The organism is Actinomadura xylanilytica, assembly GCF_030283145.1.
GTDB lineage: Bacteria > Actinomycetota > Actinomycetes > Streptosporangiales > Streptosporangiaceae > Spirillospora > Spirillospora xylanilytica.
Genome location: NZ_JASNWE010000003.1, coordinates 1086110 through 1314695, shown reverse-complemented (window position 1 = coordinate 1314695; position 228586 = coordinate 1086110). Strand labels below are relative to the sequence as shown.

206 protein-coding genes, 1 tRNA gene and 1 other RNA gene (1 of these 208 only partly in view) are annotated in these 228586 nt (G+C 73.2%); 120 read left to right on the top strand and 88 right to left on the bottom strand.

Annotation, left to right across the window (positions count from 1 at the left end):
* Positions 1-1519: the 3' portion of a TerD family protein gene (locus QP090_RS23615; RefSeq protein ID WP_285941317.1), read on the top strand. 38 nt of this gene lie to the left of the window's left edge; the window shows 1519 of its 1557 coding nt (coding positions 39-1557); its start codon lies beyond the left edge, outside the window; its stop codon occupies positions 1517-1519.
* A gap of 225 nt (positions 1520-1744) precedes the next feature.
* Positions 1745-2410: a nitroreductase family protein gene (locus QP090_RS23610; protein ID WP_285941316.1), complete on the top strand. Its 666-nt coding sequence runs from the start codon at positions 1745-1747 to the stop codon at positions 2408-2410.
* 68 nt (positions 2411-2478) lie between these two features.
* Here QP090_RS23610 and QP090_RS23605 read toward each other — a convergent pair whose 3' ends face one another.
* The 6 genes from QP090_RS23605 to QP090_RS23580 form a co-directional block, all read right to left on the bottom strand.
* Entirely contained in the window at positions 2479-3108 is a 630-nt protein-coding gene (locus QP090_RS23605) for an endonuclease (RefSeq protein ID WP_285941315.1), read from the bottom strand.
* A 128-nt stretch (positions 3109-3236) separates the two neighbouring features.
* Positions 3237-3932, bottom strand: a complete 696-nt coding sequence (gene rnhB / locus QP090_RS23600; RefSeq protein ID WP_285941418.1) for a ribonuclease HII — start codon at positions 3930-3932, stop codon at positions 3237-3239.
* A 260-nt stretch (positions 3933-4192) separates the two neighbouring features.
* Complete coding sequence (locus QP090_RS23595) at positions 4193-4798, bottom strand: response regulator transcription factor (RefSeq protein WP_285941314.1); 606 nt, start codon at positions 4796-4798, stop codon at positions 4193-4195.
* Between the two features lie 76 nt (positions 4799-4874).
* Positions 4875-6149 (bottom strand): sensor histidine kinase, encoded by a 1275-nt coding sequence (locus QP090_RS23590; RefSeq protein ID WP_285941313.1) that lies wholly within the window; start codon positions 6147-6149, stop codon positions 4875-4877.
* 10 nt (positions 6150-6159) lie between these two features.
* Positions 6160-6891 (bottom strand): ABC transporter permease, encoded by a 732-nt coding sequence (locus QP090_RS23585; protein WP_285941312.1) that lies wholly within the window; start codon positions 6889-6891, stop codon positions 6160-6162.
* Positions 6888-7826, bottom strand: a complete 939-nt coding sequence (locus QP090_RS23580) for an ABC transporter ATP-binding protein (RefSeq protein WP_285941311.1) — start codon at positions 7824-7826, stop codon at positions 6888-6890. Before QP090_RS23580 ends, QP090_RS23585 begins: the two co-directional genes overlap by 4 nt.
* Before the next feature lie 269 nt (positions 7827-8095).
* Here QP090_RS23580 and QP090_RS23575 point away from each other — a divergent pair, with 269 nt between their 5' ends.
* Together QP090_RS23575 and QP090_RS23570 are read left to right on the top strand one after the other, a co-directional pair.
* Complete coding sequence (locus tag QP090_RS23575; protein WP_285941310.1) at positions 8096-10735, top strand: AAA family ATPase; 2640 nt, start codon at positions 8096-8098, stop codon at positions 10733-10735.
* A gap of 96 nt (positions 10736-10831) precedes the next feature.
* On the top strand, positions 10832-11905 hold the full coding sequence (locus QP090_RS23570) for a winged helix DNA-binding domain-containing protein (protein WP_285941309.1): 1074 nt from the start codon (positions 10832-10834) through the stop codon (positions 11903-11905).
* Positions 11906-12014: 109 nt separating this feature from the next.
* Here the strand turns inward: QP090_RS23570 and QP090_RS23565 are convergent, their stop codons facing one another.
* Entirely contained in the window at positions 12015-12623 is a 609-nt protein-coding gene (locus QP090_RS23565; protein WP_285941308.1) for a TetR/AcrR family transcriptional regulator, read from the bottom strand.
* 223 nt (positions 12624-12846) lie between these two features.
* Between QP090_RS23565 and QP090_RS23560 the strand changes: the two genes are divergently transcribed.
* Positions 12847-13590 carry an SDR family oxidoreductase gene (locus tag QP090_RS23560; protein WP_285941307.1) on the top strand — a complete coding sequence of 248 codons (744 nt, stop codon included), beginning with the start codon at positions 12847-12849 and terminating at the stop codon, positions 13588-13590.
* Here QP090_RS23560 and QP090_RS23555 read toward each other — a convergent pair.
* Positions 13578-14813, bottom strand: a complete 1236-nt coding sequence (locus QP090_RS23555; protein WP_285941306.1) for an MFS transporter — start codon at positions 14811-14813, stop codon at positions 13578-13580. The genes QP090_RS23560 and QP090_RS23555 overlap by 13 nt on opposite strands.
* Positions 14814-14936: 123 nt before the next feature.
* Here QP090_RS23555 and QP090_RS23550 point away from each other — a divergent pair, with 123 nt between their 5' ends.
* Positions 14937-15545 (top strand): TetR/AcrR family transcriptional regulator, encoded by a 609-nt coding sequence (locus QP090_RS23550; protein ID WP_285941305.1) that lies wholly within the window; start codon positions 14937-14939, stop codon positions 15543-15545.
* Between the two features lie 66 nt (positions 15546-15611).
* A complete protein-coding gene (locus tag QP090_RS23545; RefSeq protein ID WP_285941304.1) occupies positions 15612-16310 on the top strand; it encodes a histidine phosphatase family protein in 699 nt (232 codons plus the stop codon).
* Positions 16311-16379: 69 nt separating this feature from the next.
* Here the strand turns inward: QP090_RS23545 and QP090_RS23540 are convergent, their stop codons facing one another.
* The 6 genes from QP090_RS23540 to QP090_RS23515 form a co-directional block, all read right to left on the bottom strand.
* Complete coding sequence (locus QP090_RS23540) at positions 16380-17228, bottom strand: 5-oxoprolinase subunit C family protein (RefSeq protein WP_285941303.1); 849 nt, start codon at positions 17226-17228, stop codon at positions 16380-16382.
* A complete protein-coding gene (locus QP090_RS23535; protein ID WP_285941302.1) occupies positions 17225-17845 on the bottom strand; it encodes a 5-oxoprolinase subunit B family protein in 621 nt (206 codons plus the stop codon). Before QP090_RS23535 ends, QP090_RS23540 begins: the two co-directional genes overlap by 4 nt.
* 279 nt (positions 17846-18124) lie before the next feature.
* Positions 18125-18493: a UCP033725 family protein gene (locus QP090_RS23530; RefSeq protein ID WP_285941301.1), complete on the bottom strand. Its 369-nt coding sequence runs from the start codon at positions 18491-18493 to the stop codon at positions 18125-18127.
* Complete coding sequence (locus tag QP090_RS23525) at positions 18490-20178, bottom strand: TY-Chap domain-containing protein (RefSeq protein ID WP_285941300.1); 1689 nt, start codon at positions 20176-20178, stop codon at positions 18490-18492. The genes QP090_RS23530 and QP090_RS23525 overlap by 4 nt, the downstream gene beginning before the upstream one ends.
* Before the next feature lie 61 nt (positions 20179-20239).
* Positions 20240-21790 (bottom strand): TY-Chap domain-containing protein, encoded by a 1551-nt coding sequence (locus QP090_RS23520; protein ID WP_285941299.1) that lies wholly within the window; start codon positions 21788-21790, stop codon positions 20240-20242.
* A 100-nt stretch (positions 21791-21890) separates the two neighbouring features.
* Positions 21891-23411, bottom strand: a complete 1521-nt coding sequence (locus QP090_RS23515) for a hypothetical protein (protein WP_285941298.1) — start codon at positions 23409-23411, stop codon at positions 21891-21893.
* Positions 23412-23797: 386 nt separating this feature from the next.
* On the opposite strand from QP090_RS23515, the gene QP090_RS23510 reads away from it, so the two are divergent.
* The 3 genes from QP090_RS23510 (at position 23798) to QP090_RS23500 (ending at position 29099) form a co-directional block, all read left to right on the top strand.
* Positions 23798-24379: an HhH-GPD-type base excision DNA repair protein gene (locus QP090_RS23510; RefSeq protein ID WP_285941297.1), complete on the top strand. Its 582-nt coding sequence runs from the start codon at positions 23798-23800 to the stop codon at positions 24377-24379.
* Between the two features lie 450 nt (positions 24380-24829).
* Entirely contained in the window at positions 24830-27196 is a 2367-nt protein-coding gene (locus QP090_RS23505) for a SpoIIE family protein phosphatase (RefSeq protein WP_285941296.1), read from the top strand.
* A gap of 256 nt (positions 27197-27452) precedes the next feature.
* On the top strand, positions 27453-29099 hold the full coding sequence (locus QP090_RS23500; protein ID WP_285941295.1) for an RNA polymerase sigma factor: 1647 nt from the start codon (positions 27453-27455) through the stop codon (positions 29097-29099).
* 585 nt (positions 29100-29684) lie between these two features.
* Here the strand turns inward: QP090_RS23500 and QP090_RS23495 are convergent.
* Positions 29685-30449, bottom strand: coding sequence for a YaaA family protein (locus QP090_RS23495; RefSeq protein ID WP_285941294.1), 765 nt, complete (start codon positions 30447-30449; stop codon positions 29685-29687).
* 47 nt (positions 30450-30496) lie between these two features.
* Between QP090_RS23495 and QP090_RS23490 the strand changes: the two genes are divergently transcribed.
* The gene (locus tag QP090_RS23490) at positions 30497-31327 is read left to right on the top strand and encodes a GNAT family N-acetyltransferase (protein ID WP_285941293.1); all 831 of its coding nucleotides are present in this window, start codon (positions 30497-30499) and stop codon (positions 31325-31327) included.
* Positions 31328-31530: 203 nt separating this feature from the next.
* Here QP090_RS23490 and QP090_RS23485 read toward each other — a convergent pair whose 3' ends face one another.
* The 3 genes from QP090_RS23485 to QP090_RS23475 form a co-directional block, all read right to left on the bottom strand.
* Positions 31531-31761 (bottom strand): DUF7455 domain-containing protein, encoded by a 231-nt coding sequence (locus QP090_RS23485; protein ID WP_285941292.1) that lies wholly within the window; start codon positions 31759-31761, stop codon positions 31531-31533.
* A 134-nt stretch (positions 31762-31895) separates the two neighbouring features.
* A complete protein-coding gene (locus QP090_RS23480) occupies positions 31896-32969 on the bottom strand; it encodes an ABC transporter permease (RefSeq protein WP_285941291.1) in 1074 nt (357 codons plus the stop codon).
* Positions 32966-33868, bottom strand: coding sequence for an ABC transporter ATP-binding protein (locus QP090_RS23475; protein WP_285941290.1), 903 nt, complete (start codon positions 33866-33868; stop codon positions 32966-32968). Before QP090_RS23475 ends, QP090_RS23480 begins: the two co-directional genes overlap by 4 nt.
* 214 nt (positions 33869-34082) lie before the next feature.
* Between QP090_RS23475 and QP090_RS23470 the strand changes: the two genes are divergently transcribed.
* The 8 genes from QP090_RS23470 to QP090_RS23435 all read left to right on the top strand — a co-directional run bounded on the left by QP090_RS23470 (position 34083) and on the right by QP090_RS23435 (position 42635).
* Positions 34083-36173: a DNA gyrase/topoisomerase IV subunit B gene (locus QP090_RS23470; protein WP_285941289.1), complete on the top strand. Its 2091-nt coding sequence runs from the start codon at positions 34083-34085 to the stop codon at positions 36171-36173.
* Between the two features lie 608 nt (positions 36174-36781).
* Entirely contained in the window at positions 36782-37264 is a 483-nt protein-coding gene (locus QP090_RS23465; protein ID WP_285941288.1) for a hypothetical protein, read from the top strand.
* Positions 37261-38400 carry a sensor histidine kinase gene (locus tag QP090_RS23460; protein WP_285941287.1) on the top strand — a complete coding sequence of 380 codons (1140 nt, stop codon included), beginning with the start codon at positions 37261-37263 and terminating at the stop codon, positions 38398-38400. Before QP090_RS23465 ends, QP090_RS23460 begins: the two co-directional genes overlap by 4 nt.
* A complete protein-coding gene (locus QP090_RS23455) occupies positions 38397-39053 on the top strand; it encodes a response regulator (protein ID WP_285941286.1) in 657 nt (218 codons plus the stop codon). Before QP090_RS23460 ends, QP090_RS23455 begins: the two co-directional genes overlap by 4 nt.
* A gap of 102 nt (positions 39054-39155) precedes the next feature.
* Positions 39156-39524, top strand: a complete 369-nt coding sequence (locus tag QP090_RS23450; RefSeq protein ID WP_285941285.1) for a nuclear transport factor 2 family protein — start codon at positions 39156-39158, stop codon at positions 39522-39524.
* Positions 39525-39790: 266 nt separating this feature from the next.
* Positions 39791-40453, top strand: a complete 663-nt coding sequence (locus tag QP090_RS23445; protein WP_285941284.1) for a hypothetical protein — start codon at positions 39791-39793, stop codon at positions 40451-40453.
* A gap of 159 nt (positions 40454-40612) precedes the next feature.
* Complete coding sequence (locus QP090_RS23440; protein WP_285941283.1) at positions 40613-41431, top strand: hypothetical protein; 819 nt, start codon at positions 40613-40615, stop codon at positions 41429-41431.
* Positions 41432-41561: 130 nt separating this feature from the next.
* Positions 41562-42635 (top strand): STM4015 family protein, encoded by a 1074-nt coding sequence (locus QP090_RS23435; RefSeq protein ID WP_285941282.1) that lies wholly within the window; start codon positions 41562-41564, stop codon positions 42633-42635.
* A 67-nt stretch (positions 42636-42702) separates the two neighbouring features.
* Here the strand turns inward: QP090_RS23435 and QP090_RS23430 are convergent, their stop codons facing one another.
* Positions 42703-45276, bottom strand: a complete 2574-nt coding sequence (locus tag QP090_RS23430; RefSeq protein ID WP_285941281.1) for a DNA gyrase/topoisomerase IV subunit A — start codon at positions 45274-45276, stop codon at positions 42703-42705.
* A 199-nt stretch (positions 45277-45475) separates the two neighbouring features.
* On the opposite strand from QP090_RS23430, the gene QP090_RS23425 reads away from it, so the two are divergent.
* The 4 genes from QP090_RS23425 to QP090_RS23410 all read left to right on the top strand — a co-directional run bounded on the left by QP090_RS23425 (position 45476) and on the right by QP090_RS23410 (position 49201).
* A complete protein-coding gene (locus tag QP090_RS23425; protein ID WP_285941280.1) occupies positions 45476-46639 on the top strand; it encodes a lactate 2-monooxygenase in 1164 nt (387 codons plus the stop codon).
* A 108-nt stretch (positions 46640-46747) separates the two neighbouring features.
* The gene (locus QP090_RS23420) at positions 46748-47404 is read left to right on the top strand and encodes an ATP-binding cassette domain-containing protein (RefSeq protein ID WP_285941279.1); all 657 of its coding nucleotides are present in this window, start codon (positions 46748-46750) and stop codon (positions 47402-47404) included.
* 61 nt (positions 47405-47465) lie between these two features.
* Entirely contained in the window at positions 47466-48599 is a 1134-nt protein-coding gene (locus tag QP090_RS23415) for a sensor histidine kinase (RefSeq protein WP_285941278.1), read from the top strand.
* The gene (locus tag QP090_RS23410) at positions 48596-49201 is read left to right on the top strand and encodes a response regulator transcription factor (protein ID WP_285941277.1); all 606 of its coding nucleotides are present in this window, start codon (positions 48596-48598) and stop codon (positions 49199-49201) included. Before QP090_RS23415 ends, QP090_RS23410 begins: the two co-directional genes overlap by 4 nt.
* Positions 49202-49216: 15 nt before the next feature.
* Here QP090_RS23410 and QP090_RS23405 read toward each other — a convergent pair whose 3' ends face one another.
* The 4 genes from QP090_RS23405 to QP090_RS23390 form a co-directional block, all read right to left on the bottom strand.
* Positions 49217-49969: an SDR family NAD(P)-dependent oxidoreductase gene (locus QP090_RS23405; protein ID WP_285941276.1), complete on the bottom strand. Its 753-nt coding sequence runs from the start codon at positions 49967-49969 to the stop codon at positions 49217-49219.
* Positions 49970-50042: 73 nt separating this feature from the next.
* Positions 50043-50624 (bottom strand): TetR/AcrR family transcriptional regulator, encoded by a 582-nt coding sequence (locus QP090_RS23400; protein WP_285941275.1) that lies wholly within the window; start codon positions 50622-50624, stop codon positions 50043-50045.
* 78 nt (positions 50625-50702) lie between these two features.
* Positions 50703-51281, bottom strand: a complete 579-nt coding sequence (locus QP090_RS23395; RefSeq protein WP_285941274.1) for a hypothetical protein — start codon at positions 51279-51281, stop codon at positions 50703-50705.
* A 118-nt stretch (positions 51282-51399) separates the two neighbouring features.
* Positions 51400-51963, bottom strand: a complete 564-nt coding sequence (locus tag QP090_RS23390; RefSeq protein WP_285941273.1) for a hypothetical protein — start codon at positions 51961-51963, stop codon at positions 51400-51402.
* Positions 51964-52150: 187 nt separating this feature from the next.
* Here QP090_RS23390 and QP090_RS23385 point away from each other — a divergent pair, with 187 nt between their 5' ends.
* The 9 genes from QP090_RS23385 to QP090_RS23345 all read left to right on the top strand — a co-directional run bounded on the left by QP090_RS23385 (position 52151) and on the right by QP090_RS23345 (position 60850).
* Positions 52151-53416, top strand: coding sequence for a sensor histidine kinase (locus QP090_RS23385; RefSeq protein WP_285941272.1), 1266 nt, complete (start codon positions 52151-52153; stop codon positions 53414-53416).
* A complete protein-coding gene (locus QP090_RS23380) occupies positions 53404-54051 on the top strand; it encodes a response regulator (RefSeq protein ID WP_285941271.1) in 648 nt (215 codons plus the stop codon). The genes QP090_RS23385 and QP090_RS23380 overlap by 13 nt, the downstream gene beginning before the upstream one ends.
* Positions 54048-54929, top strand: coding sequence for a DUF4097 family beta strand repeat-containing protein (locus tag QP090_RS23375; protein WP_285941270.1), 882 nt, complete (start codon positions 54048-54050; stop codon positions 54927-54929). The genes QP090_RS23380 and QP090_RS23375 overlap by 4 nt, the downstream gene beginning before the upstream one ends.
* Before the next feature lie 456 nt (positions 54930-55385).
* Positions 55386-56402: a methionine ABC transporter ATP-binding protein gene (locus QP090_RS23370; protein ID WP_285941269.1), complete on the top strand. Its 1017-nt coding sequence runs from the start codon at positions 55386-55388 to the stop codon at positions 56400-56402.
* Positions 56399-57055, top strand: a complete 657-nt coding sequence (locus QP090_RS23365; RefSeq protein ID WP_285941268.1) for a methionine ABC transporter permease — start codon at positions 56399-56401, stop codon at positions 57053-57055. Before QP090_RS23370 ends, QP090_RS23365 begins: the two co-directional genes overlap by 4 nt.
* A gap of 4 nt (positions 57056-57059) precedes the next feature.
* Positions 57060-57905: a MetQ/NlpA family ABC transporter substrate-binding protein gene (locus QP090_RS23360; protein ID WP_285941267.1), complete on the top strand. Its 846-nt coding sequence runs from the start codon at positions 57060-57062 to the stop codon at positions 57903-57905.
* A gap of 112 nt (positions 57906-58017) precedes the next feature.
* Positions 58018-58950 carry an STM4015 family protein gene (locus QP090_RS23355; protein WP_285941266.1) on the top strand — a complete coding sequence of 311 codons (933 nt, stop codon included), beginning with the start codon at positions 58018-58020 and terminating at the stop codon, positions 58948-58950.
* 62 nt (positions 58951-59012) lie between these two features.
* Positions 59013-59933, top strand: a complete 921-nt coding sequence (locus tag QP090_RS23350) for an STM4015 family protein (RefSeq protein ID WP_285941265.1) — start codon at positions 59013-59015, stop codon at positions 59931-59933.
* 29 nt (positions 59934-59962) lie between these two features.
* Positions 59963-60850 carry an STM4015 family protein gene (locus tag QP090_RS23345; RefSeq protein ID WP_285941264.1) on the top strand — a complete coding sequence of 296 codons (888 nt, stop codon included), beginning with the start codon at positions 59963-59965 and terminating at the stop codon, positions 60848-60850.
* Between the two features lie 68 nt (positions 60851-60918).
* Here QP090_RS23345 and QP090_RS23340 read toward each other — a convergent pair whose 3' ends face one another.
* A complete protein-coding gene (locus tag QP090_RS23340) occupies positions 60919-61443 on the bottom strand; it encodes a DinB family protein (protein ID WP_285941263.1) in 525 nt (174 codons plus the stop codon).
* Between the two features lie 134 nt (positions 61444-61577).
* Here QP090_RS23340 and QP090_RS23335 point away from each other — a divergent pair, with 134 nt between their 5' ends.
* From QP090_RS23335 to QP090_RS23315, 5 genes are read left to right on the top strand one after another with little or no spacing between them, the layout of a single operon-like run.
* The gene (locus QP090_RS23335; protein ID WP_285941262.1) at positions 61578-62531 is read left to right on the top strand and encodes an STM4015 family protein; all 954 of its coding nucleotides are present in this window, start codon (positions 61578-61580) and stop codon (positions 62529-62531) included.
* The gene (locus tag QP090_RS23330) at positions 62528-63610 is read left to right on the top strand and encodes an STM4014 family protein (protein ID WP_285941261.1); all 1083 of its coding nucleotides are present in this window, start codon (positions 62528-62530) and stop codon (positions 63608-63610) included. Before QP090_RS23335 ends, QP090_RS23330 begins: the two co-directional genes overlap by 4 nt.
* The gene (locus QP090_RS23325) at positions 63598-64398 is read left to right on the top strand and encodes an STM4013/SEN3800 family hydrolase (protein ID WP_285941260.1); all 801 of its coding nucleotides are present in this window, start codon (positions 63598-63600) and stop codon (positions 64396-64398) included. Before QP090_RS23330 ends, QP090_RS23325 begins: the two co-directional genes overlap by 13 nt.
* Entirely contained in the window at positions 64395-65687 is a 1293-nt protein-coding gene (locus tag QP090_RS23320; protein ID WP_285941259.1) for an STM4012 family radical SAM protein, read from the top strand. Before QP090_RS23325 ends, QP090_RS23320 begins: the two co-directional genes overlap by 4 nt.
* A complete protein-coding gene (locus QP090_RS23315) occupies positions 65687-66535 on the top strand; it encodes an STM4011 family radical SAM protein (RefSeq protein WP_285941258.1) in 849 nt (282 codons plus the stop codon). Before QP090_RS23320 ends, QP090_RS23315 begins: the two co-directional genes overlap by 1 nt.
* A gap of 68 nt (positions 66536-66603) precedes the next feature.
* Here QP090_RS23315 and QP090_RS23310 read toward each other — a convergent pair whose 3' ends face one another.
* The 3 genes from QP090_RS23310 to QP090_RS23300 are packed head-to-tail and all read right to left on the bottom strand — an operon-like array spanning position 66604 to position 69439.
* Entirely contained in the window at positions 66604-67734 is a 1131-nt protein-coding gene (locus tag QP090_RS23310; RefSeq protein WP_285941257.1) for a DUF6745 domain-containing protein, read from the bottom strand.
* An 8-nt stretch (positions 67735-67742) separates the two neighbouring features.
* A complete protein-coding gene (locus QP090_RS23305; protein ID WP_490393329.1) occupies positions 67743-68069 on the bottom strand; it encodes a DUF8820 family protein in 327 nt (108 codons plus the stop codon).
* Between the two features lie 41 nt (positions 68070-68110).
* Entirely contained in the window at positions 68111-69439 is a 1329-nt protein-coding gene (locus tag QP090_RS23300) for a threonine/serine exporter family protein (protein ID WP_285941255.1), read from the bottom strand.
* 195 nt (positions 69440-69634) lie between these two features.
* Here QP090_RS23300 and QP090_RS23295 point away from each other — a divergent pair, with 195 nt between their 5' ends.
* Both QP090_RS23295 and QP090_RS23290 read left to right on the top strand, forming a co-directional pair.
* Positions 69635-71749, top strand: coding sequence for a RecQ family ATP-dependent DNA helicase (locus tag QP090_RS23295; RefSeq protein WP_285941254.1), 2115 nt, complete (start codon positions 69635-69637; stop codon positions 71747-71749).
* 294 nt (positions 71750-72043) lie between these two features.
* On the top strand, positions 72044-73069 hold the full coding sequence (locus QP090_RS23290; RefSeq protein ID WP_285941253.1) for a LysR family transcriptional regulator: 1026 nt from the start codon (positions 72044-72046) through the stop codon (positions 73067-73069).
* 139 nt (positions 73070-73208) lie between these two features.
* On the opposite strand, the gene QP090_RS23285 is transcribed toward QP090_RS23290, so the two are convergent.
* Complete coding sequence (locus QP090_RS23285; protein WP_285941252.1) at positions 73209-74135, bottom strand: carbohydrate kinase family protein; 927 nt, start codon at positions 74133-74135, stop codon at positions 73209-73211.
* A 167-nt stretch (positions 74136-74302) separates the two neighbouring features.
* Here QP090_RS23285 and QP090_RS23280 point away from each other — a divergent pair, with 167 nt between their 5' ends.
* From QP090_RS23280 to QP090_RS23270, 3 genes are all read left to right on the top strand, one after another.
* The gene (locus tag QP090_RS23280) at positions 74303-76813 is read left to right on the top strand and encodes a bifunctional acetate--CoA ligase family protein/GNAT family N-acetyltransferase (protein ID WP_285941251.1); all 2511 of its coding nucleotides are present in this window, start codon (positions 74303-74305) and stop codon (positions 76811-76813) included.
* Positions 76814-77268: 455 nt separating this feature from the next.
* Positions 77269-77850 (top strand): DUF5998 family protein, encoded by a 582-nt coding sequence (locus QP090_RS23275; RefSeq protein WP_285941250.1) that lies wholly within the window; start codon positions 77269-77271, stop codon positions 77848-77850.
* Positions 77847-79010, top strand: coding sequence for an alkaline phosphatase family protein (locus QP090_RS23270; RefSeq protein ID WP_285941249.1), 1164 nt, complete (start codon positions 77847-77849; stop codon positions 79008-79010). Before QP090_RS23275 ends, QP090_RS23270 begins: the two co-directional genes overlap by 4 nt.
* Before the next feature lie 46 nt (positions 79011-79056).
* On the opposite strand, the gene QP090_RS23265 is transcribed toward QP090_RS23270, so the two are convergent.
* On the bottom strand, positions 79057-80481 hold the full coding sequence (locus tag QP090_RS23265) for an MFS transporter (protein ID WP_285941248.1): 1425 nt from the start codon (positions 80479-80481) through the stop codon (positions 79057-79059).
* A 139-nt stretch (positions 80482-80620) separates the two neighbouring features.
* A complete protein-coding gene (locus QP090_RS23260) occupies positions 80621-81172 on the bottom strand; it encodes a TetR/AcrR family transcriptional regulator (RefSeq protein ID WP_285941247.1) in 552 nt (183 codons plus the stop codon).
* 150 nt (positions 81173-81322) lie between these two features.
* On the opposite strand from QP090_RS23260, the gene QP090_RS23255 reads away from it, so the two are divergent.
* Positions 81323-82162, top strand: coding sequence for a sulfurtransferase (locus QP090_RS23255; RefSeq protein ID WP_285941246.1), 840 nt, complete (start codon positions 81323-81325; stop codon positions 82160-82162).
* 61 nt (positions 82163-82223) lie between these two features.
* Here QP090_RS23255 and QP090_RS23250 read toward each other — a convergent pair whose 3' ends face one another.
* The 4 genes from QP090_RS23250 to QP090_RS23235 form a co-directional block, all read right to left on the bottom strand.
* Complete coding sequence (locus QP090_RS23250) at positions 82224-84809, bottom strand: CHAT domain-containing protein (RefSeq protein WP_285941245.1); 2586 nt, start codon at positions 84807-84809, stop codon at positions 82224-82226.
* Positions 84806-85264, bottom strand: coding sequence for a hypothetical protein (locus QP090_RS23245; protein ID WP_285941244.1), 459 nt, complete (start codon positions 85262-85264; stop codon positions 84806-84808). The genes QP090_RS23250 and QP090_RS23245 overlap by 4 nt, the downstream gene beginning before the upstream one ends.
* A complete protein-coding gene (locus QP090_RS23240) occupies positions 85261-85830 on the bottom strand; it encodes an RNA polymerase sigma factor (RefSeq protein ID WP_285941243.1) in 570 nt (189 codons plus the stop codon). Before QP090_RS23240 ends, QP090_RS23245 begins: the two co-directional genes overlap by 4 nt.
* Positions 85831-85923: 93 nt before the next feature.
* Positions 85924-87093, bottom strand: a complete 1170-nt coding sequence (locus tag QP090_RS23235) for a S8 family peptidase (protein WP_285941242.1) — start codon at positions 87091-87093, stop codon at positions 85924-85926.
* A 319-nt stretch (positions 87094-87412) separates the two neighbouring features.
* On the opposite strand from QP090_RS23235, the gene QP090_RS23230 reads away from it, so the two are divergent.
* On the top strand, positions 87413-87907 hold the full coding sequence (locus tag QP090_RS23230; RefSeq protein WP_285941241.1) for a DUF3145 domain-containing protein: 495 nt from the start codon (positions 87413-87415) through the stop codon (positions 87905-87907).
* 284 nt (positions 87908-88191) lie between these two features.
* Here the strand turns inward: QP090_RS23230 and fabF are convergent, their stop codons facing one another.
* From fabF to QP090_RS23180, 10 genes are all read right to left on the bottom strand, one after another.
* Positions 88192-89496, bottom strand: coding sequence for a beta-ketoacyl-ACP synthase II (gene fabF / locus QP090_RS23225; protein WP_285941240.1), 1305 nt, complete (start codon positions 89494-89496; stop codon positions 88192-88194).
* 112 nt (positions 89497-89608) lie between these two features.
* Positions 89609-89860: an acyl carrier protein gene (locus QP090_RS23220; RefSeq protein ID WP_285941239.1), complete on the bottom strand. Its 252-nt coding sequence runs from the start codon at positions 89858-89860 to the stop codon at positions 89609-89611.
* 57 nt (positions 89861-89917) lie between these two features.
* Positions 89918-90904 carry a beta-ketoacyl-ACP synthase III gene (locus QP090_RS23215; protein ID WP_285941238.1) on the bottom strand — a complete coding sequence of 329 codons (987 nt, stop codon included), beginning with the start codon at positions 90902-90904 and terminating at the stop codon, positions 89918-89920.
* On the bottom strand, positions 90901-91818 hold the full coding sequence (locus QP090_RS23210; RefSeq protein WP_285941237.1) for an ACP S-malonyltransferase: 918 nt from the start codon (positions 91816-91818) through the stop codon (positions 90901-90903). Before QP090_RS23210 ends, QP090_RS23215 begins: the two co-directional genes overlap by 4 nt.
* Before the next feature lie 107 nt (positions 91819-91925).
* Complete coding sequence (locus QP090_RS23205; RefSeq protein WP_285941236.1) at positions 91926-93107, bottom strand: PucR family transcriptional regulator; 1182 nt, start codon at positions 93105-93107, stop codon at positions 91926-91928.
* Between the two features lie 139 nt (positions 93108-93246).
* Complete coding sequence (locus tag QP090_RS23200; RefSeq protein WP_285941235.1) at positions 93247-94260, bottom strand: alpha/beta hydrolase; 1014 nt, start codon at positions 94258-94260, stop codon at positions 93247-93249.
* Positions 94261-94397: 137 nt separating this feature from the next.
* Positions 94398-95627, bottom strand: coding sequence for an acyltransferase family protein (locus QP090_RS23195; RefSeq protein ID WP_285941234.1), 1230 nt, complete (start codon positions 95625-95627; stop codon positions 94398-94400).
* Positions 95620-96597, bottom strand: a complete 978-nt coding sequence (locus QP090_RS23190; RefSeq protein WP_285941233.1) for an alpha/beta hydrolase — start codon at positions 96595-96597, stop codon at positions 95620-95622. The genes QP090_RS23195 and QP090_RS23190 overlap by 8 nt, the downstream gene beginning before the upstream one ends.
* A 198-nt stretch (positions 96598-96795) precedes the next feature.
* On the bottom strand, positions 96796-97491 hold the full coding sequence (locus QP090_RS23185) for a response regulator (protein WP_285941232.1): 696 nt from the start codon (positions 97489-97491) through the stop codon (positions 96796-96798).
* Positions 97488-98771, bottom strand: a complete 1284-nt coding sequence (locus QP090_RS23180) for a sensor histidine kinase (RefSeq protein WP_285941231.1) — start codon at positions 98769-98771, stop codon at positions 97488-97490. Before QP090_RS23180 ends, QP090_RS23185 begins: the two co-directional genes overlap by 4 nt.
* Before the next feature lie 81 nt (positions 98772-98852).
* Between QP090_RS23180 and QP090_RS23175 the strand changes: the two genes are divergently transcribed.
* Entirely contained in the window at positions 98853-99875 is a 1023-nt protein-coding gene (locus QP090_RS23175) for a PHP domain-containing protein (protein WP_285941230.1), read from the top strand.
* Positions 99876-100057: 182 nt separating this feature from the next.
* Here QP090_RS23175 and QP090_RS23170 read toward each other — a convergent pair whose 3' ends face one another.
* On the bottom strand, positions 100058-101077 hold the full coding sequence (locus tag QP090_RS23170) for an SUKH-4 family immunity protein (RefSeq protein ID WP_285941229.1): 1020 nt from the start codon (positions 101075-101077) through the stop codon (positions 100058-100060).
* Positions 101078-101279: 202 nt separating this feature from the next.
* Between QP090_RS23170 and QP090_RS23165 the strand changes: the two genes are divergently transcribed.
* From QP090_RS23165 to QP090_RS23150, 3 genes are all read left to right on the top strand, one after another.
* Entirely contained in the window at positions 101280-102236 is a 957-nt protein-coding gene (locus QP090_RS23165; RefSeq protein ID WP_285941228.1) for an alpha/beta fold hydrolase, read from the top strand.
* 75 nt (positions 102237-102311) lie between these two features.
* Complete coding sequence (locus tag QP090_RS23155) at positions 102312-103031, top strand: helix-turn-helix transcriptional regulator (protein WP_285941227.1); 720 nt, start codon at positions 102312-102314, stop codon at positions 103029-103031.
* Between the two features lie 117 nt (positions 103032-103148).
* On the top strand, positions 103149-103529 hold the full coding sequence (locus QP090_RS23150) for a VOC family protein (RefSeq protein ID WP_285941226.1): 381 nt from the start codon (positions 103149-103151) through the stop codon (positions 103527-103529).
* Positions 103530-103634: 105 nt separating this feature from the next.
* Here the strand turns inward: QP090_RS23150 and aceE are convergent, their stop codons facing one another.
* Positions 103635-106424: a pyruvate dehydrogenase (acetyl-transferring), homodimeric type gene (gene aceE, locus QP090_RS23145; RefSeq protein ID WP_285941225.1), complete on the bottom strand. Its 2790-nt coding sequence runs from the start codon at positions 106422-106424 to the stop codon at positions 103635-103637.
* Between the two features lie 253 nt (positions 106425-106677).
* Here aceE and QP090_RS23140 point away from each other — a divergent pair, with 253 nt between their 5' ends.
* The 4 genes from QP090_RS23140 to QP090_RS23125 all read left to right on the top strand — a co-directional run bounded on the left by QP090_RS23140 (position 106678) and on the right by QP090_RS23125 (position 108825).
* Positions 106678-107085 carry a secondary thiamine-phosphate synthase enzyme YjbQ gene (locus tag QP090_RS23140; protein ID WP_285941224.1) on the top strand — a complete coding sequence of 136 codons (408 nt, stop codon included), beginning with the start codon at positions 106678-106680 and terminating at the stop codon, positions 107083-107085.
* Positions 107086-107311: 226 nt separating this feature from the next.
* Positions 107312-107740: a DUF3052 domain-containing protein gene (locus QP090_RS23135; RefSeq protein ID WP_285941223.1), complete on the top strand. Its 429-nt coding sequence runs from the start codon at positions 107312-107314 to the stop codon at positions 107738-107740.
* 212 nt (positions 107741-107952) lie between these two features.
* The gene (locus tag QP090_RS23130) at positions 107953-108408 is read left to right on the top strand and encodes a peroxiredoxin (RefSeq protein ID WP_285941222.1); all 456 of its coding nucleotides are present in this window, start codon (positions 107953-107955) and stop codon (positions 108406-108408) included.
* A 69-nt stretch (positions 108409-108477) separates the two neighbouring features.
* Complete coding sequence (locus QP090_RS23125; RefSeq protein WP_285941221.1) at positions 108478-108825, top strand: hypothetical protein; 348 nt, start codon at positions 108478-108480, stop codon at positions 108823-108825.
* A gap of 29 nt (positions 108826-108854) precedes the next feature.
* On the opposite strand, the gene QP090_RS23120 is transcribed toward QP090_RS23125, so the two are convergent.
* On the bottom strand, positions 108855-110042 hold the full coding sequence (locus QP090_RS23120) for a saccharopine dehydrogenase family protein (RefSeq protein ID WP_285941220.1): 1188 nt from the start codon (positions 110040-110042) through the stop codon (positions 108855-108857).
* A 117-nt stretch (positions 110043-110159) separates the two neighbouring features.
* Here QP090_RS23120 and QP090_RS23115 point away from each other — a divergent pair, with 117 nt between their 5' ends.
* The 4 genes from QP090_RS23115 (at position 110160) to glnII (ending at position 112942) form a co-directional block, all read left to right on the top strand.
* On the top strand, positions 110160-110339 hold the full coding sequence (locus QP090_RS23115; RefSeq protein WP_285941219.1) for a hypothetical protein: 180 nt from the start codon (positions 110160-110162) through the stop codon (positions 110337-110339).
* Between the two features lie 241 nt (positions 110340-110580).
* On the top strand, positions 110581-111489 hold the full coding sequence (locus QP090_RS23110; RefSeq protein WP_285941218.1) for a proteasome assembly chaperone family protein: 909 nt from the start codon (positions 110581-110583) through the stop codon (positions 111487-111489).
* Positions 111490-111660: 171 nt separating this feature from the next.
* Positions 111661-111732 (top strand) — tRNA-Val (locus tag QP090_RS23105).
* 193 nt (positions 111733-111925) lie between these two features.
* Positions 111926-112942 (top strand): glutamine synthetase, encoded by a 1017-nt coding sequence (gene glnII, locus QP090_RS23100; RefSeq protein ID WP_285941217.1) that lies wholly within the window; start codon positions 111926-111928, stop codon positions 112940-112942.
* A 97-nt stretch (positions 112943-113039) separates the two neighbouring features.
* Here glnII and QP090_RS23095 read toward each other — a convergent pair whose 3' ends face one another.
* Together QP090_RS23095 and QP090_RS23090 are read right to left on the bottom strand one after the other, a co-directional pair.
* Positions 113040-113411, bottom strand: a complete 372-nt coding sequence (locus QP090_RS23095; RefSeq protein WP_285941216.1) for a DUF2203 domain-containing protein — start codon at positions 113409-113411, stop codon at positions 113040-113042.
* A 45-nt stretch (positions 113412-113456) separates the two neighbouring features.
* The gene (locus QP090_RS23090) at positions 113457-113669 is read right to left on the bottom strand and encodes a hypothetical protein (protein ID WP_285941215.1); all 213 of its coding nucleotides are present in this window, start codon (positions 113667-113669) and stop codon (positions 113457-113459) included.
* Positions 113670-113891: 222 nt separating this feature from the next.
* On the opposite strand from QP090_RS23090, the gene QP090_RS23085 reads away from it, so the two are divergent.
* Positions 113892-114569 (top strand): hypothetical protein, encoded by a 678-nt coding sequence (locus QP090_RS23085; RefSeq protein WP_285941214.1) that lies wholly within the window; start codon positions 113892-113894, stop codon positions 114567-114569.
* Here the strand turns inward: QP090_RS23085 and QP090_RS23080 are convergent.
* The 3 genes from QP090_RS23080 to QP090_RS23070 form a co-directional block, all read right to left on the bottom strand.
* Positions 114550-115377 (bottom strand): hypothetical protein, encoded by an 828-nt coding sequence (locus tag QP090_RS23080; RefSeq protein ID WP_285941213.1) that lies wholly within the window; start codon positions 115375-115377, stop codon positions 114550-114552. The genes QP090_RS23085 and QP090_RS23080 overlap by 20 nt on opposite strands.
* A gap of 101 nt (positions 115378-115478) precedes the next feature.
* Positions 115479-115931, bottom strand: a complete 453-nt coding sequence (locus tag QP090_RS23075) for a universal stress protein (RefSeq protein WP_285941212.1) — start codon at positions 115929-115931, stop codon at positions 115479-115481.
* Between the two features lie 79 nt (positions 115932-116010).
* On the bottom strand, positions 116011-117873 hold the full coding sequence (locus tag QP090_RS23070; protein WP_285941211.1) for a RelA/SpoT family protein: 1863 nt from the start codon (positions 117871-117873) through the stop codon (positions 116011-116013).
* A 284-nt stretch (positions 117874-118157) separates the two neighbouring features.
* Between QP090_RS23070 and QP090_RS23065 the strand changes: the two genes are divergently transcribed.
* The 8 genes from QP090_RS23065 to QP090_RS23030 all read left to right on the top strand — a co-directional run bounded on the left by QP090_RS23065 (position 118158) and on the right by QP090_RS23030 (position 136389).
* Positions 118158-119273 (top strand): alpha/beta hydrolase, encoded by a 1116-nt coding sequence (locus QP090_RS23065; RefSeq protein ID WP_285941210.1) that lies wholly within the window; start codon positions 118158-118160, stop codon positions 119271-119273.
* 129 nt (positions 119274-119402) lie between these two features.
* Entirely contained in the window at positions 119403-121061 is a 1659-nt protein-coding gene (locus QP090_RS23060) for a penicillin-binding transpeptidase domain-containing protein (protein ID WP_285941209.1), read from the top strand.
* A 269-nt stretch (positions 121062-121330) separates the two neighbouring features.
* A complete protein-coding gene (locus QP090_RS23055; protein WP_285941208.1) occupies positions 121331-128266 on the top strand; it encodes a type I polyketide synthase in 6936 nt (2311 codons plus the stop codon).
* 277 nt (positions 128267-128543) lie between these two features.
* A complete protein-coding gene (locus QP090_RS23050; RefSeq protein WP_285941207.1) occupies positions 128544-132947 on the top strand; it encodes a beta-ketoacyl synthase N-terminal-like domain-containing protein in 4404 nt (1467 codons plus the stop codon).
* Positions 132944-133225, top strand: coding sequence for an acyl carrier protein (locus QP090_RS23045; protein ID WP_285941206.1), 282 nt, complete (start codon positions 132944-132946; stop codon positions 133223-133225). Before QP090_RS23050 ends, QP090_RS23045 begins: the two co-directional genes overlap by 4 nt.
* The gene (locus QP090_RS23040; RefSeq protein ID WP_285941205.1) at positions 133218-134174 is read left to right on the top strand and encodes an alpha/beta fold hydrolase; all 957 of its coding nucleotides are present in this window, start codon (positions 133218-133220) and stop codon (positions 134172-134174) included. Before QP090_RS23045 ends, QP090_RS23040 begins: the two co-directional genes overlap by 8 nt.
* Positions 134171-135403, top strand: coding sequence for a glycosyltransferase (locus QP090_RS23035; protein WP_285941204.1), 1233 nt, complete (start codon positions 134171-134173; stop codon positions 135401-135403). Before QP090_RS23040 ends, QP090_RS23035 begins: the two co-directional genes overlap by 4 nt.
* Entirely contained in the window at positions 135400-136389 is a 990-nt protein-coding gene (locus QP090_RS23030; protein ID WP_285941203.1) for a hypothetical protein, read from the top strand. The genes QP090_RS23035 and QP090_RS23030 overlap by 4 nt, the downstream gene beginning before the upstream one ends.
* Here the strand turns inward: QP090_RS23030 and QP090_RS23025 are convergent.
* The 3 genes from QP090_RS23025 to QP090_RS23015 are packed head-to-tail and all read right to left on the bottom strand — an operon-like array spanning position 136373 to position 137752.
* The gene (locus QP090_RS23025; RefSeq protein WP_285941202.1) at positions 136373-136771 is read right to left on the bottom strand and encodes a hypothetical protein; all 399 of its coding nucleotides are present in this window, start codon (positions 136769-136771) and stop codon (positions 136373-136375) included. The two genes, QP090_RS23030 and QP090_RS23025, sit on opposite strands and share 17 nt — an antisense overlap.
* Positions 136772-136829: 58 nt before the next feature.
* Positions 136830-137183, bottom strand: a complete 354-nt coding sequence (locus tag QP090_RS23020) for a DUF6191 domain-containing protein (RefSeq protein WP_285941201.1) — start codon at positions 137181-137183, stop codon at positions 136830-136832.
* 44 nt (positions 137184-137227) lie between these two features.
* The gene (locus QP090_RS23015) at positions 137228-137752 is read right to left on the bottom strand and encodes a pyridoxamine 5'-phosphate oxidase family protein (RefSeq protein WP_285941200.1); all 525 of its coding nucleotides are present in this window, start codon (positions 137750-137752) and stop codon (positions 137228-137230) included.
* Positions 137753-137862: 110 nt separating this feature from the next.
* On the opposite strand from QP090_RS23015, the gene QP090_RS23010 reads away from it, so the two are divergent.
* The 5 genes from QP090_RS23010 (at position 137863) to QP090_RS22990 (ending at position 141639) form a co-directional block, all read left to right on the top strand.
* Positions 137863-138714: a Nif3-like dinuclear metal center hexameric protein gene (locus QP090_RS23010; RefSeq protein WP_285941199.1), complete on the top strand. Its 852-nt coding sequence runs from the start codon at positions 137863-137865 to the stop codon at positions 138712-138714.
* The gene (locus QP090_RS23005) at positions 138711-139454 is read left to right on the top strand and encodes a zinc ribbon domain-containing protein (RefSeq protein WP_285941198.1); all 744 of its coding nucleotides are present in this window, start codon (positions 138711-138713) and stop codon (positions 139452-139454) included. The genes QP090_RS23010 and QP090_RS23005 overlap by 4 nt, the downstream gene beginning before the upstream one ends.
* Before the next feature lie 28 nt (positions 139455-139482).
* Positions 139483-140601 carry a bifunctional RNase H/acid phosphatase gene (locus QP090_RS23000; protein WP_285941197.1) on the top strand — a complete coding sequence of 373 codons (1119 nt, stop codon included), beginning with the start codon at positions 139483-139485 and terminating at the stop codon, positions 140599-140601.
* Positions 140602-140713: 112 nt separating this feature from the next.
* An RNA gene (rnpB, locus tag QP090_RS22995) (RNase P RNA component class A) lies at positions 140714-141108 on the top strand.
* 258 nt (positions 141109-141366) lie between these two features.
* Positions 141367-141639, top strand: a complete 273-nt coding sequence (locus tag QP090_RS22990) for a hypothetical protein (protein WP_285941196.1) — start codon at positions 141367-141369, stop codon at positions 141637-141639.
* 234 nt (positions 141640-141873) lie between these two features.
* On the opposite strand, the gene QP090_RS22985 is transcribed toward QP090_RS22990, so the two are convergent.
* The 3 genes from QP090_RS22985 to QP090_RS22975 all read right to left on the bottom strand — a co-directional run bounded on the left by QP090_RS22985 (position 141874) and on the right by QP090_RS22975 (position 147270).
* Complete coding sequence (locus tag QP090_RS22985) at positions 141874-144144, bottom strand: SulP family inorganic anion transporter (RefSeq protein ID WP_285941417.1); 2271 nt, start codon at positions 144142-144144, stop codon at positions 141874-141876.
* Between the two features lie 146 nt (positions 144145-144290).
* Entirely contained in the window at positions 144291-146435 is a 2145-nt protein-coding gene (locus QP090_RS22980) for a chromosomal replication initiator protein DnaA (RefSeq protein WP_285941195.1), read from the bottom strand.
* 262 nt (positions 146436-146697) lie between these two features.
* Positions 146698-147270, bottom strand: coding sequence for a YbhB/YbcL family Raf kinase inhibitor-like protein (locus QP090_RS22975; RefSeq protein WP_285941194.1), 573 nt, complete (start codon positions 147268-147270; stop codon positions 146698-146700).
* Between the two features lie 377 nt (positions 147271-147647).
* Here QP090_RS22975 and QP090_RS22970 point away from each other — a divergent pair, with 377 nt between their 5' ends.
* Positions 147648-149009 (top strand): NAD(P)/FAD-dependent oxidoreductase, encoded by a 1362-nt coding sequence (locus QP090_RS22970; RefSeq protein WP_285941193.1) that lies wholly within the window; start codon positions 147648-147650, stop codon positions 149007-149009.
* Positions 149010-149160: 151 nt separating this feature from the next.
* On the opposite strand, the gene QP090_RS22965 is transcribed toward QP090_RS22970, so the two are convergent.
* On the bottom strand, positions 149161-149970 hold the full coding sequence (locus QP090_RS22965; RefSeq protein WP_285941192.1) for an ABC transporter permease: 810 nt from the start codon (positions 149968-149970) through the stop codon (positions 149161-149163).
* Complete coding sequence (locus QP090_RS22960) at positions 149967-150959, bottom strand: ATP-binding cassette domain-containing protein (protein WP_285941191.1); 993 nt, start codon at positions 150957-150959, stop codon at positions 149967-149969. Before QP090_RS22960 ends, QP090_RS22965 begins: the two co-directional genes overlap by 4 nt.
* 455 nt (positions 150960-151414) lie before the next feature.
* Here QP090_RS22960 and QP090_RS22955 point away from each other — a divergent pair, with 455 nt between their 5' ends.
* Both QP090_RS22955 and QP090_RS22950 read left to right on the top strand, forming a co-directional pair.
* On the top strand, positions 151415-151870 hold the full coding sequence (locus tag QP090_RS22955; RefSeq protein ID WP_285941190.1) for a PH domain-containing protein: 456 nt from the start codon (positions 151415-151417) through the stop codon (positions 151868-151870).
* The gene (locus tag QP090_RS22950) at positions 151867-153468 is read left to right on the top strand and encodes a PH domain-containing protein (RefSeq protein ID WP_285941189.1); all 1602 of its coding nucleotides are present in this window, start codon (positions 151867-151869) and stop codon (positions 153466-153468) included. Before QP090_RS22955 ends, QP090_RS22950 begins: the two co-directional genes overlap by 4 nt.
* A 59-nt stretch (positions 153469-153527) precedes the next feature.
* Here the strand turns inward: QP090_RS22950 and sepH are convergent, their stop codons facing one another.
* A complete protein-coding gene (sepH, locus tag QP090_RS22945) occupies positions 153528-155351 on the bottom strand; it encodes a septation protein SepH (RefSeq protein WP_285941188.1) in 1824 nt (607 codons plus the stop codon).
* Between the two features lie 443 nt (positions 155352-155794).
* Between sepH and QP090_RS22940 the strand changes: the two genes are divergently transcribed.
* On the top strand, positions 155795-156829 hold the full coding sequence (locus QP090_RS22940; protein ID WP_285941187.1) for a hypothetical protein: 1035 nt from the start codon (positions 155795-155797) through the stop codon (positions 156827-156829).
* Positions 156830-156932: 103 nt separating this feature from the next.
* On the opposite strand, the gene QP090_RS22935 is transcribed toward QP090_RS22940, so the two are convergent.
* Together QP090_RS22935 and QP090_RS22930 are read right to left on the bottom strand one after the other, a co-directional pair.
* Complete coding sequence (locus QP090_RS22935; protein WP_285941186.1) at positions 156933-158243, bottom strand: D-arabinono-1,4-lactone oxidase; 1311 nt, start codon at positions 158241-158243, stop codon at positions 156933-156935.
* Between the two features lie 9 nt (positions 158244-158252).
* The gene (locus QP090_RS22930) at positions 158253-159464 is read right to left on the bottom strand and encodes an MFS transporter (protein WP_285941185.1); all 1212 of its coding nucleotides are present in this window, start codon (positions 159462-159464) and stop codon (positions 158253-158255) included.
* A 130-nt stretch (positions 159465-159594) separates the two neighbouring features.
* On the opposite strand from QP090_RS22930, the gene QP090_RS22925 reads away from it, so the two are divergent.
* The 3 genes from QP090_RS22925 to QP090_RS22915 all read left to right on the top strand — a co-directional run bounded on the left by QP090_RS22925 (position 159595) and on the right by QP090_RS22915 (position 162831).
* Positions 159595-160947, top strand: coding sequence for a lytic transglycosylase domain-containing protein (locus QP090_RS22925; RefSeq protein WP_285941415.1), 1353 nt, complete (start codon positions 159595-159597; stop codon positions 160945-160947).
* 139 nt (positions 160948-161086) lie between these two features.
* On the top strand, positions 161087-162013 hold the full coding sequence (locus tag QP090_RS22920; RefSeq protein ID WP_285941184.1) for a ferrochelatase: 927 nt from the start codon (positions 161087-161089) through the stop codon (positions 162011-162013).
* A gap of 8 nt (positions 162014-162021) precedes the next feature.
* A complete protein-coding gene (locus QP090_RS22915; RefSeq protein WP_285941183.1) occupies positions 162022-162831 on the top strand; it encodes an inositol monophosphatase family protein in 810 nt (269 codons plus the stop codon).
* 98 nt (positions 162832-162929) lie between these two features.
* Here QP090_RS22915 and QP090_RS22910 read toward each other — a convergent pair whose 3' ends face one another.
* A complete protein-coding gene (locus tag QP090_RS22910) occupies positions 162930-163106 on the bottom strand; it encodes a hypothetical protein (RefSeq protein WP_285941182.1) in 177 nt (58 codons plus the stop codon).
* Between the two features lie 175 nt (positions 163107-163281).
* Here QP090_RS22910 and QP090_RS22905 point away from each other — a divergent pair, with 175 nt between their 5' ends.
* Both QP090_RS22905 and QP090_RS22900 read left to right on the top strand, forming a co-directional pair.
* Positions 163282-163935 (top strand): response regulator transcription factor, encoded by a 654-nt coding sequence (locus QP090_RS22905; RefSeq protein ID WP_285941181.1) that lies wholly within the window; start codon positions 163282-163284, stop codon positions 163933-163935.
* On the top strand, positions 163932-165221 hold the full coding sequence (locus QP090_RS22900; protein ID WP_285941180.1) for a sensor histidine kinase: 1290 nt from the start codon (positions 163932-163934) through the stop codon (positions 165219-165221). The genes QP090_RS22905 and QP090_RS22900 overlap by 4 nt, the downstream gene beginning before the upstream one ends.
* 55 nt (positions 165222-165276) lie before the next feature.
* Here QP090_RS22900 and QP090_RS22895 read toward each other — a convergent pair whose 3' ends face one another.
* A complete protein-coding gene (locus tag QP090_RS22895; protein ID WP_285941179.1) occupies positions 165277-168312 on the bottom strand; it encodes an ABC transporter substrate-binding protein in 3036 nt (1011 codons plus the stop codon).
* Positions 168313-168364: 52 nt separating this feature from the next.
* On the bottom strand, positions 168365-170092 hold the full coding sequence (locus tag QP090_RS22890) for a serine/threonine-protein kinase (protein WP_285941178.1): 1728 nt from the start codon (positions 170090-170092) through the stop codon (positions 168365-168367).
* Between the two features lie 509 nt (positions 170093-170601).
* On the opposite strand from QP090_RS22890, the gene QP090_RS22885 reads away from it, so the two are divergent.
* Complete coding sequence (locus QP090_RS22885) at positions 170602-170898, top strand: DUF4193 domain-containing protein (protein WP_285941177.1); 297 nt, start codon at positions 170602-170604, stop codon at positions 170896-170898.
* A gap of 13 nt (positions 170899-170911) precedes the next feature.
* Positions 170912-171742 carry a hypothetical protein gene (locus QP090_RS22880; protein WP_285941176.1) on the top strand — a complete coding sequence of 277 codons (831 nt, stop codon included), beginning with the start codon at positions 170912-170914 and terminating at the stop codon, positions 171740-171742.
* Positions 171743-171982: 240 nt separating this feature from the next.
* Here the strand turns inward: QP090_RS22880 and QP090_RS22875 are convergent, their stop codons facing one another.
* Both QP090_RS22875 and QP090_RS22870 read right to left on the bottom strand, forming a co-directional pair.
* Positions 171983-172561 (bottom strand): maleylpyruvate isomerase family mycothiol-dependent enzyme, encoded by a 579-nt coding sequence (locus QP090_RS22875; RefSeq protein ID WP_285941175.1) that lies wholly within the window; start codon positions 172559-172561, stop codon positions 171983-171985.
* Positions 172562-172658: 97 nt separating this feature from the next.
* Positions 172659-172946 (bottom strand): DUF4235 domain-containing protein, encoded by a 288-nt coding sequence (locus QP090_RS22870; RefSeq protein ID WP_285941413.1) that lies wholly within the window; start codon positions 172944-172946, stop codon positions 172659-172661.
* Positions 172947-173074: 128 nt separating this feature from the next.
* Here QP090_RS22870 and valS point away from each other — a divergent pair, with 128 nt between their 5' ends.
* The 3 genes from valS (at position 173075) to QP090_RS22855 (ending at position 178078) form a co-directional block, all read left to right on the top strand.
* Positions 173075-175603 carry a valine--tRNA ligase gene (valS, locus tag QP090_RS22865; protein ID WP_285941174.1) on the top strand — a complete coding sequence of 843 codons (2529 nt, stop codon included), beginning with the start codon at positions 173075-173077 and terminating at the stop codon, positions 175601-175603.
* Positions 175604-175778: 175 nt separating this feature from the next.
* Positions 175779-176966, top strand: a complete 1188-nt coding sequence (locus tag QP090_RS22860; protein ID WP_285941173.1) for an acyl-CoA dehydrogenase family protein — start codon at positions 175779-175781, stop codon at positions 176964-176966.
* Positions 176963-178078, top strand: coding sequence for an acyl-CoA dehydrogenase family protein (locus QP090_RS22855; RefSeq protein WP_285941172.1), 1116 nt, complete (start codon positions 176963-176965; stop codon positions 178076-178078). Before QP090_RS22860 ends, QP090_RS22855 begins: the two co-directional genes overlap by 4 nt.
* Positions 178079-178097: 19 nt before the next feature.
* Here QP090_RS22855 and QP090_RS22850 read toward each other — a convergent pair whose 3' ends face one another.
* The 7 genes from QP090_RS22850 to QP090_RS22820 form a co-directional block, all read right to left on the bottom strand.
* On the bottom strand, positions 178098-179369 hold the full coding sequence (locus tag QP090_RS22850) for a cytochrome P450 (protein WP_285941411.1): 1272 nt from the start codon (positions 179367-179369) through the stop codon (positions 178098-178100).
* A gap of 144 nt (positions 179370-179513) precedes the next feature.
* The gene (locus QP090_RS22845; RefSeq protein WP_285941171.1) at positions 179514-180089 is read right to left on the bottom strand and encodes a hypothetical protein; all 576 of its coding nucleotides are present in this window, start codon (positions 180087-180089) and stop codon (positions 179514-179516) included.
* Positions 180090-180107: 18 nt separating this feature from the next.
* Complete coding sequence (locus tag QP090_RS22840; RefSeq protein ID WP_285941170.1) at positions 180108-180281, bottom strand: hypothetical protein; 174 nt, start codon at positions 180279-180281, stop codon at positions 180108-180110.
* On the bottom strand, positions 180269-180820 hold the full coding sequence (locus tag QP090_RS22835; RefSeq protein ID WP_285941169.1) for a hypothetical protein: 552 nt from the start codon (positions 180818-180820) through the stop codon (positions 180269-180271). The genes QP090_RS22840 and QP090_RS22835 overlap by 13 nt, the downstream gene beginning before the upstream one ends.
* On the bottom strand, positions 180817-181320 hold the full coding sequence (locus QP090_RS22830; RefSeq protein ID WP_285941168.1) for a thioredoxin domain-containing protein: 504 nt from the start codon (positions 181318-181320) through the stop codon (positions 180817-180819). The genes QP090_RS22835 and QP090_RS22830 overlap by 4 nt, the downstream gene beginning before the upstream one ends.
* Positions 181317-181847 (bottom strand): MauE/DoxX family redox-associated membrane protein, encoded by a 531-nt coding sequence (locus QP090_RS22825; RefSeq protein ID WP_285941167.1) that lies wholly within the window; start codon positions 181845-181847, stop codon positions 181317-181319. Before QP090_RS22825 ends, QP090_RS22830 begins: the two co-directional genes overlap by 4 nt.
* The gene (locus QP090_RS22820) at positions 181844-182533 is read right to left on the bottom strand and encodes a hypothetical protein (protein ID WP_285941166.1); all 690 of its coding nucleotides are present in this window, start codon (positions 182531-182533) and stop codon (positions 181844-181846) included. The genes QP090_RS22825 and QP090_RS22820 overlap by 4 nt, the downstream gene beginning before the upstream one ends.
* A gap of 299 nt (positions 182534-182832) precedes the next feature.
* Here QP090_RS22820 and dut point away from each other — a divergent pair, with 299 nt between their 5' ends.
* Together dut and QP090_RS22810 are read left to right on the top strand one after the other, a co-directional pair.
* Positions 182833-183303 (top strand): dUTP diphosphatase, encoded by a 471-nt coding sequence (dut, locus tag QP090_RS22815; RefSeq protein ID WP_285941165.1) that lies wholly within the window; start codon positions 182833-182835, stop codon positions 183301-183303.
* Positions 183304-183306: 3 nt separating this feature from the next.
* On the top strand, positions 183307-184149 hold the full coding sequence (locus tag QP090_RS22810; RefSeq protein WP_285941164.1) for a DUF3710 domain-containing protein: 843 nt from the start codon (positions 183307-183309) through the stop codon (positions 184147-184149).
* A 301-nt stretch (positions 184150-184450) separates the two neighbouring features.
* Here QP090_RS22810 and QP090_RS22805 read toward each other — a convergent pair whose 3' ends face one another.
* Positions 184451-185152, bottom strand: a complete 702-nt coding sequence (locus QP090_RS22805; RefSeq protein WP_285941163.1) for a PIG-L deacetylase family protein — start codon at positions 185150-185152, stop codon at positions 184451-184453.
* 142 nt (positions 185153-185294) lie between these two features.
* Here QP090_RS22805 and QP090_RS22800 point away from each other — a divergent pair, with 142 nt between their 5' ends.
* From QP090_RS22800 to QP090_RS22780, 5 genes are read left to right on the top strand one after another with little or no spacing between them, the layout of a single operon-like run.
* Positions 185295-185609 carry an SAV_915 family protein gene (locus QP090_RS22800; protein WP_285941162.1) on the top strand — a complete coding sequence of 105 codons (315 nt, stop codon included), beginning with the start codon at positions 185295-185297 and terminating at the stop codon, positions 185607-185609.
* Between the two features lie 27 nt (positions 185610-185636).
* Positions 185637-186380 carry a diaminopimelate decarboxylase family protein gene (locus QP090_RS22795; RefSeq protein WP_285941161.1) on the top strand — a complete coding sequence of 248 codons (744 nt, stop codon included), beginning with the start codon at positions 185637-185639 and terminating at the stop codon, positions 186378-186380.
* Positions 186266-186955, top strand: a complete 690-nt coding sequence (locus QP090_RS22790) for a diaminopimelate decarboxylase family protein (protein ID WP_285941410.1) — start codon at positions 186266-186268, stop codon at positions 186953-186955. Before QP090_RS22795 ends, QP090_RS22790 begins: the two co-directional genes overlap by 115 nt.
* Positions 186956-187003: 48 nt before the next feature.
* Positions 187004-187765, top strand: coding sequence for a signal peptidase I (lepB, locus tag QP090_RS22785; RefSeq protein WP_285941160.1), 762 nt, complete (start codon positions 187004-187006; stop codon positions 187763-187765).
* Positions 187765-188967 carry an MFS transporter gene (locus tag QP090_RS22780; RefSeq protein ID WP_285941159.1) on the top strand — a complete coding sequence of 401 codons (1203 nt, stop codon included), beginning with the start codon at positions 187765-187767 and terminating at the stop codon, positions 188965-188967. Before lepB ends, QP090_RS22780 begins: the two co-directional genes overlap by 1 nt.
* Here QP090_RS22780 and QP090_RS22775 read toward each other — a convergent pair.
* The 3 genes from QP090_RS22775 to QP090_RS22765 form a co-directional block, all read right to left on the bottom strand.
* Positions 188940-189452, bottom strand: a complete 513-nt coding sequence (locus tag QP090_RS22775; protein ID WP_285941158.1) for an HAD domain-containing protein — start codon at positions 189450-189452, stop codon at positions 188940-188942. The two genes, QP090_RS22780 and QP090_RS22775, sit on opposite strands and share 28 nt — an antisense overlap.
* A gap of 65 nt (positions 189453-189517) precedes the next feature.
* A complete protein-coding gene (locus QP090_RS22770; protein ID WP_285941157.1) occupies positions 189518-189847 on the bottom strand; it encodes a DUF4288 domain-containing protein in 330 nt (109 codons plus the stop codon).
* Between the two features lie 7 nt (positions 189848-189854).
* Positions 189855-190118 (bottom strand): hypothetical protein, encoded by a 264-nt coding sequence (locus QP090_RS22765; protein ID WP_285941156.1) that lies wholly within the window; start codon positions 190116-190118, stop codon positions 189855-189857.
* 162 nt (positions 190119-190280) lie between these two features.
* Between QP090_RS22765 and QP090_RS22760 the strand changes: the two genes are divergently transcribed.
* Complete coding sequence (locus tag QP090_RS22760) at positions 190281-190784, top strand: DinB family protein (protein ID WP_285941155.1); 504 nt, start codon at positions 190281-190283, stop codon at positions 190782-190784.
* Between the two features lie 10 nt (positions 190785-190794).
* Here QP090_RS22760 and QP090_RS22755 read toward each other — a convergent pair whose 3' ends face one another.
* Positions 190795-191964 carry a UDP-N-acetylglucosamine--N-acetylmuramyl-(pentapeptide) pyrophosphoryl-undecaprenol N-acetylglucosamine transferase gene (locus QP090_RS22755; protein ID WP_285941154.1) on the bottom strand — a complete coding sequence of 390 codons (1170 nt, stop codon included), beginning with the start codon at positions 191962-191964 and terminating at the stop codon, positions 190795-190797.
* Here QP090_RS22755 and QP090_RS22750 point away from each other — a divergent pair.
* The 3 genes from QP090_RS22750 (at position 191906) to QP090_RS22740 (ending at position 192994) form a co-directional block, all read left to right on the top strand.
* On the top strand, positions 191906-192379 hold the full coding sequence (locus tag QP090_RS22750; RefSeq protein WP_349666504.1) for a Scr1 family TA system antitoxin-like transcriptional regulator: 474 nt from the start codon (positions 191906-191908) through the stop codon (positions 192377-192379). The two genes, QP090_RS22755 and QP090_RS22750, sit on opposite strands and share 59 nt — an antisense overlap.
* A 148-nt stretch (positions 192380-192527) precedes the next feature.
* Positions 192528-192653, top strand: coding sequence for a hypothetical protein (locus QP090_RS22745; RefSeq protein ID WP_285941152.1), 126 nt, complete (start codon positions 192528-192530; stop codon positions 192651-192653).
* Complete coding sequence (locus QP090_RS22740) at positions 192650-192994, top strand: hypothetical protein (RefSeq protein ID WP_285941151.1); 345 nt, start codon at positions 192650-192652, stop codon at positions 192992-192994. Before QP090_RS22745 ends, QP090_RS22740 begins: the two co-directional genes overlap by 4 nt.
* A gap of 90 nt (positions 192995-193084) precedes the next feature.
* Here QP090_RS22740 and QP090_RS22735 read toward each other — a convergent pair whose 3' ends face one another.
* Genes QP090_RS22735 through QP090_RS22725 form a run of 3 tightly spaced genes read right to left on the bottom strand, consistent with a single transcriptional unit; the run spans position 193085 to position 194251 of the window.
* Positions 193085-193312: a DUF397 domain-containing protein gene (locus QP090_RS22735; protein WP_285941150.1), complete on the bottom strand. Its 228-nt coding sequence runs from the start codon at positions 193310-193312 to the stop codon at positions 193085-193087.
* Positions 193293-193478: a DUF397 domain-containing protein gene (locus tag QP090_RS22730; RefSeq protein WP_285941149.1), complete on the bottom strand. Its 186-nt coding sequence runs from the start codon at positions 193476-193478 to the stop codon at positions 193293-193295. Before QP090_RS22730 ends, QP090_RS22735 begins: the two co-directional genes overlap by 20 nt.
* The gene (locus QP090_RS22725; RefSeq protein WP_285941148.1) at positions 193469-194251 is read right to left on the bottom strand and encodes a helix-turn-helix domain-containing protein; all 783 of its coding nucleotides are present in this window, start codon (positions 194249-194251) and stop codon (positions 193469-193471) included. Before QP090_RS22725 ends, QP090_RS22730 begins: the two co-directional genes overlap by 10 nt.
* Before the next feature lie 206 nt (positions 194252-194457).
* On the opposite strand from QP090_RS22725, the gene QP090_RS22720 reads away from it, so the two are divergent.
* The 11 genes from QP090_RS22720 (at position 194458) to QP090_RS22670 (ending at position 207329) form a co-directional block, all read left to right on the top strand.
* Positions 194458-194844 (top strand): ATP-binding protein, encoded by a 387-nt coding sequence (locus tag QP090_RS22720; protein WP_285941147.1) that lies wholly within the window; start codon positions 194458-194460, stop codon positions 194842-194844.
* A 389-nt stretch (positions 194845-195233) separates the two neighbouring features.
* Positions 195234-195755, top strand: coding sequence for a hypothetical protein (locus QP090_RS22715; protein ID WP_285941146.1), 522 nt, complete (start codon positions 195234-195236; stop codon positions 195753-195755).
* 72 nt (positions 195756-195827) lie between these two features.
* Entirely contained in the window at positions 195828-195917 is a 90-nt protein-coding gene (locus QP090_RS22710) for a potassium-transporting ATPase subunit F (protein WP_285941145.1), read from the top strand.
* A complete protein-coding gene (gene kdpA, locus QP090_RS22705; RefSeq protein WP_285941144.1) occupies positions 195918-197579 on the top strand; it encodes a potassium-transporting ATPase subunit KdpA in 1662 nt (553 codons plus the stop codon).
* Positions 197579-199750, top strand: coding sequence for a potassium-transporting ATPase subunit KdpB (kdpB, locus tag QP090_RS22700; protein ID WP_285941143.1), 2172 nt, complete (start codon positions 197579-197581; stop codon positions 199748-199750). Before kdpA ends, kdpB begins: the two co-directional genes overlap by 1 nt.
* A 1-nt stretch (position 199751) precedes the next feature.
* Positions 199752-200669 (top strand): potassium-transporting ATPase subunit C, encoded by a 918-nt coding sequence (locus QP090_RS22695; RefSeq protein ID WP_285941142.1) that lies wholly within the window; start codon positions 199752-199754, stop codon positions 200667-200669.
* 25 nt (positions 200670-200694) lie between these two features.
* Positions 200695-203490 carry a sensor histidine kinase gene (locus QP090_RS22690; RefSeq protein WP_285941141.1) on the top strand — a complete coding sequence of 932 codons (2796 nt, stop codon included), beginning with the start codon at positions 200695-200697 and terminating at the stop codon, positions 203488-203490.
* On the top strand, positions 203487-204161 hold the full coding sequence (locus QP090_RS22685; protein ID WP_285941140.1) for a response regulator: 675 nt from the start codon (positions 203487-203489) through the stop codon (positions 204159-204161). The genes QP090_RS22690 and QP090_RS22685 overlap by 4 nt, the downstream gene beginning before the upstream one ends.
* 118 nt (positions 204162-204279) lie before the next feature.
* Positions 204280-205104, top strand: a complete 825-nt coding sequence (locus QP090_RS22680; RefSeq protein WP_285941139.1) for an ABC transporter ATP-binding protein — start codon at positions 204280-204282, stop codon at positions 205102-205104.
* Between the two features lie 2 nt (positions 205105-205106).
* Positions 205107-206459, top strand: coding sequence for an FtsX-like permease family protein (locus tag QP090_RS22675; RefSeq protein WP_285941138.1), 1353 nt, complete (start codon positions 205107-205109; stop codon positions 206457-206459).
* Between the two features lie 39 nt (positions 206460-206498).
* Positions 206499-207329 carry a hypothetical protein gene (locus QP090_RS22670; RefSeq protein ID WP_285941137.1) on the top strand — a complete coding sequence of 277 codons (831 nt, stop codon included), beginning with the start codon at positions 206499-206501 and terminating at the stop codon, positions 207327-207329.
* Here QP090_RS22670 and QP090_RS22665 read toward each other — a convergent pair.
* Entirely contained in the window at positions 207292-208656 is a 1365-nt protein-coding gene (locus QP090_RS22665) for a L,D-transpeptidase (protein WP_285941136.1), read from the bottom strand. The genes QP090_RS22670 and QP090_RS22665 overlap by 38 nt on opposite strands.
* Positions 208657-208939: 283 nt before the next feature.
* Between QP090_RS22665 and QP090_RS22660 the strand changes: the two genes are divergently transcribed.
* The 6 genes from QP090_RS22660 (at position 208940) to QP090_RS22635 (ending at position 217711) form a co-directional block, all read left to right on the top strand.
* Positions 208940-211600 (top strand): sensor histidine kinase, encoded by a 2661-nt coding sequence (locus QP090_RS22660; RefSeq protein WP_285941135.1) that lies wholly within the window; start codon positions 208940-208942, stop codon positions 211598-211600.
* Positions 211597-212271, top strand: coding sequence for a response regulator (locus QP090_RS22655; RefSeq protein WP_285941134.1), 675 nt, complete (start codon positions 211597-211599; stop codon positions 212269-212271). Before QP090_RS22660 ends, QP090_RS22655 begins: the two co-directional genes overlap by 4 nt.
* A 91-nt stretch (positions 212272-212362) precedes the next feature.
* Positions 212363-212788 carry an OB-fold nucleic acid binding domain-containing protein gene (locus QP090_RS22650; protein ID WP_432763068.1) on the top strand — a complete coding sequence of 142 codons (426 nt, stop codon included), beginning with the start codon at positions 212363-212365 and terminating at the stop codon, positions 212786-212788.
* Between the two features lie 72 nt (positions 212789-212860).
* The gene (locus QP090_RS22645; RefSeq protein ID WP_285941133.1) at positions 212861-213580 is read left to right on the top strand and encodes a DUF3159 domain-containing protein; all 720 of its coding nucleotides are present in this window, start codon (positions 212861-212863) and stop codon (positions 213578-213580) included.
* Between the two features lie 342 nt (positions 213581-213922).
* On the top strand, positions 213923-216268 hold the full coding sequence (locus QP090_RS22640; RefSeq protein ID WP_285941132.1) for a serine/threonine-protein kinase: 2346 nt from the start codon (positions 213923-213925) through the stop codon (positions 216266-216268).
* Between the two features lie 21 nt (positions 216269-216289).
* Positions 216290-217711: a GlnX family signal transduction membrane protein gene (locus QP090_RS22635; RefSeq protein WP_285941131.1), complete on the top strand. Its 1422-nt coding sequence runs from the start codon at positions 216290-216292 to the stop codon at positions 217709-217711.
* 87 nt (positions 217712-217798) lie between these two features.
* Here the strand turns inward: QP090_RS22635 and QP090_RS22630 are convergent, their stop codons facing one another.
* Together QP090_RS22630 and QP090_RS22625 are read right to left on the bottom strand one after the other, a co-directional pair.
* Positions 217799-218458 carry a potassium channel family protein gene (locus QP090_RS22630; protein WP_285941130.1) on the bottom strand — a complete coding sequence of 220 codons (660 nt, stop codon included), beginning with the start codon at positions 218456-218458 and terminating at the stop codon, positions 217799-217801.
* Positions 218458-219123, bottom strand: a complete 666-nt coding sequence (locus tag QP090_RS22625; RefSeq protein ID WP_285941129.1) for a potassium channel family protein — start codon at positions 219121-219123, stop codon at positions 218458-218460. Before QP090_RS22625 ends, QP090_RS22630 begins: the two co-directional genes overlap by 1 nt.
* 175 nt (positions 219124-219298) lie before the next feature.
* Between QP090_RS22625 and QP090_RS22620 the strand changes: the two genes are divergently transcribed.
* The 6 genes from QP090_RS22620 (at position 219299) to QP090_RS22595 (ending at position 225673) form a co-directional block, all read left to right on the top strand.
* Positions 219299-221350 carry an APC family permease gene (locus QP090_RS22620; protein WP_285941128.1) on the top strand — a complete coding sequence of 684 codons (2052 nt, stop codon included), beginning with the start codon at positions 219299-219301 and terminating at the stop codon, positions 221348-221350.
* Complete coding sequence (locus tag QP090_RS22615) at positions 221340-222686, top strand: class I SAM-dependent RNA methyltransferase (protein ID WP_285941127.1); 1347 nt, start codon at positions 221340-221342, stop codon at positions 222684-222686. Before QP090_RS22620 ends, QP090_RS22615 begins: the two co-directional genes overlap by 11 nt.
* Before the next feature lie 308 nt (positions 222687-222994).
* The gene (locus QP090_RS22610; RefSeq protein WP_285941408.1) at positions 222995-223999 is read left to right on the top strand and encodes an SRPBCC family protein; all 1005 of its coding nucleotides are present in this window, start codon (positions 222995-222997) and stop codon (positions 223997-223999) included.
* A 117-nt stretch (positions 224000-224116) separates the two neighbouring features.
* The gene (locus QP090_RS22605; RefSeq protein WP_285941126.1) at positions 224117-225241 is read left to right on the top strand and encodes a hypothetical protein; all 1125 of its coding nucleotides are present in this window, start codon (positions 224117-224119) and stop codon (positions 225239-225241) included.
* 6 nt (positions 225242-225247) lie between these two features.
* Entirely contained in the window at positions 225248-225526 is a 279-nt protein-coding gene (locus tag QP090_RS22600; RefSeq protein WP_285941125.1) for a hypothetical protein, read from the top strand.
* Positions 225527-225535: 9 nt separating this feature from the next.
* Positions 225536-225673 carry a hypothetical protein gene (locus QP090_RS22595; RefSeq protein WP_285941124.1) on the top strand — a complete coding sequence of 46 codons (138 nt, stop codon included), beginning with the start codon at positions 225536-225538 and terminating at the stop codon, positions 225671-225673.
* Between the two features lie 370 nt (positions 225674-226043).
* Here the strand turns inward: QP090_RS22595 and QP090_RS22590 are convergent, their stop codons facing one another.
* Positions 226044-226496, bottom strand: coding sequence for a PaaI family thioesterase (locus tag QP090_RS22590; protein ID WP_285941123.1), 453 nt, complete (start codon positions 226494-226496; stop codon positions 226044-226046).
* Between the two features lie 219 nt (positions 226497-226715).
* Between QP090_RS22590 and QP090_RS22585 the strand changes: the two genes are divergently transcribed.
* Positions 226716-227693 carry an NAD-dependent epimerase/dehydratase family protein gene (locus QP090_RS22585; protein ID WP_285941122.1) on the top strand — a complete coding sequence of 326 codons (978 nt, stop codon included), beginning with the start codon at positions 226716-226718 and terminating at the stop codon, positions 227691-227693.
* Here the strand turns inward: QP090_RS22585 and QP090_RS22580 are convergent.
* On the bottom strand, positions 227683-227994 hold the full coding sequence (locus tag QP090_RS22580; protein ID WP_285941121.1) for a hypothetical protein: 312 nt from the start codon (positions 227992-227994) through the stop codon (positions 227683-227685). The two genes, QP090_RS22585 and QP090_RS22580, sit on opposite strands and share 11 nt — an antisense overlap.
* Before the next feature lie 198 nt (positions 227995-228192).
* Between QP090_RS22580 and QP090_RS22575 the strand changes: the two genes are divergently transcribed.
* Complete coding sequence (locus tag QP090_RS22575; protein ID WP_285941120.1) at positions 228193-228579, top strand: helix-turn-helix domain-containing protein; 387 nt, start codon at positions 228193-228195, stop codon at positions 228577-228579.
* Positions 228580-228586: the final 7 nt, after the last annotated feature.

Here is a 228586-nt window from a genome sequence, read left to right as displayed (position 1 = left end):
TCCTTCGGTACGGGTCGAGCTGGGCTGGCAGGCCGGTCCGGGGGTGCCCGATGCCGATGCCTCCGCGCTGCTGCTCGCAGAGACGGGCCGGGTGCGGTCGGACGACGACTTCGTCTTCTACAACCAGCCGGCCCACACCTCTGGGGCGGTCCGCCATGAGGGCAAGCAGCAGGGGCCGACCGTGCTCGACGTGCTGGCCGTCGACCTGGCCAGGGTGGAGGGCCAGATCGACCGGATCGTGATCGCGGCCTCCTCGGACGGCGGGACGTTCGGCCAGTTCCAGGGCCTGTACGTGCGCGTGGTGGACGCCGCGGCCGGCACGGAGGTGGCCCGGTTCGACAGCGTCGGCGCCACGTCGGAGACCGCGTTCGTGCTCGGCGAGCTGTACCGGCGCCAGGGCGCGTGGAAGTTCCGTGCGGTCGGCCAGGGGTATGACTCGGGACTCGGCGGTCTCGCCTCCGACTTCGGTATCTCGGTCGACGACTCTCCGCAGGAGAGCTCCGCGCCGCCGCCCCCTCCGCAGCCGGCCGCTCCGGTCCAGCCTCCGGCGCCGCAGCAGCCCGCCGCCCCACAGCAGCAGTACGCGCCGCCGCCTCCGCCCCCTGGCGGTCAGTTCGCCCCGCCGCCTCCGCCGCCTGCTCCGGGGCAGGGGCAGTTCGCGCCGGCCCCGCCGCCTCCGCCGCCTGCTCCGGGGCAGGGGCAGTTCGCGCCGGCCCCGCCGCCCGGTGGCCAGTACACGCCGCCTCCGCCTCCGCCGCCGCCCGGTGGCCAGTTCGCTCCGCCGCCGCCCGGTGGGCAGTTCGCTCCGCCTCCGGCGCCCGGCCAGCCCTTCGCCCCCCAGCCGCAGAGCGGGGCCGGGGCGGCTCCGCCTCCGCCGCAGGGGCGGGGAGGCGCGATCTCCCTTACCAAGAGTTCACCGTCGGTGTCGCTCACCAAGCACGGCGCCACCTCGGGCCACATGCGGGTCAACCTCAACTGGACCGCCCGCGCGGGTGTCGCCAAGGGGCGGCTCGGCAAGCGCCGCCGCGGCGTCGACCTTGACCTGGACCTGTGCTGCCTGTGGGAGCTCAAGGACGGCCGCAAGGGCATCATCCACGCGCTCGGCGACTTCGGCGCGCTGGACCGGGCCCCGTTCGTCCTGCTCGACAAGGACGACCGCACCGGTGCTGCCGAGGCCGGCGAGAACCTCACGATCAACCTCGACCACACCGCCGAGTTCAAGCGGATCCTGGTCTTCGCCGAGATCTACGACGGCGCCGACGACTTCCGCGGCCTGGACGCGATCGCCACGCTGTTCCCGGTGGGCTCGCCGCCGATCGAGATGCGCATGGACGACTGCGCCGACGCCTCACGGGACGCGGTGCTCGCCCTCATCGAGAACGTGGGCGGCGAGCTGGTGGTGCGCCGCGAGGGCCGGTTCGTCATGCCGCCGCCCGGCCGTCCCCGCTGGGGCAAGATGTCGGTCGACCAGGCGTACAACTGGAACCTGGAGTGGGTCGCCTCGCGCGGCAAGGACTGACCGCCTGACGACGGCGACACGGCCCGGAGCACGCGGAGGCGTGTGCCCCGGGCCGTGCGTCGTCCAGGCGGGCGGCGGCGTGGCCTCGAAGGCGCTCGGGTTCGAAGGCGCTCACGCTTGATGGCCCGGCGAAACCGGTGGCGTGGGAATCTGTGGGATCGCCTCCCGAACCTTGGCTGATCCTGCTGCTTGTTCCGGGTGGGTGCACGCGGTAGTAACGGGTCCATGACTCTCCAACAGCGGCCGTACCCGGTTGTGCCCGCACCCCGATTCGACGTGCCCGGTTCAGAGGCGACCGCCCGCGCCGAGGCCTTCGCCGATGTGATGACGCTGCGCCGCACCGTCCGCGACTTCTCCTCCCGGCCGGTGCCGTTCGCGATCGTCGAGCATGCGATCAGGGCGGCCGCCACCGCGCCGAGCGGCGCCAACTTGCAGCCATGGCGGTTCGTGGTCATCACCGACCCTGAGCGCAAGCGGCTGCTGCGGGAGGCGGCCGAGGCCGAGGAACGGGATTTCTACGAGCGGCGCGTCTCAGCGGAATGGCTGGAAGCGCTGGCTCCGCTCGGCACCGACTGGCGCAAGCCGTTCCTGGAGGAGGCCCCGGCCGTCATCGTGGTGTTCGAGGTGCACAAGGGACCCAGTACGCCGCGACCTTACTATGTCAAGGAATCGGTCGGTATCGCCGTGGGCTTCCTGCTTGCCGCATTGCATCAGGCCGGACTGGCCACGCTGACCCATACGCCGAGCCCTATGCGCTTCCTGAACGAGGTGTGCGAGCGGCCTCGAGAAGAGCGCGCGTACGTGGTGATTCCGGTGGGCTACCCGGCTGACGACGCGATGGTCCCCGACATCACGCGTAAGCCGGTGGACGAGGTCACCATCCGCCTTTGACCTAGAGGTGCGGTCCTCCCCTGGCTGCGGCGACTCCGCGGCCAGGGGAAGGGGCCCTGGGACGTGGGTCAGCTCTTGACCGTGTCGACGAGTTGCTTGCTATGGGCCGCGCGGACCAGGTCGGCGGTGAAGCGGGCCAGATCCTTGCTGGGCACTTCGGACGCGAGCCGCTTCCGGCTGGTGGGCAAGCCCAACCGCTCGGCGCCCTTGACCGACAAGGGGTCCAGGTAGGGGCGCAGCCAGGGCCACATCGCCTGCGCCTCCCGGCAGAAGATGTCGACCCCTGTAGGGCCGATACCGGGAAACTCCTTGAGCAGCTTCGCGGTACGCCCCACGTCGTGTTCCGCTTCGGCCGCCAGGCGGCGGAGGTCGCCCCCGTACCTCTGCTGTACGAGTTCCGCCATGCTGCCCAGACGAGTCGCCGTGCCCTCGTCATATCTCCGGTAGTGGGCGCGTGTCAGCGCGTCCACTCGCTGCTGCCAGGTCAGGTTCGTCATCCCGCGTGGAGTGCCACCACCTGCCTTGAACAGTTCACGGGCGGCGTTCATGGCGATGCCCGTCGAGATCCGGGTGCTGAGCAGGTTCGCCATAACCAGCAGTTTGAACAGTGCCGCCGGCTGGTCCTTCAGCGGGATCCCGGCCTCTGCGGCGAAGGTCCCGTCCGCTTCGTTCAACAACGTCTTCACAACGGTGTTCATGGCCTGTACCTCCCATCGTCCGCGCCTTACCCGGGAAGGACGGAAACAGGCCAGAAACAGCATCAAATCATGTCAAATCTGGTTGGAAGTACGCCCTGGGCGCCGGTCGGAAGAATTCCTGGAACGGGTCAGATGAGGCTGAGCTGGCCTTCACCGGCGAGCGGGTCGCGGTGCTTCTTCAGATGCCGCCAGCGGGGCAGGTCGTCCAGGTACGACCACGACATCCTGTGGTGCGGCGTCGGTCCGTGCTCGTCCAGAGCCTTCTGATGGACGGGCGAGGGGTATCCGGCGCTGTCGGCGAAGCCGTAGGCCGGGAACCGCGGGGCCAGATCCGCCATGAGCCGGTCGCGGTGCACCTTGGCCAGCACGGACGCCGCGGCGACCGTGACGGAACGCTGGTCGGCCTTGATCTCGCACCGCACCCGCCAGGGACGGCGCAGGAAGTCGTGCCCGCCGTCCAGGATCACGACGTCGGGCGGTTCGGGAAGCGCCTCCAGGGCGCGCACGGCCGCGCGGCGCAGTGCCGCGGTCATGCCGAGTTCGTCGATCTCTTCTGGGGACGCCGCGCCGATGGCGTGCGAGTCGAGCCAGGCCGGCAGCACTTCGGCGAACGCGCCGCGCGCCGTCTCAGTGAGCAGCTTGGAATCGGTCAGGGCGATGGTCCGCTTCCCTCGCCCGGGGAGCTGCGGCGGCGGGGTCAGATCCGTGACCGCCGCGCAGACGACGACCGGCCCAGCCCAGGCGCCGCGGCCCACTTCGTCGACTCCGGCGATGCGGATCCGCCGGCCCTCCGTGAGGATTCCCGCGCGCAGCTCGTCCTCGATCGCGTAACCGGCCGCGCGCGCCGAGCCGGACGGGCCCGGCGGAACAGGGGGCGCCGACGAACGCGCCGATGACGCTGAAGGCGCTGACGTTGGGGCGGCGTCCAGGCCCGGGAGGGCGCCGGTCGGGTCGGTCAAGGAAGCTCCCGTACGAAGGCGGCGATCGTGTGGCCGAGATGTCCCCGCCGATCGTAGGGTGCCGCAGACCAGGCGCGTCCGGAACCAGGCGCGCCCGGATCCGGCGCGGTCGGAGGCCGCGGTCGTCAGAGCCAGCCGTTGTGGCGGGCGGTGCCCACGGCCTCGATCCGGTTGCGGGCGCCGGTCTTGCCGATCGCCGCAGACAGGTAGTTGCGGACCGTGCTCTCCGACAGGTGCAGGCGCAGCGCGATGTCGGCGACCGTCGCCCCGTCCGCCGCTGCGGTGAGGACGTCACGCTCACGGACCGTCAGGGGGTTGGCGCCGACCGAGAGCGCGGCGGCGGCGAGCGCGGGATCCACCACCTGGGCGCCGGTGAGCACCCGCCGGATGGCGTCGACCAGATCCTCGATCGGACCGTCCTTCACCAGGAAGCCGCTCGCCCCCGCCTCCATCGCGCGCCGCAGGTAGCCCGGTCTGCCGAAGGTGGTGACGATCAGGACCTTGCAGGCGGGCAGGTCGCGGCGTAGATCGGCGGCGACGTCCAGCCCGCTGCGGCCGGGCATCTCGATGTCGAGCACGGCGACGTCCGGTCGCGTCCGCAGGGCGGCCGTCACGGCCTCCGCGCCGTCGCCGACCTCCGCCACCACCTCGATGTCGTCCTTGAGCCCGAGAAGCAGCGTCAGCGCCCCGCGCATCATGCCCTGGTCCTCGGCGAGCAGAACTCTGATCACGTGTTTCCTCCCCGCCCCATTCTCATGGCCGGCGCGGGTGCGCTCCGCACGCGAGTCGCCAGGGACCCGGCTCGCTTTACGCCGCTGCGCCGATCGGGACGGTGACCTTGAGGATGTATCCGCCCCCGGCGGCCGGGCCGGCCTCGACGGTCCCGTCCACCGCGTCCATGCGTTCGGTGAGCCCGCGCAGCCCATGTCCACCCGGCCAGGTCGACGGGACTCCCCGGCCAGGTGGCGGAGTGCCCTGTGCGGCGCCGCTGTCGTGGATCTCCAGTTGGGCGCGACCGTCGTCGTGCCGGACGGTTATCTCGCAGTGGCGGGCGTGACTGTGCCGGATCACGTTCGTCACGCCTTCCCGTATGGCCCAGCCGAGCAGCGCGTCCGGCTCGGGTGGGAGCGGGGGGCCCGCGCGCCGCACGGTGACCTCGATTCCCGAGTCGCTCAGTGCCGTTCGTGCGGCGTCCAGTTCGGCGGTCAGCCCGCGGCCCCGGTAGCCGCTGACGGCCTGCCGGACTTCGGTGAGCGCCTCCCGGCCGACGGTTTCGATGTCGGTCGCCTGTGCGGCGGCCAGTCGTGGGTCGCGTTCGGCGATCCGACGTACGGCCTGGGCCTTGACCACCATGAGCGACAGCGTGTGCCCGAGGAGGTCGTGCAGGTCGCGGGAGAACCGGAGTCGTTCTTGTGCCACGGCGGCGTCGGCGAGTTCCTCGCGTGCGTCGCGGAGCATCCCGACGACCAGGAACAGCCGCACGATGATGGCACTGACGAGGCCGGCCGTGATGGTGCCGTACGTGTTTCCCAGTATGGCGTTCATGGTCTGACCGTCGGCCCAGGCGACCAGCAGGCAGAGCGTCGTCACGCCGCCGATCCCCAGCAGCATGGTGAATTCCGGGCCTTCGCCGCTACGGGAAAGGTGGCCGACGAGCACTCCGGTCGCCAGCCCCAGCAGGGGGAACGTCAGAAACCAGCGGTCCTCGAACGTGAGTGCTCCCGCCGAGGTGACCGCCGACTGGGCGAGCAGCAGCAGGACTGGCACGCGTAGCGGGAACCGAGCGTTGAACGTTGTCAGGATCGCTGACAGGTACAGGCCCGCCAGTGCGGCGAGCATGAGCGCCGCCAGCCAGGCCGGACGCTCCTTGCCCTGCACCACTCCCACAAGGGGCCAGATCAGGATGACCATCCAGAAGCAGAACGCCTGCGGACCCGGCCCACTCCGGTCGACCTTCTCCAGATCCAGGCGGGGACGCCGCCGTGCCGACCCGGCCTGAGAACCGTTCACGTCCCTGTCACCTTGTTCACGGGGAAACGGTACGCGTGTCGCCGGTGCCCCTGGCCAGGTGCCGTCCGGCATGGCAGGACCGTCATACCGCCGTTCGGGTCGAGCATCGGAAGCCGTATGCCGCGAACGCGACGAAGGCCGCCGCCCATGCCGCCAGCACCACGGTTCCGAGGAGCGTCGGGCCGTGCCCGTCGCCGGCCCGCCAGGACAACTCGCCATAGCGGTTGATCGGGGTCGCCTGCGCGATGTGCGCCAGCCACCCGGGGAACTCCGAAATCGGGAACCACAGCCCGCCCAGCAGCGAGAGTCCCATGTAGCAGACCAACCCAGCCATCTGGGCCTGCTGGGCCGTCAGCAGGTACCCGAGGCCGATCCCGAGTGCTGCCATGGGCGCGATGCCCAGCCACAGCAGCCCGATCACGGCGGCCCACTGGCCGATCCCGAGCGACACCCCGTTCACCACGGCGCCGGACAGGCAGACGGAGAGGATCGGGGGAAGGGTGACGGCCATCGCGCAGAGGGCCCTGCCGGCGACGACCTGCACCGGCCCCAGCGGCAGCAGCCTGAGCTGACGGATCCAGCCGAGCGGTTTGTCCTCCGCGATGGAGACGCCGTTGCCCATCACAGCCCCGACGGCGCCGAAACCGGCCATCCCCACCATCGAGTACAGGGCCGCCTTGCCGTCGCCTTGCCCGCCCAGGTCGAGGTTGGTGAACACCAGGTACATCAACAACGGTGAGATCAGGCTCATCACCAGGTAGCCGGGATCGCGCAGGAGCCGCACCATCTCCAGACGCATGTAGGCGAGTGTCATCGGTTCTCTCCATTGCCGGTAAGGGTGAGAAACGCCTCTTCCAGACCGGCGCCCGTCACCTCCAAATTGCGGATGCGGCCGGACTCGGCCAGAGCCAGAACGGTCAAGTCGGAGTCGGTCGTGTGCAGCCGGACGCGCGTTCCGCGGATTTCAGAGCTGACCACCCCTGGCAGCATGTCCAGCGCGACGCCCGCCGTGGACGCGCTCTCATAGGAGACTCGGGAATCCGTTTCATGGACGGTGGGCAGGTCGAAGCTGACGGTCCGTCCCGGCACACGCTGTTTGATCTGCTCGCTCGTCCCGTCGGCGATGACGCGGCCCCGGTCGACTACGACGATCCGGTCGGCGTGGTCGTCGGCCTCTTCCAGGTAGTGGGTCGAGAACAGCACGGTGCTGCCGCTTTCGGCGTACGCGCGGATGCTCGTCCACAGCTCCCGGCGAGACTCGATGTCCATGCCGGTCGTCGGTTCGTCCAGGACGATGAGTTCTGGGGCGCCGGCGACGGCCATGGCGAAACGGACGCGTTGGGCTTGGCCGCCTGAGAGGCGGTCTGCGCGGCGTCCTTCCAGGTCGGTGATCCGGGCGGTCTCCAGAAGCTCCGCCAGTGAGGGCAAGGCGACATCGGGTACGGCGGCGGCGTACGAGCGTCTTACGAATCCGACGAGTTCCTTTACGGTGACCCCTGGGATGAGGCGTCCGCTCTGTGGCATCGCGCCGACGAGCCCGTCCCGTACGGCGCGTTCGGGCTTTCTCCCGAGGACCTCCACCGCGCCCTCGTCCGGCGGGATGAGGCCGAGCAGGATGCTGATCGCCGTGGACTTGCCGGCGCCGTTGGGGCCGAGCAGCGCCACCGTCCGTCCGGGAGAGAGTCGCAGGTCGAGGCCGTCCACGGCCCGCACCGTCCCGAAGTTCTTGACGACGCCGGTGAACGTCACGGCGGACGTCATGGCGCCGCCGGGCCGGGCGCCGTCGCCGGGCGGCACCGTCCCTGCGGGGGGACGCGAATCGATCTTTGTCATGCCGATCACGCTAGGAGCCGGGCCTGTTCCGGGGGCAGGGCCGGGCATCCACTCCTGGCCAGTACATATGTCCCGGATGTGGCGGTCGGCGACTTGACGATCTTCGTTTCGGACCTGGGTCAAGAGGCAACGAACACGTGCCGGGGAGTCCCGTTGAGGCGGGTCCTGCGCTTTACTCGCCTTGTATGGCTTTGTTTGGCAGATCCCGTTCTCGTCCCGCGGCGGGCACCGCGGCGCGGGATCTCTTCGAGCGCCTGCGGTCGCGTTACTTCCAGGTGCCGGCGGGTCTGCGCTTTCTCGGCGGGCTGCTCGTGGTGGCGCTCGCCCTGTCGGCCATGGTGGTGCTGGACGGGCCCGTGCTCGGCACCGCCGCGTTCGCCGTCATCCTTTTGGCCGCCGTGCATCTGATCCTGCGTTCTCCCGCGGGAATGGCCGTCGTCAGCGTGATCGTCTGCTGGACGGCCCTGGCGGTTCCGCTGGGGCGGTTGTTCCCGGAGCACGCGCACCGGCTGCATCTGAGCCCCGCCCTGCTGCTTGCGCTCCTCGCGTTGCCGGTCGCGTTCGTCGCGCTGCGGCTGCGCGGGTACGCGCCGTGGCGCACCGCGCTGCTGGCCCTGGGCGTCGGCGGTGTGGCCACGGCTGCGGCGGCGCCGCTACTGCCGGAGCTGAACGTCGCGCCCGCGTGGATCGCCGCGCTGGTCGTGCTCGCCTACCGCTGGAACCAGGCCCGGCGTTCGGTGCCCGCGGAGGCGTACGAGACCGGTTGGGTACAGGAGCAGTCCAGTCCGAAAGGGGACGGGATGGCGTCGCCTCGCAAGAATCCGTCCGACCGCAACCGGCGGAACCGCACGGATCGCCCGGGCCGGTTCGACCGGTTCGACCGGCGTCCTGGAGGGGGAGCGGGAGGTGGGCCGGGTCCCCTCAACGGCGACGGTCCGGACGGAGCGCCGACCGACGGTGATGCGGCGGGAGTGCCCGCTGCGACGCAGGCCGCCTATGACGAGCGGGCAGCCGCGCAGGCCGCCGATATCGGCACCGCCACGTCCGCGCCCTCGCCCCCTCCCGCGCGCGCAGGGGAGGGCGAGGAACCGGCACTATCGGTCGCGGAGGCGCTCGCCGAACTGGAGAACATGATCGGACTGGAGCCGGTCAAGCGCCAGGTCCGATCGATCGCCGCGTCCATCGAGGCCGCGCATCTGCGCGCCGCCGCCGGGGTGCCCACCGAGAAGCCGATGCGGCACTTCGTGTTCGTCGGCCCGTCCGGCACCGGCAAGACCACCGTGGCGCGCGTCCTGGCGAAGATCTTCTACGCGTTCGGGCTGCTGCCGGCCCCCAGCGTGGTCGAGGCGCACCGCGCGGACCTGGTCGGCGAGTTCCTCGGGGCCACCGCGATCAAGACCAACGGGCTGGTCGACTCGGCGCTCGGCGGGGTGCTGTTCATCGACGAGGCGTACGGGCTGGTCAACGCCGCCGAGGGCCAGCCCGACCGGTTCGGCGACGAGGCCGTGCAGACGCTGCTCAAGCGGGCCGAGGACGACCGGGACAACCTGGTGATCATCCTGGCCGGGTACGAGGCGCAGATGGCGGGATTCCTCGACTCCAACCCCGGCCTGGCCTCCCGGTTCGGCACCCGCGTGCACTTCCCCTCGTACCGTCCCGAAGAACTGCTGCGGATCGCCGACTACCACACCGGGCTGCGTGAGGACCGGCTGCACGAGGAGGCGCGCCGCAGACTTGCCGTCCGGTTCGAGGAGGTGGAACGGCGCGGCATCGTCGACGAGCTCGGCAACGGCCGCTTCGTACGGTCCTTGACCGAGGCCGCCGCGCGCGCACGCGATGTGCGGGTGGTCGGCGCCGTGACGCCGGGGGCGGCGGGCAGCCCGACCGCCGACGACCTGGTGACGCTGCGCGCCGAGGACGTCGAGGCGGCGTTCGCCGAGGTGACCGAGCGCTACCGCGGCTACGCCGACACGCCGACCCTTGACGAAGCCCTCGGCTCGCTCGAGGCCCTGATCGGGCTGGAGCCGGTGAAACGCCAGGTACGCGAGATCGCCGCGCAGCTCCAGGTGGCCCAGATGCGGCAGGAGCAGGGCCTGGTGACCCGACCGCCCACCCGCCATCTGGTCTTCACCGGCCCCCCGGGCACCGGCAAGACCACCGTCGCGCGCGTGCTGGGCCGCATCTTCGCCGCGTACGGCCTGCTCGCCCGCCCCGAGGTCGTCGAGGCGCAGCGGGCCGACCTGGTCGGCGAGCACCTCGGCGCGACCGCCCTCAAGACCAACAAGGTGATCGACTCGGCGCTCGGCGGGGTGCTGTTCGTGGACGAGGCGTACGCGCTGAGCAACCCCGGCTACTCCGGCGGCGACGCCTTCGGCGCCGAGGCGGTCCAGGCGCTGCTCAAACGCGCCGAGGACGACCGTGACCGCCTGGTCGTCGTGCTCGCCGGGTACGAGGCCGACATGGACCGGTTCCTGTCGTCCAACCCCGGTCTGGCCTCCCGCTTCGACGTGCGGGTCGACTTCCCCTCCTACGGTCCCGACGAGCTCCTGCGGATCGCGCAGCTCATCGCCGAGCACGACGGCGACCGGTGGGAGGAACGGGCGCTGGACGACCTGGCGCTGGTGTTCCAGCGGGTCTGCGGCACCGGGCGCATCGACGAGCTCGGCAACGGCCGGTTCGCCCGGTCCCTGTACGAGAAGGCCTGCGCGTGCCGGGCCCTGCGCGCCGCCGGGCTCGGCACCGCCGCCACGACCGCCGACCTCACCGTCCTGACCCCCGACGACGTCCGCGACGCGTTCGCCGAACTCAGCCACCGCCTGGCCTGACCGGGCAGGACACGGCCGCGGGCCGTTCTGTCGGTGCCGTGCGGTGTACTCGGGGACATGAACCGGGTGTCGTGGCCACAGGTCCTGGCGTGGAGGATGAGGCGGCAGTTCCTCGCCCCCGCCGGCGCCGCGGCGGGCGACGTGAGGGTCGGTGACGTGACGGCGCGGGAGGTGGTCCGGCGGCTGGCCGGGGTGCAGGCGCAGGTCGCCTCGTCCGCCGAGCTCGCCGTGGCCGTCAGGTTGCGGCGACCCGATCCGGGGGTGGCGCATGCGCTCTGGGAGGAGCGGTCGCTCGTCAAGACCTGGGCGATGCGCGGCACGCTTCACCTGCTGCCCGCCGACGAGGCGCCCGCCTACCTCGCCCTGTGCGCGACGATCCGCAACTGGGAGAAGGGGAGCTGGCAGAAGAACTTCGGTGCCACGCCCGCCGATCTGGAGGCGATCGCCGAGGCCGCCACGACCGCGCTGGCAGGGGGAGCGGAGCTCACCCGCAAAGAACTGTCGGCGGCCATCGTCGCCGAGACCGGCTCCGCGCACCTGGCCGAGCTGCTCGGCTCCGGCTGGGGCGTCCTGCTCAAGCCGCTGGCCTGGTGGGGAGTGCTCTGCCACGGGCCGTCCCAGGGAAGCAGGGTGACGTTCGCCGCGCCCGAGCACCGGTTCCCGGGCTGGACGGGCCCGCCACCGGTCGAGGACGCCGCCCGCACGGTGGTCCGGGCCTTCCTCGGCGCGCACGGACCGGCGACCCCCGACATGTTCGACAACTGGCTGATGCGCAAGGGCAGCCGGAAGAAGGACGTGAAGAGCTGGTTCGCCGGAGCCGGGGACGACCTGGCGACGATCGACGTCGAGGGCGTCCAGATGCACCTGCTGTCGGGCCACCTGCACGAACTGCTGTCCACCGAGCCCACCGGCTCGGTGCGGCTGCTCGGCGCGTTCGACCAGTACGTGCTCGGCGCCGGAACGTCCGAGACCCATCTGATCCCGGCCGAGCACCGAGGGGAGGTCAGCCGCAAGGCCGGCTGGATCTCGCCGGTGCTGCTGCACGAGGGACGCGTCGCCGGCGTCTGGGAACCGAAGGACGGCGACGTCGTGGTGACCACGTTCGAGGACGTCCCTGCGGCGCCCCTGGCGGCCGAGATCGCCCGCCTGCGCCCCCTGCTCCCGTCCTGACGCCGCCGGCGGCGCCGAGAGGGTCCGCGCCGTGGGTCTTCTGGGCTGGGTGGCTCTGGAACAGCGCCTCCTTGAGCGGTGCCGCCTCCCGGAGATCACGCCACCAAGGTCACGGTTCGGGAGGCCGCTCTCCAGGGGGCCACGCGTTCAGGGTGAGGTCGACGACGCGGTGCAGATCCTCTCGGGTGGCTCCGCCGGTGGCCTGGACGGAGAGGCCGTACGAGATCGACCAGACATAGTGGGCCAGAGCCTCCGCGTTGACGGACCGCGGCAGGTCGCCCTCGGCGCGTGCCCGCTCGAAGCGCTCGGCCAGTCTCCGTTCGCTCGCGCGCCTCCGCTCGGCCAGCTCCGCTCTGATGGGCGCGCCCTGCGTTCCGGTCGCCAGCGCGCTCTGCACCATGAGGCAGCCGTCCGGTCCGTCCGCGGTCGTGGCGACATCGGCCGCGCCTCGGAGCAGTGCCTCGGTGACCGCGCGCGACGTCGGCTGTTCGAGCGCCGAGCCGACATGCGAGGCCGGGCCGTCGAGATAGCGGTCGAACGCCCGACGGAACAGCGCCTCCTTGTTGCCGTAGGCGGCGTACAGGCTGGGCCGGTTGATTCCCATCGCCTTGGTGAGGTCGGACAGGGCCGTGCCTTCGTAGCCCTGCCGCCAGAAGACCTCCATGGCGCGGTCGAGCCGTTCGTCGACGTCGAACTCGCGCGGCCTCCCCTGGCTCATCGGTCCACCTCGTTCACCGGTCGCCGCGTCATCTCCGGCAGCCTCCCCGTCCCCACGCGTCCGCACCTGAGCACGCACGTGCGTGCCGATCACACATCGTCGCGCAATGCGGGGACCATGCGGCCCCCGGGCGGCCGCGCCGAGGCGCCCCGTCTTTTTTTGTACTGATCGATATAGTACTCTCCTCCATTGAATACTGATCGGTACATAAATGGAGGCCGCAATGACGCTCAAGGGCAAGGTCGCGCTGGTGACCGGCGGGTCGCGAGGCATCGGGGCGGCGGTCGCCCGTGCGCTCGCCGAGGCGGGCGCGGACGTGGCGATCGGGTACGCCGCCTCGGCGGGGAAGGCCGGCGAGGTCGTCGCCGAGATCGAGGCGATGGGACGGCGTGCCGCGTCGTACCGGGCCGACCAGGCCGACCCGCGCCAGGTCGCGGAGCTCGTCGGGACCGTCGCGACGGACTTCGGCGGGCTCGATGTGCTGGTCAACAACGCGGGGGTGTCCCATCGGGAGGTGCTCGGCGAGCCGCAGGACGACCCGGTCGCCCAGGACCGCCTGTACGAGGTCAACATCGGTGGCGTGGTGGCCGCCATCCGCGCCGCCGCCGGTGTGATCGGGGACGATGGCCGGATCATCACCCTCGGCTCCACCCTCGCGAGCCGGGCCGGGTTCCCCGGCATGGCCGACTACGCGGCGACCAAGGCCGCTGTCGTCGGCTACACCAAGGGCGCGGCGCGCGACCTCGGCCCGCGCGGCATCACGGTCAACGTCATCGAGTCCGGCGCGGTCGCCACCGACATGAACCCCCCGGACGGGGAGTTCGCGGACGCGCAACGTGCTCTGAAGGCGCTGGGCCGCTTCGGCCGGCCGGAGGAGATCGCCGCGGGCGTGGCCTTCCTCGCCGGCCCGGGTGCCTCCTACATCACCGGGACCGTCCTCACCATCGACGGCGGCTACCTGGCCTGACGGCCCGGCCCGGATCTGTCGCGGCGGTTCCGGACGACGAGGGCGGTGAGGAGGAGCAGGCAGAGGGCCGCGGCCACGCACGCGAACCACTGCACGGCCGGAAGTAGTCCGGTCTGCGTGGCCAGGAAGCCGACGCCGATCACAGGCACGCCGACGCCGAGGTAGACGATCACGTAGAAGCTCGATGTCACCTCGGCGCGGCGGTCGGCGGGCGCGGTCTGGTTGATCTCGGTCAGGGCGCCGAGGAAGGTCAGCCCGAGCCCGGCGCCGGCGCCGGCGGTGGCGACCAGCATCAGGGGCAGGGACGCGGCCGACCCCGCGACCGCGAGCAGGACGAGGCCGCCGGCCAGCAGTGCCAGGCCGGACGTCAGCAGCGGCTGCGGTTGCCTCCCGTACGCGGCGACCTGGGCGATGCCGGAGCAGCCGAGCATCAGTGTGGCGGCGCCCCCGCTCAAGGCCAGGTTGCCGCTGCCGGACAGCGTCCCGACGTACGTCGGGACCAGGGTGAGGAACAGCCCGTTCACCATGAAGGCGAGGAAGCTGGCCGTCCCCGCGGTCGCGAACACCCGCCGCATCGAGCCGGGGATCTTCGGCCTGCGGGGTCGCCACGGCGTTCGCGTCCGCTGCTCGGGGATGGCCGCGACCACCACGGCCGCCACGGTCAGCAGGACGAGTTCCACCAGGTACGCCAGAACTCGCGGGGCGGGGGCATACTGCGCGAGCAGGCCCGACAGCAGCGGACCCGCGCCCATGCCGCCGACCGAGGCGGCCGTGGTCACCAGCGCGGCGCGGCGCCGGTCGCCGCCCGGTTCCTGCTCGGTCAGGACGGCGGTGAGTACGCCTGAAGCGGCGCCCATGGCCGCGCCCTGGAGGACGCGGGCCGCGAAGAGCCAGGTCGTCCCGTCCGCGAGCGCGAACGTCAGCGTGCCGATCGCCGCGAGGCCGACGGCCGGGAGCAGCACCCGGCGGCGCCCGATCGCGTCGGAGAGCGGCCCGGCGATCAGCAGGGCCGGGATCAGCGTCGTGACGTAGACGCCGAAGATCAGGGTGACCGTCAGCGGCGAGAATCCGAACTCCCGCTGGTAGCCGCGGTAGAGCGGGGTGGGGATGTTGGTGCCCGCCAGCAGGACCACCAGCGCGTAGGCGGCGCCCCAGAACCGCCAGGCCGGCCGGGGCCTCGGGCCGCCCGGCGGTGCGTCGGCGGTCGAATCGATCAAGGTCATCGCGGTCCTCCCGGGTGACTGAACGACGGTCAGTCAATCCCAATGACCGGCGGTCAGTCAACTGACTGAACGGCGGTCACCCGGATAGGGTGGATAGCGTCGACGGTGATGGGGGAGGGCGTCATGGGTGCTCAAGTGCGGCGCAGGCGGGTGACCAAGAGCCCGATGGACCGGCGGGAGGACATCCTGCGCGGGGGGCGGGAGGTCTTCGGCTCCATCGGATTCGCCGCCGCGACGATCGGCGATCTCGCCGCCGCCGCCGACATAGGCAAGGGCACCTTCTACCTCTACTACGAGTCCAAGGACCATCTGCTCGGGGCGCTCTGGGAACGCTACGTGGACGCGATCGCGTCCACCGCGCAGGACATCCTGGAAGAGGGCGGCGACTGGTGGCCGACGCTCGACCGGCTGTTCACCGAACTGGTCGGGCACGCGGTGCGCAACGCCGACCTGCACAGCATCGTGTACGGGTCCGCCAACGCCAAGGCCCTGGAGATCTGCAAGCAGGCCAACCAGCGGGTGATCGACCTCATCTGCGAGTACGTGGGCCGGGGCGCGCGGGCCGGTGCCCTCCAGGCCGGAGATCCGGCCGCGACCCTGCGAATGGTCTACCACGGTGTGGACGGGCTGCTCGACGACCTCATCGCCGCCGGTGGTCCCATCGACGTGGACAAGGTCGTCGCGGACGTACTGGACCTCCTGCACCGCGCCCTCGCAGGTCCGGCCCGCTAGACCGGCGCGTCTGGGACCGGGGGAGTGGCGTCCCTCCCGTTCGGGCCACCGGTTAGGGTGCGACGCGTGAGCCCCCAGGACGACGCGCCGGAAGAGTACCGGCAGACCCGCTACGAGGCGCCGCCCGGCGCCACCGAACTGCTGCTGATCCGGCACGGCGCCTCCCGGCCCGCCCGGCCGGACATCCCGTTCCCCTTGGTGGACGGGCAGGGCGATCCCGACCTCGCCCCGGAGGGGCGCGAGCAGGCCGCGCAGGTGGGCGAACGGCTCGGCGCCGAGCCGTTCGACGCGCTCTATGTGACCCCGCTGCGCCGCACCGCCCAGACGGCCGCGCCGCTGGCGAAGCGGCTCGGCCTCACGCCCGCCGTGGAGGCGGGGCTCCGTGAGGTGCACCTGGGGGAGTGGGAGGGTGGGCTCTTCCGTAAGAAGGTCGCCGAGAACGATCCGATCGCGCAGCGCATGTGGGCGGAGGAACGTTGGGACGTGGTTCCCGGGGCCGAGCCGGGTGAGGAGTTCGCCCGCCGCGTCCGGGAGAGCCTGGAGCGGATGGCCGGCGCGCATCCAGGCGGGCGCGTCGCGGCGTTCACCCACGGTGGCGTCATCGCGCAGGCACTCGCCCTCGCCACCGGCTCCCGCCCGTTCGCCTTCCTCGCCCCAGACAACGGATCGATCTCCCGGATAGTGGTGCTCGAAGGGCAGTTGTCCATTCGGGGCTTCAACGACATCGCCCACCTGGACCACCCCGCCCCTGGCGCCCTCACCTGACCTGGGCCGTCCCCACGTCCCGTACCCGAGAGGGGCTGCCGGCCCAACGGCCCGCACTGTGACGGACGGTCAGGCGCGGAAGCGGATCCGCTGTCCGGGACGTAGCTGGGCGGCCATGGGGACGTCGGCCGACGCCAGGACCGCGACCACCGGGTAGCCGCCCGTCGTCGGATGATCGGCGAGGACGATGATCGGCAGGCCGCTGGGCGGCACCTGAAGCGCTCCGGTGACCATTCCCTCGCTGCTCAGCTCCCCCTCGCGGGCCCGTTCGAGGCGCGGGCCGGTCAGGCGGACGCCCACGCGGTTGCTCTCCGGCGACACCTCGAACGTCGCCGAGGTGAGGGACGTCAGCGCCTCGCCGGTGAACCAGTCGTCGCGAGGGCCGGGCGTGATCCGCAGGATGGGGACCTCTGGCAGCGGGACGACGGGGGCGGCGTCCACCAGGATGTCCTCCAGGCCCGCAGTCGGCCCGACGGGCAGCCGGTCGCCCTCGGCCAGCGGCGCGGGGCCGAGACCGGACAACAGGTCCGTGGCGCGGCTGCCGAGGACCTCGTCCACGGTGATGCCGCCGCGCACCGCCAGATAGCTGCGGAGGCCGAACTGGGGATGGCCGAGTTCGAGCAGTCCGCCTACAGAGACGCGACACGGCGCGTTCATGCCGCACGCGCGGCCGTCGATCCGCACGGGAAGCGGTGCGCCCGTGACGGCCACCCAGGCGGGACGCCGGAAGCGCAGGGCGCCACCGCCGACGGTGAACTCCACCCCCGCCGCGCTCTCAGGATTGCCGACGAGACGGTTGGCCAGCCTGAACGCGCGCCCGTCGGCCGCCCCTGAACACGGCACGCCCAGGTGCGCGTGACCGGGCCTGCCGAGATCCTGCACGGTCGCCAGCGGACCGGGCCGGACGACCTCGATCAACGGGCCTCCTCGTCGGCGACGAAACGGACGTGCGCGCCGGGCTGGAGCAGTGACGGCGGATCGCGGGTCACGTCCCACAGCGGGAGCCGACTGCGCCCGAGCAACCGCCATCCGCCCGGTGACCGCGACGGGTACACGGCGGCATACGGTCCGGCGATGGCCACCGAACCGGCCGGCACCGCAGTGCGGGGCGACTCGCGGCGGGACACGTGCAGTGCGGGGTCCAAACCGGTCAGGTAGCCGAAGCCAGGAGAGAAGCCCAGGTACGCCACGGTGTAGGAGGCGGCGGTGTGCCGTTGGACGACCTCCGTGCGGGACAGGCCGGTGAGCCCGGCGACCTCGTCCAGATCCTCGCCGTCGTACACGACCGGAATCTCCACCGGGGCCATGCCGTCGTCCGGCCGCTCTGGCAGCGGCAGTGTGGGCAGCCATGCGGCCAGGCGCCCGAGGTCGCATTGACGCGCGTCGGCGACGACCAGGACGGTGCGTTCACCCGGAACCACGTCGATGACACCGCGCGGCGCGGCGGCGCGGATCGCTGCGTGTAGCCGGTGCGCGGTGGCCAGGTCGGCGGTCTCCACGAGCAGGGCCGTGTCGCCGGCCCGCCGGACCTTCACGCGATCTCGCCGAACGGTGCCGGGCCGCCCCCGGGCACCCGGGTGCCGGGCTCCTCGCCCAGGTCGGCGTTGATTCCGATGACCGCCATGCCTCAGATCTACCACCGATCCCCCGGACCTGATCACGGCGAGCCCACCCCGGGCGACGCCCCTCCCCGCAGTGTCCCCGCTTCCGCCCGCAAGGTCACCGTCCCGGCCCCCAGCGCGCCGCTGAGCCCGTGCTGACGCCGGCTCGTACATCGACGCGGCCGGACCTCGGTACGGCCGCCCTCGTCGACCTCAGGCGGTCTTCTCGTGGATGTCCTCGATCTCGGCCCGGGGCGCCCACGCCTGGTAGACCCCCCGGTCGAACCCCTCGAGCCCGAGCCGTTCGGCCACCGGGGCCTTCCCGCCGCTGTACTCGACCCGCAGCCACTCGTCATGTTCGCCGAGGACCACGAACGGCTCCCCGCGCCATGTGCACGAGGTGCTCACGTACGACAGGTGGTCGACCTCCGCCGCGGCCACGACCCGGACGTACCTGCCCGCGGTGACCGGGGCGAAGCCCTCGGCGGGCCGCGTCCGATACAGCCGCACCCGGTCGCCGTCCGGGCTCGCCTCGTAGTCGGAGCCGCGCCAGCCCGCGTAGAACCCGTGCCGGATGCTCATGCCCGCCCTCCTGCCGCCGGATGGCCGATCCACCGGCGCTGATCGCCATCGAAGACGGCCAGCAGGGTCTCGGTCCCCGACCGGCTCAGCCGGTACATTCTCGCGCCGTGCGGCAGCCGCTGGCTGTCGGTCTTGAACTCGGGAACCGGCGGACCGTCGCCCGGCGCGTAGCCCGACCCGGGGAACGGCGCCTTCTCGATCACCCAGCCGCCCGGGATGATGCCCATGCTCCATTCGTCGATGCCGCCCAGCGGCCTCCGGAACAGCGGCGGTTTCACGGCCGGCCACCGGATCACGTGGATCGCCTCGTCGCCGGTGGAGAACGGCGACCCCTGGTAGATCAGACCGAGGCCGCGGACCAGCCGCGCGGGGGAGTTCATCTCCCGCACGTCCTGGAGCCGGTGCACGTATCCGGCGACCAGGTCATAGCCGCCGTCCAGATAGTGCGGCACGTGCTCCGGCCGGATGACTTTCTGCATGACGACCAGACCGGCCGCCGCGCCCCGCCCGGACTCAACTGCCCGCGCCCCTTGCACGGGAGGCTGCGCTCCCTGTGCAGGCGGGGGCGCGATGTGGTCTCGCGGAGCCGAGGGCTGCTCGGAGAGCGGGGCGTCCGTTCCAGGAGCGGGGGAGCCGACGCCGGTACTGGAGGCGTGCGCCCCGAGTCGTCCGCCTGAGCCTGCGCCGTGCTGCGGCGTGTGCGGACCGCGCTTCGCCTGCGGACCGCCCGGCGCGGACCGGTGCGAGCCCTGCCCGGACGGGGGGCCCGAGTGCGTCCCGCGCCCATTGGACGCCGGACCCGGCGGACGGGGAGCCTGGCCATGGCCGGAAGAGGGCGCAGCGTCGCCGTCGCGGGGCGCGTCCAGCGGGTACAGAAGGACGCTCGCGTCCAGGTACGCGGCGCTGGGAAGGCCGGGGTTGATCGCGAGCTGCCAGTTCGGATCAGGCCAGTCGCGCGCGAGGTCCGCCAACGACGCCGACCGGTTGTTGACGGCCTGGCCGCGCAGTGACCGCGCCATCGCGTCGGTGGAGGTGAACGCGAGCACGAACGTGCCGTCGCCGAAACGGGCGGTCGCGTACTGGTGGTCCGCCGCGCCGGGGTCGCCGGGCGAGGGTAGGTACAGGACGGCCTTGGCGATCAGCCCCAGGTAGCCGTCCTGGTCGCCTCGCTCGCGCGCGGACGCGAGGATGGACTCCAGATCGGCGGACTCGGCCGGCTCGTCCTCCTCAGGGAGTGCCAGTGGGATCCCGAGTCCGGGCAGGGCGAGCGGACCCTCGTCGGGGCCGCTGCGGCTCGCCTGGTAGACCAGCTCCAGCGGCGAGCCGACCAGGTACACGTCCCTGAAGGCGCCGGTCATCCGGCCCGCCAGCATCGCGCACTCCTCGAGCAGGTCCGCCGTGGTGGACCGGCCGCCCCGCTCGCGCACCACGATGTGGTGCCACCAGTTCTGCCGGTCGCCGTCGTCGGGCCGTTCCCAGCCGAGGGCGGCCAGCCGCCGCTCCTGCCGGGAGGACAGCGGCCGGGGGAGGAACACGCTGGCAACGGCCTCGGCGTCGAGGGCCCCGTCGGATCGCATGGCCTGCACGTACGGCAGCCCGCTGGACCCCTGCACGATGAGGAACGACCTGACCGGAAGGCGGGTCAGCTCGAGGGTCAGCCGTTTGGCGAAGTCGTTCCAGTCCAATCGGATCCAACTCTCGCGTCCATGGTCGGGGTGCCGTTACTCGACGGTAGCGGAGCGCGGCTCACTCGGCCCCGGGAGCCGGGACCACGTCGGCGCGCACCGGCGCCCAGACTTTGCCGATGGCGTCGTAGACCGCCGCGGGAGCGGGCGGCTCGCCGTCGCCGGGCCAGTGCCAGAGCCGGGTGCCGTGCGGGGGGCGCATCCGCGGGGTCTGCGGCGCGGCCGGTGCCGGCTCGGGGTGCACGGTCGGCGCCGCCAGGGGCGCTGCCGGGACGCCGCCCGACTCGACCGCCGCGTTGAGGTCGGCGACGGTGAAGGCGTCGACCGCCGTGTGGGGCTCGGCGTGGGTGGCGTGGGTGCCGGCCTCGCGGACGGGCGGTTCCAGCGTCGGATGCGGCCTGGCCGTCCCGCGCTCGAACGGATCCTTGGGGTCGATCCCGGCAGCCGGTTCGGGAAGGGGTTCCGGTGCGGCGGCCCGCCCGGGAACCGGTTCCGGTGCGGCGGCCCGCTGGGTCGCGTCGAGCCGGGCGATGGCGGCCGCGTCGAGGTGGATCTCACTGGGCAGCCCGGCGTTGATCGCGAGCTGCCAGTCCGGATCGGGCCAGCCGGTGGCGAGCCGCGTGAACGAGGTGCGGCGGTACGGGGCGGGCTGCTGCCCGCCCGCGCGCGCGAGCGCTCCAGGCGAGGTGAACACCGTCGCGTACGTGCCGGAGCCGATCGTGATCGTGGGCAGCCCGCCGCCCTCCGGGGACTCCTCAGGACGGCCGTTCGAGGGCAGCACGAGGTCGGCGCTGAGCAGCAGCTCGAAGTAGGTGGTGTGGTCGCCGCGCTGCTTGGCCTCCGCGAGGCGCGCCTCCAGGAGGTCGGCTTCAGCCGTCGTCCCGGCGGTCTCTGCCACCGGCACCGGCACCGGATCGGCCCCAGGCAGTGGATCGGCCACCGGCAGGGGGTCGGCGGACGGCCGCGGGCTGGGCACTGGTGCAAGCCCGGGAAGGCCCCCGTACGGCGAAACGGACTCTCCGGCCTGGGGGACACCGTCGGCAGGCGGGACGCCCCCAGGAGGCTCCGCAGGCAGCGGGACGGGATCGTGCGGCGTTCCGGCGGCTTCGGCCATGTCGGCCGCAGAGGAGCGGCGCTTGGTGACGCGGGACGGGTCGGCGGTGTCGATGCCGAAGTCCAGCAGCTCGATCAGCCCGTTGCCGTGCCGGTGGAACGACTCGTACACCAGGTCGGACGGGCGCCGCACGCCTTGGACGTCGCGCAGCGCGGTGACCATCACGTCGGCCAGCCGCCCGTAGTCGGCGGACGTGACCGCGTGCATGCCGTCGTCCGCGCCGGAGTCGGGCAGCTCGGTCCACCAGTTGCGGGGCGCCGGGTCGGCGGGCGGGCGCCAGCCGGCGTCGCTCATGACCTCCTCGTCGGCGAGCGTCAGCAGCAGCGGGCCGTCGAGGAAGTTGTTGCTGACCGCCTCGGCGTAGAGCCGGTCGGGCTCGCGCATGGCCTGGACGTAGTGGCGGCTCTCGTCGCGCTCGCGCACGATGAGGATGGTGTCCCGTTCGAGGCTCGCCAGCTCACGCCCCAGGCGCCGGGCGAACTCGGACCACTCCAACAAGATCACTCCCTATGACCGGGGGCGACCCCCGGGCCCCCGCGAGACCGATGCCCGAGATTCCGATGATTGTCGTCGTGGACGCCTCTGGCAAACCGGGAGTTCACTCGGGCGGCGCTTCGTGACGGAGGACACGCAGCGCCTTCCGGAGCTCCCGCGCGTCGTGGCCGCAGCGGTCGAGCACCTCGATCAGCCTGTGCAGGATCTCGTGGCGTTCGAACCCGACGTCCAGCAGTGCCTGGGCGGTCTCCCACAGCTGCGGCGGGTCGCCGTTCCAGAGCCGCACGGTCAGCCGTTCGTGCGCGTCAAGATGCTCCTCGGCGGCTCCGGGATGCTCGAACTCGAGCATGATGCGCCGGTCGGCGGTGTCGGCCGGGTCGAGGGCGGACAGGTCGACCGAGCCGTGCCCGCCGGACCGGCGGTGCGTGCCGGACAGGAACGGCAACGCGAACGCCCGGCGGGGCAGCGCCTCCATCTCGCCGTCGGGCAGCAGCCGGTCGACCAGGTCGCGGTCCAGCCCGAAGGCGGACGGGTCGCGGTACGCCTCGGCGAACTTGGCGGTGGCGTCCCAGACGGCGTCGAGCGTGGCCCGGACGCCCTCTTCGGGGAGCCCGGTGCGCTTGCCCGCCCACCGCACCCAGGCGGCCAGCACGTGCGGCACGGCCTCCTGCTCGGAGGCGGAGAGCAGCACCTTGCGGGGCAGCCAGTCGAGCAGGAACATCTCGCATTTGATCGGGCTGACCCGCAGGGGGCGGCCGAAGTCGTGCGCGCAGCCGTAGTCGATGATCCGGTCGACGCAGTGGCTCGCGGCCGAACGGTCCGAGAGGTCCTCGGCCTCGCTCGAGGCGAGGAACCGGGCGGCGATCGTGGCCCGCCGGTCACGGCCGTACATCGGGGGCTGAGGCGTCCGGCCGCCGGGCGGCAGGACGCCCACGCGCGCCCGCACGAAGGCATGGTAGGAACCGAAGTTCTCGTTCACCGGCGGGTCGTCGGTCTCGTCGGTGAGCGCCAGGGCGCTGCGCAGCATGGCCTTGGTGTCGCGCGGGTCGAGCTGCTCGAACCGCATCAGCGGGTTGTCGCGCCCCTCCCTGCGGCAGTGGTCGAGCAGCTTGTCGACCTGGGACGAGACCCAGGCGTCCCGGACCATCCCGCTGGACGGCGCCCGCGCGCTCAGGTCGCCGTGCTGCCGCACCGCGCCCGCCTTGTTGCGGTCGACCAGGACCACCAGGGCGTGCCGCTCGGCACCACCGTAGGTGTAGGTGCACACGACCGAATCCTGGTCGTCGTAGACGTCACGGGAGACGAAGCACTCTTCGGGGGTGACCATCCCGATGCGGTCGGCCCAGCCTGGGCGGGCGACGCCGCGGCCCATCAGCTCCAGGGCCGCGCGTTCGGCCTTGGCCGCCTGGCGCGGGGTGCCCAGGTAGGCCATGCCGGTGAGGAGCGCGAGCGCCGCAGGGGTGCCGGCATGGCGGGCGTGGTCGACCAGCGATTCGCCGATGACCTGCTCGACGTCCCCGCCCGCGACCCGGTGCCCCCACCAGGAGCCGAGGATCTCGCTGACGATCAGCTCCGCGTCGAGCGGGCTGCGCACGGCCAGCAGTTCCCGGGCATGGCGCAGCATCCCATCGAAGATCGCGAAGACCTCGTCCGAGGGCGGCGGGCGTCGATCCCGCGCTGGATCCCCGGAGGAACGGTGGCGGCTGCGGGGACTCACGCACCTAGCCTCTCAGATTCGGCGCCGTACGACGCCCAGGACATCGGGGAAGGCCGAAATGGGACGCCCGGGAACTCGGTGGCGCCCCAGCTAAACGCCTTTTGTGTGAGCGTCAGACACGCCCGGCCCGTGTTCCATAGATTCCGCCCCGGTCCTCCTGAGTCGCCGGACACGTGCAGAGGCGCCGCCGTCACGGGCGCCGAGGCCGAGCATGCCCAGCACGACCCGCCGTCCCTGCGGCCGTATGTAGGGGAGCCGTATGTAGGGGATCTGTCAGATCTAAGGTGGGGACCATGGCCATCAAGGTTCATCTCGCACAGCGGCCTGAGGCCGACGACCTGCTCGGGCGCAGCCCTCTCGCCGCGCTCATCGGAATGCTGCTCGACCAGCAGGTCCCGATGGAATGGGCCTTTTCCGGGCCCTACACGATCGCGCAGAGACTCGGTGCCGCCGACCTGGACGCCCATGACATCGCCGCGTACGACCCGGAGCGGTTCGTGGCGCTGCTGTCAGAGAAGCCTGCGGTGCACCGCTACCCGGGGTCGATGGCCAAGCGCGTGCAGCAGCTCTGCCAGTACCTGGTCGAGCACTACGGCGGTGACGCCGAGGCCGTCTGGCGGGACGTCGACTCGGGCAAGGAGCTGTTCAAGCGCCTCAACGCGTTGCCGGGGTTCGGCAAACAGAAGGCACAGATCTTCCTCGCGCTGCTGGGCAAGCAGTACGGCGTGCACCCGGACGGCTGGCGTGAGGCGGCCGGTTCGTACGGGGACGAAGGTTCGCATCGCTCCGTCGCCGACATCACGGGTCCGGAGTCCCTCGCCAAGGTCCGCGCCTTCAAGCAGGAGATGAAGGCCGCGGCCAAGGCGAACAAGTAGCCGCCCTCGGCGCGCCGGTATGCCAAGACCCTGGCGTACCAGGACTCTCGCCTATCAACCGCGACCCTCCCGGCGCGGCTTTGCCGTGTTTTTGCCAAAAATGCGGGCAGTGATGGAACGCATTCGATGCGTCCGGAACTCGCCGAGGGAGCGGAGGTCCCCGTTGTGAAGCGCCTGGCCGTCGTACCATCTCCTACTTGCCGTCCGTGACGTCCTCCCCCGGTGCCCGGGGGAGGACGGACGGGCGGCGTCCGAATCCGAGCTCATCGCTGGGGACCGTGGGACACGGATGTCCATCAGGGCTTCCGTCCACGGCGAACCATCGGGATGATGAATACCTGACACGACCGGTGTTGTGATGGAGGTGGGAGCGCTAGCCTGCTCCCATTCACTCATAGTGATGAAAAATTGCCGCGCGGTACGGGACCCTCTGGGGCGGAGGTGTTGTCCATGAGCACCGAGACGTCCGTTCCGCATCCCCGGGTCTCGGGGGTGGAGGGCCAGTCCATGGATGCGTCCGACTCCGCTCTGTACGCGACGTTGCTCAAGGAGGCCCCCGCCGGGCTGGCGTTCTTCGGCCCCGATCTGCGCTGCCGGCGGGCCAATGACGCGCTCGCCGCGATGCTGGGCGTGTCCGTCGGCGACTTGCAGCAGCGGCGCCCTGCGGAGAGCCTGCCCGAAAGCGTGGCGAACGCCTTCGAGGACGCCCTCCGCAGAGCACTGTCCGGCGACGAGGGCCTGAACGAGAACGAGGTCGACCTCGTCGTGCGCGCCTCCTCTGGCGCTCCTCCTGAGGCCACGGGAGCCCTGGGCGTCCCGTCCCCAGGCGACCCGGCGGCGAGCGTGGGGACGGGCGGTGCCAGCCCGGACATCCCGGTACAGGCCACAGGACCGCACGCAGAAGCCACATCAGACATCCCAGGCACGCCCGACGCGGCCGGGCCGGGCTCGGCGGCGGACGACGCCTCGCCGCTCGCTCCCGAGGCCCGGGCGGTCGTGCCGGTGCTCGCCGAGCCCGTCCTCACGCCCGGCCATGACGAGCGCATTCTCTCCTGCACGTGGCTGCCCGCCCGCAGCCCAGAGGGCGAGCCGATCGGCGTGGTGCTGACCGCTCTGGACATGACCGAGCGGCGGCGGGCCGAGGAGGTCATCCGCCGCAAGGAACAGCGCTACCGCTCGCTCGTGGAGGCCAGCGCCCAGGTCGTGTGGGTGGCCGCCCCCGCCGGCGGGGTCATCGACGACGCGCCGGAGTGGCGCGGGATCACGGGCCAGACGCCGGACGAGTACGCGGCCGGCGGCTGGCTGTCGGTGGTCCACCCCGAGGACCGGCCGCGCATCGAGGCGATCTGGCGCGAGTGCGTCACCGAGAACCGGGTCTTTGAGACCAACTACCGGATCCGCACCAAGAGCGGGACCCACCGGCACTTCGACGTGCGCGCCGTGCCGATCTGGCGGGGCGGCGAGGTGATCGAGTGGGTCGGTGCCAACACCGACGTCACCGGGCAGCGTGAGGCTGAGGAGATGCGCGGGCGGCTGACCGAGCAGTTGTCGGCGGCGGCGCTGCGCACCGCGCGGCTCCAGCAGGCCACCTCGATGCTGGCCGAGGCGCTCACCGTCTCCCAGGTCGTGCAGGTGATCACCGAGGTGGGCCGGTCCGCGATCGGCGCCGACTACTCCGCGGTGGCGCTGCTCGACGACGACAAGCTGCGCCTCAGCATCGTCACCCCGTCCCAGCCGGGCGCCGAACGCGACGCGCGCCCGGACGGCCGGTCCCCTTCGGCCGAGGACATCAAGGTCAGCGACCAGACTGTGCTGTCGGTGGCCGTGCGCGAGAGCCGGCCGTTCCTGGCCGAGCATCCCGACAGCCTGCGCCTTCAGCTCGGCCGGGACGAGATGGGCCTGTTCCTCCAGCACACGCAGGAACGCGCGTGGGTGGGCCTGCCGCTGCTGGCGGCGGGAGCCCCGATCGGCGCGCTCAGGTTCTCCTTCACCAGGCCGCGCGAGATCACCGAGGAGGAGCGGGTCTTCCTGGAGGCGCTCGCGGGCCAGTGCGCGCTGGCCGTCGAACGGGCCCTGCTGTTCGAGCGTGAGCACAAGACGGCCGAGGAGCTGCAGCGCAGCCTGCTGCCGAGCGATCTCCCGCAGTTGCCGGGCATGGTGCTGGCCGCCCGCTACAACCCCGCGACCAGGCACGTCCAGGTCGGCGGCGACTGGTACGACGTGTTCCGGCTGCCCGACGACCGGCTGGCCGTAGCGGTCGGCGACGTGATGGGCAAGGGCGTTCTCGCCGCGGCCGGAATGGGACGCGTCCGCAACGCCCTGCGCGCCCTCGCGCTGAACGATCCGCGTCCGGCCGCGGTGCTCGCCGGACTCGACCGGCTCTTCAGCGCGACCGAGACCGAGGAGCAGTTCACCACCGTCGCCTACGTGGTCATCGACCCCGAGACGGGCCGGGGGGCGTTCAGCAACGCCGGCCACCCGCCGCCCCTGCTGATCTCGCCGGACTCGCCCGCCCGGGTCAGCGAGCTGGAGCCGGGAACGCCGCTCGGCTGGCCGAGCCAGCGGCAGCAGACAAGTTTTTCCGTCGAGACCGGCAACACTGTGGTGTTCTATTCCGATGGACTTGTGGAGAACCGTAGGCGTGGGGTGGACGCCGGGCTGGAGGAACTGGTCGCCGTCGCGGCGGACGCCCCACCTGAAGTGGTAGGAGATCCAGAGAGACTCGTCGACTTCCTGGTCGATCGGATGCTTGCCGGGTACGAGCAGGTGGACGATGTGACCGTACTTGCGCTGCACGTCCCGCCGAAGCCCGTGTGAAGCCCGCCGAAGACGGCGTGATGACGGTGTAGTACGTACGAAGGACCGTCCCGCGCCCTCTAAGGTGGTGTGTTACCGGGCAGGACATCGAAGGCGGAATGCGCAGCCGTGCCAGAATGCTTGACCCTAGTAAGAGCGGGTACGCTGCGGTCCCGCACAAGGTGGCCCGCCCAGGTGTGTGGTCCCACCCAGTGTGAGGCCGGGCCCGTCAGGGCACTTGGGTCAACCAAGCCACACGTTCGTTCGAGAGGTATTTGTGTCGCCTGCTAGCTCGACCTCGAAAGCGTCAGATCTGCACGAGCACGTCATCGCGCAACTGATCGAGCGTGGACGGTCCCAGGGTTACCTCGAAGCCGACGACGTACGACGTACGTTCGAGGAGGCCGACATCCCCGTGTCGAAGGCCTCCAGCATCTTGCGGAGCCTCAGCAAGGAGGGTGTGACCGTCATGGTGAGCGCTGCCGACTCCGCAGCGCCGAAGCGTCCGCGCAAGCAGCGCGCGGCGCCGACGGCGCGCAGGCCCAAGACCGCCGCTGCCGCCAAGGAGCAGCCCGACACGGTGACCGCCGTCGTGAACGACGACGCTCCCGAGGAGACCGCCGCGCCCAAGCCGGCGGCCCGCAGGCCCGAGCCCCGCAAGGGCCCGGCCAAGCCCAAGAAGGCCGCCGCCAAGAAGGGCGCCGCCGCGGCGGGCGCCCCGAAGGGCCCGGCCAAGAAGGGCGACGATCCGGAACTCGACGACGAGGTCGGCGACCTCGACGACCTCCAGGACCTCGAGGTCGACCTGGCGGAGGTGACCCCGGCGGTCGAAGCCGCCGAGGTCGACTCCGACGAGGAGGACGCCCCGGCGGCGGCCCCGGTGGCCGCGGCCAAGGCCGCCCCGGCCGGGAAGGCCGCGGCGGACGGCGCCACCCCCGCCAACGAGGAGGAGGCGTTCGTCCTCGGCGACGACGACGAGGACGCCCCCGCCCAGCAGATCGCGGCGGCCGGCGCGACCGCCGACCCGGTCAAGGACTACCTCAAGCAGATCGGCAAGGTCCCGCTGCTCAACGCCGAGCAGGAGGTCGAGCTCGCCAAGCGCATCGAGGCCGGCCTGTTCGCCGAGGAGCGGCTCGCCGCCGACGGCTCGGTGATGTCGGAGGAGGACCTCGAGGACTTCGAGTGGATCGCCGAGGACGGCCGCCGCGCCAAGAACCACCTGCTGGAGGCCAACCTCCGGCTGGTCGTCTCGCTGGCCAAGCGCTACACCGGCCGCGGCATGCTGTTCCTGGACCTGATCCAGGAGGGCAACCTCGGCCTGATCCGGGCGGTCGAGAAGTTCGACTACACCAAGGGCTACAAGTTCTCCACGTACGCCACCTGGTGGATCCGGCAGGCGATCACCCGCGCGATGGCCGACCAGGCCCGCACCATCCGCATCCCGGTGCACATGGTCGAGGTCATCAACAAGCTGGCCAGGGTCCAGCGGCAGATGCTCCAGGACCTGGGCCGCGAGCCCACCCCGGAGGAGCTGGCCAAGGAACTCGACATGACCCCGGAGAAGGTCGTCGAGGTCCAGAAGTACGGTCGTGAGCCCATCTCGCTGCACACCCCGCTCGGTGAGGACGGCGACAGCGAGTTCGGCGACCTCATCGAGGACTCCGAGGCGATCGTCCCGGCCGACGCGGTCAGCTTCACGCTGCTCCAGGAGCAGCTGCACTCGGTTCTCGACACGCTGAGCGAGCGCGAGGCCGGCGTGGTGTCGATGCGGTTCGGCCTTACCGACGGCCAGCCCAAGACGCTCGACGAGATCGGCAAGGTGTACGGGGTGACCCGTGAGCGCATCCGGCAGATCGAGTCGAAGACCATGTCCAAGCTGCGGCACCCGTCGCGCTCCCAGGTGCTGCGCGACTACCTCGACTGATCGGCCGTGTGATCCAGAGGCCGCCGTCCATCCGGGCGGGGCCCCTGGATCACCCGTGCCGGTTGACCGGGAGAAGTTCTCCAGGTCAACCGGCATTTCGCCATGTACCGCACTTTAACCTCCACGTACCTGGCTGGATCCGGCGCTGCGGTCGCTGCGGGCCGTATCCGGGTCGAGGAGGCGTGGCGGATCCGCCCGACTCGCGTGCCCGCGCGGGGCAGGCGGCGGCTTCACGGTCTACGCCCGAACGCGAGCAGGCCGCCCGCGACCCGCTGATGCGTGCCGCGGCCCTCTGGCCGGCCGACCCCGCCCCGTGGGAGGTCATGCTCTGGCTGGCGCTGGGACTCGACCTGGAGCGCGAGGAGAAGGATGCCCTATGGCGCAGGCCGGCACCCGCCATCCAACGCTGTACCGGGCGCACGTCGCCCCGCGTCGTGAGCCCCTCCCCGCAGTGGGGCGGCAAGCGAGATGACGGCCGCCGCGCACCGTGTCGGCCAGTGCGTCAAGGCGTGCCGCCACCTCAACGTGGCCGCTGCTTAGGATCGCTCTGGGAGAGGCTCGAGCGCTCTGGAGAGGCCCAGGCGCTCAGTTGTGCAGGATGACGTCGAGGTTGGTGCCGTTCAACTCGACCGTGTGGCCCAGGTCGGCGACGGCCTTGAGGAGCTCCTCGGGGGTGCGGGGCGCGGAACCGGCCTTGATGAGGTCGTGCGCGATCTTGCCGCGGGTGGCCTTGGCCATGTGGCTGACGACGGTGCGCTTGGGCGTGCCGTGCAGGAGGCGCTCGCGGAACACCCGCACGGCCACGGCGGGCTGCGGGGCCTTCCAGGCCGTCGCGTACGGGCCGGAGCGCATGTCGACGATGAGACCGCCCCGGCGGCGCGAGGCGCCGTTCAGGGAGGCCAGGGCGTCGTTCAGGGCGGGGCGCCATAGGGCGGCGAGCCTGCCCGCGGGCGGGAGCGTCACGCCCATGGCCAGCCGATACGGCGGGATCCGGTCGGTGAGCCGCAGGGCTCCCCAGAGGCCGGAGAACACGATGATCTGCCTGGCGGCGGCCCGCCGGTCCAGGTCCGGCAGGTTCAGCTGCTCGTACAGGACGCCGGTGTACAGGCGCGCGACGGGAAGCGTGGGCGCCTGGTAGAGCGCCCGGTTCCGGGCGAGCGCCTCGCTGATCTGCCCGGTGGGGAGACCGAGGACGTCGGGGGCGTCATCGCGCGCGCACGTTTCGCCGAGCGCCGCCAACACCCGCTCGCGGGCCGGGTTGAGCTCGGGGAAACTCAGCGACCCCAGGTCGAGGGGACGGCCGTTCCCCTCAGCGGCCTTCTTCTCCGATGGCGGCAGCAGAATACGCACGTTCCCCCCGAAATCATGACACCTAAGGTCCCTCTAGGGTGCTGGGCATGACCGACCGGGAGCTACCGCAGCTCGGAGACCTCAGCGGCCCCAGCATGCCCAACGGATCCAGTGGATCCGGCGGGCTCGCGGCGCCCGGCGGGCTTGACGGACTCGACGGGCTTGTCGCCGCGGCCTGGCCCGCCCCATACGTCCAGGATATTGGCGGTTGGCTGCTGCGGCACGCGGACGGCGTCACGAAACGGGCCAACTCCGTCCTGCCCCTCGAGGCGCCGGAAGCCCTGGACGAGGCGATTGCGCGTGCGGAGGGCTTCTACGCCGAACGCGGGCTGCCCACGGTGTTCTCCATGAGCGGACAGAGCCGTCCGAGCGGGCTGGACGCGCTGCTTCACGCGCGCGGCTACGAACTGGTCGATCCGACCCTGGCGATGACCACCGAGATCACCGGCCCGTATAGGGAGGACGGTGCGGCCGGGGTCGCCGGGGTCGTTGTGGAGGACGCCCCCTCACGGGAGTGGCTGGAACGGTGGTGGGCTGTGGACGGCCGCTACGCAGAGCAACTGCCTGTCGCGGAGAAGATCCTGACGGGCGTCCCGGCCGGATACGCCTCGCTGGACGGTGCGGCCGTCGGCAGGGCTGTTCCTCAGGGGGAGTGGCTCGGGATCTATGCCATGGCGGTCGCGCCCGACGCGCGGTGCCGCGGGCTGGGCCGGCGTGTCCTGCGCGGGCTACTGGACTGGGGAGGGACACGCGGCTGCACGCGCGCCTACCTGGTGGTCGTAGCGCGGAACGCGGCTGCGCGGGCCCTCTATGAGAGTGAGGGTTTCGGTGTCAGCGGCGGATACCACTACCGGGTCAAGCCGCTCCCCGCACGATGATCAATTCACGCGAAGATCTCGGAGAGTCCGGAGGGTCACGGAGATCTCCGAGCATCCCGAGTCAATTCGTCGATACTTTCTGTGATGAGTCCGTCACTATATGAAGTCATCTCCGATTTTCCGGTCACGCCCGGACACCCGAAATGCGAACGGCGGCCACCGTCTCCGGTGACCGCCGCCGAGGGATTCTTTTATGTCGATGCCTACCGTTCGTCCTCTGTGGCGGTAGCCGGGGTTTCGGTCAGCCTGTCGGTCTCATCCTGAATGTCGGCCCCGTTGGAGCGGAGCGCCTCTGCGTACTTGCGCCCGTGGTGGGCGCAGAACAGAAGGTCGCCGCCGCCTACAAGGACTGCACGGACGTAGGCCTGGGCGCCACAGCGGTCGCAACGGTCGGCGACGGTCAGCGGCTTGGTTGGGGCAAGGGCTCCAGTCACGGCACCTTCCTCATGCTCGGGGTCGGTACTTAGGAGAACATCTAACCCGACGCAGACGTTCCCAATCTGTTCGTACGTACGCCCACAGCAGAATGGGGCTATTAGTGACCGAGGTCACAGCCGGACTTGGGAAGTCAGGCGGCGTCCCAACGGAACAGCCGTACCGCCACCAGGGAACCCACTACCGCCACGCCCAGGAGCACACCGATTTGCGGTAGCGCCGATGCCGGGCCGAGTCCCCGGCCCATGACGTTCAGCATCCCCTCGTTCAGGTAGCGCAGCGGGAAGATGTACGAAAGGGTCTTCAGCCAGCCGGGCGCGTCGTCCAGGGGGAAGAACGAGCCGCCCAGGAACGCCATCGGCAGCACCACCAGTTGGGTCACGCCCTGCGCCGCCTCCTGGGTCTTGGCCCACGCCCCGATCACCATCCCGATCGCCAGGAACGCCAGCACCCCCGACAGCACCATCGGGATCGCCATCCACCAGTACTCCTGGAGCTTGAGCCCGAAGAACGGAAGCTGGGCCACCAGCAGGAACAGCGCCATCTGCACCAGCGCCACCACCAGGCTGACCGCGACGCGCGCCCCGAACACCGTCGAGATCGGCGCCGGCGACAGCCGCAGCCGCCGCAGGATCCCCTTCGTCCGCCATGTCACCAGCGTCTGGGACGCCCCGAACACGCCCGCCGACGCCAGTGCCCAGCCGAGCAGGCTCGGGGTGAAGAACTGGATCGCCTTGAGGGAGTCGTCCTCCACCTGCTGCGAGGCGAGCTTGTAGACCGGCGGCTTCCCGCTGGCGCTCTGGTTCTCCGACTGCACGATGGACTGCATCAGTCCCCGCGCGGTCCCGGACCTGACCTGGTCGGCCGCCGAGTAGTGGACGGTCAGGTCGGTGCCGCGCTGCTCCACCACCGCGTCCGCGTCGCCCTTCTCGACCTTCCTCAGCGCCGCGGCCCGGTCGGTGCTCTTCTCGACCTTCATCACGCCGTGCAGCTCGCCCGCGCCGCGCGCCAGGGCCTGGTCGACGACGGGCACCGGGCCGACCTCGACCAGGGTCACCCTGGAGGTGGTCTGGTGCCCGAAGATCCCGCCGAAGATGACCAGGAACATCAGCGGGAACAGCACGGTGAAGCCCAGCGCCGTCCGGTCCCTGACGAAGCCGAGGAACATCGCCCGGGACAGGCTCTTGAAGCTGTCGAAGGTGCTCACGCCCGGTACTCCCGTCCGGTCAGGTCGAGGAAGACGTCCTCGAGGGTGGCGCCGCGGATCTGCACGCCCGTCAGGGCGTTCTCGGCGGCCATCGCGGCGACCACCGCCGACGGGTCGCGGGTGGAGATCACCAGGGACACGCCGTCGTCGGCGACCTCGTCGGCGCCGGGCAGCCGGCGCGCGGCGTCCGCGGCCAGGACGCCGGTGGCGATGCTGATCCGGGCGGGCGCGTCCAGGCCGCGCACCAGCACCGGCGGCGGCCCGAGCTTGAGGATCGTGCCCCGGTCCATGATCGCGACCCGGTCGCAGAGGATCTCGGCCTCGTCCATGTAGTGCGTGGTCAGCACGATGGTCCGGCCCTCGGTGTTGATCTTCTGGAGCACGTCCCAGAGGTTCCGCCTGGCCTGCGGGTCCAGGGCGGCGGTCGGCTCGTCCAGGAAGAGCAGCTCGGGATCGTGCACGAGCGCGCACGCGATGGACAGCCGCTGCGCCTGCCCGCCGGAGAGCTTCTCCACCCGGACGTCGGCCTTGTCGTCCAGCCCGACCGCCTCCAGCATGGCGTCGGCCTTCTTGGCGGGCACGCCGTACAGCGAGCCGAACGTCTGCAACTGCTCGCGCGCGGTGAGCCGCTCGAAGAACGAGGACGCCTGGAGCTGCACCCCGATGCGGGGCAGCAGCTTCGGGTTGCGGGGCCAGGGGGGTAGGCCCAGCACCGACAACTCGCCCGCGTCGGCCTCGCGGAGACCCTCGATGATCTCCAGGGTGGTGGTCTTGCCCGCTCCATTGGGGCCGAGGATGCCGAAGAACTCGCCTTCGGCCACCTCAAAGGAGACTCCGTCGACGGCCTGCACGTCCCCGTAACGCTTGCGCAGGCCCTCGACCGCGATCGTGTATGCCATGATCTGGACATTAGAGATGCGGGTGTCCGCGCGGGATCCATCCACCGGTGGACACCGCACTTTCCACCCGCTTCGCCCGGCCGGTCCGGAACCCGCCCCGAACGCGCGTGGCGGCGAGCCTGCCGGAGGACTGTCGGCACCCGGGGGTACCCTGCTGGCGGCAGTTCACCTTTCACCGCCCGGACCTGCCTCGCCCCCGAGGAGCACACGCACGTTGACCGCCGCCACCGCCGAAGCGCCCACTGACGACACGCACGGCTACTCCGCCCGGCACCTCTCGGTGCTGGAGGGCCTGGAGGCCGTACGGAAGCGACCCGGTATGTACATCGGGTCGACCGACAGCCGCGGCCTGGCCCACTGCCTGTGGGAGATCGTCGACAACTGCGTCGACGAAGCCCTGGCCGGCCACTGCACCCACATCAGCGTGGTCATGCACGCCGACGGGTCCTTCTCGGTCGGCGACAACGGCCGCGGCATCCCCGTCGACCTGGAGCCCAAGACCGGCCTGGCCGGAGTCGAGGTCGTGATGACCCGGCTGCACGCCGGCGGCAAGTTCGGCGGTGTGTCCTACACCGCGTCCGGCGGCCTGCACGGCGTCGGCGCGTCGGTGGTGAACGCGCTGTCGGCCCGGGTCGACGTCGAGGTCGACCTCGGCGGGGAGACCCACGCGATCAGCTTCCGGCGCGGGGTGCCCGGCGAGTTCGCCGACGACGGCCGGCCCAACGCCCGGTTCAAGAAGCGCTCCGGCGTCCGGCAGGTCCGCAAGGTCGCCAAGAAGACCACCGGCACCCGGGTCCGGTTCTGGCCCGACATGCAGATCTTCATCAAGGACGCGACGGTCGAGCAGTCGCTGGTCCTGGACCGGATGCGGCAGACCGCGTTCCTCGTCCCCGGCCTGACCATCGACGTGCGCGACGAGCGCGGCGAGGAGCCCGTCGAGGAGACCTTCCGGTTCGACGGCGGCATCAGCGAGTTCTGCTCCTACCTGGCCAAGGACGCCCCGCTGCTGGAGGTGCTGCGGCTGCGCGGGCGCGGCCACTTCACCGAGACGGTCCCGGTCCTGGACGACCAGGGGCACCTCACCCCCACCGACGTCGAGCGCGATCTCGAGGTCGACGTCGCGGTGCGCTGGGGCACCGGCTACGACACCGACATCAAGTCGTTCGTCAACGTGATCGCCACCCCCAAGGGCGGCACCCATGTGCAGGGCTTCGACCGCGCCCTGGTCCGGGTGCTCAACGAGCAGCTCCGCGCGGTGAAGCTGCTCAAGAACGGCGACGAGAACGTCCTCAAGGAGGACATCCTCGAAGGGCTCACCGCCGTGGTGGCCGTCCGGCTGCCCGAGCCGCAGTTCGAGGGGCAGACCAAGGAGATCCTCGGCACCTCGGCCGCCACCCGGATCGTCACGCAGGTGGTGTCCAAGGAGCTCAAGGCGGTCTTCGAGACGCCGGCCCGCGGGCAGAAGCAGCCGCTCCGGGCGGTGCTCGAGAAGATCGTCGGCGCGGCCAAGACCCGCATCTCCGCCCGCACCCAGCGCGACAACCAGCGCCGCAAGAACGCGCTGGAGAACTCCGCGCTGCCCGCCAAGCTCGTCGACTGCCGCACCGCCGACGACCGCAGCGAGCTGTTCATCGTCGAGGGCGACTCGGCGCTCGGCACCGCCAAGCTGGCGCGCGACTCCGAGTTCCAGGCGCTGCTGCCGATCCGCGGCAAGATCCTCAACGTGCAGAAGGCGTCCGTCGCCGACATGCTCAAGAACGCCGAGTGCGCCGCGATCATCCAGGTGATCGGCGCCGGCTCCGGCCGCACGTTCGACCTCGACTCGGCGCGCTACGGCCGCGTCGTCGTCCTCGCCGACGCCGACGTCGACGGCAGCCACATCCGCTGCCTGCTGCTGACCCTCTTCTACCGCTACATGCGGCCGATGCTGGAGGCGGGCCGGATCTTCTCCGCGGTCCCGCCGCTGCACCGGATCGAGCTGATCAAGCCGAGGAAGGGCCAGGGGAAGTACATCTACACCTACACCGACGGCGAGCTGAGGCGCCGGCTGGTGGAGCTGGAGCGCAAGGGACAGCGCTGGAAGGAGCCGATCCAGCGCTACAAGGGCCTGGGCGAGATGGACGCCGACCAGCTCGCCGAGACGACCCTCGACCCGAGGCAGCGGATGCTCCGCCGGATCAGGGTCGAGGACGCCGAGGAGGCCGCCAAGGTCTTCGACCTGCTGATGGGCAGCGACGTCGCCCCGCGCCGCGAGTTCATCACCGCCGGAGCCTCCGAACTCGACACCGAGCGCATCGACGTGTGACCCGGGTGGCACGTGGCACCCGGGTGGCATGTGTGACCCGGGTGGTACGTGGAACTTCTGGGGTGTACCTGCTGCCACCGCAGGTCGGCCACTGACGCTACCGACATGACCCTTGCCGCACCGGCACCGTGGACACCACGGAACCGGATGCGGCAAGGGGCGTGTGATGGAGTCGGTGGTCCTGGGCCTGTGGGAGGCCGCGGGAGAACGGATGGAGCCGTGGCTGACGCTCCCGCCGGTCGCGGTCGCCCTGGCCGGATGCCGCTTCTGCGGCACCGGAGCGGGCGTCGACGACGTGCTGACCGCCGCCGGCCGCCGGGATCCGGCGGCGCTCCTCGTTGCGCTGCTGTGGCTCGTTCCGTGGTCGCGCGTGCCCGGGTGGACGCTCGCGCTGCCGCGGCCCCGGAGAGGACGCCAGGGGACCTCCTGGACCGGTCGCTTGGTCGGGGACCGGTTCCAGCGGGCATGCGGGCTCTTCAGCCCGGTGCGGATCTTGAAGAGTTCAGCGCTCGCGCAGGGGGGACACGGCCTCTCCACCCTCCGGTGGAGCTTCAGGACTCCAACCCGGGTCCGATCCGCGCCGGACGGGCGGTCCTTAGCGTTGAGGCATGAACACGCTGGACAGTGTGCTCCTCGCCATCGCGGTTCTGGCCCTGGTCCTCTACCGGCAGCTCCGGACGAGGCGGCTCGACGAGGGCCGCCTCTACGTCCTCCCCGTGTTCCTCGGCGTCGTCGGCCTGTTCCAGGGGAGCCTGGTCGACAAGGTGCACCCGGCGCTCAGCATCGGGCTGCTCGCCGTCGAGGCCGTCGCCGCGCTGGCGCTCGGCGGGCTGCGCGCGGTGACGGTGCGGATCTGGCGGGACGAGCGCGGCGTGCTCTGGAAACGCGGCAACGGCTGGACCGCGGGGGCCTGGCTGCTGTCGATCGCGGTCCGCGCCGGGATGATCGGAGCCGGATACGCGGCGGGGATCGTTCCGGGCGCGGGCGGCGTGCTGCTCTTCCTCGGCCTGACCCTGCTGGCGCAGAACCTGCTCGTCGGATGGAGGGCCAGGCGGCTGTCGCCGGCTTCAGCGTCTAGCGTCGTGCCGTGAGATTCGGCGGGTTCACCCTGTGCCGGTGGCACGCGCAGCTTTTCGTCATCGTCCCCCTGCTGGTCTGGGCGGCGGCCTCCTACGTCCGCAGCCTCTACAGCACCGAGCCGCGACCGTCCCTGCACGGGGCCGGTCTGCTCGTCGTCGTGCTCAACGTGGCCACGGTCGCCGCGCTGTCGGCGGGCCTCTGGCTGACGCGCAAGGAGGCGGGCCAGCCGCGGTGGCGCGCGGAGTCGCTGCTACTGACGGCCATGGCGACCTCGCTGTGGCAGTACGCGATCTCGCCGGACGGCGGTGCGCCCTACGTCTTCGCCATGATCGCGCTGTGGTCGCTGCTGCACCGGTTCAACCTGGCCCTGGGGATCGCCTCGACCGCGGCGACGGCCCTGACGATCGGGCTGCTGGGCGCGCTGTTCCGGACGGACGGCGCGGAACTCGGGCTGATGGCGGCGTTCGTGGGGGTGGCCTTCGGCGCGCTGGGAGGCCGCCAGAGCAAGGAGGCGAGGGAGGCCACGCAGAGGGCCGAGGCCGCCAACGCCGTGCTCGCCGAACGGTCCCGTATCGCCCGCGAGATCCACGACATCCTGGCGCATTCGCTGTCGGCACAGGTCGTCCACCTGGAGGGGGCGCGGATGCTGCTGTCGCGCGAGGGCGACCGGGTGCAGGCGCTGGACCGGGTCGAGCGCGCCCAGCGGCTGGCCCGCGCCGGCCTGGAGGAGACGCGGCGGGCGCTCGCGACGCTCCGCGGTGACGCCCCCGCCCCCGAGGAGGCCCTCGCCGAGCTGGCCGAGGAGTTCTACGCCAGCACCGGCCGGGCCTGCGAGATCGAGGTGACCGGGGAGCCGCGCGAGCTGTCGCCGCAGGCCGGCCTCGCGGTCACCCGCACCGCGCAGGAGGCGCTCACCAACGTCCGCAAGCACGCGCCCGGCGCCCGCGTCCACGCCGCGCTGCGCTACCTGGAGGGCGTGGTCGAGCTGGACGTGGCCGACAGCGGCGGCACCGAGCCGGTGCTGGAGGTCCTGGGCGGCGGCTACGGCCTGGTCGGCATGAGGGAACGGGCCGAGCTGATCGGTGGGACCCTGGAGACCGGACCGGAGGACAAGGGATTCCGGGTGTTGCTACGGGTGCCGCTGTGACGGAGAAGACGAGGATCCTGGTCGTCGACGACCAGACGGTGGTGCGGGAGGGGCTGGTGCTCCTGCTGGAGCTGCTGCCCGGCATCGAGGTGGCGGGCGCGGCGGGCGACGGCGAGCGGGCCGTGCAGATGGTCGCCGAGGTGCGCCCCGACGTGGTGCTGATGGACCTGCGGATGCCCCGGATCGACGGGGTGGAGGCGACCCGGCTGATCAAGCGGGCGCATCCGGAGGTGGAGGTCGTCGTGCTCACCACCTACGCCGACGACGATTCGATCTTCGCCGCGCTGCGCGCCGGGGCCCGCGGCTACCTGACCAAGGACGCCGGTGCGGACGAGATCGCGCAGGCCGTCCGGGCCGTGCGCGGGGGAGCCTCGCAGCTCGACCCGGCCGTGCAGCGCCGCCTGGTCGAGGCGGTCGCCTCGGGCGAGCGCCCGGCGCGCGGCGGCGGCCTGCCCGACGGCCTGACCCGGCGCGAGGCGGAGGTGCTCGCGCTGATCGCCAGGGGCCGGTCCAACACCGAGATCGCCGGTGACCTGTTCATCAGCGAGGCCACGGTCAAGACCCACATCAACAACCTGTTCGCCAAGGCGGGCCTGCGCGACCGGGCCCAAGCCGTCACCTACGCCTTCCGCCACGGTTTGGCCGCCCCCTAGGCGATCGTTCTGGTCTGGCCGACGGCTGGTGGGACGAGAGCGCTTGCCAAGCAAACGCTTGATCGGAGATGCTGGCCGCGACCACAGCGGGAGGGGCGGGCCATGCCGGACCAGGAGCACATGAAGGGCGCGTTGCAGCGCTACGTGGACGGCTTCAACGCGGGCGACGCGGCGGCGGTCTCGGCGCTGTTCGCCGACGACGCGGTGGTCGAGGACCCGGTCGGGCATCCGCAGGTCGTCGGCCGGGAGGCGATCGACGCGTTCTACGCCAACGCGGTCGGCGCGGGGACCAAGCTCTCGCTCGACGGCCCGATCCGCGGGTCCTACGGGGACCGGGCGGCGATGGCGTTCACCGTCGCGGTCCCGGGCATGGGGCTGCGGATCCGCGTCATCGACGTCATGACCTTCGGCGCGGACGGGCGGATCGTCCGCATGGAGGCCCATTGGGGCCCGGACGACCTCGAGGGGTGACAGGCCCGTGACAACGCAGTGTCGAGCGAGGTCCGGACGGGGGATGACCGGGTGTTGCCACGTCCGGATGAGGCCAAGGGTGATGGGTTGCTTGAGAAACGATCCTGTTTTTAGATCGCGTCTGCGAGCACTTGTATGACGCGTGTCACATGGATCCCGGCGCGCGTCACTCCGGGGGCCGGCCTGTGATCCACCGGGATTGATCACCCCGCACCGTCACGTCATACGCCGGAAGCAGCGACCTGGGCCGATTTCTAGGAGGATCGATGAAGGCCCTAGTCAGACGTATCGGCACACCCACCCTCGCGGCGCTTGCCGCGATCGGCCTCACCGCGGCCACCGCGTCCGCGACCACCGTCCACCGGGACACCGCGGCCGGAGCCAGCTACTCCGGCCCGTACCAGATCACCAACATCGGCGCCCTGACCATCTCGGGTTCGGGCATCACCGCCAGTTGCTCGGGCGTCGACCTGCGCGGCGACCTGACCTCGTCCGGCACGGGCACGCTCACCAGCGCGTCCGTCACCGGTTGTACGAGCTCGCTGGGCAACGCCACGGTCAAGTTCCTCAACCTGCCCTACACCCAGGGCAGCCTCACCCAGGGGAACGGGCCCGCCGGCAGCGACGGCAAGCTCACGTTCAGCGACCCCAACCTGTCCATCCAGGCGACGTTCTCGCTGGGCACGTGCACCTACGGGTTCGGCGGCTCGACCACCAGCCTGAGCTTCAACGTCTTCAACCGTGACAACGCCGGCCGCCCGAACAGCGCCGACGATCTCCAGGGTCAGATCCTCAACGCCGGACTCAACAAGACCGGCGGCTCGGTGCTGTGCCCGGGCAGCGCCACCGCCAACGGCATCGGCAAGGCGCGCGGCAAGGTCACCACCGGTGCCGCCACCTACGACCAGAAGCTCTACCTCACCCCCTGAGAAAGGAAGCCGCTCCCCGGGGACGGAGCTGAACGAGCCGTCCTCCGAGCACGATCCCCCCGGGCCACTTCCGTCCCCCCCGGAAGTGGCCCGGTCCCGCCGTCGTCCCGTTCGAGAAGCCCGCTCCTTCGACCCCAACTCACAGAAGGCGACCAACACGTGAAGCTCTTCTCACGCACAGCGGCCACGGCGGCGCTGGCGGCTCTCGGTCTGGCGGCGCTCACCGGCACCGGTACCGCCGCACCGGCCGCACCGGCGGCGGCGCAGCCGCCGACCCCGGCCTTCAACATGAAGGACGACTGCCCGGCACTGCCCTCCGGCGCCGAGCACCCGGAGTGGTGGACCTGCCTGGTCATGGTCGTCGCGGGCGGCTCGATGAAGCTGGGCGGGATCTCCCAGCGGTTCACCCAGCCGATGCGGATCGCCGTCCAGGCCTCGCCGGACGCGATCACCGAGGTCGCGATGACCGGCGAGCCGATGACGGTGCCCGGCGGCGTCCTCGGGATGCTCGGCCTGCCCTCGTGGCCGGGCGCCGACGAGATCCCGGGCATCAAGCTCCAGGTGAAGCCGGAGTACGCCGGCGGGTTCAAGCTGGAGCTCCCGAACGCCTCGGTCAGCATGCGGGTCCAGATCCTCAACCTGCTGGTCGGCGACAAGTGCTTCATCGGCACCGAGGCCGACCCGATCAAGTTCAACATGGCGATGGATCCGAACAAGCTCGTCGTGGCGGCCCCGGGCGACCCCGCGCACCCGATGGACGACCCGACCGTGCTGTACGGCGAGGCCGAGGACAAGACCTTCACCGTGCCCAAGACCGACGGCTGCGGGCTGGTCGGGCCGATCGCCGACTGGAAGGCCGGCCTGCCGTCCCCGGCGGGCAAGAACGAGGCGAGCTTCCAGTCGTTCATCGCCATCGCCCCCTACGCGGTGGACGCCACCGCCCGCCGCCCCGACCCCCGCACGCTCAAGATCGGCTGATCGTCCCGGCCGTCCCGTGCAGCTCATGCCCGTCCCGTCCCGCGGGGCGGGCATGATCGCGTTCGGGTCGATTCCGTCCTGCCCGGCTGATAGAAGGTGATCATTCGTCGAGCAGGAAGGAGTCAGGCCCATGGACGACCACCGGATGTTCCACGGTCTGCCGGTGGTGCCGGTCGATGACGATCCCCCCGAGCACACCCTCTTCAGGCTTGCCGACTACCAGCAGATCCTGGCCATTCGGCTGCGCCTGCTGGAATCGGACGAGGAGGCCGCCGCGGAGGTCGACCGGTTCGCGCTGAAGCTGAGGGACCTCGCCCGGCAGATGACCGAAGACGGCCTCCGCCACGGGCCGCCAGTGGCCTGGCGGATCGCCGCCGAGGACCGTGCTCGCTACGGCGGGGTCTCCGTTCCCTTCGACGAGGTCTTCGAGCGCTTCCTCTACCAGGTCGACACCACCCAGGTGACGGCCCTGGTCGTCGGCTTCTGGGGTGGGCTCCACGAAACGGACAAACCTGATCCGGTGGAGCTGCTGGTGAAGGCGGCCGACGCGCTGCCGGAATTGCGCGCGGTGTACCTCGGCGACATCGGGGCCGACGAGCAGGAACTGTCCTGGATCATCCACAAGGACGTCACCCCGCTCATCGAGGCGTTCCCGAACCTGGAACGGCTCGATGTGCGCGGCGGGGGGATGTGGCTCCGCCCCTTCCGCAGCGAACGGCTGAAGACCCTGCGGCTCATGTCGGGCGGGCTCCCGGCCGACGTGGTCCGGGCCGTCGCCGCGTCCGACCTGCCGGCTCTCGAACGGCTGGACCTGTGGCTAGGCGACCCGCACTACGGAGGCGACGCGGCCGTCGCCGACCTGCTGCCCGTCCTGAGCGGCGAGCGGCTGCCGGCGCTGCGCCACCTCGGCCTGGAGAACAGCACACTGGAGGACGAGATCGCCGCGGCGGTCGCGGGAGCGCCGATCGTCGCGCGGCTGGAGACGCTCAGCCTCGCGCGGGGCCTGCTGACCGACACCGGCGTGGAGGCTCTGCTGGCGGGCCAGCCGCTCACCCACCTGGAGAAGCTCGACCTGCACCACCACTACGTGGGCGAGCGGATGGCCGGGTGGGTCCGCGACCTCCTGCCCGGCGTCCAGGTCGACCTGAGCGACCGCATCGTCGTGAACGAGGGCTACGCACCGTACGTGGAGGACTCCGAATGACCCGGAGCCCCGGATCCGCGCGGATGTCGGCGGATCCGGGGCCCTGAGCCCGGAGGTCGTGGGTCGGTCACTCCTCGGCGGGCGGCTCGCCTTCGCCTTCGCCTGAGCCGTCCGCGCCGGCGCCGGACTCGTCACCGGCGGAGTCCGCCCTGGCGGGTTCGCCGCTCGCGGCGTCGCCGGGGAACGGGCCCAGCGGGCCGCTGATCGCCGCCACGCTCTTGTCGAGCTTCTCGCCGGAGCCGTCGCGGCGGCCCAGCTCGGTGGTGAGGGTGAGGAACGTGCCGTCGGCGCCGATGGCGCGGAGCGGGACCGGGCCCGCCCAGGCCATGATCAGGGAGTCCTCGCCCTTGAGGAAGCGGTGCGACCGGACGCCGCCGGTGGCGCGGCCCTTGGCCGGGAAGTCGGCGAAGTCGGCCACCTTGATCGCGCCGGTCTGGGTGCCGGGCAGCGCCGAGGACGAGCCGGAGATGGTCACCACGCGGGACTCGCGGCCGGGGTCGAGCGCGCCGAACCAGACGACGTGCGCGTCGGTGGCGAGCTTGACGCCCGCCATGCCGCCGGCCGGGCGGCCCTGGGGGCGGACGTTGGCGGCGCTGAAGTGCAGGAGCTGGGCGTCGCTGGTGATGAAGACCAGGTGCTGCTCCTCGGAGAGGAGCTGGACGGCGCCGACGACCGTGTCGCCGTCCTTGAGGCCGATCACCTCGAACTCGTCGCGGTTGGCGGGGAAGTCGGGGGCGACCCGTTTGACCACGCCCTGGGCGGTGCCGAGCGCCAGGCCGCCGCCGGTGTCGGCGATGGCGCCGACCCCGACCACGGTCTCGCCCGGCGCGAGGTCGACGTACTCGGTGACCGGGGCGCCGCCGGCCAGGGACGGCGGGCTCGCCGACGGCGGCAGCGTCGGCAGGTCGAGCACGTCGATCCGGATCATGCGTCCGAGCGAGGTGACCGCGCCGATCTGGCCGCGCGCCGTGGCCGGGACGCAGGCGAGCAGCACGTCGTGCGGGGCGCGGGCGCCCTCGGTCGCCAGCGGCTCGGGGCCGTGCGTGCGGGCCATCAGCCCGGTGGACGACAGCAGCACCATGCACGGGTCGTCGGGCACCTCCAGCGGCACCGCGGCGGCCTTGGTCTGGCCGGACGCCTCCAGCAGGACGGTGCGGCGCGGGGTGCCGAACTCGGAGGCGACGTCGGCCATCTCGCGCGAGACCACCGAGCGCAGCTTCTTCTCGGAGTCGAGGATCGCGGTCAGCGCGGCGATCTCGCGGCGCAGCTGCTCCTTCTCCTTCTCCAGCTCGAGCCGGTCGTAGCGGGTGAGCCGGCGCAGCGGGGTGTCCAGGATGTACTGGGCCTGGATCTCCGACAGCTCGAAGATCTGCATCAGCCGCTGCTTGGCCTGCCCGGCGTCGTCGCTCTGCCGGATGACCTGGATGACCTCGTCGATGTTGAGCAGCGCGACCAGCAGGCCGTCGATCAGGTGCAGCCGGTCCTCGCGCTTGCGGCGGCGGAACTGCGACCGGCGCCGGACCACGTCGAGGCGGTGGCCGACGTAGACCTGGAGCAGCTCGCGCAGGCCGAGCGTGCGCGGCTGGCCGTCGACCAGCGCGACGTTGTTGATGCCGAAGGTCTCCTCCATCGGCGTCAGCCGGTAGAGCTCGGCGAGCACGCCCTCGGGGTTGAAACCGTTCTTGATCTCGATGACCAGGCGCAGCCCGACGTTGCGGTCGGTGAGGTCCTTCAGATCGGCGATCCCGTTGATCTTCTTGGCGTTGACCAGTTCCTTGATCTTCGCCTTGACCCGCTCGGGGCCGACCGCGTAGGGCAGCTCGGAGACGACGATGCCCTTGCGCCGCGGGGTGACGCTCTCGATCCGGGTGGTGGCGCGGGTGCGGAAGGTGCCGCGGCCGGTCAGGTAGGCGTCGCGGATCCCGTCCAGCCCGACGATCTTGCCGCCGGTGGGCAGGTCGGGGCCGGGCACGAAGCGCATCAGGTCCTCGAGCGAGGCGTCCGGATGGTCGATCAGGTGCCGGGCCGCGGCGACGATCTCGCCGAGGTTGTGCGGCGCCATGTTGGTCGCCATGCCGACCGCGATGCCGGACGCGCCGTTCACCAGCAGGTTGGGGAACGCGGCGGGCAGGACCTCGGGCTCGGTCTCCTGGCCGTCGTAGTTGGGCCGGAAGTCGACGGTGTCCTCGTCGATGGAGGCGACCATCTGCATCGCCGCGCGGGACAGCCGCGCCTCGGTGTACCGCATGGCGGCCGGCATGTCGTCGCCGCCGAGCGATCCGAAGTTGCCGTGCCCGTCGACCAGGGGGATCCGCATCGCCCAGGGCTGGGCCAGCCGCACCATCGCGTCGTAGATGGCGCTGTCGCCGTGCGGATGCAGCTTGCCCATCACCTCCCCGACGACGCGGGCGCACTTGACGTGCCCCCGCTCGGGGCGCAGCCCCATCTCGTTCATCGAGTACAGGATCCGCCGCTGGACGGGCTTGAGCCCGTCGCGCGCGTCGGGAAGCGCCCGCTGGTAGATGACCGAGTAGGCGTACTCGAGGTAGCTTCCGCGCATCTCCTCGGAGACATCGACGTCGACGATGTTCTCTTCGAAGTCCGGCGGCGGGGGAGGGGCTTGGGATCCGCGTCGTGCCATGAGCACATTGTTGCCGGTCCGGGGGACATCTTTCGCCCGCCCCACCCGGCGCGCCGCCGCGGTTGGCCGATTCGCGCCGGTTTCCGGCCCCGCGGCGCCCGCCCCCGGGCTCGTGGGGGACGGCCGTCACGTGGGACATTGTCGCTGGAACGGATTGGTTTCGCAGCGGCCCCGTGCGCCGCGTCCCGCCGGAGGTTTCATGAGCGCGCTGGCCGATTTCCAGAACGAGATCTACCTCAAGGGCCTCGGAGATGTGCTTCCCGAGCTGCCCACCGACCTGACCGGGCTGGAGGGGCTCGCCGAGCGGAGGCTCTCGGCGCAGGCGTTCGGGTACGTGGCGGGCTCGGCGGGCAGCGAGGCGACCGCGCGGGCCAACCGGGCCGCGTTCGACCGGTGGCGGATCGTCCCGCGCATGCTGCGCGACGTGGCCGAACGCGACCTGTCGGTGCGCGTGCTCGGCACTGCGATGCCCGCGCCGGTGCTGTTGGCGCCGATCGGCGTGCAGTCGATCCTGCACCCGGACGGTGAGCTGGCGGTGGCGCGGGCGGCGCAGGCGGCCGGGGTGCCGATGGTGCTGAGCACGGCCTCCTCGTACGCGATGGAGGACGTGGCGGAGGCGAACGGCGACGGGGCCCGCTGGTACCAGCTCTACTGGCCCAAGGACCGCGACCTGGCCGTCAGCTTCCTGGAACGGGCGAAGGCAGCCGGGTACACGGCGCTGGTGGTCACGCTCGACACCTTCACCCTGGCGTGGCGTCCCCGCGACCTCGACCAGGCGTACCTGCCGTTCCTGCGCGGCATCGGCGTGGCGAACTACTTCAGCGACCCGGTGTTCCAGCAGGCCGTCGGCGGGCCGGTCACCGACGCCAACCGCGACACCGCCCTGCTGCACTGGATCGCCAACTTCGGCAATCCGTCGCTGACCTGGGAAGACCTGGCGTTCCTGCGGGAGCACTGGGACGGCCCGATCGCGCTGAAGGGCATCCAGCATCCCGACGACGCGCGGCGTGCCGTGCACGCGGGGATGGACGCGGTGATCGTGTCCAACCACGGCGGCCGGCAGGTGGACGGAGCCGTCGCCTCGCTCGACGCGCTGCCCGCGGTGGCGGACGCCGTGGGGAACCAGATCTCCGTGCTGTTCGACAGCGGCGTCCGTACAGGTGCCGACGTCGTCAAGGCGCTCGCGCTGGGGGCGCAGGCGGTACTGGTGGCTCGTCCGTACGCCTACGGCCTGGCGCTGGGCGGTGAGGCGGGTGTCCGGCACGTGCTGCGCTGCATCCTCGCCGAACTGGAGCTGACGATGACGCTGTCCGGGCTCACCCGCCCGGACGAGCTCAGCCTGGACACCCTCGTGCGCGCGTGACCCCCGTACCCGCCTGACAGATGTCATGGGTGGACCGTGCGAACGTCCCGGCCGGCTCCTGACGCGCGTGACTGCCCACCAGGGCGGACGGACGGCAGCATGGAGGGCATGAAGGCACCCGTGATCGAGGTACGCGAGTTGCAGGCACGTCCTGGTGGGCGGAAGGCCGCCGGCACTGTCTCGTTCACCGTGGCCGAAGGGGAGGTCTACGCGATCCTTGGCCGGTACGGGGCGGGCAAGACGACGCTGCTGGAGATCCTGGCGGGCCTGCGGCGGCCGGCGGGCGGCACGGTCCGCGTGGCGGGCGCCGACCCGTACGCCCGTGCCGGGTCGGCGCGGACGGGCGCGGTCTGGCGCGACGGCGGTCTGTTCCCCGGGCTGACCGTCGCCGAGATCGTCGGCACCTGGCGGCGCTGGACGCTCGACCCGCTCGGCCGGGACGAGGCGCTGCGGCTGGTCGGGCTGGCGGACGCGGCGGACGAGCCGTTCGAGCGGCTCACGGCGGGACGGCGGCGCCTGCTGGACCTCGCGCTGGCCCTGGTCGGACGGTCCGACGTGCTCCTCCTGGACGAGCCCACCGCCGGACTGGACGAGGCGTCCGCGCGGGAGGTCCGGGCGGTGCTGCGGCTCCTGGCCGGGCAGGGCGTGGGCGTGGTCCTGGCCACCCGCGACCCGCACGAGGCGTGCCGCGCCGACCGGGTCGGGGTCCTGGACGAGGGCGCGCTGGTCACCGGCCGCGACTCCGCCCGGCTCCGGGCCGCGTGATCGCGGCCCGGAAGCGCGTACGCTGAGGCCCCCTCCCGTGACAGCAGAGGCGGCAGGACCGGTGCAGCCCAGGATTCCGCGTCCCACGGTGATCGCCGCGATCATCGTGGCGATCACGCTGGTGACCCTCGCCGGGATCCTGCTGCCCGCCTTCTGGTACGAGCTGTTCGACCGGCGCGACCCGGGCCGCGTCGCCCTCGCGGTGGCCGGCACGGGCGCGGTGGCCGCCCTGTACGGGCGGCTGCTGTGGCTCAACCTGATGCGGCGCACCGCTCCCGGCCACCGCTTCGGCCTGGCCGCGATCGTCGCCGTCTGCTGGGCGCTCCCGGCGCTGCTCGGCACCGGGGGCGGCTGGGGCAACGCCCTGGTCGTGCACGCCGGCCTCATCGCGATCGTGCTGCCGATGCGGCAGGCGATCGGCGCGACGGCGGCGGCGACCGTCCTCACGCCGGTGTACGGGCTGGTCCTGGGGCTGCCCGGCCCGACCCTGCTGTACGAGGTGACGGGCATCCCGATGGCGGCGTTCTCTGGGTATGTGACGGTCTGGTTCTTCCATGTCGTCCAGGAACTGCGGGAGGCGCGCGCCGAGCTGGCCCGCTCGGCCGTCGGCGAGGAGCGGCTCCGCTTCGCCCGCGACCTGCACGACGTCCTCGGCCACAGCCTCCAGGCGGTCGCGCTGCGCGCCGAGGTCGCCGAGCGGTACCTGGAACGCGATCCCGGCCGGGTCCGCAAGGAGCTCACCGAGATCCAGACGGTGGCGCGCGACTCGGTCCGCGACGTCCGGGAGATCGTCCGCGGCTACCGGGCGACGTCGCTGCGCACCGAGCTGGACGGCATGTCGGCGGTGCTGCGCGCGGCCGGGATCAGCTGCGCGGCCCCGGAGATCTCCCCGGAGCTGCCCGCGCACGTGCACGAGCCGCTCGGCTGGGTCGCGCGGGAGGCGGCCACCAACGTGCTCCGGCACTCCAGCGCCACCTGGTGCGTGATCACGGTCGCGGCCGACGCGGCCCGGGTCCGGGTGGAGATCAGCAACGACGGTGCCGCGCGCCGCTCGGCGGGCGAGGCCGGCAGCGGCCTGGCGGGCCTGGCCGAGCGGATCGCGGCGGCGGGCGGCGAGTTCAGCGCCGGCCCGGTGGGCGACGGGACGTTCCGGGTGGCGGCGGCGGTGCCGGCCGGGCCGGGGGGAGACACATGATCAGGGTGCTGCTGGCCGACGACCACCTGCTGATCCGGGAGGCGCTGGTGCTGCTGCTGGAGACCGAGGACGGTATCGAGGTCGCCGCCGACGTCGGCCGCGGCGACGAGGCGGTCGAGCGGGCGCTGGCCCTCGAGCCCGACGTCGCCGTGCTCGACATCGACATGCCCGGCCTGGACGGGCTCGCCGCCGCCGAGCGGCTGTCCCGCGAGCTGCCCGGCTGCCGGCTGGTGATCGTGACCGCGCACGGCCGTCCCGGCAACCTGCGCCGGGCGATGGCCGCGGGGGTGCGCGGCTTCCTCGGCAAGGACGCCCCGGGCGCGCGGCTCGCGCAGGTCATCCGGCAGGTCGCGGACGGCGCCCGCTACATCGACCCGCAGCTCGCCGCCGACGCGCTCGCCGCCGAGGAGTGCCCGCTCACCCCGCGCGAGCTCGACGCCCTGCGCGCCGCCGCGGGCGGCGCCCCGGTGTCCCGCATCGCGCGCGGCCTCGGCCTGTCGGAGGGGACCGTCCGCAACTACCTGTCGGCCGCCGTCACCAAGCTCGGCGTGGAGAACCGGCACGCCGCCGCCCGCGTGGCCCGCGACCTCGGCTGGCTCTGACCCGTCCGGCGGACGTCAGGCGGAGACGCCGCCGTCGATGACCAGGCCGTGGCCGACGACGAAGGCCGACTCGGGCGAGGCGAGCCACAGGACGGCGGCGGCGATCTCGGCGGCGCCGCCGACGCGGCCGATCGGGATGTGCGGGGCGAGGCGGGCGTCGCGGTCCGCCGGGGCCTCCCCGGGCAGGAAGGTCATCGGCGCGTCCACCGGGCCGGGGGCGACCGCGGTGATCCGGACGCCGTCGCCGATGGCGTCGCGGGCGGCGGCGCGGGTGAGCGCGACGACGGCCTCCTTGGTGGCCGCGTACGCGCCGAGCCCGGGGACCGCGGTGACCGGGTTGGACGCGGTGTTGACGATCGTCCCGCCGCCGTTGCCGCGCATGTGCGCGATCTCGTGCTTCATCGACAGGAACACGCCGGTGAGGTTGGTGCCGACCATGGCGTTCCAGGTGTCCTCGTCGAGGTCGGGGACGGGGCCCGCGCCGAGCACCCCGGCGTTGTTGAACGCCACGTGCAGGCCGCCGTGCCGGGCCACGGTGGTGGCGACGAGCCGTTCGACGTCGGCCGAGCGGGACACGTCGGCGGTGGCGTGGTCGGCCCGGCCGCCCTCGGCCTCGATCAGCTTCACGGTCTCGGCGAGGGGCTCGGCCCTGCGGCCGGAGACCATGACGGTGGCGCCCTCCCGGCCGAACGCGAGGGCGGTGGCGCGGCCGATGCCGGTGCCGCCGCCGGTGATCAGGACGACCTTGCCGGTGAAGCGTGCGGTCATGACTGCCTTCTTTCAGGATCGATCGGTCTAGAAAACGGGGTCGACGAAGCCCGTCCGCAGGGACAGGGACGGGTCAGGAGAGCAGGGCGAGGGCCTCGGCAGTGGCGTCGCGGAGCCGCGCGGACTCGCCGGGCGTCCGGCCGAGCACCCGGATCCCCTGGAACAGCACCAGCAGGAACCGGGCGAGCCTTCGGGGGTCCTTGTCGGGCGCGAGCTCGCCCTGGGCGCGGGCCCGGATCAGCGCCGAGGTCAGCGCCGTCTCCAGAGTGTTCCAGCTCGACTCGACCAGGCGGGCGGCCTCAGGGTCCCTGGCCGCCAGCTCGACGGCCGCGTTCACCACCATGCATCCGAGGTTGCGCGGATCGCCGGCCGACTGGTCGGCGAACCGCTCGATCAGCGACCGGACGGCCGGCAGTGCCGGGCCCGGCTGGGACAGCGCATCGATGATCATGGGGTCGGTTCTGCCGAGGTAGCAGCCGAGCGCCTTGAGGTAGAGCTCGTGCTTGCCGCCGTAGGTGGCGTAGAGGCTCGCGCGGGCGATGCCGAGGTGCGCCACGAGGTCGGCCATCGAGGTCGCCTCGTAGCCGCGCTCCCAGAACAGCTCCAGCGCGCGCTGAAGCACCGCGTCCGGGTCGAACTCCTTGGTCCTCGCCATGGACCCGACCCTAGAGCGATGTAGATCGATCGGTCAAATATAACGGTCCAACGGCGGGCACAAGGATGGCCGGGCGGGTCAGAGCCGCTGGCGTGCGGGGACGGACGGACGGTCCAGGTCGAGCGCGTCCAGCACCGAGCCGTCGTCGGCGAGCGCCTCGATGACCGGGCCCCGGCGGGCCGCCCACACCACCACCACATGGCCGTGCCCGGGAACGTCGAGCACCCGCTTGCCGACCCGGATCCGGGTCACCTCGGTCGAGACGCGGAGCTGGACCTGGTTGACCCACTTGGCGCCCCAGGGCAGGAGCCGGTTGGCGTTGCGGACCGTCCGGCCGGCCCCGTACCGCTGGAGGTGGCCCCCCAGGTCGTCGGCGGAGCGCCGGGCGAGCGGCTCGTCCGGGGCGCACCCGCCGGCGCCGCCCAGCTCCATCCACTCGCCGTCGCGGCGGTGGAACGTCCAGCCCTCGATGAACGGGGGGACCCGGCTCGGCATACCGCCGGTCTGATGGAGGAAGCTGACGACGGCGACGTCGCCGTCCACGTCGAGGCCGAGCGGAAGGAAGTCCCGTCCTTCCTCCCAGGCGGCCGGCTCGGGCACCGGCAGTCCCTCCCGTAGGAGCCGCAGGCACTCCTCGTGCACCTCGTGGTCGTTCATCTCGCGGGACCTCGTGATCGTGCAGACAGGGCAAAGGGCCCTCCCGCAAGAGGACCCCTACGTCGGACTCACTCTAGAGGTCCGGCTCGTCTGGTTTCACCCATCTGCCGTACTCATGTCATCGCGTTGCCGCCGAAGCTCCCCCCGAAACGGCACGCACGGCGAGAACGGTGCAAAAGGCGGCCAAAGGGAGCTCGGCCCCCACCGCCAGGGACACCGCCACCGCCCGCTCGGCCCCGGACGCGGCGGTCATCACGTCGAACCACGCGTCCATCAGCAGCAGCGCCGCAGTGGCCGCCGCGGTGAGGCCGTGCCGGGCGTCCCGCCGGGTGACCAGCGCGCCGGTGCTCATCAGGCCCGCCGCCAGCATCAGGTCCAGCCCCACCCACGCCGTCCCCCAGTGGGACACCTGGGTGGTCGAGGGGAGCCGGTTCGCCAGCGTCCAGACCCAGGGCACGAGCGCCGCCCCCGCGGCCACGAGCCCCCAGCCGGCCCAGCGCCCGCGCGCCCCGGTGAGCGCCCGCTCGGTGAGCCGAACGCGGCCGTCGGGGCGAAGGCGACCGGCGGGCCGAACCGCCCCCGGGGCTCCGGCGGCGCCCCGGGCGCGGACGCCGCGGACGTCACAGGCGGGGCGGATGAAGCGGATCGCGCCGGGCCGGCTCGGCGGGACGATGGCGACCATGGGGGCGTGCTCCTCGATCTGCGGTGAAGGTGATCCGCACCCTTCTCGGGGCGCTGGTCTCCAGCCTCCCGGGAAGCGGCGTCACAGTCAGTAGCCCGGATATCCGACCCGAGGTGGCACTAGGTTCACCCCCGAAGCGGCACCAGGGTTCATGGCGCCCCGTCATCTGTGGCAATACGGTTCATTCATGGCATCCATCTCTCCGGTGCGGCACGCCTTCGCGCACGCTCCGTGGTCACGGGCGGCGTGGCGGGACACCGTGTTCGCCGTCTCAGGGGTGCCGCTCCAGTTCGCCGGATGGACGATCCTCGGCCTGCCGTGGACGCTCTGGACGCCGGTGAACGTGACGCCGATCCTGTTCCTGACCGGCTGCACGATCGTCCTCGCGCTGCTGGTGATGGTCCCGCTGACGTCGGCGCAGCGCGAGCGGTTCTGGGCGATGCTGGGGCTCGACGTCCCTCCGCTCCCGGGCCTGGAGGGCAGGCGCTGGTGGAACACGCCGCGCGATCTGCGCGTGCCCGGGCTGTGGCGGGTGCTGCGCTACCACCTCCTCATCGGCCCGATGCTCGCCTTCGGCGGGCTGCTCACCTGCGCGACGTGGGCGGCGGGCGTTCTGCTGGCCGGGATCGGCACCTACGCGTGGGCCCTCCCCGACACCAGCGTGTTCAGCCTGAGCACGCACGCGATCCGGATCGGCCTGCTCACCGCGCTCGGCGTGCTGCTGCTGCTCGCCGCGCCCTGGGTCGCGGCGGCCACCCGCAACCTGGACGCCCGCGCCGCGCTCGCGCTGCTCGGGCCCGACCGGGCCGAGGAGCTGGAGCGCAGGGTCGAGGACCTCGCCGAGAAGCGCGCCAGCGTGGTGGACGCCGCCGACCTGGAGCGCCGCCGGATCGAGCGGGACCTGCACGACGGCGCCCAGCAGCGGCTCGTCTCCATGGCGATGAACCTCGGGCTCGCCCGCGAGACCCTCACCGGTGTCCCGGACGAGGCGATGCGGGTGATCGTCGAGGCGCACGAGGAGGCGAAGGAGGCGCTCACCGAGCTGCGCAACCTGGTCCGCGGCCTGCACCCGGCCGTGCTGGAGGACCGCGGCCTGGACGCCGCGCTGTCGGGCGTCGCCGCCCGGGTGCCGGTGCCGGTCCGGCTGAGCGTCCGGGTGGAGCCGCGGGCCTCGTCCACCGTCGAGGCCGTCGCCTACTTCGTGGTCTCGGAGACGCTCACCAACATCGTCAAGCACGCGCGGGCGACCGCGGTCGACGTCGAGGTGGCCCGGACCGGTGACGTGCTCGGGCTGAAGGTCGTCGACGACGGGGTGGGCGGCGCCGACCCGGCCGGCGGGACGGGGCTGCTGGGGCTGGCGCGGCGGGTCCGGTCCGTGGACGGTACCTTCCGGATCGCCAGCCCCGCAGGGGGCCCGACGACCGTCACCGTGGAGTTGCCGTGCGCATTGTGATCGCCGAGGACTCGGTCCTGCTGCGAGCCGGACTGATCAAGCTGCTGGAGACCTCGGGGTTCGAGGTGGCCGCCGCGGTCGGCGACGCCGACGCGCTGCTCGCCGCGGTCCGCGAGCACCGTCCGGACGCGGCGATCGTGGACGTGCGGATGCCCCCCGGCTTCACCGACGAGGGCGTGCGCGCGGCGCTGGTGATGCGCCGCGAGTCGCCGGAGGTCGCGGTGCTGCTGCTGTCGCAGTATGTGGAGGAGCGGTACGCCGCCGACCTGCTGTCGACCAACACCAGCGGCGTCGGATACCTGCTCAAGGACCGGGTCGCCGACGTCGCGGCGTTCCTGGACGCGCTGCGCCGCGTCGCCGCCGGCGGCACCGCGCTGGACCCCGAGGTCGTCTCGCAGCTCCTGCTGCGCCGCAACCGCGGGCCGCTCGACCGGCTCACCCCGCGCGAGCGGGAGGTGCTCGGGCTGATGGCCGAGGGCCGCTCGAACGCGGGCATCGCCGCCGCGCTCGTGGTGAGCGAGAGCGCGGTCGCCAAGCACATCAACAGCATCTTCGCCAAGCTCGACCTCCCGCACGCGGAGGGCGACCACCGGAGGGTCCTCGCAGTGCTCCACTTCCTCGGCGGCGACACATGACCGCTCCCACGCGGGACGCCGCGCCGCCCGCCGCCGGCACCCCCGGGCTCCCCCCGGACGAGTCCGGGGGGAGCGCCGCGCCGCCGCCGGACCGGCCCAGGCGCAGGGGGGTCTGGATCGCGCTCGCCGCCGTCACCGCGTTCGTGGTCGTCGCCCCGTCCTGCCTCCAGATGTGGGGACGCGCGATCCGGCAGAGCAGTGAGGGCTCGAAGGTCTACCGGCAGCCGATCAGCGAGATCCGGGTCAACTCCGGGGCCGCGACGCTGGCGCTCGGGCCGGGCCGGGACGGCCAGGTGACCGTGCGCAGGCAACTGCGCTGGTCGCTGGACAGGCCGCACGTCCAGGTCGCGGTGGCCGGGGAGGTCATGACGGTGGACTTCTCCTGCGAGGGGCGCTCGCAGTTGTTCTCCAGCCTGGACTGCGAGGGCGACCTCGACCTGCGGGTGCCGGCCGGCGTCCGACTCCGGATCAGCTCCGGTTCCGGCGAGGTCGGGGTCGGCGGCCTGTCCGGCGACCTCGATCTGCGGACGGGCTCGGGCGCGGCGAACCTCACCGGGCTGAGCGGCCCGGTCCACTTCTCGGCGGGCTCCGGCGAGGTCAAGGGGACGCGGCTCGCGACGCCGGAGCTGACGGGGCGGATCCACTCCGGCCGGATGGACCTCGGCTTCGCCGCGCCGCCGCGCCGGGTGACCGCGACCAGCGGCTCCGGCGAGGTGCGGATCGGTGTGCCGCGCGGGTCGTACTACCGGGTGCTCGCCCGCTCCAGCGCCGGCGGGTCGCACGTCAACGGGGCGCTCGTGGACCAGGACGCGCCCGCGATGATCTCGGTGCAGAGCGGCTCCGGCTCCACCTGGGTCGACTACACCGGAGCCGGCTGAGCCGCGGGAGGCTTCGCGGGATGCCGCTGAGCTGCGATTTGCGTCATTTATGACTTGCGGGTTTACTGACGGACATGACCGCCGTACGTCCGTGCCCGCCGCCCCGCCCGCAGACCATGCGGACGTCGCGAGCCATGCCCGGTGCGTGCCGCCGTCGAATGTGTGACCGCTGAGGGCCCCTGATCGAGCCTCGCGCCCCGAAGCGAGCAACTCCGAGACCCCCGAGTCGCGCTCATGAACATCGAACGCCATCTGCTGAGCCACGCCCCGTTTCCGCCGGGACGCTCCTGACCGCTGACCGCTGACCGCTGACCGCGTTCGGGCCCGCCGGCGTGCGGGTCCGCCGACCGCACGCGGGACCGCCTGACGCGTCCGGGTCCGCCCGCCGTCCCGGCTCGCCCTGATCCAATCGCCCCGCCGCCCCTGGGCGGCGCTCGCCCGCACGGATGATTTCCTGTGATTCAGATCGAAAAACTCAGAAAGGTCTACCGCGCCCGCCATCGCGCGGTGACCGCCGTCGACGGCGTCGACCTGGCCGTCCGCGAGGGCGAGATCTTCGGCGTCCTCGGCCGCAGCGGGGCGGGCAAGAGCACCCTGCTGCGCTGCGTCAACCTCCTTGAACGGCCCGACTCCGGCCGGGTGGTGGTCGGCGGCCGGGACCTGCTCGCGCTGTCCGGCGCCGAGCTGCGCGCCGCCCGCCGCGGCATCGGCATGATCCACCAGCACTTCGGGCTGCTCTCCGGCCGCACGGTCGCGGGCAACGTCGCCTTCCCGCTGGAGGTCATGCGGATGCCGCGGGCCGAACGCGCCGCCCGCGTCGCCGAGCTGCTCGAGCTGGTCGGGCTCACCGAGCACGCCGGGGCCTACCCGGCGCAGATCTCCGGCGGGCAGAAGCAGCGCGTCGGCATCGCCCGCGCGCTCGCCGGACGCCCCGAGGTGCTGCTGTCGGACGAGGCCACCTCGGCGCTCGACCCCGAGACCACCGCCTCGATCCTGGAGCTGCTGCGCGACCTGTCCCGCCGGCTCGGCCTCACCGTGCTGCTGATCACGCACGAGATGGAGGTGGTCAAGCGGATCTGCGACTCGGCCGCGATCATGCGCGCGGGGCGGGTGGTGGAGTCCGGCCCGGTCCGCGACCTGCTGCTGCGTCCCGGATCGGAGCTGGCCGGCGGGCTGTTCCCGCTGCCCGCGCCGGACGTCCGCGAGGGCGCCACCGTGGTCGACGTCACCTTCGAGGGCGACAGCGCCGACCGGCCGTTCGTGTCCGCCCTGGCCCGCACCTACTCCATCGACGTCAACATCCTCGGCGGCGCCGTCGAGCAGGTCGGCGACGGCCGGATCGGCCGGCTGCGCATCGAGCTGCCCGGCGACCCGGAGGTCAACGCGGCCCAGCTCGCGCACCTGCGCGACTCCGGGCTGACCGTCGAGGTGCACGGCGCGGGCGCCCGCCCGGGTGAGGGGGTGCGGCCATGACCTGGGACGAGATCAGGCCGATGCTCGGCCAGGCCACCCTGGAGACCCTCCAGATGACGGTGTGGGCCGCGGCGCTGACCGCGCTCGGCGGCCTCGTGCTCGGCGTGCTGCTGGTGGCCACCGGCCGCGGCGGGCTGCTGCCGGTCGCACCGCTCAACCGGGTGCTCGCCGCGATCGTGAACGTCGGCCGGTCGCTCCCGTTCATCATCCTGATGGTCGCGATCCTGCCGTTCACCCGCGCCCTCACCGGCACCACCATCGGCACCGCCGCGGCGATCGTGCCGCTGACCGTGGCCGCCGTCCCGTTCTACGCGCGGCTGGTCGAGACCGCCCTCCGCGAGGTCGATCCCGGCGTGATCGACGCCGCCCGGGCCATGGGCGCGTCCCGCTGGCAGATCTCCCGCAAGGTGCTGCTGCGCGAGGCCGCGCCGGGCCTGGTCGCCGGGCTGACGATCACCGTCGTGGCGATCGTCGGCTACTCCGCGATGGCCGGCGCGATCGGCGGCGGCGGGCTCGGCGACCTGGCCGTCCGCTACGGCTACCAGCGGTTCGAGACCGGCGTCATGGTCGCCACCGTCGTGCTGCTCGTCGTCGTGGTGCAGCTCGTCCAGACGCTCGGCGACCTGCTCGTCCGGCGCCTGTCCCACAAGTAACCCCATGAAGAGAAAGGCACTCCCCGTGCTCCGCAAGACAAGCATCGCCGTCGCCGCCGCCAGCCTGCTGCTCGGCCTGACCGCCTGCGGCTCGTCGGACTCCGGCTCGTCCGGCTCCGACCCGTCCGAGCCGCTCAGGATCGGCGCCTCCCCGTCCCCGCACGCCGAGATCCTCGGGTACGTGAAGCAGAACCTCGCCGCCAAGGCCGGGCTCGAGCTGGAGGTCAAGGAGTTCTCCGACTACGTCCAGCCCAACCTGGCGCTGGACGACGGGCAGATCGACGCCAACTACTTCCAGCACAAGCCGTACCTGGACGACTTCACCAAGTCCAAGGGCATCAAGCTGAGCTGGGTCGCGCCCGTCCACCTGGAGCCGCTCGGGGTCTTCTCCAAGAAGGTCAAGGACCTGAACGCGCTGCCGCAGGGCGCGACCGTCGCCATCCCGAACGACGCCACCAACGGCGCCCGCGCGCTGAAGCTCCTGGCCGACAACGGGCTGCTCACCCTCAAGGCGGACGCCGGGACCGAGGCCACCGAGAAGGACGTCGCCACCAACGCCAAGGGCCTGAAGTTCAAGCCGCTGGAGGCCGCGCAGCTCCCGCGCTCGCTCCAGGACGTGGACGCCGCCGTGATCAACGGCAACTTCGCGCTGGAGGGCGGGCTGACGCCGGCCACCGACGGCCTGGTCCTGGAGAAGCCCGAGGGCAACCCGTACGCCAACGGCGTCGTGGTCAAGGCCGGGAACGAGTCCGACCCGCGCGTGAAGAAGCTGGTCGAGCTGCTCCGGGGCCCGGAGGTGAAGAAGTTCATCGCCGACAAGTTCAAGGGCTCGGTGATCCCCGCCGCGTGATGCCGCGCGAGGGTCCCCGGACGGAGCGTCCGGGGGCCCTTTTCGCGCATCCGTCCCGGATCGTCGGCCGCTCCTGGTAGGACAGGGCGGAAGATCATCTGAAAGGGACCGGATGCGCAAGAACGACCACCTGGACGAGTTCGCCGGCCTGCCGGTGGCGGAGTTCCACCTGGGGATCACCGCGGACGACCCGCTCCCTCCGGCGGACGAGGTCGCCTGGCGGGTGAGCACGGTGACCGACGGGGGTCCCATCGACCCGGTCTTCGCGCACTTCCTGGAGACCGTCGACACCGCCCGGCTGACCACGCTGGTCATCGGCTTCTGGGGTCCCGACTACAGTCTCGACCCGGCGTACGAGGACCCCGACGACCCGGTCCCGCTGCTGGTCGCCGCCGCTGACCGCTTCCCGAACCTGCGCGCGCTGTTCTGGGGCGACATCGTGCAGAGGGACTCCGAGATCTCCTACATCGAGCCCTACGACATCACCCCGCTGTTCACGGCGTTCCCCGGGCTGGAGCGCTTGGAGGCCCGCGGCGCTCCCGACCTGCTGCCGGTCCGCAGCGAGGCGCTCAAGGTGCTGCGGCTGGAGTCCGGCGGCCTGCCCGGGCGCGATGTGCGCGGGCTGGCCGCGAGCGACCTGCCCGCGCTGGAGCATCTGGACGTGTGGCTCGGCGCCGCCTACTACGGCGGTGACGCGACGGTCGCCGACCTCGCCCCGCTCCTCACCGGGGAGCGGCTGCCCGCCCTGCGGCATCTGGGGCTGGAGGACAGCGAGATCCAGGACGAGGTCGCGGCGGCGGTCGCCGGGGCGCCGGTCGTCGCGCGGTTGGAGTCGTTGAGTCTGGCGTTGGGCAATCTGACCGACCAGGGCGCGGAGGCCCTGGTGTCAGGCCAGCCGCTCACGCATCTGCGTCGCCTCGATCTGCACCACCACTTCCTGAGCGACCCGATGGTCGAGCGCGTCCGGGCGGCGCTGCCCGGTGTCGACGTCGACCTCGGCGCCCAGCAGGACGATAACGAGACCTACATCGCGTTCGCGGAATGACCGGCATTGTCGGGCGCTCCTGGTAGGACAGTGCGGACGAATCAACGGTCGAGAGGGTTCTGATGGGCGTCTACAGCCATCTGGAGGAGTTCGCCGGTCTGCCGGTGGGGCAGTTCTCGGAGGAGATCACGGCGGACGTTCCGCTTCCACCCGCGGGCGAGTTCGCCTGGCGGGTGAGCGCGGAGTACGACGAGGCGCCGTTCGAGGAGGTCTTCGCGAACTTCCTCGACGCCGTCGACACGGCACCGATGACGGCGCTGGTCGTCGGTTTCTGGGGCGCGGGCCACGACGACGCCCCCGACCCGGTGCCGCTGCTCGCCGCCGCCGCGGACCGCTTCCCGAACCTGCGGGCGATCTTCCTCGGCGACATCATCGTGTACGAGTCGGAGATCTCGTGGATCCCGCCCTGCGACATCACCCCGCTCTTCGACGCCTACCCCGGCCTGGAGCGCCTCGAAGTTCGCGGCAACGTCAGGCTGGCGCCGGTCCGGAGCGAGGTCCTCAAGGTGCTGCGGCTCGAGTCGGGCGGCCTGCCGGGCGATGTCGTGCAGGCCGTCGCCGCGAGCGACCTCCCCAACCTGGAGCACATGGACCTGTGGCTGGGCGACCCCAACTACGGCGGTGACGCGACGGTCGCCGACCTGGCCCCGTTCCTGAACGGCGAGCGCTTCCCGGCGCTGCGGCACCTGGGGTTGGAGGACAGCGAGCTCCAGGACGAGGTGGCCGCGGCGGTGGCCTCGGCGCCGGTCGTCGCACGCCTGGAGTCGCTGAGCCTGGCGATGGGCGTCCTGACCGACGCGGGCGCCGAAGCGCTGCTGTCAGGCCAGCCGCTCACGCATCTGCGCCGCCTCGATCTGCACCACCACTTCCTGAGCGACCCGATGGCCGCACGCGTCCGGGCCGAGCTGCCCGGCGTCGACGTCGACCTCTCGAAACAGAAGAAGCCCGTCGACGACTGGCACTACATCGCGGTCTCCGAATGACCCCGCACCCCGACGGACAGGAGGGCCCCATGCTCCGGGTCGACTTCTACGCCACGACCGAATCCGAGCAACTCCCCGCCGCGGGTGAGGCCTCCTGGTACATCCGCTCCCAGTACGACGGGACGCCCTGGGAGGAGGTCTTCGAGCGCTTCATGCGGACCGTCGACACGACCCAGGTGACCGACCTGAGCATCGGGTACTGGGGACTGCACGACACCGTGGACACGTTCGCGTCGGACAAGCTGATCGAGGTCGCCGACCGGTTCCCCGCTCTCCGCGCGCTGTTCATCGGGGACATGTCGTCCGAGGACTGCGACATCTCCTCGCTCTGGCACGCCGAGCTGACCCCGGTCTTCACCGTGTTCCCCAAGTTGGAGCGGTTCGAGGTCAGGGGTTCCGAATCGAGCATGCTGCGCCCCTTCCGCAGCGAGACCCTGAGAACACTGCGAATCGAGTCGGGCGGGCTGGAGGGCGATGTCGTGCAGGCCGTCGCCGCGAGCGACCTCCCCAATCTGGAGCACCTGGACATCTGGCTGGGCGACCCCAACTACGGCGGTGACGCGACGGTCGCCGACCTGGCCCCGATCCTGGGCGGGCAGCGGCTGCCGGCCCTGCGGCACCTGGGGCTGGAGGACAGCGTGCTCCAGGACGAGATCGCGGCGGCGGTGGCCGGGGCACCGGTCGTCGCACGCCTGGAGTCGCTGAGCCTGGCGATGGGCACCCTGACCGACCAGGGCGCCGAGGCGCTCCTGGCCGGCCAGCCCTTGACCCACCTGCGCCGCCTCGACCTGCGCCACCACTTCCTCAGCGACGCGATGATGGAGCGTGTCCAGGCCGCCCTCCCCGGCGTGGAGGTCGACATGATGTATCGGAACCTGGCCGACGACGGCATCTACTACATCGAGGTCGCCGAATGACCCAGGCCCTCACACCGACCCGTCCGACCCGTCCGACCCGTCCGACCCGTTCGCTTCGGGGACGGAGCTCAGTGCGCGGAGGCGACGCGGACTAGACGCAGCTGGCCGATCTCGGCGACGTTCTTCATCAGCTCGGAATTCACCCAGCCGATCATGTGGGCGACGGTGTACTCGGGGTCGTCCCGCGACGGGAACGTGGCGGTCGCGTCCAGATCGGCGTCGGTGAGCCCGTCCAGCACCGCCAGCCAGTCGTCGCGGAGGCCGCGCAGCCATCCGGCGGTCTCGCGCTCGCCCGGCCAGGCGATCTCGGCGCGGTCACGGGGCGGACGGCCCAGCGCGTGGTCGATGGTCACGCTCCACCACCAGCCGATGTGCCAGCTCACCCAGGCGATGGTGGGAACCGGGACGGGGTCGGGCTCGGTCTCGGCCCAGTCCGGCGTCCAGGTCCCGGCGGCGTCGGGACGCATCGTCCAGCAGAGGGGCGCGGGCTCCCACAGGAGGTCGTCGGGCTCCAGCCGCTCCAGGTGGTACTCGAACAGCGACCAGGTCAGGTCGAACTGCCAGCGCAGCAGATCGCGTCGGGAGGCGTGCATCGGCCGATGCTTGCATACCGCCGCCCTGTCCGGACAGCCGATTTCCGGCCGGGGGCGCGGCCCCGGGAACCGTCCGGGTTTGTCGGGTGTGGCTGGTATGACAGGTCACACGATCCTTCTGGAGGAACCAGCACATGATCACCGAGCACCTTGACACGTTCGCCGGCCTGCCGGTGGTCGAGTTCGACGGCGAGCGCGGGGCGGGCGACGGGCTGCCGGCGGCCTCGGCGGCGGCCTGGGCCGTCCGGTGCTTCGTCCACGAGAACGGCGCGCAGCTCAGAGACCTCCAGGACAACTTCCCGCTCTTCCTGGAGGCTGTCGACACCGCCGAGGTGACCCATCTGGTCATCGGCTGGTGGGAGTACGAGGAGGACCCGATCGAGTTGCTGATCGGTGTCGCCGACCGGTTCCCCTCGCTGCGGGCGCTGTTCCTGGGCGACATCGTGGACGGGGAGAGGCACATCTCGTGGATCGAGCAGTTCGACCTGACCCCGCTGTTCGCCGCGTTCCCCCTGCTGGAGCACCTCGAGGTCCGTGGCGGTGAGGGCCTGCGGTTCACGCCGATGCGCAACGAACTGCTGAAGGTGCTGCGGTTCGAGTCGGGCGGGCTGCCCGCGAGCGCCGTGCAGAGCGTGACGGCCAGCGACCTGCCCGCCCTGGAGCACCTCGACCTGTGGCTGGGCGCCGACGAACGCGGACGGAGCGTGACGGTCCCGAACCTGGGGCCCATCCTGACCGGCGAGAGGCTCCCGGCGCTGCGGCGGCTCGGGTTGCAGAACGCCGACTGCCAGGACGAGATCGCCGAGGCGGTCGCGACCGCCTCCGTCGTCGCCCGGCTGGAGTCCCTGGCCCTGTCGATGGGCGCGTTGACCGACCGGGGCGCGGAGGCGCTGCTGAACGGGCAGCCGCTGACCCACCTGAAGGAGCTCGACCTCCACCACGCCTTCCTGTCCGACGCGATGGCCGACCGGCTGAAGGCCGCGCTGTCCGGCGTGCGCGTCGACCTGGACGACGCGACCGGCGAACCCGGCTGGCTCGACAACGAGATATGGGACGACTCGGGCTCCTACATCGCGGTCGCGGAATGAGGTTCACCGTGGTCGGCACGCCCGGCGACCGGCGGACGGACGGGTTCGCCGCCGCGTGCCGCTCGTCCGGCCTGGCGGGCCCGGACGTGATCGCCTGGACGGACGTGCTGCGCGGCGCCGAGCCGGAGATCGCGCCGGGGACGGTGCTGCGCGTCGAGTCGCCGGGCGGCGACCCCGAGGCCGACGCGCTGCTGCGCGGCCCCGGCGATCCGGCCCGCGTACCAGGCGGCGCCGCCTGGTACGGGACGTTCACCGCCGCGCTGGAGCGGGTCCGTGCCGCGGGCGCGCGGGCGGGCGTCCGTTCCGTCAGCGACACGGGCGAGATCGCGGTGATGTTCGACAAGCGCGTGTGCCACGCCCGTCTCGAAGCGGCCGGGGTGCCCGTCCCGTCCGCCCTGGGGGAGGTGCGCGGCTACGCGGAGCTGCGCGCGCGGATGGCGGCGGAGAAGGCGGCGCGGGTGTTCGTCAAGCCCGCGCACGGCTCGTCGGCGTCCGGGGTCGTCGCGTTGCAGGTCGCGCCCGGCCGGATCAGGGCCGTCACCTCGGCGGCCATGACCGGGACGGGCATGCTCAACTCGCTGCGGGTCCGCGCCTACCAGACCGAGCCCGAGGTGGCGGCGCTGATCGACGCGCTGGCGCCGGACGGGCTGCACGTGGAGCGGTGGATCCCGAAGGCGTCGCTCGGCGGGCGGGCGCTCGACCTGCGGGTGGTGGTGATCGCGGGGGAGCCCACCCACGTGGTGGCGCGCACCAGCCGGCATCCGATGACCAACCTGCACCTCGGCGGCGCGCGCGGAGACCTCGGCGAGGTGCGGGCGGCGCTGGGCGAGGACGGCTGGCGGCGGGCGCTCGACGCGTGCGCGCGGGCGGCGGAATGCTTCCCCGGCAGCCTCATGGTCGGCGTGGACCTGCTGATCCAGGTCGGGTGGCGGCGGTTCGCGGTCGGCGAGGTCAACGCGTTCGGCGATTTGCTGCCGGGGCTGACCGGCCTACCCGGCGGCGCGGCGGACGGTCTCGACACCTACACTGCCCAAGTCCAGGCCGTCCTGTCGGAGAAGCTCCCCGTATGCACGACATGAACCAGGTCATCGGCGGCCACGACCTGCTGCTGGTGACGCTCGACACGCTCCGCCACGACGTGGCCGCCGAACTCGCCGCGGCGGGCGAGACCCCGACGCTGGCCGGTCTCCTCCCCGGCGGGACGTGGGAGCGGCGGCACACGCCGGGCTCCTTCACCTATGCCGCGCACACCGCGATGCTGGCCGGATTCCTGCCGACCCCTGCGGGCCCCGGCCCGCATCTCCGCCTCTTCGCCGGACGCTTCCCCGGCAGTGAGTCGACGGCGGACGGGACGTGGACGTTCGACGCCGCCGACCTGCCGGCGGGGCTCGCCCAAGCCGGCTACCACACGGTCTGCGTCGGCGGTGTGGGCTTCTTCAACAAGAGGACGCCGCTCGGCTCCGTCCTGCCCGATATGTTCGCCGAGAGCCATTGGGAGCCTGAGTTCGGTGTCACCGACCCTGAGTCCCTGCCCCACCAGATCGACCGTGTCGCCGAGGTGGTCGGGCGCCTTCCCCACGACCGTCGGCTGTTCCTGCTGCTGAACGTGGCCGCGCTGCACCAGCCCAACTGGTTCCACCTCGACGGCGCGACGCGCGAGCACGGCGACTCCAGAGAGAGCCACGCCGCGGCACTGCGCCATGTCGACCGCCACCTGGGACGGCTCTTCGGCCTCATGCGCCGCCCCTGCTTCGTCATCGTCTGCTCTGACCACGGGACCGCGTACGGCGAGGACGGCCATACCGGGCACCGCATCGGCCACGAGGTCGTCTGGACCGTTCCGTATGGGGAGTTCGTACTGAAGTGAGCACCACCACAGGCCCGTACCAGGGCTACGTCTACGCCTACCCCCACAAGACCGCCTACCGGCCGCTCGATCCGGCGCCCACGCTCCAGCAGGTGTGGGACGGGGAGGCGCGCGACGCGCTCTTCCTCTACCTGCACGTCCCGTTCTGCGAGATGCGCTGCGGCTTCTGCAACCTGTTCACGCGGACGGGCGCGCCCGAGGAACTGACCGGCGCCTATCTGGACGCCCTCGAACGGCAGGCCGCCGCCACCAGGGACGCCCTCGGCGACACCTCGTTCGCCACAGCCGCGTTCGGCGGCGGGACCCCCACCTACTTGACGGCCCCCGAGCTGGAACGGCTCTGTGACGTCGCCGGACGCTTCGCGGACCTGCCCGCGATCCCGCTGGGCGTCGAGACCTCCCCGGTTACCGCGACCACCGACCGCCTCACCGTGCTCGCCGAACGCGGCGCCACCCGCATCTCGATCGGCGTGCAGAGCTTCATCGACGAGGAGGCCCGCGCCGCCGTACGGCCGCAGAAGCGCGCCGAGGTGGAGGCGGCGCTCGACCGCATCCGCGCGGTGGGCTTCCCCACGCTCAACATCGACCTCATCTACGGCATCGACGGCCAGACCACCGCCACCTGGCTGCACTCCCTGGACGCGGCCCTGCGCTGGCGTCCGGAGGAGCTCTACCTCTACCCGCTGTACGTACGGCCGCTGACCGGGCTCGGCCGTCGCGCGCGCGACTGGGACGACGAGCGCCTGGAGCTGTACCGGATCGGCCGGGACCACCTCCTCGGCGAGGGCTACGAGCAGGTGTCCATGCGGATGTTCCGGCTGCCCGGAGGCACGGAGAACGGCACCGAGTACTGCTGCCAGACCGACGGGATGGTGGGGCTCGGCTGCGGGGCCCGCTCGTACACCTCGCGCCTGCACTACTCGTTCGAGTACGCGGTCGGCGCGAGCCAGGTCCGCGCCATCATCGACGACTACGTGGCGGAGACGGAGTTCGGCACGGCCCGCGTCGGATTCCCCGTACCCGACGCCGAGCGGCGCCGCCGCCACCTCATCCAGTCGCTGCTCCAGACGGCCGGCCTCGACCGGGCCGGCTACCGGGCCCGCTTCGGCACCGACGCCGCCGACGACTTCGCCGCCGACCTGGCCGGCTTCGCCGAACAGGGCTGGCTGGACCAGGCCGCCGACGTCCTCCGCCTCACCCCCGAGGGGCTCGCCCACTCCGACGCGATCGGCCCCGCGCTGTTCTCACCCGGCGTGCGGACCCTCATGGACGCCTACGAGGCGCGCTGATGGAGCACCTGACGATCCTCTACCGGGGACCGCTCGCGAGCTGCGACTACGACTGCCCCTACTGCCCGTTCGGCAAGCGCCGCGACACCCCGGAGCAGCTCCGCGCCGACCGCGCCGCGCTCGAGCGGTTCACGGGCTGGGTGGCCGAGCAGACCCATCCCGTCTCGGTCCTGTTCACCCCGTGGGGCGAGGGCCTGGTCCGCTCCTGGTACCGGCACGCCCTCATCGGCCTCAGCCGCCTCCCGCACGTCGAGCGGGCCGCGATCCAGACCAACCTCAGCCACCGGGTCGCCTGGACCGCGGACGCTGATCTGGGGACGCTGGCGCTCTGGGCGACGTACCACCCGGGCCAGGTCCCCTACGAACGGTTCCTCTCCAGGTGCCGCGACCTGGCCGAACGCGGCGTCCGGTTCAGCGTCGGCGTCGTCGGGCAGCCCGAGCACCTCGCCGCCGCCCGCCGCCTCCGGGCCGACCTGCCCGCCGGGACCTACCTGTGGATCAACGCGGCCGAGGGCCGCACCTACACCGACGCCGAGGCCGCCGCCTGGACCGGCCTCGATCCCCACTTCGCCTACAGCCGCCACCCGCATCCCAGCCGCGGCCTGCCCTGCCGTACGGGGGAGAGCGTCATCTCAGTGGACGGCGACGGAACGGTTCGCCGGTGCCATTTCGTGCCCACCGTCCTGGGCAACCTCTACGACGAATCGTTCCGTGACGCCCTCGCCCCACGCGGCTGCCCCGTCGACGCCTGCGACTGCCACATCGGGTACGTCCACCTGGAGCCGCTCGGCCTCTACGACGTGTTCGCCGGGGGCATCCTGGAACGCATCCCCCACATGGAGGCTTGACGCGGGCCGATGCCCCCTGGTGACCAGGGGAAGTGGTCACCAGGGGGCATCGGCTCGCGTCAAGGGGGTCAGGTCTGCTTCTCGGGCTGGTAGTCGGCCTCGGGGACGCCGAACGTCCAGGCCACGCCCGCGCGCGCGGTGCGCGTGTCGGGCGGCACCCGCAGGTAGTAGGTGCGGTACGAGCCGTCCGGCTCAGGGGTGGAGTTGACCACCTCGACCATGACGACCGGCTCGTCGCCCGGCAGGTCGATGGACCACAGCACGCCGGTCTCGTCGCGATGCAGGGGACGCGCGCCCGTCTCGGCCAGGTAGCGGTCGTAGCCGAAGATCTCCAGCATCACCCGGCGCAGCTCGGAGTTGGGCTCGCCGGCGATGCGCGCGGCGTCGATCTCGGCCAGGGAGGCGACGAAGTCGGCGGGGATCGGCATGCCGCGCCAGGCGTGCAGGGCGAACCCGCCGGGGTAGGCCAGCGCGGGCCCGTCGCCGCGGTGGAGCCGTCCGGGCTCGTCGCGGTACAGCTCGTCCGGACGCTCGGAGACGACCACCACACGCTCGTAGGGCCACCACCATCCGGCGGAACGGGCGGCCTCGGCGAGGCCGGCCAGCGGCCCGTCGAGCCGTCCGAGCGATTCGAACAGTGCCAGCCAGGGGGCGTCCTGTTGGCCCAGCACCGCATCGAGGGTCGCGGCGCGCAGCAGCGACTCGGCCTCGGAACCGTCCCCGGCCAGCGCCCCGATGGCCTGCCGCACCCGGGCGACCAACCCGTTCACCGGATCCCATAGCAGCCCGCCGGTCTCGGCCCAGGCCGTCGCCCACCGCTCGGGTCCCAGTTCGGCACTGGCGGCGGTGCGCTCCCGTTCCCACGGACGCGTCCGCACGGCGTCGCGGACGCTCGACCCCGCGCCGTCGAGGTCGGCGCCGTCGACGAACCGGGCCAGCTCGGCCATCCCCTCGGTCGCGCCGTACCCGCCGATGAACGCCGCGGCGACCGCCCCGTGCGCGGGGGAGGACACCCAGACGAACCTCTCAGGCGCGTCGAGCCCGGCGGCGGCATAAGCGGCGGTGATGCCCGCCTCGGCCCGCTCACGGTCGGCCGGACCGGTGGCGAAACCGGCCGACTGCCAGTCGCCCACCACGTACTGCGCTCCCCGGACGGCCCCGCCGGGCGCGGTCTCCATCTGCAAGCTCTCGGTCTCCATCTGCCCGCTCAGTCCGCGACCACGCGGGCGGAGCCCGGCACGTACTCGCGCTGCCTGACCACCCGGTACCACCCCTTGGGCAGGGAGATCGCCGCGTGCTCCTCATGGACCAGCAGCCCGCCGGACGGCAGGTGCAGGTGGTCGGGCGTCATCGGGTCGGGCGACCGCCGCAGCGTGCCGGGCGCCTTGAGCGCGTGGGCGTGCCCGGTGACCTCGCCGAGCGCGAGCACCATGCGGCCCCGTCGGTCGCGCGGCGCCGGAGGGAGATCGCGCACGGCGTTCGGGACCGCCTTCTCAGGCACTTGCAGTATGAGGATGTCTCCCTGTCGGTACATACCGCGAAGCTAGCGGGCGGCACCGACACTTCCAGCGCGGCTCAGAACCCGCGCGTACGGCGCGCGGCCGGACGGGCCCAGCGGCCGGAGGCGCTCAGCCCGACGCGCTGGAACGCGCGGACGAGTTCCCCGCCCAGGTTGACGCCCGCGCCCAGGGCCAGCGCCACCGAGATGGCCCCGATGAGGCTCAGCACGCCCGCCTGGCCTTGGCCCGTGTTGAGTTGGACCATGCCCCGGTACAGCAACGTCCCGGGCAGGAGCGGCCCGATCGCCGGGACGATGAAGGGCATCACCGGCATCTGGCGGCGCCGCGACAGCCAGTTCCCCAGCACTCCGACGATGACCGCCGACACGGCGGCGGAGAGCACCGGGGTGACGTTCCAGCCGAGCAGCAGCACGTACAGCACCCAGATCAGGCCGCCGCCGAACGTCGCCGCCAGCAGCGCCTCGCGGGGGACGGCCAGGGACACCGCGAACGACAGCGAGATCGCCGCCGCGGCCAGGAGCGGGACCGGCCGCAGCTTCGGCGCGGCGGTCTGGAGGGGGTTGACCTCGATCGGAGCACCCAGCTTGATCGCCACGTAGACCACCGCGCCGAGCCCCGCCACGATCGCCGCGATCATGAAGAAGACCTCCAGCACCCGGGCGCCCGCGCTCACCAGGTCGCCGGTGATGCCGTCCTGGATGCTCGCCACCAGCGGCCGTCCCGGCAGCAGCGCCAGGATCGCGCCGGTGACGATGGTGGAGGCGTGCGCCGGGTTGCCCATCGCCACCACCAGCGCGGCGGCGGCGGCGCCGATCGACGAGGCCACCGTCAGCTGGAAGAACTCGGCCAGGCCGCGGCGGGCGAGCGCGGCGGCGGCGCGGTCGCCGAGCATGGTCGCGAAGAACGCGGTCATCGCGACCAGGAACCCGCCGCCCGACAGCACACTGGCGGACGCGGCGATCATCCCGAACGCCACGACCATCAGCCAGGGCGGGTACGGCGCGCGGCCCCGCTTGATCTCCGCGAGCCGCGTGTGCGCCTCGTGCAGCTCGAGCATGCCGATCGACGCCTCTTGGACCAGGGCGTGCAGCTTGGCGAGCCGCCAGTACGCGGGCGTGCGGCGCCGGATGGAGCGCGCCGCCGTGACGGGCTGCGCGCCGCTGCCGGGACGCGCGGACACCAGCAGGCTGGTCAGCGTGACCTGGACCTCACAGCGCGGCAGCTCGTAGGCGAGCGCGAGGCTCAGCATCGCCTCGTTCACCCGCTCGGTGGCCTCGCCGCTGGCCAGTAGCAGTTCGCCGACGCGCAGCACCAGATCGATCGCCAGTGGATCGACGAGCTCGCCCGGCTCGTCCTCGGGCGGCTCGGGCGTCGACCCGTCCATCAGGACGTGCCAAGTGCGCCACAACCGTTCAGCTGCCCGCCCCATATGCGACCGTGACCTCCCGCCCTGACAATCCCTCACCGCAGGCTACCTGGCCGGGTTCGCCAGTTGATCACCTGGACCGACCGGATCCGGGTTTTCCACAGAATCCCGTTCTGGTGCGTACCGTCGGCGGCGGCTGGTAGCAAGGAGGGCATGGCCCCTACTGAGCCGTCCGACGACGGCAACCTGCGGAATGACGCCGAACGCTGCCTGCGCGCGCTCGCCGGAGAGCACGCGCGGCTGCGCGACGACCAGTGGACCGCGATCCGCGCCCTGGTCGTCGAGCGGCGCCGGGCGCTGGTCGTGCAGCGCACCGGCTGGGGCAAGTCCGCCGTCTACTTCGTGGCGACCCGGTTGCTGCGCGAGCGCGGCGCCGGGCCCACGGTGATCGTCTCGCCGCTGCTCGCGCTGATGCGCAACCAGATCGACGCCGCCGACCGGGCCGGCATCCACGCCCGCACGATCAACTCCGCCAACACCGACGACTGGGAGGGCGTCTTCGCCGAGGTCGAGGCCGGCGAGGTCGACGTGCTGCTGGTCAGCCCCGAGCGGCTCAACAACCCCGACTTCCGCGACCTGGTGCTGCCCAAGCTGGCCGCCGGCGCCGGCCTGGTCGTGGTCGACGAGGCGCACTGCATCTCCGACTGGGGCCACGACTTCCGTCCCGACTACCGGCGGCTCCGCACGCTGCTCGCCGAGCTGCCGCCCGGCATCCCCGTCCTCGCCACCACCGCCACCGCCAACGCCCGCGTCACCCAGGACGTCGCCGAGCAGCTCGCCGGGGGAGCCGGCCTCGACGACGCGCTCGTGCTGCGCGGCCCGCTCGAGCGCGACTCCCTCCACCTCGCCGTGGTCCAGATGCCCACCGCCGAGCAGCGCATCGCCTGGCTCGGCGAGCACCTCGACCAGTTCCCCGGCTCGGGCATCATCTACACCCTGACCGTCGCCGCCGCGCACGAGATCGCCGGCTACCTCGGCGAGCGCGGCTACCCCGTCGCCGCCTACTCCGGCCAGACCGACCCCGCCGAACGGCTCCAGGCCGAGCGCGACCTGCTCGACAACAAGCTCAAGGCCCTGGTCGCCACCAGCGCGCTCGGCATGGGCTTCGACAAGCCCGACCTCGGGTTCATCGCGCACGTCGGCGCCCCGCAGTCCCCGGTCGCCTACTACCAGCAGATCGGGCGCGCGGGCCGCGGCGTCGACCGCGCCGAGGTGATCCTGCTGCCGGGCCCGGAGGACCGCGACATCTGGGCCTACTTCGCCGGGCTGGCCTTCCCGCCCGAACCCACCGTCCGGGCCACCCTGGAGGTGCTGTCCGACGCCGGGCGCACCCTGTCCACCGGAGCCCTCGAACCCCGCGTCGACCTCGGCCGGGCCCGGCTGGAGATGATGCTCAAGGTGCTCGACGTCGACGGCGCCGTCCGCCGCGTCAAGGGCGGCTGGACCGCCACCGGCGACGCCTGGGTCTACGACCGCGAGCGCTATGAGCGCGTCGCCGCCGAGCGCTCCCGCGAGCAGCGCGCGATGCTCGACTACATCGCCACCACCGGCTGCCGCGAGGAGTTCCTCCGCCGCCAGCTCGACGACCCCGCCGCCGCGCCCTGCGGGCGGTGCGACAACTGCACCGGCCGGCACTGGTCCGCCGACGTCAGCGAGCGCGGCGCCACCCAGGCCCGCGAACGCCTGCGCCGTCCCGGGGTCGACGTCGCCCCACGCCGCATGTGGCCCACCGGCGTCAAGGACGACCTCGGCGTCGCCGGCCGCATCCAGCGGGCGGCCGAGCCGGGACGCGCCCTCGGGCGGCTCACCGACATCGGCTGGGGCACCCGCCTCCGCGAGCTGTTCGCCGGGGGCGACACCGAGGCCACCCCCGAGATGTTCGACGCCGTCGTCAAGGTGCTCGCCGCCTGGGACTGGGAGAGCCGCCCCGCCGGCGTCGTCGCGATCGGCTCCCGCAGCCGCCCCCGCCTGGTCGGCGGTCTGGCCCGCCGCATCGCCGAGATCGGCCGCATCCCGCACCTGGGCGAGCTCGTCCCGCTGGGGGAGCCCATCCCGCGCCGCCACAACAGCGCGCAGCGGCTCCGCTCGGTCTGGCACGGGCTGGCCCTCCCCGACGACGTCGCCGCGGCCGTGCGCGAGGCCGGCGGCCCGATCCTGCTGGTGGACGACCGGATCGAGACCGGCTGGACGATGACGGTGGCCGCCCGCCTCCTCCGCGAAGCCGGCGCGCCCGCCGTCCTCCCCCTGGCCCTGGCGGTGATCAACTAACCCGGACCCCGGGTTCCCGGAGGCCCTGCGGTCGCCCCCGCGACGGCCGCAGGACTCCCGGGAAGTGAAGGGGAGCGGACCGGAGGAGCCGGGCCGCCCGCCCGCGGTCTCGGCCGGCGGACCGCGGGAACGAGAGGAAGTGTTCTATGGGTTAGAAAACGGTGTCCAGTTGTTTGAGAGAACATGCATCGATAAGTTGGACGGGAAATGTCATCACTTCCGGCTCGACTGGACCAGCGGACATTTCACCCCGTGTCGGACTGAACACCGAGGGGACTGTTAACGTCCGTGTCCGTGTCGTTCTCCCTCGATGATCTCCTCGACTGCCCCACGGGGCTGCTCGACACGACGTTCGACCAGCTCCGAACGTTGCTGGTCGTGCACGAGACGGGCTCCGCACTGCGCGCGGCCCGTGCCCTCGGCCGCGAGCAGTCCAGCGTGCAGAAGCAGCTCGACACGCTCAACCGCAACTGCCAGGCGCTGTGCGGAGATGTGCTCACCCTCAGGCAGGGCCGCGGGAAGGACTTCCTGTTCACCCCGACCGGCGAGGCCACGGCCGAGCTCGCCCGCGCGACCATCGCGCAGTGGCTGGAGGCCGTGCACTGGAGCCGGCGGCGGCTGGGCCGGATGCTCACCGTGGGCACCACCGAGTTCACCCTGCCCATCGTGTCGCGGGCCTGGGACCGGGTGTCGGAGGAGCTGCGGCAGCGGGAGGTGGAGTTCAAGGTCGCGCACGTCCGCACCAAGGACCTGTGGTCCCGCCTGGAGACCAAGCAGGTCGACCTGATCTGCGGCAGCATCGTCAGCACGCCCGAGGGCGACCGCCGGCTGCGCGGGTACGAGGTCGTCGAGTACGCCCGCGGCAACGCGCTGCTGCTGACCAACCTCGCCGAGCCGGAACTGCCCGGCGGGACGGTCGAGACCAGCGGGCTGGCGGGCCTGCCGCTGGTGGTGCCGCCCGCCGGCCTGATCGCCGATCTGCTGGCCACCTGGTACGGTCCCGGCTTCCGCGACCGGCTGAACGTCGTCGCCGACATCGACGACGTGAACTACGGGCTGTCGCTGCTGCGCTCCGGCTTCGTCCGCGGCTGCATGATCGTGACCGGCTCCATCGGCCGCCGCGCCGTCCGCCGCTGGGACGGCGACGGCGTCCCGCTGCGGATCCTGGAGCTGCACGACGATCTCGAACCGAAGGCCGAGCTGATGACCGGCGCGTTCGTCCGTCGCGCCGACCTGGAGCGCTACGACGCCGCGCACCCCCTCAACCGCCTGTGGGCCGCGGTCCGCGAGGACGCCCGCACCTACGTCCCGCCCACCTGACCCCCGACCCTCCTGGCCCCCGACCCTCCTGACCCCCGGTCCACCTGGCCCGGCTGCTCGGACGGCGGGCGGAGGGGCGATGGACGGGCGTGCATGCCGGAGAGCCCGGCCCCCTGGGGGACCGGGCTCTCCGGGACGCTCAGTTCTTGATCTGGTTGTCGACGACGTCGAGGGTGGGGCGGGCGCCCAGGTGCTGCATGGCGCGCGCCGCCAGCCGGCAGCCCGCAGTGAGGGCGTCGGTCGGCTGCTGGCCGTCGAGCCACACCGGCAGGAACCCGGCGACGAACGCGTCACCGGCACCCGTCCCGTCGGCGATCTTCTCGACCGGTTCGGCCGCGACCGTGACCGGCTCCGGGCGGCCGTTGGTGTACCAGAGGGCACCGTCCCGGCCGACCTTGATCACCACCTGCGGGTACCAGGCGGTGAGCACCTTGGCGGCCTGGTCGGGATTGTCCCGGCCGGTGAGCACCTCGGCCTCGTCGGCGTTGACCACCAGCAGCCGCGAGCCCTGGGTCCATTCCAGGAACGGCTCGGCGCCCATCCGTTTGAGCGGGGAGGAGGAGCCGCCGTCCACCGAGATGGACATCTGGGCCTTGCGGGCCAGGTCCAGCGTGTGGATGGCGGCCTTCCGGGACCCCTCGTTGATCAGGGCGTAACCCGACAGGTGCAGGTGGGTGCCCTGATTGAACAGGTCCTTGCAGCGTTCGATGTCTTCGGGCAGCAGTGCCGCGTTGGCCCCCGGGTCCGAGAGCATGGTCCGGTCGCCCTTGTGGGTGACCAGGACCACACAGGTTCCGGTGGGGCGTTCCTGGTCCATGACCAGCCGGGCGTCGACCCCGTACCCCATCAGTTCCATGTCCCGGTTTCGGCCCGCGATATCGGAGCCTCGGCGGCCCACGAACGCGACCTCGACCCCTTCCAGGGCGAGCCACGAGGCCACGTTGGCGCCCGAGCCTCCCCCGTGAATCGTTACGGCCGCAGGCGTGTCACTGCCCTTGGCAAGGGGGAACGCGGCACGTGCCACGGTATCTGTCATAAGATCGCCGACCACGACCACGCGCGTCATGGAGTCATCACCTCGATCAACACGGCCCGCGCGAGCGGCATTCTGGGCGTGTGGACGACCGTAACAGCTCTTGAGCCCCGACGAGGTCTCGAACGCGCAGCGAAAGCGGGGATCGCGGCGTTTTTCGAGGACCGGGGCCCTCCGGCCGGTGCCATACCCTCGGGTACGTGACCGAGGGCTATCCGGATCATTGGGAGGCCGACGTCGTCCTCACCGACGGCGGGACGGCGCATCTGCGTCCCATCCGCAGTGCGGACGCCGAGCTGCTGCGCACCTTCTACGCGCGGCTCTCCCCAGAATCGATCTACTACCGCTTCTTCTCGCCCCGCCCGCGGCTGAGCGAGAAGGAGATCCGGCATCTGACCACCGTCGACTACGACCGCCGGACGGCGCTGATCGCCACGATCGGCGAGGAGATGGTGGCGGTCGTCCGCTATGACCGGCTGCCCGCCCGTCCTGCCGACGACGACGCGACCGCGGGTTCGGCGACGGGCTCGGAGGGCACCGGGAAGGACGAGCCGGGGAGTGTGGCCGAGGTCGCCTTCCTGGTGGAGGACGCGCATCAGGGGAGGGGCCTGGCGGCCGTTCTGCTGGAGCACATCGCGGCGGCGGCGCGCGAGCGGGGGGTGCGCAGGTTCGTGGCGAGCGTGCTGCCCGACAACCGCAGGATGACGCGGGTGTTCCGGGAGGCTGGGTACCGGGCCGAGCAGCGGTTCGAGGACGGCGTGATCGAGTTGGTGCTCGACCTGGAGCCGACCGAGACCTCGGTGGAGGTCATGGGGGCGCGCGAGCACCGGGCCGAGTCGCGGTCGATCCAGCGGCTGCTGTTCCCGGGGTCGGTGGCGGTGATCGGCGCGAGCCGGGCCGAGCACTCCGTCGGGCAGACCGTGCTGCGCAATCTGCTGAGCGGTGACTTCACCGGCCCCGTCTATCCGGTGCACCCGACCGCCAAGGCGGTCGCGGGCGTGCGGGCGTACGCGTCGGTTCTGGAGATTCCCGACGACGTCGACCTGGCCGTGGTCGCCGTACGCGCGGACACCGTGCACGACGTCGTCGAGCAGTGCGCGAGCAAGGGCGTGCGCGGCCTGGTGGTCGTCTCGTCAGGTTTCGGGGAGACCGGCCCTGAAGGACGAGCGCGCCAGGAAGAACTGGTCCGTCTCGCCCGCGCGTACGGGATGCGCGTGGTCGGCCCCAATTGCCTGGGCATCGCCAACACCGATCCCGACGTACGGCTGAACGCGACGCTGGCGCCGACGATGCCGGGGCGCGGGCCGGTGGGGTTCTTCTCCCAGTCCGGCGCGCTCGGCATCGCGATCCTGCAACGCACCGCCGAACGGGGGCTCGGCCTGTCCACGTTCGTTTCCGCGGGCAACCGCGCCGACGTGTCCGGCAACGACCTGATGCAGTACTGGGAGGAGGACCCGGCCACCAAGGCGGTCCTGCTCTACCTGGAGTCGCTCGGGAACCCGCGCAAGTTCGCCCGGCTGGCCAGGCGGCTGGGGCGGCGCAAGCCGATCGTGGCGGTCAAGAGCGGGCGCAGCCTCCAGGGCGTCCCGCTCGGGCACGCCGCGCGGGCGCTCAGCCTGCCCGACCACGCGGTCAGCGCGCTGTTCGCGCAGGCCGGGGTGATCCGGGTGGACGACCTGTCGGCGCTGTTCGACGTGGCGCAGCTCCTGGCCTACCAGCCGCTGCCCGCGGGCGACCGGGTCGCGATCATCGACAACTCCGACTCGCTGGGGCTGCTGGCGCAGGACGCGGGCGCGGCGGCGGGCCTGGACGTCCGGCCGCCGGTCGACCTCGGGCCCCGCGCGGGCGCCGAGGAGTACGAGGCGGCGCTCGCCGAGGCGCTGGCCGACGACACGGTCGACGCGGTCGTGGCGCTGTTCGCGCCGCCCACGATCGGCGGCTACGACCTGCGCGTCCCCGAGCAGATCATGCGGCTGGCGGCGGGCAGCACCAAGCCGATCGTGGCGACCTACCTGGGCTCGACGGGTATGCCGGCCGACCTCCGCGTCACCGGGCCCGACGGGGTGGCGGCGGCGGGCTCGGTGCCGTCCTACCCGGCCCCTGAGGACGCCGTACGGGCGCTGGCGTACGTCGTCCGGTACGCGCAGTGGCGGCAGCGGCCACCGGGCCGCATGCCCGAGCTCGCGGGCGCCGACCGCAGGCGCGCGAGGGCCCTGGTGGAGCAGTGGCTCGGATCGGGCGATCCGGTGCACGCGACCGCCGAGCAGGCCGCGGAGCTGCTCGCCTGTTACGGGGTGGCCGTCACCGGTGAGGACCGCGAAGGCGTCCAGGCCAGGATCGTCGCCATGGAGGACCACTCGTTCGGCGCGGTCATCTCGTTCGGCCTTGCGGACGAGACAGCGGCGCTGCTGGACGATCGGGCCTATCGGCTGGCGCCCCTCACCGACGTGGAGGCCGCCGACCTCGTCCGGGCCATCCGCACGGCTCCGCTGCTGCTGGGCCACCGTGGGGCGGAGCCGGTCGACGTGGCCGCCGTGGAAGAGCTGCTCCTGCGCGTCTCGCGCCTTGGCGACGACCTGCCCGAGGTGGCGCGGCTCGAACTCGACCCCGTCGTGGTCGGCGCGTCCGGCGCGTCCGTTCGGCGGGTCGCCCTGCGGTTGGAGCGCCCCCTCGGTCCCCGCCCCGAACTAGGGCCGCGCCGCCTCCCCTGAGCCGGCGGGCGCCTGATTCCGGTGCCCCGGGATTTCCGTTCGGATATCCGGTTCCGGTGTGAGAGGCGAGTTTCGGGCTCAGGACGGCGGAGGTTCCGGGCCGGGGTCGGGTGTCGGCGGGATCGGGTCCGGTGCCGGGCCGGGCGGCTCGGGTTCCGGCGGCGGCCCCGGCGGGATCGGGTCGGGCGCGGGGCCGGGCGGAACGGGCCCGGGGCGCGGCCCAGGTCCGGGCGGCTGCGGGGAAGGGCCCGGCGCCGGTACGGGGGGTGGCTCGGGGGGCGGGATCAAGGGCTCCGGGGCGGGTGCCGGGTCTGGTCCGGGACGCGGCACCGGCGGCGGCGGCGGAAGCGGGTCTCTTGCGTCCATGCCTGTTCCCGTACCCCGAGGGCATCGGAATGACCGCGTTCGGGGGCGGTCGTGTGCGGAGCCCTCCCGGGACAGGGCAGGATGGGGCCATGAGGGAAACCCGAGCGACGCCTCACGGGTTGCGCACCGCGATCGAGCGCAGCGGCTACTATCCGGCCCTGGTCGCCGACGCGGTCGAGTCGGCGATCGGCGACGAGCGCGTGCTCGCCTACGTGGTGCACCACGAGGCGGCCTTCGACCCGGCCATGGAGGTGCGGCGGCACGTCACCGTGCTGGTGCTGTCGCCCACCAGGCTGCTGGTCTGCCATACCGACGAGCATCCGCCCGGCGAGGGCATGGCCCAGCCGCACGCGTCCACCACCACCGAGGCCGTCAAGCTGGACCGGGTCCAGTCGGTCGCGGTGACCCGGGTCGTCCCCGACCCCGCCTCGTACGTGCCGGGGGTGCCGCCGACCGAGGTCGTGCTGACCATCGGCTGGGGCGCCATCGCGCACATCGACCTTGAACCGGCCACCTGCGGCGACGAGAACTGCGAGGCCGACCACGGCTACACCGGCAGCGTCACCGCCGACGACCTGTCCCTGCGGGTGAGCGAGGCCGCCGACGGCGCCGACGCGGTCGGCCAGGTGCTGGCCTTCGCCGAGGAGCTGGCCGCCGCCACCGCCCGATGACCGCCCCGCCGGAGCCCGCCCCGCGAGGCGCCGGACGGTCGGAGGCCGGGCCGCCGCCGGTACCCCGGTACGGGGCGGGGGCGCTCGCCGACCTTCCGTTCTCCGTGCTGGGCGCGCTCGGCGTGCCCGGCATGCCGGACACGCTGGGGCTGCCCCAGCTCCCGCGCGCGTGCGTGCTGATCATCGACGGGCTCGGCTGGGAGCAGCTCCGCGCCCGTCCCGGCCACGCGCCCTACCTCGCCTCGCTGGCGGGCGGACCGCTGACCGCGGGGTTCCCGGCGACGACCGTGACGAGCCTGGGATCGCTGGCCACCGGCCTGCCGCCCGGCGGGCACGGGCTGCTCGGCGTCCAGGTGGCGGTCCCCGGCACCGGCCGGCTGCTCAACTGCCTGCGCTGGCACGACGACACCGTCGATCCGGCCGAGTTCCAGCCTGCGCCCACGATCTACGAGCTCGCGGCGGCCAACGGCATCGCCGCCTCCTACGTCGCGCACGGCTCCTACCGGGGCAGCGGCCTGAGCCGCGCCACCGCCCGCGGCGCCGACTACCGGGCCGCGGGCGGCCTCGGCCAGCTCGTCGGCCAGGCGGGCCGGGCGCTGCGCGCGGGCGACCGGTCGCTGGTGACGGTCTACCACGCCGATCTCGACTCGACCGGCCACCGGTTCGGCGTCCGGTCGGACGACTGGGCCCACCAGCTCCGCTTCGTCGACCTGCTCGCCCGGGAGCTCACCGAGGCCCTGCCCGCCGGGACGGCCCTGTACGTGACGGCCGACCACGGCATGGTCGACCCGTCCGAGCGGATCGACGCCGACGCGGTCCCCGGGCTCCGGGACGGCGTCGCCCTGCTCGGCGGCGACGCCCGCGCCCGGTACGTCTACACCGAGCCGGGCGCCCACGCCGACGTGCTGGCGTCCTGGCGCGACATCCTGGGCGACCGCGCCTGGGTCCGGTCCAGGGACGAGGCCGTCGCCGAGGGGTGGTTCGGGCCGCTCGCGGCCGGGATGATCGAGCGCATCGGCGATGTGATCGCCGTCCCGCACGGCGATCTGGCCATCGTCGCCTCCCACCGGGAGCCGTGGCTGGACGGCATGGTCGGCATGCACGGCTCGCTGATCCCGGCTGAACAGCTCGTCCCCCTGCTGAGGGTGACCAACCCCTGACGGCGACAGACTCCGCCGCCGCCTCCGCATGGCATGGGGTGGAGCGTCAGGTGCGGTCCGCGGCCTGCGGCATCGCCTCCACGTCGTGTCCGGGCGCGGCCGGGCGGCCGGTTCGCAGGGTGAGCGCTATGGCGGCCCCCACCACGGTCACCGCGGCGGCGACCCATCCGGCGGTGCGCAGGCCGCCGATCGAGGCTTCGCCGCCGGGGCCGGTGTTGACCAGGGCCACGAGCGCGGCCAGCCCCACGGCGCCGCCGATCTGCTGGGTGGTGGAGGCCATCGCGGACGCGACGCCCTGCCGTTCCGGGGCCACGCCGGACGCGGCGGCCACGAACATGGCCGTCCAGGTGATGCCCTGGCCGAGGGCGAGCAGCGCGATGCCGGGCAGCAGCGCCGGGTAGCCGCCCGCCGGCGCCATCCCGAGCGCGAGGCCCGCCATTCCGGCGGCGCCGGTCAGCAGGCCGGCGAGCAGCGTGCGGCGCACCCCGGCCGCGCCCAGCAGCCGTTCGCTGATCTTGGTGCCGGCCAGGCCGATCACGCCGCCGGGCAGGAACGCCAGGCCGGTCGCGAGCGCGCCGTACCCGCGCAGGTCCTGGAGGTAGACGGTCAGCGTGTAGTACTGCGCGCCGAAGGTGCCCATGAAGACGAACGTGATCACCATGGCGGTGCCGAGGCCGCGGTTGGCGAGCAGGTCCAGCGGCAGCACCGGGTTCGCGGTGCGCGACTCGACCGCCGCGAAGAGGACGAGGAGCAGCGCGGCGGCGGTGAGCGCGCCGGCGGTCTCCGGGGCGTCCCAGCCGGTCTCGGGCGCCTGCACGAGGGCGTAGACGAGCAGGGTGCCGCCGAGGGTGGCCGTCAGGGTGCCCGGGAGGTCGAAGCCGCGGCCACGCCCGGCGCGCGGGTCGGCGGGGATGACGGCGAACGCGGCGGCGATGCCCGCCGCGGCCAAGGGGACGTTCACGATGAACACCGACGCCCACCCGAAACCGCTGGTCAGGATCCCACCGAGCAGAGAGCCGAGGGCGAGGCCGACGCCGCCCGCGCCACCCCAGACCGCCAGCGCCCGGTTGCGGGGGCGGCCCTCGGCGAAGCCGACGTTGATCAGCGACAGCGTGGCCGGGAGCAGCAGCGCGCCGCCGAGGCCCTGCACGGCGCGCGCGGCGATCAGCGCCCACGGGGCGCCGGCCAGGGCGCCGAGGAGCGATGACAGGCCGTAGAGGGACAGCGCGAGGACGAACATCCGGCGTCGTCCGAGGCGGTCGGCCGCGCGTCCGCCGAAGAGCAGGAAGCCGCCGAAGGCGACGGCGTAGGCGCTGACCACCCACTGGAGGGACTGGGCCGTGAAGCCGAGGTCGCGGCCGATCGCGGGCAGCGCGACGTAGACGATGTTGTAGTCGATGGCGCTGATGAACTGGGCGAACGCGAGCAGCGCGAGCATCGGCCCGGTGCGCCGCCGTGCGGTGGGGGACATGGGGGTCCTTTCTCCAGAGATAGAGTGGTCGACCACTCACACTTGACGCCGAAAGAAGGGCCGCCGGTCGGCGGCCCGGGGGACGGCCGGTCGGGGCGCGGTTCCGGCGGCCCGGCTGGCCGGTCGTTCAGCCGTTCGTTCAGCCGGTCAGGGTGCGCGCCCAGGGCGCGTCCACCGAGCCGGCGTCGATGCCGGTCATCACGTTGCCCAGCAGTCCGCGCGCGAAGAACGCCCGGATCTGGGCGTCGGACGCGCCCGAGGCCGCCCGGACGTACTCGACCTGCCGCGCGTAGCAGGTGCGGATCGCCTCGCCGATCGCCGCCTCGCTCGCGGCGCAGGAGGCGTGCAGCAGCACTCTCAGCAGGTCGCGGTCCTCGATGAACCCCTCGTACGCCGCCGCCATGGCCTCCAGTACGGCGGCGGGGTCCGCGCTGGACGCGCCCGCGGCGCCCTCGGCATGGCACTCGCGGATCCGCGCGGAGCAGTGGTCGACGACCGCCACGAACAGGGCCTCCTTGTCGGGGAAGAGGCGGTAGAGGTACGCCTGCGAGATGCCCGCGGCCTTGGCGACCTCGGTCGTGGTGGTCCCGTAGTAGCCGCGTGCGGCGAACGCCTGGATCGCGGTGCGCAGCACGGTCTCCCGGCGCTCCTCAGCGGTGGACAGCCGGCGCTGCGGACTGATGGCGGACATATGAGTAATAAACCACTCACACCTGGCGAGTGCAACCCGTTCTTCGGGGGCGGGGGTCCTGGAGGGCGTCTCCGCTGCGTAGGCTGCGGTGTTGTGATGAACCGGGATTCGCCTCTCCCTAATCCGGGCGGCGAAGGTCAGACTGGCGATGTGCACCCTCTCATCGAAGTGCCCGCATTGGACCGGTTGACCCGGCGGCAGGGGCCGCCGGTACTGCTGGACGTGCGATGGCATGTGGCGGGTCCGCCGGGGATCGAGTCCTACCGCCGGGGCCATCTGCCCGGCGCGGTCTTCCTCGACCTCGACCGCGACGCGACCGGCCCGCCGGGGCCGGGCGGGCGGCACCCGCTGCCCCCGCCGGCCGGGTTCGAGGCGGCGATGCGGCGGGCCGGGGTGTCGGGCGACCGGCTCGTGGTCGTCTACGACGACGCCGACTCCACCGCCGCCGCGCGCGTCTGGTGGACGCTGCGCTACTTCGGCCACGAGCGGGTCCGCGTCCTCGACGGCGGCTACCGGGCCTGGACCGAGGCGGGCGGGGCCGTGACCACCGCCGAGCCGTCCGCCGAGCCGGGTGACTTCGTGGCCCGTCCGGGACGGCTGCCGGTGCTCGACGCCGAGGGCGCCGCCGCGCTGGCCAAGGCGGGGGTGCTGCTCGACGCGCGGGCCGCCGAGCGGTACCGCGGCGAGACCGAGCCGATCGATCCGGTGGCCGGGCACATCCCGGGCGCGGTGAACGCGCCCACCTCCGGCAACGTGGGGGTGGACGGCCGGTTCCTGCCGCCGGAGCTGCTGCGCGAGCGGTTCGCGCAGCTCGGCGCCACCGACGCCGTCGACGTGGCCGCCTACTGCGGTTCCGGCGTGACGGCGGCGCACGAGGTCCTCGCGCTCACGCTCGCCGGGGTGCCCGCCGCGCTCTACGTCGGGTCCTGGTCGGAGTGGGTCGCCGACCCCGCCAACCCGGTCGCCACGGGCGAATCCACCCTGAGGTGACCTGGGCCTGGCCCCCGGCCCCGGTCCGGCCGACGGCTCCGGCTCCGGCTGGACGGTCCGGTCACCCGGCGCCGAAGCAGAGGAAGCCGGTGACGCCGGGGGAGCGCGGGGCCGACGCCAGGGCGCGCGCGGGCCCGAGACCGGCGGCCAGCCCGGCGTGGAAGGCGTGCATGAAGCGGTGCGTCGCCGCGTCCCGTACGGGCGTCACGCTGGCGATGACCGTGGCGGCGCCGAGGGCGAGCAGCGCGCCCGCCATGCCGATCACCGCGTCGCCGCCGTCGGCCCGGCCGACGTCGCAGGCCGACAGCACCACCAGGCGCGGCGCGGCCGTCCACTCCTCCAGGTCGTGCACCATCAGCGGGCCGTCGGCCAGCCGCAGTAGCGAGAACAGGGCGTTGCCGTCGCGGAACTCGCCGTGCGCCGCCAGGTGCGCGACCGCCGCGCCGTCCAGGGCGTCGCGGACGGCCTCCGCGCGCGCCTGCGGCCCCCGCAGGGTGAGCGCCGCCGGGTAGAGGCTCCGCAGCGTCGCGATCTCGCGTTCGGCGTGCTTCAGGCCCGGTCCCGCCACCAGCACCGCCCGCCGCCCGCCGTAGTGCGAGGGGCCCGCCGCGCGCCGCCCGTCCACCCGCTGGACGCGCCACGACCGGGCCAGGCTCTGCGCGTGGAGCCAGGCGTGCGCCGAGGGGACGACCGCGAACGGCCGTCCGGCCAGGGAGGGCAGTACCGCCCACGGCAGCCCGTGCAGGGCGCCGGTCGGCGCGATGACCAGCTCCCGGCTCCGGTCGCCGAGCTCGGCCCGCAGCGGCTCGACGAGCCGTTCCTCCAGGCGCTCGCGGGCGAGGGCGAGCCCCGCCGCCGACTGCGCGTCGTCCTCGCGCTCGGCGAGCCGCCGCATCGCAAAGCGCACCGTGCCGGTCTCCCGCGCCACCGCGCCGTACGCGCCGAGGCGATGGCGGCGCGGGCGCCCGTCGCGGACGGTGACGGCGTGCAGCTCGTCGCCGACGCGGATCAGCTCCAGCAGCACCCGTTCGCCCAGCGCCGCGATGATCCCGGCCGTCCCCTGGCTCACCCACGCGGGCCCCGCCGCAGGCCGGGACCGGGTGTCGGCCCGGATCCGCGCCTCCAGCCGGACGAGCCGCTCGGACAGCGCGGCCGGCGCCCTGCCGCGCGCGGCGGCGCCGGTGTGCTCGCCGCTCAGCGTGCGCAGCTCGGCGAGCGCGGCGGCGCGGACGGGGTCGCGCGGCGGCCGGACCGCGACCGGACGGCGCGCGACCGCCCGCCGCCGCTCCTCGACCCCGAGGAGCTCGCGCGCCGAACCGGCCAGCCGCAGGCCCAGATCGGCCAGCTCCGCGCCGTGCCCGGCCGCGCGGGCGCGCAGGTCGACCGCCCCGAACACCTCCGCGTGGTCCTCGGCGACCCGTAGTCCCGCCCACACCGCCGCCCGCGCGCCCGGCCGGTCACCGCGCCCCCAGCGCTCCAGCGCGGTCGCGTGCCACGCCGCGAGACGCAGCGACGCCGGGCCCCCGGTGCCGCTCACCGGCGCCAGCAGGTGCCCGGCCGGACGGCGCAGGGTGAGCGCCGTCCGGGCGGCGATGATCCGGGCCTCCGCGGACGCCCCGGCCCAACCGCCCTCGTCGAGCCGTTCGGCCGTGGCCACCGCGGAGTGCAGCAGGATCGCCGAACGGTCGCCGGCCGCCCAGCGCGCGCGCAGCAGCAGGTGCTCGGCCAGCAGCCGCCAGCCGGTGCGGCCCTGCCGGGCGAACGCGGCGCGGGCCCGTTCGGCGGTGCCCGCGGCCCGCTGGGCGTCCCCGTCGGCCAGCTCGGCGTGCGCGAGCAGGAGCAGGCCGTCGGCGACGTCGCACCGGTAGCCGTGCGCGGTGGCGTCGGCCATCGCCCGGGTCAGCAGTTCCCGGGCCTCGTCCGGGAGACCCGCCTCGATCAGGGTCTCGGCCTGGTCGAACCGGCACTGCGCCACCCGCTCGCCGGCCAGGCCGGGCTCGGCGTCGGCGAAGAGCCGCAGCGCCCGCGGCAGGTCGCCGCGCCGCGACACCACGAACGCCAGGTTCCCCACGGCCATCGCCTTCTGATGGGGCAGCCCCGCGGCGCCGGCGACGGTGACCGCCTCGGTCAGGGTGGTCTCGGCGTCGGCGAGCGCGCCGCCGAACGCCTGCGCGAGGGCCAGGTTGGTGAGCAGCCCGCCGAGCGTCGCCGGGTCGCCGCCGCGGCGCAGCCGGGGCAGGGCCCGCGCCGCCGCCCGCCGGGCCTCGTCGAGCCGTCCGGCCCGCGCCAGCGCGCACGCCCGGTTGGCGGCCAGCCGGTCCGCGTCCGCCCCGCGCAGCACGCCCTCGGCCCGGTCGGCCTCCGCCAGCGCGGCGGGGACGTCGCCGCGCGCGGTGAGCAACCCGACCAGGGTCATCCGCGTCTGCGCGGCCCCGTACTCGTCGGCCGCGGCGAGCGCTCGCCCGAGCAGCGCGAACCCCTCGTCGAGCCGGCCCAGCTCCTTGGCCGCCAGCGCGGCGGCCCGGAGCGCCACCACCGCGTCGGCGCCCGCTCCGCCGGCCGCCAGCGCCAAGGCCCGCGGGTAGGCGCGGGCGGGGTCGGCGGCCACCTCCCGCAGCAGCGCGCTCTCATCGACGGGTCCGGTCACAGGCGGATCCAGCTCGTCACGATCGAGGTTCCGTCGGGGAGCTGGAAGTACAGGCTGAACAGGCCCTCGGGCACCCGGGGGAAGGCGAACTGGCCGGCCTCGTCGGCGCGGTCGGTGAGCTCGCCCGGCGCCGTCCCGAGCAGCCGGACGCGCACCAGCGCGGGCACGCCGGGGACGATCCGGCCGGCGATCTCCCGGTACCGGCCCGAGCCGGACACGTCGGCCTCGACGACGCGTCCTGGCGCCGCGAACGTCAGCGCGCGGAGCGCCGTCCCGCCGCCGCGGAGCCCGCCGCCGCCGGGGCGCCGCGCGCGGTCGCGGACCAGCCCGGCGACGCCCGCGCCGGGCACGCGGAGGCCGAGCGCCGACCGGCCGGCGGCCAGCACCTCGCCCGGCACCGGGTCCAGCGCGTGGAACGCGGCGCGCACCTGGGCGAACAGTTCGTCCTCGGTCATCGCGTCAGCCTCCGCGCCAGGGTGTCGAGGCACCGCGCCCGGGTGGGCCCGACGCTGCCGACCGGGATGCCCAGCGCCGCCGCGAGCGCCGCGTGGCTCGGCGCGACCGCGCACAGCCGCAGCAGATGCCGGCAGCGGTGCGGCAGCGCCTCAAGAGCGGCGGCCACCTGGCCGAGCCGCTCGCGCGCGAGGAACACCCGCTCGGGCCCGCACGCCTCACCGTCCGCCGTCCGGCCGTCCGCCGACCGCCGCACCGTGTCGGCGAGGGCGCCCGGCAGCTCGCGGCCCCGGCTCCGGGCGACGCGCAGGCTCTCGCGGCGCGCGGTGACGGCCAGCCAGCGGCCCGTCGCCGCGGGCTCGGCCAGCCCGTCGATCCGTTCGACCAGGCGCAGCCAGGTCGTCTGGACCACGTCTCCCGCATCGCTCTCGTTCAGCCCGTACGACCGGGCCACCGACCACAGCAGCCCGCTGTACCGCTCCACCAGCCGGGCCCACGCGGCGCCGTCGCCGCCACGGGCCCGGACCACCAGTTCGTCCGCGCCGTCATCCCGATCCTCCAGGGCCACCGAGTCTCCTCACGGGCCCCCGCTTGTCGATCACTTTAGGTGAGCGGACGGCTCCGATGCGCGCATGGTTACCGGTTCGCGGCCGTGCCGTGTTCAAGATCTGATGATCACGCCGAGATCGGGGAGGGTGGGCCGGTCCGCCGGATCGAGGATCCGGTCCGCCGCCTCCACGGTGGTCAGCCCCTCGGACGCCGCGAGGCCCGCGATCCGCCCCGCCACCGCGGGTGCGGCGAACGAGGTGCCGCTCCAGGTGGCGAAGCCGTCGAACCGGTCGGGGTCGATGCCGCGCACCCGGGGCCGCGGTCCGTCGAACCGCGCGAAGGCGCTGACGATGTCGACCCCGGGCGCGCAGGCGTCCACCCACCAGCCGTAGTTGGAGAACCACGCCCGGTCCTCGCCGAGCGCGTCCAGCGCCCCGACCGCGATCACCGGCTTGAGCGCGGCCGGCCAGAACGGCCGGTCGCCGGCCGTGTTCCCCGCGCACGCCACCACGACCGTGCCGCGGCCGAGTGCGGCGACCGCCCGCGCCAGCACCGGGGTCGGACGGTCGTCGAAGGTGTGGCAGCCGATCGACAGGTTCACCACGTCGGCCCCGCCCCGGGCGGCCAGCCGGGTCAGCGCCCCGACCACGCCGGCCTCGTCGCCGACGCCGTCGCCGCCGATCACCCGCCGGGCGCGCAGCACGGCCGCCGGCGCGTGCCGCAGCAGCACCCCCGCGACGAACGTTCCGTGCCCCGCCTGCGCGTCGAGCTCGAAGTCCAGGTCGGCGTCCAGGACCTCGGCCGCCTCGTCGCCCTGCTCGCGGTACCACGCGGCGTCCTCGTACCAGGGGTGCGGCGACAGGCCGGTGTCCAGGACCGCCACTGTGACGTCGCGGCGCGGCCCGTCCGCCCGCGGCGCGGGGACCGGCCCCGCCGGGCGCGGCAGGTCGGCGGGGCCGCTCCACCACATCGGCTGCCCGTGCACCAGGTGGTTGGGGGAGACGCTCAGCCGCCGGTGCCGTCCCGCGCCCGCCAGTTCGGTGGAGAGCTCGCACACGTCCACCTTGGACCGGGCGCGCAGCCGCAGCCGGGTGACACCGTCCTCGTCGTGCCGCGAGTCGTGCCAGCGCCGGACCAGGTCCTCGGCGGCGGACGCGTCCCGTTCGGCGACCAGGATCTGATCGCGCCGGATCAGCGCGGGACGCCCCGGGAGGGGCTCCACCATGGCGACGTCGTCGTGCCGGGCCAGCAGCCGCTCAAGGCGGGCCTCTTGGTCGAACATCGAACCTCTCTTTCACTCATTGTGACCATTGAGTTGCTCATCGTGCCCTATTCGGCGCGGCGCGTTCACGCGGAATGGAGAACTGCGGCGGCGCCCGCCGCCCGCGGTCCGGAGTTCCGCTTCTGGCCGGCGTTCCGAGGACGTAACGTGTCGCCCGGGGCGGTGCCCCATGGGCGCCGCGCGGTCAAGCGTTCGGCAAACCGTGCCCGCCCGGTGGTGCGACCGGTGCCGATGATGCAGAATGAGGGACGCGGACGCCGTCTTGGGGCGTACGAGGCCGTAGGGGAAGACGAGCCTCGGTACAGATCCAGGAGGTCCGGTGACCGCACGTGGCGTTTTCTACGTCCACTCCGCGCCACCTGCGCTGAGCCCGCATATCGAGTGGGCGGCGGCAGGTGTTCTCGGCGTGCCCGTTTCCCTTGAGTGGGCCGACCAGCCGGCGGCCCCCGGGACGCTGCGCGCAGAACTGCATTGGGAGGGAAAGCCCGGCACCGCCGCGGGCGTGACCTCGGCGCTGCGCAACTGGAAGCTCCTGCGCTTCGAGGCCACCGAGGACTCCACTCCCGGCAGCGACGGCGTCCGCTACAGCTTCACGCCGTCCCTGGGGGTGTTCACCGGGGTGATCGGCGCCAACGGCGACATCATGGTGCCCGAGGACCGGCTCCGCTCGGTCATGGCCAACGCCGCGGTCGGCAAGACCACCCTCGAGCACGAGCTCGACCGGCTCCTCGGCACGCCGTGGGACAACGAGCTGGAGCCCTTCCGCCGGGCCGGTGACGGCGCCCCGGTCCGCTGGCTCCACGCCGCCGTGTGAGCCGGTGACCTGCGCCCGCATAGGAGTGAGGACCGCCCGGCCGGGCGGTCCTCACTCCTATGCGGGGGCACCGCGGGATGTCGCCGTAGGCGCCGCTGCCGCCGTGCTCGTCGCCGAACGGGCGGAGGGTGTCCCCGTCGCAGAGCGCGGCGAGCCGGGCCCGCGGGTGCCGCGGATCCGGCTCGGCCTGCTTCGTGCCGGTGGCCGGGCTCAGGGCCCGGTCGTCGAGCACGGTCACGCTGGAAGCCTTTTCGGTCAGGGCGCACGCCCGACCGCGGTGGCGGTCAGAGGGCGCGCTGGAAGACGACCGACACGTTGTGCCCGCCGAAACCGAACGAGTTGTTGAGCGCCGCGGCGGGGCCGTCCGCGAGCCGGCGCGGCTCGCCGCGCACCACATCGAGGTCGACCTCGTCGTCGATGTCCTCCAGGTTGGCGGTGGCGGGCACCACGCCCTCCTGAAGGCTCAGCACGCAGAAGATCGACTCCAGCGCGCCGGCGCCGCCGAGCAGGTGCCCGGTCATCGACTTGGTCGCGCTGATCATCACCTTGGAGCTGGCCTCGGGCCCGAGCGCGGCCTTGATCGAGGCGAGCTCGGCCACGTCGCCCAGCGGGGTGGAGGTCGCGTGCGCGTTGATGTAAACGATGTCCTCGGCCTGGAGGCCGGCGTCCTGGAGCGCCCGCCGCATCGCCTTGGCCTGCCCCGAGCCGGTCGGCTCGGGCTGGACGATGTCGTAGGCGTCGCCGGAGTAGCCGCAGCCGGCGGCGATCGCGTAGACGTCGGCGCCGCGCGCGCGGGCGTGCTCCTCCGACTCCAGGATCATCACCGCGGCGCCCTCGCCGAGCACGAACCCGTCACGGTTCTTGTCGTAGGGGCGGGACGCGCGCTCGGGCTCCTCGTTGCGGGTCGACATCGCGCGCATGGCACCGAAGGAGGCCATCTGGAGGGGGTGTATGCACGACTCGGTGCCCCCGCAGATGACCATGTCGGCGCGGCCCGCGCGGATCATGTCGATGGCGTAGCCGACCGCCTCGCCGCTGGACGCGCAGGCGCTGACCAGGGCGTGCGAGCCGGCCATCGCGCCGAACTCGATGCCGACGTGCCCGGACGCGCCGTTCGGCATCAGCATCGGGACGGTGAACGGAGAGACCCGCGACCAGCCCTTCTCGCGCCAGACGTCGTAGCTGTCGAGCGCGGTGTGCAGGCCGCCGATGCCGCTGGACAGCACCACGCCGAGCCGGTCGCCGTCCGGGACGAAGCCGTCGGACTCGGCGACGGCGCCGCGCTTGGCGGCCTTGCGGTCGACGGGCGGCGCGAGGCCGGCGTCCTTCCATGCCTCGCGGGCGGCGATCAGCGCGATCGCCTGGTTGCGGTCGAGGCGCCGCAGGTGCTGCTTGGGCATCACCTCGGACGGGTCGACCGCGAGCTGCGCGGCGAACCGCACCGGCAGCTCCTCGACGCCCTCCCACTCCAGGTTGCGCACCCCGGACTTGCCGGCGAGCAGCGCGGACCAGGTCGACGGCAGGTCTCCGCCGAGCGGTGTCGTTGCTCCTATGCCTGTCACGACGACGGTGGTCTGACTCTTGCTCATGCGAGTGCTCTCCTTGCGAACTGGGGGGCCAAGGCGCGGCGCGCCACCCTCGGGCCCGGCGGGTCCCCCGGTCCGGGGGGCCGAGGCCACGGCGGCGCGCCGTACCCGCGTCTTATGCCTGGAGGTTCTGGACGAAGTTGATGACGTCCTTGACCGTCTTCAGGTTGCGCAGCTCGTCGTCGGGGATCTCGACATCGAACTTGTCCTGGGCGGCCACCGCGATCTCCACCATCGACAGCGAGTCGATGTCGAGGTCGTCGATGAAGTTCTTCTCCGGGGTGACCTCGGACTTGTCGATCCCGACGATCTCATCGATGATCTCCGCGAGACCGTCGAGAATCTGCTGCTCGGTGGCTTCTGCCATGGTGTGCTCGTCTCCTTCTTGGTTGATCCAGAGTCTTCGTGCGCAGGCGTGTGGGGCCTACGGGATCTGGATGACTTGGGCAGCGTAGGCCAGTCCGGCACCGAACCCGACCAGTAGGGCCGGTGCTCCGGACGGCACGTCGCCGCGTTCGATCATGCGGGACAGCGCGATCGGGATGGACGCCGCCGAGGTGTTGCCGGAGCGCACGATGTCGTCGGCCACGACCGCGTTGGTCGCCTTCATCCGGCGCGCGATCGACTCGATGATCCGCAGGTTGGCCTGGTGCGGCACCACGGCCGCCAGCTCCGACGGGGAGATGCCGGCCCGCTCGCACGCCTCGATCGCGACCGGCGCGATGGCGGTGGTCGCCCAGCGGAAGACCGCCTGGCCGTCCTGCCGGATGAAGGAGTGCCGGTCGTCGATGACCAGCTTGTCGGCCTTGTCGCCGGCGCTGCCCCACACCACCGGGCCGATGCCGGGGGAGTCGGTGCCGGTGACGACCGCGGCGCCGGCGCCGTCGGCGAAGATGATGCAGGTCGAGCGGTCGGTCCAGTCGACCCACTGGGACATCTTCTCGGAGCCGATGACCAGCACGTTGCGGGCGCTGCCGGCCCGTACCGCCGAGCTCGCGGTGGCGAGGGCGTAGCAGAAGCCCGCGCACGCGGCGTTCAGGTCGAACGCGCCGGGGGCGTTGATGCCGAGCCGGTGCGCGACGATGCCGGCGTGGCTCGGCATCGGGGACTCGGCCGAGCAGGTCGCCAGGATGACCAGGTCGATCTCCTCGGGGTCCAGCCCGCTGCCGGCGATGGCCTTGCCGCCGGCGTGCACGGCCAGCTCGACGATGCCCTCGTCGTCGCCGGCGATGCGGCGCTCGGCGATGCCGACGCGGCTGCGGATCCACTCGTCGGTGGTGTCGACGGTGCCGGACAGGTCGTGGTTGGTGACCACCTTGGCGGGCTGGTAGTCGCCGAACGCGAGGATGCGGGCACCGGCGGCGACCTCGGGGATGCGCAGCCGGGTGGCGGGGCGGCGGTCCGCGCTCATGCCGAGTGCGCCTTGATCAGCTCGCGCGCCTTGTCCAGGTCGTCCGGGCTCTTCAGAGCGACCAGCTCCACGCCCTTGAGCTCGCGGCGGGCCAGCCCGGCCAGGGTGCCCGCGGGCGGCAGCTCGATGATCGCGGTGACGCCCAGCCCGCTCATCGTGGCCATGCAGGCGTCCCAGCGGACCGGGGCGCTGACCTGCTCGACCAGCCGCGCCACGAAGTCGCGGCCCGAGTCGACGACGGCGCCGTCGCGGTTCTGGATGAGGGTGCGGCCGGGGTCGGCGACGGGGGCGCCGGGGGCGAGCCGGCGCAGGACGTCGACCGCGGGGGCCATGTGCTCGGTGTGGAACGCGCCGGCCACCGACAGCGGCCGGAGCCGCGCCTTCTCCGGCGGCTCCTCCTGGAAGCGGCGGAGCCGCTCGACCGTCCCGGCGGCCACCACCTGCCCGGCGCCGTTGACGTTGGCGGGGGTCAGCCCGTGCTTGTCGATGGCGGCGAGCACCTCGCCCGGGTCGCCGCCCAGCACCGCGGTCATGCCGGTCTCGGCGGCGGTGGCGGCCTCGGCCATCGCCCGGCCCCGCTCGCGGACCAGCACCAGCGCGGCCTCGGGCGACAGCACCCCGGCGATCGCGGCGGCGGCCAGCTCCCCGACGCTGTGGCCCGCCACCGCGTCGGGGCCGGAGCCGTCGGCGTACAGGGCCTCGTAGGCGGCCAGGGCGGCGGCGACCAGCAGGGGCTGCGCCACGGCGGTGTCGCGGATCTCCTCGGCGTCCGCCGTCGTCCCGTAGCGGACCAGGTCGAGCCCGGTGACCGCGGACCACCAGCCGAGGCGGTCGGTGACTCCCGGAACCTCGAGCCATGGCTTCAGGAATCCGGGGGTCTGGGCGCCCTGGCCGGGCGATGCGAGGAGAATCACAGGCACCACCCTGCCCCTAACGGGCCCCTGGTGCCGATGCTGATCAGGACGAACTTTCATCGCGGCGCTTTGTACGACCCCTACAAGGCGCCCGGCCCGGGGCGGGGTCAGAAGCGCGGCGGCCGGTCGCCGAACCGTCCGAGGACGAGCGCGATCCGGAGGGTGAAGGCGTTGCGGCCGTCGGTCGGGGCGAGCCCGGTGAGCTCGGCGACCCGGCGCAGCCGGTAGCGCACCGTGTTGGGGTGGACGAACAGCAGCCGGGCGGTGGCCTCCAGCGAGGAGCCCTGCTCCAGGTAGGTGGCCAGGGTGTCGAGCAGCGGGGCGCCGGCCGCGAGCATCGGGTTGTAGACCTGCTCGACCAGGTAGCGGCGGGCCTCGTCGTCGCCGTCGAGGGCCCGCTCGGGCAGCAGCTCGGTCGCCGGGACGGGGCGCGGCGCGTCCGGCCAGCCCGCGGCGGCGCGGAGCCCGGCGAGCGCGGCCCGCGCGGAGCCGGTCGAGTCGTACAGGTCGCCGACCTGCGGGCCGACCACCACCGGGCCGGGACCGCACTTGGCGGCGATCGGCCGGGCCGCCGCCATCGGGTCGGCCTCGCCGCCGACGATCACCACCACCCGGTGCCCCTGCACGCCGGCCAGCACGTCGGCGCGGGCGCGGCGGGCGGCGAGCTGCATCTGGTCGATGGTGACCTCGGGGTCCTCGTCCTCGGGGGTGTACCCGGCGATCACGGTGACCGGCTTGGACGTCCAGCCGAGCGCGGCGGCCCACGAGTGCATGCCGTCGTCGACCTCGCCGCGCAGCACCGCGTTGACGACCAGGGCCTCCAGCCGGGCGTCCCACGCCGCGCGGGTCTCGGCGGCCTGCGCGTAGACCTGCGCGGCGCCGAACGCCACGTCGCGGGTGTAGCGCAGGATCGCCTCGCGGAGCTGCGCCTCGCCGCCGGGGGCGGCCAGGTCGTCCAGCCGGGCCTCCACCACGTCGATGATCACCCGGACCATGTCGATGGTGTGCTTGAGCTTGATCGAGCGCATCAGCTCGCGCGGGGCGGTGCCGAACACCTCGCCGGCGATGGCTGGCCGGGTCTGCTCGGCGCACTTGAACCACTCGACGAACGCGGCGATGCCCGCCTGGGCGACCAGGCCGATCCAGGAGCGCTGGTCGGCGGGCATCCGCCGGAACCAGGGGAGCTGCTCCTCCATGCTGGTCAGCGCCGCGGTGCCGAACGTGCCCATGGCCTTCTCCAGGCGCCGGGTCGTCTGCGCGCGGATGGCGGCCTCGCTCGGGGTGTCCACCTCCCCAGAGTGCCACCACCCCGGTGATGACCCGTCCCGGCGACCGCGGGGAGGTGGCCTCCGCCGGTGCCGGGACTGTCCGGTAGCGGCCACCGTCCGAACGGAGAACGTGCAGGTCAGAGCGGTATTGTGGGGGCGGTCAGGCCCGGGTCACCGACTCCGGGCGGCCCAGCGCGATGTCGGTGAGGTTGCGCAGCGAGGGCGAGCCGGGCGCGAGGTAGTCGCTGTGCCCGCCGGGGCCGGCGTCGAAGACGCGCGCCCCGAACCGGCCCGAGACCGGGTCGGGGCCGAGCCCCAGCCCGAAGATCCGCACGTGCGGGACGTCCTCCATCCAGTCGGTGCCGCCCCGGCCCGCCCACACCCGGGCCGCGCCGAGCGCCGAGGCCGACCAAGCGGTCGTTCCCGGGCTGCCGAACAGCGCGATGTCGGTGACCCTCCGCCACGCGGCGCCGCCGGTGGTGGAACCGGCGGCCCGGCCGCACACCACCGACCCGTAGCTGTGGCACAGCAGGCCGATCCGGGCGGCGGGGTTGACCCGGTGCACGCCGCTGACGAAGCGGTGCAGCGCCACCGCGCCCTGCCCGGCGCGCTCGTCGGTGAGGACGTCGCTGCTGAGCGTCTTGGGCGCCGCGTACCCGAGCCAGGCCACCACGGCCAGCCCCGGGCGCGGGGTGATCCGGGACGCCTCGGTGTACACCGCGCGGGCCCCGCCGCCCGGCGTGGACCAGGGCTTGCCGGGCCGCTGGTCGAACGAGCCCAGCGTGGTGTCGGCCCCCGGCACGAGCAGCGCCACCCGGCGCGCGCTGGCGAGGTCGCCGATGACCTCGACGGCCTGCCCGCGCCCGCGCGGGTCGAAGTCGAGGAACCGGCGCCCCGGCCGCAGGAACGCGCCGAGCGTCCGGGCCCGGCCGGTGTCGCCCACGCCGTGCGCCGTCCTGAGCGCCTGCTCGATCGACCGGCGCTCGGTCGCGTACCGGGCGTCCAGGGTGGACGGGGTCATCGAGGGGGCCGGGAACGGCGCCGCGTACGGGTCGGCGTGGCCGGTCCCCGCGGTCGTCAGCAGCACGCCCGAGATGGTGACCGTGCAGGCCAGCGCGCGGCGCAGCCGTCGCCGGGCGCGCGGCGGCGAGGTCGTCCGGGGATGCGGCGGCATGATCCGTCTTTCCTACAGGATGTCGGTGGTCGCTTCGAACATCGGGTGATCACCTGCGTGTTCCGGCGGCGGACCCGGGCCGCCGCCGGAGCGTCCCCTGATGAGACGGCCGAACCCGGCCCCGGGTTGGGGCGGGTTCACCTGTTTCGCCTCCGGGGACGTTCGAACCGTCCGGCCGCCGGCACCAGCGCGGCCAGCGCGAGGGCGAAGACCGGCAGCCACATCAGCCGCTCCAGGAGCCAGACCGGCCGGCCGGGCGCGGAGTGGAGCCCCGGGAGCGGGCCGGCCGCGAGGAAGGTCCCGACGGTGACCGCCATCATCGCGGTCTGGTGCCACAAGAAGATCGTCATCGCGGACAGGTTGGCCATGGCCACCGCCGCCCAGACGCGCGGGCGCCGCGTCCAGCGGGTCAGCGGACGGTACAGCAGCAGCGCCAGCCCCGTCTGCGCGAGCCCGAAGGCCACGGCCGCGAGCGTGGGCGGGTTGAGGTTGGAGACGGCCGCCCCCGGAACGCCGACCATGCTCGCCGGATAGCCCGCGAACAGGACCAGCGCGCAGGTGGCGGACGCGCCCCCGAGAAGCAGGGCGAGGCCCGTACGGCGAGCGGCCAGGGCACCGTTCGCCCAGGCGATGCCCAGGTAGAACGGGACCAGCCAGCCGGTGAGGACCGTGGCCCAGCCGATCCATTCCGGCGCGTCGAGCGCGAACCGTCCCAGGTCGATGGCCGCGGTCACCGCCACGAGCACCGCCGCGCCCCAGAGCCCGAGCCGGTTCCAGAGGGCGACGATGGCGGGCGTGTACGCGGTGAGCACCCCGTACACGCCCAGGAACCACAGCGGGCTGAGCACCAGCTTCACCAGCGTGTGCAGGCCGTTCGAGGAGAACCCGGCCCACGCCAGCGCCGCCGCCGCGGGGATCCAGGCGATCAGCAGGACGGGCACCGGGCGCGCCAGCCGCGTCATCCGGTGCCGCAGCCGGGCGCCCCACGGCACGCCGGGACGCGTCCCCTTCGCCGCCGTGTAGCCGCCGACGAGGAAGAAGACCGCCAGGGTCTGGAGGACCCACGAGACCGGGGTGAGCGAGGGCAGCGCCGCGAGCGGGCTGGTCACCCGCAGGTCGGTGCCCGCCGCCGGGACGAACGCGGTGACCAGCCAGTGGCCGAGCACCACGCCGAGGATCGCGAACGCGCGCAGGGCGTCGATGGCACGGTCGCGTCCCGGCGGGGTAGCGGCGTCGATGCGGGCCGCCCGTCCGGCCGGTGCCGCCTGTCCGGCCGGTGCCGCCGGGACGCGGGACAGGCCGGGCGCCCCGGGCGCCCGCGCGGGGGTGGGGGCGGAGACTGGGAGGGGCCGCTTCGCGTCAAGCATGGGTGACCTCCGGGCCACGGCCCAGCGCGATCAGGGCGAGGTTGCGGAGCGGGAGGCTTCCCGGCTTCAGGTAGGCGCTGTGCGGGCCCGTCCCGGCGTCGAACCGGGCGGCGCCGAACGCGGGCGAGACCGGGTCGCGGCCGAACCCGATCCCGGCGAGGCGGAGCTTGGGCACGAACCTCGTCCAGTCGCCGCTCGAACGGCCCGCCCACACGTGCGCGCCCGTCTTCAGCTCGGCGGCGCTGCCGAAGGTAGTGCCGGGACTGCCGTAGAGGGCGATCTCGTCCACCGGCAGCCCGTCCAGGCGGCCCGCGGTCTTGGCGCAGACCACCGAGCCGTAGCTGTGGCACAGCAGCCCGAACCGGGCGCGGCCGTTGACGCGGTGCAGCCCGGTGACGAGGCGGTGCAGCTCGTGCGCGCCCACGGTGGCCTCGCCGGAGGTGACCACGCCGGCGCTCCGCGTCGACGGGGACGCGTAGCCGAGCCAGGCGATCACCGCGAGGCGGGTGCCGGGCGCCGCCGTCCCAGCCTGCCGGTAGAGGGCGCGGCTCCCGCCGCCGGCCCACTTCCACGAGTCGAAGTTGGTCAGCAGGCCGTCGGCGCCGGGGACCACGACCGCGATCCGGTCGGCGCGCTCCAGGTCGCCGATGACCTCGACGGCCCGGCCGTTGCTGCGCGCGTCGAAGGACAGGAACCGGCGGCCGGGGCCGAGGAAGGCCGACAGCGCGCGGGCCCGGCCGCCGTCGTGGACGCCCTCGGCGGTGGCGCGGGCCGTGTCGATGTCGTGCCGTGCCGCCGCGTAGCGGGCGCCGAGGGTCGCCGCCGACAGTTCCGGGACGGGGGACGGCGCCGCGTAGACCTCCGGCCCGTTGGTCGCCGCCGTCGTCGCGCCCACCACGGCCAGGACCGCGAAGGTGGCCGCGACCCTGCGGGCGCGGCGCGGGCGGCTCCGGGGGGTGGGGCTGCGCATCGGGGGCGTCCTTCCTGGTCAGCGAGTTGAGCACTGACTAGGAAGGTAGAAATCGAACGCTGTAGCGGGCATCGGCCGACGGTCGTGTCTTCGCGTTCACCCCGAGGTACCCCGGGCCCCCTACCGGGGAGGGACGCGCGGCGTCCGCGCACCCCACCCGGGTACCGTTCGGCCCGAACGGCGGGCGGTTGCGGGTGGTCAGTCGCCGGGGCGGACCAGCCCCACCTCGTAGGCGTAGACGATCGCCTGCGGGCGGTCGCGCAGGCCCAGCTTCATCAGGATCCGGCCGAAGTGCGTCTTGACGGTCTGCTCGGCGATGACCAGCTCGCCCGCGATCTCGCCGTTGGACAGCCCGCGGGCGACCAGGTTCAGCACCTCGGCCTCCCGCTCGGTCAGCTCCGCCAGCCGCCGCCGGGACGGGGCCCGCGGGGCGCCGAGCCGGGAGAACTCCGCGATCAGCCGCTTGGTGATCGAGGGCGCCAGCAGCGCGTCGCCCGCCGCGACCACCCGGACGGCGTCGGCGAGCTCGCCCGCGGACGCGTCCTTGAGCAGGAAGCCGGACGCGCCCGCGCGCAGCGCCTCGTACACGTAGTCGTCGAGGTCGAAGGTGGTCAGCATCAGCACCTTCGGCCGGTCGCCGCCGGACGGTTCGGGGCCGGACGGTTCGGGGCCTTCGTCCGACAGCAGCCGGCGGGTGGCGTCCAGCCCGTTCAGCACCGGCATCCGCACGTCCATCAGGACCACGTCGGGCCGCAGCTCGGCGATGCGGCGCAGGCCCTCCTCGCCGTTCTCGGCCTCGCCGACGACCTCGATGTCGGGCTGCGCGTTCAGCAGCACCCCGAAGCCGGTCCGCACCATTCCCTGATCGTCGACGATCACCACCCTGATGGTCACGTGCTCTTCCCCTCGGGCAGCGTGGCGGTCACGGTGAATCCCCCCTCCGGTGTGGGCCCGGCGATCAGCTCGCCGCCGAGCATGACGGCCCGCTCGCGCATGCCGACCAGGCCGTGCCCGCCGCCGGGGGGCGAGGGGGTGGGGCGGTGGCCGTCGCCCGGGGGCCCGTTGGCGACCTTCAGCCGCAGTATGCCGCCGTCGCGGCCCGCCTCGACCAGCACGCGCGAGCCGGGGGCGTGCCGCATGGCGTTGCTGAGCGCCTCCTGAAGGATCCGGTACGCGGTGAGGCCGACGCCGGGCGGCAGCGCGGCCAGGTCGCCGTCCAGGCGGGTGGTGACGTCCAGGCCGGTGCCGCGCGCCCCGGCGACCAGCTCGTCCAGGCGTTCCAGGCTGGGCTGCGGCGCGGTCTCGGCGCCGTCCTCCGAACGCAGGACGCCGAGGATGCGCCGCATCTCGGTGAGCGCGTCCAGCGCGGTCGCGCGGATCTCGGCCAGGTCCTTGCGGGTCTCGGCCGGCACGTCGGCGACCTTGTAGGGCGCGGCCTCCGCCTGGATCGCGATCATCGACATGTGGTGCGCGACGACGTCGTGCAGCTCGCGGGCGATGCGCTGCCGTTCGGTCAGGACCGCCTCGGCGTCCTGGTGCCGCTTCTTCTGCTCGGCCAGCTCGCGCCGGGCCGTCTGCCGCAGCCGCACCGCGTAGCCGGTCGCCAGCGGCAGCAGGAGCAGCACCGTGGCGCCGGGGCCGGTCGGGGGGTTCTTGATCCAGACCGCGGCGAAGGACAGCAGTGCGACGCCGAGCGTGATGTCGCGCGAGCAGCGCACCGCGACCGTGAAGAGGCACGCGATGGCGACGAACGCGCCCGCCGGGATGTAGGGCACCGACAGCCAGCCGTGCGTGTCGACCAGTGCCATCGCGAGGAAGCTCAGCCGCCATGCCGCGAGGGGGTGCATGTCGCGCAGCGCCAGCGGCACGGTCACGGCCGCCGCATACAGCAGCGCGGTCGAGCCGGGCACCAGCAGCCCGCGCCTGCTCCCCTCGGTGATCAGCAGGGAGTACGAGCCCGCCAGGAGCGCCACCGTCAGGCCGAGGCCGAACAGGTTGACCACCGGCCCGTACGGGAGCCGGCCGACGCCGATCCAGCGCGTCCAGCGCAGCCCCAGCGGCCACGGACGGTTCGGCGGGACGGGCTCGGCCCGGCCCGTCACCGCGGCGGCGAGGACGCCGCGCAGCACCCAGGCCAGCCGCGACCCGTCGTCCTGGACCTCCGCCGCGCTCATGTCCCCAGGCTAGAGGCGCCGTGGCCGGTCCGGATGCGACCGGAGTGCGACCTACCCGTCATACCTGGGTACGGTCTGGCCGTGGACCCCGTCGAGGCATTGCGCCGGATCGCCTTCCTGCTCGAGCGCGCGCAGGAGCCCTCCTACCGGGTGAGCGCCTTCCGCAAGGCCGCCCGCCTCGTCGAGCGGGCCGGTCCCGGCGAGATCGACGGCCGCGTCCAGGACGGGACGCTGACCGGTCTGCCCGGCATCGGGAAGGTCACCGCGCTGGTGATCGAGGAGGCGTCCCGCGGCGAGACGCCCGTCTACCTGCGGCGGCTCGAGGCCACCGAGGGGGAGCCGGTGGACGAGGCGTCGGCCGCGCTGCGCTCGGCCCTGCGCGGCGACCTGCACACGCACAGCGACTGGTCCGACGGCGGTTCGCCGATCAGGGAGATGGCCGAGACGGCCCGCTCGCTCGGCCACGAGTACATCGCGCTGACCGACCACTCACCCCGCCTCACCGTCGCCAACGGCCTGTCCGCCGACCGGCTGCGCCGCCAGCTCGACGTCGTCGCCGAGCTGAACGAGGAGCTCGCGCCGTTCCGGGTGCTGACCGGGATCGAGGTCGACATCCTGGACGACGGCGCGCTCGACCAGGCCCCGGACCTGCTGGACCGGCTCGACGTCGTGGTCGCCAGCGTGCATTCCAAGCTGCGGATGGACCGGGTCGCGATGACCCGGCGGCTGGTCGCGGCGGTCGCCGACCCCCGGGTGGACGTGCTCGGCCACGTCACCGGGCGGATCGTCAAGGCGGGCGGGCGCCGGGGCGGGCTGCGGCCCGAGTCGGAGTTCGACGCCGCGCTGGTGTTCGACGCCTGCGCCGCCTACGGCGTCGCCGTGGAGATCAACTCCAGGCCGGAGCGGCTCGACCCGCCCAAGCGCCTGCTCCGGCTGGCGGTCGAGGCGGGCTGCCGGTTCGCGATCGACTCCGACGCGCACGCCCCCGGCCAGCTCGACTGGCAGCCGAACGGCTGCGAGCGCGCGGCCCGCTGCGGCGTGGACGCCGGCCGGGTGGTCAACACGCTCCCAGCCGACGACCTGCTCGCCTGGCTGTGTTTCTGAGCTCGGCCCGGTGTCCTCGCCTAGGGCGCGGACGCCGACCGTGCTTGGGCGAGCGCGACATCGCTTCGCGATCCGGCCGGTGCGGCTCGCCTCCGGCTTCGCCTCACCGGCCAGGTAGCGCGCTCGCGCGACGGCTGGGCACGTTGGACAGGTCCTGGTTTCGGCCCCCGTCCGCCCCCGCGCTAGAGGAGGCCGTTCCACATCTGCTCGACGACTAGGGGCCACCAGTGCTCCTCGCCGTTGAACGCCGCCGGGTCGACGGCGGCGAGCTGGGCCTGGAGCCGTTCCACGATCTCGCCCGCGGTGTACGGGTCGCACCCGCGCATCCGCTGCCGCCCGCGCGTCAGCAGCGCCAGCGAGCGGGCGAACGAGGCGGTGTCGGCGTTGACGAACCGGGTCGAGCCGTAGTCGGGGTCGATCGCCCAGACCCCGCCCAGCGCGTGCGGGGGACCGGAGGTCATCAGCCCGATCACGCAGTGCCCGTCGCCCCCCAGCGTCGCCAGCGACTCCAGCCGCCGGAGCGCGTCCGCCGGCAGCGGGCTGCGGCGCGCGCGCAGGCGTTCGGGCACCGGCACGACCGACCACGCCTGGAACAGGTAGGGCACCTTCGCCGGGAGCCCCGCCGAGGTCAGCGTCACCTCCGGGCCCTGCCCGACGCCCGCGCGCTCCAGCTCGTCAGGGTGGTAGCGCTGCACCTGGTCGTGCCCGAACGTGGCGGTCAGCACCTGGCCCAGCTGCGCGCCGTCCACCGGCGGCGCCGGCGGCACGTTCGGCGGCAGCGGCGCGGGACGGGCCGAGGGCGGGGCGGGCTGCCCGGTGAGCCGGGCCATCAAGGCGGCCTGCTCGGCGCCCGCCGCGACGGAGGTGGCGCGCTCCTTCCGGGTGTCGCCGTAGGGACGTCCGAACGAGAACTCGGCCCTGGGGAAGCCGAACCCCCTCACCTGCGGCTCGCAGTAGCAGCCGGGCAGGCGGCAGAGCTGAAGGTCGGAGTGGACGGCCGACACGTTCGCGGACGGGACGCCGAGCCGTTGCAGCTCCTCCCACACCTGCCAGAACGGCGTCGGCCGCCCCGAACCCGAGATCTTCGTGAGGTAGACCTCTTCGCCCTGGCCGTCCCGGTAGGTGACCGTGAGGGTGTTCCCGGCCCCCACCGCCGGCCGGTCCGCCGGCGCGTGGCCGGCACCGTGACTGCCGTCGTACATCCGTGTTGCCCCTCACTGTGCGCGGCGGGGGACGACCGTCCCCATATCCGGTCCGCCCGAGAGTCTGGCAGGTGCCCGGGACAGCGACGGGATCGTTCCATCCAAACCCGGCGTGCCCGGGACGCCCTCCCGCAGCACCCCCGTCGCCCGCCGTTTCCCGGGCCCGGATTAGCGTGGGGGCCCGCCGTATCAAGGAGGACCGATGACCGAGATCGGGCACCGTTACGTCGAGTCCGCCAGTGGATTGCGCATGCACGTCGCCGAGGCCGGCGAGGGGCCCCTGGTCCTGCTGCTGCACGGCTTCCCTGAGTGCTGGTACTCCTGGCGGCACCAGCTCCTCGCGCTCGCCGACGCGGGCTTCCACGCGGTCGCGCCCGACCAGCGCGGCTACGCGCGCACGGGCGGGCCCGAGGCGGCCGACCAGTACTCGATCCTGCACCTGGCCGGCGACGCCGTCGGGCTCATCGACGCGCTCGGCGAGGAGACCGCCGTGGTCGCCGGGCACGACTGGGGCGCGCCGGTCGCCTGGGCCACCGCCCAGTTCCGTCCCGACAAGGTGCGCGGCGTGATCGGGCTGTCGGTGCCGCACCGGCCGCGCTCGTCCGGACCGCCGGTCGAGGCGATGCGCACGATGCTCGGCGACGGCTTCTACATGGTCCACTTCCAGCGTCCGGACGTCCCCGAGGCCGAGCTCGGCCGCGACCCCGAGGCCACGTTCCGCCGGATGCTGTACGCGGGGTCCGGCGACGGGCCCGGCCTGGTGCCGATCGTCCCCGAGGGCGGCGGGTTCCTCGACGTGTGCGCGGAGCCGGACGCGCTGCCCGGCTGGCTGACCGAGGACGACATCGCCGCTTTCGCCGCCGAGTACCGCGAGAGCGGCTTCGCCGGCCCGCTCAACTGGTACCGCAACCTCGACCGCAACTGGGCGCTCACCGCCGCCTGGCACCGCGCGCCGATCACCCCGCCGGCGCTCTTCGTGGCGGGCGACCGCGACCTGGTCGTCACCGCGCCCGGCGCGCTGGAGGGCATCGAGCGGATGGCCGACCTCGTGCCCGGCCTGCGCGAGGTCGTCTGGCTGCCGGGCTGCGGCCACTGGACGCAGCAGGAGCGTCCCGCCGAGGTCAACGACGCGATGATCGCCTTCCTCGCCACCCTCTGACCGGGCCTGGCGAGCCGGGCCGGGCACCGGACCGGGGCCGGGCGGATTGTCGGAGGCGGGGCGTACGGTCGCGGCGTGAACCGTACCGACCGGCTGTACGCCCTGGTGGAGGAGCTGCGCGCCTGCGCCCCGCGCCGGGTCAGCGCCCGGGAGCTGGCCGCGCGGTACGAGGTCAGTGTCCGGACGATCGAACGCGACATCGGCGCGCTCCAGCAGGGCGGGGTGCCGATCTTCGCCGACGTGGGCCGGACCGGCGGCTACACCCTCGACAAGAGCCGGACGCTGCCGCCGCTCAACTTCACCCCGGCCGAGGCGGTCGCGGTCGCGGTGGCGCTCGGCCGGGCCGAGGGCTCGCCGTTCTCGCGCTCGGCCCGCACCGCGCTGCACAAGATCGTCGCGGCGATGTCGGCGGCCGACAGCGCCTCGGCCCGCGAGCTGGCCGCCCGCATCCGCCTCGTCGCCCCGGCCGGGGCGGGCGGCCCGGCCGCGGTGCCGCCGCTCCCGGTGCCCGCCGTGCTGGAGGAGGCGATGTGGGCCCGCCGCGTGGTGCGGCTCAGCTACGTCGACCGGTACGGCGCCGAGACGCGGCGCGACGTCGAGCCGGTCGCGTTCACCGGATCCAGCCGCGACTGGTACCTGCTCGGCTGGTGCCGCCTGCGCGACGAGGCCCGGGTGTTCCGCACCGACCGGGTTGTCCGGGCCGCGCTCCTCGACGAGCCCGCGCCCGAGCGCGACGTCGACGCGATGGGGACCGCCCCGCCCGACTATGTGGCGCGCCCCCTCGAGTTCGTCTGACCCCCTCGGAAGTCCGGCGGAAACACCGACACAGGGTTGTCGCGCACATGTTCGAGAGTCGTGCCGTACGGCGCACCCGGCCGTACGGCCACCACGACCACGACCGCGGAGAACGACATGAGCGCACCGGCGTACGACACCGTCAACTGGTTCCAGATCGGCACCGACCACTCCGAGGCCGCGCAGAGCTTCTACGGCGGGCTGTTCGGCTGGAAGTTCACCCTGGACTCCGCCGACGGCGGCTACGACCTGATCAGGTACCCCGGCGCCGACGCCCCGAGCGGCGGCATCGCGCACACCAAGGGGGGCGACGAGAACCACGCCACGTTCCTGGTGATCGTCCGGGACGTCGCCGCCGCGTGCGCCGAGGCCGAGAGGCTCGGGGGCGAGGTGCTGATGCCCGCGACGATCGCGCCGAGCGGGCTGGTCTTCGCCTACCTGACCGACCCGTCCGGCAACCAGTTCGGCGTCTACACGCCTCCGGCGCCCCCGGCCTGACCCCGGGGACGCGAAAGGGGCCCCGATGCCGCTCGGGGCCCCTCAGGGGCGCCGGGAGGGGATCACGGCCTACACCTCCGTGATCCCGCCGCCCGCGCCGGTGCGCTACGCGTCGCCGCCGGTGTTGCTCTCGGCGCTGCCCACGCCGCCCGCGAAGACGGTGCTGACGTCGGCGCCGAGCTGGTAGCGGTCGATCGCCTGCTGGAGCGTCTCCTGCTTGACCTCGCCGTGCCGGGCCAGCCGGGTGAGCACGGCCAGCACGACCGACGCCGCGTCCACGTGGAAGAACCGGCGGGCGGCGGCGCGGGTGTCGGAGAAGCCGTAGCCGTCGGTGCCGAGCGAGGTGAAGTCGCCGGGCACCCAGGAGGCGATCTGGTCGGGCACGGCCCGCATGTAGTCCGACACCGCGACGATCGGCCCCGGCACGTTCTCCAGGACCCGGGTCACGTACGGGACGCGCTGCTCCTCCTCGGGGTGCAGCAGGTTCCACTTGTCGCACGCCGCGGCCTCGCGGGCCAGCTCGTTCCACGAGGTCGCCGACCACACGTCGGCGGCCACGCCCCAGTCCTCGGCCAGCATCCGCTGCGCCTCGACGGCCCAGCGGCCCCCGACGCCGGACGCCATGATCTGCGCCCTGGGCGCCTGGCCGTTGCCGGTCGCCGGCTCGGGCGCCTCCCGGTAGCGGTACAGGCCCTTGAGTAGCCCGTCGACGTCGACGCCCTCGGGCTCGGCCGGCTGCTGGTAGGGCTCGTTGTACACGGTGAGGTAGTAGAAGACGTCCTCGCCCTGGGGGTGCTCTTCGGACGAGCCGTACATCCGGCGCAGCGCGTCCTGGGTGATGTGGGCCAGCTCGAACGCCCACGTCGGGTCGTAGTGGACGCAGGCCGGGTTGGTCGCGGCGAGCAGCGGCGAGTGGCCGTCGGCGTGCTGGAGCCCCTCGCCGGTGAGGGTGGTGCGCCCGGCGGTGGCCCCCAGCAGGAAGCCGCGGCCCATCTGGTCGCCCAGCGCCCACATCTGGTCGCCGGTCCGCTGGAAGCCGAACATCGAGTAGAAGATGTAGACCGGGATCATGAACTCGCCGTGCGTGGCGTAGGCGCTGCCCGCGGCGATCGCGGAGGCCATCGAGCCGGCCTCGCTGATCCCCTCGTGCAGCATCTGCCCCTGCTCGGACTCCTTGTACGACAGCAGCAGCTTGCGGTCCACCGCGTCGTAGGTCTGCCCGTGCGGCGAGTAGATCTTGGACGTCGGGAACAGCGAGTCCATCCCGAACGTCCGGTACTCGTCCGGGGCGATCGGGACGAACCGGGCGCCGATGTTCTCGTTCTTGATCAGGTCCTTGAGCAGCCGGACGAACGCCATCGTGGTGGCGATGCTCTGCTTGCCCGAGCCCTTCTTCAGCTCGGCGTACACCGGGTCGCCGGGCAGCTTGAGCGGCTTGGCCCGGACCACCCGCTTGGGCAGGAACCCGCCCAGCGCCGCGCGCCGCTCGCGCATGTACTGGATCTCGTCGGAGTCCTCGCCCGGGTGGTAGTAGGGCGGCAGCTCGCCCTCGAGGGCGGCGTCGGGGATGTCGAGGTAGAGCCGGTCGCGGAACTCCTTCAGCTCGGCCTTGGTGAGCTTCTTCATCTGGTGCGTGGCGTTGCGCGCCTCGAAGTCGGAGCCGAGCGTCCAGCCCTTGATGGTGTGCGCGAGGATCACGGTCGGCTGGCCGACGTGCTCGCGGGCCGACTTGAACGCCGCGTAGACCTTGCGGTAGTCGTGCCCGCCGCGGGACAGCTTGCGCAGGTCGTCGTCCGTCAGGTCCTGGACGATCCGGCGCAGCCGGGGGTCGTCGCCGAAGAACTTGTCGCGGATGTACCCGCCGGACTCGACGGTGAAGGTCTGGAACTGCCCGTCGGGGGTGGTGTTCATCTTGTTGACCAGCACGCCGTCGGCGTCCTGCGCCAGGAGGGGGTCCCAGTCGCGGCCCCAGACCACCTTGATCACGTTCCAGCCGGCGCCGCGGAAGTACGACTCCAGCTCCTGGATGATCTTGCCGTTACCGCGGACCGGGCCGTCGAGCTGCTGGAGGTTGCAGTTGATCACGAAGGTCAGGTTGTCGAGCTCCTCGCGCGCGGCCAGCCCGATCGCGCCGAGCGACTCGGGCTCGGCCATCTCGCCGTCGCCGAGGAAGGCCCACACGTGCGAGCGCGAGGTGTCCTTGATCTTGCGGTTGTACAGGTAGCGGTTGAACCGGGCCTGGTAGATCGAGTCGATCGCGGTGAGCCCCATGGACACCGTGGGGAACTCCCAGAAGTCCGGCATCAGCCGCGGGTGCGGGTAGGACGACAGCCCGCCGCCGGGGTGCGACTGCTCCTGGCGGAACCCGTCGAGCCTGCCCTCGGGCAGCCGGCCCTCGAGGAACGCGCGGGCGTAGATGCCGGGCGCGGCGTGCCCCTGGATGAAGACCTGGTCGCCGGACTCGCCGTGGTCCTTGCCCCGGAAGAAGTGGTTGAAGCCGACCTCGTACAGCGAGGCGGCCGAGGCGTAGGTGGCGATGTGCCCGCCGACGCCGAGCGTGGGGCGGTTCGCGCGGGACACCATGATCGCGGCGTTCCAGCGGATGTAGGCGCGGATGCGCCGCTCGATGTGCTCGTCGCCGGGGAACCAGGGTTCGTGCTCCGGCGGGATGGTGTTGATGAAGTCGGTGCTGCGCAGGCCGGGCACCCCGACCTGCTGCTCTCGGGCCCGCTCGAGAAGGCGCAGCATCACGTAGCGCGCCCTGCCGCGCCCCTCGGTCTTGATGACGGTGTCCAGCGATTCCAGCCATTCCCGGGTCTCGTCCGGGTTGATGTCGGGCAGCTGACTCGGCAGGCCGTCGCTGATGATCGAAAAACGTTGACGTCCGGAAGCCACGGGGTCCCCTCTGTGCTTACCGTCTTTGCTGTGAGGCCCCCGCCCGCCGCGTCGGGCGGTCGGCGGTCTCAGAACGACTGTTCGTCGCCGTGGTCGATGATCCATCGTCGCCCTTCGTGCGGGCTAACGCATCTCTACCAACCGGTAACCATTCTCCCCGGTCAGCCGGGGTGCCAGTGCAATTTCAGGTCCCTTTTTTCCCGGGCGAACCGCCGGTGGCGGCCGGGTCCCGCCGATGGGGTAGACAGGGACCATGAAGAGCACGGTGGTCGAGGTGACCACGGGGAACAAGGAGGCCGTGCACGACATCACGCCCGAATGCGAGCGGTTCGCCGCCGGTGCCGGAGGCGACGGCCTGCTGAACGTTTTCGTGCCGCACGCCACCGCCGGCGTGGCGATCATGGAACTGGGCGCGGGCAGCGACGACGACCTGCTGGCCGCGCTGGGCGATCTGCTGCCCGCAGACGACCGCTGGCGGCACGCGCACGGTTCCCGTGGCCACGGTCGGTCACATGTGATGCCGGCTTTGGTCCCGTCGTATGCGACCATTCCGGTCTTGGACGGGAGGCTCGCGCTGGGTACGTGGCAGTCGGTGGCACTGGTCGACCTCAACGTTGACAACCCCGTCCGGCAGGTACGGTTGTCCCTCCTCGCGGGATGAGCGCGTCTTGCGCGCTGAGCGCGGGTTGTTACGCTCAGTGGATGAGCTGTGACGTCCACCTGCGTATTTGGGCCAATGAGCCCACCAAAAGCGGGGAAGACACTTGCGCGAGAGCCCCTCGCTTGTGTGGACTGTCCGGCAAACGCCGCACAGGTGCGGGCGGGCCACCCCGTCCCGGGGGGCCGGAGAAGGCATCGTGCGGACTTTCGACCATGGGAGGACTTTCGTGAGCGCGACCGCGGGTCAGGCGCAGTCTGAGCGCAGCCTGGCCGAACGGCTCGGCCTCAAGGCGGGCCAGGTGGTGCAGGAGATCGGCTTCGACGACGACGTCGACGAGGAGCTTCGCGGCTCCGTCGAGGCCGCTACGGGGAACGAGTTGGTCGACGAGGACTACGAGGATGTGGTCGACGTCGTGCTGCTGTGGTGGCGGGACGAGGACGGCGACCTGTTCGAGGGCCTGACCGACGCCATGATCCCCCTCACCGGCGGTGGCCAGATCTGGCTGCTGACGCCCAAGGCGGGCCGGGACGGGCACGTGGAGCCCAGTGACATCGGCGAGGCCGCCCAGACGGCGGGCCTGTCGCAGACGAGCAGCGTGAGCGCGGCCAAGGAGTGGTCCGGCACGCGCCTGGTCGCGCCGAAGGTGCGCAAGTAGCCCCGGGGGACCGGGATCTCGCCGGCCCGGCCGGCCCAGGGAGCCCGGAGCGCGCCGTCAGGCGGCACGCTCCGGGGGCTCCGTGGTCGGCCGGTCCGGGCTGCGCCCCGGCCCTCACGCGGGTGCTGGCAGACTGGTGACGCCCTTCACGGCCGTGGAGGGCGCCGGCTCCCCCGCAGTGCTGCGGGGGACGATCCGCGGGAGAAGGCGTTTTGGCGGTTGAGGTAGGCGACGAGGCACCGGACTTCGAGCTCAAGGACCAGCACGGGACCCCGGTGAAGCTGTCGGGCCTGTGCGGGAAGAACGTCGTCCTGGTGTTCTACCCGCTGGCCTTCAGCGGCGTGTGCACCGGCGAGCTGTGCACCATCCGGGACGAGCTGCCCACGCTGGGCGGCGACGACGTCCAGGTGCTCGCCGTCTCGGTCGACTCGGTGTTCGCCCTGCGGGCCTGGTCCGAGCAGGAGAAGTACCAGTTCCCGCTGCTGTCGGACTTCTGGCCGCACGGCGGCGTGGCGCAGCGCTTCGGCGTCTTCGACGAGGAGAAGGGGCTCGCCACCCGCGGCACCTTCATCATCGACACCGAGGGCGTCGTCCGCTGGAAGGTCGTGAACGCGATTCCGGACGCGCGCGACATCGACGAGTACCGCAAGGCGCTCGCCGGGCTCTGAGTGACAGGTCCGGACCGGCCCGCGGCGCGCGCCGCCGACCGGTCCGGCCCCCGCACCCCTGGAGGTGTGATGCCCTGCTTCCGATGCGGGGCGCGGCAGACCGACCCTGTGCGCGGCGCGAGCCCCTGGAAGCGCGGGGTCCGGGCGGATCGCCAGGTGCTGGTCTGCCCCGGCTGCCAGACCGCCCACGACTGGGCCGACGATCTCGACCGCTGCGCCGCCTGCGCCTCCGCCGCGCTGGTGTGCCGGCTCGGCGAGATCGAGTGCCGCGACTGCGGGCACACCCGCGAGGCCGTCCGCGACGGGCCGTCCGCCACCGGCCTGGTCCGGTCGGGCCCGCCGCCGGGCGACGGCGGCCTGTCCGAAGAGGTCGCCGAGGCGCTGAGCCGGGTCCTGAAGCGCCGCTTCGCCGGCTGACCGGCGGGTCCCGCGGGCATGAACCCGCCTCAGGAGACCGCGGTGTCCTCCAGAACGCGGAAGGTGAGCCCCGCCTTGGTCAGCCGCGCGATGAGGGCGTCGCCCATCGCGGTCGCGGTGGTGACCTGCCCTGCGGTCTCGGGGAGGTCGTCGTGCGCCAGGCTGAGCGCCGACTCGGCGAGCATCTTGGCGGTCTCGCCGTAGCCGGGGTCGCCGCCCGCGACCTCGGTGACGACCCGCCGGCCGCCGCCCTCGCCGACGAACTTCACGCTGAACCAGTTGCGGGCGCGCTGCGCGGCGGAGGGGCCCGCGCCGGGCGCGCGGAGCCCGAGCAGCAGCGCCCGGGTGGGCGGGAGCTGCGCGAGCGCCACGGCGGCCCCCGATCCGGCCACCATGCCGGCGGCCGTGGTCAGGCGCTTGACCGCGATGTAGTGGCCGTAGGAGAAGTCGGGGCCGTAGCGGTCCAGCGCGGCGGCCGAGCGGGTGACGATCCGCGGGTCGATAGAGGGGAGCGGCAGCGTCCAGCCGCCCGCGATCCCCGACCTCGGGACGGGCCGCCGGGACATCCGGATCCGGCGGCCGGCCGGCCGCCGCTCCACCCGGCCGCGCTCGCGCTCGGCCCGCATCATGCCGGGCAGGTCGGCGAACACCCCGACGGCCGAGTGCAGGGTCCCGCCGGACGCGTCGCCCCGCGCCCGCACGAAGCCCTCGACGTGCAGCGGCACGCCCTCGGGGAGGTGCTTGACGGTGAAGTAGGCGCCGAGGTCGTGCGGGATCGAGTCGAACCCGCAGGCGTGCACGATCCGGGCCCCGGTGCGGACGGCCCGTTCGTGGTGGCGGACGTACATCCGGTCGACGAAGGTGGGCTCGCCGGTCAGGTCGACGTAGTCGGTGCCGACCCGCGCGCACGCGGCCACCAGCGGCTCGCCGTGCCGGACGTAGGGGCCCACCGTGGTGATCACCACCCGGGCCGCCCCGGCGACCGCCTCCAGCGAGGCGGGGTCGGTGGCGTCGGCGTGCAGCAGCGGCAGGCCGGCGAGCGCGGGACGGGCCGCGGCGAGCCGGTCGCGCACCGTCTCCAGCTTGGCCCGGTCGCGTCCGGCGAGGGCCCACCGGGTGCCCGGGTCCGCGTGCGCGGCCAGGTAGTCGGCGGTCAGCCCGCCGGTGAAGCCGGTGGCGCCGACCAGGACGAGGTCGTGCGGGCGGTCGGCGATCATGGCTGGTCCCTTCCCAGTACCGAACCGGATTCTGTCACGCCCGGCGCCCGCTTCGCCGGGGACACCACCCGTACGCCGGAGATGTTCTAGGCTGGCCGTGATCGGGGGGAAGCTGGCGTGATCGTACTGATGGTGGTGATGGACGTCGTAGCCCTGGCGCTGTTCGGCTGGGCGTTCAGGTCGGTGCGGCGCCACCGGGGCGCCCGCGCGGACGACAGCGGGCAGTTCGCCGGCATGGTCCTCATCGGGGTCGGCCTCGTCCTACTGTCGTTGGCCCTGGGGAGCGCCGCCCCGTAACTCGGGTGCCGGGCGCGTCGATGACGGCCGGGCCGACCTGAAGCCCCTGGCGGCGGAGGATTTCCTGGTCAGCCGGTTCTTCTCCGGAAATGCCTGATTTCCCGCACGGGAGGGTCAATCCGGGACTTTGTGGGTATTCGTCGGTCATTCGCGGTGTGCGACAGTGATCACATCCGATCCGGGGATGCGCCCCGGCATGTCCTAGTGTTGGGAACATCGACATGAGGATGTGGGGGAGACGTTGCTGAACCCTGAGGACCTGTACGAGCTGGACGACGGGCTGCCGGAGCTGGCCGGGCCGGTGCTGCTGCACAGCCTCGACGGCTTCGTGGACGCCGGGTCCACCGGGCAGCTGGTGCGCGAGCACATCCTTGAGGTGCTCGAGCACCGGGTGATCGCGCGCTTCGACGTGGACTCCCTGATCGACTACCGGGCCCGGCGCCCCGCGATGACCTACGACCGCGACCACTGGTCCGCCTACGAGGCGCCCGAGCTGGTCGTGCACCTGCTCCACGACGAGACCGGCAGCCCGTTCCTGCTCCTGGCCGGGCCCGAGCCCGACCGGCTCTGGGAGGGCTTCACCGCCTCCGTCCGGCACCTGGTGGAACGGCTCGGCGTCCGGCTGGTCGTCGGGTTCCACGGCATCCCGATGGGCGTCCCGCACACCCGCCCGGTCGGGATCACCTCGCACGCGACCCGTCCCGAGCTGGTCACCCGCAACTCCTGGTTCGACAAGGTGCAGGTGCCCGGCAGCGCGGCCGGCCTGATGGAGCTGCGGCTCGGCGAGTCCGGCCACGACGCCCTCGGCTTCGCCGTGCACGTCCCGCACTACCTGGCCCAGTCCGCCTATCCGGCCGCCGCCGTCGCGGCGCTGGAGGCGGTCACCGGCGCCACCGGCCTGGTGCTGCCGGTCGACCGGCTCCGCGACGCCGCCGAGCGCACCAACACCGACATCGCCGAGCAGGTCACCGGCAACGACGAGGTCGAGAAGGTCGTCCAGGCGCTGGAGCAGCAGTACGACGCGTTCGCCGGTGCGGCCGAGCGCGAGAGCCTGCTGGCCGAGTCACAGGACATGCCCACCGCCGACGAGCTGGCCGCCCAGTTCGAGCAGTTCCTCGCCGAGCAGGACGGCCCGGACGCCCAGCCCTGACCGGCGCGGCCCGCGCTGGACCGATCCCGCGATGCGGGCGGCCATCACCGTCCTGCCGCGGCAGGACGGCACGGCGTGCGGGTCGCGTCCGGGGTGGTGAAACCGTTTCGCGGTGGCGGGCCACGACCGGGTATGCTCGCCCGGTCACCGGGGCGTTCCCCTCAGGTGGGCGGGCGCGTAGCTCAGGGGTAGAGCACTCGGCTTACAACCGAGCGGTCGGCGGTTCGAAACCGTCCGCGCCCACCGTTTCCCGGATGCCCCGTCTCCGCTTCGCGCGCGAGGTGGGGCTTTGTCATGTGACGGGCATCTCATCGCGTGCGGGCAGGTCAGGGCGCGTTTTACATGCCGTTCACATATGGGCAACAGGTAAGAAATGCCCCATTGCCACTCTCGTGATGCCGGACGACCGCCGCCGTCCGGGATGACGAAGGGACCGATGTTGAGCTACAAGGCCGAGTACATCTGGATCGACGGCACCGAGCCCACCGCACGGCTCCGGTCCAAGACCAGGATCCTCAAGGACGGCGCCGACCTGCCGGACTGGGGCTTCGACGGCTCCAGCACCAACCAGGCCCCCGGCGACAACTCCGACTGCGTGCTCAAGCCGGTCTTCAGCTGCCCGGACCCGCTGCGCGGCGGCGACCACCGGCTGGTGCTCTGCGAGGTCTTCCTCGTCGACGGCACGCCGCACCCGACCAACAACCGCGCCAAGCTCCGCTCGATCGCCGAGCGGTTCGCGGACCAGGAGTCCTGGTACGGCATCGAGCAGGAGTACACCTTCTTCAAGGACGGCCGCCCGCTCGGCTTCCCCGAGCGCGGCTTCCCCGCCCCGCAGGGCTTCTACTACTGCGGCGTCGGCGCCGACGAGGTGTTCGGCCGCGAGATCGTCGAGCGGCACCTGGACGCCTGTCTGGACGCCGGGCTGGAGATCTCCGGCATCAACGCCGAGGTCATGCCCGGCCAGTGGGAGTTCCAGATCGGCCCGGTCGGCCCGCTGGAGGTCTCCGACCACATGTGGGTCGCCCGCTGGCTGCTCTACCGCATCTCCGAGGACTTCGACGTCTCGGCCACCCTGGACGCCAAGCCGGTCGAGGGCGACTGGAACGGCGCCGGCGCGCACACCAACTTCTCCACCAAGGCCATGCGCGAGGGCTACGACCCCATCATCACCGCCTGCGAGGCGCTCGCCGACCGGGTCGAGGAGCACGTCGCCGGGTACGGCGCCGACATCGAGCGCCGCCTGACCGGGATGCACGAGACCGCCCCGTGGAGCGAGTACAGCTACGGCGTCTCCGACCGCGGCGCCTCGGTGCGCATCCCGTGGCAGGTCGAGGTGGAGAAGAAGGGCTACATCGAGGACCGCCGCCCGAACGCCAACATCGACCCGTACGTGGTGACCCGGCTGATCACCGACACCTGCTGCACGGCGCTGGAGAAGGCCGGCCAGGTCTGATCCCGCCCGTCCCGCCCGCTCTCCGGCCGGTGCCCCGCCCAGCGCGACGGCACCGGCCGGCGGCGTTCCCGGACGTTCGGGGACGGGTCCCGGACGGTCAGGGGAGCGGGCGGCGGCCGGCGAAGCCCAGCTCGGTGCGGTGGTACCACTCGAGCTCGGTGTCGCCCTCCAGCCAGCACAGCCGGACCGACCGGCCGTCCAGCGTCGCGGGGAAGTCGATGAGGAACGGGGCGATGCCCCTGATCTCCAGGCCCTGGTCGGTGAACCAGCCGATCCGCTCGTCCAGCCTCGCCTCGTAGGCCTTCGCCTCGGCGATCCCGCCCGACGCCGACTCGCCCTCGATCCGCAGGTCGAGCGCGAGCTCGGCCAGGTCGGCGCGGATCGCGACCATCTCGGCCGCCCGCTCCCGCACCTCCGGGATGAGCGCACGAGCCTCCTCGACGGTGAACTCCCGCTCTCCGCTGGCCATGCCGCTCCCCCCGAGGTCGTCGCCGTGCCGTCCCTGGGAGGAACGCTACCGGTGCGGGCATCCGTCCGGTTCCGGCCCTGGGCACTCGGAGGGGCCCAGGCATTCGCCGTAGGCGGGGCACGCGCCGGGCTCGGGGTCCCGGTCGGGTTCCAGCCAGTCGTCGTGCTGTCCCTCGGGCGCCAGCCAGTTCAGGACGCGCCCGATGACCGTGCGCCTCTCGTCGGAGCCGTTGTCGGGGAAAGGCCGGGGGGTCTGCATGGCGGCCAGCCTCCTGGAAGGTGTCGGGTCGAAATGATCAGTAGTAATGATCATTAGTACAGACACCGCGGGGAACGGTAACTATGCCGCCGCATCCCCGGGAATCCGGCCGGTGCGCACTACCTGGCCCGATGCCGCCAAATGATGACAAATTCACGGACAGGGACGAGTTCCCGCTGGTGGCGCCGGGTAGCACTCTGACGTTCGCTGGGGGGAGGAACCATGGCCGAGACGCCGTACGGACCGTCCCACGGCGGCCCGCCCGGCCGGCGCGGAAACGGGGCCGGAGGCAGGGCGGGAGGACACGGACCGAGGTCGTCGGCCTGGGAGCGGTCCTTCCGGTGCCCGTCCACCGCGCGCCGCCCGGTCGAACGGCCGATGGCCCGGTACGCCGACTTCGTCCGGCTGCACGAGGCGGCCGAGGCCGAGGCGTCGCTGCTGATCCGCCGGATCTGGTGGGCCGGGACGTCCTTCGGGGTGCTCGCGGGCGCGTTGACGTTCGCGATCGCGCTCCTGCTGCGCGGCGTGCTCGGCGTGCCGGTACCGGCGTTCGCCGGCGCGGCCGTGAGCACGCAGGCCGCCGCGCTGAGCTACGCGGTGTGCGCCCTGGCCGGGACGATCCAGGCCACCGCGCTGCTGCACGTCCTGGTCGTGACGGCCGCGCGGCCCGTGCGGGCCTTCACCTGGATCGGGGCGATCGTGGTCCTGCTGCTGACGGCGATCCCGCTGACGCTGCGCGGCCCGCCGGTGGCCGCGGTCCTGGCCACCTCCGGCCTCAACCTGGTGGGCGGCACGGTCATGGTGACAGTGATGGCGGCGATCACCGCGGCGCTGCTGCACCGGCCCGGCCCGCTGCTGCGCCGCCGACCCGCCCGCGGGATCAGGCGCGGCCGACGGTGACCGCGAGCGCGGCCGGGGCCCGGGTGGACGTCACCCGCATGTGCCGCAGCCGCCGCCATACCTGGAGCCCGATCGGGTGCTCCGGGGCCATCACCCGCAGCTCGCGGTGCATCCCGGAGAAGCCGAGGACGAGGAACGCCTCCCAGGTGCCCCGGGGGAGCGGGTCGTCGGTGAACGCCCGGGTCAGCGGGACCGAGGCGGTGTAGGTCAGCCGGTCGCCGCCGGCCTCCAGCGCCGCGATCACCTCGTACCTGCGGCCCGAACCGGGTTCGCGCAGCCGCAGCTTCGCCGAGACCGGCATCGCGATGTCCTGGAAGGTGATGTGCCCCGAGACCACCAGCTCGTCGTCGTGCTCGTTCCAGGCCAGCGTCTCGGCGCGGGTCGAGCCGCCGGGGTGCGCCCGGCCCCCGACGTCGATCGCGAGCGTCCCGTACGCGCCGAAGTACACCGTCACGGTGGTCGAGCCGGCCAGGAACCGGCGCTGCGGCGTCGGGTCCAGGCCGGGGGCGTGCCGGTGCCCGAGCGGGACGGCGCGGGCCACACCGTTCGGCCCGACGGCCAGCTCGACGTCCCACAGACCGTTCGGGAGGGGGCCGTCACCGCAGACGGAGGTGATGTCGATCAGCGCCTCGAAGAGGTGCCCGCCGGCCGCGGGCAGGACGGCGGGGACGCTGATCAGCCCGTCGCCGCCGCGCTCGCGCAGCAGCAGCTCGGCCTCGGCGGGCCGCGAGCCGTCCGGCTCCAGGCGGCCGAGCAGCCGGAGGGACATCCCGGACCATGCGACCTCCGTCAGGTAAGGATCAGCCATCGCCGCCCCCTGTGCCATCGGTCGTTCGCGGACCTCGTACCTGAACGATTCCCTGGCGGCACCGTCCCGGAACCGGTGGACCGCCGGTCACGCCACCACGGTCACGGCACCACGGTCACGGGCCAGCGGCCAGAGCGGACCAGCCGGACGGCCACCGAGCCGACCAGCCGGTGCCCGGCCTGCGCCGAGGCGCCCACGACCACGGCGTCGGCCCGATTCTCGTCGGCGACGCGCGCCAGCACCGTGTACGGGTCGCCCTGCTCGATCAGGAAGGTGTAGCGGACGGGCGTGTGCTCGGACGCCCGGACGAGCTCGGCGCGCAGCTCGGCGGCGATCTGCTCCCCGGCCTCGCGCAGCACCGCGGCGCCGCCGGGGGTGAGCGAGGAGAGCGGGGCGAGCGGCGACACCAGCACCAGGATCAGCCGCGCCCCGTTGCGCCGGGCCTGCCCCCAGGCGTAGGCGGCGGCGCGCAGCGAGGTGTCCGACCCGTCGACCCCGGTGACGATCACCCGCGGCCCGTCGGTGCCCAGCTCGAACGGCCGGTCCTCGCTCATCTGACCACCCCGGGCACCAGGGTAGGACGCCGCCCCTCCGCACGCCCGTGCGCCCCCGCCCGCACGCGCGTGGGCGGGGTCAGGGGCGGGTGAAGCGGGCGACCAGGCCGTCCACGGCGAGCGACCCGGTGCCGAGTGCCGCGTACATCGCGTCGACCCCGGGGTAGCCGAGGGCGCGGGCCGCCGCGAGGGCCTCGCCGCGCGCCTCTGCGGCCAGGAGGACCAGGTGCCGTCCGCCCAGCGCCCGGACGAGGCGGCGGCGCCCGGCGTCGGCCTCGTCCTCGCCGCGCCGCCGGGCCACCCACCGCTGGATGTGCGCCCGCGCCTGGACGGTCACCGCGAACTCCAGCCACTCCTCCGACGGCGAGGCGCCCGGATCGCCGAGGATCTCCACCACGTTGCCGGTGCGGACCTCGGCCGACAGCGGCGCCAGGCGCCCGTTGACGAGCGCGCCGATGCTGCGGTCGCCGATCTCGGGGGCCAGCGCGTAGGCGAAGTCGAGCGCGGTGGCCCCGGCCGGGAGCGGCACGGTGTCGCCGGCGGCGGTGAACCCGGCCACGGTCCCGGGGGCGAGGCCCGCGCGCAGCCCGTCGAGGAACTCGGCGGACGGGGCGCCGGACTGCCAGGCCAGCAGCCGGCTCAGCCACTCCAGGTCGCGCCGTCCCGCCACCGCGTGCGCGGTGGCCGCGTCGTCGCCGGCGTCGCGGATGTGCGCGACGATGCCGTACTCGGCGACCGGGTGCATCGCCCGGCTGCGGATGATCACCTCGAACGGGTCGCCGGACGGGGCGATCACCCGGGTGTGCAGGGACTGGTACAGGTTGTCCTTGGGCAGCGCGATGTGGTCGCGGACCTGCCCGGCGATCGGGTGCAGGGCCGCGTGCACCGCGCCGAGGGCGACGTAGCAGTCCTGGGCGCCGCCGTCCACGATCAGCAGCAGCCGCGCCGCCTCGCACGGCCGCAGCCCGGCCAGATCGCCGCCGAGGGACTCGTGCACCGCGTACAGGTGCGACGGCCGGATCTCGATCCGACCCCGCACCCCGTGCTCGCCGAGCGTGCCGCGCAGCAGCGCCATCGCGGGGCCGAACGCGCGGCCCGCGTCGCGCAGGGCCGCCCGCACGGCGCCGGAGGTGGCCTCGTGCGCCTCGGGCGAGCGGGCCGCGAACGCCAGGTCGTCCATCTCCCGCTTGAGGACGTGGATGCCGAGCCGCTCGGCGAACGGCACCAGCAGCTCGTGCGACGCCCGCGCGTACCGGGCCCGCTTGTGGACCGGCTGGTAGTGCAGGGTGCGCAGGTTGTGCAGCCGGTCGGCCAGCTTGATCACCAGGACCCGCAGGTCGTCCGCGGCGGCCAGCACGATCTTGCGGAGGGTCTCCGCCTCGGCGTGCCCGCCCCACCGCTCGCCGTCGAGCTTGGTCACCCCGTCCACCAGGACCGCGACCTCGTCGCCGAAGTCGGCGCGGACCTCGCCGACGGTGTAGGGGGTGTCCTCGACGGTGTCGTGCAGCAGGGCGGCCACCAGCGTGGTGGTGTCCATGCCCATCCCGGCGAGGATCATCGCCACGGCGAGCGGGTGGGTGATGTAGGGGGCGCCGGACTTGCGGAACTGGCCGCGGTGCAGCCGCTCGGCGACCTCGTAGCCGCGCAGCAGCTCGGCCTCGCCGCCGGGGCAGGCGGGGTGCCGCGCGGCGAGCAGGGGCGCGACGGCCGCTCTCAGGTCGCCGCGGCCGGGCGCGGCGGACCGGCCGCCGAGTGGGAGGTGGAACCGCCCTCGCAGGGGCGGGACGAGGCGCCTGAACGGCGGCGGCGTGGTGAGCGGCCCCGTGGGCGCCCCGGGAACGGCGGCCGTCCCCGGGACTCCGGCGGCGGGCGCCCGCCTTCCGGGGCCCGCGGGTGACCCGCGGCCCGCACCTGTGGAGTTCGCCGGATTGAGGGTCGCCATCACGCACCGACCTGCCAGCCTTCTCGGTAGCGCTCGTGCTACCGGGTGTAACCGGCATTATGCGCCGCGCCGTCCGGCCCGCGCGAGGGGGCGCGCGCGAAGGCCGGGCAAAGGCCGCGCCTGGAAGGTCTCCTGGGGTGCGATGTCAAGGCGATTTAACGAACACTTCATGACGCTGTGATGCCGGGCCCGGTAGTGCCAGGTAGTAATGCTCATGAGTGCCAGGCCGCCTTTGGCCGATGTGGCCCGCGTGCGGCCTCTGAATGGAGATGGATAATGGCGAAATGATGCCGACTCCCCGCAGCCTCCGCGCCGCCGCGTCCAACGCCGCCCAGCTTCTGCTGTACGGCCACGTCGCCGATCTGCGCCCGATGCCCACGGAGATGGTCGACGACGGGCCGAAGCGGTCGGTGTACCGCTACCGGCCGCCGGAGGGCGTGGTCCCGGCCGGTCCGCCGGTGCTGTTCGTGCCGCCGCTGGCGGCGCCGGCGCGCTGCTACGACCTGCGGCGCGGGTGCAGCCTGGCCGAGCACGTGGTGAACGCCGGCCGGCGCAGCTACCTGCTCGACTACGGCCCGATCGGGTTCGGCGACCGCGACCTGGGCTTGGAGGAGTGGGTCGGCGAGATCCTCCCCGGGGCGATCCGGGCGGTCAGCCGCGACTCGGGCGGTCAGCCGGTGCAGCTCGTCGGCTGGTGCCTCGGCGGCGTCTTCGCGCTGCTGGCCGCGGCGGCCGACCCCCGGTTGCCGATCGCGTCGGTCGCGGCGATCGCCTCGCCGGTCGACGTGCGGGCGGTGCGGCTCGCGGCGCCGCTGCGCCCGGTCGCCCGGCTCGCCCGCGGGCCCGTCGCCGACCTGGCCGGCGTGCTGCTCGGGGGCGTGCTCGGCGGGGTGCCGCGGCCGGTGGTGAAACGGGCCTATCAGCTCGTCGGCATCGATAAGTACCTGCTCCGGCCGTATAAAGTGCTGACCAATCTTGACAACGCCGAGTTTCTCGCCCAGATCGAGGCCGTCGATCATTTCACGAACGCCATGCTCGCGTTTCCCGGGCGCACCGCCGGGGAGATTTACCGCGGCCTGCTGTGTGACAACGCGCTGGCCGGCCCGGGGGTCGAGATCGGCGGGCGGCGGCTGGATCTCGGGCGTGTCCGGGTGCCGGTCCTGGCCATCGCCGGCCGCGGCGACGGGATCGCGCCGGCCGCGGCGGTCCGTCCGCTCACCCGGCTGCTCGGCCGCTCCCCGCAGGTGCGCTTCGAGGAGGTGCCCGGCGGGCATCTCGGCGTGCTGACCGGACGGTCGGCGCGGTCGAGCACCTGGGCGCACCTCGACCGGTGGCTGGACGAGGGCACCGTGCGGCACGGAATCCGCCCGCAGCGGCGGGAGGCCGCCGTCACGGTCTGATCCCCGCAAATCGCCCTGCCAGCAGCATTGATATGCATATCGGTATCGCAGTGTGATTGATGTCTATCTTGGACTTTCCGCTGGTCAGCTGCTCTCCTTGGTACGTCATCGACGGAGAGGAGTTCAACGATGCGCCGATCCCACGTGGTCGTCGCCGCGATCGCGACCGTGGCCGTGCTCGCGGGGGCGGGAGCGGTGTGGCTCATCCGCGGCGGCGAGGGGCCGGAGGGCGCCGCCGCGCGCTACGCCGACGCCTGGAGCCGCGGTGACTTCGCCGCCATGCGGGGCCTGACGGACGGGCCGCCCGCCGACTTCGAGACCCGCCTCACCCGGACGCGGGACGACCTGGGCGTCACGCGGCAGCGGTACGCGGCCGCCTCGGTCGGCCGGCCCAAGGATGGGAAGGCGGGCGGCTCCTACAGCGCCGAGCTCACCCTGAGCGCCGGCCGGACCTGGAAGTACACCGGCGCGCTGCCGCTCGTCCAGCGCGACGGGGACTGGCGCGTCGCCTGGTCGCCGGACCTCGTCCACCCGATGCTCCAGGAGGGGCAGCGGCTGCGCGCCGCGCGCGCCTGGCCGGACCGCGCCGAGATCCAGGCCGCCGACGGGAGCAGCCTGAACGCTTCGCCCTCCGGTTCGGTCCAGCAGTTCGTCGGCCCGGTCGGCGCGCTGTCGGCCGAGGCCGCCGCCAAGATCGGCCCTCCGTACCAGAAGGGCGACCCGGGCGGACTCGAGGGACTGCAACGCCAGTACGAGCGGCGCCTCGCCGGGACGCCGGCGCTCAGCGTGCAGATCGTCGGCGCGGACGGGACACCGGTGAAGACCTTGCAGCGGTTCGGGGGATCGGACGGGAAGCCGCTGCGCACCACGCTCGACCCGAAGGTGCAGCGCGCGGCGGGGGAGGCGCTCGGCGCGGTGGACAAGCCCGCCTCGCTGGTCGCCCTCCGCCCGTCCACCGGGGAGGTCCTCGCGGTGGCCAACAAGCCCGGCGGCTACAACCGGGCGCTGATGGGGCAGTACCCGCCCGGGTCGACGTTCAAGGTGGTCACCGCGGCGGCGCTGGTCGCGGGCGGGATGGACGCCGGGACCAAGGTCCCGTGCCCGGCCACCACCACGGTCGGCGGGCGCACGTTCAAGAACTACAAGCACGAGGACTTCGGGACGATCCCGCTGCGGGAGGCGTTCGCGCACTCGTGCAACACCACCTTCGCCCGCCTGGCGGTGGACAAGCTCGGCGAGAAGCGGCTCGCCCAGGTCGCCGCCCAGTTCGGCTTCAACGCCCCGGTCATCGCCGGGCTGCCCGCGGTGCGGGCCGCGTTCCCGCAGAACAAGGACGACACCTCGTTCGCGTCCGCGTCGTTCGGGCAGGGCCAGGTGCTGACCAGCCCGCTCAACATGGCGGGCGTCGCCGCGGCGGCGGCGAGCGGCACCTGGCGCTCGCCCCGGGTCGTCGACCAGGCGCTGGCCGCGAAGGCCGTCGACGCCAAGGGCCGCGCGCCCGAGAAGCCGCACCGGCTGGAGCCCGCCATCGAGCGGGCGCTGCACTCCCTGATGCCGGCCGTCGTCAGCGAGGGCACCGCGGCCGGGGTCGGGTTCCCGTCCGGGACGGCGGGCAAGACCGGCACGGCCGAGTTCGGCGAGGCGGCCGAGGGCGCCGACCCGCCGACGCACGCGTGGTTCATCGGCTATCGGGGCGATCTGGCGTTCGCCGTGATCGTCGAGGGCGGCGGCACCGGCGCCGAGGCTGCCGCGCCGCTGGCGGCCCGGTTCCTCAAGGGAGTCCGCTGACACGGGGAACCCCCCGCGGCGCCGACCATTTGGGCGTTTCCCACCGTCAAGCGAAGTTCAAGGAACCTTTGGAAAACCCGTGATCGCGGGTTCCCTGGTGTGTCGCCCGGTGGTCGCCCGGTCACCGACCGTAGTGTGGCGCAGCGTCGCGGGCCCCAGCCCGCGGAGGCGCACAGGTCCGGCCAGGGCCGCCCCGGCGGGGGCGGGGCCGGCTTCGAGCCGCGCGGGCAGGAGGTCAGCGGTCCGCGCGGGACGGCGGGGGGCAGCGGATGACGGCGGACACGAGCGAGGTCGCGACCTGCGAGGGCGGCGACGGCGGCGACGGCGGCGTCCGGGAGGGCGCGGCGGCGGCCAGCGGGGTTCGGGCGGGCGGCACGGCCCGGACCCGGGTGGAGATCATCGGGGTCACCCCGTTCGGGCGCCCGGTGCCGCACCTGGTCGTCGCGGTCGCCCGCGCGGGCGGGCTCGGCGTGCTCGACCTCGGCACCGACCGGGCCGCCGCCCTCGCCGCGCTGGCCGACGTGGCGCGGTGGTGGCGCGGCCCGTTCGGCGTGCGCGTCCCGGCGGGCTGCGGAGTGCCGCCCGAGGACCTTCCGGACGCCGTCACCGCCGTCGTGATCGACGCCGCCGCGCTACCCGGCCGCGACCCGGGCGGCCCCGGGACCGCGTCCGGGAACTCCTCCGAAGCAGCCGACGGAACCCCCACCGACGGGACCCCCACCGACGGGACCCCCACTGAGGCGATCGACGCCGCCGCGTACGCGCGAGGCCGCCGCCTGCTGGTCGAGGTGGTCGGCCCGGACGAGGCCGCCGCGGTGCTCGCGCTCGACGCCGGGCGGCCGGGCGGGCTCATCGCCCGGGGCCGCGAGGCCGGCGGGCGCGTCGGCGACCTGACCACGTTCGTGCTGCTCCAGCACCTGCTGGCGGACCCCGCGGTGGACGTCCCGGTGTACGCGGCGGGCGGGATCGGCGCGCACACCGCCGCCGCCGCCGTCGCGGGCGGCGCCGCGGGCGTGGTGCTGGACGTGCAGCTCGCCCTGGCCAGGGAGATGGACCTCCCCGCCGACATCGTGGCGGCGCTGGAGGCGATGGACGGCAGCGAGACCCGGATCGTCGCCGGGCACCGCGTCTACACCCGTCCCGACCTGCCCGACCTCGACCCCGACGGGCTCGGCGCCGCCGGGGTCGGCGCCCGGCTCGGCGCCACCGGCCTGCACTCCCGGCTGCTGCCGGTGGGCCAGGACGGCCCGCTCGCCGCCGCACTCGGCCACCGCTACAAGACCGCCGGGGGGATCGTCCAGGCGCTGCGCGAAGAGATCGGCGCGCACCTCGGCGCCGCCGTCCGGGCCGTGCCGCTGGCGCCCGTGGACGCCCCGCCGGGCGCCTCCGTCGGCCGCGACTACCCCGTGGTGCAGGGCCCGATGACGCGGGTCAGCGACCGCTCGGCGTTCGCCGCCGCGATCGCGCAGGACGGCGGGCTGCCGTTCCTCGCGACCGCGCTGATGAGCGGCGACGAGGTCCGCGAGCTGCTGCTGGACACCGCCGACCGGCTCGGCGACCGTCCCTGGGGCGTCGGCGTCCTCGGCTTCGCGCCGCCCGCGCTGCGCGAGGCGCAGCTCGCCGCCGTGCGCGAGGTCCGCCCGCCGTACGCGCTGATCGCGGGCGGCCGTCCCGCGCAGGCCGTGCCGCTGGAGGAGGCCGGGATCAGCACGTACCTGCACGTGCCGTCGCCGGGCCTGCTCGACCGGTTCCTGACCGAGGGCGCCCGCAAGTTCGTCTTCGAGGGGATGGAGTGCGGCGGCCACGTCGGGCCGCGCGCCGCGTTCCCGCTCTGGGACGCCCAGGTCGAACGGCTGCTGGAGTTCACCGCCGGCAATCCCGGGACCGCCGCCGAGATGTCGGTGCTGTTCGCGGGCGGGATCCACGACGAGCGTTCGGCCGCGATGGTCGCCGCGCTCGCCGGCCCGCTCGCCGAACGCGGCGCCGACGTCCGCGTCCTGATGGGCACCGCCTACCTGTTCACTTCCGAGGCGGTCGCGGCGGGCGCGATCCAGCCGGGGTTCCAGCGCGCCGCGGTCGAATGCGAGGGGACCACGCTGCTGGAGACCTCGCCCGGGCACGCCACCCGCTGCGCCCGCACCCCGTACGTCCAGGCGTTCGAAGAGGCCAGGCGCGAACTGGAACGGGCGGGGACGCCGCGCAAGCAGATGTGGCGCCGGCTGGAGGAGCTGAACCTCGGACGGCTGCGCATCGCCAGCAAGGGGCTGCGCCGCGACCCGTCCGGACCGGGCTCGTCCACGCTGGCCCCGGTCGGGCCGGACGAGCAGCGCGCCGAGGGCATGTACATGATCGGCCAGGTGGCGGCGCTGCGCTCGGCCACCACGAGCATCACCGCCCTGCACGAGCAGGTCACCGCCGGCGCCACCCGGTTCCTGGCCGAACGCGCCGCGGCCCTCGGCGTCACCGGCGACCTGGCGGCGGCGAACGCGAAGGCGGAGGACGCGCGGCCGGCCGACATCGCGATCGTCGGGATCGGCTGCGTGTTCCCCGGCTCGCCCGACGCCGACGCGTACTGGGCCAACATCGTCGGCGGCGTCGACGCCGTCACCGAGGTCCCCGGGGAGCGGTGGAACCCGGACGTCTACTACGACGCCCAGGCGGAGCGCGCGCGGGCGGGGGAGAAGACCCCGTCCAAATGGGGCGGGTTCCTGCCCGACATCCCCTTCGACGCGCTCGCCTACGGCATCCCGCCGAACTCCCTCAGCAGCGTCGACCCGGTGCAGTTGCTCGCGCTGGAGGTCGCCTCGCGCGCCCTCAAGGACGCGGGGTACGCCGAGCGCCCGTTCGACCGGTCCCGCACTTCGGTGGTCTTCGGCGCCGAGGCCGGGACCGACCTCGCCGCCGCGTACAGCACCCGCGCCGTCCTGCCGGAGTACTACGGCGAGGTCCCGCCGGGCCTGGACGGGCAGCTCCCCAAGCTGACGGGCGACTCGTTCCCCGGCGTGCTCACCAACATGATCGCCGGACGGATCGCCAACCGGCTCGACCTCGGCGGCGCCAACCACACCGTGGACGCCGCCTGCGCCTCGTCCCTCGCCGCGCTCGACTCGGCCTGCAAGGAGCTGCTGTCGGGCGGCAGCGACATGGTGCTGTGCGGCGGCGCCGACCTGCACAACGGCATCTACGACTACCTGCTGTTCTCCTCGGTGCACGCACTGTCGCCCAAGGGCCGGTGCGCCGCCTTCGACGGCGACGCCGACGGCATCGCGCTCGGCGAGGGCGTGGCGTGCGTGGCGCTCAAGCGCCTCGCCGACGCCGAACGGGACGGCGACCGGGTCTACGCGGTGGTCAAGTCCGTCGCCGGGTCGTCCGACGGCCGCGCCCCGGGGCTCACCGCGCCGCGCGTCGAGGGGCAGCGGCTCGCCCTGGACCGGGCCTACGCGCGGGCGGGGGTGTCGCCCGCGGGCGTCGGCCTGATCGAGGCGCACGGCACCGGCACCGAGGTCGGCGACCGGGTCGAGCTGACCACGCTCACCGAGACCTTCGCCGCCGCGGGCACCGCGCCGGGCGGCGTCGCGCTCGGCTCGGTGAAGTCGCAGATCGGGCACACCAAGTGCGCCGCCGGAATGGCCGGCCTGATCAAGACGGCGTACGCGCTGCACACCGGCGTCCTGCCGGGCACCCTGCACCTGACCCGGCCCAACCGGGCGTGGGACGCCGAGACCAGCCCGTTCGCGTTCGGGCACACCGCCCGCCCGTGGGCGTCCGCGCCCGGTGAGCGGATCGCGGGGATCAGCGGCTTCGGGTTCGGCGGCGCCAACTTCCACGCCGTGCTGTCGGGCTACGACGGCGCCCCCGAGCCCGTCTCCGGCCTCGCCGAATGGCCCGCCGAGCTGTTCCTGATCCGCGGCACCGACCACGCCGCCGCCCGCGCCGAGATCGACCGGCTCGGCGCGCTGCTCGCCACCGGCCGTCCCCGCCTGCGCGACCTGGCCCGCACCTTCGCCACCGGCCAGGGCCCGGTGCGCCTCGCGCTGGTGGCGACCGGGCCGGACGACCTGAAGGACAAGCTCGCCGCCGCCCGCGAGTTCCGCTCCGCGCCGGGCGTGTTCGCGGCCCCCGCCGAACCGGCGGGTCGCGGCCGGATCGCGTTCCTCTACCCCGGGCAGGGCAGCCAGCGGCCGGGCATGCTCGCCGACCTGTTCGTGGCGTTTCCGAGGCTCCAGCGGCTGCTGCGCCTGGACGGGGGCCGGCACGCCCCCGCGATGTTCCCGCCCGCCGCGTTCACCCCCGACGCGCGCGGCCGGCAGCGCGTCGCGATCACCGACACCCGGGCGGCGCAGCCCGCGCTCGGCATCGCCGGGCTGGCCGTCCACCGGCTGCTCACCGAGCTCGGCGTCCGCCCCGACCTGGCCGCCGGGCACAGCTACGGCGAGCTGGTCGCGCTGTGCGCCGCCGGGGTCTTCGGCGCAGACGACCTGATCGCGCTGAGCACCGCGCGGGCCGAGGCGATCCTGGCCGCCGCCGCCGACCTCGGCGGCGACCCGGGCGCGATGGCCGCCGTCGCGGCGACGCCCGCCGAGGTCCGCGCCGCCCTGACCGGCGTCCCGGACGTCGTCGTCGCCAACCACAACGCGCCCCGCCAGGTGGTGGTCTCCGGACCCGCCCCGGCGCTGCGGCAGGCCGTCGCCGCGCTGCGCGAGCGCGGCCTCGGCGCCGAGCCGCTCCCGGTCGCCTGCGCGTTCCACAGCCCGCTGGTCGCCGGGGCCGCCGCCGAGCTCCGCGTCGAGCTGGCCGGACGGGACCTGCGCTCGCCCGCGTACCCGGTCTGGTCCAACAGCACCGCCGCGCCCTACGACACCGACCCCGCCGAGCTGGGCGCCACGCTCGCCGGGCAGGTCGCCGCGCCGGTCCGGTTCGTCGAGCAGATCGAGGCGATGTACGCGGCGGGCGCCCGGGTGTTCGTCGAGGCCGGTCCGGGCCGGGTGCTGACCGGGCTGGTCGGCGCGATCCTCGGCGACCGCCCGCACACCGCGGTGCACTGCGACGCCCCGGGCGACGGCGGCGTGGAACGGTTCCTGACGGCCCTCGCCGAGCTCGCCGCCGCCGGGGTGCCGGTGGACCCGCTGCCGCTGTTCGCGGGCCGCGGCGCCCGCGCGGTGTCCGCCGCGGACGCCGGTCCCGCGCCCGGCTGGACCGTCAACGGGCACCTGGTCAGGACCCGCGACGGCGCCTGCCTGCCCAACGCGCTGCGTCCCGCCGAACGGGTCACCGGCGACCGGACGACCTCCGAGTCGGCGGTCCTGGAGTACCTGCGCAACAGCCGCGAGATGATCGCGGCGCAGCGCGACGTCGTCCTCGGGCTGCTGGGCAGACCCGCCCCGTCCCCGGTCCCCGCGCCGCGTCCCGTGCTCCCGGGCGAGATCCTGGCGCCGAAGACCGCCGAACCGGAACCGCTCACCACCGGTGGCGTCCGCGCCGCGGTCCTCGCCGAGATCGGCGCCCGGACCGGCTATCCCGCGCACATGCTGGGCGAGGACCTGGACCTGGAGGCCGACCTCTCGATCGACTCGATCAAGCGCACTGAGATCATCGGGGCGCTGGCCGAGCGCGTCGGCCTCGCCGCCGCCGGGGCGCGGCTGGACGAGGCGATCGTCGAGCGGCTCGCCCGGATCAAGACCATCGGCGAGATCGTCACCTGGATCTGCGGCCACCTCGCCGGCGCCCGGCCCCCGCGCGGCGCCGTCCCGGCGCCCGCGGCCTCGGTGGAGACGGCGTCCGCGGTCGAGCCGGTGCCCGCGTCCGCCCCGTCCAGGCAGGTCGTGCGGGTCACCGGCCTGCCGCCCGCGGGCGCGCCGGAACCGCCCGTGTTCGCCGGCAAGCGGTTCGTGATCGTGGACGACGGCGGCGGCGTCGCGCTCGAACTGGCCGACCTCCTCGAACGGCACGGCGCCCGGGTGCGCACCCCGCTGGACGCCGGCGGTGCCTGCGACGGGCTGATCCACCTCGCCGCCCTGCGGCCCGGCGGCGGGCCCGTCCTGCCCGGCGCCTACGACGGGATCCGCCAGGCGCTGCTCGGCGGCCTCGGCTGGCTCGTGCTGGCCAGCGGCACCGGCGGCACGTTCGGGCACCGTTTCGACGGCGACCCGTCCGCCGGCGCGGGGCTGCGCGGCCTGGCCCGCACCCTCGCCCGCGAGTTCCCGGACGTCCTGGTCCGCGCCCTGGACGTCGGCACCAAGGACGATCCCCGCACCGTGGCGCGGCGCATCCTGGACGAGCTGCTCACCACCGACGCCCCGGTCGAGATCGGCTACGAGGGCGACGCCCGCCGCACCCTCTCGATCGTCCCGGCCGCGCTCGACCCCGGCGGGCCGCCCCGCCTGGACCTGGACGCCGACGGCGTGGTGCTCCTCACCGGCGGCGCCCGCGGCATCACCGCCCGCGTCGCCCGCGAACTCACCCGCACCACCGGATGCCACGTCGAGATCGTCGGCCGCACCGAACCGTCCGCGCCCGAAGACCCGCCGCTGGCCGCCGCGCCGGACGAGTCCGCGCTGCGCCGCGCCCTGGTCGCGCGGGGCGGCCTGGCGCCCGCCGAGATCGAGGCGACGATCCGGCGGACCCTGTCCGGCCGCGAGGTCCGCCGCAACCTGGAGGCCCTCCGCGCGACCGCCGCGTCCGTCCGCTACCACCCCGCCGACGTCCGGGACCCGCAGGCGGTGCGCGCGGTGGTCGAGGACGTCTACGCCCGGCACGGCCGCCTGGACGGGGTGGTCCACGGCGCGGGCCTGCTGGAGGACCGCCTCGTCCGCGACAAACCGCCGGGCTCCTTCGACCGCGTGTACCGCACCAAGGTCGACGGCGCCTGCGCCCTGGCCGCCGCGGTCCGTCCCGACGTGCGGTTCTTCGTGGTCTTCGGCAGCGTCGCGGGCGTCTACGGCAACGCGGGCCAAGCCGACTACGCCGCCGCCAACGACGCCTGCGACACCCTCGCCCGGCACTGGCGCACCCGCCTCCGGGGCCGGGTCCTGGTGGCCGACTGGGGCCCCTGGGCCGGTGGCGGCATGGTGTCCCCGGACCTCGCCCGCGAGTACGCCAAGCGCGGCATCGCCCTCCTGGACCCCGACGCGGCCGTGACCGCCCTCCTCCACGAGATCGCCTCCGGCGACGAACCCCAGGTCCTCTTCACAGGAACCCCCGAATGAACCCGCACGAACGCCCCCCCAACCCGCGCAGGTACCCGAGGAGGCGCGCGGCGGCTGGACTGAGGAGCGCGCGGAGCGACGTAGGAGTGAGCACGCGACGAGGGAAGTCGTTGCGTGAGGCGCCGACGAGCCGCGGTGCCGGAGGCGCCGCCGTGGGCGCTGTGAGGAGGCGCGCGGCGGCTGGACTGAGGAGCGCGCGGAGCGACGTAGGAGTGAGCACGCGACGAGGGAAGTCGTCGCGTGAGGCGCCGACGAGCCGGCGAGCGGAGCGAGCCAAATGAACACAGAGCCGATTGCCGTGGTGGGGATGGGGGCGGTGTTTCCGGGGGCCGGGACGGCGGCCGAGTTGTGGCGGAACGTGCGGGCCGGGGTGGACGCGATCACCGAGGTGCCGGCGGACCGGTGGGATCCGGCGGTGTACTACGACCCGGGGGCGTACGACCGGGCGCCGGTGAGCGATCGGTTCTACTGCCGGCGCGGCGGGTTCGTGGACGGGCTGGCCACGTTCGACCCGGAGCGGTTCGGGATCATGCCGGCGGCGGTGCCGGGGATGGAGCCCGACCAGCTTCTGGCGCTGCGGACGGCGGCGGAGGCGATCGCCGACGCGGGCGGGGACGACCGGCTGCCGGACCGGGCCCGGATCGGGGTGGTGATCGGGCGGGGCGGATACATCACGCCGGGGGTGGCGCGGTTCGACCAGCGGGTGCGGACCTCGCACCAGCTCGTGGGCGTCCTCGCGGAGCTGCTGCCGGGGCTGGGCGCGGAGCGGCTGGCCGAGATCCGGAAGGCGTTCTGCGACCGGCTCGGGCCGGACGGGCCGGACGCGTCGGTCGGGCTGGTGCCGAACTTCGCGGCGTCGCGGATCGCGAACCGGTTCGATCTGCGCGGGCCGGCGTACACGCTGGACGCGGCGTGCGCGTCGTCCCTGGTGGCGGTGGAGCACGCGGTGCGGGCGCTGCGGGGCGGGCAGTGCGACGCGATGCTGGCGGGGGCGGTGCACCACGCGCACCACGCGACGGTGTGGAGCGTGTTCAGCCAGCTCAGGGCGTTGAGCCCGAGCCAGCGGATCCGCCCGTTCGACCGGTCCGCGGACGGGACGCTGCTCGCCGAAGGCACCGGGATGGTGCTGCTGAAGCGGCTGTCGGACGCCGAGCGCGCGGGCGACCGGGTGCACGCGGTGATCCTCGGTACCGGGACGTCCAGCGACGGCCGGGCCGGGAGCATCATGAGCCCGCTGGTGGAGGGGCAGGTGCTAGCACTGGAGCGGGCCTGGCGGGACGCGGGCCTCGATCCCTCGGAGCCGCACGCGGTGGGGCTGGTGGAGGCGCACGGCACCGCGACGCCGGCGGGGGACGAGGCGGAGCTGGCGACGCTGCGGCGGGTGTTCGGGACGTCCGGTCCGTCGATCGGGCTGGGCACGGTCAAGTCGATGATCGGGCACGCGATGCCGGCCGCCGGGATCGCCGGGCTGATCAAGGCGGCGTGCGCGCTGCGGGAGGGCGTGCTGCCGCCGACGCTGCACGTGGAGGAGCCGCATCCGGCGCTGGCGGGGACGCGGCTGCGGCCGGTCCGGGCGCTGGCGGAATGGGAGCGTCCGGCGGGCGGGCTGCGGCGGGCGGTGGTGAACGCCTTCGGGTTCGGCGGCGCGAACGCCCACGTGATCCTGGAGGAGCCCCCGTCGGCGTCGGCCGTTCCGCGGCGGGTCCGGCCGGCGGTCGCGCGGGACGCGGGCCGGGCCCGGGTCGGCGAGGGCGAGGCCGTGCTGCGCCTGTCGGCGGTGTCGCCGGAGGAGATGGCGGCGCTGCTGAACGTGCCGGACGGGCAGCTCCTCGCGCAGGCGCATGAGCCGGCGGAGGGCGTGGAGCCGGAGGACCTGCCGTGCAGGCTGGCGCTGGTGGGGCCGACGGCGCGGCGGCTGGACCTGGCGCGGGCGGTGGCGCAGCGCGGGACGCCCTGGCGCGGGCGCAGCGACCTCTGGTTCACGCCGCGGCCCCTGCTGGCGTCGGGTGGGCGGCTGGCGTTCCTGTTCCCGGGGTTCGAGCCGGTGTTCGACCCGCGGGTGGGCGACGTCGCCGCCCACTTCGGGATGGACGCGCCGGACCTGACCGGCCGCACCGACCTGCTGGGCCACGCGGCGGACGTGATCGCGGTGGGCCGGCTGCTCGCCCGCGCGCTCGCCGAGCTGGGCGTCGAGCCGGACGTGGCGGCCGGGCACAGCCTCGGCGAGTGGACCGCGATGATCGCGACGGAGCTGTACCCGGCGGACGCGGTCGAGGCGTTCATGGCCGCGCTGGACCGCGACGAGGTCCGGGTGCCGGACGTGGCGTACGCGGCGCTCGGCTGCGGCGCCGACCGGGCGCAGGAGGCCATCGGCGGGCGTCCCGGGACGTCGGTCAGCCATGACAACTGCCCGCACCAGTCGGTGATCTGCGGCCCGCCGGACGAGGTCCGCGAGATCGTGGGACGGCTCGCGTCCGAGGGGGTGCTGGGGCAGGAGCTGCCGTTCCGGTCCGGCTTCCACACCCCGGTCGCCGAGGTGTACATGGACGCGGTGCGGCGCTCGTTCGAACGGCTGCCGATCTGCGCGCCGCGGGTCCCGCTGTGGTCGGCGACCACGGTCGCGCCGTTCCCCGAGACGGCGGACCAGGTGCGGGAGTTGGTCGTGCGGCATCTGCTCGAACCGGTCCGGTTCAGTGAGCTGACCGAGGAGCTGTACGGCGCGGGCGTGCGGGCGTTCGTGCAGGTCGGGCCGGGGAGCCTGACCGGGTTCGTCGGCGACAGGCTGGGCGACCGCGATCACCTCGCGATGGCCGTCAACGTCCCCAAGCGGGACGGGATGGCGCAGTTGCGGCGCGTCGTGGCGGCGCTGTGGGCGGAGGGGTACGGCTCGTCCCGGTGGGCGGCCGGTTCCGCCGCCCCGGGCGCCGGCCTGCGGCTCGACCTCGGCACCCCGCTGATCAGGCTGGACGGCGCGATTCCGCCGCTGGACATCGCGCGGTCCCAGGACCTGCCGTCGCTGCCGGCGGGCGATCCGGTCATGGCGGAGCTCGAGGCGCTCCTCAAGGACGCCGCAGACAGCGCGCAGAGCGTGCTGGAGGCGGTGCGCCCGAGCGAGCCGGGCCCGCCCGCGGGTCCGGCTGCCACGGGCCCGCCCGGCCAGATGACCGCGCTGACGACGTCGCGGGTCTTCTCGCTCGACGCCATGCCGTACGTCGCGGACCACTGCCTGATCCCGCAGGCCGCCGGGTGGCCGGAGATGTCGGACCGCTTCCCCGTCGTCCCGCTGACCACGCTGCTGGAGGTGATGGCCGACACCGCGCGGGAGCTGTTCCCCGACCTGGCGGTCATCGGTTTCGCGGACGTGCGGGCGCTGCGCTGGGTCATCGCCGAGCCCGCGACCACCGCCGCCATCCGCGCGACACCGGTCGCGCCGGACGGCGGCGACGCCGACGCCGACGTCGGGGTGCGCGTCGTCATCGAGGGGCACACCGAGGCGACGGTGCTGCTCGCCGCCCGCCACCCGGCGCCGCCCGCGCCGGACCGCACGCCGCTGGAGGGGGAGGGGCCGCCGGAGGTCACCGCCGAACGGTTCTACGCCGAGCGGTGGATGTTCCACGGCCCGCGCTACCAGGGCGTCAGCGAGATCTGCGCCCTCGCCGAGGGCGGGCTGCGCGCGAAGCTCACCTCGCTGCCGACGCCCGGCGCGCTGATGGACAGCGCGGGGCAGCTCTGCGGCCACTGGATCCAGGTGTACGGCGAGAAGGACCAGACCGTGTTCCCCGTCGGCATCGACCGCGTCTCCTGGTACGGCCCGCTGCCGTCGCCGGGTGAACGCCTCGACACCACCGTCCGGAACCGCGCGGTGTCCGGCACCACGATCCGCTGCGACGTGGAGCTCGTCCGCGCCGACGGAACCGTGTGGGGACGCGTCGACGGCTGGACGACGCACCGCTTCTACACCGACGAGCAGGTGTGGCGGATGAAGTTCACCCCGGAGGTGTCGGGGACCAGTGAGCCGCAGCCGGGCGGCTGGTGCCTGGCCCGCAAGAGGTGGGACGGCACGTCCGCGCGCGACCTGCTGATGCGGCAGTACCTGTGCGCGGCCGAACGGGACGAGTACCAGGCCCTCACGCCGCGCGCGCAGGGCCCGTGGCTGCTCGGCCGGATCGCCGCCAAGGACGCCGTCCGGGAGTGGCTGTGGCGGCAGGGGCACGGCCCGCTGTTCCCCGCCGAGCTGACCGTCCGGGACGGCGCCACGCCCGGGCGGCCGACCGTCGCGGGCCCGTTCGACCGGCCGCCCGCGCTCGCGATCGACGGCGACGGCGAGTTCGCCGTGGCGCTCGTCCGGCCCGCCGGCCAGGCCGCCGGCATCGCCCTCGGTACGGTCGCGGATGAGGGAGTGCCGCCGAGCGGCGCGGAACGTGATCTGCTGGCGGGGGCACCGGGCGACCGCGCGACCGCGGCGACCCGGCTCCGGACGGCGAAACGCGCCGTGGCCGCGGCCACCGGGACCGACGCCGATGACCTGCTGGTCACCGCCGCCGGGCCCGACCGGCTGCTGGTCGCCGCCGGAGGGAGGGCGACGGCGGTGGAGTCGCGCCCGGTGGAGGGACGCGTCGTGACCTGGACGGTCGGGGCGCCGAGCACGCACAACGACAATGCGGGGGAGACACAGGCATGACGAGCGCAGACGACGGCGTCCTGGCCGAGGTCGTGCGGATGCTGGTGGAGGTGGTGGGCGAGGACTTCCTGCTGGACGTCCAGGTGGGGCCCGACACCACCTTCAACGGCGACCTCGCGCTGGAGAGCATCGAGTTCGTGGCGCTGGCCGAGAAGCTCCGGGCGCGCTACGGCGACCGAGGCGACTTCGCCGGCCTGGTCGCGGGCATGGACCTGGACCAGATCATGAACATGACGGTCGGCGACCTGACCCAGCACGTCGAGGCAGCGCATGCCTGAGGTGACCGCGCGCGGCGTCCGGTTCCACGTGCAGACCATGGACGCCTGGGAGGGGAGCCCGGGCGGCGCGCCGCGCCGTGCGGGCGCGGGCCCGGCGCCCGTGGTGGTGTTCGTGCACGGCCTCGTCACCGACAACCTGTCGAGCTTCTACTACTCCCTGGCCCGGCCCGTCTCCGCGGCCGGGGCGCACGCGGTCATGTACGACCTGCGCGGGCACGGCCGGTCCGAGTGCACCGCCACCGGCCACGGCGCGGCCGACGCCGCCCGCGACCTGTTCGCGATCCTCGGCGAGCTCGGCCACCACGGCCCCGTCCACCTGGTCGGCAACAGCTACGGCGGGGTGGTGGCGCTGAACGCGGCGCTCGCCCGTCCGGACAGGGTCGCGGGCCTGATCCTGATCGAGGCGTACGGCCCGGCCGAGCACGCCGGGGAGTGGACCGAGGGCATGCTCAACTCCCTCGGCCGGACGGCGCTCGCGCTGGAGTACGAGCGCCAGGCCGACCAGCTCCTCGCGATGGGCTGGCGGCAGCGCGGCCGGCAGGCCGCCACCGCGGACGCGCTCATCAACGGCACCAGCCTGATGGAGGATCTGGCCGCGCTGGACCCCGTCCGCCCCGCCGACCTGGCGACGCTGTCGTGCCCCGTGCTCGCGGTGTACGGAGAGCATTCCGACGTCGTGGACGCGGGCACGCTGCTGCTGCGGTCGGTCCCCGGCTGCACGCTGCACATCATGGCGGGCCATGCCCACACCCTGCTGCGGGAGGGCACCGAGGAGCTCCTGGAGGTCATGTTGCCCTGGCTGTCCCACCACGCGGGCACCACCGTGCCCGCCGCGACCAGATCACCCCACGCCGCCCGCCCGGCGGCACCCGCGGCATCGGCCGAACCCGCGCCGTCCGCGCCCTTCGCGCCGCCTGTGCCGCCCGCGTCTCCGGCGGGTGTGCGGTGAGCGCGCGGCGCGTGGCGGTGCCGTCCCTGCTCGGCGAGGGCGGTGTGCAGCGCGGACCGAACACCGGGATCCCCAGGCGGAGGTTCCTGTTCGCGGTGCCGCCGTTGACCGGCCACGTCAACCCGACCGTGGCGGTGGGCGGCGAGCTCGCCCGCCGCGGCCACAAGGTCGCCTGGGTCGGCCACAAGGCCGCGCTCGAACCGCTGCTGCGGCACGGCGCGCAGATCTTCGCGGCGGAGGACGCGGCGTTCGGCGCCCGGATGGAGGCGGCCCGCGAGCAGTGGCTCGGCCTGCGCGGCCCGGCCGCGCTGCGGTTCCTGTGGGAGGAGTTCATCGTCCCGCTCGGGCACGCGATGATGCCGGGTGTGCAGGCCGCGGTCCGCCGGTTCCACCCGGACGTGGTGATCGCCGACCAGCAGGTCCTGGCCGCCCCGGTCGCGGCGCGGCTGCGCGGGATCCCGTGGGCGACCTCGGCGACGACCTCGGCCGAGTTCACCCGGCCGCTGGCCGGGATGCCCAAGGTCGAGGAGTGGGTCCGCGAGCGGATCGGCGAGTTCCAGCTCGACCACGGCATCGACGACCTGCTCGACCTGCGCTTCTCCGACCACCTGGTGCTGGTGTTCTCCACCGCCGCGCTGGTCGGCGACACCTCGGTCTTCCCCGGCCACTTCGCGTTCGTCGGGCCCGCGCTCGGCCGCCCGCCGGGGAACGACTTCCCCTGGGAGTGGCTGGACGGCAGGCCCGCCGTCCTCGTCTCGATGGGCACCCTCAACGGCGCCGCCGCCGGACGGTTCTTCCAGGTCGCGGCGGATGCCGTCCGCGACATGGACGTGCAGGCGGTGCTGGTCGCGCCGCCCGGGGCCGTCCCGGACCCGCCGTCCAACGTGCTGGTCCGCGACCGGGTACCGCAGCTCAAGCTGCTCGAGCGGATGAGCGCGGTGGTGTCCCACGGCGGCCACAACACGGTGTGCGAGGCGCTCGCGCGGGGCCTGCCGCTGGTCGTCGCGGCGATCCGGGACGACCAGCCGGTCATCGCCCGCCAGGTCGCCGCGGCCGGCGCCGGCATCCCGATCAGGTTCGGCCGCGTCCGCGAGGCGGAACTGCGCGACGCGCTCGCCGCGGTGCTGACCGACGACGCCTACCGGGCCGCGGCCCGGCGGGTGCGCGACTCGTTCACCGAGGCGGGGGGAGCGGCGCAGGCGGCCGACCGGCTGGAGAAGCTGACGTGACCCGGCCGCCGGCCGCCGGGAGGGCGGCCGAGCCGGACGCGCGGATCACCGCGCACGTCTTCGAGCGCGCCTTCGGCCGTCCGCCCGCCGGGATCCGCCGCACCCCGGGCGTCCTGACCCTGCTCGGCGGCGCCCCGCCCGGCACGCCCGTATCGGACCTCGCGCCCGCCCTCACCATGGCGGTGACCTGGGGAGTCATCGTCGCCTTCGGTGACAGCGACGACACCGGCGCCGTGATCGACCTCTACTCGATGAACCACCACGCCGACCGCTTCACCGCCGCGCCCGGCGACCTGCGGAACGCCGGGGCGCCGGGCTGGGCGGCGGAGCCTCTGGCCGCCTTCCGCGCCCGGCCGGTGCCGCCTCCCGCGCGGATGGTGGTCAACCGCGAGCTGCCCGCCGAGATGGGGCTGTTCACCGGCGTCGAGGCCCGCTGCGCCGTGGCCCTCGGCCTGGACGATCTGCACGGCCCGTCCGGGGGAGGGGAGCCGCAGGACGCGGCGTACACGACGGCCCTCCACGCACGCGAGGCCGAGGCGCTGCTGGTGGCCCCCGGCGGCGGCGCCGAGCGCGTCCCCTGCGACCTGGCGGCGTCCGGCCTCCGCCTCCTGATCATCGACCCGGGCGCCCCGGCGGCCCCGTCTCGGACGGTGTCCCGGGCGCCGGTGGACGACACGTCCGCCGAGCGGGCGGCACAGGCGCTGCGTGCCGGGCGGATCGCCGACCTGGGGCCGCTGCTCACGCAGGCTCATGTCCGCGGCGCCCCCGCCCTCGACCTGGCCCTGGACGCCGCCCGTGACGCGGGCGCCCTGGGCGGGCGGACGATCGGGACGTGCGTGGTGGCGCTCGTTCCGATGGCGAACGTCCCCCAGGTGCGGGCCCAGGTCGGCGCGCGGCTGGCGGGTGCCGTGCGGCGCCCGCCCCGCTTCCTCACCGCGACCCCCGTCCCCGGCGCGGTCCGGCGCGGTGTCACAGACGCGGGGTGAAGGGCCGGCGCCGGCCCGGGTCGCCGCCGGAGCCGGGACCGGAGAGGGCCGCCTCGACCAGCTCGACGGCCTGGACGAGGGCGACCAGCCGCCCGCCCTCGCGCCGGTACGCCTCCATCACGGCCTCGACGCCGTGCGGCGGGACGGCGCCGGAGAGGTCGACGCGGGCCGTGCGGAAGCCCTCGCGGGCGGCCTCGACCGAGGCGTCGACATGGTGCTGGGCCATCCGGGCGAGGACGATCGGGTAGCGGCGCAGGACCCCGTAGCGCCGGTACTCGGGCGGGACGAGCTCGAGCAGCCAGGCCATCGCGGTGTCCTCGAAGCGCTCGGTGCCCGGCGGGTGCACCTGCGCCGGCCAGCCGGGCGGTACGTGCGTGCTCACCCGTTCAGGATAACCCGGATGTTCGAATCTATGTTCGACACATTTCGGACACTATCCGTCAGTCCGTCCCGGGCGCCGGATCCACCGGCCCGGTCCGCCGGATCCGGATCTTGCCCGAGTCGAGGTCGGCGGCGCCGCCGCCCGCCACCTGATGGTCGTCGTGGCGCATCAGCTTCTCGCGCTGCTGCTCCTCCTGCTTGATCTTCTTGGAGCCCTCGAACGCGGAGGCGAGATCCTCGAACATGCCGCCGCCGAACCCGGCGCCGGTCTCGCCGTCCCCGCGGATGGCGCCCATCAGGGACGTGCGGCCGGTGCCCGTCTGCGGCCAGTCGACGATCTCCGGCTCGACGGGCTTGCGCTTGGCCGGCGCGCGGCCCTTGGCGCGCTTGCGACGGCGAAAGGGTGACTTCACACACACTCCAACGCGATGAGTCTCCGAAATGATCCCGTGGCCGTTCACTCCCCGAACGACCAGCGGGTGGGAGAACCGGTGAAGTCCCCCTGCCATAGTCCGAATGCCCGCTCGGGCCGCACTTCTACCGTCGCGTTCACCGCGGGGTCCAGGAAATCCACACGATAGCCGGTGGCGTACTTGGCGTTGACCAGGTCGATGAACAGTTGGAGCTTGCGCGGCTCGGTGACGATCTCGGCGCGGCCCTCGATCACCACCGGCTCCTCGGCCGCCTCGGTGGTCACCACCACCTGCGGGTTGGCCCGCAGGTTGGTGATCTTGCGGGACGGCAGGCTGCTGCTGAACAGCAGCGCTTCCCCGGACCAGGCGCCCCACACCGGCATCGAGTGCGGGCGCCCGTCCGGACGGACGGTGCACAGCCAGAAATTGCGGGCCGCCGACATGCGCTCGACGGCCCAGGCCCAGGGCAGCAGGCCGCTGCCGTCCGCGGGCCCCCGCACTCCGTAGCCGGGCATGTGCGGGCGGCTCGCGCTCGGCTCCGGCTCAGGTAGGGCGTCGGCGACCGGCATGGAAGTCTCCCCTCGTTCGGCCTCCCCCGCCCTCATCGTTCCAGACCGGGCGGCGGGCGGTGTTCGGCGGTGGCTCGGCTGGAGCGCCCCGGGGCTGTAGCCTGCGGGACGTGCGTCTATCCCATGTCATCACGGCTCTCGAAGAGCTCTACCCGCCGGCGTGGGCCGAGTCGTGGGACGCCGTCGGCCTGGTCTGCGGCGATCCCGGCCAGGAGGTCGCCCGGGTGCTGTTCGCGGTCGACCCGGTGACGGCCGTTCTCGACGAGGCGCTGGAGTGGGGCGCGGACCTGGTGGTGACCCACCACCCGCTGCTGCTGCGCCCGGTGCACGGCGTTCCCGCGACCGATCCCAAGGGCCGGCTCGTGCACCGCATGATCAGAAATGGCGTCGCCCTCTACACCGCGCACACCAACGCCGACGTCGCCGACCCAGGCGTGTCCGACGCGCTGGCGCGGGCCGTGGGCCTGGTCGGCCCGTTGCGCCCGATGGTCCCGTCGGCCGAGGACCCGCGCCGCGGCCTCGGCCGGATCGGCGAGCTGGCCGAGCCGCTGACGCTGCGCGATTTCACCGCCCGCGTCGCGGCCGGGCTGCCGGCCACCGCCGCGGGCGTCCGGGCGTCCGGCGACCCCGGCCGCACGGTCGGCACCGTCGCGGTCTGCGGCGGCGCGGGCGACTCGCTGCTCGGCACCGCGCGCGCCGCCGGCGTCGACGTCTACCTCACCGCCGACCTGCGCCACCACCCCGCCTCGGAGTTCGCCGAGCACGGGGGGCCCGCGCTGGTCGACGCCGCGCACTGGGCGACCGAATGGCCCTGGTTGGCGGACGCGGAACGGCGCCTCACCGCCCTCGCCGGAGCGGGCGACGCCGTCGCCGCCGGGCGGCACGGAGCGGGCAAGTTGGAAACCAGGGTGTCCACGCTCGGCACCGACGCGTGGAGCCTGCACGACGAAGGAGTGAAGTGAAAGCCGCACCACAAGCCCAGCTGCGCCTGATCGACCTGCAAGAGCTCGACAGCTCACTCGACCGGCTGGCGCACCGCCGCCGGACGCTCGCCGAGCTCGCCGAGATCGACCGGCTCGGCGGCAGCCTGACCGAGCTGCGCGACGCGATCGTGGGCGCCGAGACCGAGGTCGGCGACCTCGACCGCGAGCAGCGCAAGGCCGAACAGGACGTCGACCAGGTCCGGGCCCGCGCGGAACGCGACCAGCAGCGGCTCGACTCCGGCCAGGTCACCTCGGCCAAGGACCTCAGCGGCCTCCAGGCCGAGATCGAGTCGCTGACCCGCCGCCAGTCCGACCTGGAGGAGGTCGTCCTGGAGATCATGGAGCGCCGGGAGGAGCTGGAGGGCCGGGTCGGCTCGCTGCGCGCCGACCAGGCCGCCGCCCAGCGGGACCTGGCCGCGCTCACCGAGCGCCGCGACACCGCCCAGCGCGAGATCGACGACGAGGCCGGGACGACCGGCTCCGCGCGCGCCGCGGTCGCCAAGGACGTCCCGGACGACCTGCTTGGCCTGTACGAGAAGCTGCGCGACCAGTTCGGCGGGGTCGGCGCGGCCAAGCTCTACCGGGGCGCCTGCCAGGGCTGCCACCTCGCGCTCAACACCGTCGACCTCAACCGGATCCGCGCCGCCGCGCAGGACGAGGTCGTCCGCTGCGAGGAGTGCCGCCGGATCCTGGTCCGCACCCCCGAGTCCGGGCTCTGAGGGCCGCGCGGGTGAGCGGGACGAGCCGATGAGCCGCACGCTGGTCGTCGAGGCCGACGGCGGGTCCCGGGGCAACCCGGGTCCGGCCGGGTACGGGGCGCTGGTCCGCGACGCGCCGACCGGCGAGCTGCTGGCCGAGGTCGCCGAGTCGATCGGGCACGCCACCAACAACGTCGCCGAGTACCGCGGCCTGATCGCGGGGCTGCGCGCCGCCGCCGCGCTCGACCCGTCCGCCCGGGTCGAGGTGCGGATGGACTCCAAGCTGGTCGTGGAGCAGATGTCGGGCCGCTGGAAGATCAAGCACCCGGACATGATCCCGCTCGCGCTGGAGGCGCGGGAGGCCGCGTCCGGGCTCGGCTCGGTGGTGTACGGCTGGATCCCGCGCAACCGCAACGCGCACGCCGACCGGCTCGCCAACGAGGCCATGGACGCCGCGGCCCGGGGCGAGCACTGGGTCCGCACCATCGATGAGCCCCCCGAGCACGACACCGTCCCGGCGCCCGCCGCCGCGCCTGCATGGTCGGGCGCGGCCACCGCCCCGACGGTCACGCTTCTCCTACGGCACGGCGAGACGCCGCTGTCGGCCGAGAAGCGCTTCGCGGGCATCGGCGACCACCCGCTCACCGACACCGGCCGCGCCCAGGCCCGCGCCGCCGCGCTGGCCCTCAAGGACCGGGGCGTCGAGGCGATCGTGTCCTCGCCGCTCGCCCGCTGCCGCGCCACCGCCGCCGAGGTCGCCGAGGTCACCGGGGTGGAGGTCCGGATCGAGGACGGTTTCCGCGAGACCGACTTCGGCGACTGGGAGGGCCTGACGTTCGCCGAGGCCGGCGAGCGGTGGCCCGCCGAGCTGAAGGCGTGGCTGGCCGACCCGGACGTCCCGCCGCCCGGCGGCGAGAGCTTCACCCAGGTCGCGCGGCGGGTCGGCACCGCCCTCGACAAGCTCAAGGTCCGGCACCGGCACCGCCGGGTGCTGGTCGTCTCGCACGTGACGCCGATCAAGCTGCTGGTCGTGGCCGCCCTCGGCGCCCCGATGGCGTCGCTGTACCGGATGCAGCTCGACGTGGCGGCGCTGTCGTCGGTGCACTGGTACGACGACGGCCCGGCGTCCCTGCGCGCGTTCAACGACACCCACCACCTGGCCCGCTGACCGGATCCGGCCGTCCCGGTCGTTTCCCCCGGGGTCGCCCGCGACCGTCCCCCCGGCCGCCCGCGCTACTCGTCCGCCTCCCGTGACCCGGTAGAATCTCCCCCACGGCGGACGAGCCGGCCGGGCGGTCGCGTCGGGGGCCTCACGGTCCTCGCCGAGGAAAGTCCGGGCTCCACAGGGCAGGGTGGTCGGTAACGCCGACCCGGGGTGACCCGCGGGACAGTGCCACAGAAAGCAGACCGCCACCGGTCCGCCGGTGGTAAGGGTGAAACGGTGAGGTAAGAGCTCACCAGCGCCCACGGTGACGTGGGCGGCTAGGTAAACCCCACCCGGAGCAAGGTCAAGAAGGACGGCGGCAGTCGTCCGCGCAGGCGTTCGAGGGCGGCCCGCCCGAGCCTGCGGGTAGACCGCTGGAGGGCGCCGGCAACGGCGCCCCGAGATGGATGACCGCCACCCGCCGCCTCGCGCGGCGGGAGACAGAACCCGGCTTACAGGCCGACTCGTCCGCCCCAACTCCTCCCACCTGCGGGGGAGCTTTCATGATCCGGCTGTGTTCGGCCGTGGTTCTGCCTGAGCCGCCGTGAACAGCCCCTCGCCCCCGTCCCGGCCGATCCGGATGGGGGCCTAGAACTCGGCTGCTTCGGGTCACACGACACAAAGGATCGAAAACGGCGCGCATAACGTCATAGATACAGCTGATCGCCTTGGGGGATCGGCGGTGGCGGCGGGACACCCGGTACGTGTTCCGCAGAGAGGAGCGCCAAAGTGCTCATCATCATGATCGGGATGTTCGCGCTGGTCGGGGTGGCGGGACTCGTCTACCTCGCGGACTTCGCGCGATCGAGCCGGACGGACTCGCTTTTCCTGCCCGCTTCCAGCCGGAGCGCGCGGCGGGCGCGCCGGCTGACCGGAATGTACATTCGCGGGACCGACCTCCAGCAGATGCCGGACACCGACGACCGAATGCGGGGCATCGGCGGGACGCGGGGCACCGGTGACCGCACGCAACGGGGCGGCGACCAGCTGGTCGGCCGCTGATCGAAGGTCATGGGCCGCCTGTTGGGGGGCGGCCCATGACCCTTTCCGGTGCCGTCCGGGCTAGGCCGTGTTTTAAAGCCCGGCCCGGCGTCCTCGCCTGGCGGCTCGGACACCGACCTGGCTTGGGCGAGCGCGACATCGCTCCGCGATCTGGCCGGTGGGGCTCGCCTCCGGCTTCGCCCCACCGGCCAGGTAACGCGCTCGCGCGACGGCCGAGGCACTCTGAGACAGGCCCTAGCCGCGGGCGCGGGCGCCGCGCGATTCCTCGGGCGTCTCGTCCGGGACGGCGACGAAGACGCCGGCCGGACGGTCCAGGATCTGCACCTGGGCGGACTCCAGATCGAGGTAGAGGCCGACCAGCTCCAGCTCGCCCGCGTCGACCCGGTCCCGGATCCAGGGGTAGGTGAGCAGGTTGTCGAGCTGCTGCATCACGTTGACCTGGCAGAGCCGGGCCAGCGGCGACTCGTCCGGCACCTGCTCGGCGGCCAGGAAGCGGGCCAGGCTGTGGTTGCCGTGCTTGAGCCAGCGCGACAGCGAGGTCAGGTGCTCGATCTCGGTGCCGCCCGCCAGCAGCGCCGCCATGGCTCCGCAGTTGGAGTGGCCGCACACGGTGATGGTGCGGATGCCGAGCACCCTGGTCGCGTACTCCACGGTCGCGGCGACCGAATCGTCGGACATGCGCGAACCGTGCCGCGGCACGAGGTTGCCCACGTTGCGGTTGATGAACAGGTCGCCGGGGCCGCTCGCGGTGATGATGTTGGGCACCACGCGCGAGTCGACGCAGGTGATGAACAGATGCTCGGGCTTCTGCTCGAACGCCAGCTCGGCCATGATCGGCCGGACCAGCCGCGCGGTGCGGCCGTGGTACTCGCGGACGCCGGCGAGCAGCAGAGCGCTCGGTGACACCTCCGGAGTGTCGAGTTCGGTGGTCGTCTCGTTCCTGCGCCGCCGGTTCGCCCAAGGTGCCCACCAGCGAGCCTGCGGGGGCGACTTGCGCGGCGGAGACATATCGCCTGTCACAGCTCTTTCATACCAAGTCTCGTGAACCTCATCGATGTCGACCCTCCCCCCTTGGCGTTCGTGGGCGAGCCGCCACTGATGGATTGCGTCGAACGCCGCGTTGTCCATGAAGTCCACGTTCAGGTCCAGGTCGACGCCGGTGCCCGCCGGGATCCGCTGGAGGACCCGGGTCACCTTCGGGACGCCGAGGAAGGTCAGCGTGCCCTCCACGACCACGTGCCAGCGGGCCGGGAGGGCGCTCGCGTCCGGCCCGGGGTCGAACCGCTCGACCCGGACCGAGAGCCGGGTCAGCCGGCGCAGCGCCATCACCGCCATCACCCCGATGCCGAGCAGCACCCCCTCGCCGAGCCCGAGCGCGACGACGCCGCCGAGGGTGGCGAAGTAGGCCGGCGCCTCGCGGTGGTGACGCAGGTCACGGACCCGGGCGGTGTCGATCATCTTCGCGCCGAGCAGGACGAGCAGCGCCGCCAGCGCCGCCAGCGGCACCTGCTCGATGACCGGGCCGCAGGACAGCGCCAGCACCAGCACCCAGACGCCGTGCAGCACCGTGGAGGCCCGGGTCCGGGCGCCCGCCTCCAGGTTGGCCGTGCTGCGCACGATCACGCCCGCGATCGGCAGCCCGCCCAGCAGCCCGGACGCGGCGTTGGCCGCGCCCTGGCCGAGAAGCTCGCGGTCGAGGTCGGCGCGCGGGACGTCCTCGGGCCTGGCCCGGTCGATCGCCACGCTGCACAGCAGGGACTCGACCGCGGCGACCAGCCCGACCGACACCACCGCGCCGACGATGCCGGGCAGGGGGCCGTCCGGCAGCACCGGGGCCCGCCAGCCGGACAGCAGCGAGCTCGGCAGGTCGACCCGCGGGGCGTGCCAGTCGAGCGCCCAGGCGGTCAGGGTCGCCAGGGCGATGGCGGGCAGCGGGCCCGGGATCCAGCGCAGCACCGCGCCGGGCCCGCGCTCGGGCCGCGGCATCCGCGCCCACGCCACCAGCACGGCGATGGTCAGCAGACCGAGCAGGGCCGGGTGGGGACGCGGGTGGACGAGCTGCCGGGGGAGCTCTTGCAGGTTGTGCAGCGCCGACTGGCGTGAGGTGCCGCCGAGCACCACGTGCACCTGGGCGAGGACGAGGACGACGCCCACCCCGGCCAGCATCCCGTGCACGACGGCGGGCGACACCGCCAGCGCCGTGCGGGCCACCCGGCACGCCCCGAGCCCGAGCTGGAGCAGCCCGCCGAGCAGGGTGATCGTGCAGGTCGCCCGCCAGCCGTAGGTCTGGATCAGGTCGGCCACGATGACGGTGAGCCCGGCGGCCGGACCGCTCACCTGGAGCGGGGAGCCGCCGAGCAGTCCGGCGACGACGCCGCCGACGATCGCGGCGATCAGTCCGGCGGCGATGGGCGCCCCGGAGGCCACCGCGATGCCGAGGGAGAGGGGGATCGCGACGAGGAACACGACGAACGAGGCGAGGAGATCTCGCCGCAAAGCGAACACGTTGAGTGGCTTTGAAGTCACCTAGTGTATATAACCATGATTTGCCGGTGCTGTGAGGCGTCCGCGCGGATCGAAGGCGGTGCGGGAACGACGGAGCGGGGCCGCCGGTGTCCGGCGGCCCCGCTCCGGGGGTGGTGGTGGCGCGGTCAGCGCCGGTAGTCGCGGTGGTTCTCCCAGTCGTCGGGCGGCTGGCGGCGCGGGTCGGAGCCCGGACGGGACGTGCCGTACGGGCCCGTCCCGGTGTCGCCGCCGGGTGCCGGGGCGCCCGGGTAGCCGCCCTGCTGCTGGTTGAGGTAGCCGCTGCCGTACGCCTGGGTGGCGTTGGGGTCGCTGTAGCCGCCCGGCGCCCCGGTGCCGCCCGGACCGCCCTGGCCCGCGCCCGGGTCGTGCGGCGCGCCCAGCGGGTCGCCGCCGCCGTTGTAGCTGCTGCCGCTGAAGTCGCCGTAGCGGCCGGGCTCGCCGGCCGGGGGCGGGCTCATCCCGCCGCCGGGGCCGGGCTCGCCGCCGAACGAGCCGTAGGAGTCACGGCCGCCGCCGCCCAGCGGGTCCTCGTACCGCGAGGACTCGCCGTAGGCGGGCGCGGTCGGGTAGCCGTCGGTCTGCGAGCCCTGGCCGGGCGCGCTGTAGCCGCCCGTCCCGCCGAGGCCGCCCAGGCCGCCGGCCGAGCCGGCGGGGTCGGAGTCGTAGCCCGGCCCGGACGACGGCGGCGGCGGCGACCAGGGGCCGGTGCCGGACCCGCTCGCCGACCCGGTGCCGAACGAACCGCTGCTGAGCGGGTCGCCCAGCGGGTCGCCGCCGTAGGACCCGCCGGAATCGGCGGGGCCCGTCGTGCGCTGGCGGTCGGTCTGGATGCGCTGGAGCAGTTCGTCGACGGTGGGCAGCTTGTGGGGGTCGGTGTCGGCCGGTGAGCCGCCGCCCTGCGCGGGCATCCCCGGGGCGCCCGCGTCGGGGTAGCCGCGGGCGGCCGGCTCTTCGGGACGGCCGAGCGGCAGGCCGAGCGGGTCGGACGCGCGCGGGTCGGACACCGGGGGCGCGGGCGGAGCCGGAGGGGCCGGCGGCGCGGGCGGGGACAGCGGCATGTCGTAGCCGTCCTGCCGTCCGGGCGGCGGGCCCGCGGCGGGACGGCCGCCGAGCGGGTCGCCGGAGCCGTAGTCGCCGTACGAGGGCTGCTCAGGGGCACCGTAGGACGATTCGGGGGCACTGCCGTACGAGGGCTCGGGGGAGCTGCCGTACGAGGGCTCAGGGGCCCCGTACGAAGGCTGCTCGGGAGACCCGTACGGGGACTGGTCGCCGCCGTAGCCGGACTGGTCGCCGCCGAGGTAGGACGTCTGGTCGGCCGGACCGCCGCCGTAGGACGGCTGCTGGTCGGGCACGCCGAACGGGGACTGGTCGGCCGAGCCGAACGGCTGCTGCGACTCGGCCGAGCCGTAGGCGGGCTGCTGCTCCTGGCCGCCGTAGACCGGCTGGTCGGGCATCGCACCGTGGCCGCCGTGCCCGGCGGGGACGCCGAACGGGGACGTCTGCCCGCCGCCGGGGTGCCCGGCGTTGGCGCCGATGTCGGTGGGGAAGCCGTCGTTCGCGGTCGCGCCGGGATCACCGCTGTACGGGCCGGACTGGAACGAGCCCGGGGCGGAACCGGCCGGCTGCGGTCCGGTCGAGCCCATGCCGCCGGGCCCGCCGGGCCCGGTCGTGCCGGGTCCGCCCAGGCCGGCGAGGGCGTTCAGGTCGGCGCCCATCGGGACGGGCTGCGTCAGGCCGGGCGGCTCGACGGCCGCGGGCGGCGCCTGCTGCTCGGCGGCCTGCGTGGCCAGTGGGTCCCCGGCCATCTCACCGTCGGGACGCTCCTGCTGGCCGTCGTGCTGCCAGGGGAACTTGGGCTTGTCGAAGGTGATGGTCGCCCAGTAGTCGTCGTCTTCCATCTCGTCGGAGCCGTGGCCACTGGGGGCGGGAGGCGGCGGCGCCGCGGCCGGGGCAGGCGCCTGCGCCGGGGCGGCCGTCGGCGCGGCCAGCGGCCCGCCGGCGACGCGGCGGTCGTAGCCGGGGTCGGCGGCTCCCGGCCCGTAGGCCGCGTCCTCGTAGCCGTCGTCGTAGCCGTCGTCGGGGGCGATCGGCCCCATCTCGTCCGGCGGCGGCGCCGCGCGGCGGCCGCGCGACTGCGGCTGCGGCTGCTCGTCGTCCATCCAGTCGTCGTCGTCCCGGCCCGCCCGGCTGGCCCGCAAGCCCAAGGCCACCAGGACGACCACCAGGACCACGACCACGATCAGGCCGAAGACCACGATGTAAGAAGTCATGCCACCACCCAATGCCTTGACCCGGCGAGAGTCGCCGGCGCGGACCGCGGGTTCGTCCCGTCTATCGCCAGCGATCGGTTCCCAGCGGGCCTAGTCCGATTCTGACCGACCGCTATGACCGTTGTCACACCTTTCGCGCACATTTACCCTCACACGGCGCGCGCCGATCGGCCAATCCGGCCGACCTCCGCGCCCCAGTCAGCTCCAGCCCCCCGAGGGGTCCGCCCTGACTCGGCGCTCACAGGCCCCAGGGTCAACGCGCCTACTTGCTGCCGAAGTTCCCGGTGATCCGTCCCCGGCCCACCGTGTGCTTGGCGATCGCGCCGAGCGATTCCTTCAGCGTGGCGCCGCTCTTGAACGGCGCCGGGTCGTCCAGTGCGTAGATGGTGAATCGGTACCGGTGCCGTTCTCCCTTGGGCGGGCACGGCGGCGTGTAACCCACCTTCTTGCCCGTGCTGAGACCCTCGACGGTATTGGGCAGCCGGGCGCCCTCGACGAGTTCGTGCGTGGTCCCGTCGATGCCCGCGATCACCCAGTGGACGTAGGCGCCGTTCTCGGCGTCCGGGTCGTCCATCACGATCGCGAACGAACGGGGGGCGGCCCCCGACCACCGCAGCGGTGGGGTCCTGCCCTGCCCGCTCGCGCAGCCGTACCGCGTGGGCAGGTCTCTGCCATCGCGGAAGACCGGGCTGGTCACGGTGAACCACTCCGACAGTTCGGCGCTCTTGTTCTGCGGCTGTCCGATCACCCCGCATCCGCTCAGCGCGGCGGTGAGCGCGAAGGCGCCCAGCGCGGCCGGCACGGCCAGGGTCGGACGCCGGTCTCTGCTCATCATCGTTAACGCTCCCAGGCGAGATGGTACGCCGCGCACCGCCGGTTCCCCCTCATCTCGGCGTCGCGCACACCTCGTCGGCGGCGCCCCCTTCCTCGTCGGCCCCAACCTTAGAGGTTCGATGAGGGTGGAACGGGCCTTTCCCGCCCTGAGATGGCACCGCGCCGGAGGGCCGCCGCGGGGGTACGTGTCGTGTGACCTTCGTCCTGTCGTGTCCGAAAAATTATGAAGGAGTGGTGAAGTTCACAGGTCTGGTAACGGTCCAGTTTCCCCAAATGGAAAGATTGAAGGTTCTTTCCTGGCTGTCTCTTGGTGTTCGCGTGCTCCATCCGGTAGATTGTGAATGTCTTCACAAGCCGACCGTGACCTAGGAGGCCGCAATGGCCAGGACCGCCGAGGGGACCCCAGGCGCTCCCCACATCCTCATCGTGGGTGGCGGCTATGTGGGCATGTACACCGCACTGCGCCTGCAAAAGAAGCTCCGACGCGAGCTCAAGCGCGGTGAGGTCAAGATCACCATTGTTGATCCCAACTCGTACATGACGTACCAGCCGTTCCTCCCCGAGGCCGCCGCCGGGAACATCTCCCCGCGGCATGTCGTGGTGCCGCTGCGCCGGGTGCTGCCGAGGTGCACCGTGCGCAAGGCCCGCGTGACCGAGCTGAAGCACGAGGAGGGCTGGGCGATCCTCCAGCCACTGGCCGGCCCGCCCGAGCGGATCTCCTACGACTACCTGGTGATGGCGGCCGGCGCGGTGCCGCGCATCCTGCCGATCCCCGGCCTGGCCGAGAACGGGATCAGCCTCAAGACCGTCGGCGAGGCCATCCACCTGCGCAACCACATCCTGGAGCAGTTGGAGATCGCCGAGTCCACCAACGATGAGGAGGTTCGCCGCAAGGCGCTGACCTTCGTGTTCGTCGGCGGCGGGTTCGCCGGAGTGGAGGCGGTCGCCGAGCTGGAGGACATGACCCGCGACGCCACCCGCTACATGCGCAAGGTCACGCCGCAGGACCTGCGCTTCACGCTGGTCGAGGCGGCCGACCGGATCCTGCCCGAGGTCGGTCCCGACATGGGCAAGTGGACCGCCGAGCAGCTCCGCGGGCGCGGCATCGCGGTCAAGATGAAGACCTTCCTCCAGTCCGCGGTGGACGGGGTGATCGAGCTCTCCGACGGCAGCTCCTTCGAGGCCGGCACGCTGGTCTGGAACGCCGGGGTGAAGCCGTCGCCGGTCGTCCGGCACGGCGACCTGCCGCTCGACGAGCGGGGCCGGGTGAAGGGCACCGAGTACCTCACCATCGAGGGCCTGGTCCGGGCGTTCACCGCCGGCGACAACGCCGCGATCCCCGACCTGACCCAGGAGGGCATGTTCTGCCCGCCGAACGCCCAGCACGCGGTGCGGCAGTCCAAGGTGCTCGCCGACAACATCGTCCGCTCGCTGCGGGGCAAGTCGCTCAAGCCGTACGTGCACGGCAACGTGGGCGCCGTCGCCGGCCTCGGGCTGCACAAGGGCGTCGCCCAGACCTACGGGTTCAAGGTCAAGGGCTGGCCCGCGTGGTTCATGCACCGCAGCTACCACGGGGCGAAGGTGCCGACCTTCAACCGCAAGGCCCGGGTGCTGGCCGACTGGACCCTCGCGCTGTTCCTCAAGCGCGAGACCGTCTCGCTCGCCACCGTCGAGCAGCCGCGCGCCGACTTCGAGCTCGCCGCGCTCGACGACGCCAAGCCGAAGGAACGGGCCGTCTGAGGCCCGTCCGAACGGCTCCGGCCGGTTCCCGGCCCGGTGCGCCCCTGACGCCCCGGCGATCCCCGCGATCGTCGGGGCGTCAGGCTTTCTGGCGGGATTGGGGAGAATCGACGGGCCCGGCAGGAGGACGGGGCGCCGGAATCGGGGACGGTCAGGCGCGCTGCTTGAACGCGCGGAGGGAGAGCGGGGCGAAGATCAGGGAGATGCCCAGCCCCCACGCCAGCGCGATCAGGGCGTGGTCGAGCACCGGCCCGCCGACCAGCAGGCCGCGCATCGCCTCGACGAGCTGGGTCACCGGGCTGTTGTCCATGATCCAGGCGAGCCAGCCGGGGATGCCCCGGGTGTTCTGGATGAACGCGGTGCTCAGGAAGCTCAGCGGGAAGATCACCACGAAGCCGAAGATCTGCACCTTCTCCGGCTCGCTGACCTTCATCGCGATGTAGACCGAGGTCCACGAGAACAGCACCGCGAACGTCAGCAGCAGGACGAACGAGAGCAGCACCGCGAACACGTTGGTCTCGACCCGGAACCCGATCGCGAAGCCCACGATCAGCAGGATGACCATCGACCACGCCTGCTTGGCGGTGTCGGCGATGATCCGCCCGATCAGCGGCGCGCTGCGCGCGATCGGGAGGCTGCGGAACCGGTCGAACACCCCCTTGGTGATGTCGGAGTTGAGGCCGAACCCGGTGCTCATCCCGGCGAACAGGGCGTTCTGCGCGATGATGCCCGGGATGACGATGGGCAGGTAGGCCTCGACACTGCCCTTCATCGCCGGCCCGAACACGTACGCGAACAGCAGCACGAACATGATGGGCTGGATGGACAGGTCGAGCAGTTCCATCGGGTTGTGCTTGATCTGCACCAGGTTGCGCCAGGCCAGCGTCAGGATGTTGCGCGAGGCCACGGCGGGGGAGACCCGTTTGGTCAGGTTCGGCGGCGCGAGGGCGGTGGTGGTCATGCCGAGGCCCCTTCCTTGTCGGTGGCCTTGGCGAGCTGGTCGGCCTCGGCGTCGATGTCGTCGGTGTGGTGCCCGGTGAGGGCGAAGAAGACCTCGTCCAGGCTGGACTTGCGCAGCGACAGCTCGCCCACGGCGACGCCCGCGTCGTCGAGGGCGCGGACCACGGCGGTCATGATGGCCGGATCGGTGATCGGCGCCGCCACCAGGCCGTCGCGGACCTCCGGGACGGCCTCGGCCAGGTCCTGCACGACCCGCGCGACGGTGCCGCTGTCGGCCTGGTCGACCGGGCTGACCTCCAGGATCTGCCCGCCGACCTGCGCCTTGAGCTGGTCGGAGGTGCCGTGCGCGATGACCTGGCCGCGGTCGATGACGATGATGTCGTCGGCGAGCCGGTCGGCCTCCTCCAGGTACTGCGTGGTGAGCAGCACGGTGACGCCGTCGTCGGTCAGGCCGCGGACGATGTCCCACAGGCCGTTGCGGCTGCGCGGGTCGAGCCCGGTGGTGGGCTCGTCGAGGAACAGGAACTGGGGCTGCCCGACCAGGCTCGCGGCCAGGTCGAGCCGCCGGCGCATGCCGCCGGAGTAGGTCTTGGCGGCGCGCTCGGCCGCCTCGGTGAGCTGGAAGCGTTCGAGCAGCTCGGCCGCGCGGGCCTTGGCGGCGCGGCGGGGCAGCCCGAGCAGCCGGCCGATGAGCACCAGGTTCTCGGTGCCGGTGAGCATCTCGTCGACGCCGGCGTACTGGCCGGTGAGCCCGATGAGCTGCCGGACCTGGTGCGCCTCCTTCACCACGTCGAACCCGCCGACCTCGGCGCGGCCCTCGGTCGGCTGGATGAGCGTGGCCAGGATGCGCGTCATCGTGGTCTTGCCGGCCCCGTTGGGGCCGAGCACGCCGAGTACGGTGCCCGCCTGGGCGGTGAGCGAGACGCCGGCCAGCGCCTGGGTCTCACCGAAGCGCTTCACCAGGCCTTCGGCCTGGATGGCGTAGGTCATGTGATCTCCTAGGACTCTTCTGCCGGACGTCTCGCGGTTCCGCCGCAAGGGCCTGCCAAACTAGGCGCCGTCCGGGTGGGCGCGCATCTGGTTTATCCGCTGCCGCCGACAGGACGCCGGCAGCGTGAGGCCGATCCGCCCAAGTTCGCACAAGGGTCTGACAGAACGCTGACATCTCCCGTGTGACCTCGGCGGACGGCCTCCATGATGGGGTGGTCCGGGACACGCCGGGCGGCCCTGGGGGCAAAATCAGGGCAATTTCGTTGATACTTCTCCTTTCTCGTGGTGTCCGAGGGCGCCGCGGACACCCGGCGGCCACCAGGGGAGGCCGCCGGGGATCTAGACTCATGGACGTGACGGCGGTGCGGCGCCACCAAAGCGACGGCGGGAGGCCGCACCCGCCGCGATTGCGGCCGCCCGCGAATCGGGTGTCGCCCCGCGCGATCGCGCACTGGATGATCGAATACCTGCTGCTCTGGGGCCTGGCGTTCGGCCTGTCCTGGGGCGTCGCCGCCTGGATCGCCGACTCCCGCTGGAGCGGCCTGCCGGGCTGGCTGTCGGGCCACGTCTGGTGGATCCCGGTCGCGGTCGGCGCCGCCGGGCTGCTCATGGTGACCGTGGCGCCGGTCTGGCGCTACCGCGTGCACCGCTGGGAGGTCAGCGCCGACGTCGTCTACACCCGCACCGGCTGGTTCAGTCGCGAGTGGCTGCTGGTGCCGGTGAGCCGCATCCAGACCGTCGACACCGAGCAGGGCTGGATCGAACGGATGCTGGGCCTGGCCACGATCGAGGTCAACACCGCCTCGCACACCGGCTCGTCCGAGGTCTCCGGCCTCCCGGCCGGCGTCGCCACCGCGCTGGCGGGCGAGCTCGCCCACCGCGCCCACGACCTGCGCGACGACGCGACGTGAGCGTACGGGACGGGCATCCGCCCGAAGAACCGCCCGGAACGCCGCCCCCGCGCCCCGGCACACCGGCTCCGCCTCCGGCTCCACTCCCGCCCTCTGCTCCGCCCACGCCGTCGGCTCCGCTCCGGCCCGGGGGCCCGCTCCCGCCGCCGGTTCCGCCGCCGGACGAGGCGGGGGCGGACGGGCTGCGGCTGCATCCGCTGACCTTCGTGGTCGGCGCGGCGCGGGAGCTGATCGCGCTGCTCGCCGCGGGGGCCGCGGGGCTGGTCGTGGGGGGCCTGTCCACCGCGTTCTACTTCACCCTGGTGGGACTCGGGATCGGGCTGGCCTTCCACGTCGCGACCTGGGCGACGTTCACCTACGTCGTGCGCGAGGACCGGATCGAGCTGAGGCGGGCGCTGGTCGCACGATCGGTGAAGACCATCCCGCGCGAGCGGATCCGCGGCGTGGACATCAGCGCGTCCCTCCCGCACCGCTTGCTGCGCCTGGCGGTCGTGCACATCGACGCGGGCGCGGAGGGCGGGGAGGGGGAGCTCAACGCGGTGCACCGGCGGGAGGCCGAGCGGCTCCGCCGGGTGCTGCTGAGCCGCGCCCGTCCGGCGGAGCCCGCCGCGCCGCCCCGCCGGAGGCTGGCCCGGATGCGGCGCGCCTGGTACGTGTACGCCCCGCTGAGCGGCGCCTACCTGCTGACCCCGTTCGCCCTGGCGGGCAGCCTCATCGGAACGCTGTACAACCTGGGCGACGACCTCGGCCTGGTCACCCAGGAGCGGGTCGAGGGCCTCGGGCACGACCTGGTCGGCCTGCCGACCTCCGTGGTGTTCGGGCTGGCGGTGCTGTTCCTGCTGGCGATGCCGGTGGCCTCGGTGATCGTGTTCACGCTGTTCAACTGGGCCTTCACGGTGTACGAGCGGGACGGGTCGATCGTGGCCGAGCGCGGGCTGATCACCCGCCGCAGCGTCTCGCTGGAGCGGCGCCGCATCCGCGGGGTGGAACTGGCCGACAACCCGTTCGAGCGGCGGGCGGGGGTGCTGCGCCTCGGCGCCCTGGTCACCGGCCTGGGCGACGCCGCGCATCGCGGCCGGCTGCTTCCGGCGGCGCCGCGCCGGGTCGCCGAGGGACTCGCGGCCCAGGTGTTCGGCGCGGTGCCGGGCCCGCTGGTCGGGCACCCGCCCGCCGCCCGGGGCCGCCGGGTGCTGCGGGCCGTCGCGCCGCCGCTCGGCGTGGGGGCGCTGGCGCTCGCGGCCGGGCAGCCGTGGGTGACGTACTGCTGCCTGGTCCTGGCGGTGCTCGCCGTCCCCCTCGGGCTGGACCGGTACCGGCAGCTCGGGCACGTCACCGACGGGGCGCGGCTGTCGCTGCGGTCGGGGTCGCTGCGCCGCCGCCAGGTCGTGGTCGAGCACGGCGCGGTCGTGGGCTGGCGGCTGCGCCAGACCCTCTTCCAGCGGCGCCTCGGGCTCACCACCCTGTTCGCGGCGGTCGGCGCGGGCGAGGGCGGCTACCCGGCGATCGACATGGACGAGGGGGACGCCGTCGCGTTCGCGGCGAAGATCACCCCCGGCTGGGTGGCGCCCTTCCTCGAGTCCCCGCCCGAACCCGGCTGAGGACGGTGCGGGCCCCGCCGCGCGGTGAGCGGCGGGGCCCGGTGCGGCGCGCGGGCGGATCAGTCGGGGCGGCGGGCCCCGAACATGATCTCGTCCCAGGACGGGACGGAGGCGCGCTTGGCCTTGGCCTTGCGCCGGCCACGCGCCGGACGCGGGGGCGCCGCGGGCGCGTCTGCGGCGGTGGCCGCCGCCGCTGCGGCGGCGGGCGGGGCGCTGACCGGCTTCTCGGTCTCGGCGGCGGGCATCGCGGGACGGCTCGGCTTCTTCTTGGCCGGAGCCCGCGCGGGCTCCTTCGGCGCCGGTGCCTTCGCCTCGGCCGCGGCGGGCTCCTCCGGAACGGGCCGCTCCTCGGCGGCGGGCGCCCGCTTCGCGGCCTCGCGCTTCGGGACCTCCGGCTCGTCGGGGGCCTCTGCCTCCTGGGCGACCGGTTCAGGCTCCGCCACCGGCTCGGCCTCGACGTCGGTGTTCTCGGCTGCCGGAGCGGGTGCCGGAGCGGGCTCGGGCGCTGCTTCCGCCGCGGGCTCCTCGACGGGCTCGGCCGCCTGCTCCCGCGCGGCGGGCTCGGCCTCCTCCGCGACTCCTTCGGCGGTCGCCTCGGCGATCTCGGCGACCGCCTCGGGCTCCGGCGCCTCCGGTTCCGCGGGCACCTCGTGGACGTCGGGCTCGTCCAGCACGGCGGCGGGCGGCTCGACGGGCTCGGGTGCGGATTCGGGTGCGGGTTCCGGCTCCGCCTCGGGCTGCGGCTCGGGCGCCGGCGCCGGGACCTCGGCGACCGGCTCGGGCGGCGCGACCGGCGCGGGGCGCACCGGGGCGGGCGCGGCGGGCGGTTCGGTGACGGCGGCCGGACGCGGCACGGCGGCCGGCGCGGGACGCTCCTCGCGCAGCGGCTCGGGCTCGCGCTCCGGCGCCTTCGGAAGCGGCGCGGGCGCCGGGAACGGGACCGGACGCGCGGGCGGCGCGGCCGGCGGCGCCTCGCGCGCTGTCTCGCGGGACGCCTGGGCCTCATAGGCCGGCGCGGGCTCGCGGGGCGGGGCGACGGGGATCTCGCGCGGCGGCTCGCTCTCCCGCTGCGGGAAGGCGGGACGCGACGGGGCGCCGCCCCGGCCGCGGTCGATGCCGTACTCGCGCGGCTCGGCGGCGCGCAGCGGCTCGGGCGCCCGCTCGCCGGGCGGCTCGCTCTCGCCCGGGAGGCCGCGCCCGGGGCCGGGATCACGGCCGGTGCCCAGGTCGCGGACGTCCGACACGACCTTCATGGCCGGCCGCCGGGGCACCAGCGGCGTCACGGTGTCGGACAGGGCGTCGTCGTCCCACTCGACGGCGGTCAGCCGCGCGGCGACCTCGTCGAGCGGCGACACGTGCCGGCGGCGCGGGTCGAACACCCACTCGGCGGCGTGCGGGCGGCCGTTGTCGAAGAACGACAGGCGCACCCGCCAGGTGCTGTCCTCGCACTTCCAGGAGTCCCACTCGACCTCGTCGAGGTCGACGCCGCCGCGGCCGAGCCGCTCCTCGACGGTCTCGCCCAGCGGCGGGCCGGGGGTGGAGTCGCCCGGTCTGCGGACGGTCACCCGCTGCGCCTGCTGGGCCATGTACTCGCGTTCTTGCAGGACCGGTCCCTCGAACCACCGGACGCGTTCGACCGGGATGCCGGCCGACTCGGCGATCTCCTCTGCGGTCTCTCCGGACCGGATGCGAGCCTGGATCTCCTTCGGGCGCAAGGGATTCTCCACTTCGATCTCGAACTGGCCGAGGCGGGAGAAATGCCCACGGACCGCGGCGCGGAGCCGGTCGTCGACGGGCAGGGTGAACCGGGTGCCTCGGCCCGCGGTGGCCAGGACGAGGTACGTACCGTCCTCGCTGACCGCGACGAGGCGCAGCTCCTGCATGCGTGTCCTTCCTGCCCTGTCCTGACGGCACGGAGGGTGCCGGGCGGAGCTTCGGGTCGCGAGCCCGCCTCACTCGTGCTCGCGCCGTCCCACCGCCGGTTCCCACCGAGGGCGCATGCGTGCCCTTCCCCCGGGTACCCGAGTCTCTCTTTCGGACACACCTGCTGCCAGCACCGTACCCGGCATGTCCGAACATCGCCGCTCTCGAAGCCCTCTTCACGAGGCCGAAGAGGGCACCTGACCTAGCTTGCCCTCGCCGCGGTCCGGCCGGGGGCGCCCTGTCCCATTCTTGTGGATCCTTTTCCACACTGTGCCTGATGGGGGAGCCGGGCTCCAGCGGTTCGGGTAGTGAGCGTCACGTTGTTGACTGGAACATCCTGCTTAGGCGGTTAGTTTCGGTAAAGGGGATTTTGGGGTGTTCAGTCGGACAGGAGGTTCTGTTGATGCGGCGCAGGCTGCCGGATGTCAGTACGACCCAGCTCGTCGCCAGTGGTGTGGCGACGCTGGCGGCGGCGATCGGGGCGTCCTACCTCGGGGTCTACGGGACGATCATCGGTGCCGCCTTCATGAGCGTGGCCTCGACGGCGGGCGCGTCGGTCTTCAAGCACTACCTGGACCAGGGCAAGGAGCAGATCAAGGAGCGGACCCACATGCAGGCCGCGGCGGAGGGCCGGGAGGCGGCGCAGGGCGCGGCCTCCAGGGCCACGAGCGCGGACCCGACCCGGTCCGTCGCGTGGCCCGGCGAGGCCCCCTCCCATGCGCCCGCCGCCGGCAGGTCCGCCGCCGGGGGTGATCCGAACGCGACGCGGTTCGATCTTCCGCTGCCGGGCGGGGGCGACCCGAACGCGACCCGCCTGGACGCCAACGGCTCGAACGCGACCCGGATGGATCCGAACGCCACCCACGTGGAACGTTCCCCGGCCGCGGCCGTCGCCGCCGCGCTGGCGGAGGACGAGGCGGTGGACGGGGCCGTGCGCGGCGAGGCGTGGCGGGCCGCGTTCCGGAACACGGCCGAATGGACCCGGCAGCACTGGGTGAAGCTCGCGGTGTCGTCCGCGGCGATCTTCGCGATCGTGATCGGTGGCATCACCATCTACGAGGCGACCACCGGGGCGCCGATCGGCCGGAACCACGACACGGGCACCAGCGTCCGCAACGTCTTCGGCGGCGGCGGCAGTCAGGACCGTCCCAAGGACACGCCCTCGCAGACCCCCACCACCGAGCAGACCGGACCCGGCGAGACTCCCAGCGGCACGGCGCCCGGAACACCGAGCGACGGCCCGTCCACCCCGGAGACCGGGCAGCCGACCGACCGGCCGACCGACACTCCGTCGACGGAGCCCACGACCCCGTCGACGGAGCCCTCGACGCCGACCGAGCCCGCCCCGCCCGCGCCGTCCGGCGGCACCGGCACCGGCCAGCAGCCCACCGGCCAGCAGCAGGGGCAGCCCCGGACGGGCACCGGCGACGGTTCGTGACGACGACGGCCCGTACCGGCCTCAACGCATCGGACGCCTCCGCCACTGGCGGAGGCGTCCGATGTCGTGGGCCGTTCGGGGGTCCTGCGCGCGAGCATGCGGTTCAGGCGCCGAAGACCTGCTCGGTGTAGGGGTTGGCGAACCGGCGGTCCGGGTCGAGCTCGTCGCGCAGCGCGCGGAACTCGCCGAAGCGCGGGTAGACCGTCTCCAGGTACGCGGCGTCGCGGGTGTGCATCTTGCCCCAGTGGGGACGCCCGCCGATCGCGTTCATCAGCTCCTCGACCCCCTGGAAGTACTCCTCGTGCGGGTCGCGGTGGAAGACGTGGATCGCGATGAACGCGGTGCGGCGCCCGTACGCCATCGACAGCCAGGCGTCCTCTTCGGGCAGCAGCCGCACTTCGATGGGAAAGCTGATCCGCCAGCGCTTCTTGTCGTACAGCTTGCGCAGGTCCCGCAGGGCGGGCACGAGCTGCTCGCGCGGGATCGCGTACTCCTGCTCCTTGAACCGGACGGTCCGCGGGCTGGTGAAGACCTTGTAAGAGGTGTCGCTGTAGGTGCGGTCGCTGAGAGCCTTGGCGGACACGCCGTTGATGAACGGGACCGTGCCGGGCAGCCGGTGGGTCACCTGGTTGATGGCGCCGAAGACGGAGTTGGACAGGAACTCGTCGTTCAGCCACCCCTTGAAGCGCGACACCGGACGGGCGGGGCCATCGACGCGGTTGTTGCGCTTGGTCAGGCAGCGCTCGGTGTGCGGGAACCAGTAGAACTCGAAGTGCTCGTTGGCGGCATCGAGCTCGTCGACCCGCGACAGCACCTGGTCCCAGGCCATGGCCTCCTCCTGCGCGCGCAGGAGGAAGGCGGGAACGGTCCGCCAGGTGATCGCGGTGACGATGCCGAGAGCGCCGAGCCCGGCGCGGGCGGCGTCGAACAGCTCGCGCCGCTCGTCCGGCGAGCAGGTGACCGTGCTGCCGTCGGCGAGCACCAGCTCCAGCGCGGCGACCTGGGAGGCGAGCCCGGCGGCGTCGCGGCCGGTGCCGTGCGTGGCGGTCTGGAGCGCGCCCGCGACGGTCTGCTCCTGGATGTCGCCCATGTTGGCCAGCGCGAGGCCGTGCTCCTCGAGCGTCCGGTTGAGCACGTGCAGCGGGAGGCCGGCCTCGACCGTGACCAGGCCGGTGGCGGTGTCGACGGAGCGGACCGCGGTCAGCCCTCCCGGCTTCAGCAGGACGCCCTCGGCGACGGCCGCGCCGGTGAACGAGTGGCCGGTGCCGGTCATCCGGACCGTGAGGCCGTCGGCGGCGGCGGTCCGCACGGCCGCGGCCACCTCGTCGGTGGTGCGGGGAGTCGCGACGCGATGCGGCGTGGCCTGCTGATTCCCGGCCCAGTTCTGCCACTTTCGGGTACTCACGGGGGACATGGCAGGACTCTACTCGGCAATCGATCGTGAGGAAAGTTCACGTTTACTGATCGATCGCCCACCGGCCAGTCCGAGCGCGGCGGCCACCGCGGTACCGGCCAGCGGCACCAGGAAGGCGGTGCCCGAGCCGGACCCGTCCGCCAGTCGTCCCGCCAGCGACGCCCCGGCCGCCACGCCCGCGCCGACCGCCGTGGACACCAGCGCCAGCCCCTCGGTGAGCCGGTGCGCCGGGACGAGCCGTTCGACCAGCCCGTACGCCGGGATCGCCGTGGGCGAGATCGCCATCCCGGAGATGAGCACCACGGGCATCATCAGCCACAGGTCGTCCACCAGGACCGGCGGCACCATCGCGACCGCCAGCAGGATCAGCCCGATCCGGAACCGGGTGGCGAGCGGGGTCCGCCAGTGCCGCGCCCCGTACCAGAACGCCGCCGCGGCGCTGCCGAACCCGTAGCAGCCGAGCAGGACGCCGGCCAGGGCCTTGTGCCCCTGCTCCGCGGCGAACGCGACCGCGCTCACGTCGATCGCGCCGAACACCAGGCCCATCATCAGGAAGATCGGCGCCATCACCAGCAGCGCCCGGTCGGCCAGCACGCCGCCGGTCTCGCCCGCCCGGCGCGGCCTCGGTGGCGGCTCGGTGCCGCGCTGCGCGGCGAGCGCGAGGCCGCCGGTCAGCGTGCATGCCGCGGGCACGGCCAGGCCCGCTATCGGGTGCACCCCGGTGGACAGCGCGGTGACGATCACCGGCCCGGCGACGAAGATGCACTCGTCCACCACCGACTCGAAGGAGAACGCGGTGTGCAGCCGGGCCGGGTTCTCCCGCAGCGCGTACGTCCAGCGCGCCCGCACCCAGGCGCCCAGCGACACCTGGGTCAGCCCGGCCGCCGCCGCGGCCGGGAACAGCGTCCAGATCGGCAGCCCGGCCTCGGCGACGGCGATGAACACCGCGAAGCTCGCGGCGTTGGCCAGCACCACCGGCACCAGCACCCGGCGCTGCCCGTAGCGGTCGGCGAACCGGGCGCTCAGCGGCGAGCCCGCCGCGTAGGAGAGCGAGAGGGTCGCCGCCACCGAGCCGGCGATACCGTACGATCCGGTAACCGCGGACACGAGAAGGACGATGCCGATCCCCACCATGGACATCGACATGCGGCCGACGAACCCCGCAGCGACGAAGGGCCGGGCGCCGGGAACGCCGAGCAGCTCCCGGTACGGACTGGTCAACCCGGCCTCCCCTGCTCCCGGGAGGCGGGCCGCTCCCGGCCTCTTCGTGCGACTTCGGACCCATGATCACGTTACCTGGGGGAATCAACTGCACAGACGGGTAACCCATCCGTAGCGACATTCGTTGGGAATGGTTGTGGCTCCTCCTTCACCACCGCGCGCCCCAGGGCCCGGCACACCGGCCCCCGAGCCGCCCTCCGGGCCGGCCGCGGAGCGGACGCCGCCCACCCCGCCGAGCCCGCCGGGACGGGAGGGGGCGGCGCGGGCCAAGAAGCCCAAGCCGGAGAAGAAGCAGCGTTCGCGACCGCCCGCCGCCGGTGCCGCCCCGGCGCCCGGACGGCGGCGCCGCCGTCCGAGCCCGCTCCTCATCGCCGGTATCGCGGTGCTCGTCCTGGGGAACGTGACCGGGGGCGTGTACGCGGCGCTGACCACCGATGACGAGCCGCGCGGATCGACCGGCCCGCGGGCCGACCCGCCGCCCGCCGGGGGCGCCGCCGGGCCCGGCGGCCCGGTGACCAACGTGGCCGATGACGGCCAGGTCGCCCCGCTGCGCCGGGTGGTGCCGCCGGACGTGCTGGCCGTCGGCGCGGCGCCGCTCGACCAGCGCAAGATCGCCAAGCTCGGCCGGCTCGGCCGGGTGCGCGACGTGATCTCGGTGGCGGGCGGCGCGGTGCAGCTCCAGGGCCGGCAGGTCAACGCGTTCGCCGTCGACCCGTCCGCCTTCCGCTCGTGGACCCCGCCCGGCACCGCGACCAAGACCGAGTTGTGGACGGCGCTGGCCGGCGGCCAGTTCGTGGTCTCCTCCGACGCGGCCGAGCAGCTCCAGCTCAGCAGGGGCCTCCAGTACCCGATCGTGGGCCGGACGATGCCGCGCCTGACGCTGGGCGGCTCCAGCCCCCTCGGGCTGCCGGGCATCGACGTGCTGGTCGGCAAGAAGGCCGGCACCGACATCGGCCTGGTCCCCAACGTGGCCGTCATGGTCAACGCGCCCGGCGTCGAGCCGGGCAAGCTCGCCAAGGCGGTCGGTACGGTCCTCGGCGGCGGCGCCAAGGTGGTCGACCTGCACGAGAAGAAGTACCAGGCCCCGGCGGGCGGCGGTGCCCGCTCCGGCAGCTACCTCGATCTGTACAAGAAGGCCGCCACGACCTGCCCCGGCCTGTCCTGGACGGTGCTCGCCGCGATCGGGCAGGTCGAGAGCGACCACGGCCGCAACGCCGGCCGGTCCAGCGCCGGCGCGCTCGGCCCGATGCAGTTCATGCCCGCGACGTGGAAGTCCTACGGCGTCGACGGCGACGGCGACGGCAAGGCCGACATCATGAACCCCTACGACGCCATCCCCGGCGCCGCCAAGTACCTGTGCGCCAACGGGGCGGGCGGGGGCGGCAAGCACCTCTACCAGGCGGTCTGGCACTACAACCACGCCGACTGGTACGTCCAGAAGGTCCTCAACCTGGCCCAGGCGTACGCCGCCCGCTTCTCCTGATCCCGCGCCGCCGTCCGGTCCGGCCGCCCCGATCCGGCCCCGGTCCGTGCGCGGGTCCACCGTGGGTCCGCCCCGGCCCGCCCCTGCGCCCGCCGGGCCAGGCGGCTGGTTGGATGGACGCATGAGGCAGGCTCAACCGGTGGATCCGGCTCGGTACGACGCGTTGCTCCTGGTGTCCTTCGGCGGCCCCGAGGGACCGGACGACGTGATGCCCTTCCTGGAGAACGTGACCCGTGGCCGCGGCATCCCGAGGGAGCGCCTGGAGTCGGTCGCCGAGCACTACCACCTGTTCGGCGGGGTCAGCCCGATCAACGCCCAGTGCCGCGAGCTCAAGGCCGCCATCGAGGCCGACCTCGAGGACCACGACGTCGACCTGCCGGTCTACTGGGGCAACCGCAACTGGCAACCGCACCTCGCCGACACCGTCCGCCAGATGAAGGACGACGGCGTCCGGCACGCCGCCGCGTTCGTCACCTCCGCCTACAGCGGCTACTCGTGCGACGACCAGTACGTGGAGGACATCGAGCGGGCCCGCGAGCAGGTCCCGGACGCGCCCCGCATCGACAAGCTGCCCGTCTACTGCCTGCGCCCGGGGTTCATCGACCCGTTCGTCGACGCCGCCAAGTCCGCGCTGACCAGGATCCCGCACGGCGCGAACCTGGTCTTCACCGCGCACAGCGTGCCGCTGGCCCAGCCGGGCCGCGCCCGCTACGTCGCCGAGCTGGAGCAGGTCGCGGCGGCCGTCGCCGAACGCGCGGCGCCCGGAGCGCCCTGGTCGCTGGTCTACCAGAGCCGCAGCGGCCCGCCCTCCCAGCCGTGGCTGGAGCCCGACGTGTGCGACCACCTGGAGCGGCTGCACGCCGAGGGGGTGGGGGCGGTCGTCGTGGTCCCGGTGGGCTTCGTGTCCGACCACATGGAGGTCAAGTACGACCTCGACCACCAGGCCGCCGACCGCGCCGCCGCGCTGGGCCTGGCCTACACGCGCGCCGCCACCCCCCACACCGATCCGCGTTTCGTCGCGCTCGCCCGCGAGCTGCTGCTCGAACGCTCCGATCACCGAACCTGAGGAATGCGATGAGCCTGGCCGAGGAACTGCTGGAGCTGGCCGTGGCCACGGCGCGGGAGGCCGGCCGGATGCTGGTCGACGAGCGCCCGGCCGGCGGCCCCGACGTGGTGCAGACCAAGAGCAGCCACACCGACGTGGTCACCCAGATGGACCGCGCCGCCGAACGCCTGATCATCGAGCGGATCCTCGCCGCCCGGCCGGGCGACGCCGTCCTCGGCGAGGAGGGCGGCACCCGCTCCGGCGGCAGCGGCGTCCGCTGGGTGGTCGACCCGATCGACGGGACCGTCAACTACCTCTACGACCTGCCCGACTGGGCGGTCAGCATCGCCGCCGAAGTGGACGGCGTCGCGGTCGCCGGCGCGGTCGACATGCCGCGGCGGGGCGAGCTGTACACCGCCGCGCGCGGCGGCGGGGCGCTGCTGCACACCGGCGCCGGGACGCGCGAGCTGCGCGTCAACGCGGACGTCCCGCTGGACCGGGCGCTGGTCGCCACCGGGTTCGGGTACGAGTCGCGGCGCCGCGCCCACCAGGCGCGCGTGCTCACCGGGGTACTGCCGGCCGTCCGCGACATCAGGCGCGGCGGTTCCTGCTGCGTTGACCTGTGCTCGCTGGCGGCGGGCCGTGTCGACGCCTACTACGAGCGCGGCGTCCAGGCGTGGGACGTCGCCGCCGGGGCGCTGATCGTCGAGGAGGCGGGCGGTCGGGTGGAGGGCCTGCACGGGGCCGCGGTGAGCCCCGAGCTGGCCATCGCGGGAGGTCCGGGCGTCTTCGAGGCCCTGCACGACCTGCTGGCGCCGCTCGACCCGGCCCGCGACTGAGGCCGTCGGAAGAGGCCGTCGGGAAAGGCACCGGGACCTGGGAGAACGAGCGGGGAGCCCGGAACCGCGACTCCAGGCCCCCCGTGCGGTCGGGCGTCCTAGTCGCAGCGGGGTGGCTCGACTCCGATGTCGTGATTCGCTGCGATCCGGCGCAGTTCTCTGATCTCCTCCTGGCGGATGTCCGCCAGGTAGGTGTCTCCATCTGCGTGGGCGCTGCGCAGCGACGCGTACGCGTGCTCGAGCCGCTGGTGGATCATGCTTGACAACTCGCCCATGGGCCTCCTCCCGGATCAGGCCGTCCCTACCCACACCTAGGCTGAAGGTAAACCTGTCGTCCGAGCCGAATTCGCGGCGGGCGCCGCGGGGTGCCGGCGGCATCGTGAGCAGGTGCTTACGGGGGTCTTACGGGCCTCGTGGCATACCTGGAGACCTTGACCGGAGGGGGACGCAGTGCGTGTTCTAGTCGTCGAGGACGAGCGGGTGCTCGCCGACGCGATCGCCACCGGCCTGCGCCGCGAGGCCCTGGCCGTGGACGTGGCCTACGACGGCGCGGGGGCGCTGGAGCGGGCGAGCGTCAACGACTACGACGTGATCGTCCTCGACCGCGACCTGCCCAAGGTGCACGGCGACGACGTGTGCACCGAGCTGGTGACCCGGCGCTACCCGGCGCGGATCATCATGCTGACCGCGGCCGGCGAGCTCGACGACCGGGTGCGGGGCCTGTCCATCGGCGCCGACGACTACCTGGCCAAGCCGTTCGCGTTCGCCGAGCTGATCGCCCGGGTGCGCGCCCTCGGCCGCCGCGCCGCCGCGCCGCTGCCGCCCGTGCTGGAACGCGCCGGGATCGCGCTCGACCCGGCCCGCCGCGAGGTGACGCGCGACACCCGCCCGGTCGAGCTGACCCGCAAGGAGTTCGCGGTGCTCGAGGTGCTGCTCAGCGCCGACGGCGCGGTGGTCAGTTCCGAACAGCTCCTGGAGAAGGCGTGGGACGAGCACATCGACCCGTTCACCAACGTGGTCCGCGTGACGATGATGACGCTGCGCAAGAAGCTGGGCGATCCGCCGGTGATCGAGACGGTGCCCGGGGTGGGGTACCGGCTGTGAACCCCGAACCCGAACCCCGCCCGTCCGCGAGCGGGCCGGTGCCGCCGGCCGAGCCCCTCGTCCAGGGCGGCTCCTGGCAGGGGACGGGGCCGCAGCAGCTGCCGCCGCAGAACGGCGCGGGCGGCAAGGGCGGCCAGCGCCAGGGCGGGGCGTTCATCGCCGACCTGCGCGCGCTGCCGAGCCGCGTGAGCGTGCGGCTCCGGCTGACCGTCCTGTACGGGCTGCTGTTCCTGATGGCGGGCGCGCTGCTGCTGTTCGTCACCTACCTGCTGGTCGGGTCGATCCTCGACTCGGTCCTCCCGGACGGCAACCTCCTCTACTCGTCGGGCAAGGAGGTCCTCAACACCAAGATCCTCAAAGAGCTGACGATGAGGCAGCTCCTCGGCCGGTCGCTGGTGGCGCTGGCCGGGGTCGGGATCATCGCCCTGGTGCTCGGCTACTTCGTCGCCGACCGGGCGCTGAGCCCGTTGCAGCGGGTGACGGCCACCGCCCGCAGGCTCTCCGGGAGCACCCTGCACGAGCGGATCGCGCTGGAGGGCCCCGACGACGAGATCAAGGAGCTGGCCGACACCTTCGACGCCATGCTCGAGCGGCTCGGCCAGGCGTTCGACTCCCAGCGCCGGTTCGTCGCCAACGCCTCGCACGAGCTGCGCACCCCGCTGGCGATCAACCGGACGCTGCTGGAGGTGGCGCTCGGCGACCCCGAGGTGTCCGACGACCTGCGCGCGGTGGGCCGGACGCTGCTGGCCACCAACGCCCGGCACGAGCGGCTGATCGAGGGCCTGCTGCTGCTGGCCCGCAGCGAGCGCGAGCTGACCACCCGGTCGCCGGTCGACCTGGCCGAGGTGGCGGCGGCGGTGCTGGAGAACTCCGGCCGCCGCGAGCGCGACCACGACGTCGCCGTCCACCCGGAGCTGACCTCCGGCACCGCGCTCGGCGACCCGGTGCTGCTGGAGCACCTGGTCACCAACCTGGTCGACAACGCGGTCAAGCACAACGACGACGGCGGCGAGGTGTGGATCCGTACCGGGCTGCTCGACGGCTACGCCACCGTCCAGGTCGAGAACACCGGCCCGACGGTGCCCGCCTACGAGGTCGACCGGCTGTTCGAGCCGTTCCGGCGGCTCAACGCCGACCGGGTCGAGTCGGCCAAGGGCGCCGGGCTGGGCCTGTCGATCGTCCGGTCGGTGGTGCTGGCGCACCGCGGCACGGTCTACGCCGCGCCGCGCCCCGGCGGCGGCCTGATCATGACCGTCCGCCTCCCGCTCGCCCGCGAGACGCACTGAGCCGCTCCCGCCGCTCCCGCCGGTCCTGCCGCCCCCGGTCCGCCGGGGGCGGCGGTCACTTCAGGGCGGTGGTGGCGAGCGTCGGGTCGCCCTCGTAGTCCATCTGGAGGCCGACGAACTTGCCGGTGCTCAGGGCGGCGGTCCCGTCGTTCAGCAGCGGGACGAGCGCCATGTCGTCCAGCGCCGTCTTCTCGGCCTGCTGGAGTAGCCCGGTCCGCCGCCCGTTGTCGGGCGTCCGGATCGCCTGGGCCAGCAGCTCGTCGAACCGCGCGTTGCGCCAGCCCGCGAAGTTGTAGAGCCGGTTGCCGGTGGTGGCGACCTGGTCGCCGGCCAGCAGCGGCCGGAGCATCGTGTACGGGGCCGGGTAGTCCGGCCCCCACGCGTAGAGCAGCAGTCCCGACGCGTCCTCGGCGGTGAGCAGTTTGCGCTGTTCATCGAACTTGTAGGCGACGGTGGTCTTCAGCTCGATCCTCCAGCCGAGCACCTGCTGGAGCCGCTGCGCGATCACCTCGGCGGCGCGCCGGTACGTCTGGGTGTCCTGGACGAACAGGGTCACCTTCGTGCCGGGCTTCTGCCCGGCCTGCCCGGCGAGCGAGCGCGCCTTCGCCGGGTCGGTCGCGCCGCACGCCGGGCAGTCGCGGGCGCCCGCGAAGCCGGGCACGGGCCGTGGGACGATGCCGCGTGCGGGCTGGTAGACGCCCCCGTACAGGGTGTTGGAGATCGCCTGCCGGTCCAGGGCGTACGAGACGGCCAGCCGCGCCTCCTTCGACCGGAGCGGCCCCCGCTGGGTGAGCGGGATCAGCATCCTGGTGAACGGCGACGTGTGCGTCATCAGGCCGTTCATGCCCCGAGTGGTCGCCAGCTCCTCGGGCCCGAGCGGCGCCCAGTCGAGGGTGCCGGCGGCGATGCCGGCCCGGCCCACGGCGCTGCCGCTGGTGCTCAGCCGGATCGAGACCCGGTCGAGCCTGGTCTTCCCGAAGGCCCACGCGTCGTTGCGGACCAGCGTGAGCGTCTGCTCCTTCTGGTACGACCCGACCTTGAACGGCCCGTTCCCGACGGGGTTCATGTTGTAGGCGCCGTTGTCGGGCCCGCCCGCGCCGGACGGCACCGGGGAGAACACCGGATCGGCCAGGCGCGCCGCGAACTCGCAGTTGGGGCCGGTCAGCTCGACCTGGAGGGTGCCGCCGGCGGCCTGCACCCCGGCCAGCTTCTGCGACTTCTTCGAGCTGGTCTCGGCGAAGCCCTTGATGTCGTCCATCAGGTACGGCGCGGCGGAGCCGGAGACCCCGGCGCTGCGGGCCCAGCCGCGGGCGAACGCGGCGGCGTCGACCGGTTCGCCGTTGCTGAACCGGGTGCCGGGCTTGATGGAGATCCTCCACCGGGTGCAGGTGGCGTCCGGAGTGATCGCGGTGGCCAGCCGGTTGCGCGCCGTGCCGTCCGGGGCGATCTCGGTGAGCCCGGTGAAGAGCTGCTTGGACACGAACTTGCGGGTGCCGAGCATGGAGTGCGAGGGGTCGAGCTCGCCCCCGTCGCCGAGCGCCGTCAGCGACGCCCGGAACTCGCCGCCCGTCCGGCCCGAGTCGAAGGCGGGCGTCACCCGGTCGTCCTGCCGCATCTGGACGATCACGACGGCGGCGACGATGATCAGCGCGACGAGCGCCGCGCCGCCCGCTCCGGCCAGGACGCCGATGCCGCGCTTGCCGCTGAGGCCGCTGGACGGCTTGGTCATCTGGACGCCGGCGCCCGAAGGCTGCTGCCAGTTGCCCTGCTCCCCGGGGAACGGTGCAGGCCCCAGCGGGGACTGCGACTCAGGCGGGGGCCATTGGCCGCCCAACCGGTTCAGCCCGTTCCCTGGAGGCTGCTGCCCTGGAGGCTGCTGGCCCGGAAGGTGCTGCCCTGGGAGCGGCGGCTGGGCCGGATACTGCCCCCCGGGGAGCGGCTGACCCGGATGCTGCTGGCCTGGGAGCCGTCCGCCGGGCAGTTGCCCACCGGGGGCTCCTCCGCCCGGGAGCGGCGGGCTCGGCGGGGGCGGGGCGTACAGGGACCGGCCCGCCGCCTGGCCGAACGGCTGCTGGGGCCGCGCGGCGATCTGCCGGAGGCGCGTGCTGGTCGCGGCGGCCTCGGCGCCCTGGTTGAGCACCGCCGCGGACTGCGGGTCGCCCGGCCCGCCGCCGGTCTGGGGGAGGCTCCCCGCCAGGCTCAGCAGGCGGAGCAGGACCTGGTGCGAGGACGGCCGGGCGGCGGGGTCCTTGCCGAGGCAGTCGGCCACGAGCGACCGGAGCGGTTCGGCGAGCGCCCCGAGGTCCGGGGGCAGGTTGAGGATGCGGTGCATGACCGCGGGGATGGAGTCCTGGCCGAACGCGGCCCGGCCCCCGGCCGCGTAGACCATCGTGGCGCCCCAGGCGAAGACGTCGGCCTTCGGCCCGACCGGGGCCCCGGAGATCTGCTCGGGTGCCATGTACGCCGGGGTCCCGACGGCGGTGCTGGACAGCGTGCCGGTGGCGTCCAGGGCGCGGGCGATGCCGAAGTCGATGACGCGCGGCCCGCCCTGGGCGAGCAGCACGTTCGCCGGTTTGAAGTCGCGGTGCACCACCCCGGCCTGGTGGATCGCGGCCAGCGCGGTCATCGTGCCGATCGCGACCCGGTCGAGCTCGGCGCCCCGGCGCGGGCCGTCGGCGGACAGCACCGCCGACAGCGGGGGGCCGTCGATGTACTCGCTGACGATGTAGGGGCGGTCGCCCTCGACGTCGGCGTCCAGGATGCGGGCCGTGCAGAACGGCGAGACGCGCCGCGCGACCTTCAGCTCGGCCGCGAACCGGGACCGTGCCCGCGGATCGCCGCTGAACCGGGCGTGCAGCAGCTTCACCGCCACCTGCCGCATCGCCCCGGAGTCCTGCCCGGACGCCGCGTCCCGCTCCGGTCCGGTGGTGTCCTCCGGGACGTCGTCGTCCGGCGGGACGTCCGGCAGCTCGGCCGGGTCGACCTCGGCGAGGTACACCGAGCCCTGCCCGCCCTCCCCGAGCAGGCCCGTCAGCCGGTACGGCCCCAGATGGCCGGGATCACCCGTGCGGAGTGGGGTGATCTCGGCCATCGCGGTCCTTCCGGGGTGGGACTGTGCGGAGACGGGCGGGCGCCCGGCGCGCCTACTTGCGCACGGTGCCGGTGGCGAGGGGGGTGGTGTCGGTCAGGTTCTTCTTCTCCTCGAACCGCAGCGAGGCGCTGGTCAGCCGGGTGAAGGTCACGTAGCCGGAGATGCACGTGCCCCTGCTGATGGTGATCTTGAGGGTGACCTGGGACGCGGTGCCCCCGGGCTCGGGCCTCAGCGTCCCGAAGCAGTCGGAGCCCTCGGTGTAGGTGACCGATCCGAGGACGGTGAGCAGGTTGTAGCGCACCTGCCAGCTCCCGTTGGTCTGCACGCCGGTGCCCGTCCAGACCCCGTAGAACTCCGTCGGGATACGGGCGAAACCGGTGGGCGAGGGTGTCGACGGGGTGTAGGTGGTCGGGAGCGTGAAGCGCGGGACGGGCGGGTCGTCCTCGCCGCTGTCGCCGGCGACGATGATCACCACCACGATGACGATGATCGAGATCAGCGCCAGCACGCCGCAGCCGATCGCGATGATCGGCCCGGTGGAGCTGGACTGCCGTCCCCCCTGCGGCCCGTACATGGGCGGATGCGGGCCGGGCGGGCCCTGCTGCATCTGCATCGGCGGGGGCGTCGTCGGGCCGTGCTGCATGCCGCCCTGCATGCCGCCCTGGTACATCGGCATCGGCGGCGGGGTGATCGGCTGGGGCGGCGGCGTGTGCGGACCGCCCATCGGCCCCTGCTGCATCCCGCCCTGCTGCATACCCCCTTGCTGCATACCTCCTTGGGGCATCCCGCCCTGCTGCATCGCGGCCGGGTTCATCGGCATCGGCGGCGGCGTGATCGGCTGGTGCGCCGGGGCCCGGCGCGCGGGCGGGACCGGCGGCGGGGCCGGGAGCTGCGCGGCGATGCGGGTGCCCTGGTTGAGCAGGTCCTCCTGGCCGGCGGCCGGGTTGCTGGGCGCCGCCCCGACGTGGCCGAGCAGGTTCAGCAGGAGCTGGGGCGCCGGCGGGCGCAGGCCGGCGTCCTTGGACAGGCACCGGCCGACCAGGTCGCGCACCGGTCCCGGCGGCAGCGCCGACAGGTCCGGATCCTCGTTCAGGATCCGGTTGATGATCACCGGGAGGGTGTCGGCCTCGAACGGCGACTGCCCGGTCGCCGCGAACACCATCGTCGCGCCCCAGGCGAAGATGTCGACCGCCGGGGTGAGCGGCGCGCCGGTCAGCTGCTCGGGCGCCAGGTAGCCGGGGGTGCCCACCACCATCCCGGTCGCGGTGACCTGGCTCTCCTGCGAGTTGACCGTCCGGGCGATGCCGAAGTCGACCACCCGCGGCCCGTCCGAGGCGAGCATCACGTTGTTGGGCTTGAAGTCGCGGTGCACGATGCCGGCCTCGTGGATGGCCGCGAGCGCCGTCGCGGTGCCGATCGCGAGCCGTTCCAGCTCGGCCGCGCTGCGCGGCCCGTTGTGCGCGACCACGTCGTGCAGTGACGGGCCGTCGATGAACTCGCTGACGACGTAGGGCTGGTCGCCCTGGACGTCGGCCTCCAGTACCCGCGCGGTGCAGAACGGCTCGACCTTCTGCGCCGCGGCGACCTCACGGGTGAAGCGGGCGCGGGCGGCGGGGTCGTTCGCCATCTGCGCGTGCAGGAGCTTGACGGCCACGTACCGGCCGTCGCGGGACTTGCCGAGGAAGACCGCGCCCTGCCCGCCCGCCCCGAGTCGCCCGACCATCTCGTACTGTCCCAGCGACCGGGGATCGCCTGGCTCCAGCGGAGCGGCATCCGGCATCTGACCCTCCAGTGACCCGCGGTCCAGGACCGCGATAGTGTTCGCGGGCTCCCGGCACGGGACCGTCCCGGCCCCCGCCGGAACGCCCGCCGTGGGGGCCCGCCCCCCAAACCTTCAGGCGGGCACATTATCGCGTTAGTTCAGACGTTTCACCGACGTGTCCGGTTCTCCTCGGCGCGGAAGTCCTCGTGCGGCGCCGCGCCCGGCGGCCCGCCCGGCGCGCGCAACGCCTCCGGGACCGATATGATCCCGCCGCCGTGGGATGCCCCGGCGGGGGCGTCCCGGCCCGATCATTGCCGTGACACCCGACCGGGTATGTGACATCTGACACATCAGCGCGCGCCGGGCCCGGGTGATCGGTGTCACCGGTGGGACCGGTCGCGCCTCGTGTGTCGCAGGTCACCGCCCGTGACAGAATTTCCCGCCCGGATCGGGCACAAGAACGGCCCCCCGTGCGTTAGATCCGCGCGACGGGGCGCATAAAGCACTGAGGGGGATGGAGATAGAAGATGGCGACCGACTATGACAGCCCACGCAAGACCGACGACGACCTCAATGAGGACAGCCTCCAGGAGCTCCAGGCCCGGCGGGCCGACAAGTCCGCCAGCATCATCGACGAGGACCTGGACGCCGGAGAGGTCGCCGAGCTGCCCGGCGCCGACCTGTCGAACGAGGAGCTGACCTTCCGGGTCGTTCCGCGGCAGGCCGACGAGTTCACCTGCACCCGCTGCTTCCTGGTGCACCACCGCAGCCAGTTGGCCGGAGAGAAGAACGGCCAGCCGGTCTGCCGTGAGTGCGCCGCCTGACCGGGGGCGAGCGGTGACGGGTGACATCGAACGACATCAGGAGAGCGGACGGGACGTGGAGCCGGCGCAGGGCGACGGCTCCGCCGAGATCGGCGAGCTGATCGGCCGGCTGTCCGGCGGCGACGACATGGACCGCGAGACCCGCGGGCGCCTGCTGGGCCGGCTGGCCCGGCTGCTCGGGCAGAACGCGCGCCGGGCGGGCGCCGCCGGCGTCGCGCGCGGCAAGTGGCTGACCGACCTGCTCGTCGCGGCGGTGCCGCACATCCCGATCCGCGATCTGGAGACGTTGAGCGGACACCACCACGGCCTGTTCGGCGAGGAACTCGCCGACAGCGTGGTCAAGGTGGCCAGCAACAGCACGACGGCGGTGGGCGCGGCCGGCGGCGCGCTGGCGGCGGTGGAGTTCGCGGCCCCGCCGATGCTGCTCACCGCGCCCGCGCAGCTCGCCGCCGAGACCCTGGTGGTCGCGGCGATCGAGGTCAAGATGATCGCCGAGCTGCACGAGGTGTACGGGGTCCGGATCCAGGGCTCGGGCACCGCGCGCGGCGCGGCCTTCCTCACCTCCTGGGCACGGCAGCGCGGGATCAACCCGCTCGAGAGCGGCTCCCTGGCCAGCGCGCTGGGCTCGGCGGCCAAGGCGGCGCTGCGCAAACGGCTGCTGCGCACCTTCGGGCGCAGCATGACCACCATGGGCCCGTTCCTCACCGGCGCCGCGGCCGGGGCGGCGCTCAACCGCACCGCCACCAAACGCCTCGCGAGCACGGTCCGCGGCCATCTGCGCGAGAACACCGGCCTGCCGGCCGCGCTCCCCGGCGACCACAAGTCCCTCGGCCAGGCCGACTAGCGAGAACCGCGCCGGCGCGCACCCCGGCGCCGCGCGTCCCACCGGGACGGACTCCGCTGGGACCAATCCCCATCGGCACCGACACCCGTTCGCCCCCCGCCATCTCCGCCATCTCCGCCATCCTCACGGTTCCTGCCGTCCCCGCTTTTCCTGCCCGGCCCGCGCACTGCCGCCCTCGCGCACCTGCACGAGCGCCGCGCGTGCGCCGGGGCTCGGGAGGCTGCACCGACGGGCCACGGGTCAGGCGAAATCGAGCTCGCCGGAGACCGGGTCGCGCCCGGCCAGCCACATCCCGAGCGCCTCGCGGGTGCCGCGCACCTCCGGCCCGCGCCCGATCGGGCGGTGCCCGTCGGTCGGGACGACGCGGTGGCGGAGTAGGCGGCGGTTGAGCCAGAAGCTGAGGTGCACCCCCTCCCGGAAGATCGCGGTGGCGACGCTGTCCGGGACCTCGCGGGGACGGCCGAGGCCGCGCCGGATGTCCTGGTGGTGAACGCCCAGGTCGCCGAGCATGACCGCGGCGCCGAGGCGGCTGGTGGCGGACGGGGCGGCGGCCCAGGCGCGGGCCCATTCCTCCAGACGCGCGCGGGGGAGGTGCCGTACCCGGTCGGCCTGCGCCTGGTTGGCGGCGTTGAAGCGGGTTCCGAAGCGCAGGTAGGTGGCGAGGTAGTCCGCGCCGATGAGGTGGCCCAGCACGTCGCGCGGGGCCCAGCCGGCGCACAGCGTGGTCCCGGTGTCGAACTCCTCGTCGGGTAGTTGCTCGAGGGTCTCGATCAGCCGGAGGCGCTCGGCGCGCTGCTCGTCCTCGTACGGGAAACGCATCGTGGTCGGTCCCTTCGTCACGACGGGACCGACCACGATACGCAGAGTGCTTGCGGACGCAAGCTCTGGACCCCCTATCCAATAGGGGTCACGGCTCTCAGAGCTCCCCCCGGAGCTGCGCGGGCAGTTCGCCGGTGCCCTTGGCCCACTGCCGGGCCGCGGCCCGGGTGGCCAGCAGCCGGGCGACCTCCATGCCGACGCCCATCACCACCGCCCAGGCGATCGCCTCGGAGAGCGCCACGTCCGGGGACTCGGGGTTGACCGGCGGCTCCTTGCCGGTGCCCTTCTTCCACGCCAGCGTGATCGCCTTCTTCGCGACGAAGCCGCTCGCGAAGGCCGCGGCGCCGGCCATCACCCGCCAGCCGATGTCGCCCTTGTCCGCCATCATCGTCCTCCAGTCGTCCGGTGATCCCGACGCTACCGGAACGGGGTGCTCCCGGCGGGGGAGCGATCACGCGCCGGGCGGGCGGTATACGGCCTGCGCGCCGTCCCGATGTCAATACCATTGGACCCATGACAGATCAGCCGCGTACGCCCGACGTCCCTGCCAAGCCCTCCCTGGACGGCCTGGAGGAGAAGTGGGTACGCCGCTGGGACGCCGACGGCACCTACCGTTTCGACCGGACCCGGCCCCGCGCCGACGTCTACTCCATCGACACGCCCCCGCCGACGGTGAGCGGCTCCCTCCACGTCGGCCATGTCTTCTCCTATACCCACACCGACGCCATGGCGCGCTTCCAGCGGATGCGGGGGCGCGAGGTCTTCTACCCGATGGGGTGGGACGACAACGGGCTGCCGACCGAGCGCCGTGTGCAGAACTACTTCGGGGTCCGGTGCGACCCCTCGCTGCCCTACGACCCCTCCTTCGAGCCGCCCGAGAAGCCCGACCCCAAGCGCCAGCTCCCGGTGTCGCGGCGCAACTTCATCGAGCTGTGCGAGCGGCTCACCGGGGTCGACGAGAAGGCGTTCGAGGAGATGTGGCGCCGGGTCGGCCTGTCGGTCGACTGGAACCACCTCTACACCACCATCGGGTCCGACTCCCGGGCCGCGTCCCAGCGCGCGTTCCTGCGCAACCTCAAGCGCGGTGAGGCGTACCTGTCGGAGGCGCCGACGCTGTGGGACGTCACGTTCCGCACGGCCGTCGCGCAGGCCGAGCTCGAAGACCGCGAGCAGTCCGGCGCGTTCTTCCGCATCCGCTTCCACGGCGACGACCGGCCGGTCTACATCGAGACGACCCGTCCCGAGCTGCTGCCCGCGTGCGTCGCGCTGGTCGCCCACCCCGACGACGAGCGCTACCGGGAGCTGTTCGGCACGACCGTCCGCACCCCGCTGTTCGGCGTCGAGATCCCGGTGCTGGCGCACCGGCTGGCCGAGCCCGACAAGGGGTCGGGCATCGCGATGATCTGCACGTTCGGCGACGTCACCGACGTCACCTGGTGGCGCGAGCTCGACCTGCCCACCCGCGCGATCATCGACTGGGACGGCCGGCTCGCCGCCGTCCCGCCGCAGGGCGTCCCGGCGAGCCCCTACGACGAGCTGGCCGGCAAGACCGTCTTCTCCGCCAAGGAGCGGGTGGTCGAGCTGCTGCGCGAGTCCGGCGACCTCGACGGCGAGCCCCGCAAGATCAGCCGGCCGGTGAAGTTCTACGAGAAGGGCAACAAGCCGCTCGAGATCGTCACCACCCGGCAGTGGTACATCCGCAACGGCGGGCGCGACCCCGAGATCCGCGCCGAGCTGCTGCTGCGCGGCGCCGAGCTCGACTGGCACCCGCCGTACATGCGGGCCCGGTACGAGAACTGGGTCGAGGGCCTCAACGGCGACTGGCTGATCTCCCGGCAGCGGTTTTTCGGCGTGCCGATCCCGGTCTGGTACCCGCTGGACGCGTCCGGCGAGCCGGTCTACGACCAGCCGATCACCCCGCCCGAGGACGTGCTCCCGGTCGACCCGTCCAGCGACCACCCGCCCGCGTACAGCGAGGACCAGCGCGGCAAGCCGAACGGGTTCACCGGCGACCCGGACGTGATGGACACCTGGGCGACCTCGTCGCTGACCCCGCAGATCGCGGGCGGCTGGGAACGCGACCCCGACCTGTTCGCCCGCGTCTTCCCGTACGCGCTGCGGCCCCAGGGGCACGACATCATCCGCACCTGGCTGTTCTCCACGGTCGTCCGCGCGCACCTGGAGCACGGCTCGCTGCCGTGGAGCGACACCGCGCTGTCGGGCTGGATCCTCGACCCCGACCGCAAGAAGATGTCCAAGTCCAAGGGCAACGTGGTCACCCCGATCGCGCTGCTGGAGGAGTTCGGCTCCGACGCGGTCCGCTACTGGTCGGCCAGCGGCCGTCCGGGCACCGACACCACCTTCGACACCGGTCAGATCAAGGTCGGCCGGCGGCTCGCCATCAAGATCCTCAACGCGTCCAAGTTCGTGCTCGGCTTCGGTGAGGTCGCGGCCGACGCGGCGGTGACCGAGCCGCTCGACCTGGCGATGCTGGCCGCGCTGTCGGGGGTGGTCGAGGACGCGACGCGGGCGTTCGAGGGCTACGACTACACCCGCGCGCTGGAGCGGACCGAGCGGTTCTTCTGGGAGTTCTGCGACGACTACCTGGAGCTGGTGAAGTCCCGCGCGTACGGCGAGGGCCCCGAGGCGCAGTCCGCGCGGGCGGCGCTCCGCACGGCCCTCGGCGTCCTGCTGCGGCTGTTCGCGCCGGCGCTGCCGTTCGTGACCGAGGAGGTCTGGTCGTGGTGGCGCGAGGGCTCGGTGCACCGCGCCGCGTGGCCGGCGGCGGCCGAGCTGCCGTCCGGTGGCGAGCCCGCCGTGCTGGCCGTCACCGCCGAGGCGCTGCGCCAGGTCCGCAAGGCCAAGTCGGCGGCCAAGGCGTCGATGCGCGCCGACGTGTCGCACGCCGTCGTCCGCGGCGCCGAGGTCGCCCGCCTCGCGCAGGACGACCTGGTCGCGGCCGGCCGCATCGCGGACCTGGTCATCGAGGCCGCCCCCGCCGAGCTGGCCGTCGAGGTGACCCTGGCGCCCGCCGCCGGCTGAGCCCGCGCGGGCCGGGAAGCCGCCCGGTCCGCCCCCGGACGTCCGATCGCCCGCTCGCCGGGACGGTCGAACGTCCGGGGGCGGACGGCGGCCACGGCAAACCGAACGGGATTCCAATCGGCCTCGGCAGGCGTTACCGTAAGCGAACGCTGACCGATCCTGGAGGAGCCATCCCGTGACGGATCTGGACGACTACGGGCGCCGAGCCCGTGCCTGGCTGGAGTCCGGCGCCGCCGGCGTCCCGGCGGACCCCGACCTCGCCGCCTCGCGCGCGTTCATGGCGAAGCTGCACGACGCGGGGTACTCCGGCATCACCTGGCCGCCCGAGTACGGCGGGCAGGGGCTCGGCGCCGCCGAGGAGCGCGCGTTCCAGCAGGCGGCCCGCGAGCATCCGCTGCCGGTCGGGGTGTTCGGCATCGGGCTCGGCATGTGCGGCCCGACCCTGCTGTCGATCGGCACCGAGGAGCAGAAGCGGCGCCACCTCCGGCCGCTGCTGCGCGGCGAGGAGATCTGGTGCCAGATGTTCTCCGAGCCGGGCGCCGGGTCGGACGTGGCCTCGCTCCAGACCCGCGCGGTCTTCGACGGCGACGCCTGGGTGCTGACCGGGCAGAAGGTGTGGACCTCGGTCGCCCGGCAGGCCGACTACGGGCTGCTGATCGCGCGCACCGACCCGGACGTGCCCAAGCACCAGGGCATCACGATGTTCGTCGTCGACATGCACGACCCCGGCGTCACCGTCCGGCCGCTGCGCGACATGACCGGCGTGTCGCACTTCAACGAGGTCTTCTTCGACGATGTCCGGATCGCCCCGGACCAGGTCGTCGGCGAGGTGAACGGCGGCTGGTCGGCGGCCGTGACCACGCTGCTGCACGAGCGGGTCTCGATCGGCATGGGCACCTCCCGCACCGAGCGGCCCGCCTCGTTCGCCGCGCTGTCGGCCGCCGCCCGCGACCGCGGCCTGCTGGACGACCCGGTGGCGCGGGACGAGCTGGTCGGGCTCTACCTGCGGGAGCGCGCCTTCGACCTGCTGAACGCGCGGATGTCGCAGGAGGTCAAGGCGGGGATCCAGCCGGGCGCGCGCGGCTCGGTGATCAAGCTGCTGCTGGCCGAGCTGACCTTGGAGGGCGCCGACGCGGCGAGCCGGATCCTCGGCCCGGACGCGGTCGCGCACGACGGCCCCGGGACGCTCGCCGGCGCGCTGGCGTGGGCCCCGGGGATGGCGCTGGGCGGCGGCACCAACGAGATCATGCGCAACATCATCGGCGACCGGGTGCTCGGCCTGCCGCGCGAGCCGCAGGTCGACCGGACCGTCCCGTTCCGCGACCTCAAGGTGGGCACCCAGGCGAAGGAGGCGGGCCAGTGAGGCTGATCCTCACCGATGAGCAGCGGGACCTGGCGGGTTCGGTGCGCGCGTTCCTCGCCGGCACCGCGCCGATGGCCCGTGTCCGCGCGGTCGCCGAGTCCGGCGAGCCCTATGACCGGGACGTCTGGACGCGGACGGCCGGCGAGCTGGGTCTCGCCGGGCTCGCGGTGCCCGAGGCACACGGTGGGTCTGGGGCGGGCCATGCCGAGGTCGCGGTGGTGATGGAGGAGCTCGGCGCCGCGCTGACCCCGTCGCCGTACCTGGCCTCCGCGGTCCTGGCTGCCGACCTGCTGGTCGCGCTCGGCGACGAGGCCGCCGCCGAGACCGAGGACCTGCTCCCCGGCATCGCGTCCGGGACCACGGTCGCCGCGTTCGCGCACCCCGAGCCGGGTGCGCCGCTGCCGTCCGCCGAGCGCGCGGGCGGCGGGCACGTGCTGGACGGGCGGGTGCCGCGCCTGCTGAACGGGGCCGACGCCGACCTCCTGCTCGTCGTCGCCGACCTCCGCGGCGAGGCGGGCGGGACGGCGGTGTTCGCGGTCGAGGCCGGCGCGTCCGGCCTGGCCCGGCACCCGCTGACCACGCTGGACCTGACCCGCCCGCAGGCCAGGGTGGAGCTCGCCGGCACCCCGGCCCGCCTGCTCGGGACGCCCGGCGCCGGCACCGCCGCGGCGCTCGCCCGCGCGCTCGACCTGGCCTCGGTGGCGGTGGCCGCCGGGCAGCTCGGCGGGCTCCGCCGCTGCCTGGACGTGATCGTCGAGTACGCCGGGCTGCGGGTGCAGTTCGGCCGGTTCGTCGGCTCGTTCCAGGGCGTCAAGCACAAGCTCGCCGACATGCACTGCACCCTGGAGCAGGCCGAGTCGATCGTCCGGTACGCGGCGTGGACGGCCGACGAGAGCCCCGAGGAGCTCCCGGTGGCCGCTGCGCTCGCCCAGGCGTTCGTCGGCGGCGCCGCGTTCCGGGTCGCCAAGGACCACCTGCTGCTGCACGGCGGGATCGGCTTCACCTGGGAGCACGACGCGCACCTGTACTACAAGCGCGCCAAGGGCGACGAGCTCCTGCTGGGCCCGCCCCGCGTCCACCGCGCCCGCCTGGCCGAGCGCCTCGGCCTCTGACGGCGCGGGCACCCGCCGTTCAGTAGGTGAACGGCAGGTGCTTGATGCCGTTGATGAAGTTGGAGAAGAGCAGATCGGGCTCCCCGTCGGCGCGGACGCCGGGGACCCGGGTGAACAGCTCGCGGAACATCACGGTGATCTCGCGGCGGGCCAGGTTGGCGCCCAGGCAGAAGTGCGGGCCGGGCCCGCCGAACGCGACGTGCGGGTTGGGGGAGCGGGTGATGTCGAAGGCGTCGGGGTCGTCGAAGACCGCCTCGTCGCGGTTGGCCGAGTTGTAGAACAGCAGCACCTTGTCGCCGGCCTTGTAGTGCCGGCCGTTCATCTCGTGGTCGCGGGTGACGGTGCGGCGGAACTGGATGACTGGGGTGGCCATCCGGAGGATCTCCTCGATCGCGCCGCCGATGCGGTCGTCGAAGTCCTCGGCCAGCCGCGCCCGCTGCTCCGGGTGGTCGGTGAGCAGCTTGAGGCCGTGCGACATTGCGTTGCGGGTGGTCTCGTTGCCCGCGACGACCAGCAGGATGAAGAACGAGCCGATCTCCTGGTCGGTCAGCGACTCGCCGTCCACGTTCGCGGCGATCAGCGCCGAGACCAGGTCGTCGCCGGGGGCGCGGCGCCGCCGCCGGGCCAGCTTCATCGCCAGGTGGTTCAGCTCGTAGCCCGCCGTCAGCGCCTTGAGCAGGCTGTACAGCACGCCGACGCGGGTGATCCCGGTCTCGGCGAACCGCCGGCCGCCGGTGTACTCGGGGTCGCCGATGCCGAGGATGATGTTGGTCCGGTCGTAGACCATCGGGCGGTCCTTCTCCGGGATGCCCATCATGTCGCAGATGACCTGGACCGGCAGCCGGGCCGCCACGTCGGTGACGAAGTCGCCCCCGCCGGGCCCCGCGGCCAGCATGTCGTCCACGATGCGGGTGGCGGTGGCCTGGAGGTCGGTCTCCAGCTTGGCCAGCACCCGGGGAGTGAACGCCCGCGACACGATCCGGCGGATCTTGGCGTGCCGCGGGTCGTCCATGTTGATCATCGAGCCGAAGTAGCGGGCCAGGTAGGGCGGCAGGTCGGCGATGCTGTTGGAGCACGGCTCGCTGCTGAACACCCCCGGCGTGCGGCTGGCCTCCACCACGTCGGCGTGCCGGACCAGCGCGTGGTAGCCGGGCCCGGACTTGATGAACGGCAGCTTGAGCTCGTGGAAGAACGCCGGCCGCTCCCGTGCGCGCAGCGCCGTGAACGCGGCCCGCCGCTGCTCGGGCGGACGGGACCAGAACGCCAGGTCCGACAGGTTGGTCTCGGGCATGTCCCGCGCCTCGGTCGTCGTCACGTCCGCACCGTCCTCGGGGCCTCGCGCAGATTCAGAACGTCATTCGGTTCCATCGAAGCGAGACCTCGGGACGCCGTCAAGACGAACCGGGCGATTCCCCCAAGCCGATGCCCGAGCCGGTCACCCGAGCCGGTCCGTCCCGGGGGCGAGGAGGAGGGCCAGGGCGGCGAGGGTGGAGAGGGCGGTCGCGCTCTTGATCCAGGGCATCCGCAGGGAGACGGCGGCGTCGCGGGCCGGGTCGCGGGCCAGGTAGGTGAGCGCGGCGCTGAGCGCGCGGCCCGCGCCGAACGCCGCGCCCACCAGGAGGGACGCGGCCGGGCCCTGGTGGCTGAGCAGGAGCCCGAGGGCGAGCACGTACGGGCTCGACGCCGACACGTACGTCCGGACGCCGGTGCCGAGCTCGAAGCCGAACTGCAACGTCCCGCGCCGCAGCCGGATCTGGAGCACGTCCTGGGGGATCTGCCTGGCGTTCTGCGGCAGCGGGATCCGGACCAGCCCGAACTCGCGCGCCGCGCCGAGAGCGGCCACCACCACGATCGCCATCGCGCGCGCGGACGAGGGGAGCGGCGCGGCCAGGCCGGACAGCAGCCACGCGACCGCCGCGCTGAGGACGCCCCCGAGCAGGAGCCCGAGGGTGAAGACGGCGAGGACCTCGCCCTGCCGTACCGGGGCCCGCCAACCTGGCGAGAACAGCACAGATTCGCTGTTACGCGTTCAAACGCTGCCCGACAGCGCGTACCCCGCCAGCGCGCCCACCGCCGCCCAGCACAGGACGGCTGCGTCCAGGGCCGCCGCCGTGACCGCCAGCAGCGTCAGCGCAGCGACCGGCAGCAGCGGCTCGGTCAGCCCCCGGCGCAGCCTCCCGGCCGGGGCGGTCAGTTGTGGCACGCGGTCGCCTTACGGCAGATGGTCTTGTACCAGTTGCCGCGCTTGGACTTCTTCCATCCGTCGTGGCAGCGCCAGGTGACGCCCTTGGCGCAGCTGCCGCAGCGCTTGGAGTAGGCCCACACCCAGCCGTCGTAGCCGCCGCCGTAGCACTGGTTCGGACGCAGCTTGTACTTGCCCGGGTTGGAGACGCCCGACTTGTGGAAGCCCTTGTACTTCCCGCTCGTCCGGCAGCACACGCTGCACACCAGGCTCGGCCCGCAGCCGGGGGAGCAGTTGTGGTTGGACGCGTACGACGGGCAGCGCGGATAGATGTCGTAGTAGCCGCGCAGGCTGAACCCCGACGACAGGGCCTGCCGCGCGGGCGGGAACACCCCGAGCGCGTTGAGCCCGGTGGTGGCCCCCGCGGCGGCGAGCCCGGTCAGCACGCTGCGCCGGACGGGCCGCACCCTGGCCCGGTCGTCGTGGACGCGCCGGCGCACCCGTTCGGCGCCCGCGGGGCGGGGCCCGCGCAGCGGCGGGACGTCCTCCAGTCGGATCATCGCGATACCTCCAGTTCCCTGAGCGCCTGCGCGGAACCGACCGGCTCCGCCACCCGCACCCGCCCGTCCTCATCGACGATCACCGCGAACGGGGTGGCGGGGACCCCGTAGGCGGCGAACAGCCCGTCGTGCTCACCGCTGAGCACGGTGATCCCCGCCGCCGGCCCGAGTTCGTCGGGCGCGGGGCCGTCGGGCGCAGGGCCGTCGGGCGCGGGGCCGGAGAAGATCGCGTGCATCGGCCGTCCGAGCCCGCCCGCCTCGGCGAGGACGTCGGCGCACACGCCGCAGTCGCGGTCCAGGAACAGCAGCAGCCCGGGGCCGAGCCGGCCGAACTCGGGCGCGGGCGTCCCGGGCGCCGGGCCGAGCGCCGCACGCGGCGCGCCCCGTCCGGACCCGCCCTGCCCGAGCGCGTGGACCTGCCGGACGAGTCCGGCGACCACCAGCGCCAGCAGCGCGATCGCCACCCAGGACAGCAGCAGCGCACTGGTCGTGAAGCTCATCGGGCCCCTTCCTCGATCATCGCCTGCGGCAGCGACCACAGGATCACCGCGAAACCCAGGCCGGCCAGGACGGCGACCGCGACCTCGGCGGCGGGCGGCCCGGCATGGAGGCCCCGCGCGGCACCGGCCGCGGCGAGCCCCGCCAGCGCCGCCGCGCGGACGGCGACCCAGCCCGTCATCGGCGTCCCGGCGTCCCCGGCGCAGCCGCACGGCACCCCGCGCGGCCGGGTCCGCGCCACGTACGCCGCGTACGCCGCATAGAGGGCGAGTAGCGCCGCTGACGCCGCCAGCGCGCCGCGCAGTAGCCCGTTCTCCCACAGCAGCAGCCCCGCGGCGGCTCCGAAGCCCGTCAGGGCCTCCGCCGCGACCGCGAGCCCGGCGACGGGGGCGGCGAGCACGCCCGGGACCGTGCGATGCGCCCGTACGGCGGCGGCGAGCGCCCCCGGCCGGCGGAGCTGCCCGTAGAGCGAGCCCAGCAGGACGAGCGGGACGGTCACCGCCGCGATCCCGGCCAGCAGGCCGGTCACCCGATCGCCTCGACCGCCAGATTGTCGAGCCGCCCCGGCACCTCGCGCACCCGGTCCTCCTCGGGCAGCACGGTGACCAGCAGCGACTTCAGGGCCAGCAGGAAGTACGGCCCCTGCCCCTCGACGGCGTCCTGGAAGAGCTCGCCGCCCGCGACCCGCGCGCCCCGCCAGGACGGCAGGCGGCGCCTGGTCTGCCCGTTCAGCGCGGTGATCTCCAGCAGGCCCACCCCCGGGACCTCCTTGACCAGCTCGGCGGGCTCGGGGCGCCGGGCCCGGCCGAGCGGCACGGCGGTGATCCCGTCCTCGTGCTCGGTCAGCCGGACGGTGCCGAAGAACGCCACCGCGTCCGCCGGGCGCCCGTGGTAGAGGTGGGTGAAGACCGCGTGCGCCCGGCCCTCCCAGATCGCGGCGAGGACCGGGTCGCCGAGTCCGGTGTCGGGGTCGCGGGTGGTCGTCCGGCCGACCCGCAGCCGTCCGCCCTGTACGCGGAACTCCTGGTCGAACCGGTCGACCCCGATGTCCTCGGCCCAGCCGAGAGCGTCCGCCCGGGTGCCGCTGGAGAGCTCGTGCAGCCGCCCGCCTTCGGAGATTTTCGCGACCGAGGTGCAGGGGCGGGCGAGATCGTGCGGGCCGGTGAGCCGCACCCGGATGCCGTCGAGGGACCGATGGGTGACCTGTCGCCTCATGCCGTGACCCTTCGCGGGGGGAGCGGGCGATGACACCGTGACGGTACGCGCGGGTCGGCACGGGTGGGGCAAACCTGCCGGAAGTGGTCATCGGGCCCGAGCGGGTAGGGTCACCGGGTGAATCGTTCCAACCCGGCCGTCCGCGCGGACTCGCCCAGGGTGGCGTGCCTGCCGCCGCGAGGGACGGGGCGGTCGGTAAGGTCGTCTGGTCGCTCCGTCCGCCGCCTGCCGAGACCCGCCCCGAGATCGACGGCCCCTGCCGGAGCCGGCGTCCCGATCCCCGAGCGTGAGGTGGCCCGATGAAGGTGGACGTGCTGATCCGGCGGCTGGATCCGGAACTGCCGCTTCCGGCGTACGCTCATGCGGGGGACGCGGGCGCCGACCTGGTCGCCGCCGTGGACGTGGAGCTGCCGCCCGGGGAGCGGGCGGTGGTGCCGACCGGGATGGCGATCGCGCTGCCCGATGGGTATGCCGCTTTCGTACACCCGAGGTCCGGTTTGGGCGCTAAGTTTGGGGTGACCATAGTGAATGCACCCGGTACTGTCGACGCCGGCTACCGGGGCGAGATCAAGGTGACCCTGCTGAACACCGATCCCCGCGCCACCGTCCGGCTGCGGCGCGGCGACCGCATCGCGCAGATGGTCGTGCAGCGGGTCGAGCAGGCGGTGTTCCACGAGGTCGCCGAGCTTCCCGGCTCGGCTCGTGGCGCCGGTGGATTCGGCTCCACGGGCGGTTTCGCGGATAATGAGCACAGTCGAGAAGGAGCGTGAGTCGTGGCTTTTGGACGTCGCCGGCAGGCCGAGGAGCCCGCCAAGGGGCCCGAGGCGACCGAGGAGCCGGTGGAGGCCGCCGAGGCGGAAGCGGCCGAGGAGGCCGAGGAGGCCCCCGCGAAGGCCGGTGCGGATGACGGTGGTCCCTGGGACTCCGAGGACTCCCCGCCCGAGCTCCAGCGGCTCGATTTCGGCTCCCTCCAGGTGCCCGTGGCGCCCGGCCTGGGCTTCCAGGTCAACTTCGAGGCGACCCAGGTCGACGACGAGGGCAATCCGCTGGACGGACGCCCCGTCGCCGTGCTGGTGCAGTACGAGGAGAGCGCCATGCAGCTCCAGGTGTTCGCCGCGCCCAAGCGCAGCGGCATCTGGGCGGACGTACGGCGCGAGACCGCCAAGGACATCGAGGAGGAGGCCCAGGGCCAGACCCAGGACAACGAGGGCCCGTTCGGCCCCGAGCTCCTGGCGATGGTCCCCGCGCCGCTGACCGAGGAGGTCCTCGCCGAGATGCCCGAGGAGGTCCGCGAGCAGATCCCCGCCGAGTTCCTCGAGCAGGGCTGGGCCCCGCAGATCATCCGCTTCATCGGCGTCGACGGTCCCCGCTGGTTCCTCCAGGCCGTGGTGCAGGGCGCCGCGATCGAGGACGAGGAGCAGTGGCAGGTCCTCGAGGACGTGTTCCGCGGCATCGTGGTCGTCCGCGGCGACCAGCCCATGCCGCCGCGCGACCTGCTGGAGCTCCAGATTCCCGCGGAGTTCAGCGAGGCCGGCGAGGACGAGGAGGAGGAGGAGGGGAACACCGAGACGTTCTCCCCCTTCGAGCGCGGCCCCGAGATCACCGAGGTCCGCTGACCCCTTCCGGGGGCTCCCGACCCGCCACGGCCCTGTTCTCCTTAGAGGCGACCTCTCAGGAGAACAGGGCCGTGGCGTTCGAGGGGGGTTGCCAGGCGCGGCGCGCGGGTGGTCAATCGAGGCATGTCGAAGAGAACGCGCAAACGCCGGGCGCGCAAGCGCAAGCGCGCCAACAGCCGCAAGCGGCCCAACGCCAACTGATCCGCCACCCGCGTGGACGCGCGCCCGGACGGACGCGCGTCCACGCCGCACAGTGCCCGCGCCATACAGTGCCCGCGCGCGGGCGAGGCCCCGGCGCGGGTCAGGCTTCGATCAGCTCGAACGGGATCGCGTGGGTGACGCCCACTGCGCGCCCGGTGGGTTCGGCGAGGCCGGTGAGGAAGGCGTCCGGGTCGAAGTCCGCGCCGAGGTTGTCGAAGTAGACCCGGTGCGCGGTCAGCGAGTCGACGCCCGCCTGGAGATGGCCGGTGACGTCCACGTAGTGGCCGGCCTGCGGTGAGCCGCCGAACAGGGCGAACCGCACACCCGGCCACGGCTCCAGGTCCAGGTCGCGGAACACCCAGCGGTTGGCGGCGTCCCTGACCGCGTCCATCGCCGCCAGGCCGAGCGCGCGGTGGTCGGCCATGTTGAACCCGCCGCCGGGGAAGGTCTCCCGGAAGTTCATCGAGATCACCACCTCGGGCCGGTGCCACCGGATCGCGGCGGTGATCGCGCGCCGCAGCGGCAGCCCGTACTCCAGCTGCCCGTCGGGCAGGTCGAGGAACTCCACCGTCTCCACCCCGACCCGGCGGGCCGCCTCGACCTGCTCGGCGCTGCGGACCCGGCGCACCTCCTCCGGCTCCATCGAGTCGATCCCGGCCTCCCCGCGGGTGGCCAGCACCTCCACCACGGTCTTGCCCTGCCCGGTCCACTTGGCGACCGCGGTCGAGCCGCCGTACTCCAGGTCGTCCGGATGCGCCACGACGGCGAGCGCCCGCCGCCAGTCCTCAGGTACCGGTTCCATCCCCCCATCTTCGCGGATCTTGTGCAAGGGACGCGTGAGGGTTCCCCGCCCGCGCGTATGCATCGCGTAGTGAAACGGACCAATGCCGCAAACCGCGCCTAGCGTGAGCCCGGTCAGACGGTTTCTCGAAGGGGACGGATCCGTGGACGAGCTCCTATTCATCCCGGTGCACACCTGCGCCGGCGGCACGCTGTCGCTGCGGACCGGCCGCCGCAGCCCGGACGGGGAACGGGTCGGGATCGCCTTCACCAGCGAGGAGCGGCTCCGCTCCGCGCTCGGCGGCGGCCGTCCCTGGATCCGGCTGGCCGGGCCCGCGCTGCGGTCCATGCTCGCGCCGATGGGCATTGTCGCGGTCCAGATGGACCCGCTGTTCGTCGGCCCGAAGGACCCCGTGCCGCCCGCCGGCCCGCCGCGCCCGCCGCGCCCGCGGGCGCCGGCCATGGCCGGCCGTCGCTGACGTCCGAACACCTCAAGGGAGCAGCACGTGCTCGTCACAGAGAACAGGACGGTGCCCGACCGCGCGGTCTGGCCCGTCACCACCGGTGCCCGCCCCGGCGGCGACGTCTCCGTCGGAGGAGTCGGCCTCGCCGGCCTGGCCGAACGGTTCGGCACCCCGCTCCACGTGGTGGACGAGGAGGACGTGCGGCGCCGCTGCCGCGCGTTCCGCGGCGCCTTCCACGACGCCGACGTCGCCTACGCGGGCAAGGCGTTCCTGTGCCGCGCGATGGCCGGCTGGATCGCCGAGGAGGGGCTGTCGCTGGACGTCTGCTCGGCCGGTGAGCTCGCGGTGGCCCGCGCCGCCGGGTTCCCGCCGGAACGCGTGCTGATGCACGGCAACGCCAAGACCCCCGAGGACCTGCGCGCCGCCCTCGCGTACGGGGTCGGGCGCGTCGTCGTCGACTCCTTCCACGAGATCACCAGGCTGGCCGCGCCGGCGACCGCCGGGGCGCGCCCGCGGCTGCTCGTCCGGGTCACCCCGGGCGTGGACGGCCGCACGCACGCGGCGATGACGACCGGCACCGACGACCAGAAGTTCGGCTCCCGCTCTCGTCCGGCGCCGCGGCCGAGGCCGTCCGCCGCGTCCTCGGGCAGCGCGGCCTGGAGCTGGTCGGGCTGCACTGCCACATCGGCTCGCAGATCACCGACCTCGACGTGTTCGACCAGGCCGCCCGGCGCATGGTCGCCCTGCTCGCCGCGATCCGCGACGAGCACGGGGCGATGCTGCTAAACCTGGACCTCGGCGGCGGCTTCGGCGTGGCGTACCGGGCGGGGGACCCCGAGCTGAACCCGGCCCAGCTGGCCGACCGGCTGCGGCGGACGGTCCGGTCCGCCTGCGCGGAGCACCGCCTCCCGGTGCCGCGCCTCACCATCGAGCCGGGCCGCGCCATCGCCGCGCACGCGGGCGTCACCGTCTACCGCGTCGTCAGCGTCAAGCACACGCCCGGCGCCCTGCTGGTCGCCGTCAACGGCGGGATGAGCGACAACCCGAGGCCGAGCCTGTACGGGGCGCGGTACTCGGTCCGCCTCATCGGCAGGCGGGGCGCCGGCGGCGACCGCGCCGCGAGCGTCGTCGGACGGCACTGCGAGGCGGGCGACGTGCTCGTCCCGGACGCGCGGCTGCCCGCCGACGTCCGCCCCGGGGACCTGCTGGCGATGCCCTGCACCGGCGCGTACCACCACTCGATGGCCTCGAACTACAACCTCGTCCGGCGGCCCCCGGTGGTCGCCGTCCGCGGGGGCCGCGCCCGGCTCCTGGTCCGCCGCGAGACCGTCGAGGACCTCCTCGCCCGCGACGTCGGCTGAAGGCCCCGGGCCTCGCCAGGATCCGCTGCATGGCAGTAGATTTCGCGAATGACCGGTGATGAACGCGACGCCGACTCCGGCGGGCAATCCGATGGGCCGTCCCCGGACGGGACGAGTTCCGGCAACGGGGAGAAACGGCGATCGTTCTGGAAGGAAATGCCGGTCCTCATCGCCGTCGCCGTCGTGCTGGCGTTGGTCATCAAGGCTTTCGCCGTTCAGGCCTTCTACATTCCGTCGGGGTCGATGCGGGGCACCCTCGAGATCAATGACCGGGTCCTGGTCAGCAAGATCGACTACCGGGTGCACGATATCCGGCGGGGCGACATCATCGTCTTCAACGGAGTGGACTCCTGGACCCCCGAGGTCCCCGGGCAGAAGCCCCGGAACCTGTTCTCCAAGGCCCTGCACCAGGTCGGCGGCGCGTTCGGCGTGACGTCCGGCGAAACGGACTTCATCAAGCGCGTCATCGCCCGCGGCGGCGACCGGGTCAGCTGCGCGGGCTCCGGCGCTCCGGTCATGGTCAACGGCATCGCGCTGGACGAGCGCTCCTACCTGCTCGTCGACCCGGTGACGCACGAGCGGAGCGTCCCGTCCGTGCGGAAGTTCAGCGTCGTGGTTCCCAAGGGCAGGCTGTGGGTCATGGGCGACAACCGCGGAAACTCCTTTGACTCGCGGGGGCACACGAACGACCCTGGTGGCGGATCCATTCCCGAGGACAAGGTCATCGGCCGCGCCTTCGCCGTCGTCTGGCCCCTCGGCCACTGGAAGTACCTGTCCGGTCCGGAGACCTTCCACCAACCCGGGATGTAATGGCCGAAGCGGCGCGCGAGAATCCTCCCGGATACCTGGAACTGCTCCGGCCCCCGGGAATTCCCGGCCTCTTCGCGGGCGCGCTGATCGGCCGGATCTCGTTCGGCATGATGCCGGTGGGGGTGGTGCTGTTCATCGCGCGGTCGACGGGGTCGTTCTCCACCGCCGGCCTCGCCATGGCGGCGTACTCGATCGGCACGGTCGTCGCGGGCCCGGCCCGATCCTGGATCTCGGTCCGCGCCGGCCACGCCCGCGCGCTGCTGATGATGTCGATGGTCAGCGGGTCGGCGCTGATCCTGCTGGTGGTGGCGGGCGGCGGTCCGTCCTGGCTGCTGATCGCGCTGACGGCCGGCTCCGGATGCAGCATGCCGCCCTTCGGCGCGCTCATGCGCGTCGGCTGGTCGCGGAGGCTGCCGCCCCAGTGGGTGTCACGCGCGTTCGGCCTGGACTCGGTCGTGGAGGAAGCGACCTTCGTCGTCGGCCCCCTGCTCGCGACGGGCGCGGTGGCCCTCTCCGGCGCCTGGCTGGCCGTGCTGGCCGGCGGCGCCGTCTGCCTGCTCGGCGGGCTGCTGATGGCGTCGGCCGCGGATCGGGGCGGCCCGGAAGCAGCCGCGGACGAGAACGACGACGGCGGCCTGTGGACGGTCGCGCGCAGCACCAGGTGGGTGCTCGTGGTGTTCCTGGGCGTGGGCTTCGCCATCGGCGCCCTGGAGGTCGCCATTCCCGGCTTTGCACTGGAGAGCGGACACGCCTCGATGTCCGGCGGGCTCCTCGCCACGTTGGCGCTGGGGAGCGCTATTGCCGCGCTCTTCTATGGCCGCCGCGAATGGAGGACCGGCGCCGCGTCCCGCCTCATCGTCCTGAGTCTGCTCCTGGCGGCCGGCACCGCGCTGATGGCCGCCGTCGACGGGCTCGTCCTGGCGGCGCCGCTGCTCGTGGTGGTGGGCGTCGCCATGGGCCCCGCCGTCATCACGGCCTACCTCCTGGCCGACACCCTCATGGACGGCGTCGCGGCCAAGACCCACGCGGCCATCCTCGCGAGCGTGGTGTGCAACGGCGGTGCGGGCCTCGGCGCCGCCGCCAGCGGCCTGGCCATCACCGACCTCGGCGCCGGACAGGCGTTCCTGCTCTGCGGCACCGTCACCGCCATAGCGACCGGAGCCGGCTCCCTCATCTACGCCCGCAACCCGAAGCCGTCCTGACGCAACCACGTGTCAAGGGCGGCGAAGTCGGCTTCGGCAAGTCCCCGGCGCGCATCGACACGGTGCAGAAGGGCCGGTCCAGGGTGATGCGCGGCCACCCAGACCCGGTCGGCCTCGGTGATCTCGTCGTCGACCCAGGCGAACGCCCGTCCGGCCGCCAGGTCGAGCAGGGGCCGGGTCTTCCAGTGCAGGCCGCCGCGCCCGTCCCCGTCGGACGGCTCGGGCCAGCTCACCACCGGCAGTTCCGGCAGGCCGATCCGGGGGGCGACGCACTCGTTCGCCTCGTCCATCCACGTCGTGGCCCAGACCAGATCGCACGGTAGCGCCGCCAAGCGGGGCCCGTGCGATGGATCGAGCCTGCCCAGAAGCGGATTCGAGTCGCCGCCGCGCGGCCCGGGCCACGTCCGGTAGTGCGGAGCCCCGAACGGGATGAGCGGGCCGTCGACATCGAGGAAGAGCAGCGGACGCTGCGGAGAACCGGCCACGGCGGCACCATAGCGCCGCCGCCGTGCGCCCGAAAGGCATCGCCCTGCGCGTTACGGGGCGTGGGTCAGAGTTCCCAGCCTGACAGCAAGGGCTCGAACGCCTCGTAGGCGCTGATGTCCCTGAAATGCCGGGAGTACAGGTCGGTGTCTTGGGAGAGGTCGTCGTCCAGGACCTCCGCCACGTCCACGACGTGCCGCAGCGTCCACTTGATGGTCTCCCCGGCCTCGTTCTGGAAGGCCGTCTCTCCCGCACGGCCGCGTTCCTCCGCGCGCGTGCGGGCCTCCTCCTCGGAGCCCGCGCGCAGCAGAACGAAGTCCTCGCTGAAGAGCTGCGGGCGCCCGGACGACTCGAACAGCAGAACGGCGATATAAGGCTTGAGAGGTCGAGTCATCATTCACATCTCAATGCTTGTTGAATCGAGAGTCGTTGAGGAGTTTCCATGCCTTCCTGGCGGACGCGCTCTTGTAGGAGCGGATCTGGCCAAGATACCAGGCCAGATATTGCGAGGGGAATTCTCGGCGAATTGACCCCTTCTTGCAGAGGCTGATGTAGTCGTTCGCCGCCCGGCTCCGCGCCGAGGCGGATTGGCGGGACGGAAGGTGGAAGTGGACGCCGCCGCTGATCGATCCGGCCTGGACCAGGGACCCCGACACGTCGCCGCTCATGATGTTGACTATGTGGTCCGGGCCCCGTCCGGCCATGTGGACATAGTTGCAGAAAGCCTTCCCCTGTCGGGGTCTCTCTTCCTGGAACGGCGCGGTCGCTTCTCGGTAGTTCAGGGTGATTTCGTCGAAGGAAGTCTCGCCGGGCCGTGGCATGATGCCCCGGTGGACGATCAGGGCAGGACCGAGCCGCCGCTGGTGGCCGATGAGCGCACCATACTGACCGGCTTCCTGCAATATCAGCGCGAGACCTTGGCCATGAAGTGCGCGGGGCTGACCACTGAGCAGCTCAAACAGAGGTGCGTACCGCCGTCGGCCATGTCATTGCTCGGGCTCGTCCGGCATATGGCCGAGGTCGAGCGGGTCTGGTTCCGGATCAGGCTGAGCGGCGAGGACATCCCCTACCGCTGGAAGGAGGGGCCCGGCGATGACACCGACTTCCAGATCGACAAGGCCGACCCTCAGGAAGCCTTCGAGGCATGGGACGAGGAATGCGCGCGGTCCCGTGACATCGTGCACGCCGCCGAGTCCCTCGACACCACCGGGCGCCACCGCGGCGAGGACTACTCGCTCCGCTGGATCCTCGCCCACATGATCGAGGAATATGCGAGGCACAACGGCCACGCCGACCTGCTCCGCGAGCGCATCGACGGATCCACCGGGGAGTAGGAGATCCCGCCTACGCGCGGTCGGCGACGACGGACAGCAGAACGTCCACCAGCCGTTCGGCAGCGTCGGGCCGGCCCTGTGACCGGGCCCGCTGGGCCATGCTCATGCGCCTGGCCGGATCTGCGAGCAAGGGGCCCAAGGCCGCGCCCAGGCTGTCCGGCGTCGCCTCGCCGAGCAGGGCGACGGCGGCGCCGGCGTCGTGCAGGTGGCGCGCGTTGTGCGCCTGCTCGTTGCCGGCGGAGGTGGCGAGCGGGATGAGGACGGCGGCCTTGCCCAGCGCGGTCAGTTCGGCCAGCGTGCCCGCCCCGCTCCGGGAGATCACCACGTCGGCCAGCGCGAGCACGTCGGGCAGTTCCGGGCCGACGTAGTCGGTGAGCAGGTAGCGGGCCGCGGCGTCGGCGGGGAGCGTCGCGGTCTGCTGCGCGAGGTCGGCGAGGTCGGCCGGTCCGCACTGGTGGATGACGTTGGCGCCGGACAGCAGCCACGGCAGGATGTCGCGCACCAGGGTGTTGATCTGGTGCGCGCCCTGAGCGCCGCCGGTGACGTAGACGGTGGGGCGGCGCCGGTCGAAGCCGTGCAGGCCCAGCGACTGGACGGCCTTCTCCGCATGTCCGGTGAGCACTTCGGGCCGCACGGGGTTGCCGGTGACCACCGCGGTCGCGCGGGCCGCCTCGGGCAGGAGCGGCAGCGTCGATTCGGAGGACACCGCGACCCTGGTGGCCTTGCGGGCGAGCGAGCGGTTGGCGAGGCCGAGCCGGACCGTCTGCTCGTGGACGACCAGTGGCCGGCGGCGCATCTTGGCCGCCAAGCCCACCGGGACGGCGACGTACCCGCCCGTGGCCAGCACGACGTCGGGGCGGAAAGCGGAGACGATCCTGCGGGCCTGGAAGACGCCCAGCGGCACGCGGGCCATGTCCTTCACATTGGCTGGGGAGATCATCTTCAGCGGATTGGCGGAGCGGCGGATCTTGCCGGTGGCGACCGCGCTGAACCGGATGCCCTCCCTGGCCGCGACGCGGGCCTCAAGGCTGTCGGCCGTGCCGACCCACAGGACCTCCAGCGCCCGGCCGCTCGCCATGAGCCTGCCTTGCAGCGTGCGCACCGCGGTGAGCGCGGGGTAGGTGTGGCCACCGGTCCCGCCACCCGTGACGATCAGGCGTAGTGCCTGCTCAGGGTCCATCGGGCGACGTCGGGGGGCACTGTTCACGAAGGAGCTACCAATCTGGCGATGCCGGGCCTCAACCCGCCTGCGACTTCTGACGTCTTGCACTTTCCCACAAACCGTTCCGCACGGCAGGGCCTCGCACATCAAGCCCACTCGGCATGATCCACAGCTAACAGCCACGGCGGACCGGCACCGTGCCGTGTGCCGTCACGTGCCGGCCAGACTCGACCGAACCGTTTGGTCGAGTCCCGGATTCTGGATCTTCGACGAAGAACGCGTGCTCATGGAGACTCCCACAGCGGAACTGAACATCACCCAGCCGCGCGAGGTCACCGCCTACAGCCGAACCTTCGCCGAGCTGTCGGCGATGACCGTCACCGGGACCGAGGCGCGCAAACTGATCCTTTCGGCGGCGAACGACCTCGTCTAGACCGGGCACACTTGGGCACACTTGTGGCCGGTGCCACACCCTCCTGCCTAGCGTGCTGAGCATGGCACTATTCGAGGCCGTGACGGCGGTCAAGGGTGCGTTGCGGCGGGTGGGGACATGACCGCCGCGCGGGATGCCGGGAACGGTCATGGGTAAGCACGGTAAGGAAGTGGCTTGCTCGGCCTGTAAGGGGTCGGGTGAGCAGAAGATCGGCCGGAACGGCAAGACCGACACGGTGTCGTGCACGGTGTGCAACGGGACGGGCAAGGTGTGACCGACAAGCTGGAGTGCCCCGACTGCGGTGGCGAGGGCGAGCAGCGGATCGGTCCGCTGAGGTTCGCGTGCCGGTTCTGCATGGGGCGCGGCTACGTCGGCGGCGACTACGAGCCCGCCGAGGACCCGGCGCCCGGGGACCTGTCGCGGCCCGAGGACACCCCGGTCTGGGACGAACCCGTCATGGCCGGGTTCCCCGGCTGCGTGACCTGCTTGGGGGCCGGAATGGTGGTGCACGTCGGTGACATCAACCGGCCCACCAAGATGGTGGAGTCGCGGTGCCCGGCCTGCCATGGCGGGCCGGGGCCGGGCTTGCCGCCGGGGACGCCGAGCGGCCGGTAGCCGTCCCGGCGGGGGCCGGGCGGCACCACGAGGAGCGCAAAGGCCCTCGCACCCGGCCGTGGCGCCCGGGGCGAGGGACCGAAGACTGCGTCAAAGGCTCTTGATGGCGCTCGCGAGCCGCTGGAAGTCGCGGTGGTCGATGAAGAGGATGGGGCCTTCGGCGTCCTTGCTGTCGCGGACGGCCATCGCGCCGGAGGTGGAGGCCACCTCGACACACTGGTCTCCCTGGTCGCTACTGCGTGAGGACTTGCGCCATCTCGTGTTGTTCAGGTCTAACTCGCACGTCCTTTTGGGGTGCCTATAGACTCTTGATGGCACTGGCGAATCGTTGAAAGTCTTGGCGATTGACGAGAATCTTGGGACCGTTCGGGTCCTGGCTGTCACGAATCGCAACTGTTCCGCGAACAGATGCCAGTTCGACGCAGACGTCTCCCTGATCGCTGCTGTGAGAGGCCTTGCGCCATGCTGCTTTACTCAAGTCCATCGTTCTGTCATCACCTTTCTGAGTAGGGTCCTCGTGTCGGTCACGTTGAGCGCCTGGGCTTGTAGTGTAACCATCAGCTCGTTGACATAGGTAAGGTCGGCTGGGTCTGTTGATGTCTCACCGCCTGTGGCCTTCTCCACATAGACGACCTCGCTCCGGTTGGGTTGAGTAGCTATGTGGAACGAGCCTCGAACTCCCTTGTAGTGGGCGAACGGGGCGATTTGAATATTCACTTTGTCTCTGTGTGATGCCTCGATGAGAAAATCGAGTTGCTCACGCATGGTTTTCACCGTGCCGACTTGTCGGTAGAGCACGCTCTCCTCCATGACGACGGAGACCATGGGGAGAGGGTCGCGTGTGAGTAGGCTCTGACGACTCATCCTGGTGTCGACTGCTTCCTCATTGGCCAGTAGGGCACGGGCATAGTCTTCCTTCTGGAAGAAGCCGTACACGAAGTACGCCTCGTATGCGCGTAGTTGGGTGGCCGTGCCCTCGGCCTTTGGGAAGTTGACGAAGTACTTCGGGTACTTGCTGGCTCGGAGGAGTTCCTCCCAGGCGTCTGCGAGGGTCTTGCCGCATTGGAGGGCCTTGTCGAGGCGTTCGGTGAAGTCGAGGCGGCAGCGGGTGTCGCCTCGTTCGACCTGGCCTATGTAGCTCCGGGTGACGTTGACCAGCCTCGCGAGCTCGGCCTGGTTGAGGCCGGCGCGGAGGCGCTGCTCCTTCATCTCGGCGCCGAAGCTCAGCAGTTCGGGGTCGATCTTCTTGTCCGCCATGTGTTCTCCCTCGGGTAGGGGCGCGGTAGCGGAAGACAGTGACTTGCCGGTGCTCGGTCGCTTGCCTGTTACCGTACGCCGCCGTGTGTGTTGATGGGTGTCCGTCCGATGACAGACAGTGATCCGGTGATCGGATCCATCACACCAAAGGCCGCGTCATGATCACACGACAAAGTCGAAAGCCGCCCGTTCCGAAGGGCGAGCCCGTGTCCATCCGGGTGGCGTCCGAGGCCGAATCGATCAAGAAAGTCCGGGACCTTGTTTCGGTCGCTTTCCGGGGAATGGGCTGTTCCGAGGAAACGGTCCACCTCGGGGCCACGGTCGCCACGGAGTTGGCCACGAACGCCTACCGGCACGCGGCTGTGGCCGGGTTCGGGATCGTCGCCCGGACCTACGATTCGGAGGACGGTCCGGTCATCGAGGTGTGGGACGCATCGGACCAGGCGCCCGAGGTTCAGGCCGTTGATTTCGTGGCCGAATCCGGCCGCGGGCTACTGCTCATGGAAGCGCTCGTCACGTGCTGGGGATACACGCTTCTCGGGACGGGCGGGAAAGTGGTGTGGGCGGCCGTCCGGACGGACGACGGGACGTGATGCGGCGGCGGGCCGTTCGATACCTCGCCGTTCTTCAGATCGAGCTGGCGCTTTCGCCGTACGAGCTGCGCGTTTCGGAGTCCTTCTCGGCACGGGTGCCGGGCCTCTGGGTCTCCGGGGCGGGGGAGGGCGTCCTCGTCGTCGCGCGGCGGGTCGCGGGCGGGTGGGCGTTCCTCACCGGGGACGGATCCTTCGTCGCTCCCTGCGGAGACATGGCGTGCGCCGCCCGGCGGCTCGGCCGCCGTCTCGATCTTCCGTTAGGGCCTCGTTAAGGCTGGTGTGGGGCGCGCTAAGAAGGCGTCAAGGCAGTCCAAAAGGCCCATATTCGGGGGCTTTACTCCTGGTGAACCCCGGAAGGTACCGGGCAGACGATCACTGAGGGGGTCGCGATGGGACGCCTGGAATCGGCCGCATGGCCGCTCGCCGGTGGCGTGCTGTGCGTGTTCATCCTCGCGATCGTGCTCAAGACCGCGGCGTGGCCCGTCGGGTTCGCCCTCGTGGCGGCCTCGGTGGCCGGGTGGTCGCTGCTGGCGCCGCCCGCCGCCGGGGCCGCCGTCGGGGTCGCGGGCTGGGCGTTCGTCACGGGGTTCGACGTCAACAAGACCGGCGAGCTGACCCTCGCGGGGGGCGGCGACCTGGCCCGCGTGGGACTGCTGGTCGGCCTCGGGCTGGTGGCGGGTGCCGCCGGCCGCCTGCTGGCCGGGCGCGGACGGTGGGCCGGCGACTCCGACCCGGATCTGTGGCCGGCCGGGCATGCCCCTGACCGGGAGCCCACCGGTCGCGTCCCGGACCCCTGGGCCGGTGGCGCGTCGCCACATCAACCGGTGCCGCGCCAGTACGGCGCCGGGCAGGAACACCGCCGGACCGTTCCGGTCCCCGGAGACTCGACAAAGGAATCCAAGCATGCATGACGTGGCCTTCGTCCTGCTGACAGTGGCGGTCTTCGCGCTGTTCGGCCTGCTGGTGAAGGGCGTGGAGAAGCTGTGACGGCCGAGAACCTCGCGGGCCTGGTCCTGGCCGCACTCCTGATCGTGTTCCTGATCGCCGCCCTCTTGTTCCCGGAGCGCTTCTAGATGAGTACGACCGTCGCGGGGATCCTGTTCGCGGGGTCCCTCGTGCTCGCCGTGGCCGTGGCGTACCGGCCGCTGGGCGACTACATGTACCGCGTCTACAGCGGTGAGAAGGACTCGCGCGTGGAGCGCGGGCTGTACCGGCTGATCGGCGTCAAGAGCGGCGCCGAGCAGACGTGGGCCACCTACGCCCGCAGCGTGCTGGCGTTCTCGGTGGTGAGCATCCTGTTCCTCTACCTGCTCCAGCGGGTGCAGGACAAGCTGTTCCTCTCGCTCGGGTTCGCGCCGGTCAAGCCGGACCAGGCGTGGAACACCGCCGTCAGCTTCGTCACCAACACCAACTGGCAGTCGTACTCCGGCGAGACGACGATGGGCTACCTCGTCCAGATGTCGGGGCTGGCGGTGCAGAACTTCGTGTCGGCCGCGGTCGGCATGGCGGTGGCCATCGCGCTGGTGCGCGGGTTCGCGCGCCGCAGGAGCGACCATCTCGGCAACTTCTGGGTGGACCTCACCCGGGGGTCGATCCGGATCCTGCTGCCCATCGCGTTCGTCGGCGCCGTCCTGCTCATCGCCGGCGGGCTGGTCCAGAACTTCGCCGACCCGCACAGCGTCACCACCCTGGTCGGCGGGCAGCAGCAGATCCCGGGCGGGCCGGTGGCCAGCCAGGAAGTGATCAAGGAGCTCGGCACCAACGGCGGCGGCTTCTACAACGCCAACGCCGCGCACCCGTTCGAGAACGCGGCGACCTGGACGAACTGGCTGGAGATCTTCCTGATCCTGGTCATCCCGTTCGCGCTGTGCCGCACGTTCGGCCGGATGGTCGGGCAGAACCGGCAGGGCTACGCGATCGCCGGCGTGATGGCGACCATCGCGATCATCAGCATCACGCTGGTGAACGTCTTCCAGCTCATCCACCACGGCACCGTCCCGGTCGCCGCGGGCGGCGCGATGGAGGGCGTGGAGGCGCGGTTCGGGGTGTCGAACTCGGCGACCTTCGCCGGCGCCACCACGCTGACCTCGACCGGCGCCGTGGACTCCTTCCACGACTCCTACACCAGCCTCGGCGGCATGATGACGATGTTCAACATGCAGCTCGGCGAGGTCGCGCCGGGCGGCGTCGGGTCCGGCCTGTACGGCATGCTGGTGCTCGCGGTGATCACCGTGTTCGTGGCCGGGCTCATGGTCGGCCGCACCCCCGAGTACCTCGGCAAGAAGATCGGTCCGCGCGAGATCAAGTTCGCCGCGAGCTACTTCCTGATCACCCCGATCCTGGTGCTGTGCGGGACCGCCGCGGCGATCGCCACCACCAGCGGCCGGGACGGGCTGCTGAACGGCGGCGCGCACGGGCTCAGCGAGATCCTGTACGCCTTCACCTCGGCGTCCAACAACAACGGGTCGGCGTTCGCGGGCCTGACGGTCAACACCGTCTGGTACGACACCGCGCTCGGCCTGTGCATGGCGTTCGGACGGTTCGTCCCGATCATCTTCGTGCTCGCGCTGGCCGGATCGCTGGCCAAGCAGGGCGGGACCCCGGCGTCCGAGGGCACGCTCCCCACGCACCGGCCGCAGTTCGTCGGCATGGTCGTCGGGGTCACCGTCGTCCTGGTCGCGCTCACTTTCCTCCCGGCGCTCGCGCTCGGGCCGTTGGCCGAAGGAATCCACTAATGGCGACGCAGACAGTCCAGGCGCCGAACCCCGCCTCCGAACCCCCCTCCCGCAAGGGCGGAAAGGTGGGGGGCGGGCTGCTGGACCCGAAACAGCTCCTCCGGTCACTGCCGGACGCGGCCCGCAAGCTGGACCCGCGGACGCTGTGGCGCAACCCCGTGATGCTCATCGTCGAGGTCGGCGCGGTGTGGACCACGGTCCTCGCCGTCCTCGAGCCGAGCACGTTCGCTTGGCTGATCGTGGTGTGGCTCTGGCTGACCGTGCTGTTCGCGAACCTGGCCGAGGCGGTCGCCGAGGGCCGCGGCAAGGCGCAGGCCGACGCGCTGCGGCGGGCCAAGACCGACGCGATGGCGCGGCGCCTGGTCGACTGGGCGCCGGACCGGACCGGCGTGCGCGAGGAGGAGGTCGGCGCCCCGCAGCTCAGGCAGGGCGACCACGTGGTGGTCGAGGCCGGCGAGATCATCCCCGGGGACGGCGACGTCGTCGAGGGCATCGCCAGCGTGGACGAGTCGGCGATCACCGGCGAGTCCGCGCCGGTGATCCGCGAATCGGGCGGCGACCGCTCGGCGGTGACCGGCGGCACCAAGGTGCTGTCGGATCGGATCGTCGTGAAGATCACGCAGAAGCCGGGGGAGAGCTTCATCGACCGGATGATCGCCCTGGTCGAGGGCGCGAGCCGGCAGAAGACGCCGAACGAGATCGCGCTCAACATCCTGCTGGCCGCGCTCACCATCATCTTCCTGCTGGCGGTGACCACGCTCCAGCCGATGGCGATCTACTCCATGGGCAACAACCCCGGCGTGGCGGGCTCGCTGTCGCTGGACTCGCACGGCGTGACCGGGCTCGTCCTGGTGTCGCTGCTGGTCTGCCTGATCCCGACCACGATCGGGGCGCTGCTGTCGGCGATCGGCATCGCCGGCATGGACCGGCTCGTCCAGCGGAACGTGCTGGCGATGAGCGGGCGCGCGGTCGAGGCGGCGGGCGACGTCAACACGCTGCTGCTCGACAAGACCGGCACGATCACGCTGGGCAACCGGCAGGCCGCCGCGTTCCTCCCGGTGGAGGGCGTGACCGAGGCGGAGCTCGCGGACGCCGCGCAGCTGTCCAGCCTCGCCGACGAGACCCCCGAGGGCCGCTCGGTCGTGGTGTTCGCCAAGGAGCGGCACGGCCTGCGCGAACGCACCGCGGGCGAGCTGACCCACGCCACCTGGGTCCCGTTCACCGCGCAGACCCGGATGTCGGGCGTCGACCTGGAGGCGTCCGGCGACGACCCCGGGCGGACGCTGCGCAAGGGCGCGGCGGGCGCGGTCGCCGAGTGGGTGCGCGAGCAGGACGGGAACGTCCCGGCCGACCTGAGCGAGATCGTCGACGGCGTCTCCGCGTCCGGCGGCACCCCGCTGGTGGTCGGCGAGCGCGTGGACGGCCGCACCCGCGTCCTCGGCGTCATCCACCTCAAGGACGTGGTCAAGGCGGGGATGCGGGAGCGGTTCGACGAGATGCGCCGGATGGGCATCCGGACCGTGATGATCACCGGGGACAACCCGCTGACCGCCAAGGCGATCGCGGACGAGGCCGGGGTGGACGACTTCCTGGCCGAGGCCCGGCCCGAGGACAAGCTCGCGCTGATCAGGAAGGAGCAGGACGGCGGCCGGCTGGTCGCGATGACCGGCGACGGCACCAACGACGCCCCCGCGCTGGCGCAGGCCGACGTCGGGGTGGCGATGAACACCGGGACCTCGGCCGCCAAGGAGGCCGGGAACATGGTGGACCTGGACTCCGACCCGACCAAGCTGATCGAGATCGTCGAGATCGGCAAGCAGCTCCTGATCACCCGCGGCGCGCTGACCACCTTCTCCATCGCCAACGACATCGCCAAGTACTTCGCGATCATCCCGGCGATGTTCGTGGTGGTGTTCCCGGGGCTGGACGCGCTCAACATCATGCGGCTGCACAGCCCGCAGTCGGCGATCCTGTCCGCGGTCGTCTTCAACGCGCTGGTCATCATCGCGCTGATCCCGCTGGCCCTGCGCGGAGTGAAGTACCGGCCGAGCAGCGCGTCCAAGCTGCTCAGCCGCAACCTGTACGTCTACGGGCTGGGCGGCATCGTCGCCCCGTTCATCGGCATCAAGATCATCGACCTCATCGTCCAGTTCCTTCCGGGGATGTCCTGACATGCGCCTGCCCACCTGGACGCGCCGCCACCTGGCCGCCGTCCGCGCCGTGCTCGTCCTCACCGTCGTGCTCGGCCTCGTCTACCCGCTGGCCGTCTTCGCGGTCGGCCAGATCCCCGGCCTGAAGGGCAACGCCGACGGCTCCTACGTCAAGGCCGGCGGCAGGACCGTCGGCAGCGACCTGATCGGGCAGTCGTTCACCGACAAGGACGGGAAACCGCTCAAGCAGTACTTCCAGAGCCGCCCGTCCAACGCCGGCGACGGCTACGACGCGATGGCGTCGGGGGCGGGCAACCTCGGCCCCGAGGACATCGTCGACACCCTGCCCGACCCCGCGCTGGCCAAGGCGGGCAAGGAGGACGAGAACGCCAGGCAGAGCCTGCTCACCCAGGTCTGCGAGCGCAGCAAGGACGCCGGGGAACTGGACGGGGTCGACGGCTCCCGCCCGTTCTGCACCCCGGGCGGCGTCGGCGCGGTGCTGGCGGTGTTCGGCACCCGCTCGGCGAACGGCACCGTCCCGCACCCGACCCGCGTCGTCAGCCTGAACGAGCAGGAGGGCGTGGTGAAGGCCCCCTTCATCGCGACCTACCGCGGCCTGCCGGTGCAGCTCGCCCGGTTCGGTCAGGACTACGCCAAGGGACTGACCGTGCCGATCAAGGGGGACGCGCCGGCGCACCCGGCCGTGCCCACCGACGCGGTCACCGCCAGCGGCAGCGGCCTCGACCCGCACATCAGCCCCGCGTACGCGGGCATCCAGGTCAACCGGGTCGCGCAGGCCCGCGGGGTGTCGCCCGCGCAGGTCCGCACGCTGGTCGGGGAGCACCGCAGCGGCCGGGGCGCCGGCTTCACGGGCGAGCCGCGGGTCAACGTCCTCGAACTCAACATGGCACTGGACGCCGCGTTCCCGACGCGCGGCTGACCCACCGTTTCACCGAGGAGGCGCGATGGGCCGCGGCCGGCTGCGGATCTACCTGGGCGCGGCGCCCGGGGTGGGCAAGACCTACGCGATGCTCGCCGAGGGCGGGCGGCGGCGCGACCGCGGCACCGACCTGATCGTCGGGTACGTCGAGACCCACGGGCGGGCCCGGACCGCGGAGGTGCTGGAGGGGCTGGAGACCGTCCCCCGGAGGACCGTGTCCTACCGGGGGACGGAGTTCACCGAGCTGGACGTGGACGCGGTGATCGCGCGGCGTCCCGAGGTGGTGCTGGTGGACGAGCTGGCGCACACCAACGTGCCCGGCTCGCGCAACGCCAAGCGCTGGCAGGACATCGAGGAGATCGTCGAGGCCGGCATCGACGTCGTCTCGACGGTGAACGTCCAGCACCTGGACTCGGTCAACGACGTCGTCGAGCGGATCACCGGCGTCCCGCAGCGCGAGACCGTCCCGGACGAGGTGGTGCGCGGCGCCGAGCAGATCGAGCTGGTCGACATGGCGCCGGAGGCGCTGCGGCGGCGGATGGCGCACGGCAACGTGTACGCGCCGGAGAAGGTCGACGCCGCGCTCGGCAACTACTTCCGGGTCGGCAACCTGACCGCGCTGCGCGAGCTGGCGCTGCTGTGGCTGGCCGACAAGGTCGACGACCAGCTCGGCCGGTACCGGGCCGAGCACGACATCCGCGGCACCTGGGAGGCGCGGGAGCGGGTGGTGGTCGCGCTCACCGGCGGACCGGAGGGCGACACGCTGATCCGCCGCGCGGCGCGGATCGCCGACCGCAGCAAGGGCGCCGACCTGCTCGCCGTGCACGTCGCGCGCAGCGACGGGCTGACCGACGCGGGCCCGGCCAACCTCGCCCGGCAGCGCGCGCTGGCCGAGAGCCTCGGCGGCAGCTACCACCAGGTCGTCGGGTCGAACGTGCCGGACGCGCTGCTCGACTTCGCGCGCGGCGTCAACGCGACCCAGCTTGTGCTGGGCGCGTCCCGCCGCGGACGCCTCGCGCAGCTCTTCTCGCGCGGCGTGGGCGTCACGACCAGCGCGCAGTCCGGGGCGATCGACGTGCACCTGGTCACGCACGAGGAGGCCGGCCAGGGGCGGCGGTGGAAGGCCCTGCGCTCGGCCTGGGGCGTGCCCGACGCGCGGCGCAACGCCGGGTTCGTGCTGAGCCTGCTCGGGCTGCCGCTGCTCACCGCCGTGCTCTACCACCAGCGCGCGGAGCTGTCGCTGACCAGCGACATCCTGCTGTTCCAGGCGGCGGTCATCGGGGTGGCGCTGGTCGGCGGCCTGTACCCGGCGCTGTTCGCGGCGATCGGCGGCTCGCTGCTGCTCAACTACTACTTCACCCCGCCGATCCACCACTTCACCGTGCACGACCCGGAGGCGTTCCTCCAGCTCCTGATCTACGTGGTGGTGGGCGTGACGGTCAGCACGATCGTCGACCTCACCGCCCGCAAGAGCCGTGAGGCGGCGCAGGCCCGCGCGGACGGCGAGGTGCTGTCCACGCTGGCCGGCGACATCCTGCGGGGCGGGCCGGCCGAACCGGCCGGGGCGGGCGCGGGCGCGGGGGAGTCCGGCGGCCCGTCGACGGCCGGACGCCGCGGTGTCCACGGCGTCCGGGGCGGCTCGGGGGCGCTGGCCGGCATCCTCGGGCGGCTCCGCGAGACCTACGGCCTCACCTCGGTCACGCTGCTGGAACGCGACCCGGACGAGCCGAACACCCCGGCGACCAACCGCGACCCCGACTGCTGGGTCGTCGTCGCCAACGCGGGCGGCGAGCCGTGCACCTGCCCGGACGGCGAGGGGCCGCTGCCGGGCGGCGACGTCAACTCGGCCGTCCTGGTGGACGAGTCGCTGGCGCTGGTGCTCCGCGGCCGGACGCTCCCCGCGTCCGACCGGCGGGTGCTGGAGGCGTTCGGCGCGCAGGCCGCCGTCGCGCTCCGCCACCAGCGGCTGGCCGAGGCCGCCGAGCGGGTGCGGCCCCTCGCCGCCGCCGACCGGATGCGGACCGCCCTGCTGAACGCGGTCAGCCACGACCTGCGCACCCCGCTCGCGTCCGCCAAGGCCGCGGTGGAGAGCCTGCGCAGCCCGGACGTGATCTGGAGCCTCGAGGACCAGGACGAGCTGGTCGCCACCGCCGCCGAGTCGCTGGACCGGCTCGACCGGCTCGTCGCCAACCTGCTGGACATGAGCCGGCTCCAGGCGGGCGCGCTCGGCCTCGCGCTGCGGCCGGTCGCCGCCGAGGACGCCGTCCCGCGCGCGCTCGGCGACCTCGGCGACCTCGGCCGGGACGATGTGGAGATCCGCATCCCGGAGGGGCTGCCGGAGGTCCTGGCCGACCCGGCGCTGCTGGAGCGGGTGCTGGTCAACGTGATCGCCAACGCCGTCCGGCACAGCCCGCCGGGACGGCCGGTGCTCGTCACCGCGAGCGCGCACGCCGACCGGCTGGAGCTGCGCGTCATCGACCGGGGCCCGGGGATCCCGGCCGCCGACCGGGACCGGGTCTTCGAGCCGTTCCAGCGGCTCGGCGACCGCGACAACCACACCGGCGTCGGCCTCGGGCTCGCGCTGTCCCGCGGCCTCGCCGAGGCGATGGACGGGGCGATCGTGATGGAGGAGACGCCCGGCGGCGGCCTGACCATGGTGCTCGACCTGCCCGCCATCGCCCCCGCCCCGCCGCACCCGACCCCGCCGCCGGCCTTGGCCCTGGCCGCGACGCTCCCGCCGCCCCTGTCGCCCCCGCCGCCCCCGACGCCGCGTCCGCCCGCCGATCCGGCGGTGCACGAGCACGAACGAGGAGAACGATGACACGCGTGCTGGTGGTCGACGACTCGCCGCAGATCCTGGCCACCCTCCGCCTCAACCTGCGCGCCCGCGACTACGACGTCCGGGTCGCGGCGAACGGCGGCCAGGCGCTGACCCGCGCCGCCGACTGGCATCCCGACCTGGTCGTGCTCGACCTCGGGCTGCCCGACCTGGACGGCGTGGACGTGATCCGGGGACTGCGCGGCTGGACCGAGGTCCCGATCATCGTGCTGTCCGGCCGGGCGGGCAGCAGGGACAAGGTGGACGCCCTGGACGCGGGCGCCGACGACTACGTCACCAAGCCGTTCGGGGTGGACGAGCTGCTGGCCCGGATCCGCGCGATCACCCGCCGCGCGCCCGCGGGGGAGTCGTCCCCGACCGCCCGGCTCGGGCCGTGGGTGGTCGACCTGGCCCGCAAGACCGTCACGGCGGGGGAGGAGCGGGTGCATCTGACCCCGACCGAATGGGGTGTCCTGGAACCGCTGGTGCGCAACCCGGGCAAGCTCATCGCGCAGCGCCAGCTCCTGGCCGAGGTCTGGGGCCCGTCCTACCTCAAGGAGACCCACTACCTGCGCGTCTACCTGGCGGCGCTGCGCCGCAAGCTGGAGCCCGACCCGTCCAGGCCCCGGCACCTGATCACCGAGCCGGGCATGGGGTACCGCTTCGAGCCCTGACGGAGGTGGGGTTTTGCCTACCCGGTCAGGCGGTCTGGACCCATCGTCCGGGGCGTTCCCCGTCCGTAGCTTCATTCCCAGAGGCGCACCGCAAGGGGACGCCGTATGGGAGGTGGCCATGTTCGGGCGCAGAGAAGGCGACCACGCGGGGACGAACCCCGCGGGCAGGAACCCGGCCGGGGGGACGGGCGAGGCGCTCCGGCTCGACTCGGTCAGCAAGGTCTACGGCGCGGGCGGCAACCGGGTGAACGCCCTGGACGGCGTCAGCCTCTCGCTGCCCACCGGGTCGTTCACCGCGGTCATGGGCCCGTCCGGCTCGGGCAAGAGCACGCTGTTGCAGTGCGCCGCGGGGCTGGACCGGCCGACCGGCGGGCGGGTGTTCGTGGACGGCGCGGAGCTGGCCGGCGAGAACGAGGCGGCGCTGACCAGGTTCCGGCGGCAGCGGATCGGGTTCGTGTTCCAGCAGTTCAACCTGATGCCGACGCTGACCGTCATGCAGAACGTCACCCTGCCGCTGAAGCTCGCCGGGCAGAAGGCCGACAAGGACAAGGCGCGCGCGGTGCTGGAGCGGGTCGGGCTGGGCGACCGCCTGCGCCACCTGCCGTCCGAGCTGTCGGGCGGGCAGCAGCAGCGGGTGGCGATCGCGCGGGCGCTGGTCACCGAGCCCAAGGTGCTCTTCGGCGACGAGCCGACCGGCGCGCTGGACACCCGCAGCGCCCGCGAGGTGCTCGCGCTGCTCCAGGAGGCCGTGCATGCGTACGGGCGGACCGTGGTCATGGTGACCCACGACCCGGTCGCGGCGTCCTGTGCCGGGGCGGTGCTGTTCCTGGCGGACGGGCGGCTGGTCGGGCAGCTCGTCGCGCCGACCGCCGAGGCGGTCGCGGAGCGGATGACCCACCTGGCCGACGAGGTCGAGCGCCAGCGCGCGACGGCGGGGGTGTGACGATGCTCCGGCTGTCCCTGAGCTCGCTGCGGAGGCGGAGGGGCGCGTTCGCCGCGAGCTTCCTGGCGATGTTCCTCGGCGCGACGATCCTGATGGCGTTCGCGTCCCTGCTCGACACCGCCGAGGGCACGAGCGGCACGGCGAAGAGCACGCTGACCACGATGGCGCTGGTGGTGGGCGGCTGGGGGCTGGTGCTGGTGGTCTTCGCGGTCACCTCCACGCTCACCCTGTCGGTGCGGCAGCGGGGCGCGGAGCTGGCCCTGCTGAAGAGCGTGGGCGCGACCCCCGCCCAGCTCGGCCGCATGATCGTCGGTGAGACCGGCGGGCTGGCGGTGGTCGCCGCGCTGCTGGCGGTCCCGGCGGCGCTGCTCGCCGGGCGCGGGCTGCTCGGCATGCTGCACGCCTCCGGGCAGGTGCCGGACGAGATCGGCTACGCCTTCGGGCCGGTCGCCCTGACCATGGGCCTCGGCATCACCTTCGCGTCCGCCACCGGCGCCGCGCTGATCACCGCTCGCCGCGCCACCCGGGTCCGGGTGACCGAGTCGCTGATGGCGGCGGCGGTCGAGCCCGGCGGGCTGAGCCGGAAGCGGATCGTCGGGGCGGTGCTGTTCCTCGCGCTCGCGCTGAACCTCGGCGTGGTCACCGCCACGATGATGCGCGGCGCGGGCACCGACGCGATGGCCACGTCCGGGCAGGCCGACATCTTCGCCGCGATCGGGCTGGCGCTGCTCGCCCCGCTGATCATCCGGCTGGCGACCGGCGTGCTGGCCGGCCCGCTGCGCCGGCTGGGCGGCGTCGCCGGCGAGCTCGCGGTGACCAACCTGCGGCGCCGGACCGGGCAGATGGCCTCGGTGCTGACGCCGATCATCCTGTTCACCGGCACCGGGGTCGGCACGCTGTATCTCCAGGACATCGAGAACGCCTCGATGTCGGCCGCCGGCCTCGCCAAGACGGCCGAGCAGAAGGACATCGAGACGCTCAACTTCGTGGTCATCGGCATGATCGTGGTGTTCACCGCGATCATGCTGGTGAACACGCTGGTCACGGCGACCACCCACCGGCGCCGCGAGTTCGGCCAGCAGCGCCTGGCGGGCGCGACCCCCGGTCAGGTGCTCGGCACGGTGGCGCTGGAGTCGGCGGTGCTGGCCGCCACCGGGGTGGTGTGCGGCGCGGTCGCCGCGCTCTTCACGGTGCTGCCGTTCAGCATCGCCCGGTCCGGCACGGCCGTGCCGGACGGCGGTCCGGGCATCTTCGTCGCGGTCGCGGCCCTGGCCGTCGTCCTCACCGGTGTCACCGCGCTCGGCACGGCCCGCCGGACCGTCCGGACCCCGGCGGTGGCGGCGGTCGGGGTCTGAGGAGTAGGCTGGGTGAGTACTCACTCAGAAGGAGCGGTCATGCGCAGCAGCCCGGTGGACGTCCGGCCCGGCGGCACGGTTCCCGTCTCCGAGATCGCCGCCGGGCTGCGCGCGTTCTGGACGCGCGGCCGGGCGATCGAGCGGACCTGCTACGCGATCGGGGCGGCGCTCATCGCGTCCGGCCTGGTCCACCTGGTGGTCTTCGCCGTGGACGGCGGGCCGTGGACGGGGCCGGTGTCGTGGCGCAAGCCCGTCACCTTCGGCCTGTCGTTCGGGCTGACCCTCGTCACGATCGCGTGGGTCGCCTCGTTCGTCCGGCTCGGCGAACGGGCCCGTGTCCGCGTCCTCGGCGTGTTCGCCGCCGCCTGCGTCGTCGAGACCGCCCTGATCACGCTCCAGGCGTGGCGGCGCGTGCCGTCGCACTTCAACGAGGAGACCGGCTTCGACACGGTGGTCACCCGGATCCTCGCCGCGTTCGGCGGGATCCTGATCGTCACGCTGGTGGCGCTCACCGTGGCCGCCTTCCGGGACGCGCCGGGGACCGCGCCCAGCATGCGGCTGGCCGTCCGGGCCGGCTTCGCCGCCCTGCTCGGCGCGCTGGCCTGCGGCGCCGCGATGATCGCGCGGGGCGTGGTCGAGGTGCAGACCGGGCACCAGCAGCTCGCCTACCACGTGGCCGGGGCGCTCAAGCCCGCGCACGCGGTCACCATGCACGCCGTCCTCGTGCTGCCCGCGATCGCCTGGCTGCTGACGTTCACCGCCCTCGCCGAGGCCCGCCGCGTCCGGGTCGTCGCGCTCGCCTCGGCGGCCTACGGGGTCGCGGCGCTGGCCGTCATCGGGTACTCGGCGGTCGGGTTCGCGACCGGCTGACGGGACCGGAGCCGACCGCACCGGTGCCGACCGGACCCGTGGCGACCGGACCCGTGGCGACGGGACCCGTGGTGACCGGACCCGTGGTGACCGGGCGGCCCAGTGCACCGCCCGCCACCCAGGCGGACCAGGGGAGCTGCCAGTAGCCCCACCCGTTGTTCCACTCCAGCGACCGGGTCGTGCCGATCACGCTGACGACGTCGCCGCGCTGCGACTGCCCGTAGAACCACCGGGCGAAGCCGGGGGCGGCGTTGACGCAGCCGTGGCTGACGTTCTCGCGTCCCTGCGAGCCGACCGACCAGGGCGCGGAGTGCACGTACTCGCCGCTGCTGGAGATCTGCACCGCGTGCCGGACGGTCAGCCTGTAGAAGCGCGGGTCGCCCCGGTCGGTGACGCCCATCCAGCCGGAGGTCATCACGACCGGGTCGCCCTTGCCCATCACCAGGTGCACGCCGCTGGCGGTGGTGTAGGCGCGGCGGCCCCCCTTGCCCGCGCTGATCGGCTCCCGGCGGACGACCCGTCCGTCCACCCGGACCGTCATGCGGTGGCGGCGGGTGTCGACCGTGCTGATCCGGGAGGCGCCGACGCTGAACGCGGTGCTGTGGCCCGCCGCCCCGTACACGCCGGGCGCCGCCCGCACCCCGGCGGTGTGCGCCAGCAGCGTGACCCGCAGGCCCGCGGGCCAGTAGCGGCGCGGCCGGAAGGCCACCTGGCCCGCGCCGGTCCAGTGCCACGCGCCGGTGACGGGCCGGCTCGTCCGGAGTTCGAGGGCGCGCTCCACCGCGGCGCGGTCGGTGATCGGCCGGGAGAAGGTGACGACGAGCGGCATGCCGACGCCGACGACCTCGCCGGAGCGGGGCGTGACGTCGCCGACCGTGAACGTGGCGGCCGGGGTCAGGGTGGTGAAGCGGGACTCGGCGCGGGTCGGCCCGTCCCCGTCGGTGCCGGTGGCGGCGACCCGGTAGGTGGTGCCGGGCTGGAGCGCCCAGCGCGAGCGCCAGGTCCGGCGGTCGGCCGACAGGCCCCCGGCCACCGGGCCGGTGCCGCCCCGCGCGGTGACGGTGACGCCGCGCAGGGTGCCGCGCACGGCGGTGACGACGACGCGCCGGTCGGGCCGCACGTCGCGGGCGCCATCGTCCGGGACGGTCCGGACGGCGGGCTCCCGTCCCGGCGCGGCGGCCTCGGACGCGGCCCTCGCCGGCGGCGGCCGGTGCCGGTCCGCGCCGCCGCAGGCCGCGGTCGCCGCCGCCAGCAGGACGAGCGCCGTCCCTGCCGGGATGAGGGGAGTGCCCCGGCCGGACCCGTGCCGGCTGACCCTGCGCTGCATCGTGTCCTCGCGATGTGCCTGGAATGAGTTGTTGACGCCCTATGTAGCGATCCATCTACGGAGAGTGGTGGGCGCATCTGGCAAAGTAGACGCTGACCGCGGCCGGGGCCGCCGTCGCGCCGGATTTCGGATGTCTCGATTAGGTGACGGCCCCGTGGCGCGGCGCCCCGCGGCGTGGCCGCCGCCCAGGTCGCGGCGGATGAGGCGGTACCGTCCCTGGTCTGGGCCTTTGGCAGATTCCGTCCCGCTTCCTACGGGCATCTCACTGCGAGGGGGGATCGGTGTGGGGGGACGCGGCACGCTGCGCATCTACCTGGGCGCGGCGCCCGGCGTGGGCAAGACCTTCGCGATGCTCGGCGAGGGGCACCGCCGGCTCTCGCGCGGCACCGACGTGGTCGTCGGCTTCGTCGAGACGCACGGCCGGCGCCGCACCGGCGAGCAGGTCGCGGGGCTGGAGGTCGTCCCCCGCCGGGAGGCGGCCTACCGCGGCGCGGCCTTCACCGAGCTGGACGTCGACGCGGTGATCGCCCGGCGCCCGGACGTGGCCCTGATCGACGAGCTCGCGCACACCAACGTGCCCGGCTCGCGCAACGCCAAGCGCTGGCAGGACATCGACGAGATCCTCGACGCCGGCATCGACGTGATCACCACCCTCAACGTCCAGCACCTCGACTCGCTCAACGACGTCGTCGAGCGCATCACCGGCGTCCCGCAGCGCGAGACCGTCCCCGACGAGGTCGCCCGCCGCGCCGAGCAGATCGAGCTGGTCGACATGGCCCCCGAGGCGCTGCGCCGGCGGATGGCGCACGGCAATGTCTACGCCCCCGAGAAGGTCGACGCCGCACTCGCCAACTACTTCCGCGTCGGCAACCTGACCGCGCTGCGCGAGCTGGCGCTGCTGTGGGTCGCCGACCGCGTCGACGAGGGGCTGGCCCGCTACCGCGACCAGCACGGCATCACCCGGCCCTGGGAGGCCCGCGAACGGATCGTGGTGGGGCTGACCGGCGGGCCCGAGGGCGACACCCTGATCCGCCGGGCGGCCCGGATCGCCGCCCGCGCCGGCCGCGCCGACCTGCTCGCGGTGCACGTCGGCGGCAGCGAGGGCCTGTCCGACTCGTCCTCGCCGGGCGCGCTGGCCCGCCAGCGCGAGCTGATCGAGGGCCTGGGCGGCAGCTACCACCAGGTGATCGGCGACGACGTCGCCACCGCGCTGCTGGAGTTCATGCGCGGCGTCAACGCCACCCAGGTCGTCCTCGGATCCAGCCGCCGCCGCGGCTGGCAGTTCGTCCTCGGGCCCGGCGTCGGCGCCACGGTGGCCCGCGAGTCCGGCGACATCGACGTGCACCTGGTCACCCACGAGCACGTCGGCCGGGGCCGGGGCCTCGGCCCGATCGCGGGCAGCCCGCTGAGCGTGCGGCGCCGCGCGTACGGGTGGGCGCTCGCGCTGCTCGGCCCGGGGCTGATCGCGGCCGTCATCACGCTCGGCGACCTGCGCCCGGGGCTGGACGCCGACGTGCTGCTCTTCCTGGCGATCACGGTCGGCGTCGCGCTGGTCGGCGGGCTGTGGCCCGCGCTGGCCGCCGCGGTGATCGGGTTCCTGCTGATCAACTGGTTCTTCACCCCGCCGGTGCACACCTTCACCGTGTCCGAGCCCGGGAACGTGCTGGCCCTGACGGTGTTCGTCGCGGTCGCGGTGGCGGTGTCGTCGGTGGTCGACCTGGCCGCCCGGCGCAGCCGCCAGGCGGCCCGCGCCAACGCCGAGGCCGAGACGCTCGGCCTGCTCGCCACCAGCGTGCTGCGCGGCGAGCAGGCGCTCCCGGCGCTGCTGGACCGGGTCCGGGAGACGTTCGGCGTGCGGTCGGTCGCGCTGCTGGAACGCGCGGGCGGCGGCTGGACCACCGTCGGGGCGACCGGGGCCCGCCCGGTCACCGACCCCGACCGCGCCGAGTCCACCGCGCAGGTGAGCGACGCCATGGTGCTCGCGCTGTGCGGACGGGTGCTGCCCGCGTCCGACCAGCGGGTCCTGTCGGCGTTCGCGTCCCAGGCCGAGGCGGTCCTCCAGTGGCGGCGGCTCGCCGAGGAGGCGGCGCGGGCCCGCCGGCTCGCCGAGGGCGACCGGATCCGCACCGCGCTGCTCGCCGCCGTCTCGCACGACCTGCGCACCCCGCTCGCCTCGATCAAGGCCGGGGTGAGCAGCCTGCGCGCGACCGACGTGGAATGGGGCCCGGCGGACGAGGCCGAGCTGCTGGCCTCCATCGAGGAGTCCGCCGACCGGCTCGACGGGCTGATCGGCAACCTGCTCGACCTGAGCCGGCTGGAGACCGGCGTGGTGACGCCGCTGATCGGCCCGGTCGCGCTGGACGAGGCGCTGCCCGCGGCGCTGCTCGGTGTGCCGCTGGACCGCGTCACGGTGGACGTCCCGGAGTCGCTGGTCCCGGTGCGGGCCGACCCCGGCCTGCTGGAGCGCGCCCTCGCCAACGTGATCGAGAACGCGGTCCGGCACAGCGGCGGCCCCGTCCTGGTCACCGCGAGCGAGCTGCGCGCGCCCGGCGAACCGGACCGGGTCGAGGTGCGCGTGGCCGACCGCGGCCCCGGCGTCCCCGACCGGGCGAAGGAGCACATCTTCGCGCCCTTCCAGCGGCTCGGCGACACCCCGAAGGGCACCGGCGTCGGGCTCGGCCTCGCCGTCGCCCGCGGCTTCGTCGAGGCGATGGGCGGCACGCTGCACCCCGAGGACACCCCGGGCGGCGGGCTGACCATGGTCTTCGGGCTCCCGCCGGCCGCCCCGGGCGGGCCGCCCGGCACGCCTCCCGGCGGGGCACCCGCGCAGGGCCGTCCGGACCCCATGGGCGATCATGGCGGTGACCTGGGCGGTGACCGGGGCGGCGGCCCCGCCGCGGGCCCGGGCCGCCGCGACGGCGAGGAGAAGGGGGAGACGGCGTGACGCGTGTCCTGGTGGTCGACGACGAGCCGCAGATCGTGCGGTCCCTGCGGATCAACCTGCGGGCCCGCGGCTACGAGGTCGACACGGCCCCCGACGGCCGGACCGCGCTCGAGCTGGCCGCGCGCCGCCATCCCGACGTGATCCTGCTCGACCTCGGGCTGCCCGATCTGGACGGCACCGAGGTGATCAGGGGGCTGCGCGGCTGGCTGAGCGCGCCGATCATCGTGCTGTCCGCCCGGCACTCCTCCGGCGAGAAGGTCGAGGCGCTCGACGCCGGCGCGGACGACTACGTGACCAAGCCGTTCGGCATGGACGAGCTGCTCGCCCGGCTGCGCGCCGCGGTGCGCCGAGCCGCCCCCGCCGAGGAGGCCGCGGTCGTCCGCACCGACGCGTTCACGGTCGACCTCGCGGCCAAGAAGGCCGTCCGGGACGGCGCGGACGTGCGGCTCACCCCGACCGAGTGGCACATCCTGGAGGTGCTGGTGCGCAACGCGGGACGGCTGGTCGGGCAGCGGCAGCTCCTGCGCGAGGTCTGGGGCCCCTCGTACGAGACCGAGACCAACTATCTGCGGGTCTACCTCGCGCAGCTACGGCGCAAGCTGGAGCCCGATCCCGCGCACCCCCGCCATCTGATCACCGAGCCGGGGATGGGCTACCGCTTCGAGGGATGATCCGGGCGGGATGTCGTCATTGGCGAGACCTGCACCCATTCGTCGCAAGCCGATGGTCCGTTTCACCCCGTGATGCCATACGCTTCCCAGCATGGAAGAGGTTTCGGCCGGCATCGCACCGGGGACCGGCGGCACTCCCGGGGGCGAGCGCGGACGCGGCGGGCTCCGGCGCTTTCTCCGGCGGATGGCCTCGTCCAAGGCCGAACTCGAGGCCGAGGAGCTCAAGAAGACCAGCGGCGACGAGGGCGCCACGCCCATTACCGCCTGCGCCACCCGCAAGCGGCACTGCGTAGCCGGTACGCTGCGTACTGTGACGTTGCGGCCGCGTGGCGGGGCACCGGCGCTGGAGGCCGAGCTGTACGACGGCACCGATGTGATCAACCTGGTCTGGCTCGGCCGCCGCAAGATCGCCGGGATCGACCCGGGCCGTCGGCTGCGCGCCGAGGGCCTGGTCAGCGTGCAGGACGGGCGCAAGGTCATGTTCAACCCCCGCTACGAGCTGCGCGGCACCTCGTGACCGCGCACCGGACCACGGCACGGGCCGGCCGGGCGCGGCGCGGGTGAACCGGAATCGAGCGGGGGGCACAGCGTGGGGGCGGATGTGACACCGGGCGCCGGGCCGACGGAGACGGACGAGTCCGCCGACGAGGTCGCGCACGACACCGTCGAGGCCGCGGTGCGGGCCCAGCTCTCCAAGGCGCTGGGCGGCGTCCGCGGCATGATCGAGGCGGCCGTCCCGACCATCGGCTTCACCGCGACCTACGTGGCCGCCAAGGACGTCAAGCTCGCGGTCGGCATCGGCGTGGGCGCCGCGGTCGTGCTGCTGGTGGTCCGGCTGGTGCAGCGCTCCAGCCCCCAGTTCGTGCTCAACAGCCTCGTCGGCATCGCGATCGCGGCGTTCTTCGCGCTGCGCTCGGGCAAGGCCGAGGACGCCTTCGTCCCGGGCATCCTGCTCAACGCCGCCTACGGCGCCGGGATGCTGCTGTCGATCGTGGTCCGCTGGCCGGTCGTCGGCTTCATCATCGGCTCGGTCACCGGCGACCCGACCGCCTGGCGGTCCGATCCCGGCATCGTCCGGCTGTGCTCCCGGCTGACCTGGCTGCTGCTGGTCCCGTGCGCGCTGCGGGTGCTGGTGCAGTACCCGATCTACCTCGCCGACGGCGACCAGAGCGGCCTGCTCGGCGCCGCCAAGATCGTGATGGGCTGGCCGCTCCAGGTGGCCGCCCTCGCCACGATGGCCTGGATCCTGGCCCGCGGCCGGACCCCGCTCCAGCAGGAGAAGGCGGAGAAGCCGGAGAAGCCGGAATAGCGTCCGGTCATCGGCAGGCCGTAAAGAAACCGTTCAATTCCGCCCGCACCTTCAACACGCGCCCGCGCTGTCACGCGTGCGGAGCCGTCCGCGTCCGGCCTGCCCGCCGTGCCGGGCCCCGCTGTGCCCGCCGTGCGGGCCTGGACGTGCCCGTACGTCCCTCCGAAGTGGTCTGACGCCGCCCATCGCGTATTGGTTCGGAATATCAATGGCCGTACGTGGTCGCCGTTGAATTCGCGAATTGAGTGGGTGTTTTCCGAAGGATCCGGATAAAGTGCTTTTAGGTGTGCCGGGAAGTCTGGTCGGCGATACGGGATAGCTCTGTCGCCTGGAGGCCGGCTGATGCGTTGCACCGCACCGAACTGCACCGGGGTCGTCGCGGACGGGTACTGCGATGTCTGCGGCCTGCTCGCCGCTTCCGCGGGGAGCCCCGCGCCCCTGGTCTCACCTTCGGCGGTCACCCGTCCGAACGAGGAGAACGCCCCGAGCCGTCCGAACGCCCCGAGCCGTCCGAACGCCCCGAGCCGTCCGAACGCCCCGAGCCGTCCGAACGCCCCGAGCTCTGAGAACGCCCCGAGCCCTGAGAACGCCTCCAGCCGTCCGAGCGGCCGCACGGATCCGTCCGCGCCCGGGGCGCCTGGCTCGGGCGGCGGGACCGGTACCGGACGGTATGGGCCCCCCGGGCCGTCCCGGCGCGGGCTGCTCGGGGCCGGCCTGGTCGACATGCCGGCGGTGCCGTACCTCGATCCGACCGAAGCGATCCTGGACGACCCGCAGGTTCCGGAGGCCAAGCGCTTCTGCGGCGGCTGCGAGAGCCCGGTCGGCCGCGGCAAGGACGGTACCCCGGGACGGACGGAGGGGTTCTGCCCCCGCTGCCGTACCCGGTTCGCCTTCCGTCCCAAGCTGGCCGCGGGCGACCGGGTGGGCGGCCAGTACGAGGTGCAGGGCTGCCTGGCGCACGGCGGCCTCGGCTGGATCTACCTGGCCAAGGACCGCAACGTGTCCGACCGGTGGGTGGTGCTCAAGGGCCTGCTCGACTCCGGGGACGCCGACGCGATGGCGGCGGCGGTGGCCGAGCGGCGGTTCCTGGCCGAGGTCGAGCACCCGAACATCGTCAAGATCTACAACTTCGTCCAGCACGACGGCGACGGCTACACCGTCATGGAGTACGTCGGAGGCCGCTCGCTCAAGCAGATCGTGCTCGAGCGGCGCGAGCGGACGGGGGAGTCGCTGCCGCTGCCGCAGGTCCTGGCCTACGGGCTGGAGGCGCTGCGGGCGCTCGGCCACCTGCACGAGCGGGGCCTGCTGTACTGCGACTTCAAGCCCGACAACGCGATCCAGACCGGGGAGCAGCTCCGGCTGATCGACCTCGGCGGGGTGCGGCACGCCGGCGACCCCGATGGCGCGATCTACGGCACCATCGGGTACCAGGCCCCCGAGATCGCCGACGAGGGCCCCTCACCGAGCTCGGACCTGTACACGGTGGCCCGGACGATGGCCGTGCTGAGCTTCGAGTTCACCGGGTTCACCGGGACGTTCCGGCACTCGCTGCCCGCCCCGGCGCGGGTGCCGCTGCTGGCGGAGTTCGAGTCGTTCGACCGGCTGCTGCGGCGGGCAACGCACGCCGAGCCCGCCGAGCGCTTCCAGACGGCCGCCGAGATGGCCGACCAGCTCATGGGGGTGCTGCGCGAGGTCCTCGCCGTGGAGGACGGGCGGGCGCGGCCGGGGGAGTCGGCCTGGTTCGGGCCCGAGCCGCGGATCACCGGGAATCCCGTCAGCAGGCCCGCGGACGCCGCGCGGCTGGCCGACCGGCTGCCGCTGCCGCTGGCCGACGACCAGGACCCGGCGGCCGGATACCTGGCGGGCCTGTCCGAGGCGACCCCCGCGGCGCTCCTCGCGGCGCTGGCCAAGCCGCGCGTGTCGTCGGTGGAGGTCGACCTGGCGCTCGTGCGCGCGCACATCGCGTTCGGGAACCGCAAGGACGCGCAGACGCTGCTGGCCGGGCTGGGCGACGACTGGCGGGCCGACTGGTACCGGGCGCTGCTCGCCCTGGCCGAGGGCGACGTCGAGAGGGCCGCGGACCTCTTCGGGGTGCTGCGCGACCGGCTGCCGGGGGAGGCCGCCCCCAAGCTCGCCCTCGGGCTGTGCGCCGAGGCCCGCGGTCTGCACGCGCAGGCCGAACGGTATCTGGAGGCGGTGTGGCGCACCGACCACTCCTACATCGGCGCGGCGTTCGCCCTGGCCCGGGTCCGGTCGGCGCGCGGGCACCGGGCGAGCGCGGTGCGCGCCCTGCGGTCGGTGCCCGCCACGTCGCGGCACCACACCGACGCCCAGGTGGCCGCGATCATCGCCGTCCTCAAGGCCCGGCGGCCGGACGGGCCGCGGCCCGAGGAGCTGATCGACTGCGGGACGCGGCTGGAGTCGCTGACCATCGCCGCCGACTGGCACGGGCGCCTCGCCGTCCTCCTCCTGGAGACCGCGCTCGACCTGCTGCTCTCCCCGTCCGGGACGGGCCCGGCGACGTTCCCGGACGGGGCGGCCGTGCTCGGGGTGCCGCTGACCGAACGGGATCTGCGGCGCGGCCTGGAACGCCTCTACCGCCGGCTGGGCCGGCTCGCCGAGACCAGGGCCGAGCGGGTGGCGCTGGCCGAGCGCGCCAACATCGTCCGGCCGACCACGCTGATCTGACCACGGAAGGGACGCCCGCCGATGACGATGATCGCTCAGGGGAGCGAGCTGGAGCTTCCGAGCCCGGTCCCGGCGGCGGCCCGGCGCCGCTCCTCGCCCCGCGACTGGAGCACCCCCACCTGGCTGCGGGGGCTGACCGCGGCGGTGCTGCTCCTGGCCGTCGCGCTCGGCGCGGCCGTCACCCTCGGGGCGGCCGACCTGCGCGGCGGCGTGCGGCTGATCGGCCGCGACACCGCGCCGCAGGTCACCGCCGCGGCCGATCTGAGCCTCCAGCTCACCGAGATGGACGCCCAGCTCGCGAACGTGGTGCTCGTCGGCAAGGAGGGGGCCGGGGACGGACGGAGCGCGTTCGTCCAGCGCTTCGATGCGGCCCGCCGGCGCGCGGCCGGCGACCTCCAGCAGGCCGCGGTCTCCCGCGATCCCGCCGTCCGCCGCGAGCTGGGCTCGACGCTGGAGGTGTTCGGCCGCTACCAGCAGGTCGCCGGGCAGGTCCTCTACGTCGACAAGGAGGCCGCCCACCCCGTCGCCGCCGCGCCGGAACAGGTGCTGCGGAAGTACCGCGAGGCGACCGACCTGCTCGAGGTGGAGGCCCTCCCGGCCGCCGACCGGCTCACGGGCGCCCACCGCGCCGTCCTGGACCGGGCCCGGCGGGGGCAGACCGGCGCCGCGATCGAGGCCAGGTCGCTGGTCCTCGTCCTCGGGACCGGGCTGGTCGCCGCCCTCGGCTGGCTCCAGCTGCTGCTCTACCGCAGGCACCACCGGCTGATCAACCCGGCCGTGCTGCTCGCCACCGTCGCGGCGCTCGCGCTGGTGGTGCCGGGCGCGCGGCTGTTCTGGTCAGAGGAGGCGCGGGCGCGGGACGGGGCGGCGCTCGACTCGGTGCTCGACCTGGCGCAGGCGCGGGCGATCAGCCGGGACGCCAACGCCGACGCGAGCCGCTTCATCGGCGACGAGTTCCGCCGGGACCAGTACCTTCAGTCGTTCTTCGCCAGATCCCAGATCCTGGTGGAGGTGCCCGGCGCGAAGCCCGACAGCTACGCCTCCGACCTCGCCACCTTGTACCAGTCGTACGGGATGTTCCTGGGCGTCCTCGGCACGACGCAGCTTCCGGACAAGGAGCCGCGTGCCGGGCAGACGCTCCCCAAGGTGCTCGCCTACCAGAAGTCCGTCGCGGCCATGCGCGTCATGGTGCGCAAGGGCCGGCTGGACAAGGCCGCCCAGGTCACCACCGGATACAAGCCGGTCGAGGCCAACTACGACTTCGAGCGGTACGACCGGCTGCTGGCGGGCTTCCAGGACGCCGACCGCCGCGCCTATGAACGCCACATGGCCGGCGGCTCGCGGACGCTGGGCGGCTGGACGGTGTTCCCGGGGGCGGCCGTCGTCGTCGTGTCCGCCCTGGTGATCATCGGTATCCGCCCCCGGCTGGCCGAGTTCCGCTGAAGCGCGTCGGGGCGCCGCGCGCCGTCCGTCCAGCGCCGTCCGTCCAGCGCGCGGCCGGACGGACGGCATCCGGCGCCGCGCCAGGGATCAGTGCCCGCCGAGGAGCTCGGCGAGCTCGTCCTCCACGTCCTGGACGGCCACGAACATCAGCTCGTCGCCGGGCTCCAGCGTGTCGTCGGGGGTCGGGACCAGGACCCGGCCCTCCCGCAGGATCGCCACCAGGGCGGTGTCGCGCGGCCACGCCACCGACCCGACCCGCTCGCCGCCGAGCGGCGCGTCCTCGGGCAGGGTCAGCTCGACGAGGTTGGCCTCGCCCTGCCGGAAGGTCATCAGCCGGACCAGATCGCCGACGCTCACCGCCTCCTCGACCAGCGCCGACAGCAGTCGCGGGGTGGACACCGCCACGTCCACGCCCCACGACTCGTTGAACAGCCACTCGTTCTTGGGGTGGTTGATCCGCGCCACCACCCGCGGCACCCCGTACTCGGTCTTGGCCAGCAGCGACACCACCAGGTTGACCTTGTCGTCGCCGGACGAGGCGACCACCACCTGGCAGCGCTCCAGGGCCGCGTCGTCGAGCGCCGCGATCTCGCAGGCGTCGGCCAGCAGCCACTCGGCCCGCGGCACCATCTCGACCTTGATGGCCTTGGGGCTCTTGTCGATCAGGAGCACCTCGTGCCCGTTCTCCAGCAGTTCCTGGGCGATGGACCGGCCCACCGCGCCGGCCCCGGCGATCGCGACCCGCATCAGGCGTCTCCCTCGTTCCGCGCGGCGACCGCGGCGTTGACCCGCTCGAGATCGTCGGCGCGGGCCATGATGTGCACGATGTCCCCGTCCTGGATCACCGAGCCGGGCTGCGGCACCAGCGCCTCGCCCATCCGGGACAGGAACGCGACCCGGGTCCCGGCGGCCTCCTCCAGCGCGGTGACCTTCTCGCCCACCCACCGCTGGCCGCCGTCGAGCTCGGCCAGCACCACCGCGCCGGTCGGGTCCCGCCACAGCGGCTCGGCGCCCTCGGGGAGCAGCCGGCGCAGGATCTGGTCGGCCGTCCAGCGGACCGTTGCGACCGTCGGGATGCCCAGCCGCTGGTAGACCTCCGCGCGGCGCGGATCGTAGATGCGGGCCACCACGTTGTCGACGCCGAACGTCTCGCGGGCGACCCGCGCCGAGATGATGTTGGAGTTGTCGCCGCTGCTCACCGCCACGAACGCGGACGCCTGCTCGATCCCGGCCTCGGCGATCACGTCCCGGTCGAACCCGAATCCGGTGATCCGCCGGCCGCGGAACCCGCTGCGCAGCCGGCGGAACGCCTCGGGGCTCTGGTCGATGATGGCGACCGAATGACCCTTGTCCTCAAGAATGTGGGCGAGCGTCGACCCGACGCGCCCGCACCCCATGATCACGATATGCACGGCGGTTCCTTCTTCGAATGATCCCTTGCCGGGCAGCAAAGCTACACATCAGCCCAGGCAAGTACTACCCAACCAGCATCGACCCAGCCGCGCGGACCGGTTCCCGGGGAGGGGAGCCGCGCCCCGCCCCGGCCGCGTCCGGGCACCGTCCGCCCCACGGGCTAGAGTCTCGTCCGTGTCAAAGGCTCCGGACCTTGTGAAGCGGGTGCTTCTGGGACGCGCTCTGCGCAGCGCCCAGCAGCACGAGCAGCTTCTCCCCAAGCGCATCGCGCTGCCCGTGTTCGCCAGCGACGCGCTGTCGTCGGTGGCGTACGCGCCCCAGGAGATCCTGCTGGCCCTCGGGGCCGGCGGGCTCGTCATGTACCAGTACACCCCGTGGGTGGCCGCGGCCGTCGTGGTGATCCTCCTCACCGTCGTCGCCTCCTACCGGCAGAACGTCCGGGCCTACCAGAGCGGCGGCGGCGACTTCGAGGTCGCCACCGAGAACCTCGGCTCCAACTGGGGCGTGCTCGTCGCCAGCGCGCTGCTGGTCGACTACGTCCTGACCGTCGCGGTGTCGGTCTCGTCCGGCGTCGAGAACATCGGCGCCCTGCTGAAGTTCCTCCAGCCGCACGAGGTCGCGGTCGCGCTGGTGATCCTGGTGCTGCTGACCCTCGGCAACCTGCGCGGGCTCAAGGAGGCCGGGGTCGCCTTCGCCATCCCGACCTACCTGTTCATGTTCGCGATCGGCAGCATGCTGCTGTGGGGCGTGCTGCGGCTGCTCACCGGGGCCGAGCTCCAGGCCGAGACCGCCGACTTCGAGATCCGCGGCGAGGAGATGGGCGTCGGCGGGTTCGCGCTGGTGTTCCTGCTGCTGCGCGCCTTCTCGTCCGGCTGTGCCGCGCTCACCGGGGTCGAGGCGATCAGCAACGGGGTGCCGGCGTTCAAGAAGCCCAAGGGCGAGAACGCGGCCCGCACCCTGCTGGCGCTCGGCGTGGTGGCGATGACGATGTTCGGCGGCGTCACCGCGTTCGCCTTCATCACCGACGCCAAGTTCGCCGAGCCCGACCAGGGCAGCCACCTGGTCGACCCGTCCACCGGCCGCGAGGTCGTCGACTCCGACCCGGTCATCGCGCAGGTCGCGCACACCGTGTTCAGCAACTTCACCCCCGGGTTCGCGCTGGTCGCGGTGATGACCGCGCTGATCCTCTTCCTGGCCGCCAACACCGCCTTCAACGGCTTCCCGGTGCTCGGCTCGGTGCTCGCGCAGAACCGCTACCTGCCCCGCCAGCTCCACACCCGCGGCGACCGGCTGGCCTTCAGCAACGGCATCATCATCCTGGCCACCATGGCGGGGCTGCTGATCTACGCCTACGACGCGTCGGTCAGCCGGCTGATCCCGCTCTACACCGTCGGCGTGTTCGTCTCGTTCACCGTCAGCCAGGTCGGCATGGTCCGGCACTGGAACCGGCTGCTCGCCACCGAGGACGACCCGGCGCAGCGCCGCCGGATGCGCACCTCCCGGGGCATCAACGCGTTCGGCGCGATGCTGACCGGCGTGGTGCTGGTCGTGGTGCTGATCACCAAGTTCGCGCTCGGCGCCTACATCGTGTGCATCGCGATGCCGCTGCTGTTCCTGCTGATGAAGGCGATCCGGCGGCACTACGACCGGGTGGCGGACGAGCTGGTGCCGACCGGCGAGGACGTCCAGCTGCCCGCCCGCAACCACGCGATCGTGCTCGTCTCCAAGATCCACAAGCCGACGCTGCGCGCGCTGGCCTACGCCCGCGCCACCCGCCCGTCCACCCTGGAGGCGGTCAGCGTCGCGGTGGACGCCGAGGAGTCCCAGCGCCTCCAGGGCGAATGGGACGCCCTCGACGTGCCCGTCCCGCTCAAGATCCTCGACTCGCCGTACCGGGAGATCACCCGGCCCGTCCTGGAGTACGTCAAGAGCGTGCGCCGCCGCAGCCCCCGCGACGTGGTCACCGTGTTCATCCCCGAGTACGTCGTCGGGCACTGGTGGGAGCACCTCCTGCACAACCAGAGCGCCCTGCGGCTCAAGGGCCGGCTGCTGTTCCAACCCGGCGTCATGGTGACCAGCGTCGCCTGGCAGCTCCACTCGTCCGACCGGCTCAAGGGCCGGGTGGAGCCGCCCGGCCCCGGTGCGTCCCGCCGCCCGCCCCGGCACGGCCCCGACCGGGACGATGCACCCGCCGGTGGCGGTAGTGTTTCGGAACGTGACAGCTGATCTCGGACTCGACGACCTTCTCGAACTGGAGGTCGGCAACGTCGCCAACGGCGGATTCTGCGTGGCCAGGCATGAGGGCCGGGTGGTCTTCGTCCGGCACGCGCTCCCCGGCGAGCGGGTCCGCGCCCGCGTCACCGACGTGACCAAGAGCTTCCTGCGGGCCGACGCCGAGGAGATCCTCCAGGCGTCTCCCGACCGCGTCGTTCCGCCCTGCCCGTTCGCGGGCCCCGGCCGCTGCGGCGGCTGCGACTGGCAGCACGCGTCCCTGCCCGCCCAGCGGGCGCTCAAGGCCGCCGTGATCGAGGAGCAGCTCCAGCGCCTGGCGGGCATCACCCGCGAGGTCGTCGTCGAGGAGGTGCCCTACCCGGCCTCCGACGAGTTCACCCCCGGCCCCGGCCTCGGCTGGCGCACCCGCGTCCAGTTCGCCGTCGAGGACGGCACCGTCGGCCTCCGCCGGCACCGCTCGCACGACCTCGAGCCCGTCGACGAGTGCCTCATCGCCCACCCCGGCGTCGAGGCGATGGGCATCGAGCACAAGCGCTGGCCCGGCGCGTCCGGCGTCGAGGGCGTCGTGTCCGCCGCCACCGGCGACCGCCTGGTGGTCCTCCGCGGCCGGGACCGCCGCAAGATCCGGGTGCCTCACCTCGACGTGCCCGTCCGCCTCGTCCGCGGCAAGCCCGAGCCCGGGGCCAACCTCCCCTACGTCCGCGAGGAGGTCTCCGGCCGGCTGTTCCAGGTCAGCGGCAGCGGCTTCTGGCAGGTCCACCCCGGCGCCGCCCAGCTCCTCGCCGACGCCGTCCTCCAGGCGCTCGAGCCCAAGCCCGGCGACATCGCCCTCGACCTGTACTGCGGCGTCGGCCTGTTCGCCGGCGTGCTGGCCGACCGCATCGGCCCCGACGGCCTCGTCGTCGGCGTCGAGTCCGACGGCCAGGCCGTCCGCGACGCCAAGTTCAACCTGCGCGACCTGCCCCACGTCGCGATCGAGCGCGGCCCGGTCGAGCAGGTCGTCGCCGACCTGGAGTTCGGCCGCGCCGACGGCTCCGGGCGCTCGCAGAACAAGCGCGGCGGCACCGGCCACCAGGGCGGCGCCCGCGTCCGCCGCGCCGACGTGGTCGTCCTCGACCCGCCCCGTACCGGTGCCGGCCGCGGCGTCGTCGACCAGATCACCCGCATCGCCGGCCGCAAGATCGCCTACGTCTCCTGCGACCCCGCCACCCTCGCCCGCGACCTGGCCTACTTCAGCGAGCGCGGCTGGACCCTGGAGTCCCTCCGCGCCTTCGACGCCTTCCCGATGACCCAGCACGTAGAGGTCCTGGCCACCCTGGTCAGAGGCTAGACCCGCCGCCTGCCCCGACCGTTCGAGGCAGTCCTCACGTCACCCTGCGCCTCGGTATTTCAAGATCACCGCACATGAGGTGCGCACGAAACCGGCACTGAACCGGCCTCAGCGACCCTGGCCAGTCGTCCGCGCTACCGGCACCTATTTACCATTTTCAATCTCTATAGGCGTTTTGTCCCCTGAGTTCCGGTCATGCCAAGAGAAACACCGGGCACGGGGGACGCGCTGAAGTGTGGCACCGGGCCGGATGACGTCAGCACTGCCGCTTTACAGGGCGGCTGTGCCTTCGGCGAGGCGAAGTGGTGATGATGACTGATATCGACGACAAGCCGCGGACTCCGACCGACCTTCCCATCGACCAGCTCAAGGAGGCCGGTCAGGACGTCGTGCAGGCGCTGATGGTCAAGGCGCTTCAGTCCGCCACCGGCAAGGTCCAGGGCCTGACCGAGCGGCTCACGGACAGTAACGGTGACAGCGGCACCGGCACGAAGGCGGCCGTCAGCGGGGCCAAGGAGCTCGCCAAGGGCAAGTCGCCCCTCAAGGCCGGTCTCCACGCCGGGATGACCGGCGCGAAGGACAAGGCCAAGGGAGCGCTGAGCCCGGGTGGCGACAAGGGGGGCGGTGGTGGCAACACCGGCTCCAGCAACGCCAAGGTCATCAACATCGTCGAGGAGTTCGACGTGGGGCTCCCGCTCCGCGTGACCTACGACCAGTGGACCCGGTTCGCCGACTATCCGAAGTTCACCAGCAAGGTGGAGACCGTCGAGCAGGAGTCGGACGAGAAGCTCACCTGGCGGGCCCGGATCTTCATGTCGCACCGGAGCTGGCAGGCCACGATCGTGGAGCAGGTCCCCGACGACCGGATCGTCTGGAAGTCGGAGGGCGACAAGGGGTACGTCGACGGCGCGGTCACCTTTCACGAGATCGCCCCCACCCTGACGCGGGTGCTGCTGGTGGCCGAGTACCACCCGGACGGCTTCGTTGAGAAGACCGCGAACCTCTGGCGCGCCCAGGGACGCCGGCTCCGGCTGGACTTCAAGCACATCAAGCGGCACATGATGACCCAGGCGATCCTGGAGCAGGGCGAAACCGAGGGCTGGCGCGGCGAGATCCGCGACAGCGAGGTCGTCAAGACGCACGACGACGCGGTCAAGGAGGAAGAGGAGAAGAAGAAGGCGGACGAGGGCTCCGATTCCAAGGATCGCGCGGAGGACGGCCCGAAGGACCGCGCGGAGAGCGAGGGTCGTGCGGGGGATGGACCGGAGGATCGTTCGCAGGACGGCGACAGCGGGAAGCCCGACGCGGACTAGCCGTTCCATCAGTCGACTGACCTGGACGTTTTTCCCTATGGGGACAGGGGTAGCGGCCTGGGAGAGCGTGCGAAGCGCATCGTCGCGATCGAGGTCAGCGCCAGCGCAGGGGGAGCCATGGACGAGAACGGGTCTGAGAGGACCGCCCGATACAACGGAGATGTACGCGCGGTGGACACACCCGCGCAGACCATCGCGGCGGAAGAAAGGCCGACGGCCGGCGAGGGGCCGGACGTCCACCTCAACGTTCCGCTGCTGAAGGTCGACGAGATCTCCCTGGAGGTCGAGAATTTGGACGCGCATGTGGCGCTCGGCGCCAGGGTGCTCGACATGCTCAAGCTGAACGTCGGCGCGGACGTGTACCTCGGCAAGGTGAACCTCCAGATCAAGGGCGTCGAGGCGCAGGCGCTTCTCCAGGTCCGCCTCGACAACGTGGCGGTCATCGTCGACCGGGTACTGACCACGCTCGACCGAAACCCCGAGATCCTCCAGCACATCGGCCGCGGCGTGGAGGAGGCGGCCCACGGCGCGGGCAAGGCGGTCAGCGAGGTCGGCAGGGGCGCCGGCGGAGCCGTCGAGGACGTCGGCCGGGGCGCGGGGCATGCCGTCGAGGACGTCGGGGAAGGTGCCGGCGGAGCCGTCCAGCAGATCGGTGAGGGTGCCGGCGGCGCGGTCGAGGATGTTGGTAAGGGTGCCGGCGGCGCGGTCGAGGATGTTGGTAAGGGTGCCGGCGGCGCGGTCCAGGACGTTGGTAAGGGCGCTGGGCAGGCTGCCGGAAGCGTCGGCGAGGGTGCTGGGCAGGCAGTCGGGGCGGCCGGGGAGGGTGCTGGGCAGGCCGCTGGGAGCGTCGGGGAGCAAGCCGGGCAAGTCGCAGGGAATGGCGGCTCCCTTGTCAGCGGCGCCACCGAGAAGGCGGGCAAGGCAGTCGATGGTGCCGCGCCGGAGGTAGATCGCGTCGCAGATGGTGCCGGGGAGACGGTCGACAAGACCGCAGGCGGGGCTAAGGGCGAGCCTGCCGAGGCCACGGAGCGGCAGGATTCCGACAAGCCGGAGTCCGGCAAGCAGGGCTCCGACGAGGCCGGAGATGACGGGGAGCCGGATCAGAGGAGCGAGGGCTCACCTTCGAATGAAGAGGGGGAGCATGAGAGCAGCACGATCCAGGGCGCCCTCCGCGAGACCGAGGATTCCCTTCGCGACCTGATGCGGGCGTTGTTGCAGGCTACGTCCCGGCCGGGAAAGTAGGCGATCATGAGCGGAAAGCGCCCGGGGCCGGAGCTCCGGCGGTCGGCCGAGATTCTTTTCGAGGCGACGATCAAGGCCGACGAACTCCGGTTCGACGAGACTCCCGAGAACGCCGTCGAGTTCACCGGGGACGCCGACGGCGAGTCGTCGTCCGGCAGCGTGAGAGAGGGGCTGCCGGACAATGTGAGGAAGGACGTCACCTACCGGGACGTGAGGATCGACTACGCGATCGCCGCGAAACTGAGGCCCGGTCCAGACGGCCCAGGTGACGGGGAGACCTCATGATCGGGGGCTGTGGCCACCGGCGACGACGAGTCCGGGCCCGCTGACTCCGCGACGGGATCCCTGCCCGTGCACGGAGCCCGCGCCACCGTCGCCCCGGACGGCGTGATCCACCTGCGTAGAGGGTCCTGGACGGCCACCCTCGCCTGATCCGCCACGGCCCTGGGAGCCCATGCTCGCCTCCGGGGCCGTGGCGTCGGCCAAGACCGCGAGGCGGCGCGCGAGCCGGGCGAGAGGGCCATGCCTTGAGTGTGGACAGTGCGGGAAATGCCTGGTCACAGAGGGACGTCACCGTGGCGGGCAGTGCCACGTACCCCAATCGTGACTCAATGTACCTGTCCTATCACTCTCCGAAATCATCTGGAGGAGACATGTCCGAGTCCTTCGAGCCCGGGCCTGACCGATCGGCGAACATCGCGGGCCGCCCCCGGCCTACTAGACCGGGGCGGCCCGCCCCCGTTGTCGGGCCCGAACGGCCGGCGTGGACGGTGGTTCGGACGGTGCGCAGCAAGGGCCCTGCTCAAGAGAGGGGCGGCCGGTTCTGGGGGACGGTCTGGATCCGGGCGGTGGCGGTCGCGACGGCTACCGGACGGTCGTCTTGGCCGATCAGTTCGCCGGAGAGGAAGCAGATCTCCCTGCCGCGCTGCACGATCCGTCCGCGGCCCAGGAGCCGTCCGGGGCGGGCGGGGCGAAGGTACTGCACGTGGAGATCGAGAGTGGGCGCGAACCGGTCTTCCGGCAACGTCGCGACGAGGGCGGGGCCCAAGGTGTCGTCGAGCATCGCGGCCAGGAACCCTCCCTGGATCGCGCCGACGGGGTTCGCGAACTGCCCGCTCGCCTGGAAGGCCACCTCGATCGTCCCCTGCTCGGGGTCCACCGCGACCAGCTCCCAGCCGAGGAGCTTCGCTGCGGGTGGAGGGGGGACCCGTCCTGCCTGCACGTCCCAGAAGAGTCCGCGCCGTTGCGTTTCCATGGGCCAATTGAACAGGTCGCCACTGACAGTCACACGGACGCCTGTCGTGGCTGAAGGGTGACAGCCGCCTACTTGTGCGGACGTCCCCGGCATTTTGCCGGACGGGTCGCGGGTGCGGTGGCCGCTCGGAGTTGTTCGTGGGCCGGATTCCGCCTGGCTCGGCGATGCTGAGCGGGGGCGGTTGTTCAGGGTGGCGGGGTGGTGGGCAGGGTGTCTTTTATGAGGCTTCTGGTGTTGGGCGGGACGGAATTCGTCGGGCGGGCCGTGACCGAGGAGGCGGTGGCACGGGGGTGGGACGTGACCGTGTTCAACCGTGGACGCCACGCGGTGCCCGACGGGGTCGTCGCGCTCAGGGGGGACCGCACCCGCGCGGACGGCCTGGCGGCGCTCGAACTGGGCGTGTGGGACGTCGTCGTCGACACGTGGTCCGGCGCGCCCTGGGCCGTGCGCGAGTCGGCCGAGCGGCTGAGCGCGCGGGCCGGCCGGTACGTCTACATCTCCAGCCGGTCGGTGTACGAGGCGCCCGCCCCGCGGGGGCTCGCCGAGGACGGGCCCGTGGTGGGCGGGTCGCCCGACGCCCGCGACGCCGAGTACGCCGAGGCGAAGCGCGGGGGAGAGCTCGCGGCGCTGGCCGCGTTCGGGGAGCGGGCGCTGCTGGCCCGCGCCGGGCTGATCCTCGGCCCGTACGAGAACATCGGGCGGCTGCCCTGGTGGCTGTCGCGGATCGCGCGGGGCGGGACGGTGCTGGCGCCCGGGCCCGAGGATCTGCCGTTGCAGTACATCGATGCGCGCGACCTGGCCCGCTGGGTGCTGGACGCGGAGGGGCTGGGCGGCCCGTTCAACGTGGTGAGCCCGCCCGGCCACGCGACGATGGGCCGGCTGCTGGAGGCGTGCGTGGACGTCACCGGCGTCGATGCCGAGCTGCGCTGGACGGCCCCGGAGACCCTTCTCGCGGCGGGCATCGAGCCATGGACCGAGCTTCCGATCTGGCTGCCGCCGGGGGAGCTCTATGACACGCTCCACCAGGGGGACGCGTCGAAGGCGCAGGCCCACGGGCTGCGGTGCCGTCCGGTCGAGGAGACCGTCGCCGACACCTGGGCCTGGCTGCGCAGCCTGGACGGGCAGGTGCCGCATCGCGCCGACCGCGAGGTGGTCGGGCTCGCCCCGGACCGGGAGGCCGCGGTGCTCAGCGGCTGAGGAGCGTGGTCAGCAGGCCGATCGCCACGGAGGCGGTGGCCGCCAGCAGCGAGAGCAGCGCCACGGTGTGCCGGAAGCGGTTGTCGAGCTGGCCGCGGGTGACCTGGTCGCGTTCGGCGGCGCCGACGCGATCCTCCAGCTCGCCGATCTCGCGGGCCTGGTCGGCGACCTGGCGTTCGTGGAGCTCGTCGCGCTGGCCGAGCAGCGCGATCCGGCCTTCGAGGCCCGCGAGCCTGACCTCGATGCCGCGGCGCAGTTCCGCCAGCGCCAGCTCCAGGGTGATCGGTCCTTTCTCGGTCACGGTTACCCGCCCCTTCGTGTACGCCGGGGCTGCGCCGGGGGACCTGGGAGGAGGCCCGTATCGGCGGACCCACCGGCCACGATAGGAACCTATCAGTAATATTTCAAGGCAAATCGGTAAGTAACGGAAAGTGATGCGTAGGAAATATTCTACTGAGGGTTACTGGATGTTCCTTAATGTTTCCGCCATGCTGGGGGCATGGCTGGAGAGCTGGACCGGGAACGGATCGCCAAGTACGTGGTCGCCCGGCGCGGGTCGCTCGGCCTGACCCAGGAGCAGCTCGCCGAGCGGGCCGGGGTCACGGTCAAGACGATCTACAACCTGGAGGCCGGGGAGCGCTGGCCCCAGGCGCGCACCCGCAGCGCCATCGAGGACGCGTTGCAGTGGCGGCCCGGGGACCTGGTCCGGATCGGCGAGGGCGGGGAGCCGGCCGGGGCGTCCCCGCGGCCCGGTATGGACGTGGTGCTCAAGGAGCTGGACGAGCTCAACGCCTACTTCGCCGACCTGCGCGCCGACCCGGGCGACAAGCGGCGGATGGCGCTGGCCTTCCTGCGCGCGCTGTACGGGGAGCCCGACGGGCGGTGACGTTCTC

Bases quoted from the DNA above. Each gene is read 5' to 3' on its own strand.
- QP090_RS23475 (WP_285941290.1), bottom strand. From the start codon at position 33,868: ATGGCATACACGATCGCGGTCGAGGGCCTGCGCAAGCGTTACGGGGAC.
- QP090_RS23270 (WP_285941249.1), top strand. From the start codon at position 77,847: ATGACCGCCCCGCCGGAGCCCGCCCCGCGAGGCGCCGGACGGTCGGAG.
- QP090_RS22665 (WP_285941136.1), bottom strand. From the start codon at position 208,656: ATGCAGCGCAGGGTCAGCCGGCACGGGTCCGGCCGGGGCACTCCCCTC.
- QP090_RS23530 (WP_285941301.1), bottom strand. From the start codon at position 18,493: ATGAGCATCCGGCACGGGTTCTACGCGGGCTGGCGCGGCTCCGACTAC.
- QP090_RS23345 (WP_285941264.1), top strand. From the start codon at position 59,963: ATGCTCCGGGTCGACTTCTACGCCACGACCGAATCCGAGCAACTCCCC.
- QP090_RS22955 (WP_285941190.1), top strand. From the start codon at position 151,415: ATGATCGAATACCTGCTGCTCTGGGGCCTGGCGTTCGGCCTGTCCTGG.
- QP090_RS22605 (WP_285941126.1), top strand. From the start codon at position 224,117: ATGGACGAGAACGGGTCTGAGAGGACCGCCCGATACAACGGAGATGTA.
- QP090_RS22780 (WP_285941159.1), top strand. From the start codon at position 187,765: ATGGCCGAAGCGGCGCGCGAGAATCCTCCCGGATACCTGGAACTGCTC.
- QP090_RS22730 (WP_285941149.1), bottom strand. From the start codon at position 193,478: ATGGACTTGAGTAAAGCAGCATGGCGCAAGGCCTCTCACAGCAGCGAT.
- QP090_RS23385 (WP_285941272.1), top strand. From the start codon at position 52,151: ATGGCATCCATCTCTCCGGTGCGGCACGCCTTCGCGCACGCTCCGTGG.
- QP090_RS23195 (WP_285941234.1), bottom strand. From the start codon at position 95,627: ATGCTTGACGCGAAGCGGCCCCTCCCAGTCTCCGCCCCCACCCCCGCG.
- QP090_RS23295 (WP_285941254.1), top strand. From the start codon at position 69,635: ATGGCCCCTACTGAGCCGTCCGACGACGGCAACCTGCGGAATGACGCC.
- QP090_RS22695 (WP_285941142.1), top strand. From the start codon at position 199,752: ATGCGCCTGCCCACCTGGACGCGCCGCCACCTGGCCGCCGTCCGCGCC.
- QP090_RS23215 (WP_285941238.1), bottom strand. From the start codon at position 90,904: ATGAGCGCGGACCGCCGCCCCGCCACCCGGCTGCGCATCCCCGAGGTC.
- QP090_RS23080 (WP_285941213.1), bottom strand. From the start codon at position 115,377: ATGGCTGATCCTTACCTGACGGAGGTCGCATGGTCCGGGATGTCCCTC.
- QP090_RS22575 (WP_285941120.1), top strand. From the start codon at position 228,193: ATGGCTGGAGAGCTGGACCGGGAACGGATCGCCAAGTACGTGGTCGCC.
- QP090_RS23390 (WP_285941273.1), bottom strand. From the start codon at position 51,963: ATGGTCGCCATCGTCCCGCCGAGCCGGCCCGGCGCGATCCGCTTCATC.
- QP090_RS23260 (WP_285941247.1), bottom strand. From the start codon at position 81,172: ATGTCCGCCATCAGTCCGCAGCGCCGGCTGTCCACCGCTGAGGAGCGC.
- QP090_RS22610 (WP_285941408.1), top strand. From the start codon at position 222,995: ATGATGACTGATATCGACGACAAGCCGCGGACTCCGACCGACCTTCCC.
- QP090_RS23310 (WP_285941257.1), bottom strand. From the start codon at position 67,734: ATGGAGACCGAGAGCTTGCAGATGGAGACCGCGCCCGGCGGGGCCGTC.
- valS (WP_285941174.1), top strand. From the start codon at position 173,075: ATGACAGATCAGCCGCGTACGCCCGACGTCCCTGCCAAGCCCTCCCTG.
- QP090_RS23060 (WP_285941209.1), top strand. From the start codon at position 119,403: ATGCGCCGATCCCACGTGGTCGTCGCCGCGATCGCGACCGTGGCCGTG.
- QP090_RS23015 (WP_285941200.1), bottom strand. From the start codon at position 137,752: ATGCCGGTCGCCGACGCCCTACCTGAGCCGGAGCCGAGCGCGAGCCGC.
- QP090_RS22630 (WP_285941130.1), bottom strand. From the start codon at position 218,458: ATGCGGGTCGCGATCGCCGGGGCCGGCGCGGTGGGCCGGTCCATCGCC.
- QP090_RS22915 (WP_285941183.1), top strand. From the start codon at position 162,022: ATGAGCCTGGCCGAGGAACTGCTGGAGCTGGCCGTGGCCACGGCGCGG.
- kdpB (WP_285941143.1), top strand. From the start codon at position 197,579: ATGGCGACGCAGACAGTCCAGGCGCCGAACCCCGCCTCCGAACCCCCC.
- QP090_RS22875 (WP_285941175.1), bottom strand. From the start codon at position 172,561: ATGCGTTTCCCGTACGAGGACGAGCAGCGCGCCGAGCGCCTCCGGCTG.
- QP090_RS23170 (WP_285941229.1), bottom strand. From the start codon at position 101,077: ATGTACGACGGCAGTCACGGTGCCGGCCACGCGCCGGCGGACCGGCCG.
- QP090_RS23055 (WP_285941208.1), top strand. From the start codon at position 121,331: ATGACGGCGGACACGAGCGAGGTCGCGACCTGCGAGGGCGGCGACGGC.
- QP090_RS23605 (WP_285941315.1), bottom strand. From the start codon at position 3,108: ATGAACACCGTTGTGAAGACGTTGTTGAACGAAGCGGACGGGACCTTC.
- QP090_RS23150 (WP_285941226.1), top strand. From the start codon at position 103,149: ATGAGCGCACCGGCGTACGACACCGTCAACTGGTTCCAGATCGGCACC.
- QP090_RS22835 (WP_285941169.1), bottom strand. From the start codon at position 180,820: ATGATCCGACTGGAGGACGTCCCGCCGCTGCGCGGGCCCCGCCCCGCG.
- QP090_RS22870 (WP_285941413.1), bottom strand. From the start codon at position 172,946: ATGGCGGACAAGGGCGACATCGGCTGGCGGGTGATGGCCGGCGCCGCG.
- QP090_RS23445 (WP_285941284.1), top strand. From the start codon at position 39,791: ATGAAGGCCCTAGTCAGACGTATCGGCACACCCACCCTCGCGGCGCTT.
- QP090_RS23560 (WP_285941307.1), top strand. From the start codon at position 12,847: ATGACGCTCAAGGGCAAGGTCGCGCTGGTGACCGGCGGGTCGCGAGGC.
- QP090_RS23570 (WP_285941309.1), top strand. From the start codon at position 10,832: ATGAGGCGGCAGTTCCTCGCCCCCGCCGGCGCCGCGGCGGGCGACGTG.
- QP090_RS23065 (WP_285941210.1), top strand. From the start codon at position 118,158: ATGATGCCGACTCCCCGCAGCCTCCGCGCCGCCGCGTCCAACGCCGCC.
- QP090_RS23050 (WP_285941207.1), top strand. From the start codon at position 128,544: ATGAACACAGAGCCGATTGCCGTGGTGGGGATGGGGGCGGTGTTTCCG.
- QP090_RS23125 (WP_285941221.1), top strand. From the start codon at position 108,478: ATGCCCTGCTTCCGATGCGGGGCGCGGCAGACCGACCCTGTGCGCGGC.
- QP090_RS22820 (WP_285941166.1), bottom strand. From the start codon at position 182,533: ATGAGGCGACAGGTCACCCATCGGTCCCTCGACGGCATCCGGGTGCGG.
- glnII (WP_285941217.1), top strand. From the start codon at position 111,926: ATGTTGAGCTACAAGGCCGAGTACATCTGGATCGACGGCACCGAGCCC.
- QP090_RS22965 (WP_285941192.1), bottom strand. From the start codon at position 149,970: ATGACCACCACCGCCCTCGCGCCGCCGAACCTGACCAAACGGGTCTCC.
- QP090_RS22940 (WP_285941187.1), top strand. From the start codon at position 155,795: ATGCGGCGCAGGCTGCCGGATGTCAGTACGACCCAGCTCGTCGCCAGT.
- lepB (WP_285941160.1), top strand. From the start codon at position 187,004: ATGACCGGTGATGAACGCGACGCCGACTCCGGCGGGCAATCCGATGGG.
- QP090_RS22755 (WP_285941154.1), bottom strand. From the start codon at position 191,964: ATGGACCCTGAGCAGGCACTACGCCTGATCGTCACGGGTGGCGGGACC.
- fabF (WP_285941240.1), bottom strand. From the start codon at position 89,496: ATGAGCAAGAGTCAGACCACCGTCGTCGTGACAGGCATAGGAGCAACG.
- QP090_RS22925 (WP_285941415.1), top strand. From the start codon at position 159,595: ATGGTTGTGGCTCCTCCTTCACCACCGCGCGCCCCAGGGCCCGGCACA.
- QP090_RS22935 (WP_285941186.1), bottom strand. From the start codon at position 158,243: ATGTCCCCCGTGAGTACCCGAAAGTGGCAGAACTGGGCCGGGAATCAG.
- QP090_RS23075 (WP_285941212.1), bottom strand. From the start codon at position 115,931: ATGAGCGAGGACCGGCCGTTCGAGCTGGGCACCGACGGGCCGCGGGTG.
- QP090_RS22680 (WP_285941139.1), top strand. From the start codon at position 204,280: ATGTTCGGGCGCAGAGAAGGCGACCACGCGGGGACGAACCCCGCGGGC.
- QP090_RS22980 (WP_285941195.1), bottom strand. From the start codon at position 146,435: ATGACTTCTTACATCGTGGTCTTCGGCCTGATCGTGGTCGTGGTCCTG.
- QP090_RS23565 (WP_285941308.1), bottom strand. From the start codon at position 12,623: ATGAGCCAGGGGAGGCCGCGCGAGTTCGACGTCGACGAACGGCTCGAC.
- QP090_RS23410 (WP_285941277.1), top strand. From the start codon at position 48,596: ATGATCAGGGTGCTGCTGGCCGACGACCACCTGCTGATCCGGGAGGCG.
- QP090_RS22830 (WP_285941168.1), bottom strand. From the start codon at position 181,320: ATGAGCTTCACGACCAGTGCGCTGCTGCTGTCCTGGGTGGCGATCGCG.
- QP090_RS23315 (WP_285941258.1), top strand. From the start codon at position 65,687: ATGGAGCACCTGACGATCCTCTACCGGGGACCGCTCGCGAGCTGCGAC.
- QP090_RS23420 (WP_285941279.1), top strand. From the start codon at position 46,748: ATGAAGGCACCCGTGATCGAGGTACGCGAGTTGCAGGCACGTCCTGGT.
- QP090_RS23430 (WP_285941281.1), bottom strand. From the start codon at position 45,276: ATGGCACGACGCGGATCCCAAGCCCCTCCCCCGCCGCCGGACTTCGAA.
- QP090_RS22685 (WP_285941140.1), top strand. From the start codon at position 203,487: ATGACACGCGTGCTGGTGGTCGACGACTCGCCGCAGATCCTGGCCACC.
- QP090_RS22590 (WP_285941123.1), bottom strand. From the start codon at position 226,496: ATGGAAACGCAACGGCGCGGACTCTTCTGGGACGTGCAGGCAGGACGG.
- QP090_RS23510 (WP_285941297.1), top strand. From the start codon at position 23,798: ATGGCCATCAAGGTTCATCTCGCACAGCGGCCTGAGGCCGACGACCTG.
- QP090_RS23090 (WP_285941215.1), bottom strand. From the start codon at position 113,669: ATGCAGACCCCCCGGCCTTTCCCCGACAACGGCTCCGACGAGAGGCGC.
- QP090_RS23165 (WP_285941228.1), top strand. From the start codon at position 101,280: ATGACCGAGATCGGGCACCGTTACGTCGAGTCCGCCAGTGGATTGCGC.
- QP090_RS22960 (WP_285941191.1), bottom strand. From the start codon at position 150,959: ATGACCTACGCCATCCAGGCCGAAGGCCTGGTGAAGCGCTTCGGTGAG.
- QP090_RS23555 (WP_285941306.1), bottom strand. From the start codon at position 14,813: ATGACCTTGATCGATTCGACCGCCGACGCACCGCCGGGCGGCCCGAGG.
- QP090_RS22895 (WP_285941179.1), bottom strand. From the start codon at position 168,312: ATGGCCGAGATCACCCCACTCCGCACGGGTGATCCCGGCCATCTGGGG.
- QP090_RS23610 (WP_285941316.1), top strand. From the start codon at position 1,745: ATGACTCTCCAACAGCGGCCGTACCCGGTTGTGCCCGCACCCCGATTC.
- QP090_RS22770 (WP_285941157.1), bottom strand. From the start codon at position 189,847: ATGATGACTCGACCTCTCAAGCCTTATATCGCCGTTCTGCTGTTCGAG.
- QP090_RS23575 (WP_285941310.1), top strand. From the start codon at position 8,096: ATGGCTTTGTTTGGCAGATCCCGTTCTCGTCCCGCGGCGGGCACCGCG.
- QP090_RS23335 (WP_285941262.1), top strand. From the start codon at position 61,578: ATGATCACCGAGCACCTTGACACGTTCGCCGGCCTGCCGGTGGTCGAG.
- QP090_RS23040 (WP_285941205.1), top strand. From the start codon at position 133,218: ATGCCTGAGGTGACCGCGCGCGGCGTCCGGTTCCACGTGCAGACCATG.
- QP090_RS23450 (WP_285941285.1), top strand. From the start codon at position 39,156: ATGCCGGACCAGGAGCACATGAAGGGCGCGTTGCAGCGCTACGTGGAC.
- QP090_RS23120 (WP_285941220.1), bottom strand. From the start codon at position 110,042: ATGATCGCCGACCGCCCGCACGACCTCGTCCTGGTCGGCGCCACCGGC.
- QP090_RS23465 (WP_285941288.1), top strand. From the start codon at position 36,782: ATGAACACGCTGGACAGTGTGCTCCTCGCCATCGCGGTTCTGGCCCTG.
- sepH (WP_285941188.1), bottom strand. From the start codon at position 155,351: ATGCAGGAGCTGCGCCTCGTCGCGGTCAGCGAGGACGGTACGTACCTC.
- QP090_RS23190 (WP_285941233.1), bottom strand. From the start codon at position 96,597: ATGCGCAGCCCCACCCCCCGGAGCCGCCCGCGCCGCGCCCGCAGGGTC.
- QP090_RS23200 (WP_285941235.1), bottom strand. From the start codon at position 94,260: ATGCCGCCGCATCCCCGGACGACCTCGCCGCCGCGCGCCCGGCGACGG.
- QP090_RS23045 (WP_285941206.1), top strand. From the start codon at position 132,944: ATGACGAGCGCAGACGACGGCGTCCTGGCCGAGGTCGTGCGGATGCTG.
- QP090_RS23365 (WP_285941268.1), top strand. From the start codon at position 56,399: ATGACCTGGGACGAGATCAGGCCGATGCTCGGCCAGGCCACCCTGGAG.
- QP090_RS23070 (WP_285941211.1), bottom strand. From the start codon at position 117,873: ATGGCGACCCTCAATCCGGCGAACTCCACAGGTGCGGGCCGCGGGTCA.
- QP090_RS22585 (WP_285941122.1), top strand. From the start codon at position 226,716: ATGAGGCTTCTGGTGTTGGGCGGGACGGAATTCGTCGGGCGGGCCGTG.
- QP090_RS22910 (WP_285941182.1), bottom strand. From the start codon at position 163,106: ATGGGCGAGTTGTCAAGCATGATCCACCAGCGGCTCGAGCACGCGTAC.
- dut (WP_285941165.1), top strand. From the start codon at position 182,833: ATGAAGGTGGACGTGCTGATCCGGCGGCTGGATCCGGAACTGCCGCTT.
- QP090_RS22670 (WP_285941137.1), top strand. From the start codon at position 206,499: ATGCGCAGCAGCCCGGTGGACGTCCGGCCCGGCGGCACGGTTCCCGTC.
- QP090_RS23400 (WP_285941275.1), bottom strand. From the start codon at position 50,624: ATGGCGAGGACCAAGGAGTTCGACCCGGACGCGGTGCTTCAGCGCGCG.
- QP090_RS23375 (WP_285941270.1), top strand. From the start codon at position 54,048: ATGACCGCTCCCACGCGGGACGCCGCGCCGCCCGCCGCCGGCACCCCC.
- QP090_RS22675 (WP_285941138.1), top strand. From the start codon at position 205,107: ATGCTCCGGCTGTCCCTGAGCTCGCTGCGGAGGCGGAGGGGCGCGTTC.
- QP090_RS23220 (WP_285941239.1), bottom strand. From the start codon at position 89,860: ATGGCAGAAGCCACCGAGCAGCAGATTCTCGACGGTCTCGCGGAGATC.
- QP090_RS23000 (WP_285941197.1), top strand. From the start codon at position 139,483: ATGAGCCGCACGCTGGTCGTCGAGGCCGACGGCGGGTCCCGGGGCAAC.
- QP090_RS22650 (WP_432763068.1), top strand. From the start codon at position 212,363: ATGGAAGAGGTTTCGGCCGGCATCGCACCGGGGACCGGCGGCACTCCC.
- QP090_RS22715 (WP_285941146.1), top strand. From the start codon at position 195,234: ATGGGACGCCTGGAATCGGCCGCATGGCCGCTCGCCGGTGGCGTGCTG.
- QP090_RS22970 (WP_285941193.1), top strand. From the start codon at position 147,648: ATGGCCAGGACCGCCGAGGGGACCCCAGGCGCTCCCCACATCCTCATC.
- QP090_RS23235 (WP_285941242.1), bottom strand. From the start codon at position 87,093: ATGTTCGACCAAGAGGCCCGCCTTGAGCGGCTGCTGGCCCGGCACGAC.
- QP090_RS23360 (WP_285941267.1), top strand. From the start codon at position 57,060: ATGAAGAGAAAGGCACTCCCCGTGCTCCGCAAGACAAGCATCGCCGTC.
- QP090_RS22640 (WP_285941132.1), top strand. From the start codon at position 213,923: ATGCGTTGCACCGCACCGAACTGCACCGGGGTCGTCGCGGACGGGTAC.
- kdpA (WP_285941144.1), top strand. From the start codon at position 195,918: ATGAGTACGACCGTCGCGGGGATCCTGTTCGCGGGGTCCCTCGTGCTC.
- QP090_RS22805 (WP_285941163.1), bottom strand. From the start codon at position 185,152: ATGGAACCGGTACCTGAGGACTGGCGGCGGGCGCTCGCCGTCGTGGCG.
- QP090_RS22600 (WP_285941125.1), top strand. From the start codon at position 225,248: ATGAGCGGAAAGCGCCCGGGGCCGGAGCTCCGGCGGTCGGCCGAGATT.
- QP090_RS22850 (WP_285941411.1), bottom strand. From the start codon at position 179,369: ATGCCCGAGACCAACCTGTCGGACCTGGCGTTCTGGTCCCGTCCGCCC.
- QP090_RS23180 (WP_285941231.1), bottom strand. From the start codon at position 98,771: ATGAGCGCGGCGGAGGTCCAGGACGACGGGTCGCGGCTGGCCTGGGTG.
- QP090_RS23490 (WP_285941293.1), top strand. From the start codon at position 30,497: ATGACCGACCGGGAGCTACCGCAGCTCGGAGACCTCAGCGGCCCCAGC.
- QP090_RS22885 (WP_285941177.1), top strand. From the start codon at position 170,602: ATGGCGACCGACTATGACAGCCCACGCAAGACCGACGACGACCTCAAT.
- QP090_RS22690 (WP_285941141.1), top strand. From the start codon at position 200,695: ATGGGCCGCGGCCGGCTGCGGATCTACCTGGGCGCGGCGCCCGGGGTG.
- QP090_RS22765 (WP_285941156.1), bottom strand. From the start codon at position 190,118: ATGAGCGGCGACGTGTCGGGGTCCCTGGTCCAGGCCGGATCGATCAGC.
- QP090_RS23355 (WP_285941266.1), top strand. From the start codon at position 58,018: ATGCGCAAGAACGACCACCTGGACGAGTTCGCCGGCCTGCCGGTGGCG.
- QP090_RS23405 (WP_285941276.1), bottom strand. From the start codon at position 49,969: ATGACCGCACGCTTCACCGGCAAGGTCGTCCTGATCACCGGCGGCGGC.
- QP090_RS22890 (WP_285941178.1), bottom strand. From the start codon at position 170,092: ATGCCGGATGCCGCTCCGCTGGAGCCAGGCGATCCCCGGTCGCTGGGA.
- QP090_RS23505 (WP_285941296.1), top strand. From the start codon at position 24,830: ATGAGCACCGAGACGTCCGTTCCGCATCCCCGGGTCTCGGGGGTGGAG.
- QP090_RS22725 (WP_285941148.1), bottom strand. From the start codon at position 194,251: ATGGCGGACAAGAAGATCGACCCCGAACTGCTGAGCTTCGGCGCCGAG.
- QP090_RS23550 (WP_285941305.1), top strand. From the start codon at position 14,937: ATGGGTGCTCAAGTGCGGCGCAGGCGGGTGACCAAGAGCCCGATGGAC.
- QP090_RS23395 (WP_285941274.1), bottom strand. From the start codon at position 51,281: ATGAACGACCACGAGGTGCACGAGGAGTGCCTGCGGCTCCTACGGGAG.
- QP090_RS23140 (WP_285941224.1), top strand. From the start codon at position 106,678: ATGAAGAGCACGGTGGTCGAGGTGACCACGGGGAACAAGGAGGCCGTG.
- QP090_RS23585 (WP_285941312.1), bottom strand. From the start codon at position 6,891: ATGACACTCGCCTACATGCGTCTGGAGATGGTGCGGCTCCTGCGCGAT.
- QP090_RS23305 (WP_490393329.1), bottom strand. From the start codon at position 68,069: ATGTACCGACAGGGAGACATCCTCATACTGCAAGTGCCTGAGAAGGCG.
- QP090_RS23265 (WP_285941248.1), bottom strand. From the start codon at position 80,481: ATGTCCCCCACCGCACGGCGGCGCACCGGGCCGATGCTCGCGCTGCTC.
- QP090_RS23590 (WP_285941313.1), bottom strand. From the start codon at position 6,149: ATGCCGGACGGCACCTGGCCAGGGGCACCGGCGACACGCGTACCGTTT.
- QP090_RS23275 (WP_285941250.1), top strand. From the start codon at position 77,269: ATGAGGGAAACCCGAGCGACGCCTCACGGGTTGCGCACCGCGATCGAG.
- QP090_RS22635 (WP_285941131.1), top strand. From the start codon at position 216,290: ATGACGATGATCGCTCAGGGGAGCGAGCTGGAGCTTCCGAGCCCGGTC.
- QP090_RS23515 (WP_285941298.1), bottom strand. From the start codon at position 23,411: ATGCTGCGCCATGCCCGGGAACTGCTGGCCGTGCGCAGCCCGCTCGAC.
- QP090_RS23340 (WP_285941263.1), bottom strand. From the start codon at position 61,443: ATGCACGCCTCCCGACGCGATCTGCTGCGCTGGCAGTTCGACCTGACC.
- QP090_RS23245 (WP_285941244.1), bottom strand. From the start codon at position 85,264: ATGACCGAGGACGAACTGTTCGCCCAGGTGCGCGCCGCGTTCCACGCG.
- QP090_RS23325 (WP_285941260.1), top strand. From the start codon at position 63,598: ATGCACGACATGAACCAGGTCATCGGCGGCCACGACCTGCTGCTGGTG.
- QP090_RS23425 (WP_285941280.1), top strand. From the start codon at position 45,476: ATGAGCGCGCTGGCCGATTTCCAGAACGAGATCTACCTCAAGGGCCTC.
- QP090_RS23285 (WP_285941252.1), bottom strand. From the start codon at position 74,135: ATGACGCGCGTGGTCGTGGTCGGCGATCTTATGACAGATACCGTGGCA.
- QP090_RS23330 (WP_285941261.1), top strand. From the start codon at position 62,528: ATGAGGTTCACCGTGGTCGGCACGCCCGGCGACCGGCGGACGGACGGG.
- QP090_RS23095 (WP_285941216.1), bottom strand. From the start codon at position 113,411: ATGGCCAGCGGAGAGCGGGAGTTCACCGTCGAGGAGGCTCGTGCGCTC.
- QP090_RS22745 (WP_285941152.1), top strand. From the start codon at position 192,528: ATGGGTAAGCACGGTAAGGAAGTGGCTTGCTCGGCCTGTAAGGGGTCG.
- QP090_RS23435 (WP_285941282.1), top strand. From the start codon at position 41,562: ATGGACGACCACCGGATGTTCCACGGTCTGCCGGTGGTGCCGGTCGAT.
- QP090_RS22975 (WP_285941194.1), bottom strand. From the start codon at position 147,270: ATGATGAGCAGAGACCGGCGTCCGACCCTGGCCGTGCCGGCCGCGCTG.
- QP090_RS23300 (WP_285941255.1), bottom strand. From the start codon at position 69,439: ATGGACGGGTCGACGCCCGAGCCGCCCGAGGACGAGCCGGGCGAGCTC.
- QP090_RS23085 (WP_285941214.1), top strand. From the start codon at position 113,892: ATGGCCGAGACGCCGTACGGACCGTCCCACGGCGGCCCGCCCGGCCGG.
- QP090_RS23350 (WP_285941265.1), top strand. From the start codon at position 59,013: ATGGGCGTCTACAGCCATCTGGAGGAGTTCGCCGGTCTGCCGGTGGGG.